Source organism: Pseudomonas sp. EA_15y_Pfl1_P101 (assembly GCF_963970835.1).
Lineage (GTDB): Bacteria > Pseudomonadota > Gammaproteobacteria > Pseudomonadales > Pseudomonadaceae > Aquipseudomonas > Aquipseudomonas tritici.
Window position 1 is genome coordinate 57,672 of sequence record NZ_CAXAPA010000009.1, and the last position, 223,661, is coordinate 281,332.

Here is a 223,661-nt window from a genome sequence, read left to right on the forward strand (position 1 = left end):
AACCCAGCGTGCACTTGCTGACCCTCAAGCAGTTCAATCGACGGTTGCGTCCTTCCCAGGCTACCGGAAGGCGTTCGCGGATGCGGTGCTAAATTATGAATCTCTGATCACGGGTAACGACGAACGCGCGCTTTATCAAGTAGTGACAGCGTCCGCCGATGCGTACGCCAAACAACTGGATATCCTCGAACCGTTGATGGCGCGCGGTGACATACCTGCCGCCGTCAACCTCGTGAGTACAGGTATACGGCCGTTGACGAATAGGATGGAGGGTGAAATCAAAGCCCTGACTGACTTCAACAACGACGGCGCCACAGCGGCTGGGCAATACGCAACCAATACTTACTCCGAAGGCATCTGGACAATCATTGGCCTTATTACCGTCGTCGTCGTCCTGACTGTCGGGTTGGCAATACTTCTGACCAAGAGCATTACGACCCCAATCGGTGCAGCGTTATCTGTGGCAGAACGCATCGCCGGCAGTGATCTCTCCAAAGAAGTGCACGTCAGCGGGAAGGATGAAGCCGGACGCCTGTTAAAAGCGCTGGCCCAGATGCAAGAGAACCTTCGCCGAACCATCATGCAAATCGGCGACTCATCTACACAGCTGGCCTCAGCCGCAGAAGAAATGACAGCGGTCACTGAGGAATCCAGTCGAGGTCTCATCTCCCAAAATGATGAAGTCAACCAAGCGGCCACTGCGGTAACTGAGATGAGTGCGGCGGTTGATGAGGTGGCCCGTAATGCGGAGTCGGCCTCGGAAGAGTCGCGTCGCACCCAGGGCTTCACTGAAACCGGTTTAGAGCGAGTCTCTCAAACGTTGAAGTCGATTGAAAAACTCAGCGGCAATGTTGAAGCCACGAGTGACAAGATTCAGGTTTTGTCACAGCGGGCTCAAAGCATCAACAAAGTCGTCGAAGTGATTCGTGCAATCGCAGAGCAAACTAACCTTCTGGCGTTGAACGCAGCGATTGAAGCTGCCAGGGCTGGTGAGCAAGGCCGCGGCTTTGCAGTCGTTGCTGACGAGGTCAGGGCGTTGGCGCACAGAACGCAGTCTTCCACTCAAGAGATCGAACAGATGATCTCTGCAATGCAGAGCGATTCAGCTGAAGCAGTGGAAGCCATGAGTAAAAGCAAAGAGCTGGCAACCCAATCCCTCGATGTGGCACAGGAGGCCAGCAGTTCACTCGATCAGATCGCCAAGGCCATTACGCAGATTAATGAGCGAAATATGTTGATCGCAACGGCGTCTGAAGAGCAGGCCCATGTTGCACGAGAAGTTGATCGTAATCTCGTCAGCATTCGAGAGCTTGCCGTGCAGAGTTCTGCGGGCGCCAGTCAAACAGCCAGCGCGTGCGGGGAAATGTCAAAGTTGGCGGTTGACCTTAATAGGATGGTGAATCGCTTCGTCGTTTGAAAAAATGACGCAGGACACGCGGTGTGTGCCTGGCGCGATGAGGGCTCTCAAACGGATCATGAGACACGCTGAGTGCTTGACTGGACGTCTTTGCAAGCTCAATGGCCGAGGTAATGGCAGCCCGCGCTTGCGGGCTGTTCCTCCCGCACATCGGTCCGGTTAGGGCCGATGCCTGAGCCAGGATGTCACAAGCATTCACCGCACTGAGTACCGCTGGCGAGTCAATGCGCACAGGAATATCGGTCGGACAGCCGTTAGCGTTTCACTATCAAGCGGTCACTCAGTTCCATAGCTCGCCAACAGGCGTGGACGCTGAGTAATAAGTCGCTACCTGCGCCTGCAACAGTTCTGCGGTTGCCAGGGCATCGGTTAATGCATGGTGCGCGTGATAAGCCGGAAGGCCAAGGCGCGCTCGGCTATCTGCCAGCCTTATGGACGGTTGTGAGCGCCCCATAAGTCGGGCGAACCACCCGCGCTTTTGCCGGTGCAGTCGGGCTTCCAACTGCATCGTATCGATGACCGGGAACTCAAACCCTTCCCCTAAATGCCTGCGCACTGCCTGATCCAAAAAGGCCCGTTCAATATTCCGATAATGGACCACCATCACCTTGCCTGCCATGGCCTCCAGCAATGGAGCCAGCACCTGCTCAAAGGTGGGCGCATCTGAAATTTCAGCATGGGTTATGTGATGAAACGTCACCGACTTTTCATTCAGCTCGGACGCTGGTTTTATTACCCAGTAAAGCGAGTTCCCACAATAAATGCGCTGCAGCGTGAACGGCATGACCCCGATGCTCACAACGCTGTCAGCTTGCGCATCAAGGCCGGTGGTTTCCACGTCCATGGCCAGCAGTTGCACGCTGTCAATGGAGGCCTGCGCAGAGACCGCGCCGGCTTGATAGAACTGTCGCAAGCGGCTGTTAACGGCATTGTCTGCCAGGGTCTCGAACCTCGAAGACCACTCCAGCATTTTATGATCGGGTTGCACTTTCACGTGTTTCATGACGGCAGGCGACCCTTTGATGGATAGCGGAATCTTAAGAAATTCTGGCCATTACTCAAAACCTGAAACGCCTCTTTCAGGTTATGTCGCTCACTGTTGGAAAAGCGTTCCGGTTCGACGTAATTATTGAGCGCAGCGCCCTGCTCCAGTGCGTCAACCTGGTGTCGAATTCGCACCATCGACAGGAACTCCAGCGCGTATCGCAGTTGCTTTAATGCTTCAGGCGGAATGACGTTGCTCTTCGCGATGGCATCCATGCGATCAAATGAATTCTGCGCGGTACTGCCACACGCGAGCGCATGGATGCGGATCAGGTCCGTCAGCGGTGCGGTGCCTCGACCCTTGAGGTTGATGATCCGTTTGTGCTGCCCGTCTGTCTCAACGACAAAAGTACGGAAAAAGCCCAATGGCGGCGTCCGGTTAAGCGCAATCCGAGCCATGGCACTCAAAAAAACAGGATGTGCGCTGGATTTTCGAGCGCACAGCACCTTAAGCTCTTGTACCAGTTCCACTTGGCCAAACACGCCGTCCAGGTCGAAAAAAATACAACTATTGAGCAACGTCGTCGGGTTAGGCTTTTCGATCCACTGATCAAAATAACTTCGCCATACCTTCAATGGCTGACGCCACTGGTCGTTCGTCGCCATGATCCCGCCTTTGCAATAGCTGTAACCGCACGCGGCCAGGCCATCACTCACAAACGTCGCCAACGCTCGGAAGTAAGCATCGTGCTGGAGCGGATCGAAGCCGTCGTCGAGCACCAGGGCATTATCCTGGTCAGTCACCAATAACTGCTCATCACGCGCCATGGAACCCAGCACCATGAAGCAGTAAGGCACCGGAGGCGGCCCCAGCTTTTTCTCTGCCAGTTCCAGCAAACGCTGGGTAAAGGCACGGCCAATGCCGGAAATCGCGCTACCAATCATGTGCGCCGTCGCGCCGTCACGCACCATGCGGATGTAGGTGCCGCGCAGGTCACGCAAAAGCGATTTCAGACCGTCGACCGACGTCTGGTTAGAGATTCTGTTGACCAGGTACAGACTGCTGTGTGACTCGTAGCGGATGATATCCGACAGGTTGATCAGCCCGATCGGATGGCCATGGTGGACCACCGGCAGATGGTGAATATTACGGCGCAACATCACCAGCATCGCTTCAAACACTGAGTCGTCGGCGCCTATCGTTACCGGCTCGGCCGTCATGATGTCTCGGGCAGCCGTTTCGCCAGCGTTTCGGCCGGCCGCGACAACGCGTGTGCGAAGGTCCCGATCCGTCACGATTCCCTGGATTTGAGCCGCCTGCAAGCCCGCTGATGACATCACTAGCACGCAAGAAACGCTTTGTTCTGTCATGATTTTTGCCGCGTCGCCAACGCAGGTATCCGACGTGACCCATACCAAAGGCCGAGAGATAAGGCCGCGGCATTTGAGCTGAATAAGCTCACTCGCACGCCCCTGCGCCTCAACGGCAGTCTTGAGCCTGGAGTGCCCCTCAGCTTCAACGAAGTCGGCGAACGCATCATGCTGCGCACACAGGTCGGCGAAGACGTCGGCGGGTATGTAATAAATCAGGCTATCTTCCAAGGCTCTGGCGGGAAAACGCACCTTGTTACTGCGCAACAAACCGGCCTGACCGAAGAGGTCGCCTTCGACAAGTCGGTTGTAGAGTTCGCCATTGCGCCGGTAAATCTCCACCGCACCACTACGCACATAGTGCAAGTCATGAATGATCGCGCCCGCTTCAAGGATGTCACTGCCGGCCTTGAAATAACTCACTTCTACCCGCCGAGCGATGGCGTCTACCGATTCCTTTGGCAGCGTATCAAATGGAGCGAAACGGTAGAGGTGGTCGCTAATCTCCTGTAACTCGATTTGCATGAAACCTCGAAATGCTGAAAAGAATTAAACTTGCGAGCGCCCTACATCGCAAAGGGCAGTGGTCTTTCTGTGTCGCCCACCACATCACATCCCGATACGAGGAGCAAGCGCCACGTCTGATCTACGCTATGAGTGGCAACAAATGCTGCGTAACGGCTGGCCGTCATATTTACACTCCCGGCAGGCGCGGCATTCACTGAATGCACCGCGCAGGCGGCGGTTATTTCTGAACGCTCAGAGGTATTTGCGATCTGCATTGCCTAGGGTGCTTTCCTCATCCTGTGTTTTTGGAGCGGGTCAATGCTGAACATTATTGCGATCTTCCTTTGCATCACAGCAGTACTCGCCTATCTCAATCGGCGCTACGTCGGCCTGCCATCCGCCATCGGTGTAATGGGCATTGCCTTGGGCCTGTCACTGTTGAATATGGCATCCGATGCGCTGGGCTTTCATGCCTTGCATACCCTTGAGCAATCGCTGGTGGAGTCCATCGACTTTTCCGAACTGCTGATGCAAGGCATGTTGTCATTGCTGCTCTTTGCTGGCGCGTTGCATGTGGACCTGTCGGAGCTGCGGGCCTACAAATGGCAGGTTGCATCCTTGGCCGTGGTAGGGACAACGCTCTCGACATTGTTCATCGGCTTTGGGCTCTGGGCGCTGTTGTCCCTTACCGAACTGCAGCTACCGTTAGCTTATTGCCTGGTGTTTGGCGCGCTGATCTCCCCCACCGACCCCATCGCCGTGATGGGTATTCTGAAATCTGCCGGCGCGCCAAATAGCGTGGAGCTGGTCATTTCCGGTGAGTCACTGTTCAACGACGGTGTGAGTGTCGTGCTGTTTTCGCTGATCGTCGCAATGATTGCCAGCGGGGAGGCACCGTCGGTTAGCGGCGCATCGCAGCTGTTACTGAAGGAAGCCGGGGGCGGTGCCCTGTTAGGCGCCTGCGTGGGCTATATCACTTACAGAATGCTCAAGAGTATCGATAGCTATCAGGAGGAGGTGCTCATCACCCTGGCCGCGGTTCTCGGCGCCTATGCAGTCGCCACTCAGTTCCATGTTTCGGGCCCATTGGCGATGGTGGTGATGGGACTGATTGTGGGTAACCAAGGACGCTCCCATGCCATGTCCGAGCAGACTGAAAAAAACCTGGACATGTTCTGGGAACTGATCGATGAAATACTCAACGCAGTGCTGTTTGTATTGATCGGCTTGGAAGTCGTTCTGATCCAGTTCTCCAACCCATTGCTCACCACGGGCCTGCTGGTCATATTGCTGACGTTGTTATCACGATTGTTGACTGTAGGGGTTCCCATTGCGGTATTGGGTAAACGCTTCCGCCTACCGGAAGGTGCCTGGAGTGTGATGACCTGGGGCGGCCTGCGTGGCGGGATATCGGTGGCATTGGCGTTGTCGCTGCCCCCAGGCGCAGCTCGCGATATCGTGGTTTCCCTGACGTACCTGGTGGTCGTTTTTTCTATCCTGATCCAAGGCATGTCGATCGGTAAATTGGTCAAGCGAGTCATTCCTTGTGCAGCAACCAAAGACGCTGGATGAACCCTTGGCCCGGCAGAAGACTCCATTAAGGATAATCAACTCACCGCCTTCGTTTCCCTGAATCCTTGCGGTGGGTTCCATCGTGTTATTTGCAGAAGGGATAAAAAATGCTCGCACGCTGGCGCTGGGTGCTACACCAATTGACCAAACGGCTGTGGTTCAGGGCGAGTCTGTTTTCCTTGCTGGGCATTGCGACCGCGTTACTCGCCGTTGTCTTCAAGGACTACATTCCCGAGTCGTTGCCCGCCCGCATCGGTGCCGACGCCGTCGATAAGATATTGGGCATCATTGCCTCAAGTATGCTCGCGGTGACGACCTTTTCGTTAAGTACCATGGTCAGCGCTTACGCTGCAGCGAGCAGCGGCGTGACGCCGCGCGCCACTACACTGGTGATGGAAGACACCACGACACAAAATGCCCTGGCCACCTTTATCGGCTCATTCCTGTTCAGCCTGGTTGGGATCATTGCGCTGAGTACCGGCGCCTACGGTACAAAAGGGAGGGTTTTGCTATTCGCGGTAACCATCGCCGTGGTCATTCTGATTGTCTACACCCTTTTGCGCTGGATCGATCATTTGTCCAAGCTTGGCCGGGTGGGAGAAACCATTGACCGTGTCGAGCAGGCAACCATTGATGCCATTAACAATCGAGTCCAATGGCCGCATTTGGGGGCAGCCGCCTACCCTTGCGAGTCAGTGATCCCCCGTTCTGCGCTGATCATCACAAGCCTCCACACGGGGTACGTCCAGCACATTGACGTTCAGGCGTTAGGCGCGATCGCCAAAGCAGACGAGATACAGATATTTATGGACGTCCTGCCGGGAAGCTTTGTGCATGTCGGCATGCCGCTCGCAAGAACCGTCAGCTTGAACAAGGCACGCGGGGAAGAACTGGCGTCGAGCAACGAAAAAATCATCGCTACCCTGGCTATAGGCGTGCGTCGAACGTTCGAACACGACCCCCGGTTCGGCTTGTCAGTGTTGTCGGAGATCGCCTCCCGCGCCTTGTCGCCGGCCGTCAATGACCCCGGCACCGCCATTGACGTCATTGGGCGCGGTGTCAGAAGCCTGACATGTTGGGGTAAACCTAAAGAACCCGCCGCGAAAATCGACGCTGACTGCCAACACGTTTACCTGAGCGGTTTGACCGTGGATGACCTGTTCGATGACTTCTTCGCACCGATTGCCAGAGATGGCGCGGGCCTGGTGGAGGTCGACCTGCGAATGATGAAGGCCCTTGTAAGCTTGGCACAGATAAACCCGACGATGTTCAGGGGTGCCTGTACCCGGCACGCAGAACGGCTGCTCAAGCACGCGAACACTGCGCTTGTACTCGAAGAGGACCGGCACACGCTCAGCGCAGCGGCGCGACCGCTGCTGCACTGACACTCTCTACGTGTTGGCTTTTTGCGCGGCGGCGCCACTGCCGTCCGATTGCAGAAAGCCACGCGCCAACTGCTGATAGAGCTCGGGGCCCATCCTGGCACTGACTGCTTTGGCAATCAGCGCAACAGCCATCAGACTGATGACCATGCCATGGCTGTCGATCATCTCCATCACGATGATTGCAGAAGTGATCGGCGATTGCGTGACTGCTGCCAGAAACCCCACCATGCACAGTGCAATGATGGGCTGTGCCGCCAGGGCGAAGTATTCAGCAACATTGGCCCCGACAGCAGCGCCTACCGCCAAAGAGGGGGCAAAAATACCGCCCGGTATACCGGAAAAATAAGTCACGACGGTCGCCAGAAAACGCGTAATCGGCGCGTGCCACGGCAAACCGACATCAGACACGATGATCTGGGAGGTGATCCCGTAACCGCTGCCAAAGGACATGCCACCGCTGAGCCAACCGAGAATCGCCACGATCATGCCGCAGCCACCTGCAAACCAGACTGGATGCAGGCGGCGCCATTCCCAGACGACAAAACGGCGATAGCGCTGTGGCCACAGGAGCATCCGACTGAACAATCCCCCCATAAGGCCACAGCCAATACCAATCGTCAGTATCGGAAGAACGATATCGAGATTGGCCTCTTGTACGTCGAAGTGCCCGAAATAGTTGTAGTTGCCCTGCAAGGCAATCGCGACCATCCCCGACAAGATGATCGTGCTGAGCAACACCCCGCTGGTGCGGGTTTCCAACTTGCGCCCCAACTCCTCTACCGCAAAGGCCACACCGGCCAAAGGCGTATTGAAGGCGGCGGCAATACCCGCTGCGCCACCGGCCAGGATGAGGTCTTCAGGGCGAATGATGCGTGCGTTGGGTAGGTAACGATGAAAGAAATGCATGATTGAAGCGGCGACTTGCACCGAAGGCCCTTCACGCCCCGCTGAAAAGCCACCGGTCAGGGCCAGGGTACCGAGGCCTATCTTGGCGAAGGCCAGACGCAATGACACCAACGTATGCACAGGCTTGCCTTGGTGGGCCAACCGTGTGGCGGCGATCACCTGGGGAATACCGCTGCCTTGGGCCCCTGTAAAAAAACGCGAGGTCATCCACACCACAAACATGCCGATCAGCGGCGTGTAGATAAACGGCAGCCACGGCCGGGCGGCGGCCTGTTGGGCGAACTGCATCAGCGCCAGGTCAGCCAGCCGGGCGAACATCACAACCAGCAACCCTGCGAGGGTAGCAGCAGCCCAGAGCGTCACTCGAGTACGCCATCGGATCGAGGCAAAACGACGACGTATCAGCAATATCGGTTTGATCACCCGAGCGGATTCCCCTTGTTGATATTCAATAAAATGTAATAACCAGATTAACGGGTTAAACGGTCAGGTCCAACCGGCAGTGACCCGATCACTACAACTCCGGCTCGCGTCTAACCGCTCGCTCGGCACCCTCACCCAGCCATTCTGATACATAGTATGACTGTCCGCTCGCCACTGCGGTGATCAATCAACTACAGTTGAGTCGCTCTGAATAAAAACAAGACAAGCCGGAGAGATTCCCATGCGAGTAAAGAACCGCTTCATCCTGCTGGCAGCCGCCGCAACCCTGACACTCACCACCGCGACACAGGCAGCCCCGGTATTCATTAACATCCTGACAGGCGGCACCAGCGGGGTGTATTACCCGATCGGGGTCGGCCTCTCCCAGATCTACAATGAAGGCATCCCCGGCGTAAAGACTTCGGTTCAGGCCACCAAGGCCTCCGTGGAGAACCTGAACCTGCTGCAATCGGGTCGAGGCGAGTTGGCACTGGCGCTGGGTGACTCGGTGGCGGATGCCAAGAACGGCGTCGAGGAGGCAGGCTTCAATACACCACTGACCAAGTTACGCGCCATTGCCGGCGCGTACCCCAACTACATTCAAATCGTGGCCAGCAAAGAGTCGGGGATCAAGACGCTGGCGGACCTTAAAGGCAAGACTATCTCAGTCGGAGCGCCGAAATCGGGTACCGAGTTGAACGCACGGGCGATTTTCAAGGCGGCGGGCCTGACCTACGCAGACATGGGCAAGGTGCAATACCTGCCCTTTGCCGAGTCAGTTGAGCTCATCAAGAACCGGCAACTGGATGCCACGCTGCAGTCTTCCGGACTGGGCATGGCCGCCATCCGCGACTTGTCATCGGTGATGCCGCTGAACTATGTGGCGATCCCCCCGGAAGTGGTGGCGAAAATCGGCAACGCGGCCTATCACAGCGCGGTGATTCCGGCCAACACCTATGATGGCCAACCTGACGCGGTGCCGACGGCTGCGATCACCAACATTCTGGTGACCCGCTCGGATGTACCCGATGAGCTGGCCTACCAGATGACAAAATTATTGTTCGAAAACCTCCCCCGCCTCGGTAACGCTCATTCGGCTGCCAAGGACATCACCCTGGAAAACGCCACCAAGAACCTGCCGATTGCACTTCATCCGGGTGCCGAACGCTACTACACCGAAAAAGGCGCGCTCTAGCCACGCACGGCGCAGCGGCACCCGATCGCTGCGCCAACGGTCCGCCCTTTTTCCATGCAGTGAGGCAGGCAGCTAATGAGTGAAGATCATCACGGCATCTCTGCGAACCCGCGAGACTGGCCAAAAACGCTGTTTTACGTCGCGTTGTTATTTTCGATCTTTCAGATCGTCACGGCAGCGTTTTCACCCTTTTCAAGCCAGGTACTGCGCGCGATACACGTCGGCTTTCTATTGTGGGTGGTTTACCTGAGCTATCCGGCCTATGGCAACAAGCGCCCCTGGCAACCATTGGCCTGGGTTCTCAGCCTGGCAGCCATTGCCACCGCCTTCTATCAATGGTGGTACGAGGCTGACCTGATCCAGCGCTCTGGGGACCTGACAACCGCGGACACGGTGATCGGCATTGTGCTGGTGGTGCTGGTGTTCGAAGCCGCGCGACGGGTGATGGGCATTGCCCTGCCGATCATATGCGGGTTGTTCCTGGCGTATGGTTTGTTTGGCGAGTATCTACCGGGTGAACTGGCCCATCGAGGTTATGGCTTCGACCAAATCATCAACCAACTGTCTTTTGGCACCGAAGGGCTGTACGGCACGCCCACCTATGTTTCGGCGACCTACATCTTCCTGTTTATCCTGTTCGGCGCATTCCTCGAACAGGCAGGCATGATCAAACTGTTCACCGACTTTGCGATGGGCCTGTTCGGCCACAAACTGGGTGGGCCGGCCAAAGTCGCCGTGGCCTCATCGGCGCTGATGGGCACTATTACCGGCTCGGGGATCGCCAACGTGGTGACCACAGGGCAATTCACCATCCCGCTGATGAAGCGCTTTGGTTACCGGGCTGCCTTTGCCGGCGGAGTGGAAGCGACCGCCAGCATGGGCAGTCAACTGATGCCGCCGGTCATGGGCGCCGTCGCCTTCATCATGGCCGAAACCATCAACGTACCGTTTGTGGAGATCGCCAAAGCGGCATTGATCCCCGCCATCCTGTATTTCGGTTCGGTCTTCTGGATGGTCCACCTGGAAGCCAAGCGCTCCAACCTCAAGGGGTTGCCCAAGGATCAATGCCCCAGTGCGTTGAACGCTGTGAAGGAGAACTGGTACCTGCTGATCCCACTGCTGGTATTGGTCTACTTGCTGTTTTCAGGGCGTACGCCGTTGTTTTCCGGCATGGTCGGACTGGCACTCACGGCTATCGTGATTCTCGGCTCGGCGATCATCCTGAGAGTACAAAGCTTTGGCTTGCGCTGCGCCTTCTGGATAGCGCTGGGCATCCTCTGTACCGGTTTTTTCCAACTGGGAATCGGCGTGATCTTTGCCGTGATTGCAGTGCTGGTGGCGGTCTGTGGGTTCATCAAGGGCGGGCACGAAACCCTGACCATTTGCCTGCACGCGCTGGTAGAAGGTGCACGCCATGCTGTACCGGTTGGCATCGCGTGCGCCTTGGTGGGCATCATTATCGGCGTGGTTTCACTGACGGGCGTCGCTTCGACGTTTGCGGGGTATATCTTGGCGATCGGCCGAGATAACCTACTGCTTTCGCTGATCCTGACGATGATTACGTGCCTGGTGCTGGGCATGGGGATTCCCACCATTCCCAACTACATCATCACCAGCTCGATCGCAGCGCCTGCCCTCTTGGAATTGGGCGTGCCGTTGATTGTGTCGCACATGTTCGTATTTTATTTCGGCATCCTCGCCGACCTGACGCCCCCGGTCGCCCTCGCCTGCTTTGCCGCGGCCCCCATCGCTAAAGAGACCGGGTTCAAGATCAGCCTGTGGGCGGTGCGAATTGCCCTGGCGGGGTTTGTCATACCGTTTATGGCGGTCTACAACCCGGCCTTGATGCTGCAAGGTGGTAATTTGTGGATGACCGCGTACATGCTGATCAAGACCCTGTTGGCGGTCGGGCTCTGGGGAATGGCGTCCACCGGGTATTTGCAGCGCAAAATGCCCTTATGGGAGCGATTGCTGTGTGTGGTTGCTGGGGCCTTGCTGGTGGTGGCGTTACCGCTGACCGATGAATTGGGCTTCGCGCTGGGGATCGTGGTGATATTCCAGCATATCTGGCGGTCCCGTCGTGCCGAGCCAGCCCTCCCATGATCGGCGTGTGCCTGGGCCTGACGGGTGTGGTGTGGGCCCAGCTGTCGATTTCCCACTTCACGCTGGCCTGGGATCACACCATTGAAAAGATCCGCTGGGAGGAAGACTACCGCGTGACCGAGCAAGGGCTAGTGCTGGAAGAAGCACGTGTACGCGGTAACGGCGCAGGGATGGAGGTTCCAGACGACGCGCGACTGGAAAATGGCAGTTGGCACTACCGGCGCCTAGTGCCCCCCTTGCAACCCTTGCGCCTGGGGCGAACACCGGAGGCTGGTGATTACCAGCTGTGTGTTGATGGCCAGTGTTCCGCCCTGAGTCATTGGGTGGGCGCGCCAACCACTCGCCATCCGTTCATTCAACTGTGGACGTGCAAAACCGACTGATGGCCGGATGACCACGTTCACCCTCATTTCCGCTCATCTCAGCCAACACGTTAGGGTGTTATCAGGAATATATCCATGTTGGCGAGGTGGGAAGGTTAAGGTGGGTTAAGAAATAGTTAGTGTTCGCACGCGCCTTAGATCAATAGGGTTCGCTGGCACTGGGTGTCGGCATTGAGTCGGGAACACCGAAAAACAGGTTCAAAGGGAGGACATCATGAGTAATGCGTTGGTCATAGAGGATGACCAAGTAACGGCGGAAATCATCGTCGCCGAACTCCAGCGCCACGGCTTCAGCTCAAAGTGGGCGGCCACCGGGCGCGACGGGCTGGCCCTGGCGATTGCAGGCGGCTACGACGCCATCACGCTGGATCGCATGCTGCCGGACTTTGACGGGCTGACGATTGTGAGCACCTTGCGCAGTCTTGGGATTCAGACGCCGGTCCTGATGATCAGCGCTCTTTCGGACGTGGATGAGCGCGTTCTGGGACTTCGTGCGGGCGGCGATGACTACCTGACCAAGCCCTTTTCGGCCGTCGAGATGGTCGCGCGCCTTGACGCATTGCTCAGACGCACCGCCGCAGCCCCCAGCAACCCACACCTCAGTTGCGGCAACCTGCGACTGGACTTGGTGGAGCACAAGCTGACGCGCAATGACGAAGACATCCAGTTGCTGCCCACCGAGTTCAAACTGCTCAACTTCCTGATGCGCAGTGCCGGCCAACTGGTCACTCGCACCATGCTGTTTGAAGGCGTCTGGGGCTATCACTTCGACCCCGGGACAAACATCATTGATGTGCACATCGGTCGGCTGCGTAAAAAGCTGGAAAGCGACAAAGACTCACCTGTGATCCATACAATACGCGGTGCCGGCTATGTCCTCGCTACCAAAAAATGAGGAATGGCGCTCGTCCGGTAGTCGATTGATCGGGTTTTACGCGGTGTTCTTCGTGGCCTGGGGAGCACTCTTTACCGGTGTGCTGTACTGGGAAATCTCCCACTATCTGGGCACGGTTGCCGAGCGTACGTTGTTGCAACGCGCCCACTACTATCAAAAGGTCGACGACTCGAACCTGCTTGCTGAGTTGGCGGCGAGTGAGGCTTACTCGACCCCCGGGATCGACGCCTACGGGTTATTTGCACCCGATGGCACCCATGTCGCCGGCGACCTGCTGAAGCTGCGCTCCAACCTGCCCGACGATGGCCAGGTTCATTACCTTGAGCGCGGCTTGAGCATTGCGTTACCCAACACAGAAACCCGAAGCAGCTATGCCTTGCTGGCACGGCGCGCCGACGGGCATATCCTGATTTTGGCACGTGACGGCGGGTCGATTTCCGCCGTGGGTGGCATTATTGAGCAGGCCCTGATGTGGGGGTTGTCATTAACCCTTATCCCCGGTTTGATTGGCTGGCGCTTACTGCGACGTCGCCCATTGCGCCGTGTCAAACGCCTGCAGCTGTGTACCGAAAGTATCGTTTCGGGCAACCTGGCTGAGCGTTTGCCGTTGTCAACACGCCGCGATGAACTGGATATGCTGGCCAACGCTGTCAACACGATGCTCGATCACATTGAGCAGTTGATGCACGAGGTGAAAAGCGTCTGCGACGGTATTGCCCATGATTTGCGCACGCCCTTGACACGCTTACGCGCACGGCTCTATCAGCTCCAGAAATTGCCGCTGGCCCGTGAACATAAGCGGACCTTGAACCAGGCGTTTGAGGAGAGCGAGTCGATCATGGTGCGCTTTCAAGGACTGCTGCGGGTCGCCGAGCTTGAGGATATTCGTCGCCGTTCTGCCTTTGCGCCCTTCCCGATCATGTCGTTGTTGAAACAGGCGCATGAGTTTTACGAGCCGATGGCACTTGACCGCGCCCAAACGCTTTCGCTGGACATTCCCAGCGATTGCGCCCAGGTGTATGGCGACTCTTCGTTACTGTTCGAAGCGCTGGTCAATCTGCTCGATAACGCCATTAAGTTTACTCCGGAGGGCGGCCATATCGAATTGCGGGGGAGCATCAAGGACTCAGCTGTCATTATTGAAGTCGTGGACGATGGTACCGGCATCCCCGAAGCGGACCGTACGCATGTCATTCGCCGGCTCTATCGCGGCGAGGGAAGCCAGATAAACCCAGGCCACGGCTTAGGCCTGTCATTAGTCGCCGCCATCGTGAAATTGCACGGATACACACTGGATATCCACCCTGGTGCCTCAGGCAGGGGAACACGCGTATTGATTCACTGCCCGATGTTCAGCGGTCAAGCCCCGGATCGATTTGTACCTCAACATTAAATTTAACTTAATACTGGTTAATTTGAGCGCCTCTGCGCCCAGGCCTAGTTTGGCAGCACATATCGCTGACCCAAGGCCTTTTGCTTGTGAAATATCTGTTGTTCCTGCGTGTGTTAACCGTGCTCTGTGTAACGCCACCGCTTCTTTGGGCGAATGCCGCTCTGGCTGCCAACGCAACCCTGGGGACAATGATCCCCGCTGCGCCGAAGCTGGGCGCCGAAGCCTGGATACTCATCGACGCGGAAACGAACAGGGTCATTACCAGCCACAACAGTGATGCACGCCTACCACCGGCCAGCCTGACCAAGTTAATGACGGCGTACATCACGACGCATGAGATTAAGGCCGGCCTGATCAGCGCAGATGATGAGGTCGTCGTGAGCGAAAATGCCTGGCGAACAGGTGGATCACGGATGTTTCTCAAGCCCGGCAGCTCTGCTTCGGTTCACGATTTGCTAAACGGCGTGATCATCGACTCAGGCAATGACGCAAGCGTTGCGCTGGCCGAACATATCGCTGGAAGCGAAGCCGGGTTTGTCGGAATGATGAACTCAACCGCTTCAACACTGGGAATGCTCAACACCCACTTTATGAACGCCACCGGCCTACCGGACCCGGAGCACTATTCTTCCGCACGTGACATGGCGACCCTGGCTCGAAAAGTCATCAACGAAGGGACCACCTACTACCCTCTTTACGCCAAGAAAACCTTCACCTGGAACGGCATTCAGCAATCCAACCGCAATACGCTTTTGTGGCGTAATTCCACCTACGACGGCTTGAAGACCGGGCACACAGAGGCAGCGGGCTACTGTTTGGTCGCCTCCTCACAGCGCGATGGGCAACGTTTGATCAGCGCAGTTCTGGGCGCCAGTAGCGCCCACAAGCGCACGGCAGAAACGGAAAAGCTGATGGGGTATGGCTTTCGCTTCTACGACACCCAAACCTATAAGAAAGGTGGCGAAGTACTCTCGCAGGTCGCGCTCTGGAAAGGCATACAACCCTACGTGAATGTGGGTTTGCTTGAAGACATGACCCTCACGCTGCCCAAGAATAAAAATCGAGACGTCGAGATGCGCCTGGCGTTTGATGGCCCCATCGAAGCCCCTATCACGGCAGGCACGGTCGTCGGAAGGCTCGACCTGTTCGACGCCGAGCATAAGCTGGGGAGTCGGTCATTGGTGGTCCTTGTGGACGCAGAGCAAGGTCATTGGTGGCAACGCTGGTGGGACACCGTGCATTTGTTTTTTACCCAGACGGTCCGCAGCTGGTTCGATGAGGCCCAGGTAACGTGAATAGTGAGGAGAGCGTCATGAACTCCGATGATCTACGCAAAGAACTCGCGCTATCAAAATTCTTCGAAGGCGATTCATCCCTCAATGACGCTGTACAGGGACTGAGTCAGGCTGAAAGGAAACTGTGTATCGAATCGGCCTTTGAGCAAGAGGCCGCAAGGCTTGGGGTAGAAGTGTGGGAGCTGACGCTGACAATGATTTCGCAGTCACCCCAAGAGCTGAAACGCCTGACCCTGGCGTTTCATCGGGAAGTGTCAGAAATGGTTGAGATGCCATGGAAGGATTACTGCACGCTGAATGGGATCACCGAGTAGCCTTTGGGCCGCATAAGCATCGGCGCTTCGCGTCGCGACGGCCCTGAGTGCTGACCGTCTATCCTGGCTCAAGCCTCTCAACAGTGAGCACTCAATATCTCCAGAATACCGGCGTGACGAGCACTAACACTGTCAGGATTTCCAGCCGTCCAAGTAGCATGCCTAGGGTCAATAGCCATTTGGCGGCATCCGGCAGTGATGAGAAATTACCGGCCGGCCCAATGATTGTGCCAAGCCCAGGCCCGACGTTACACACCGCCGTAGCGGCACCGCTCAACGCCGTTGTCCAATCCAGCCCAATCAGGCTCAGGCCCAAGGCAATCAGAGCAATCGTGATGGTGAAAAAGAATGAGAACGTCAAAAGCGAACGTAAGATCTCTTCGTCGATGGGGTGGCCATTGTACTTTTTCTGAATCACGGCGCGTGGGTGGATCAGTTGCTTCAAACTGCTCACCAGTAAAGTTGCCGCCACTTGAAAACGGAAGATTTTAAGACCCCCCGCCGTGGAACCTGAGCAGCCCCCCACAAAGGTCAAATAGAAAAAAAGCAACACCGAGAAACTGCCCCACACGGTGTAATCGCCGACGGCGACGCCGGTGGTGGTGACAACCGATGTCACATTCACCGCCACGATACGAAATGCATCCCACCAGCCGTAATCGCTGTGAAGACAAAGCCAAGTACCTACCGCCAGCCACGCGAAGACCAAGAACCCAATAAATCCACGAACCTGGTGATCCTTCAGCAGCGCGCGCCGATGGCCGCGCAATGTCGCGACATATAACGTAAAAGGCAGGCTACCCAGAATCATGATGGCAACTGCCACCCAGTGAATAGCAGGCTGTGTCCAATGCCCAAGCGAGGCGTCCGACGTCGAGAAACCACCGGTAGAGATCAACGACATGGCGTGATTGACGGCGTCAAATGGCGTCATCCCGGCAATCCAGAGCGCGAGCGTTCCGCCCCCCGTGAGTCCAAGATAGAGAAAAAGAATGTATTTGGCTGCCACATGGGAGCGCGGCGTCACTTTTTCCGACCAGTCTGAAGACTCTGTCTGGAACAGCCGCATGCCCCCTACTCGCAGCAGCGGAAGAATCGCCACGGCCATGCCGATAAAACCGATCCCACCCAGCCAGTGAAGCATCGATCGCCAGATCAACAGCCCCGGCGAGGCGGTGTCCAAACCACTCAACACCGTTGAGCCGGTGGTTGTGATGCCAGACATCGTTTCAAAAAAAGCGTCGGTGTAACTGATGTGACTGATAAACACCATTGGCAACGCCGCGAAGATACACACCACCACCCAACTGCCGGTCGTCAGCAGGTACATGTCCCTTGGGCGAAGTTGAGCGGTCTCTGGGCGCCCTCGCATGACCAGCAACAGGCCGCAGACGAACGTAATCAAGCTGGACCAAAGAAAGGCGGACAGATCGTCGCTGCGCTCATAGACCACCAAGGTGATCATGGGGATGGCCATGCTGATGGCCAACGTAATCAGAAACAGACCTAAGACAAAGCCGATGAGTCGTATTGCCGCGTGGGACATAAACAATAACCTGGCAAATTAGCGCCGCGCAGTATCGCGGCGCCAAAACGTCTCCACCCGTAAATTTCTCGTAAATTTTTTAGGGTCGACGGGTCGCTTCGTCAACCTTAGCCTATTCCAAAGACTGCGCGGTTTTGGCAATGCGTTCTTGGGTCATCACCAATGGGTGATCGGGTAGGCGATCCAACGGCAGTAATAACCAACGACACAGCTGCGGGCCGATTCAACGCAGCAGCTCCCCGAGGTCATATAAAATCCTGCCAACGGTAACTGACACCCACTCGAGCTCAGGAAACAGACGATGGCGAACATCGCCAGGGATTAAGGCGAGTAAACGGTTCTGCTGGGGGGTTGGCGTCTCCGACATATTCAGTAACCTTTTTTTCGGCACCCTTGACACGGTGCGAAGCACGCGAGTTCAGCGGCCAAGCAACGCCGACTTGAGCGTGCGCTCTACGCCAATACGGCAACCCCCACATTAGCGGCCTGACAGGCGCTTGAGTAGCCTCGGAAACTGCCCACAGACAAGCATGGGCGGTATGACTGGGCGGATACCAGGAGGCCCGTGCGCCCCCAGAGTCTGGCCCGTTTTAAAGCCGCAGATGTTGCGCAGGGGCAGAAGGTGCGAACACGACTCAGTGGCGCTTTCCATTCTCACGCTGAGGCGCCTGCACTCAGTGATGTTTTTTTGCCTAGACTGGACGCTTAGCCGTATAACCAAATGCGCGTCAGAGCACAGGCCGCACAAAAACTAAAATAAGAGGAATCCCCCAAAATGTTCAAATCCATCTGCAAGGCACTCGCCTGCACGGTTGCTCTAGGGAGCATGAGTGCAGTCATGGCAGCTGATCCAATCATCATCAAGTTCTCACACGTCGTCGCCGACCATACGCCCAAGGGCCAAGGGGCACTGCTGTTCAAGAAACTGGTAGAGGAACGCTTACCCGGCAAGGTCAAGGTCGAGGTGTATTCCAACTCATCGTTGTTTGGTGACGGCAAAGAGATGGAAGCCCTGTTGTTGGGGGATGTGCAGTTAATTGCGCCGTCACTGGCCAAGTTCGAACAGTACACAAAGACCCTACAACTGTATGACCTGCCCTTTCTGTTTGATGACATCGCTGCGGTTGACCGTTTCCAGATGAGCCCGCAGGGCCAGGGGCTGCTTAAGTCCATGGAGAGTAAAAACATCACCGGCCTGGCCTATTGGCACAATGGGATGAAGCAGTTGTCGGCCAACAAACCGCTGCGTGTTCCTGGGGATGCCCGCGGCCTGAAGTTTCGGGTGCAGGCCTCTGCCGTGCTTGAGGAGCAGTTCAAGGCCCTGCGCGCCAACCCGCGCAAGATGAGCTTTGCCGAGGTGTATCAGGGCTTGCAAACCGGTGTGGTCAACGGTGCAGAAAATCCTTACTCGAACATCTACAGCCAGAAAATGCATGAGGTGCAGAAATACATCACCGAATCCAACCATGGTGTGCTCGATTACATGCTGATCACCAACACCAAGTTCTGGAATGGCCTGCCGCCGGACATTCGCAGTGAACTGGACAAGATTATTGTGCAGGTGACCGCGCAGGTTAACAAAGATGCCGAGCAGCTCAATCAGGACGCCAAGCAAAGCATCATTGCCGGCAAAACCACCGAAATCATTACCCTGACACCTGAACAACGCGAACAATGGCGCGTCGCGATGAAACCCGTCTGGAAAAAATTCGAAGCCGATATCGGCCCTGAGCTGATCACCGCAGCCGAAGCCGCCAACAAGGCTCAATGACCGGGAGGCAGGTGTTGCCGACGTGGTAGCACCTGCCAGTCATCACGATACGGGAGATGCCATCCATGCAGGCCTTTCGGCGCATCTGGGAACACTTCGAGGAAGGCTTCATTGTCTTCCTTTTGGCCGCGATGACATTGGTAACGTTCGTCTACGTCATTCTCAACAATCTCTATACGCTTTTCTACCGGCTTGCCGATAACTGGGAAGGCGCCAGCGACCTATTGTTCACCATCGGCGATGGCGTCATGAGCATGGCTCAAGCCATGACCTGGAGCACCTCACTCACCAAGGCGCTGTTCGGCTGGCTGATCTTCTTCGGCCTGTCCTATGGCGTGCGCACCGCCGGGCATATTGGCGTTGACGCGCTGGTAAAGCTGGCGAGTAAACCCGTCCAACGGCTCATTGGGATCTTGGCCTGTCTTTGCTGCTTGCTCTATGCCGGCCTGTTCAGCGTGGCCAGCTTCGAGTGGATTCATACCTTGATGTCGGCGGGAATAGGCGCCGAGGACCTTGGCCATTTCGGGATCATGCAATGGCACATAGGGCTGATTGTCCCGGTGGGTTTTGCATTGGTATTCATCCGTTTCGCTGAAATTTTCGTGCGCATCCTGCTGCACCGCCAAACCGGTCTCGGCCTGGCCGATGAAGCCGCCGACGTAATGAAACTGACCGAACACGAGGACAATAAACCATGACCATTGCCTTCCTGTTCGCGGCACTCTTCGCATTGATGTTCATTGGTGTGCCCATTGCCATTTCCTTGGGCCTGGCGGGCTCGCTGACCCTTGTATTTTTCAGCCCGGACTCCGTTCGCTCCCTGGCCATAAAGTTGTTTGAAACATCAGAGCACTACACCCTGCTGGCGATTCCGTTTTTCTTGCTTGCGGGCGCCTTCATGACCACCGGCGGCGTCGCACGCCGGCTGATCGACTTTGCCAACGCCTGCGTCGGCCATATCCGTGGGGGGTTGGCCATCGCCGCCGTATTGGCCTGCATGCTGTTTGCAGCCCTCTCCGGCTCCAGCCCCGCAACGGTTGCGGCGGTGGGTTCGATCGCGATTGCCGGCATGGTGCGCTCTGGTTACCCGCAGGCATTCGGCGCGGGAATCGTCTGTAACGCGGGCACACTGGGTATCCTGATACCGCCCTCAATCGTGATGGTGGTGTATGCCGCCGCCACCGAGACATCCGTTGGCAAGCTGTTCATGGCCGGCGTCATACCTGGCCTGTTGCTGGGGATAACGCTGATGGTGGCAATCTACATCGTCGCCGTTAAGAAAAACTTGCCGGCCCTGCCACGCGCAACCCTGCGTGAGTTTCTGAGTGCTGCGCGTAAAGCCGTCTGGGGATTGCTGTTGATGCTGATCATCCTGGGTGGCATTTACACCGGGATGTTCACGCCGACGGAAGCCGCTGCCGTGGCGGCGGTGTATTCGGCGTTCATCGCCTTGTTCGTCTACAAGGATCTGACGTTTCGCGAGACACCTAAAGTGCTGCTGGACGCTGCCAAGCTGAGCATCATGCTGATGTTCATCATTGCCAACGCCATGCTCTTCGCTCACGTATTAACCACCGAGCAGTTACCCCAACAAATCACGGCCTGGGTGATCGAGGCGGGGCTGACACCGGTGACCTTCCTGCTGGTGGTGAACATCGTCTTGTTGGTGGCAGGTGCCTTTATGGAGCCCTCGGCCATTATCCTGATCCTGGCGCCGATCCTTTTCCCGATCGCCATGGAACTGGGTATCGACCCGATTCACCTGGGGATCATCATGGTGGTCAATCTGGAGATCGGTTTGATCACGCCCCCGGTCGGTCTGAACTTGTTCGTGACGTCCGCGGTGACGGGCATGTCAGTGCCTGCCACCATCAAGGCAGCCATGCCCTGGCTGGTGCTCTTGCTGCTGTTCCTGGTGCTGATTACCTATGTACCCTGGATTACCCTGGCACTGCCCAACTGGCTGGGCATGAATTAATGCCCGCCCGCCCCAATCAGTCATCCTCCTCGCAGCGCCCTGAAAGGAAATCGCTATGATCGATATGAGCCACTTCACGCCGCTGAGTGCATGGGTCGGTGGCCTCTTGATCGGCTCGGGCGCCGTGCTGTTGATACTGTTCAACGGTCGCATCGCCGGCATCAGCGGCATCGTCGGCGGCCTGCTACGCCCGGGGACCGGGGACGTGGCCTGGCGAACGGCATTTGTGCTGGGGCTGCTGATGGCACCCGTGGCTTACCAACTTATCGCGCCATTGCCTGCGGTGCAGATCGACGCCGGTTATCCACTCGTGATCCTTGCCGGCCTGCTGGTCGGTATTGGCACGCGCTATGGGGCTGGGTGTACCAGTGGTCACGGTGTGTGTGGTCTGTCGCGTTTATCGCCGCGCTCCGTGGTCGCCACACTCGTGTTCATGAGCGCGGGTTTCATCACCGTTTATGTCGTTGGCCATCTCCTGGGAGGCCTTTGAGCATGCCGCTTTTTTATGCGTGGGTTGCCGGTTTGGTGTTCGGCATCGGCTTGCTGGTTTCCGGAATGACAAACCCGGCCAAAGTCATAGGTTTCCTCGACGTGAGCGGACGCTGGGATCCCTCACTGGCCTTTGTCATGGGCGGCGCCATTGCGGTGGCGGCAGTCGGTTTCAAATTCGCAAGAACGCGAACCCGATCGCTGCTGGGGCTGCCGATGAACCTGCCCACCGCTCGAAATATTGATCGGCGCCTGGTCATGGGTAGCCTTCTGTTCGGCGTCGGTTGGGGCGTGGCGGGTATTTGTCCGGGGCCGGCCTTGGTGCTGCTAGGCTCGGGCATTCCTGAAGGTGTGGTTTTTGTCATCGCCCTGTTAGCCGGCATGGGACTCTTTGAATGGCTCGAGCGACGCAGACGTCGTGGAGCGTCGATCAGCGCCAGCGTAGATAAAGCCAACTGAATCAGCTTCGCCTTGGACAAATCGCTGTCTGTCGACCTCGACTGTGCTTCGATCAAGGCCTCTGCGCTGAATGAATCGTCACAACAGTTCAACCGGGAACGCGAGAATAGACCTGTGCCAGGTGGCCGCTGAACAGCATCCACAGCGCTAATACGCCAAGGACGACAAGCAGCACGGCAACAATCATCTCGAGCCTTTTGAACACAGGCTCAGTCGGCGAGTGCTCTTTGCGTGCCCAGATAAACACTCCGTTGCCTATGGCAAAGAACATGGCGCCGGCGAGCATGTATTCAAGGCCAGCGGCATAAACAAGCCAACACCCATAGACCGTACCCAACACACTGCTAACCAACGCCGTGGTTTTACCGGCCTTTGCGGTCGTCGGGTAACTGCCATTCGCGATGATTTTCCACAAGAAGCCCGTGGCGCCGATGTAGGCCGGCAATATCATCACGCCGGTGATGGAGAGCATCACGTTCCACGCGTTGTTCGAGAAGAACATCAGGATCATCGCCGCCTGCATGACGAAGGTGGAAACCCACAGCGAGACCGACGCAGAGCCCTGTTTGTTAGTCATGGCGAACGCCTGGGGAAATGTCCCGTCCTTGGCCGCAGCCCAGGGTAGTTCAGCGACAAGCAGGGTCCGTACCAGGCCGCCGATGTTTATGGTCTTGCCCCCCATGCCGGGCGCGGTGGTTGGACGTGGTAAACAGGCTCGGCCGGCTGGATGTAGCGCCTTGGTATGGAGTCGCCGTTAGGCCTGTTCACCCCGACACCGGCTTTCGCCACACCCGCTACATCGCCGTAGCCGTAGCCGTAGCCGTAGCCGAACCGACCCTGGCTCGCTTCAATAGGCGTTCCAACTGGCGGATCTTCGAGGGCCAGAGATCGAGCCCATCGACAAACCGGTGTGGTGCCTCGATCGGGCCAAACATCACGACGGCGAACTCGACGCCAACGGCATAGCGCAGAACGCGGCCTGCTACAAAAACCAACCGCCCGGATTTGGCGTTGTGGGCCGCGCCTGGGCGCCACGTTTGCCGCTCGCCGCAACCTATGACGAAACCTGGACGCGGGAGCGTTCGCCAGGGTTGCCGCCGGATGCTGATTATCCTATGCACAGCGACGAATATAAAAATGCACAAACAAAAACGCCGACCATTTCTGATCGGCGTTTTCGTTAAAGTGGGTCGCGGGTTTGGCAGAGCATTCATTGATGATTACACCTAACTGGAGTCGGTGGTGACTCGCTAGTGAGGTCGGATTTAATGAGCAAATCAAATCAGCCGGCAGGCCTTTCGCTTCTGCCATCGGCGCACGAAACCACCCCAGTTCAATGGATCCATTAAAATCTATTTTGTCGATAATCGCCCAAAATAACCTGAAATTACTGATTTAAATATTGACTCGCAGCAGCTCCAGAAATTTAATGGATCCACTAAATAAGAATAATACCTCGCCTGGAGAGTTGCCATGTACCCCAAGAACACTTGGTATGTCGCCTGCACACCCGATGAAATCGCTCAAAAACCTCTGGGTCGGCAGATCTGCGGTGAAAAAATGGTGTTTTATCGGGGCCTGGAAGGCGTCGTGGCTGTCGAGGATTTCTGCCCCCATCGTGGCGCGCCGCTCTCGCTGGGCTATGTCGAAAACGGCAACCTGGTCTGTGGGTATCACGGCCTGGTCATGGGGAGCGATGGCAAGACGGTGGAAATGCCGGGCCAGCGGGTGCGCGGTTTTCCGTGCAACAAGACATTTGCGGTGGTGGAACGCTACGGCTTCATCTGGGTGTGGCCCGGCGATCAGGCCCAGGCGGACCCCGCGCTGATTCATCATCTTGAATGGGCCGTGAGCGATCAGTGGGCCTACGGCGGCGGGCTCTTTGATATCCAGTGCGATTACCGCTTGATGATCGACAACCTGATGGACCTGACCCACGAAACCTACGTCCACGCCTCCAGCATCGGCCAAAAGGAAATCGATGAAGCCCCACCCGTCACCACGGTTGAAGGCGACGAAGTCGTTACCGCCCGGCACATGGAAAACATCATGGCTCCGCCGTTCTGGCGCATGGCCCTGCGCGGCAACAACCTTGCCGAGGACGTGCCGGTGGACCGCTGGCAGATCTGTCGCTTCACCCCGCCCAGCCATGTGCTGATCGAAGTCGGCGTGGCCCACGCCGGCAAGGGCGGCTACCACGCAGCGCCGGAACACAAGGCTGCAAGCATCGTGGTCGACTTCATCACCCCGCAAACCGAGACATCAATCTGGTATTTCTGGGGCATGGCGCGCAACTTTAACCCTCACGATGAGGCGCTGACCGCCAGCATTCGCGAGGGCCAGGGGAAGATTTTCAGCGAAGACCTGGAGATGCTCGAACGTCAGCAGCAGAACCTGCTGGCCCACCCGCAACGCAACCTGCTCAAGTTGAATATCGATGCTGGCGGCGTGCAGTCGCGCAAGATCCTGGAGCGACTGATTGCCAAGGAACGCGCCCTCGAACCGCAACTGATCACGACCACCACCGCCTGAACGGCGCGACACTCTGCGAGGACCGAACATGATCGATGTGGTGGTGGTATCCCGTAATAACGAAACCCAGGACATTTGCAGCTATGAACTGGCCAGGGTCGATGGCCAGCCGCTGCCAGCCTTCAGTGCCGGCGCGCACATTGACGTGCATCTGCCGGATGGGCTGGTGCGCCAGTATTCGCTGTGCAATCACCCCGAGGAGCGTCATCGCTATCTGATCGGCGTACTCAACGACCCGGCTTCTCGCGGCGGCTCGCGCAGCTTGCACGAGCAAGTACACGAGGGCACCCGCCTGACGATCAGCGAACCACGCAATCTGTTCTCCCTGGCCCATGAAGCACGCCGTAGCCTGTTGTTCGCCGGCGGCATCGGCATCACCCCGATCCTGTGCATGGCCGAGCGCTTGGCCCATGCAGGTGCCGACTTCGACCTGCATTATTGTGCCCGCGCCAGTGAGCGAGCGGCGTTTGTGCAGCGGCTCAAGGCGTCGCCGTTTGCCGAGCGGGTGTTCCTGCATTTCGATGAGCAGCCGCACACGGCCTTGAATGCTGCCGAGGTGCTGGCCGGGGCCGCAGACGATGTGCACCTGTATGTCTGCGGCCCTGGCGGGTTCATGCAGCATGTACTCGACAGCGCACGCGCACAGGGCTGGCAGGAAGACTGCCTGCACCGCGAATACTTTAGCGCGGCACCGGTGGATAACAGCCTCGACGGGAGCTTTTCGGTGAAACTCGGCAGCAGCGGCCAGGTCTTCGAAATCCCCGCCGACAAGACCGTGGTCCAGGTCCTCGAAAGCCACGGTATCGAGATTGCCGTGTCCTGCGAACAGGGAATTTGCGGCACCTGCCTGACCCGTGTGCTGGAGGGCATACCGGAGCACCGCGACCTGTTCCTCACCGAGCAGGAACAGGCGCTGAATGATCAGTTCACGCCCTGCTGTTCACGCTCGAGGACCCCGCTGCTGGTGCTCGATATCTGACAGGTGTCACGACGTGGGCAAAATCACCTTCATGCGCGCGGCGGCGGTGGCTGAGCTGAAGATCTCGGCATAACGCAACGTCGCATTGGCGTGCTCGCGCATGATGGCTTCGGCCCGCGCGCCCTGACGATTGACCAGGGCGTCAAACACCGAATGGTGCTGCATGTGGGCATAGTTGAAGCGTCGGTACTCGCGGGCCATGTCCTCGCGATCCACCGCCAGCGCGGTCACCGATGCGAATGGCAGGTGATCATTGCGAGCCAGCGCATCCGCGATCGCCGGGTTGTGGCTGCCTTCGACGATGACCTGGTGAAAGCGCATGTTCAGGTCGTGGTAAACCTCAAGGTCATCTTCAGTCACGTAGCCTTTGTCGAACAGTTGGTCGCCTTCCACCAGGCAGCGCTCCAGCGCCGCACGCGCCGCATCCGACAGGCCATGCTCGGCGGCTTGCCGCGCAGCCAGGCCTTCCAGCACACCGCGCACTTCGACGGCGCCAGCAATGTCACTGGGGCTGACCGAGCGCACCTGATAGCCGCGCCCGCCAAACGGCACCAGCAGCCCTTCCTGCTCAAGGGTACGAAATGCCATGCGGACCGGCATGCGCGACACTCCAAAACGTTGCGCCGTAGGGATTTCCATCAGGCGCTCCCCCGCCACCAACTCCCCGCTGGCAATCATCTTGCGCAGTGCAACCAGCACCAATTGACCGGGCTTACTCATCCAGGCAACTTCCAGAAAACATGGCCGGCCATAGTACCGCAAGCATCCGATCCCGTCAGACGAACGCCAGCGCGGCGCGCGCGCCCTCTATGGCACCCAGGTGGTGCGCCAGCCGCGACGGCAGGTAATCGAAAAAGAACCCGGCGCTGTGCAGCTTGGCAGCACGCAACGGATCGTCTTCGGGCAATGCCCTGGAGACACGCGCAGCCCGCGCCCAGGCAAAGGCCAGTAACGCCACGCCACATAGCTGGAGGAAATCCGGCGCAGCCCGATAGGGGTATTCACTGTCTTCCTGCGAGCGTTCACGCAGGGCGCTGACCACACCGGCCAGCGAGTCGCACAGACTGCCCAATGCGTGGGAGAACCCTGCGCACTCGACATACTGCAAGCCCTGTCCGGCCTCGGCACGCAACTCGGCCAGCAGCAGGCCAAAGGCTCGGCCTTCATCCCCCAGCACTTTGCGCAGCAACAAGTCATTCGCCTGGATCTCGTTACTGCCCTCGTAGATCATCGCGATGCGGCTGTCCCGCAGGGTTTGCTCGATGGCGAACTCGGTGACGTAGCCGTAACCGCCAAACACCTGCAACGCATTGCTCGCCTGGCGAAAGCCCTGTTCGGTGAAAAACGCCTTGATGATGGGTGTCAGCAAAGGCGCCAAACGGGCGGCCGACAAGTCCTGGCCATGCTCGGCCTGATCAAGCAGGTGCGCCGCCCAATAGCCGATGGCGCGCATACCCTCGCTGGTGGTGCGCAGCTCCAGCAACACGCGGCGCATGGCCGGGTGATAACGGATCGGGTCAGCGGCCTGGGCCGCCACACCTTCGGGCCTTGACGGTGCACGCATCTGCACACGCTCGGCGGCGTACTGCCGAGCATTCTGCCAAGCTGCCTCGACATGCCCCAGGCCTTGCAGGCCGACATGCAGGCGCGCCGAATTCATCATCACGAACATCGCCGCGAGGCCCTGATTGGCCTCGCCGATCAGCCAGCCCTGGGCGGCGTCGAATACCAGGGAGCAGGTGGCGCTGCCCTTGATGCCCATCTTGTGTTCGATGCCGTCGCAGTGCACGCCATTGGCACGGCCGTCGTCCAGTTGCTTGGGCACCAGGAACAGTGAAAGGCCGCGACTGCCCGGCGGCGCATTGGGCAAACGCGCCAGCACCAGGTGCAGGATATTGGCCGTGAGGTCGTGCTCACCGCCGGAGATAAACAGCTTGCTGCCGTTGAGGCGATAACTGCCATCCGCCTGGGGTTCAGCGCGACAGCGCAGCAAGCCGACATCGCTGCCGGCCTGAGGCTCGGTCAGGCACATGGTGGGCAAGGCCTGGCCACTGACAATCTCGGGCAGGTAGCGTGCCTGCAGCCAGGGAGCGGCGTGGGTCTTGAGGCACAGGTAGGCGCCATGGGCGATCCCGGTGTACATGGCCCAGGCGTGGTTGCTGGCGTAGAGCATCTCTTGCAGCGCCGCATCAAGTAGTTGCGGCAAGCCCTGCCCGCCCTGCTCCTCAGCGCACGCCAGCGCCGGCCAGCCACCGTCGACATAGGCGCGATAGGCTTCGACGAAGCCGTCCGGGGTGCTGACCCGGCCCGCCTGCCAGCGGCAGCCCTGGCGATCACCGTTGCTGTTCAACGGTGCCAATACGCCCTGACTGAAGCGTGCCGCCTCCTCCAGCACCTGTAGCGCCAGCGGCAGGTCCAGGGCCGCGAACGCCGGGTGGTGCTGCCAGGTTTCGGGCGCCTGCAACCAGTGTTCAAGGACAAACTGCATATCGCGCAAAGGCGCCTCGTAGCTCCACATCGGGACACCTCATCGACTAAAAAACAATCAAGCGCGGTAGACAGGGTTCTCGATCAGCAACGCCATGCCCTGCCCGCCGCCCACGCACGCTGCGGCAATCCCATAGCGCAGGTTGTGCTGGCGCAGTTGTCGGGCCAGGGTCATCACCAGGCGCAGGCCGGTGGCAGCCAGTGGATGCCCCAGCGCAAGCGAGCCGCCGTGGACGTTGAGGCGGGTGCTGTCCAGCTCCAGTTCATAGGCCACCGCCAGTACCTGGGCGGCCTGGGCTTCGTTGATCTCGAAGCGGCCGATGTCACCCAGGTTCAACCCGCTGCGTTGCAGCAGCAGGCGGATCGCCGGTGCCGGGCCGATGCCCATGAACTCGGGGGCCACACCGACCACCGCGCTGGCCAACAGACGCGCCAGGGCCGGACGCGTGCAGGCCGAGGCGCGCCCCACCAGTGCGGCGGCTGCGCCATCGACCACGGCGCAACTGTTGCCGGCGGTTTGTACACCGCCAGGGTGCACGGCGCGCAAGCGTGCCAGGGCTTCAAGGTCGGTGGGACGTGGGTGGCTGTCCGTGCTGACGGCACTGGCCCGACGCGCCAGGCTGATGCCCCTGGGCTGATACCCCTCAAGCTCGAACACCTGGTTGTCGACCGTGACGATTTCTTCCGCCCACACGTCGTCACGCTGCGCCTGCAACGCTCGCTGATGACTGTCACAGGCGTGGCGGTCCACGGACTTGCGGCTCAGGCCATAACGGCGCGCCAGGTTATCGGCGGTGGCGATCATGTCCAGGCCAGGGGCCGGGTCATAAAGGGCCTCCCAGAGAAAATCCTTAAATTGCACCTCGCCGCCGAGTCGAAACCCATCCCGATGGGTGTAGGCCGCAATCGGGTTGCGCGACATGGATTCACTGGCCACACACAAGGCCAGTTGCACGCCATCCCGCAGTTGCACAGCGGCCTGGCGCAACAGCTCGAAACCGGTGGCGCAGATGCGCTGCACCCCCAGTGCCGGTACCGCTTGCGCCACACCGCTGTACAAACCGATATGCCGTGGCAGCAAGTAGGCATCGAAGCTGGCCTGGGCCATGGAGCCGGCCAGTACGCTGTCCACTGCCTGCGGCTCAATACCCGCCCGGGCCAATACTTCACGGCCAACCTTGATCCCCAGGTCAGTGGGTGAGACCTGAGACAGTGCTCCACCCAGGTCAATCCAGGGGGTGCGCACGGCCTCGAAAATCGCCACATCGGCAAATGCCGAATACTGCCCGTTCAAGGCTTGGGCTCGGCACGCAACAGCGTGGTGTCTTCGCCGCGATACAACGCCTCGACCTTGGCGGCGCGCCATTGCAGTACCGCCCGCTGGTTGATCGAACCTTTGTCGGTGATTTCCCCACGATCGATGGACGCCGGCTCGTCGAGCAGGGCAATCCATTCCAGGCGACTGGCATTGCCGGTGGCCTCACGATTGAGGCGTTGCAACCAGTCGCCGAACCACTGGCGCACCGGCGCGCTGTCCAGCACTTGGGCGTCGCTGGCGTCGGCGTCCAGGCCCGCTAGCCGACGGCATTCGTGGAGCCTGGGGAACACCAGTGCTGCGAGGCACTCGCGGTCGGGCGCGGCAATCACCAGGTCCTGCACATAGGGCGAGCCGTCGAGCACCGCGCGATTGCGCAACGGACCAACGCTGACAAACACCCCGGAAGAGAGCTTGAAATCCTCGGCAATCCGCCCATCGAACATCAGGCCCAGTTGCGGCTGCTGAGGGTCGGCGAGCTTGATCGCATCTCCTGAACAGTAGAACCCCTGCTCGTCGAACACCTCGGCGGTTTGCTGGGGCGCCCGCCAATACCCCGGCATGATATGCGGCCCGCGAAAGCGTCCTTCGAACTTGCCGTCCACCGGCACCAGGCGCACCTCGCAGCCCGGCGCGGGCAAACCGATATAACCGGCCATGGACAACGGCCCGGTGGTGAACGTGCAGGACGGTGCGGCTTCGGTCATGCCCAGCCCGGCCATCATGCGGATGCGTTCACCGCAGTGCTGTTCGGCCACGCGGTCGAGGCGATCCCAGATACGTTGGGAAAGGCCGGCGGCGGCGAAGAAGAACAGTTTCATGCGCGCAAAAAAACGCTCGCGCAACTCGGCGTCCTGTTCCAGGGCGTTGACCAGCTCTTCCCAGCCCTTGGGTACCGTCAGGTAAGCCGTGGGCGAAACCTCCTTGAGGTTGCGCAGGGTCTCGGCAAAGCCTTGGACCGTGGGTTTGCCGTCGTCGAGGTAAAAGGTGCCGCCGTTGTAAAGCACGATGCCGACGTTATGGCTACCGCCAAACGTATGGTTCCACGGCAGCCAGTCCACCAGTACCGGCGGTTCCTCACCGAACACCGGAAATGTCTGCAACAGCATTTGCTGGTTGGCGCAGAGCATGCGCTGGGTGGTGATCACGGCCTTGGGCAATTTGGTCGAGCCCGAGGTGAAGAGAAACTTGGCGATGCTGTCAGGCCCGGTGGCCTTGAACGCCGCTTCAGCCTCTGCGCCACCTGGTGTGTGCAGCAGGCTGGCGAAGCTTATTTGGCTGCGCCCGGGCACTTGGCCGCGCACGCAGATCAGCGGGGTTTCGGCCGGCAATACGGCGTCGATCGCACGCCGGTAGGCCGGCGCATCGCTGACGAACACCAGCCCGGGTTGCAGCAAGTCGCAGACATGCCGCAGCTTGGCGAAATCCTGGGACAACAACGAGTACGCGGGCGATACCGGGCAGTAGGGAATGCCGGCGTACATCGCGCCGAGGGCGACCTGCAAGTGCTCGATGTCGTTGCCCGACAGCAAGGCCAGCGGCTTGTCCGCCGACAGCCCGTAACTCAGCAGGCCCTGGGCAATCGCGCGCACGCTGTCGAGCATCTCGCGGTAGCTGACACGGCGCCAATCACCGCCGGCCTGGCGTGCCGCGATAAACGTTTGCTCGGGCCGCACCCGCGCCCAATGCACCAGGCGATCGAGCAAGCGCGCCGGCAACTCGGCCAGGGGTTCCAGGGAGCGCATGTGCAGCACGCCGTGTTCTTCAGTGACCGCCACCGGTGCGTGGCCGATGGAGACCTCGCGGTATCGCGGTGCGGGCTGGGGTTGCGGTCGAAATTCGGAACTCACAAGGATGTCCTCCAGCAAGGCGGATCACAGCCGCCTTGTTATTGTTATGTCGCGGCGCCTGCTCAGATCGGGTAATGCCGTGGCCCGTTCTGCAAGGTCACCCAGCGCAATTGCGTGAAGTGCTCAATGGACGCCTTGCCACCAAAGCTGCCGTACCCACTGGACTTGACCCCACCAAACGGCATCTGCGCCTCGTCATGCACCGTCGGGCCGTTGATATGGCAAATACCCGACTCGACCCGCTGCGCCAGCGCCAGCGCGCGCCCGGTGTCTCGACTGAAGATCGCCGCCGACAGGCCGAACTCGGAATCGTTGGCCAGGCGCAACAAGGCTTCATCACCCTCACCACGCAGCAGTACGGCCACCGGTCCAAAGGACTCTTCGCGGTACAAGCGCATCTGTTCGGTGACACCATCGATCAGGGTCGGCTGCAGGATGCTGCCCTCCAGTTGGCCGCCTACCACCAGCCGCGCGCCCTTGGCCAGAGCATCGTCGATCAGGGCCTTGATGCGTGTGCCGGCGCTGGCGTCCACCAGGGAACCCAGTACCGCATCCGCCGCCGCTGGATCACCCGCACGCAGGGTCGCAACCTTGGCCGCCAGCTTGGCGCTGAACGCATCGGCGACCTTGGCATCGACGATCAGGCGTTCGGTGGACATGCAAATCTGGCCCTGGTTGAAATAGGCGCCAAAAGCCGCCGCCGCCACAGCAGCGTCAAGATCGGCATCGTCGAGCACCAGCAACGGCGCCTTGCCACCCAGTTCCAGCAACGCCGGCTTGAGGTGACGCGCCGAGAGCTCGCCGACAATGCGCCCGACATGGGTCGAGCCGGTGAAGTTGACCCGCCGCACCGCCGGGTTGGCGATCAGCCGCTCGACAATCGCGGCGGCATCCGCCGGGGCATTGCTGATGACATTGACCACGCCATCGCCCAGGCCTGCGTCTTGCAATACCTGGCCAATCAGGCGGTGCACCGCCGGGCTTAATTCCGAGGCCTTGAGCACCACGGTATTACCGCAGGCCAGCGGCATGGCGATGGCGCGAGTGGCGAGGATGACCGGAGCGTTCCACGGCGCGATGCCCAGCACCACACCGCAAGGTTGACGCAAGGCCATGGCGAAACTGCCGGGGACATCGGAGGGGATCACCTCCCCCGTGATCTGGGTGGTCATCGACGCCGCTTCGCGCAGCATATTGGCCGCCAGGCGCACATTGAAGCCATACCAGTTGGGCATGGCGCCGGTCTCGCCGGCGGCAGCGATGAATTCGCTGCTGCGCGCCTGCAATTGCTCGGCAGCGTTGAGCAAGCGGGTGCGGCGTTCGTTGGGCGCCAGCGCCGCCCACGCGGGGAACGCGGCGTGAGCGGCGGCGACGGCGGCGTCGGCATCTTCCAGGGTCGCGGCGGCCACCCGAGAGACCACTTCACCGGTCACCGGGTTGCGACGTTCGAAGGTTCGACCGTCACGGGCGTGGCACGACTGGCCGCCGATCAACAGGGGCACGTCCAGCATGGTGATTCCTCTTTTTTGTCTTTATCGGGAATACGTTCAAGCAGAGTACAACGGCGCGGCCAGGCGGCCGCGCCCTTCAGCGTTTATACGCCTGCAGGCCAGGCTTGATGCTCTTGTCGTCGAGGAACTGCTTCATGCCCTGCTCGCGACCGCCTTCGGTGTCGAGCAGGCGCGACTGATCGAGCTTGGCGTAGAGGTAATCCTCGTTCTGCTCCCAGGTCAGTTCGCGGCAACGCTTGAAGCCATGCTTGGCGGCACGCAGCACCACCGGGTTTTTCTCCAGCAGGTTACGCGCCAGCTCGATGGTCACTTCGCGCAGTTGAGCCAGCGGCACGCTTTCGTTGACCAGGCCCATTTCGGCGGCTTTCTGCCCGCCAAAGGTCTTGCCGGTCATGATGTAGTACAGCGATTGACGATGGCCCACGGTATCGGCCATGGCCTTGCTCACCAGGTTGCCCGGCGGGATACCCCAGTTGATTTCCGAGAGGCCGAAGGTCGCTTCGTCGGCGCAGATTGCCAGGTCACAGGCCACCAGCGGGCTGAAGCCACCGCCGAAGCACCAGCCATTGACCATGGCGATGGTCGGCTTGGCGTACATGCGCAGCAGTTTCCATTGCCATTGCGAGGCTTCGCGGCGGATTTTTTCCTGGAGGATTTCCGGGCCGGCATCCACCTCGCGAAAGTATTCCTTGAGGTCCATGCCGGCGGTCCAGGCTTCCCCGGCGCCGGTCAGTACCAGCACGCCGGCGGCAGGGTCCTGCTCCAGGGTTTCCAGGACGTCGATCATTTCCCGGTTCAGGGTCGGGCTCATGGCGTTGCGTTTTTCCGGACGATTGAGAATGACCCAGGCAATGCCTTCTTCGATCTCAACCTTGACAGTGGTCCAACGGCCTTCGTAATTGCTCATGGCGGTACGCTCTTGTTCTGGGTGTGAAGATGATTCGAAATTAAACCGCAAATATAGTTATGTCAATTAACTATTAATCTGAATAACCAATATTTCACGTGATTAAACCCCTTACGTTGCAGGCGCCGTAAAAACCCGGCGTAGCCATAGCCCGCCAATACCGGCAAACTAGATAGCTTTCTTAACCTCCACCTTCTGAGGATTGCACTGCCAATGGCCAAGCCTTCCAACATCGCCACCGCCAGCCAGGGCCTGCCCGACAACGATGAGGGACGGCCGCCGCTGGATTCAGCCCTGGACGATCTGATCGGTTACGCCATGCGCCGCGCCCAGCTCAAGCTGTTCCAGAACCTGATCGGTCGGTTATCGGACCACGACCTGCGCCCTGCGCAGTTCTCGGCCCTGGCGATCATCGAGCAGAACCCCGGGCTGATGCAGGCCGACCTGGCACGTGCCCTGGCCATCGAGCCACCCCAGGTGGTGCCGTTGCTGAACAAGCTGGAAAGCCGCGCCCTTGCCGTGCGGGTACGCTGCAAGCCGGACAAGCGCTCCTACGGGATCTTCCTCAGCAAGACCGGCGAAACCCTGCTCAAAGAGCTCAAGGCAATCGCCGCACAGAGCGACCTGGACGCTACCGCCGCCCTCGACGGCCAGGAGCGTGAAGCGCTGCTGCGCTTGCTGAAGAAGGTCTATCAGGACTGATCGGCTTACCAGAGCGCCACGGTGTAGAGCACCAGGAAACGGGTCTGGTTTTCATCGCGAAAGGCCGCGCCGCTCGGGAAGTCATTGCGGTAGATCGACTTGCGCGCCATAAACCCGACGTCCTTAAACGGGCCGCTCTGAATCACATACCCCAGTTCCATCTGGAACTCGCGCTCCTTGCGATCCTCGGCATTCAAAGCCGCCAGTTCGATATGGTCGCCACGCACATACCGCAGCCGAGTCTTCAGCCCCGGCACACCCGATGCCGCGAAGTCATAGTCGTAGATGGCTTGCCAGGTGCGCTCCTTGGCGTTGAGAAAGTCTGAACTCATGGTCAGTTCGCTCATGCCCATCAACTCTGTTCCCGAGATATAGGGCGTGGCCGTCTCCCCGCTTGAGTGCATGTAGCCAAGGCTGACGCGATGGCCGCCCAGGCGGTAGCCAAACAAGGCCGAGAGGTTGCGGTTATCGACGTTGCCCGCCTTGGCACTGCCATCCTCACGGCTGAAAAAACTGCGCAGGTCGCTGGTAAGCACGCCATCGCCTACCGGCAGGTTGTGCAGCAGCGCCAGGGTGTCCTGCTGGTAGAGGTCCGCGATCTGCGAATGGTAGGCGCGCAGGCTGAAATCTTTATTGACCTGGTAATCACCGCCCACGTAAGCCAGGTGCGACGTGGTGGCGGTGGCGTTGAAACGCCGGTTGGGTGAGGCGACAGTCATGGATTGGTAGTCGGTGGAGTCGCGTTTGTTGATGCGATCGATATAGCCAGTGTTGAGTGTCAGGCCATCGATGTCCTTGGAGCTCAACGTGGTGCCGCGAAACGTTTGCGGCAGCAGCCGCGACGGACTGGCAAAGGCAAACGGCAGGAAGATCGACACATCGCCGGCCTTGACCGTGGTTTGCGCAAACCGCAGCTTGGCGGTTGGGGCCAGGCGCGAGTACTCGTCGGCGGCGCGTTTGTCGCTGGCCGACACCGGCAACAATTCGGTACCGCTGCGGTCCGGCGAAGAGTCGAGCTTGACCCCCATTAACCCGCGTACATCCAGGCCAAAGCCCACTGGGCCAGGGGTGTAACCCGATTCCAGGTTGAGGATGAATGCCTGGGCCCATTCCCGCGCGGCGGTCTTCGCACCGTCGTCCTTGTAGTCACGGTCCAGGTAGTAATTGCGCAAGGTCAGGGTGCCGTGGCTGTCGTCGATAAAGCCTGCAGCCCACAGCGAACCGGGCAGCACGCTCAAGGCCAGCAAAGCCATCAGCCGGCGTGGAGTGTTGTTCGACACACAGGAGACAGACGCCGCTGCAGCGGCGTCCTCCATAGGGAGTTCTGGCATGTTCGATGTCCATTTTTGTTGTTTTTTTGGTTTGGCACACGCTCGGCCTTGTCAGCCTCGCGAGCCAAGAATGGAAACAGCCGGCGGCACTCGTCAACTGCATATGACCGATAATCGAACATTAATAAAACTATCTATTTTTTGGCCAAGCCCATATCGACATCTCAATTGATTGAATTTAATGACTTTATTTTGTTTTTTTGCGGACTTTATTCCACGATTCATTTTTTAGTTATATTTGTTATCTTAATATCCAGCAGCCACTCAAGCTCGCCACCACAACAAAAACAACAATGAGGTTTGCCATGAACAGTCCATCGCGTCGTTCGACGCTGACTATTGCGTTGTGCTTTATCGTTGCGCTGATCGAAGGGTTCGATCTGCAAGCCGCCGGCACCGCCGCCGCGGGGTTACGTCAAACCTTCGCCCTGGATCCGAAGATGCTCGGCTGGGTGTTCAGCGTCGGAATCATCGGGCTGCTGCCGGGGGCGTTCTTCGGCGGCTGGGTTGCCGACCGGATCGGGCGCAAGAAAATCCTGGTCAGCGCGGTGCTGCTGTTCGGGCTGTTTTCCCTGAGCACCGCCTTTGTCGACAGCTACTCAAGCTTGTTGCTGGTGCGTTTCCTCACCGGCCTGGGCCTGGGCGCCGCGTTGCCCAACCTGATCGCCCTGTGCGCCGAAGCGGTGACCGAGCGCAACCGTGGCACGGCCATCAGCGTGATGTACTGCGGGGTGCCGCTGGGGGGAGCATTGGCCGCGGTAGTGGCGATGTTTTCCAGTGAGCACTGGCAGACCACGTTTATCATCGGCGGCCTGGCGCCCTTGCTGGCCGTGCCGTTGATGATCCTGCTGCTGCCTGAATCCAGCGCCTTTCGCCAACAACTCGACCACACGCACGGCGCCCGCCCCTCCACCGGCCAGGCGCTGTTCGGCGAAGGCCGCGCCCGCACCACACTGGCCTTGTGGCTCAGCTACTTCTTCACCCTGACCGTGATGTACATGCTGCTTAACTGGCTGCCGTCGCTGTTGCTGGAACAGGGTTTCAGCAAACCCCAGGCGGGCATGGTGCAGATGCTCTTCAATATCGGCGGCGCCCTGGGTTCGCTGCTCGGCGGCGTGTTGCTGGACCGCTGCAATGCCCTCAAAGTGGTGCTGTCGGTGTATGCCGGGTTGCTGGCGGCGCTGGCCGGGGTGGGGTTGTCGGTGGGCATCGTGCCCATGGCCATCGCCGGCTTTGCCGCCGGCTTGTTCGTGATGGCTGCGCAGTTGGTGCTGTACGCCTCGGCACCGCCCTCCTACCCCACGTCGGTGCGTGCCACCGGCGTCGGTGCCGCCGTGGCCGTTGGCCGCCTGGGTTCGGTGGCCGGCCCCCTGGCGGCCGGGCAACTCCTCGCCGCCGGCGCCGGCACCGCGGGGGTACTGCTGGCGACGTCCCCCGGGGTGGTGATTGCCGCACTGACCATCATCAGCGTGATGGTGCGTAAGGCGCCAACTAGAACTTATGCAGCCAATTGAGCACCAGTTTGTTGCCCTCGGTGCGGTTTTCCGCCTGCTGTTCAAAGTAAGCGTTTACCGATAGCACATCTTCCTTGCTGAACGCATAGATCAGGCCTGGGCCAATGGCCCAGACCTTCTCCCGGCGCCCGCTCACGGCGTGTCCATCGACCTGGGTGTCGGTGATTTGCTTCAACCAATAGCCGTTGACCCCCACGCTCAGTTGCTGGCTCAAGGCATATTGCAGCGTCAGGTTGGCATGCAATGCCTGGCCGGCCTGGGTATCGGAAACATCCCCAAAGCCTGCCTGCGGATCATCATTCTTGCCATTCCACAGGTACATGAAGCGCCCGCTCGCCGACCATTTCGGGCTGAACCAGTACGTCGCCGCGTAATACGGGTTGAATGACCAGAAGTTGCTGCCGGGGTTGATCGAGCGATTGCGGTCATAGGCCCCCACCGGGATCGAGACATCAGCCTCGACACGCTGGGTCAACAGCGGGCTGCCATCAGCGCGGTTCAGGGTTGGCAGTTGCAGGAAGGCACCGACAGTCAGGTCACCGAAGCCAGCACGGGAACTCAGCGCCGCATTGTTCAACCCATCGTCGACATTCACATGGGCCAGCGAGGTGTTGATCAGGGTGAATCCGGGCATCGCGCCATTGGCCAGGGGTTGGCCGACGTAGATGATCTGCGTGGTAGGCGCCACCACTTCCACGTCCTGCTTGGGCAGCGCCAGCTTGTTGCCGTTGGCATCATTGAAGCGGCTGGCCCGGGAGTACGTCAGGTATTCCTCCAGGTACCAGCCCGGGCCGGCCGGGGCCGGTGAGCCGTCGTAGAAACTGGTGCTGCCGAGGTTGAGTCCGGGCAGGTCGTAAGCGTGTGCAATCGGTGACAGTGCGACAAAAGTCGTGGCCGCAACCGTCCGCAAGATAGGCTTGAGCATCTTGTATGTCCTGTATTTTTGTTGTTGTTCAAGACCCCCGGCACGGTGGATCCGCGCCGGGGTTTACCGCTGTTGCAACCCCTACACGTAGGTCGCCGCCAACCCGCCGTCCACCGGCAGATTGACCCCGCTGACCCAGCGCGCGGCGTCCGAGCAGAGGAAGGCAATCACCGCCGCCACTTCATCGGCCAGGGCTGGACGGGTCATGCGCTGGCTGTCCTCGGCCACCCGCTGCGGCCCGAGCATGCTGACGAAATCGCCGAGAATCGGAGTAAACACCGGCCCCGGCGCCACGCAGTTGATACGCACCGAGTGATCGCGAAACCAGCCCTGGGATTGTTGGAAGCTCCACACGATCAGCGCTTCCTTGAAGTACTGATAACAGCTGGCCGGCTCCACCGGATTGGCCGCCAGCCACTGCTGCCCGGCCTCGAAGCTGGGCGTCTCGGCCAGGGCCTTGTGCAGCGCCAGCCGTTGCGGCCATTGCGCGCCGAGCACCGAGGCAACATTGACGATGCTGCCGCCCGCCGGCATGCGTGGCAGCAACGATTGAGTCAGGTGCCGCAGCCCCAGGTAATTGACCGTGGCCACCGCTTGCACGGGCGCCGTACCGGGCACCCCGGCGATGTTACACAGCCCGTCGACCCGCGATGGCAGGCGCGCCACCAGTGCATCAATGCTGGCAGGGTCACCCAGGTCAGCCTGGAAGAAGCCATCCAGGGTCAGTTGCGGTTCATGGCGATCAACACCGATCACCGTAGCGCCCTGGAAGCGCGCGAGCCGCGCCAGTTCGGCGCCAATGCCTGAGGCGACGCCGGTGACAATCAGGGTTTTGTTGTGCAGGTTCATGTTCAAGCCCTCTTATTTTTGTATAGGCGTGGGTGTATCAAATCGATGAGCCAGGGCTCAGAACGACCACGGCTCAGAACGGATAGACGGGCGGAGTATTTTTCACCGTGACCCACTGCCACTGGCTGTACTCGTCCCAGTCGGCCGGCCCGCCGACGCTGCCGCCATTGCCGGAGGCACCGCGCCCGCCGAACGGGTTGATGCATTCGTCGGCCACGGTCTGGTCGTTGATGTGCAGCAGGCCGCAGTCCAGCCGCTCGCCGATGGCCATGGCGCGCCCGACCGAGGGCGAGATGATGGCGGCCGAGAGGCCGTACTCCGTGCGGTTGGCCAGTTCGATAGCCTCCTCGTCGGTGGTAAAGCTGACCACCGTGGCCACGGGGCCGAACATCTCTTCCTCAAAGGCGCGCATGCCCGGGCGCACGCCACTGAGCACGGTGGGCTGGTAGAACAACCGGTCATAGTCGCCACCCGCCTCCAGCCGTGCACCGGCCTGCAGGCTGTCGCTGACGATCTCGTGCACGCGCTGCAATTGCCGTTGGTTGATCAACGGGCCGAGCGCCGCTTCACCCCGGGCGGCGTTGCCCACGGTGAGCGCCCGGGCCTTGTCCACCAGCTTGCGGGTGAGGCTTTCGGCGATGGATTCATGCACGAGAATCAGCCCGGTCGCCATGCAAATTTGCCCCTGATGCAGCCAGGCGCCCCACGCAGCATTGCTCGCGGCCAGATCGAGGTCGGCGTCTTCGAGAATGATCAGCGGGTTTTTGCCGCCCAGTTCCAGCGCGACTTTTTTCAGCTGTCGCCCGGCCACTTCAGCAACTTTGCGCCCCGCCGCAGTGGACCCGGTGAACGCAATCATCCGCACATTAGGATCGCGGCACAGCGCTTCCCCCGCCGGCGCCGCGCCGGGCAACACCTGCAACAGGCCCTTGGGCAAGCCCGCCTCTTCGAACAGCCGGGCAATGAGAAACCCTCCGCTGACCGGGGTCTGCGGGTCGGGTTTGAGCACCACTGCATTGCCCGCCGCCAGCGCCGGGGCCACTGAACGCAGCGACAGCACCAGCGGAAAGTTGAACGGTGAAATCACCCCGACCACGCCGTGGGGCTGGCGCCGGGCATAGGACAGTCGGCCTGCTGCACTGGGCAGCACCACCCCGTAAGGTTGGGACAACAGCCCCGCCGCCTGATGCAGCAGCACAATCGCTTCGCGCACTTCGTGTTCGCCCTTGAATAACGCGCCCCCGGTTTCCCGGGCGACGTACAGCGCCAGTTCGGCGAAGGACCGCTGGGCCAGGTCCGCCGCCCTGCGAAACACCTCGGCGCGTTCCCGTGGGCCGAGTGCAGCCCAGGCCGGCTGCGCCAGGGCCGCGCTGCGGCAGGCGATGGCGATGTCGGCCGGGTTGGCCATGGCGCAGCGCATCAGGGGTTCGCCGGTGGCGGGTTCAATCACGTCAATCACAGATCCCGAAGCGGGAATCCAATCGCCGTTGAACAGGCATGCGGACGCGATGGCCCGCTGTAGAAAGGGGGTGGTTTCAGACACTGACATTGGCAACTCCCGGTTCTTGTAATTGTCATCGTCTGCACAAGGTGCAAACGCCGCATCAAGCGTTGAGCAAAGGCTGTGCCGCTTGCACGCAACGACGCGCATATAAACCGGCGAAGGCTCTGGGTCGAGGCCTGCCACGAAGCGTTCACACGCCTGGGGCGATCGCCCACAAAAAACCCGGGTTCTGCCACTTGTTCAATTGATAAGGTTATGTTTTATAACTATCTGAGCAATTGCTCATATCGATCACTCGCTTTGCAGGGGCATAACAATGACTAATCCCCACAGCGCGCTACGCGACGAGCGGGTGGCCACCGCGCCCTACCCTCCGCGTGGCGACAGTCGCCAACTCAGTGACAGCAGCTCGCCCACCACGGCGGAACTGGCCGACTGCCTGTTCTTTTCCCCTGAAGATGGGCGCATCTGGCTCAACGATCAACGCATGTTGTTGCTGCACAGTTCGTCGTTCGGCGCCCTGCGCGCCGAGGTCATCGAGCGCCTGGGACTGGACCAGGCTCGGGGTCTGTTCACCCGCACCGGTTATGCCTCCGGCGCCCGGGATGCGCGCTTGATCCGCGAGCGTTGGCCGCAGGCCGATGCCGCCGCTGTGTTTCGCGCCGGCACACACCTGCACACCCTGGAAGGCATGACCAAGGTCGAACCGCTGCACTTCAAGTTCGATGCCGACTCAGGGTTCTATGAAGGGGAATTTCTCTGGCACCACTCGTGCGAAGCCGATGAACATGTAGGGGCCTACGGCATCGGCCAGGACCCGGTGTGCTGGACTGAAACCGGCTACGCCATCGGCTTCGTCAGTGGCCTCTTCGGGCAAATGGTGATTTTCCGCGAAGTGGAATGCCGTGGCATGGGCCATCGCCGTTGCCGCGTGATTGGCAAGACGGCCGAGCAATGGGGTGATGTCGAGCAGGACCTGCGCTACCTGAATGTGTCCCAGGCCGTCACCGGCCCTGCCGCCCCCACGCTCGCAGGCCCCGTGGGCAGCAGTGGCGGAACCCGCCAGCCCCAACCGTTGGTGGGCGCCAGTGCCGCGTTCAACGCGGCGATGCAAGCGCTGCAAAGGGTTGCACTGACGCCCGCGACGGTGCTGATCAGCGGTGAGTCCGGCGTGGGCAAGGAGATGTTTGCGCGCCAGCTGCACCAGCTCAGTCGTCGCCATGACAGCCCGTTTGTGGCACTCAATTGTGCCGCCATCCCGGATAACCTCGTGGAGGCCGAACTCTTCGGTGTCGAACGCGGCGCCTATACCGGCGCGACGCACTCGCGCCCCGGGCGATTCGAACGGGCCCAGGGTGGCACCTTGTTCCTGGATGAAATCACCAGCCTCAGCCTGCCCGGGCAAAGCAAGTTGCTGCGAGCCTTGCAGGAACGGGAAATCGAACGGGTCGGCGGGGTGCGCGGGATCAAGGTGGATGTGCGCGTGGTCGCCGCCACCAATATCGACCTGCGTAAAGCCGTGGCAGACGGGAGCTTTCGCGAAGACCTGTTCTACCGGCTGAACGTATACCCCATCGCCCTGCCCCCGCTGCGTGAACGCCGGGACGACATCCCGCTGCTGATCAATGCGTTCCTGACGCGCTTCTGCCAAGACTACGCCCGGACCCCGGCAGGCCTGACCATGCGCGCCCTGAAGACATTGCTGCGCTACGACTTCGCGGGCAATGTGCGCGAGCTGCAAAACCTCATCGAACGCGGCCTGATCGCCAGCGACGAAGGCCAAGCCATTGACTTGGGGCATCTGTTTCGCAACGAACCGATGCCCGCCGAGCCCTATGGCCTGAACGACCAAGGCAGCCTGTCAAATACCGGGCAGGCGCCCCGCTCGACGCTGCTGGATACCCTCGACCAGTTGGACCAGGGGTTTTCCATCGAAGGCCTTGAATCGCGCCTGATCAATGAAGCGTTGCAACAAAGCGCCGGCAACCTGGCCGCGGCCGCCAGGCTCGTGGGGCTCAGCCGGGCTCAATTTGCTTACCGTATGAAGAAGCATCAGCGGCAAACCCCTTGAATGGCAATGAGTGCTTTAAAAGCTTTACCCAATTAAGTATTTTGCAGGGGTCTGGGGCCAACACGCGCCCCTCTTTTAATTCGTGACAAGGATCTCCTGTGAGCGGACTGCGTGAACGTCAGAAAGCCGAGCGCCGGCAAGCTATCAGTAAAGCCGCGATCGAACTGTTTGAGCGCCAGGGTTTCCAGAACACCACCATCGAACAGATCGCCAGCCAGGCCGGGGTGTCGCCGCCGACGGTGTTCAAGTACTTCGGCAACAAGCAGGAAATCATCTTGGAGATCCTGCACCACGCCGATCAACGCGCGATCACCGACACCCGCAGCCTGATCCACAAAATAGACGACCCGGTCGAAGCGCTCTGCCACTTGGAACGCCTGCTCACGGGCTATGCCCTGGAAGTCATGCACCCCAGCCTGTGGCGTGAACTGCTGCCGCTGATCCTGTTCGGTGGCAGCAACGAACTGCCCGCGGGTTATCGGGCCATGAACGATGCGCTCAGGGCCGAAATCAGCGAACTGCTTCGGGAATTGCAACGGGCCGGCAAGCTGCGCCCGCAACTCGATGTGGAGTTGGCCGCGTTCCTCTTGAATGACTACTCGCACCTGCAACTGTTCAGACTGGTGAACCAGGAACACCCGGATATCGACGCGCACTCAACCCAGGTCAGGCGTATCACCGAGCTGCTGTTCTACGGCATGCAGGCCTGACAGCTTCTGGGGTCGGGCCTCAGTAAAAGCGATAGCAACGAATCATCACCTGGTCGGCGCACGGATAATGCACCAGGCCGATAAAACTTGATCGGGTGAGCCAGTCCAACCGCCCCCTGGGCACCTGGAACACCGGGGTGCAGGTGCAGCGGTACTCCGTCTCAGGAATCGGCCACTGACCATCGCGCTCCAGCTGGCGCCCGTCCTCAGTCATGCTCAGCACACCCCGGTTACGGATGTTGATCACCTCGCCTTCGTCGGTCCTAACGCTGTAGCGGGCATCCAGTTGACCGATGCCATCCTGGCGCAAAAGAAAAAAATCTTCTCCGCCCGCCAGGACCTGGCCGCTGATGCCGACTCCATCGAAATCCCCGCCCAGAATCGGGTAGTTACAGCGCAGACCTTCAACGCTGTCGCCCAGCATCACACCTGGCCCTATCGCGACGCGAAGGGTCAGCACCCGCTGCAAGTTCGGGGCAATGTCCATCCGTTCAGTCATGGCAAGCTCCAAGCCCGGCGCGCACGCACCGGGCCACACTGATCAGCGGTTGCTCTTGATGGCGGTCCACGTGCGGGTACGGATGCGCTCCACGGCGGCCGGAATCGGCTCCAGGGCAAACAGGGTCTTGCGCGCTTCGTCCGGCACATACATGTTGGGGTCGTTACGGATGCTGGCGGCCACCAGCGCGGTGGCGTCCTTGTTCGGGTTGGGGTAGCCGATCTTGTTGCTGATGCGCGCAATCACGTCCGGGCGCAGGATGTAATTGATGAACGCATGGGCCTCCGCCAGATCGGGGGCCTTCGCCGGGATCATCATCACGTCCGACCACATCGGCGCGCCTTCCTTGGGCAGTGCCATCTCGACCTTGACGCCCTTGCCAGCGGCATCTGCCAGTCGTGTGGCCAGTGCGATACCGCCGGACCAACCCACGCCCACACAGATATCACCGTTGGCCAGGTCCATGCCGTAGCGCGACGAGTTGAAGTAACTGACGTAAGGGCGAATCTTCATCATCACGGCCTGGGCTTGCACATAGTCCTCACGCTTCTGGCTATTAGGATCGAGGCCCTTATAGTGCAAGGCAATCGGCAGGATCTCGTTGCCGGCGTCGAGGAAACCCACGCCACAACTGGCGAGCTTGGCGAGGTTTTCTTCCTTGAAGATGATGTCCCAGCTGTTCATCTGCACGTCGGGGCCGAGGGCTTTGCGCACCTTGTCGACGTTGTAGCCGATCAGCGTGGTGCCCCACAGGTAAGGTGCGGCGTAGCGATTGCCTGAGTCACCTGCGGTTTCCAGGGTTTGCATGAATTGCGGGTCCAGGTGCTGCCAGTTCGGCAACTGCTTGCGGTCCAGCGGCTGCACGGCACCGGCCGTGATCAAGCGTCCCAGGTTGGCGGAGCCGGGAAACACCACATCATACCCGGAGTTGCCCGTCAGCAGCTTGGACTCCATGGTTTCGACGCTATCGAACACATCGTAAATCGGGCGAATGCCGGTTTCCTCCTGGAAGCTCTTGAGCACTTCGGGTGGCAGGTATTCGATCCAGTTGTAGATCCGTACGGTTCGTTCTTCAGCCAGGCAAACACCACTGATGAGCAACGAGGCGACAGTGCCCAGCACGGTGTTACGCAAAAATCTGTTCATGATCAAAACACTCCAGCGCGGCCGCGATGGCTCGCAGCACTTAATAGCGGTAGGTGAAATACAGTTCCAGCGCACTGAACATCTGGTCGTTGCCGAACACCTGTTTGGCGGCGGCCAGTGGCTTGACCCAGTTGTACGACAGCGACGTATAGAACGACGGCGTGGGTGTCCAGTCGAGGAAAACCACACTTTCGTCAGCAAAGCGCCGATCACTGACCGGTGCGCCCATGTAGTTTTTCTCGTCCAGCCAGAACTGATAGTGAATCGCGCCGAGGGTCAGGGTTTCGTTGAGGTGGGTCTTGAGGGAGAACTGCTGGACGTTTTCGTTGCTGTTGAACAACAGGTAGTTGCCGACCACGTCCCCGACCAGCCACGTGCTCCAGTCGACGAAGCCTTTGCTCAGTGGGTCCCAGGCTTTTTGCCGGTTGTCGGTGAGGTTGTCGTCGCCGGAAAAGCTCGCGTAGCGGTAGCCAAGGACCGGCGTCAGCGGCAAGGTGTTGAAGGCATAGTCGGCCTGGGCATACCAGGCGTTGGCATCGTAGTCGACCCCCTCGCCGCTGCCGCGCTCCAGCGCGTACTCGGCATTCAGCGTCAGCGCCTGTACACCGGGCACCTTGGCGTTGAGTGCCCGCAGGTTGTACACCTGCATCCCGTCCCGGCGGCGCGGGAGCGTACTGCCTCTGGGGCCAAGGGCATTGACCTTCATGGCCATGGCGCCGAGCGTCACCTGGTCATCAACGTTGTAATCCACGTTGACGCCGGTCATGCGGAAATCGCCCAAGTCATCATCGGTGCGTAAGGTGAAGGCCTGGGACTTCAGCGCGCCATGATCCCAGGCAAGGATCGCCGAATCCTTGAAGGCGGTTCGCGGGCCGAGCCAGTAGGCGCCATCCTTGTACTGGTCGAGGTTACCGTCCATGACGATGAACCCCGTACCGATCATGTAGTTCTGGCGGCCGGCGGTGAGCGTCCACTCGCCGGCGCGAAAACCGCCGTAGAGTTCTTCGGCTGCGGCCTTGCCATCGGAGCTGCGGCTGAAGCCACCCGCGTCGCCATCGCCGAAGGTGCTCGCTGCCACCAGGGAACCGCCCGCGAGCAGGCTAAAATCCGGTTGCAACGCATACTCGAGTTTGACCCCCGGTTTTACGTAGACCTCTTGCCAGTTGATCCGGGCGCCGCCGTTTTTACCGTTGCGCGCATCGACCTGGCCGCTGCCGAAGTTGACACCACGGGTAAACAACGTCGCCCCGCCTGCCGTGAGATTGACTTCGCCCTTGAGATCGCCGTCCTCAAAGGTGTAGCCCGCGAATGCGACGTGGGTGGTCAAGGGTAAGCCGACCGCCAACAGCGCTCGAGAGAAACGCTTGCTGAATACCATAAGAAGCTCCTGTGGAATTATTGTTGTTACAGGGCAGTCAATGGCGACGCAGGGCGCCGCCAACACTTGGGCAAGCCAGGTGAATAGAACGCAAAACTCTTATTTTTTGCCGTGGGTCAGTGGCTCAAGTGGGCGGCGATCGCGCGCAGCATGCGCACGCTGTCGGTATCGAACGGGCTGACCGCATCGGTGAGCGAAGATTGCTTGACGATCACTACGCCGGACGGCTTGTCGATGAACAGGTACTGGCCGTGAATACCCCCGGCCATCAGGGCCTGGCTGTGGTCGTTGAACACGTACCACTGGCTTCGATAGGACGCACCGGGCGTCCAGTGGGAGAACTCGGCATTTTGCGCGTAGACCGCCGGATCCGCGCCGGCGGTGATACGGGCCAGCGTCTCGGGCGACAGCAGCTCAACGCCGTCGTGGCGACCGTTGTTGGCCAGCAGGCGACCGAAACGCGCCATGTCTCTCAAGGTGGCGCTGAAGCCCGCTCCGGCCACGTTACGGCCCCAGGGATCGGCCAGGAAATAGCCGTCGCGTTCGCACCCCAGGCGCCCCCAGACCTCCTCCAGCATCTGACTGCACGCCTTGCCCGAGGCACGCTCCATGACCCACGCCAAGGCTTCGGTGGTGGCCGTCACATAATGGAAAAACCTACCGTGGCTGCCGCGCTTCTTGAGGGAGGGCAAGTACTGGTACAACGATTCGAACTGCGCGTACTGCGCCGGTGCCGGTTGAAAGCCGCAGGCATAGCCGTACTGCGAGCTTTCTGAATTGGGGTCGTCATACACTTCGCTGTAGTCGATGCCCACCGCCATGTCGAACAATTGGCGCACCGTGGCATCGCCAAACGCGCTGCCCGCCAGTTCAGGCACGTAGTAAGCGGCCGGCCGCTCGGGCTTGAGCACACCGCGCGTCACCAGCTGTTCACCCAAGGTACCGATCAGCGACTTGGTTACCGAGAACATGATATGCCGGTCACAGGCGTGCTGACCGTTGAAGTAACGCTCGAACAACACCGTGTCACCCTGCATCACCAAAAAGGCGTCGGTCTGGCTGGCGACAAGGTGCTCGATCACACGGATGCCCAGCCCGCTCTCACTGTCGAAACACAGTTGATCCAGAGCGCGGGGAGCCTCCTGGAGCTGAGCGGTAGGCCCTGGCCCCGCCGACACATCAATGCTGGGGCGCAGTCGCGCCAGATGACGGAAGCCCCACTGATTGAAGGGCGCGCGCATCCAGTTGTTCCACGTTACCCGGTGTTCCAGCGCGGCCGGAAAACCCTGCATCAGCAGCGGGGCCACGCGAGTGGCCAATGAAGACTCATTGGCCTCGACGTAAGAAGTCGCAAGGGAGAATTGGGCTTTATGACTCATCGGGATAACCCTGAAGATGACTCTGCATGAAGCAGATGCAGAGAAATAATTACCCCATATAATATTTTAGTCAATAAAACTTTTTACCAAAAAAACAAATTCTGCTGCACGCTTGGATAAGCTCTACGCCGTCCTGATAAGCCCCTGCAACAGGGTCAAATTTTGAAATGCCCCATGCCTACCGATCCCATGCACCTCATCGACGGTCTTGCGCCCCTGCTGCGCCTGCCCGGCGCTGAACCGCATTCCCGCGTCGTAGGGCAGCGGCAGGTGTGACACGTCCCCCAGCAGCGGCCCAAGGTCACGCTTCTGCCGGACGATCCCGGATACAGAGAGCCTGCCAAAGCCCATGCCGTGGTACCTCTGCTGCCGATGGATACGCGGATTGATGCACTGAAAACTGCGCACATAAGAACTGGATCGGAGTGTTTTCAGGGAGGTGCGCAGCAAAAGTCATAGAACGACTTTTTCTGGACGAAAAAAATGGACCTCTTTTCAGAGGTCCATTCTTAATATGTGGAGCGGGAAACGAGACTCGAACTCGCGACCCCGACCTTGGCAAGGTCGTGCTCTACCAACTGAGCTATTCCCGCGTCTTGGTGGTGCGCATTCTATAGAAATATCAGAACCCGTCAACCCCTTGATTCAAAAAAGTTTTATTTCTTTTCAATGGTGGTGCGCAGATGCGGCCAGGCGGCGCGCAGATACTGGAGCATGGACCACAAGGTTAGGCCGGCGGCGATGAGCAGCAAGGCGTAGCCGCTCAAGACCCAGAAAGAGAAATCCGACGGGTTGGCCAGCAGAATCACCAATGCGAGCATCTGCGCAGCGGTTTTCCATTTGCCCATGTTGGAGACGGCAACGTGGGCGCGGGCGCCGATTTCTGCCATCCATTCGCGTAGGGCCGACACCACGATCTCGCGGCCGATGATCACCGCGGCCGGTAGGGTCAGCCACAGGTTGCCGTGTTCCTGAACCAGTAGGACCAGGGCGACGGCCACCATGAGCTTGTCGGCCACAGGGTCGAGGAACGCGCCGAACGGCGTGCTCTGCTCCAGCCGACGTGCCAGGTAGCCATCGAGCCAGTCGGTGGCGGCGGCAAACGCAAACACCGAGCTGGAGGCCATATGACTCCATTCGTACGGCAAATAGAACAACAGAATGAAAATGGGGATAAGCAGGACGCGTAGAACGGTGATCAGATTAGGGATATTCATCGGCACAACTGGCTACGAGGTGGAAAGGGCATTCTATTCGCTATGCAGGTTCGCATAAATCAACTCAGCGAGCTTTTTACTGATACCGGGTGCTTTGGCTATTTCGTCAATGCTGGCACGGGACAGCTCCTGCAAGCCACCAAAATGTTTTAGCAAGTCGCGACGCCGTGTCGGCCCAACCCCCGCCACCCCTTCCAGGGTTGACGTTCGCCGGGTTTTACCACGGCGGGCGCGGTGGCCGGTAATGGCGAAACGGTGGGCTTCGTCGCGGATCTGCTGGATCAAATGCAGCGCAGGCGAGTCACCCTTCAAGGTGAACTCGTGGGCGGCATCATTCAAGTACAACGTTTCGAAACCGGCTTTGCGTGTGGCGCCCTTGGCCACGCCGAGCAGGATCAGGTCGGGCACGGCCAGTTCGTTGAGCACGTCGCGAGCCATCGACAGCTGGCCTTTGCCACCGTCCACCAGCAGGATATCGGGCAGTTTGCCCTCGCCGTCCTTCAGCTTGCTGAACCGCCGCGTGAGGGCCTGGTGCATGGCTGCATAGTCATCGCCAGCGGTGACACCTTCAATGTTGTAGCGCCGGTAATCGGATTTGATCGGCCCTTCCGGCCCGAACACCACGCAGGAGGCCACGGTGGCCTCGCCGCTGGAGTGGCTGATGTCGTAGCACTCCAGGCGCTGTGGGGGCTCGTCCAGGTTGAGGACTTCGGCCAGGGCGTCAAAGCGTGCTGCGACATGCTGTCGATTGGCCAGGCGTGCTCCCAGGGCCTGTTCGGCATTGGTCACGGCCAATTGCTGCCAGCGCGCTCGGGTGCCGCGTACGCGGTGGCTGATGTCCAACTCGCGGCCGCGCAGTTCGTGGATCGCCTCGATCAGCGTGGGGAAGTCTTCATGCACCACGTTGACGATCAGCTCCGCTGGCAGGTCGCGCTCGGGGCTGCTGACGTAGTACTGGCCAAGGAACGCCGCCATGACTTCGGCGACCTCCTCGTCGATACCGGTCTGCGGGAAGAAATTCTTACTGCCCAACACCCGCCCGCCACGCACGCTGATCAGGTGCACACAGGCACCGCCCGGGTTGACGAAGGCTGCGATCACGTCCACGTCGCCGGAGCCGCCTTCCATGCTCTGCTGGTCCTGCACGCGGCGCAGCAGGGAGATCTGGTCGCGCAGTTCGGCGGCCCTCTCGAAATCCAGGGTGCTGGCGGCTTGCTCCATGGCGCTGGAGAGTTCGTCGGTGAGCGCATTACTGCGTCCTTCGAGGAACATCACCGAATGGCGCACATCCTCGGCGTACTCGGCCGGTTCAACCAGGCCCACACAGGGTGCCTTGCAGCGTTTGATCTGGTACTGCAGGCACGGCCGGGTGCGGTTCTTGTAGAAGCTGTCTTCGCACTGGCGCACAAAAAAGGTCTTTTGCAGCAGGCTAAGGCTTTCGCGGATCGCGCCGGCGCTCGGATAGGGCCCGAAATACTTACCCTTCGACTTCTTCGCGCCACGATGAATGCTCAGGCGTGGGAAATTACCGTCGGATAAATACACGTAGGGGTAGGATTTATCGTCACGCAGCAGAATGTTGTATGGCGGCCGCCATTCCTTGATCAGCGTCTGCTCGAGCAGCAACGCCTCGGTTTCATTAGCGGTGATGGTGGTTTCGACCTGGGCGATACGCGCCACCAGTGCAGCGGTCTTGGGCGCGAGACCGCTCTTGCGAAAGTAGCTCGCCAGACGGTTCTTCAGGTTCTTGGCTTTGCCGACATACAGCAGGCGCGCCTCACTGTCGAACATGCGGTACACGCCAGGGCGGCCACTGCAGGTCGAGAGGAAAGCACTTGGATCAAACAATGTGGTCATGTCAGGCGCTGGCGTCCACCATGCCGTGGCGCACCGCGAGCAGGGTCAATTCAACATCACTGCTGATGGCGAGCTTCTCGAAAATGCGATAGCGGTAGGTGTTGACGGTCTTGGGCGACAGGCACAGTTTGTCTGAAATCGTCTGCACCTTCTGGCAACCGACAATCATCAGGGCGATCTGGATTTCCCGCTCCGACAGCGCATCAAAGGGCGAGTCGCTGGTGGGCTGGAAGGATTTGATGGCCAGTTGCTGGGCAATCTGCGGACTGATGTAACGCTGGCCCGCAAATACCAGGCGAATCGCTTGCACCATCTCCGCCAGGCCTGCGCCCTTGGTCAGGTAACCGGCCGCACCCGCCTGCAACAGGCGTGTCGGGAACGGGTCTTCTTCACACACGGTCACCACCACGACTTTGATGTCCGGGTGGCTGCGCAACAACTTAGTCGTGGCGCCAAGACCACCGATACCGGGCATCTTGACGTCCATCAGCACCACATCGGGTTTCAACTCCCGGGCCTTGATCAGGGACTCTTCCCCGGACTCGGCCTGGCCGACTACTTGCAGGCCATCGATGTCAGCCAGCATTCGTGTAATGCCTGTACGAACGAGATCATGGTCATCGACTACTAGCACCCTAATCAAGCAGACACCTCGCGATATGGTCTTATAGGTTGCTGAACACCTTAGCAAAAAACCTAGGCGCAGACCTAGCTGCAAGCGTCATATATATAGCGTTAGCACACAGTAGCCGCCCAGTGTGGGCCGGGCGGCTCAATTTTCTGGGCAACAGGTCAGGAATTCCGGGGCTACGGCTTGGTTTTACCGTTAAGCGCCACACAATGCTCGGCAAGGCTAGACGTCAAACGACGGATTGCAGCCTGGTCTTCCTTGAACATCGCACGGTAGTCACCCAGCACTTTTTCTTCAATCTGGCTGAGATTCTCAAGTTGCAGGGGCGTGGTTTCACCGGTCAGCACGTACAACACGTCTACACCTCTTTCGGCGACACGCGACAAGTAGTCGGCTTTGGGCGCTCGCCCTCCGTTTTCGTACTTACCCTGTGCATTAGCTTCAACGCCGCCTATTTCACCAAATACTTTTTGCGACAGGCCAAGTCGCTCCCTTTCTTGTCTCAAACGCGAACTAATTCCACTCATTTGAATACGCATTCCTGTTTGACACGTTGAAGCGACAACAAGAAAGTCGCCTCCTGTACCCAGTATGCGCTTATTAAAATGGACCATAGGGATTAGCTCGATTGACAGGCACGCTCCATGCGCCAGAAGCAATCATCTTCACCCACAATGTTCAGCCCGCTGCGCTGATAGAGCTGCCTGGCAGGATTACTCTTGAACACCGTCAAGCGTAACAAACCCAAGAATTGAGCCTTGGCGGCCATCTGCTCCAACACCCAACTGCCCGCGCCCAGCCCGCGACACGCCTCGAGCATATGCAACTCGCGGATATAGAGCGCGCGACTGTCGCGGCTCAGGCTGATAAAGCCCAGCACGACGTCATCATTGCAGATCAGCCAGTTTTCACGGCCCGCCCAGGCAACATCAAAGCCATCGTTGGACCACACCAAGCCATATTGCACGTAGTAGCGGCTCATGGCTTCGAACGTCAACGTCCGCGCGAATGGCAGGTCGTGGTCCGTCGCCGCGCGTAAGTGGAACGCCATTTAGAGAGCTACCACTTGGCCAGCCCACACGGCGCCAACACGACGGGCAATCACCAGCGCGTCGCCAACACCGGGAGCGGCGGCCAGCAAACCGCCATCAGCCGCCCAGATGGCGCTGCGACCGGCGCAAACATAGCCCCCGGACGGGCCGCCATGGTTGGCCATCAACACCAGCAGGCCATGCTCAGCCGCATAGCCCTGGAGTAACGCGCTGTCCGTTGCGTAGCCGCCCTCGCTAACCAGCACGCCAGCGGCGTAGACAGTGGCGCCCGCCTCTGCCGCCAGGCGCGGATGACTGGCGTGTGAGAAGTCCGCGCACACGGCCAATGCTATCTGCTCATCCTCACACTCGAGGGCCGCACCGCCCTGGCCCGGGACGAACGCAACCTCTTCGCCTGGGTGCAAATGCTGCTTGGTATAGAGCGCCAGGGAGCCATCCGCGCCCAGTACCAGCGCGCCAATCAACACACCGGCATCGGGTGCGAGGCGGACAGGCATTCCCACTACCGCCGTTAATCGCAACGCCCGGGCTAGTTCACGCAGCGGCGCGAGGACTGGGTCATCTGGCGTAATCGCCAAACCGGCAGCCAATGACGGCTCGTACCCGGTCAACGAAAGCTCGGGAAATACAAGTAATTGCACGTTATGCTCGGCCGCCACGTGCATGAACGCCAGGTGCCGTTCGATATTGGCCGGCACATCACCCGCAATGGAAATGGATTGAGCCGCAGCAAGGGTCAGGGCAGTCATGGTCGCGTCCAAGCAATTATTGTCGAAGTGTTACAAGCATATCCCGGCCGATAGCAGTAAGTACCCCGGCACGATAGAAATTTCTGATTGAATCCCCCCGTGTGCCTCTAGTAAGCTGCCCCCATCATTTGGAGACATACCGTGTTGCAACTCACCCACACTCACGTTTGCCATGCTGCCAGCGCCCCGCGCCCGGTATCGGCTACCCGTGTGAACGGTTCGAGCGCTGCGGTATGCTTTTATTTTGGGTATTGGTTTAGCCACTGGCGCGCCTGATACCTGAAATCGGCGCCCACTACTCAAGGGGTCGCCTACCAGAGAAATCTAACCCCCGGTCGGCTCCCCGACCGGGGGTTTTGTTTTTTCAGGCCTCCATCAATTTTGCAAGAACACTTAAAGGACTCACGACATGAACTACGCCACCTATTACCGCTACGACACTTCCACTGCATGGCGATTTAGCAAGCTCCGTTCGGGACAGCCTGCCGCCTCCGATCGGTCACCTATTGGTGGCAAGCCAACACACGCAGCCGATACGGCCAATTGTCGAACACCCCAGTAGGGCAGAGCGCGCGGGAATAGCCCGCCGCTTGCCCAGGAAGCCTTGAATATGAACACTGCCATTGCCGCCCTGCCCCTCTCTGCCCTGACCAGCGCCAATGAAGCCCTGACCCAGCGCCTGCCCAGTTCCCTTGATTTAAAGCTCAAGCTGCCGCTCAGCCCGTTCCTCAACGAGCAGGTCCATGCCCATCGCCAAGCCGTACGCGGCATCCTCAATGGCGACGATTCACGTTTGCTGGTGATTGTCGGCCCGTGCTCGATCCATGATCCGGAAGCGGCCATGGAATACGCGCGCAACCTGAAGAAGCTCGCGCTTGAAGTCAGCGACCAGATGCTGCTGGTGATCCGCGCCTACGTCGAAAAACCGCGCACCACCATCGGCTGGAAAGGCCTGGCCTACGACCCTCATTTGGATGGCAGCGATGACATGGCTGCCGGACTTACGCTGTCGCGCGAACTGATGCGCGAAATGCTGCGCCTGGGCCTGCCAGTAGCCACCGAGCTGCTGCAACCCATGGCCGCCGGCTACTTCGATGACCTGCTCAGTTGGGTCGCGATTGGCGCGCGCACCACCGAATCGCAGATCCACCGCGAAATGGCCAGCGGCCTGGGCATACCCGTGGGTTTCAAGAACGGCACCGACGGCGGCGTGGCGATAGCCTCTGACGCGATGCGCTCGGCCTCACACCCGCACCGCCATTTCGGCGTCGACAGCCAGGGCCACCCGGCGATCATCCAGACCCCGGGCAACCCCGATACTCATCTGGTACTGCGCGGCGGTCACCGTGGGCCGAACTACGATGCGCAAAGCATGGCGCAGGTGAAACACGACTTGGCCAAATCCAAGGTGGCGGCGCGGATCATGGTCGACTGCAGCCATGCCAACAGCGGCAAGGATCCGTTGCGTCAACCGGCCGTATTCAACGACGTACTGGAGCAACGCCTGCAGGGCGACACCGCGCTGATCGGCATGATGCTCGAAAGTCATCTGTTCGAAGGTTGCCAGCCGTTGAGCGCGTCCATGAAGTACGGCGTGTCAGTGACCGATGGTTGCCTGGGCTGGAGCAGCACCGAGCAACTGCTGCGCAGTGCGGCGGAGCGGTTGCGCGGACAACGAAACATCACTGACTGATGAAGATCGATGTGTGGGAGCTGTCTTGCCTGCTCCCACATTTGATCAATGCTCGGTTCAGAGACGTGGGTACAACGCCTCATCAAACTGCTCAAGTTTCGGAAACACCAAGGGCTGCTCATCCGCCAATCCTTGCCGCCGTATCTCATACCCCAGCAGGAAATCCTGGTGCGCCTCAGCGCTGATATACGGAGCGTGCCACGCCACAAACGGCGCCAATACGTCATAGCCCCCATACGCCAGCATCCCGCGCAGAATCGGTCGCAACATATCCGCGCGCCCTAGCCGAACATATGCTCAGGCCCTCCCAAGGTGACCGTGAGCAGCGCCCGGCCCTCTTCGTTGGCGGCTTTGCCAGTACCTTCGGCGATGGGATCACCTCGCGCACCGGGCTGGCGAATAAGGGGGCGGCATCGTACCTGCGGGAATCAGCCTGCGCCGGTCACTCCCTGGATTACTTCGGGCATATCCGCCAGGACCTGTTCACCCTCGGCGCCCTGCTGCCCCCCCCCAGCGCGCAAATGTTGAGCGATGCGCTGGATGCCGACCTGGCACGCGCCCATACTCGTGACCTGGGGTAAAGAGTCCTTTTCGGATTCGGCGGTTTTTCCAGAGGAACGACGAGCGGATACTCGACTCCATTGTTTACACCCCTTCAGGAGTTACTGATGTCTATCCCAACGCAAAACGTTCCGGCCTTCGGCCTAGGCACCTTCCGCCTGCAAGGCCAGGTGGTGATCGATTCGGTCAGCACCGGCCTGGAACTGGGCTACCGCGTCATCGACACCGCGCAGATCTATGAGAACGAAGCAGACGTCGGACAAGCCATTGTCGACAGCGGCATACCGCGCGATGAGCTGTTTATAACCAGCAAAATCTGGATCGCCAATTTCGCCAAAGGCAAGCTGATTCCAAGCCTGCGTGAAAGCCTGAGCAAACTGAAAACCGACTATCTGGACCTCACCCTGATCCATTGGCCATCGCCGGAAGACCAGGTGCCTGTCGCCGAATTCATGGGCCAACTGCTTGAAGCCAAACGCCTGGGCCTGACCCGCCAGATCGGCATCTCCAACTTCACCGTCGACCTGATGAAGCAAGCGATTGCCGCCGTTGGTGCCGAGAACATCGCCACCAACCAGATCGAGATGCACCCCTACCTGCAAAATCGCAAGGTCGTGGATTTTGCCACCGCTAACGGTATCCAGATCACCTCATACATGACCCTGGCCTACGGCGAAGTGCTCAAAGACCCGGTGATTGAGCAAATCGCCGAGCGCCATCAGGCTACCCCGGCGCAAGTGACGTTGGCCTGGGCCATGCAACTGGGCTACGCGGTCATCCCATCGTCGACCAAACGTGCCAACCTGGAAAGCAACCTCAAGGCCTTGCAACTGACCTTGAGTGCGGCCGACATGGCGCAGATTGCCGAACTGGAGCGCGGCCATCGCCTGACCAGCCCGAAAGGTATCGCGCCACAGTGGGACTAGGCCACAGGCGCGCGCGATAACTCCCGCAGCCAAGGCAAAACCCGCAGGCCGGTGGTGGCTGCGGGTGGGTCGATGATGTCCATGAAGTGTTCGAGGTTGACGTTATCCGGCATGCCGGGCAGCCGTACCAGCACCGCCGGCGTTGCATCGGCGGGGGTGTTCAGATCCAGGCTCAGGTCCTGGTGATCGTAGACCAGCACATGATGTGCCTGGGGTTGGGGCCCGCAAGCGTGGACCGCCAGCCCCGCACTGATGATCAGCACGTCAAAAGGTTGGGCCGGGATAGCAGTGAGTAGCTGGACCTCTTCGAAGGTCTGCACCGGTACGATCCGGTGATACCCCAACTGGTTGAGCATTTTCTCGATGTACAGGCGTTGCAGGTGCTGCTCATCGGCAATCAGGATAGTCAGTGCTTTGTTTGGCATGGCAAACCCCTGGGCAGGCAGTGCTCGTCAGTGAGCGAGGCCCATTTTCCAGACATATACCGAAGACAAAATCAGGCTTATTACCCTTCCATGTAGGCGTTCTCCCAAATCCGCCGAATGGCTATCCAGCTCAGTCAAGCCTGCTTGCTGTGCTGGCTCAGGCTGTGGTGCAAACCATCGATGGCCGCGTCCAGCGCCTGTATCGCAGGCGCCAAAGCCTGGTGGTCATGTCTTTCACACGCCCCTTCCAAGGCTTCGCAACAGGCGACCAAACTGTGGGCCTTGACCATGCGAGCGCCCCCTTTAACGCGATGAGCCAGGTCATGCAACTTGGCGATATCCGCGTGATCTTTCAGCGTCGACAACAGCACGCGATCGTCTGCAAGACTGATGAGCAATGGCATCAGTAACTCGTTAAGCGCGGCAGTGTCACCGCCTGTCAGCGCAGTCAGCGTACTCAGGTCGTACACCGACTCGACCTCACCCTTCACGGCTGCTGCGGTGCGAGGAGCCAGCGCCGCACGCAAATCATCAAGGCCGGTCGGTTTGAACAGGCAACCATCCATGCCCGCCTGCCTGCAGCGCTCGGTTTCCTCCGGCTGGGCGTTGGCGGTGAACCCCAGCAGCAGGCACGGCACCAGACCACGCTGACGCTCTTGGGCACGGATATCACGTGCCAGCGTGTAACCGTCCATAACCGGCATATTGCTATCAGTGATGACGCCATCAAAATGCCCGGCCTGCCACAGTGCAAAGCCCTCGGCGCCATCTTCGGCCGTGACGATGTGATGCCCAAGGAAGCTCAGTTGACGAGTCAGTAACAAACGGTTGGCCGGGTAGTCGTCGACCACCAGAAGGTTCAACGCCTGCGTCGGTGGAACACCTGCGACGGAAGTCGAAACCCGTGCTGCGCGGGTCAACGCCAGCGCCAACGTCACGTCCACCCGCGTCCCCTTGCCCAGCACACTGCTCAAGTGCAGTTGACCGCCCATCATCTCGCACAGGTTGCGACTGATCGCCAACCCGAGTCCGGAACCACTGCGCGCCGACTGGTCGTTGTTACTCCCCTGGATAAATGGGTTGAACAAACGCTGCTGATCTTCAGCACTGATGCCAACCCCCGTGTCTTCGACATACAACCGTAGGTTCAAGTGGTCCCCGGCCAACGCCGGGGCGCACTGGGCACCCAGGCGCACCTGACCGGTGGCGGTAAACTTGATGGCATTCCCCAGCAGATTGGACACCACCTGCTTGAAGCGCAAAGGGTCGATGAGCACCGGGCGGTCAATCATCGGATCGAGATCCACTTGCAGCTGCAAACCTTTGTCCCGCGCCAGCCCCTCAAACACACGCGCCACAGATGCCAACAACTCGTGGAGATTGGCCGGCGCGAGGGTCAGGGACAGGTGGCCGGATTCTATCTTCGCAATGTCTAGAATATCGCCGATCAATTCCAGCATGCTTCGGGATGCCATCGACGCCACCTCCAGCGCATCCTGATCGACGCGGCCCTGCTCGGCGTTTTTCTGGGCCAATTCGATCATGCCTATCACGGCATTCATCGGCGTGCGGATCTCATGGCTCATGGTCGCGAGGAATGTGGTCTTGGCACGGTTTGCCGAGTCTGCGTCCTCCTTGGCTGTCTGCAACTGGCTCAACAGCCGCTGGCGCTCGCTCACATCCACCCAACCTGCAATCATGCCTACAACGTGGCTATTGCTATCTCGGTACGGCAGCATCCACTGGTAGATGGTTAGCACACCGCCATCGGGAACCTTGAGTACGCGATCCTGGATCTGCGGCTCCCCCCGTGCCATCAAGCTCAAGTATTCGGCGTGGAACGACTGCGCCTGGGGCGGGTTGCCCGTATCGGTTTGCACCACGGTCTTGCCGATCACGTCCTCCAACTTAAAGCCAAATACATCGAGGTAAGCGTTATTACAGGCCATTAACCGGCCCTGGCGATCGCGCACGTAAATCGGGTGCGGAGTGCCGTCGATCAGAACGCTCATGAACCGCATCTGGTCGCTCAGGGCCCGTTCGGCCTGTGTGCGCTTGTGAATCAGGTTACGCAGGTAGAGCACCCAGCCCAGTGTGATCAGCAGCAGCAGCGCGGCCAGGCCAAACCCTTGGATAATCACGTTGCGATGGCTGATCCAGTAGCTGTCTTCGATGATGATCTCACTGCGCCAACGGTTGGTCAGTTCGTCCATTTCTTCAGGCGTGATACATAACAGCGCCTTTTCGAGGATCGAATACAGCTCCAGTTGGCTGCGATTGACACCGAAGGCAATGCGCGCTGGCTCCGTACCGACGGTGCTGGTGATACGCAAGCGATCACGGTAATGGCGCGCAATCATGTAGCGTGCACTGATCAGCGAAATAACGTTCGCATCGACGCTGCCCTTGGCGACCAGATCCATGGCCTGCTCGGGGTTCTCGACATTGACAAACTCGATGCCTGGATAGTCCCGGGCAATCTGCACGGAGAGCGTGCTACCGGCGAGCAATGCCAGGCGTTTTCCAGGCATGTCCTCCAGCGTCACCAGGCGTTCGTCACCGGTACGCGCCACTAACACATAGGGATTGGACAGATAAGGCCGAGTGAAGCGCAGCTTTTCGGACCGCTCGACGCTGGGCGTGATCACCGCCAGCATATCCACTCTGCCGGTACTGACCTCTTCAATCTGCTGAGGCTGCGAACTGCCTGGCACCACTTCGAACTTCAAGCCCGTAAGCAAGCTGACGCGCGACAATACCTCGTCACTCAAGCCCACAAACTGCCTTTGCTCATTAAAAAAAGACAACGGCACGAACTTATCGAGCACTGCAACTTTCACCCGTGGGTGCTTCTGCAGCCAACGCTGCTCACTCTCACTCAAACGCAAACGGTCGGCAGCCAGGAAACCGCTGTCACCGGCACTCCAGCGGCGCAGGATCTCCATCTGCTGGTTGGCCGGGATAACGGCCAGCGCTTCGTTGATGATATTCAGCAGGCGCTCGTTGTCCTGGTTGAAGGCAAACCCGAACGGGTTGACCTCCAGTGCGGAAAAATCTGCCATGCGGACGTTATTGAGGTGGTTCTTGTTGATCAGATAGCGGGTGCTGATAGCGTCGCCCAAGTAGACATCCGCCTGACCGAACGCCAAGGCGCCGATAGCCTGGTGCGTCGAGCCGTACAGCTGCAGTTGCGCGTGGGGGTAAAAGGCCTGGACAGCGTCAGGCTGCATATAGTGGTAAAGCATCGCGACGCGCTTTCCAGCCAGGTCGGCGCTCAATGAATGACTGTCACCCGAGCGGGTCACCAGCACGGGTTGATCACTAGCGTAGGAACGCGACAGTATCAGTGCCTTATCGGCCGCTTCGTAACCGTTGGCAGACCCGACTAAATCCACCTCACCGAGTTTGAGCGCTTCGATGACTTCATCACGAGTGTCGTAGCGTCGAACCTCAATAGGAATGTTTAAAATCAGGCTGATCAGCCACGCATAGTCAGCTGTAATGCCTTCAAAGTCGTTTCCGTTGGACCGGTCGAAAGGTATGTAGTCAGGTGCTGACACCCCCATCACCAACATCCGTTGCTCGCGCAGCCAGCGCCAGTCACTTTCCTCAAGTTCCAGACGTGGGTTTTCCAGCGTTGAATGGCCGAACAGCCGCAGTGTATGTGGCTCATCCAGAGCCATCGCTGCACAGGGCAACAGCCCCATCAGCAGGATGGCCATGAAAATCAACAGCCGGGAGATGGTCATTTCAGATCAGATGATTGCGCTGGGCAAACTTGGACAGGTGCACCACCGAGGACATACGCAGCTTCTCCTTGAGTCGTGTCTTATAGGTGCTGATGGTCTTGTGGCTCAACAACATCTCCTCAGCGATTTCCTTGTTGCCCTGGCCCAGCGCCAGTTTTTGCAATACCGTCAATTCGCGATCCGACAGCGCGTGCACCAGTTCTTGCTCGGTGGTCTGCAAATCATCACGGCGCACCGAACTGGTGGCCACGCTGGGGAAGCAGCTGTAACCGGACCTGATCGCCCTGATCGCCTTTTGCAACTCGTCCAGTTCACCGGTCTTGTTAACAAAGCCCATGGCTCCGGCGCGCATGCAGCGGGTAGAAAAGAACACCGCCAGGTACGAAGTCAGCACGAGGATTTTACAGGGCAGTTCCAACGCCTTGATCCGGCTGATCACCTCCAGCCCGCCAAGCTTGGGCATCGCCAGGTCAAGGATGACCAGGTCCGGACATTTCTCACGAGCAATCTGCATGGCGTCTGCACCGTTGCCTGCTTCATATATTTCAAAGAATCCTTCCTGCTTCAACAGGTACTTCACGGTGGCACGTATAAAAGGGTGATCATCCACAATTAAAGCTTTGCTCATAAGACTCCCCGAGGGATCAGTACGCTTACATATCACACGGGACCTATCTACCTGTGAAAAGTAACAGTTCCGACAAACGGTGCTGATTACTCTGCTTGACACTTCAGGCAGTACAGACCCCTACTTTTGATAAAGCACGGTAAACACGTAGAGCCGCGCCCTTGTTCCTGAGGCGCAAGCGCGCAACCTTAGCAACGTCGCGCCTTATCAAATGAAGGGATCATCTCGATTGCTTGTAGGATTTTTCCTCGTAGTAGCATAGTCAGCTTTGCGCGGGACAGAGCCTGGCAGCCGGGGGGGGGGCTACTCGGTGGTACTCGGACTCCAGAACGCCTGCACCACCAGAGTCGACATCGATATCCTTTCCACCAGCGCGTCCAACTCGTCACCGTCGACCGACGTCACGGCCAGGGTGGCTTCGATTTCTACTTCCTCCGTGCCAAAGGGGCGCACGTCAACATCGCTGGCTGGGTAATTGCAACGCGCCAGCTCAGCTTCCAACAAGGCCAGCACGGCTTTCTGCTGGGTACGTCGAGCGATTACATACAAGATATTGGTCACCTCCGCCGACACCACATCCAGCGGCTGGCGGTTGATAGTGTTAACGATCGGCCGCAGCAAGGTATTGGCCGCCAGCACGAACAGCGTGCCCAGCAGCGCTTCGAGGATCAGGTCGGCACCCGCGCAGGCCCCCACTGCCGCCGACGCCCAGAGCGTGGCGGCGGTGTTGAGCCCGCGCACATTGCCTTCTTCACGCATGATCACACCGGCGCCGAGAAAGCCGATGCCCGACACGACATACGCCACTACGCGCACCGCACCTTCCGCACCGCCGAGACGGTTGGCCATGTCGACGAAAATCGCCGCGCCCACCGCCACCAGCACGTTGGTGCGCAGACCTGCAGTGCGCTGGCGGTATTGACGCTCGAAACCGATCAGGCCGCCAAGGATGAATGCCGCAGTGAGGCTGACCAGGGTGTCGATCAGGGAATTGAGGTTGATGTTGTTGATTGCTTGCAAAGGAAATCGTCCCTGTTTATTGCCAGCCAAACTTACGGATGTAGTAACCCTTCACCGCCTGGGTCAGGGCCATGTACGCCAGCAGGATCACGGGCAGGAACACAAAGTACAGCGATGGCAGCGCCTGCAATTTAAAGTAATGCGCCAACGGCCCCATCGGCAGGAAAACCCCCACGGCCATGATCACACCGGTCATCACCATCAACGGCATCGCCGCACGGCTTTGCAGGAACGGGATTTTCGGGGTGCGGATCATGTGCACGATCAGCGTCTGGGTCAGCAGCCCCACCACAAACCAGCCGGACTGGAACAGGGTCTGGTGGTCGGGGGTGTTGGCATCGAAGACATACCACATGAGTGCAAACGTGGTGATGTCAAAGATCGAACTGATCGGCCCGAAAAACAGCATGAAGCGGCCGACATCGCCCGGTTGCCAGCGTTGTGGCTTGGCGAGCATGTCTTCATCGACGTTATCGAACGGAATCGCGATCTGCGAAATGTCATACAGCAGGTTCTGCACCAGCAAATGCATCGGCAGCATCGGCAGGAACGGGATAAATGCACTGGCCACCAGCACCGAGAACACGTTGCCGAAGTTGGAACTGGCGGTCATCTTGATGTACTTGAGCATGTTGGCGAAGGTACGCCGCCCCTCCAGCACGCCCTCCTCCAGGATCATCAGGCTTTTTTCCAGAAGGATGATGTCGGCGGCTTCCTTGGCAATATCCACCGCGCTGTCCACCGAAATACCGATGTCGGCGGTACGCAACGCCGGCGCGTCGTTGATGCCATCGCCCATAAAGCCCACCACATGTCCGTTAGCCTTGAGCAGGCGCACGATGCGCTCCTTGTGGCTCGGCGTCAGCTTGGCGAACACGTTGGTGGTTTCCACGGCCTCTGCCAGCTCGGCGTCGGTCATGTCCTCGATATCGTTGCCCATCAGCAGGCCTTGTTGCTCCAGGCCCACTTCACGGCAGATTTTGGCGGTGACCAGCTCGTTGTCACCGGTCAGCACTTTTACCGCAACGCCATGGGCTTTGAGCGCCTTGAGGGCGGGAGCAGTGCTTTCCTTCGGTGGGTCGAGGAAAGCCACGTAGCCGATCAGCGTGAGGTTTTGCTCATCCGCCAGGCTGTAAGTGTCGCGCCCCGGCGTCATGGGTTGCGCGGCCACGGCCACCACGCGCAGGCCTTCTTCGTTGAACGCAGCGGTGACCTGGCGAATACGTGCCAGCAGTTCATCGGTCAGCGCCTCGTTGGTGTCGCCATGGCGCACGTTGTTGCACACAGAGAGGATTTCCTCCACAGCGCCCTTGCAGATCAACAGGTGCGGCAAGCCTTCCTCGGCCACTACCACCGACATGCGGCGACGATTGAAATCGAACGGGATCTCATCGACCTTGTGGAACGCGGTGCCGACTTTCAGCTCGCGATGCACCTCCACGTGCTCCAGCACTGCCACGTCCAGCAGGTTTTTCAGGCCGGTCTGGTAGTAGCTGTTGAGGTAGGCCATTTCCAGCACATCGTCGGACTCTTCGCCCCACACATCCACATGGCGCGCCAGGAAAATCCTGTCCTGGGTCAACGTGCCGGTCTTGTCGGTGCACAGCACGTCCATGGCGCCGAAGTTCTGGATCGCGTCCAGGCGCTTGACGATGACCTTTTTGCGCGACAGAAACACCGCACCCTTGGCCAGGGTGGAGGTGACGATCATCGGCAACATTTCCGGGGTGAGGCCCACGGCAATCGACAATGCAAACAGCAGCGCCTGAGTCCAGTCACCCTTGGTGAAACCGTTGATAAACAGCACCAGTGGTGCCATCACGAACATGAACCGAATGAGCAACCAGCTGACGTTGTTAACACCGTGCTGGAACGACGTGGTCGCGCGGTCGGTGGCCGTCACACGCTGGGCCAACGCGCCGAAATAAGTGCTGTTACCGGTGGTCAGGATCACCGCCGTCGCCGCGCCGGACACCACGTTGGTGCCCATGAACAGGATATTCTCCAGGTCCAGCGGATTGCGGGTGTTGGCGTCCTGCTGGTGGGCGAACTTCTCCACCGGCATCGATTCCCCGGTCATCGCCGCCTGGCTGACGAACAGGTCCTTGGCGCTGAGCACACGGCAGTCGGCCGGGATCATGTCGCCGGCCGAAAGTACAATCAGATCGCCGGGAACCAACTGCTTGATCGGTAACTCGATGCGCTTGGCCTCATCGCGACGCAGCACCGTGGCGGTGTTACTCACCATGGCCTTCAGGGCATCGGCGGCCTTGTTGGATTTGGCCTCCTGCCAGAAACGCAGCAACGTCGACAGCACCACCATGGAAAAAATCACCGTGGCGGCCTTCACGTCTTCGGTCAGCCAGGAGATGACCGCCAACAGGGTCAGCAACAGGTTGAACGGGTTCTTGTAGCAGTGCCACAGGTGCACCCACCAGGGCAGCGGTTGCTCATGCTCGACTTCGTTGAGGCCGTATTGCACGCGCAGGGCATCGGCCTCTTGGGTGTTCAAACCTTCGCAATGACTGCCTAGCGTGCCGAGCAATTGCACGGCACTGTTGTTGGCCGAGACCACGAGGGTTTGCGCCAGAGTCGGCGGTACTTCGCGGCTGACACTGGCGTCAGTCACCGTTTCGAGCATCGCCAGGCGGCGGAAATGCCGGGCAATATGCCGGGTCCGCAGGAAGCCGGCGAAGAACTCTTTGAGCAGCGTGAAGTTCATGGTGTTACTCCTGCGCGAGGAAACACTCGTGCAGGTACGGCCGTCTGCCCCGCGCCATTTTATAGGCACAGTCAGCTTGGCCCGCCCACCGTAAAGGCAGGCGCGTCCGTAGCATCCCGAGGTGAGTCAGGTGCTGGTCAGCGTCGATGAGAGGGATTCGGGCAGGCGCCAGGATTGGCTGCTGCCGGGATGCCGCTTCTCGCTTTTATTGGCGAGACAACGGCATCAGAAGAATGCGCGTTACCTTGCCAAGCCTGTGCCGGCTACCAGAACCGGCCGACTACTGTCACTCGAACAAGTACCCACTGAGGGTCTCCGCTATTGATGAAAACGCGCGAAGCTTACGCCTCGAGTTCAGGAGCGTAAACCGCAGAAAAGTGTCTGCGTGAGGAATAAGAAGATTCTTCAGGGAGGGTTCAGGAACGCATCTTCCTGAACCCTCCAGATATCTAAATGTGGGAGCGGGCTTGCTCGCGAAGACGGTGTATCAGCCACTGCAGATGTCGACTGAGCTACCGCATTCTCGAGCAAGCCCACATTTCGGACAGCGTACATCAGTTGCTACGCGGTACCCGGTCTATCCCTCGCCACCAGCCTCAAGTAATCCTCAACCGCCCCACCCGCCAGCGCCTTGACCTGAATCGACACCCGGTTCACCTGCCGTCCCATCGTGACGCCCTCCCGCGTACTTACCTGCGCATACCCAAGCCTGGGCCAGAAACGCTCGGCTTTGATATTGCCGATAACCACCGTCAACCGCAGCCATTGGGCGCCCTTCTTCGCAGCCCATTTTTCAAGGTCCGCATGCAGTCGTTGCGCAAGGCCAGTGCCATGCAGGCAGGAATCGACCAGCAGCAGCCCGATATGCCAGACACCGCTCGCCAGCAAGTCCGCCGCAATGTTCACCACCGCGACCCATTGGTCGTCAGCATCGCGATAACCCAGCCAATACATCCGGCGGCACGTCCATCCTGTGGGCAACTGCCCGTGCAACTCCTCGCGCGCTTCAGTCGGCGTGGCGGGCTCGCCGTTCACCGCAATGAAGTAATCCGGCGCTCGCTCGAAAAAACGTTGCAGCTCGGCCTCGTCGCTAGCGCACAGCTCAACCACCCGAGTACCTGCAACAGAGCAACCGGGCAACACGTGCTCATCAACATCCCTGTTCATCCGCCCTCAATCATCCCGCGTCAGCACTTCCAACAACTCAATCTCAAAACACAGATTACTGTTGGGCTTGATATGCGCGCCCATCGACCGTTCGCCATACGCCAGATGCGCCGGCACGAACAAGGTCCGAACACCGCCCACCTGCATGCCCATCAGCCCCTGGTCCCAGCCCTTGATCACCCGCCCGGTGCCGATCACACACTGGAACGGTTTGCCGCGCTCCCAGGACGAATCGAATACCGTGCCGTCTTCCAGGGTGCCGGTGTATTGGGTAGTAATCAACGCGCCCTTGACCACGGCTTTGCCAGTGCCGGGGCGGATGTGGGTGATTTGGAGTTCGTCGTGGCTCATGGCGGTTCTCATTGAGGACGCAAAGGATGGCGTTTTTCCCAGAATCAAGCGGGTTTGGCAAGCTTCAAACGCAACACTGACAGTTTCTACGCGCCGCAGCGCCTTTCAGGATCAGAGGGCTCTCTCTGCGCTTGCTGCCTGAAATTCACTTACAAAAAAACACGATGTCCCCTCCCCCCAAAACACCTTCAGCTTATTTCTCGCGCCCAGTGCTAACGCTCAACCTATGAAGCGTTCATTACGCTGAATAGGGAATATCAGAATGACCATCGGTTCCGGCTTCAACTACCCCGCAGACATCGCCCAGCGCCAGCATCGAGAAAAGCGCTCTACCGAGAAGAAATGGAGGGCAACATTTCCTAATCCACCCGACCTGTGCTTTGACTACCGCGCGTTGGTTGAACAGGTAAACGGGATTGCCCAGGCCACTGAACCCAATCATAAGATCTGCGTTATTGGCGCTGGCATTACCGGCCTGACGACTGCACGCGAGCTTTACAGGTGCGGGTTCACAAACATTACCTTACTCGAAAAATCCAAGCGTATTGGCGGCCGACACCTTACCGCCCTTGGGAACAATCACACCAACACGCCAGGCAGGCCCCCTTTCGAGATGGGTGCAATGAGGATGCCGTTCTTCAACAAGACAAATGAGCCTCCCAAAGACGGTCGCTCACTGATGGCCTATTACGCTAACGAATTCGATTTGCGCCATTCAGACTTTCCAAACCCGGGCAGCCCGGCCGTCCGCTCAACAGGTATATTCCTCAGAGAAGGGAGCATAGATAACAGCAGTGAACCCACCCTGCTGATCTGGAAAAACGCCGATGGAAAAACAGCCCCGCCAGGGCAAACGCTGGGCCACGTTTTCGCGAAATGGAAGACATTTGCCGAGCGTATGACGCTGTGCGTCTCCGAAAATTACGGCTCCGAACGCTGGGAGGACATGTGGGCATCGATAGTAAGAAAATACGAAGGTATGTCCTTTCGGGACCTGGTCAAGTTGCCAAGTATTGATACGTGGCACCACAGGGATCCTGGAAACTTTGGCGGCCTGGGTATGAGTGCCCAGGAATCTGCAGTGTTCTACGCCATCGGAATAGGTGATGGCAGTTGGGGCGCCTTCTATGACGTCTGCGCGCTTTACCCTCTGCGCACGGCGATATTTGGATTCAGCAGTCATCTGCAGTTGATCCACGGACGGGTTGACGCAGACGGTACGCCCATGGACGCACCGTACTTGAATGCTAAAGAGACGCTGGACTCCAGAGGGCTGAAATTCAACAAACCAAACTATATTGGCCTTGGATCGCTGGCGGAATCGCTGCTCTTCATAAAACCCGACGAGACCGATGATTCTTTGTACGAACACCTTTTAAAGCGCCCATCCGGTTTACTGACCAGCAGTGCAGTGACAACACTGAAAAAACTCAAGAACGGAAAAATACGGGTGTATTACAGCTGGAATGCCACACAAAAAGACAAAACAGAAAACGTATTTATCGATTGTGACGCTGTCGTAATGACACTCCCCTCCTGGCTGATCGAGACACAATTATCAATTGAAAACTTCAGCCAGGAGACACTCCCATTCAACATCATAGAAGCCTATAAGACCGCCCACTGGGAAACCAGCTGCAAAGTCTACGCGCCACTAAAAAAGTCGTTTCTCTCAGAGAACAAGAACATACCTCAAGCGATCGTTACGGACAGCTGGGTACATGATGTATATACCTACCGCTACCACAATAATAATACCTATGACTGCATCCTCCTCAGCTACACGTGGGAAGACGACGCGACCAAGCTATCGGTATTTGACGACGAACAACTGGTCGATAAATGCATAAAAGAGCTTGACCGAATCCTCTTGAAGTCCACAAACATCAAAGAAAAAATATCACCTTATATAGGACATAAACAGGCCGTCGTTCAACGCTGGATGAACGACAAGCACTCGCTGGGTTGTGCAAAGCTCTATCGCGCAGGCACCTACTACGCCGCGGTGTCCTTAATGAAATACAACAGGGACTTCTCCCACAAATCGGGACTTTATCTCTGCGGCGAGTCGTTTTCCGTTGATGCTGGCTGGACTGAGCCTTGCTTCAGAGGCGCCGTCGACACCGTGATAAACATCTGCAATAAAACACGCGCCAATTTCAACGGCGGCTTTGACATGCAGGACTACCCAGCCTACAAAACCGAGCAACAAAGGAAATAGACTACGCAGCAACGAGAACCGTCTGACTTTCAATTAAACATATTGTCGCCTCTTATAAACATCCAACCATTTTCCGGTTGTATAACAATAAGAGGTCACCTCAATGAGCGAACCAGTAAGCCCTGCACGCGTAGCGGTCATTCAACTTGATCCACAGGTCGGCATGGCCAACCGCGCCAATAATCTGAGTCAGAGCCTCGCACTGGCGGCCGAAGCCGCGAACGGCGGAGCCAACCTGATCGTGCTGCCCGAGCTCACCAATTGCGGGTATTTCTTCAGCAGTCGCCAGGATGCTTTTGATCACGCAGAACGAGTGCCAGACGGTACCAGCGTGCAGGCGTGGATAGATTTTGCCTGCAGGCACCAGGTGTATCTGGTAGCAGGCCTATGTGAAATAGACGGTATGCAGCTATTCAATACGGCCGTGCTGTTAGGTCCCGAAGGCTACATCGGAAAATACCGCAAAGCGCATTTGTGGAACCTGGAAAAGCTATGGTTCACCCCCGGCGATACAGGCTTTCCGGTATTTGAAACGCCGATCGGCCGTATTGGCTTGCTGATTTGCTGGGACATCTGGTTCCCGGAGGTACCGCGCATTCTCAGCCAGCAAGGCGCAGATATTATTTGCAGCCTGAACAACTGGGTGTGGACGCCACCGCCGCTATTCGACGACGCGGGAAAATGCATGGCGTCATACCTGACGATGACCGCCGCCCACGTCAACAACGTGTTTATCGCTGCCGCCAGCCGCATTGGCGAGGAGCGAGACGCCCGTTACCTCGGATGCTCATTGATTGCCGGAACCAATGGCTGGCCGATTGGCGCTGTCGCTTCGGCCAATCGCCAGGAAATTTTGTTCGCCGACATTGATATCACCAGCGCCCGCAGTGCACCGATCTGGAACAGCCTCAACGATTTGCAACGTGATCGACGCAATGATCTCTACGATCAAATGCTCGGTTACGCCCAACACCCTGCCCTGCCGCGCTGATTGGAGGGTTGACTATGGGTAACCTCTTAGAAAAACCACGAACCCCCTGGTCCAACATTGACAAGACTGTTGTTGTCATTGCGCTGACCAGCGCTCTGATCATTATGTGGTTAGCGTTCACCGGGCCCTGGCCTGGCTACACCGATATGGTGCAAAGCCTCCCACACCCTGTTGCCTGGCTGCGCTGGGTACTTGGCGATATCAGCGAGGTCGCTTTCTACAAACATGAACTGGCGTCGCTCGGCCTGCTGGGAGGTGCCTACCTGGCCTGGTGGGCCAGCCGAAGGGGTAAGGCCTGGCAAGGTTTCTCCATTTCCTATGGGACCGGATTATGGCCTTGGCTGATAACCAGCTCGTTGCTCGGCCTGCTACTCAGCAACCTGCTGTGGGGATGGGCTGTCACCGCTGAGACGTGGCAACCGACGTTCGCGGCGTTCGTCTCGTTGCCGGCGGCAATGGTGCTGATGTTTGGCGGCGGGTGGAAGGTCACCCTCACTGGCGCAGCACTGGGCGCTGTGCTCGTTACGCCGATGTGCCTGTTGATCGTCAACTTTGTCTGCGTGCCGCTGGGGTTGCCGACGGTGATTGGCAATGTGATGGGCATGGCTATCGGTAGCGTGATCGCGTTTATGCTATGCCGTCGGATGCCCTCTGTGGTGCGCTCGGACTTTACCCCACCGGCCAAACCGGAGCCTGCCGCTCTTCCCACTTATGGCGTGACTTGGAGCCTGCGCCGGGTGCTGGCAGATTTCTCCGAAGCGCCGTTTTTTGGAAACGAGCTAGCCAGTCTGGGTCTGTTGGCGGGAGTCCTCTTGGCGTACGCCCTGAATCCCGTGAGCCCGGCGTACGGCTCAGGCCTCATATTGCACCTGATCGGCGCGCAAGCACTGACGTCTGCGCTGGGTGTGGTCATCTGGCGACGTGAGTGGATCAAGCGAGGATGGTATCCCACCTATGTTCCCTTGGTGTCAGTAGTACCGGCTGCCGTGTTGACCCATGGAGGAAGTTGGATGGTGATGGGATCAAGTGCGCTGCTCGGTGCATTGATTGCTCCACCTTTAGCGTGCGCCATCGCGGGGAGGTTGCCGGCCCACTTCCACCCCTACATCGGTAACGTGCTCTCAATGGCGTTGAGTACGCTGATCATCGTGCCAGTCGTGGGATGGTTAGTGGTTTAGCAAAAGCGTGGTGAGAGGTCCCCCTCTCACCACCCTCATCACAACACGTCAGGCCAACGGTACGCGACGATTAGTCAGCGCCATACGTCCCACAAAGAAGCTCAGCGCCGCCCCCCAACAGCAGCATCGCCAAGGTGCTCCAGGCCGCACGGGAAACCTGCTTGGCAGCCACTTCACGGGCTTTCTGTTCAGCCTGTTGCTTCAGCTCTTCGACCTTCTGCATGGCTTGCTGATAAGCCTGGGCGTAATTGTCGACGATCTGCGTGGCTTCTTCCTTACTCTTGCCGGTACGCGCCGCCACGAAGTTGACCAGCGCTTCTTTATCCGCCGCGTTCAGCGCAGGTTCACCGGACGCTATCACGCGTTCAAACCACTCCTTCACTTGGTCGCCCGCCTGCGCAGGATTGGTCGCTGCATCCGTCGCCGCGGCAATACCGCTGCTGGCAGCCAACAAGCCTTTACCCACCATGTTGCCGGCGGTGCCGAGCACACTAAGGACCAGGTAGGTTACCAGGGCAATTGCACTACCGGCCAACACCGCGCTTCAGGGCACGCGAAACAGCGAGCGATCGGTTTCATAGACAGTGGTCATACAGAGGTACTTCGCACGTTATGGGAGCACGACGATGTGCCTTGTTGAGTAGGCGTGTGGCGAAACGATAGCTGTTCAGTCGTGGCGCAAATGCACCAGATTGCCTGATGCATTTGCACTCCGTCCCCCTCACTTTCTCTGCACTATCCTGAAGCGTGCATGTCGGAGTTTTTATGCGCTTTTTTCCGGAGAAATCATGAGCCAGGACGTCCTCGCTAAAGAAACCAACCGCCGCCAACTGCAGCAGATCATTTCCGGGTTATCCGATGGGATCATTCTCGCCGAGGTCGACCAGACCATCCTGTGGGCCAACGAAGCCGCACTGACCATGCACGGCGTGGGCGACGTGATGGGGCTAGGCGCGGATGCGCAGGCGTATGCCGAGCGCTTCACGCTGCGCTATCGCAACAATCACCCACTGCTGCCGGAAAACTATCCCCTGGCCCGTGCTGCCGCTGGCGACGAATTCAGCGACGTCGTGGTGGAGGTGATTCCAAACGCCGATTCGGACAAAACCTGGGTACACCGCCTGCGCAGCCTGGTGATCGCCGACTCGCATGGCGAACCGGAGCTGCTGGTACTGATCCTCAGCGACGCTACCGAATGGGCCAGTGCCGAGCAGCGCTTCGAGAAAACCTTCAACGCCAACCCGGCGCCTGCGGTGATCTGCCGTCTGAGCGACTTGCGCTATATCAAGGTCAACCAAGGCTTTCTGGAGATGACCGGTTACAACCGCGACCAAGTCATCGGCAAGTCCGTCTATGAGCTGGACGTACTGGAGCAGGCCGAGCGCAAGGGCCTGGCGATCCAGCGCTTGGGCGATGGCGCGACCATACCGCAGATGCAGGCCGAACTGAGATTGCCCGAAGGCGGCAGCAAACTGGTGATCGTCGCCGGCCAGCCGCTGGACATGAACGAAGAGGCCTGCATGCTGTTCTCCTTCACTGACCTGGAGCCTCGGCGCAAGGCCGAAACCGCGCTGCGCCAGAGTGAAGAACGGTTTGCCAAATCATTTCGCCTGACCCCGGTGCCGACGTTGGTCTGCAGCGCCGCCAACCGCCAAGTGGTGGATGTGAATGAGGCGTTCATGACGATCACCGGGTACACCAGCGAAGAATTGATCGGCAAGGCCATCGAAGACATTGGTTTTATCGACAGCGCAACGGCTGGCGCCCTGTTGTTCACCACCCTGGAAAAAGCCGGAAGCGTTGACGGCCAGGACTTGAAGGTGCGCAAGAAAGGCGATGAGGTTATCGACTGTGTCGTGTCCGCCGACACCGTGATCATTCAGGATGTGCCCTGCTACCTGCTGGTGCTGATGAACATCACCGAACGCAAGCGCTCGGAGCTGGAACTGGTGGCCGCCATCGAGGAAGTCATGCAAGACGCTTCATGGTTCAGCCAGACACTGATCGAGAAACTGGCGAACGCCAAAAGCGTCAACAGCCCCAACCTGCCGAATGTCGCGTTCACCGACCTCACGGCCCGCGAGCGGGATGTTTTGGGGTTGATCTGCGAAGGGCTGGCTGACAAGGAAATTGCCTCGCGCCTAAAACTGGCGCCCAACACGGTGCGTAACCATGTGGCCACGGTGTACTCCAAGCTGGGGGTGCATAGTCGTAGTGCAGCGATCGTTTGGGCCCGCGAACGCGGACTGTTTGCCCGCGAGTTGCGGCTCAAGAACAAGTGAATGCGGTGCAAATGCACTAGTGCGTCTAGTGCGAATTCAACTTATGACGCGGGCAAGTAAACCCTAACCTTCAGGGCGTGGGCACAAGGCTTTGATCGTGTGCCACCGCATTAACACCCTGAAGGAACCCACATGTTTACCCTCTCTCAACTGCGCAATTGCATCGAAGAAGGTCTGTCGCCACTGAAGTGCGAATTCACCCTGTGCCGGGACGCGTCGCTGACCCTCAAGGTCTACGACGCGGAGACCGGCCGGGTCGACCTGGTTGTCACCGGGATCAGCACGAACCGGCTGCAGACCCCGCAAGAAGTCGAAAAAATGGTGGAAGAGCTGCGTTACGAACTGCAATGCAACACCGTGGGCAAGCTCACGCTGGATGATTTGCCTTCAGCGACGCACCCATGAAATAGAACACCCCGCCCGCAATGATAAACGCCCCCAGCATGTAGAACATGTAGTGGGCCGGCAGGCTGGCCAGCACCAGCCCACACAACACCGGCCCAAGGGCAGCCCCCAGGTTGGACAGGTTCTGCGCCCCGTAGTACATGCCGCGCAGGTGGTCCGGGGCGATGCGGTCGATAAACATGTACTCGGCCGGAAACACGATGATCTCCCCCACCGTGAACACCGCCATTGCCAATACCCACCACAGCACGCTGGTGGACAGCGCAAAACCAATGATCCCCAGCATGAACATGCCCAGTCCTGCGATCAGCCACTGGCCCAAGTAGCGATGCGAGATGCGCCGCCCAATCACATACTGCAGGGCAATCACCAACACGGCGTTGGTGGTCAGCACGGCGCTGACCACGGTGTAGGTGTATTCGGCGGTGGTGGTGGTGACCAAATATTGCGACAGCCATGCAGTGAACTGACCGAATACCACGGCGCTGAGCACGCCGCCAACGGTGAAGCAGACCAGGCGACGATCGCGCAACAGCACGCGGCCAACGGCAAGAAAGGGCACCGGCTTTTGCGTGGCATCAACGGTCGCCAACGTGCGGTCACCCCAACGCCAATACAGCAGGAAAAACCCTACACCCAATAGCGCCGAAAGGATAAACGGCAAGCTGATGTCCAGCTTGGCAATCATCGCCCCGAAAAAAGGCCCTACGGCATAGCCGATATTGGTCAGGGTGTACTTGATGGAAAACACTTCGCTGCGTGCGTCTTCGGGCAACAAGCTGGCAAAACCGGCTTTGACCGCGATATCGATCACCGCGTAGGCCAGGTTGATCAGGATCAGGCAGCTGTAGAACGCCCAGATATTCTGCGCGAGCAGCGTGCCGATAAAGCCCAGTACAAACAGCACGCTCATGCCGAGCAGCAACCGGTAGCTGTTGATACGGTCGACCAGGAAGCCGCCATAGACGCTGAGCAGCGAGCCGACAATCAGCGAACTGCCGATCACCAGACCGACCTGAGTGATATCAAGGGCAAAGTGGCTGGTGAGGTAAATCACCAAGTACGGAAACGTGATCGCCTTGGCCAACGTGAGCATCAACGTGGCGGACAGCAACAGGTTAACGGTGCGGGGGTAGTTTCTTATTGTGGCAAGCATCCTGCTTTCTTTCCTGGAAGGTAACGCGGCCTTTACGGCCGGCTACCTTAACTCAGGAACAGGGCACGAATGCAAGGTCATTTCTTGACGGGAGTGATCTCAAGGATGGTGCCGTTAGTGGTCTTGAGCAGGACGAATTTATCGCCCACCCGCGCCCACTGGCTGTCTTCTTCAGGCTGCTTGAGGCCGCGTTTTTTCCAGTCGCTGACAGCTGATTCCTTGCGCATCAACATATCCGGTGCGCGGTCGCCCTCTTTCAAGTCACGGGCGTTGATATTCGAAGGTTGCACGGTTTCCTGGGGGGTATCACCGGCGTGCACGACAAAGCTGGCGGTGGACAGGCTGGCGGCAACCAGCAGGCAGGCGATTAGGGACTTGGACTTCATGGGTGCTCCTTCAATTAATGGCGCTTACCCAGGTTCGGACCGCTGGCGGGTCTGATCATTCAATCAAGCCTTGGCACGGAGTGAGCTAGGCAACTGCCACAGGTGTGCCTTGATGGAACACCATCCGCCACTGCCCCTCTTCAGCTCGCCATACCGAGCTGCGCAGCGAAGCCCCACCTGCGTGCCGATGAGAGCGATAGGTCACCAGAGCCACACCTTCAGTCAGCCTTTTCACCGTGAAATCAGTTATACAGCGCGCAGAAAACACCTCATCCTGCAGTCCGGAAATCACCTCTGCCTTGCTGCCCCACACATTTCCACTGGCACCAAACTCAACAAAATCATCCGCCAATAGCTCCGCCAACCGCGTCGCATTCGAACGGGTAGTCGTTTGCTGCAGCGCCTGTTCAAGCTCAAATAAGTGCGCGTCTAAATCCATTCCATTGCCTCCATGAAATAAATCCTGTAATTTTTCATGAAATTTATCGAAATAAATTTCATGACCCCACAAGAAGAACTCTCCACCCTGGCCGCACTGATCCACGATCTGCGCAAGCACAAGAAGCTTACCCTCGCCCAGCTCGCGCAGAAAATCGAGCGATCCGTGGGTTTCCTGTCCCAGGTCGAACGCGGCCTGTCGCGCCCGACCGTGGCCGATTTGACCGCCATCAGCCATGCCCTCGACGTGCCCACCACCTACTTCTACAGCCAGCCCAAACCCAAGGCGGTGGACTGGATCACCCGGCCCAACGAGCGGCGCACGGTGTATTACGCCAATGGCATCACCGACATCCTCGTCTCGCCCAGCATGAACGGCGCCTTTTCGATGCTCGACAGTCTGTTGGCTCCCGGAGCCAACAGCGGTGAACAAACCATGAGCGACCGCGCCGAGCAGGCCGGCTTTGTACTGGAGGGCGAATTGACGCTGTGGGTCGACGGTGAGACCGATCCGGCCACCCTCGGCCCCGGCGACAGCTTCCACCTGGCCAGCTTCGCCCATTGCCGCTACGCCAATCTGACCGACCTGCCCGCCCGCGTGTTGTGGGTTTACAACTAGGAGCTGCACCCGTGAAAAGCCATGCCACCACGTTACTGGCCGAAGTACGGACCTTTCGCCAGAACCATCCCGACGTGCGTTACGTAGACTTGATCGCCTTGGACATTCCAGGGCACTTCTACGGCAAGCGTTACCCCATCGAGATGCTGGAAAAAGTCGCCGCCGGCAGCCCGCTGAAGCTGCCACAGAACGCCGTGCTGCTGGGGGCTCAGGGGGGGCTGTTCAAGATTGGTGACTATTGCTTCAACGACGGCGACCCGGATGCCAACCGCCGTCTGGTGCCGGGCACGCTCAAGCCGGTGAGCTGGGAGTCGCAGCCGCTGGGCCAGATGCTGATTACCTCAGACGGTACCGAAGCGCCCATCGAATTCGAACCTCGCGAAGTGCTGGCCAAGGTGCTGGAACGCCTGCAACACAAGGGCATTCACCCGGTGGTGGCGTTCGAGTTGGAGTTCTACCTGTTCGACAAGAAACTCGACAATGGCCTGCCGCAATGCGCCCGCGACCCACTGAGTGACGACCCCGACGACCAACCCAACCTGCATATCGAACGGCTATCGCGTTTCAGCGAAGTGCTCGACGACATGGCGCAAACCGCCAAGAACCAGGGCATCGACATCACGGTGATCACTGCCGAAATCGGCCCCGGCCAGTTCGAAATCAACTTCGGTCACCAGGGCAACGGTATGCGCGCCGCCGACTGGGCCGCCCTGTTCTGTCGCAGCACCCGCGGCGTAGCGCTCAAGCACGGTTACCGTGCGAGCTTCATGGCCAAACCCTACCTGCAATTCCCCGGGAGCGGCATGCATGTGCATGTCAGCCTGTATGACGGCGCGGGCAATAACCTGCTGGCGGCGCACCAGCAGCAGCCATTGCGCCATGCCGTGGCCGGCTGCCTGGAATTGTTGCCGCACTGCATGCCGATCTTTTCGCCCAACCACAACGCCTTTCGCCGCCTGGGCGGCACGGTCAACGCGGCAACGCGCGCCAGTTGGGGCTTTGAAGACCGTGATGCGTGCGTGCGCATCCCCGAGTCCGACCCGCGCAACCTGCGCGTAGAGCATCGCCTGGCGAGTGCGGATGCCAACCCGTACCTGGTGCTGGCGGCGATCCTGGTGGGCTTGGAGCACGGTCTTGAAGCCAAGCGCGAACCCATCGCCCCACTGAACGAAGATCGCACCAGCGGTACCGACTTCCCCCTGGAAATGCTCGACGCCGTGCGCGCCATGCAACATCAACCGGTACTGCGCGATAAGCTGGGCGCCGAATTTGTCGACGTGTACTGCGAGAACAAACGCCAGGACCACTTGGCTTTCCAGCAAGAGATCCCTGCGCGGGAATACCGCTGGTTTCTCTAAACATCCCCTATGGAATCACCGATGACTGACCAAAGCGCCCCGGCCCTCAAGGAAATCTTCAACATCGAACGCCTGCACCACATCGCCACGCAAATGACGGCGGTGTACCCGGCCTTCGACGCCAAGGGCTTCCTCCAGCACGCCAAGTCCGGGCTGACGGAGTTGTCGGTGATGCAGCGCATGGCGCGGGTCAGCGAGAGCCTGCATGCAGTGATCCCGCTGGATTATGCGCAAACCCTCAAGCTGCTTTACGCCCTCGCCCCGCGCCTGAACAGCGCGTTCGTCAGCCTGTTCCTGCCGCACTTCGTGGCGAATTACGGGCGGGATGACTTCAAGCGCTCCATGGCTGCACTCCAATACTTCACCACCTTTGGCTCCGCCGAATTCGCCATCCGCCACTTCCTGCTGGATGACTTCCAGCGCACGTTGGCGGTGATGCAGACATGGTCGCTGGATGACAACGAACACGTGCGCCGCCTCGCCAGCGAAGGCTCGCGGCCGCGTCTGCCGTGGTCGTTCCGCCTGGCCGAAGTCCAGGCGAACCCTGAACTGTGCGCGTCGATCCTCGACAACCTCAAGGCCGACGGCAGCCTTTATGTGCGCAAGTCTGTGGCCAACCACCTCAACGACATCACCAAGGACCACCCGGAGTGGGTGCTCAGCCTGATCGAGGGCTGGAACCTGGACAACCCGCACACCGCCTGGATCGCCCGCCACGCCTTGCGCAGCCTGATCAAGCAAGGCAACACCCGGGCGCTGACGATCATGGGCGCCGGGGCCAGGGCCGAGGTGAAGATCCATGACCTCAAGGTGACACCGGCGGTGATCAACCTGGGGGAACGGATCGAGCTGTCCTTCAGCCTGGAATCAACCGCCGCCGCCCCACAGAAACTGGTGGTGGATTACGCGATCGACTATGTGAAAAGTGCCGGGCACAGCGCGGCAAAGGTGTTCAAACTCAAGACGCTTACCCTCGGCGCTGGGGAACACCTCAGCATCCGGCGCGAGCAGCATATTCGCGAGCTGACCACGCGCAGGCATTACCCCGGCAGGCATAGCGTGCACGTGGTGGTGAATGGAGAGCGGTTGGGCAGCGCAGAGTTCGAGTTGCGCGCCTGACAGGTTTGAGTGAACCTGCACAGTTCCCACCGTCTTGATCCGGTCAGTCAGATCTCGCCGAGGAGCAAGCTTTGCTCCCGCGCGCACAACTCCACCACGTAATCCCACAACACCCGCAACCGCACTGACTTGTGCAACTCCCGCCGCGAACTGATCCAGTAGCTGCGCTGAATTCCCTCCCCCGGCAGCAAAGCCACCAGCTCCGGATCAGCCGAGGCCATGAAACACGGCAACACCGCAATGCCCAACCCTGAGCGTGCCGCCTGGTGCTGGGCTATCACGCTGGTGCTGTGGAACACCACTTTGGGGTTGCGGCAGAAGCTGCTGAGGAACTTCAGTTCCTGGCTGAACAGCAGGTCGTCGACGTAATCGATCCACGAATGCACCGCGAGGTCTTCGCGCTTTTCGATCGGCGGGTTACGGTCCAGGTAGGCGCGGCTGGCGTAGAGGGCCAGGCGGTAGTCGGTGAGTTTGCGGGTGACCAATTGATCGACGCTGGGCCGTTCAAGGTGGATGCTGATTTCCGCCTCGCGGTTGAGGATGCTGACAAAGCGCGGCACTGCCACCAGCTCCACTTCCAGTCCGGGGTAGCGTTCGAAAAGCCCACCCATGCGGCTGGCCAGGAACATCACGCCCAGCCCTTCGGCGACGCCCAGGCGGATCTTGCCCAAAGGCGCGGCGGAGTGGGTCAGTTCGTCTTCAGCCAGCAGCGCGACGTTTTCCATGGCTTCGGCGTGTTTGAGCAAGGCTTCGCCGGCAGGAGTCAGCTCGTAGCCTTGGGCATGCTGTACGAACAGCGCAGTACCGAGGCTTTTCTCGATCGCCTCGATGTGCCGTGCCACGGTGGCATGGGTGGTTTTCAGGCGTTGCGCGGCGGTGAGTAGGCGGCCGCTGCGCTGCAACTCAAGAAAGTACCGCAGGTCATTCCAATCGAACATGGCGCCTCCATTGCGTGACACGGGGTCGTGCTGTTTAAAAACGAACAGCAGCTGGGTAAAAACTAACATTTTTAAGACGAAAACTAACAACTAGGATGGAACCAATAAGAAAAACAAGCGAGACCTTCAGATGCCCATTGCAACTGCTGAATACGATTACATCGTCGTAGGCGCCGGCCCCGCGGGCTGCCTGCTCGCCAATCGTCTGTCCGCCAACCCCGCTCACCGCGTGCTACTGCTTGAAGCCGGCGGCCGCGACAATTACCCCTGGATCCATATCCCCGTCGGCTACCTGTTCTGCATCGGCAACCCGCGCACCGACTGGTGCTTCAAGACCGAAGCCCAGGAAGGCCTGCAAGGCCGTGCACTGAGCTATCCACGCGGTAAGGTGCTGGGCGGCTGCTCATCGATCAACGGCATGATCTACATGCGCGGCCAGGCCCAGGATTACGACGGCTGGGCGGCAGAAGGCAACGCCGGCTGGGCCTGGAAAGACGTGCTGCCGTTGTTCAAACAGAGCGAAAATCATTTTGCCGGTGACTCCCAATTCCATAGCAATGGGGGTGAGTGGCGAGTCGAACAACAGCGCCTGCACTGGCCGATCCTCGACGCCTTTCGTGACGCGGCGGCGCAAAGTGGCATCGCGCCGATCAGCGACTTCAATCAGGGCGACAACGAAGGCTGCGGCTATTTCCAGGTCAACCAGAAAGCCGGTGTGCGCTGGAACGCGGCCAAGGCATTTCTCAAGCCGATCCGTCAGCGCCCCAATCTCACCGTGCTGACCGAAGTGGAAGTAGACCGCGTGCTGCTGGAAAACGGCCGAGCCTCACAGGTGGTTGGTCGTCAGCAGGGCCAGCAGGTGAGCTGGAAGGCGCGCAAAGAGATTGTGCTGTGCGCCGGCTCCGTCGGCTCGCCGGGGATTTTGCAGCGCTCGGGGATAGGGCCCTCCAGCGTGCTCAAGCCGCTGGGCATCGACGTGCTGCATGAACTGCCGGGCGTGGGCGGTAACCTGCAGGATCACCTGCAATTGCGGCTGATCTACAAGCTGGAAAACGCCCGCACCCTCAACCAGATCGCTGGCACCGTATGGGGCAAGATGGGCATGGGCCTGCGCTACCTGTACGACCGCAGCGGCCCGCTGTCGATGGCACCCAGCCAGCTCGGCGCGTTTGCCCGCTCGGGCCCGGAACAAACCTCGGCCAATCTTCAATACCATGTGCAACCGCTGTCGCTTGAGCGCTTTGGCGAGCCGCTGCACGCGTTCCCGGCGTTTACCGCGTCGGTCTGCGACCTGCGCCCGCAAAGTCGCGGACGTATCGACATTCGCTCGGCCAACCCGGCGGACGCACCGCTGATCCGCCCCAACTACCTCAGCCATCCGCAAGATTTGCGCGTGGCCGCCGATGCCATCCGCCTGACGCGCCGCATCGTCGCAGCCCCGGCCCTGAGCCCATTCAAGCCGGTGGAATACCTACCGGGCGATTCACTGCAAACCGAGGACGAACTGCACGAAGCCGCCGCGCGCATCGGCACGACCATCTTCCACCCGGCCGGCACCTGCCGCATGGGCAGCGATAAAGACGCGGTGGTCGATGCCCAACTGCGCGTGCATGGTGTGCCTGGATTGCGCATCGCCGATGCGTCGATCATGCCGCGCATTACGTCCGGCAACACCTGTTCACCTACGCTGATGATCGCGGAGAAGGCCGCGCAGCTGATCCTTTCGCCGAATACAAGGAGTCTCGCCCCGGAGAAAGAACTGGTTCATGCAATCTGAATAGCGGCGCTGAAACTGGCGCCGACAGTGGAACAACAATAAATAATCACTGTGAGGGCTAACCGATGTCAGAACATGCTCAACCCCTGGGCTCGGCGGTCACCACCGCCAGTACCCGCAACGACTCAAAGAAAGTCATCTTCGCCTCGTCCCTCGGGACGGTGTTCGAGTGGTATGACTTTTTCCTCTACGGCGCCCTGGCGGCGGTGATCAGCAAGCAGTTCTTTGCCGGGGTCAACGACACCACGGCGTTCATCTTTGCCTTGATGGCCTTTGCCGCCGGCTTTGTGGTGCGGCCGTTCGGTGCGTTGGTATTTGGCCGCTTGGGCGACATGATCGGGCGTAAATACACCTTTCTGGTCACCATCATTTTGATGGGCCTGGCGACCTTCTGCGTCGGGCTGCTGCCGACTTACGCCAGCATTGGCATTGCGGCACCGATCATTCTGATCCTGCTGCGCATGCTGCAAGGCTTGGCACTGGGCGGCGAATACGGCGGCGCGGCGACTTATGTGGCCGAGCATGCACCAGCCGGCAAACGCGGGCTCCACACCAGTTGGATTCAATCCACCGCGACCATCGGCTTGCTGCTGTCGCTGCTGGTGGTACTGGCCTGCCGTTACTTCACCGGTGACCAGTTCGAAGTCTGGGGCTGGCGGATTCCGTTCCTGTTTTCCATTGTGCTGCTGGGTATTTCCACGTGGATCCGCATGAGCCTGCATGAGTCGCCAGCGTTCCTGAAAATGAAAGAGGAAGGCAAGACCAGCAAGTCGCCGATCCGCGAGTCGTTCGGCAAATGGGAAAACCTCAAGGTGGTGCTGATCGCGCTGTTCAGCATCAACGGCGGGCAAGCAGTGACCTTCTACGCGTCCCAGTTCTACGTGCTGTTCTTCCTCACGCAGTTCCTGAAGATGGACCCTGCCCTGGCCAATATGCTGTTGATCATCAGCGTGGTGATTGGCGCGCCGTTCTTTATCTTCTTTGGCTGGCTGTCAGACAAGGTGGGGCGCAAGCCGGTGCTGATGCTCGGCCTGCTGCTGGCAACCGCGCTGTACTTCCCGATCTTCAAGAGCCTGGCGCACTACACCAACCCGGCAATGGACCAGGCCAGCCGCCAGGCCCCAATCACCGTACTGGCCGACCCGTCCACCTGTACTTTCCAGTTCGACCCGGTGGGCAAGGCGAAATTTGACAGCCCGTGCGACAAGGTCAAGACCTTCCTCGTCAAGCAAGGCCTGCCCTACAGCAGCGCTGCCGCAACGGCGGGCAGCCCGGTGCAGGTGAGTGTGGGCGACGTGAGTATCGATGGGTTTGACGAAAAAGCCCTGCGTGGCGCCGTGACCCTGGCCGGTTATCCGTCTTCGGCGGATATGGCCCAGGTCAACAAGGTGATGGTAGTGGTGCTGATCGTGGCGCTGATCCTGATCGCCGCCATGTGCTACGGCCCACTGGCAGCGCTGATGGTGGAACTGTTTCCGACGCGTATCCGCTACACCTCGATGTCGCTGCCCTACCACATTGGTAACGGCTGGTTTGGCGGGTTCCTGCCGACCGTATCGTTTGCCTTGGTGGTGTACACCGGCGATATCTTCTATGGCTTGTGGTACCCGGTGGTGGTGACCGGGGTGAGCCTGATTGTGGGGTTGATTTGCCTCAAAGAAACGCGGCACGTGGACATTGATAACAACTGAATAAGCTTCAAGGGGCAAGCGACAAGCAGCAAGTAAAAGCCAATGGGCTCTTTCTTGCAGCTTGTCGCTTGAAACCTTCAGCTGTACATCCATACAGATAATGGTTGCCGGAACGCCGCTTACTAAGCATCCTGCACAGCATCAACCCGATCTGATGTGATGACCATGCGGCTGTACCTCTGTGAAAAACCCTCCCAGGCCAAGGATATCGCGGCCGTGCTCGGCGCCAACCGGCGCGGCGATGGGTGCTGGCTGGGCAATGGGGTCACCGTCACTTGGTGCATCGGCCACCTGCTGGAAACCGCCCCGCCGGATGCCTACGACGCCAAGTACAAGCGCTGGGTGCTGGCCGACCTGCCGATCGTCCCGGAAAAATGGAAGATGCGGGTCAAGCCCAAGACCGCCAGCCAATTCAAGGCGGTCAAGCGTTTGCTGGGAGAAGCGCAGGCGTTGGTAATTGCCACCGACGCCGACCGTGAAGGCGAGATGATTGCGCGCGAACTGGTGGAGCATTGTCGCTATCGCGGGCCGATCCAGCGGCTGTGGCTGTCGGCGCTGGACGATGCCTCCATTCGCAAGGCCCTGGCGTCCCTCAAGCCAGGCACCGAGACTTTCAGCCTGTATCATTCGGCCCTGGGCCGCTCCCGCGCCGACTGGCTGATCGGCATGAACATGAGCCGCCTGTTTACATTGCTTGGGCGCCAGTCGGGTTATCAAGGCGTGCTGCCAGTAGGCCGCGTGCAAACACCGACCTTGCGCCTGGTCGTGGACCGCGACCGCAGCATTACCGACTTCGTACCGGTGGCTTACTGGGCCATCGATGTCGACCTGCACCATGAGCGCATGACCTTCACCGCCCAATGGCGTGCGGCCGAGGACACCTGTGATGACCAGGGCCGCTGCCTCAACCCGCAAGTGGCGCGGGACGCCGCTGATGCCATGCGCAATGCCGCCAGCGCACGGCTGGTGAAGTTGCGTACCGAGCGCATGCGCGAAGTGGCGCCCCTGCCCTTCGACCTGGGCACCCTGCAGGAAATCTGCTCCAAGAAACTCGGGCTCGGCGCGCAGGAAACCCTGGATATCGCTCAGTCGCTGTATGAAACGCACAAAGTCATCACCTATCCGCGCAGCGATTGCGGCTACCTGCCGGTAAGTCAGCACAGTGAAGCACCGAAGATCCTAGCCGCACTCGGGCGCGCCGATGCAGCGGTGAACGAGTTGATGCCGCATATCGATGCCCAGCGGCGCTCGCGGGCATGGAACGACGCCAAGGTGAGCGCCCACCACGGCATCATTCCTACCGGCGCCGGCAAGGACGTGGGTCAACTCTCCGGCAAGCATCGTGCGGTCTACACCTTGATTCGCGCGCGTTACCTGGCGCAGTTTCTGCCCAACCATGAATACGATCGTACCCAGGCGGATTTTGACTGTGCCGGCCAAGCGTTGCGCGCAGTGGGCAAAGTGGTGATCGAGCCTGGCTGGAAACGCGCCTTGCCCGAAGCCCTGGCGCCAGCCAAGGGACGTGAGGCGCCCGTCCCCCAAGCGCTGCCGACATTGGTGCAGGGCCAGGATTACGCGGTGGCCAAGGTCAACCTCAAGGACTTGTGGACCCAACCGCCCAAGCCCTTTACCGAAGGCGACCTGATCAAGGCAATGAAAAACGTCGCCAAGCTGGTGGAAGACCCGCTGCTCAAGCAAAAGCTCAAGGACACTACCGGTATTGGCACCGAAGCCACCCGCGCCGGGATTATCCAGGGCCTGCTGGACCGTGGTTACCTGGTGAAGAATGGCAAGGCGCTGTCGGCTACCCCGGCGGCATTCAGCCTGATCGACGCGGTGCCCCGCGCCATCGCCGACCCAGGCACTACCGCGATCTGGGAGCAGGCCCTGGATATGGTGCAAAGCGGCGAAATGAGCCTGGAGGAGTTCGTCGCCAAACAGGCAGCCTGGATGAGCAAGCAAGTCGCGCGCTGCAATGGCATGCGCATGACCATCACTGGCCCGGCCAGCCCGGCAGGCAAAGGCGCCGCGCCGTGGAAAAAGAAACGCAAAAGCGCGCCACGCAAAACCGCAGCCAGCCCCAAGCGGGCAAGAAAGCCGACAAATGCCGGGTAAACACCGAAAAAATCCGGCGAATGACGTTTTTCGACGGGTTTAACGCCGCTTTGGACCTTGCCCTCGCGCGGGCCGTCTAGGATTCTTAAGGAGACTTGGACTTCCTAACAACAACACCGGAGTGGCCGCCATGAAAACCGTTGCACAAGTGCTCAAAGCCAAGGACCAGAAAAACCAGGACGTCCATACCATCAAACATGACCATACCGTGTTTGAAGCACTGGTGCGGATGTCGGAGAAAAACGTCGGGGCCTTACCGGTCGTCCAGGATGGCGTGGTGGTAGGCATCATCAGTGAACGTGATTACGCACGCAAAATCATGCTTAAGGGACTATCGTCGGTCACCACAAAAGTCCATGAGGTGATGAGCTCTCCGGTGATAACCGTCGACACCCACAAGAGCGTCGATGAATGCATGAACATCATGACCGACAGTCACCTGCGCCACTTGCCTGTAGTGGAAGAAGGCAAACTGCTGGGCCTGCTGTCCATCGGTGACTTGGTGAAAGAAGCCATTGCCGAACAGGCTGACCTGATCAAACAGCTGGAGCAATACATCCGCGGCGAATAGGGGAACCCATGCTCGACACGCTGGAACATCAAGAGGATCACCTCGACACCCTGCACCGAGCCATGGCCGAACGGCGTTTTGTGGTGCTGACCGGTGCGGGGATCAGCACGTCGTCGGGCATTCCCGACTACCGCGACAGCGAAGGCGTGCGTCGAGGTAAAGCGCCAATGATGTATCAAGAGTTCCTCGCCACCCCGCAGGCGCGGCGCCGTTATTGGGCGCGGGCGATGCTCGGGTGGCCGAGGGTACGCATTGCGCAACCGAACAAGGCCCACCTGGCGCTGGCGACACTGCAGCATCGGGAGCGCGTCAGCGGTCTGATCACCCAAAACGTCGATACCCTGCATGATCAAGCCGGAAGCGATGAAGTGATCGAACTGCACGGCAGCCTGCACCGGGTACTGTGCCTGGATTGCCTGCAGCACAGCAGGCGTGATGTGATCCAGCACGTGATGGAAATCGAAAATCCCTACCTGGCCGGCGTCGATGCCGTGCAAGCGCCCGATGGCGACACCTTGCTGGACCCGGCCTTCGAAGAGCGCTTCCAGGTCCCCCGCTGCCCCCATTGCAACGGCGAACGCTTGAAGCCGGACGTGGTGTTTTTTGGCGAAAACGTAGCCCCGCCGACAGCGGCCAAGGCAATGGCTGCGGTGGAACATGCGGAAGGTTTGCTGGTAGTGGGTTCGTCGCTCATGGCCTATTCGGCGTTTCGTCTGTGCAAAGCGATGGTCGAGCAAGGCAAACCGGTGATCGCCATCAACCTGGGCAAGACTCGGGGGGATGAGCTGCTGCAGGCGAAGATCGAAGCGTCCTGCGAGCTGCTGTTGCCGTTATTGGCTGAACGATTGCAATAGCAAAAACACTGCAATTCAAAAATGTGGGGCGGGCGTGCTGGCTCCCCCATGGGTGATGCGGTGAATTAGCGACGGAAAGCCTACGACCCACCCTTCCAAAAAATGACGCCCAAGTCACGTTTCTCCGCATTACCCCGCCCCCACAACAAATTATGTAGTGACCAAAAATAATCACTACATAATCGTTGACGTAACGTTTTTGTCCTTGCATTATCGAGACGTCTCCCGGATCGGGAGCGTTGGCAACAAGTGTTTTGAAAGAGCTCGTCTGACCGCCGAGCTGTTTTTTCCGGATGTGCACTGCCCACAAGGCGGATTGATGAAGCTGACCGGCCGAGAGGATCGGTACAAGGAGCGCAAGTGCTGCTTGTCTTCGTTGAGAAAGCATTGCGTAGCAGTTCATCAGCAAGACTACATGCATCAGGTTCAAGACCCTGCCCGTATTCGGCAGACAGTCGCTGACGCCCGGTTTTCAAAACCGGAGACAACTAAGCAGTTTTAACGAATCAATTGATAGATCGCCAACTGGTCAAGGGGCTTACACATGAATCTGAACAACCAACCCACTATCGATGAATTGGCTGAGATGTTCGCAGCGCAAAAAGACACGCTCGACGACCATATCCTGTGGATTGGCAAATCGGGCGAAGTCCAAATTGACTGCCTGGCGCCCCATACCGAAGAAGCCGAGTTCGACCGCAATAACCGTGAACTGGCGGCACGCCTGAAGATGTACCGCCGTGGCCAGGGTTATGTTGGCAAGAAGGCTGCTGCCGATCGCAACTTTATCGAACAGGTCTTCCACACACTTAATACCGAATGGCAGAACCTCAACGGCCAATCGCAGATTAAAGTGATTGATAGATACTGCTGATAACACAGCCTTAAACATTTAAGCCCGCTCGTTAATTCGAGCGGGCTTTTTAATACGTGTTTTATAACAACGCGGGTAATCGTCCCTTCCCCGCCTCATCGCAAAAAATATCAAACAGCACCTGCGCTGCCGCCGAAAGTTCATGCCCTGGCTTGGTCAGCACCCCAATCGGCCGTTCAATCACCGGATTGCTCAAGGTGATGCAATGGGCACCCGCCTCGACCATCTGCCGCGCGCACAATGCAGGTACGGCACTGACACCCAAACCATTCGCCACCATCTTGCCCACTGTCGCCAGTTGATGGCTCTCCAGTGCTACGGGCAACTTCATCTGCAAGGCGCCCAGGTGTTCTTCCAGCATCACCCGCACCGTCGAAGGCCGTTGCAGCGTAATGAACGGCTGCTCCAGCAGGGTTTTCCAATCGATTTCTGTGCATTGCGCCAAGACTGAGTCACCCGGCACAACCGCAATAAACCGGTCCAGGTACAGCGGGGTAAACGCCAACGATGATCCTTCGGAGGGCTCGAATGCCACGCCCAGCTCCACCTGGCGATCGCGGACCATCTCCAGCACCTGCTCATTGATCAAGTCATGCACGGTCACATTTACCTGAGGGTAACGCGCGCGGAATATTTTCAGGATCGGCGGCAGCAAATTGCCGGCAAACGACGGCATCGCCGCCACCGTGACGCGCCCGCGCTGCAAGGTGAAGCGCTGGCGCAGTTCGTCTTCGGCGTTGTCCCAGTCGGCAATCAGTCGGCGCGCCAGGGGCAACAGGGATTCGCCTTCAGGGGTCAACGCAACGTTACGCGTATTGCGACTGAACAGGCGCCCGCCCAACCCTTCTTCCAGCCCCTTGATGGTCAGGCTCAGCGCCGATTGGGAAAGATGCAGGCGCTCGCAGGCGGCGGCAAAACTCAGGCTCTGGGCCACGGCGAGAAACGCCCTCATCTGTTTAACGGTCATGGGTAAGCTCCAAGTGACAAGTTGAAAGCTGCAAGTTAAAGCGGCCGCTGACTAGGCTTGAAGCTTGCGGCTTGAAGCTAATTATTCTGTTTTCTAAATCAATCAACCTAAAAAAACAACTTAACAAATCAATCCGTCAGAGCAACACTCGGTTCATTGGCTGGCCCACAAACAATAATAGAGGTGCATATGGCAGGTTTCGATAAACGCGTGGCGTCCTACGAGGAAGCATTGGCAGGCCTTGAAGACGGCATGACCGTCCTCTCCGGCGGTTTTGGCCTGTGCGGCATTCCGGAAAACCTCATCGCCGAGATCAAGCGCAAAGGCACCCGCAACCTGACCGTGGTTTCGAACAACTGCGGCGTCGACGGTTTTGGCCTGGGCGTGCTGCTGGAAGAAAAGCAGATCAGCAAAGTGATCGCGTCCTACGTCGGTGAAAACGCCTTGTTCGAGAAGCAATTGCTCAGCGGCGAAATAGAAGTGGTGCTGACCCCCCAAGGCACCCTGGCCGAGAAAATGCGCGCAGGCGGCGCCGGCATCCCAGCCTTCTTTACCGCCACCGGCGTCGGCACCCCGGTTGCCGAGGGCAAGGAAACCCGCGAATTCAACGGTCGCCCGTACCTGATGGAAGAATCCATCACCGGTGACTTCGCCATCGTCAAAGGCTGGAAAGCCGACCATTTCGGCAACGTCATCTACCGCCACACCGCCCAGAACTTCAACCCGCTGGCAGCCACCGCCGGCAAGATCACCGTGGTCGAAGTCGAGGAAATCGTCGAACCGGGCGAGCTGGACCCGGCGCAGATCCACACCCCTGGCATCTACGTCGACCGGATCATCTGCGGCACGTTCGAGAAGCGCATCGAACAGCGCACCGTGCGCAAATAATCCGCCTCCAGCCCGAACAATAAGGACTCATAAAATGGCTCTTACCCGCGAACAAATGGCTCAACGCGTCGCCCGCGAAATGCAGGACGGTTTCTACGTCAACCTCGGCATCGGCATTCCGACCCTGGTGGCCAACTACATTCCCGAAGGCATGGAAGTCATGCTGCAATCGGAGAACGGCCTGCTCGGCATGGGCCCGTTTCCAACCGAAGACACCATTGACGCCGACATGATCAACGCCGGCAAGCAAACCGTCACCGCACGCATCGGTGCGTCGATCTTCTCCTCCGCCGAGTCCTTCGCGATGATTCGCGGCGGCCACGTCGACCTTACCGTGCTCGGCGCATTTGAAGTGGACGTACAGGGCAACATCGCCTCGTGGATGATCCCCGGCAAGCTGGTCAAAGGCATGGGCGGTGCCATGGACCTGGTGGCCGGTGCAGAAAACATCATCGTGATCATGACCCACGCGTCCAAGGATGGTGAATCCAAGCTGCTCAGCCAGTGCAGCCTGCCGCTGACCGGTGCGAACTGCATCAAGCGTGTGCTGACTGACCTGGCGTACCTGGAAATAGAAAATGGCGCTTTTGTCCTCAAGGAACGCGCACCTGGCGTCAGCGTGGAAGAGATTGTGAGCAAGACCGCCGGTAAACTGATCGTCCCGGACCACGTTCCAGAAATGCACTTCCAGTGAGGACAGAGCTCATGCAAGACGTCGTGATTGTTGCTGCCACCCGCACCGCCGTTGGCAGCTTCCAGGGTTCGCTGGCGAATATCCCGGCCCCCGAACTGGGCGCCGCCGTGATCCGTCGCTTGTTGGAACAGACCGGCCTGGACCCGGCCGAAGTGGATGAAGTGATCCTCGGCCAGGTGCTCACCGCGGGCAGCGGCCAGAACCCGGCGCGCCAGGCCTCGATCCTCGCCGGCCTACCCCATGCGGTGCCAAGCCTGACCTTGAACAAGGTCTGCGGCTCTGGCCTCAAGGCCCTGCACCTGGGCGCCCAAGCCATCCGTTGCGGTGACGCCGAGGTCATCATTGCCGGCGGCATGGAGAACATGAGTTTGGCCCCGTACGTACTGCCCGCCGCGCGCACTGGTTTGCGCATGGGCCATGCCAAGATGCTCGACAGCATGATCACCGACGGCCTGTGGGACGCGTTCAACGACTACCACATGGGCATTACCGCCGAGAATCTGGTCGATAAGTACGGCATCAGCCGTGAAGCCCAGGATGCGTTCGCCGCCGCCTCACAGCAAAAAGCGACTGCTGCGATCGAAGCCGGCCGCTTTGTGGATGAGATCACCCCGATCCTGATTCCCCAGCGCAAAGGCGACCCGGTAGCCTTCGCCGTGGACGAACAGCCGCGCGCCGGCACCACCGCCGAGTCCCTGGCCAAGCTCAAACCTGCTTTCAAGAAAGACGGCAGCGTCACCGCCGGCAACGCGTCCAGCCTGAACGATGGCGCTGCTGCGGTGCTGCTGATGAGTGCCGCCAAAGCCAAGGCCCTCGGCCTTCCGGTCTTGGCGCGCATCGCCAGCTACGCCAACGCCGGCGTCGACCCGGCCATCATGGGTATCGGCCCAGTCTCGGCCACCCGCCGCTGCCTGGACAAAGCCGGTTGGGGCCTGGGCGACCTGGACCTGATCGAAGCCAACGAAGCCTTCGCCGCGCAATCCCTGGCGGTAGGCAAAGAACTGGAATGGGACGCCAACAAGGTCAACGTCAACGGCGGCGCCATCGCCATCGGCCATCCGATTGGCGCCTCAGGCTGCCGCGTGCTGGTGACCCTGCTGCATGAAATGATCAAACGCGACGCCAAGAAAGGCCTGGCGACGCTGTGCATCGGCGGCGGCCAAGGCGTGGCCCTCGCTCTCGAACGCAACTGATTCAAAGAGCAACAGGGAGGAGGCTCGGTTCCACGAAAACCGGGCCTTTTCTTTTCGCGGTACGCCTGAAAAAACACAGTTCAAATGTGTGCGGGCTTGCTCGCTAGCTACTGCGCGGCACCGCAAACACCGCACTCGCCCGCGCCACCACCTTCTCCCCCACCTGCAGGCTCACCGTGGCAAACGCCATCTGCCGCCCGCGTTTGTGATGTTCCATGCGCACCACGATCCACTCCCCAACCTGCACCGCCCCCAGGTAATCCAAGGTCATGCTCGCGGTAATCAGCGGCAGTGGCGGCTCAATGGAAAACGCCATCGCGTAGCCCATGCCGACATCTGCCAAGGTCGCCAACACGCCGCCATGCACCGTGCCGCGTCCATTGGCGTGGCGATTGTCGGCACGCAGGGCGATTTCCAGGTGCACGCCGTCACCCCGGCAATACGCCGGGCCAAGCAGATCAAGCAATGGGCTGCTGCGGGGCAGCGAAACGAAACCTTCGGGCACTGAGTGGGCGATCATGGCGAACGCTTCCTTGAACTGAAGATTGAGGTGTACGCCACGCCACAAGCAGCGGCCATTACCATCCATCACGCAAATCCCCCGCGATGCTTTGCGTTAATCCACCAGACCCGCTTTAATCGCCGTAAAATCCCCCCGTACCCCGCAAGGAACAGCAATGCGCCATCTGGACGGCAAGCCCCATCCGCTTCGCACCGGCTTAATAATCTTGGTCGCCGGCCTGGCCCTGGTTGGCTGCTCGCCCAAGGACCACTCCCGCGCCAGGGTGATCAACGGCGAGCAGAGCCGTGCCGGTGCGCAATTGGCCTACGAGCACGAGCTGAGCCTGGCCCTGCCCGGCGCCCTGCTCGCGCCGCGCATGCAGGCGACACGCGAGGCCTGCGAAACAGCACGCTTTGGCGCGTGCAATATCCTGGGCATCACCGAAGACGGCAACGGTGGCCAGATCATTCTGCGTATCGCGCCGACGGGTGTGGAGTCGATGGTCGCGATGGCCGCTGAAGGTGGCAAACTCGGCCAACGCATCACCACCGCCGAGGACCTGGCCGATGCGGTCGCCGACTTACGCCGCCGGCAGGACCGCCTGCTGGCCCAGCAACAACGCCTGGATGAATTGGCCAAACGCAAGGACATCACGGTCAGTGACCTGATCGCCCTGAGCAAGGAACAGGCGGGTATAGAGAACGAATTGCAGGCGCTCGCCCAAGTCGCTGCCGGCCAGCAACGCCGTCTCGACACCAACCGCGTGACCCTGAACTTCCGTTCCCTTGACGGCGCGAACCAGCCGTCACGGTTCAGTCGGATGTTCAGCAACCTGGGGGACAATATGGTCGAGGGCACTGCCGACGCCCTGGAACGCTCAAGCTATGTGCTGCCGTTCGTGATCCTGGCGTTCCCGGTGGTGTGGTTGTGGGTGTGGCTGTGGCGCCGCTTTGTCAAACGCCGCATCTGATCAGCGCTTCATGCAACGCTGATACCGCTCATCCACCCGCTTGGCAAACCACGCCGTCGTCAGGTTGCGGGTGATCTTCGGACTCTTGAGCACGATGCCCGGCAGGATCGCCCGTGGCATCGGCTTGCCGGCGGCTTTGTCCGCGAGTGCGAACACGCGTTTGTACAGAGCGGTCTCTTCAAAATCCAGTTGCTTACCCTGATCCAGCTGGCTGCGGATGCTCGGATTGCGCATATCCAGCTTCGCGCCCAGGGAACGCACTGCCAACTCGGTGGTGCCGGGTAGCAATGAGCCGTACCGTATCAAATCCCCATCCAGCGCCAACTCGGTGCCCGAGGCACGGCTGACGGCGGCCTGGAACGCGGCATTGCGACTGGCATACCAACCGGCATTGAAGTCGGCGAAGCGGTACACAGGCTGGTCATAGTTCACCGGGTAACCCAGCAAATGCGCGATACCGAAGTACATGCCGCCACGGCGGGTGAAGACTTCACGGCGAATAGTGCCGTCCACCGTGTAGGGATAACCCCGTGCCTGTTTCTGCGCAAAGTCGATGCTGACCTGCATCGGGCCTGCGGTATGCACCGGGTTGAAACCACCGAATAACGTGTTGCCCAGGGGCACCATGCTGATGAAGTCATCAAAGATGCCACTCAGGTCCCTCTCCGTGCGTGCGGCGCTCAGGCGATCGGCGTATGTGCTGCCCGTGGGCGAGCGCAATTGAAGTGCGCTGCGTACGAAAAAGGCTGGCACATGGACCTTACCGGCACGCCGCAGGATTTCATCCTGGGCGATCTTGCCCATGTTCGGCACGGGCGGATCGACTTGGTAAGTGGATTCCTGTTCGGTCACCGCCAGCACGGCGCAGATATTTTCCGTACTGGGGTAGATTTTCTGGGTGTCGAAGGCGGTGTAGATGTCCTGGGCCCAACCGTTGCGGTCCGAGACGTTAGCCGGCAGCAAGCGCACGATCTGCGCCTTCACCTCAGCCTCGCTGCGCTCCGGCTGTTGCGGGTTGCGGGTTGTAGAGCAACCGGCCAGCACCAGCAACGTGGCAAGGCACAGGATCAGGCGGCTTGAATACATGGGGTTTCCTTGGATGACGGCGGGCCGGGCGTTGCAGATATCGACCGGTAAGTCTAACCAGGGTTCGCCGCGCTGGCGTGCTCGCCAGGCAATCACAAACGTGACAGGATCTGTCATCGACCATTCTTACACGGCGTTTGAATGCCATGCTCAGCCTGAACTTCCTCATCACCTGCCTGATCGTCGTGCTGATTCCCGGCACCGGCGTGATTTTTACCGTGTCCACAGGCCTCACCGCCGGCAAGCGCGCCAGTGTGTTCGCCGCGCTGGGCTGTACCGCCGGGATCATTCCCCACTTACTGGCTTCGATTCTTGGTCTGTCCGCCCTATTGCACACCAGTGCATTAGCGTTCGATACGCTCAAGTACGCAGGCGTCGCCTACCTGTTGTACGTGGCATACGCCACTTGGCGGGATCGCTCGGCGTTTGCGGTCAGCGACACCCCTGCGCTTTCAAGTGCACGGACCCTGATGTTGCGCGGCCTGTTGATGAACATTCTCAACCCGAAGCTGACCATTTTCTTCCTGGCCTTCCTGCCCCAGTTCGTCACGCCAGGCAGCACGGCCCCTGCCCTGCAAATGCTGGTGCTGAGTGCTGTATTCATGGCGATGACGTTTGCGGTGTTCGTGATGTATGGCCTGCTGGCCAATGTGTTTCGCCGCGCAGTGATCGAGTCGCCACGGGTGCAGAATTGGCTGCGCCGCAGTTTCGCGGCGGCCTTTGCGGGGTTGGGCTTGAACCTGGCGTTTGCGCAGCGCTGATAAACACTGCAATCAAACAATGTGGGCTTGCCCGCGATGGCAGTGGGTCAGCTGAATATTTGCAACTGACCCACTGTCATCGCGGGCAAGCCCACACACATTTAGACTTGCGGTGTTTTCTAGATCCCGGCCAGTGCCAGGTCCATCGCGAAGTAGGTGAAGATCAAATCCGCACCCGCGCGCTTGATCGACCCCAAGGTCTCACGCACCACACGATCCTCATCAATCGCGCCAGCCTGGGCGCCGAACTTAATCATCGCGTACTCGCCACTGACCTGATAAGCCGCCACCGGCAAACGCGAGGCTTCGCGGATATCGCGGATGATATCGAGGTAGGCGCCGGCCGGCTTGACCATCAACGCATCGGCACCTTCCTGTTCGTCCAGCAGCGATTCGCGCACGGCTTCGCGGCGGTTCATTGGGTTCATCTGGTAGCTTTTGCGGTCCCCCTTGAGCGCGCTGCCGCCGGCTTCGCGGAACGGGCCGTAGAGGGCCGAGGCGAATTTGGTGGAGTAAGCCATGATCGGGAGGTGGGTGAAACCGGCGTCGTCCAAGGCGCGGCGGATTGCCTGGACCTGACCGTCCATCGCTGCCGAAGGGGCGATCACATCAGCGCCCGCACGGGCAGCGGCCACGGCTTGCTTGCCGAGGTTGACCAGCGTCGCGTCATTGTCGACATGCGCACCGTGCATCACGCCGCAGTGGCCATGGTCGGTGTATTCACAGAAGCAAGTGTCGGACATCACGATCATTTCCGGCACCGCGTCCTTGATGATCGAGGACATGCGCGAAACCAGGCCGCGTTCTTTCCAGGTGTCGCTGCCGTTGGCGTCCAAGTGGTGGGACACGCCAAAGGTCATCACCGACTTGATGCCGGCACGCGCATAGCGCTCGATTTCACCGGCCAGTTTTTTCTCGGGGATGCGTAACACGCCCGGCATGCTGGTGATGGGCACGAAGTCGTCGATTTCTTCTTCGACGAAAATCGGCAGTACCAAGTCGTTGAGGGTGAACTCGCTTTCCTGAAACAAGCCACGCAGCTCCGGGGAGCGGCGCAGGCGGCGTGGACGGGCTTGGGGGAACTGGCTGGTCATGGCAATCCTGGATAAAGGTCAAAACTTTGGGGCGAAGCTTATGCCCCCAGGCACCGGCAACACAAACCCGGAGGGCCCAATAGTGTATTGCGAGGGCCGTAACAATTTATTGATCTAGAGCTGTAAACGCCCTTCGATACACACCGCCACAGCGCCACCCACCCAGATTTCCTCACCCTGGCGTTCAATGCGAATACGCCCCGCACGCCCCAGCGCAGTGCCCTGGCTGACCATATAGCGCTCAGGCGCCAGGCCTTCGGCCAGCAGCCATTGCGCGACACCGGCATTCAAGCTGCCGGTGGCGGGGTCTTCCGGGGCGCCGTCGCCCGCGATAAAGGCGCGAACTTCAAATTGCGCATCCACGTCGTCCCTCGCGGGATCACAGGGGGCGATCACACCCACGGCCAAACCGAGCAGTTGTGAGTAATCCGGTTGCAGATCCAGCACCTGATTGCGATCAGCCAGCATCACTGCCAACCATCCCGCGCCGTTGTCGACCCACTGGCTACGCAGGATGGCCTCTGGCGCCAAGCCCAACGCCAGGCGAACGCGCTCTATGACAGGCGCTTCCACCGGCCCGGCGCGCAACAAAGGCGGTGCGATAAACGCCAGCTCATCATGCTGGCGACGGATACGCACCAAGCCGATTTCGCACTCTTGGATTATTTCCTCACCTTTGGGAATACCGCCCGCCTGCAGCCATGCGTGGCAACTGCCCAGTGTCGGATGCCCGGCAAAAGGCAGTTCCTGCAAGGTCGTGAAAATCCGCACCCGGTAGTCCGCCTCGGGGTCGCGCGGGGTCAGCAGGAACGTGGTTTCGCTCAGGTTGGTCCAGTTGGCAAAGTCCGCCATCTGCTGGTCGGTCAGGCTATCGGCGCCGAACACCACCGCCAATGGGTTGCCTTTGAGCGAAACGCTGCTGAAGACATCCAGCTGTTTGAAATCGAAAGTCGGCATGCTCAGCTCGGAATACTAAGGCCACGGATCACCGCCGGCCGCGCGACGAAACCGTCCAGCGCGCGCAGTACATTGGGGAAGTCGGCGATGCCCACCAGGTCACCGGACTCGTAGAAACCGATCAGGTTGCGGATCCACGGGAAGGTGGCGATGTCGGCGATGCTGTAGTTGTCACCCATGATCCAGGTGCGGCCCAGCAGGCGTTTTTCCAACACGTCCAGCAGGCGCCTGGATTCGGCAGCGTAACGGTCGCGGGGGCGCTTGTCTTCGTAGGCTTTGCCGGCAAATTTATTGAAAAACCCCAACTGGCCAAACATCGGGCCGATGCCCCCCATCTGAAACATCAGCCACTGAATCGTTTCATAGCGGGTGGCGGGGTCTTCGGAGAGCAGTTGGCTGGTTTTTTCCGCCAGGTAGATCAGGATCGCGCCGGACTCGAACAGCGCCAGTGGCTGGCCGCTGGGACCATCGGGGTCGATGATCGCGGGGATCTTATTGTTGGGGTTCAGGGACAGGAACTCGGGAGACAACTGGTCCTGGGTCTCGAAGCTGATTTTATGCGCTTCGTAAGGCAGCCCCAGCTCTTCGAGCATGATCGAGACTTTTACCCCGTTGGGTGTCGGCAGCGAGTACAGCTGCAAGCGCTCGGGATGCTGGGCGGGCCATTTGCTGTTGATCGGGAAGGCAGCGAGTGAGTTCATCGGGGAGCTCCTGAACAGAAAGGCTCCATGATAGACATCTGTTCTGTGTCCTGCATGGGTCATCAATACGCAACAACCGCTGGCTATTATCCCGTCTGGGCGAACCAATAGGCCCTCGCGCACTCTTAAGTGCGCTTAAACGGTGAACGGAGGCGAACCGCAATACTGACAGGGAACACCGCAGGACGCCGGATGCGTCACTGGGGCCGGGCTTGTCCGCCTTAATCCGATGCACTGAAGACTCGACAATAATGACCATCAAGCCGTTGTGCCTTGCGCTACGCCTAAAACGATATTCATACATCATGTTGCCGCTGTTGCTCGTAGGCGGCGCTATCGGCCTGACCCTGGAATCGCGCGTCAGTAGGGCCGAACAGGTGAACGGCGTACAAACCCTGGTGTTCCTGCGCCATGGTGAAAAACCGGCAGGCGGCCTGGGCCAACTCAATTGCCAAGGCCTCAACAGAGCAATGAACCTGGCCACCCTGCTGCCGGAAAAATTCGGCAATGCCGACTTCGTATTTGCGGCCAACCCCACACGTAATGTGGAGGAAGGTGAGCTGGACAATTCCTACAGCTACATTCGCCCCCTGATGACCATCAGCCCCAGCGCGATCAAGCTCGGCCTGCCGGTCAACATCAAATTTTCCGCGAACGACACCAGCGCCCTCGCCGATGAGCTGGTGGAAGACAAGTACCACAACGCCACGATTTACACCGCTTGGTCCCACGGCTATCTGCCGGAGTTGATCAACAAGGTGGCGAGTGAAGCGTCGGGCGAAAAGCACACCATCACCGACGATTGGTCGGGCAGCGACTACGACACCCTGTATGTGCTGACGCTGACCTGGCACAACGGCAAGGCCTCGCTGCTGAGCCGCAACTACAAGCAAGGCTTGAACAACGGTGAACAGACCTGTCCGAACCCCACGCAGGTGAGTGCCGATAGCTGACAGCGTATGATACGCCGCTATCGACTCACCTGCGGATCATCCCCATGCCTAACCTCACTTCCTCCCAGCCCAACCGGGGCTGGTCTATCTGGTGGAAACCTGCACTGTTCCTGCTGGTAGCCTGCGTTGGCCTCTACTATGTGAAGTGGTCCCCCTACTACCTCAAGGCCTTCGTTGCCGCCGATAACCACAGCATCGGCGCCTCGATTCTCAACGATCAACAACGCTCGCCATTGGCGGCGGCGCTGGCCTATGCCCAGGTGTATTTCCTGGCGATCTGGAAGGCCGCTGTGCTGGCGGTGATTCTTGGCTCATTGCTGCAAGTGCTGATCCCCCGCGACTGGTTGCTGCGCCTGTTTGGCCGCGCCGGACTGGGCTCCACCCTGCGCGGCGGGCTGTTTGCTTTGCCGGGGATGATGTGCAGTTGCTGTGCGGCGCCGGTCGCGGCGGGTATGCGGCGTCAGCAAGTATCGGTGGGGGCCGCGCTGGCATTCTGGATCGCCAACCCGGTGTTGAACCCGGCCACCCTGGTGTTCATGGGTTTTGTCCTGGGCTGGGGCTTTACCGCCCTGCGGCTGGTGGCGGGGATTGTGCTGGTGGTGGGTGTCTCTCTCGTGGCGCAGCGCATTGCGCGGTCTGAACAGGTGCCGGCAGCCGCACTGGATGCGATAGCCGAGGTCAATATTGTCGACTCGCAACCGTTCCTGAGCCGCTGGTTACGCACCCTGTGGCAGCTGTTTTGGAGCACAATTCCGATCTATATCCTGGCGGTGCTGGTCCTGGGCGCGGCGCGAGTCTGGCTATTCCCCCATGTGGACGGCGCCATGACCAACAGCCTGATGTGGCTGGTGCCACTGGCAATCGTCGGCACGCTGTTTGTGATTCCGACCGCCGCAGAGATTCCCATCGTACAAACCATGATGACCCTGGGCATGGGCACCGGCCCGGCCGTGGCGTTGCTGATGACCCTGCCCAGCGTGAGCCTACCGTCGCTGCTGATGCTGCGTAAGGACTTTGATGCAAGGGTGCTGATTACGGTGGCCGGGTTGACCATGCTGGCGGGGGTGGTGTGTGGGCTGATCGGGGCGCTCATCCTGTAGTTATTCAGTGGGGCTGATGGCCCTTTCGCGAGCAAGTCGAATCGTCGCCCCCCCACGCGCCCATCCAGACCGCGTTTACCCTGTAGGAACACGGTCAACATGTGGGAGTGACTTGCTCGCGAATAGGCCCTTGAATATCACCCATTCACCCTGTTACGCAGATACTCCACTACTGCCCTCTGCTCTCCCGCGAACTCGACCCGCGCGCCTTTGCTCTCCCGCTGAAACGCATACATCGGGTCGTAATACTCGCGCAACAAGGCTTCGATCCACACGCGATGCAAATCCACTGCACCGCTACGCGCCTGTTCCGCCAGCGCGTCCTGCAGGATCGCCTGCAGCCGCTGGAAGCGCTCCCCACCCAGGCGTTTGTGGATGTTGGCCAGGCTCTGGGTCAGACGCCCGGCAAACACCGCGTGGCCCTGCTCGCCAAACAGCGCGATGAACTCGGCACACAGGTCCACCACGTAATCGCGCAAGATGCGCTCGACCCGCCCTTCGACGCTGTCCTCAAGCCATACCATCGGATACGTCTGCATGCCTTTGTACAACGGCAACGGCAGCGCGCAACTGCCGATCATGCGGCTTTCGTCCTCGATCACGAACTGCTGGACCCCCCCTGCGCGTTTTTTCAGCAGGTCCACCGCCAAGCGGTTTTCAAAGTCGATGTTGGACGGCTGCGCCGTGGCGCGCTTGCCGAAGCTGGAACCACGATGGTTGGCATGGTTTTCCAGGTCCAGGGCATTGTGTAACTGGCCGAGCACCTCGGTCTTGCCAGTGCCGGTCATGCCGCCGAGCAATACGAAATCACACTGCGTTGCCGCTTGCTCGAGCGTCTCCAGCAAAAAGGTGCGCATGGCTTTGTAACCGCCGCCCACACGCGGGTACTCAATGCCCACCTCAGTCTTGAGCCATTGCTGCACGATCTGCGAGCGCAAACCACCGCGAAAACAATACAGGTAGCCATGGGGATTGGTCTTCGCGAACAGCGCCCACTGATCGATGCGTTCAGCCTTGATTGCCCCGGACACCAGCTCGTGGCCCAGCACGATTGCGGCCTGCTGGCCTTGCTGTTTGTAGCAGGTACCGACCCGCTGACGCTCGTTATCGCTCATCAGCGGCAGGTTGACTACACCCGGGAAGGCACCTTTGACGAACTCTACCGGCGCGCGGGTATCCATCATCGGTCGGTCATTGAGGAAGATATCGCGGTAGTCGGTGATGTCAGCGGCCATCAAAACACCTCTACCGCGTGGGTCTGTCGCTCAACCAGTTCGCCGATAGGCTCAAGGGCCAGGCCCAGTTCGGCGGCGGCGACATGAAACTCGGCGTCACCCTCGGGGGTGACCGCGATCAACAGGCCACCGCTGGTCTGTGGGTCACACAGCACACGCTTATGCAACTCCTGCAGGCGCCCGAGCCTGGCGGAGTAACTGTCGAAGTTGCGCAGGGTGCCACCCGGCATGCAACCTTGATCCAGGTAGTCCTCAATCCCCGGCAGACGTGGGACTTTGTTGTATTCGATGCGGGCCGTCAGGCGGCTGCCGTCGGCCATTTCCACCAGATGGCCCAGCAAGCCGAAACCGGTGACATCGGTCATCGCCGTGACACCCGTCAATTTGCCGAAACGGCTGCCAGGTGTGTTCAGCGTACACATCCAGTCACGCGCCAGGCCGATATCCGCCTCACGCAGTTTGCCCTTCTTCTCAGCGGTGGTCAGGATGCCGATGCCCAGGGGTTTGGTGAGATAAAGCCGGCAACCCACGGTTGCGGTGTCATTGCGTTTCATATGGCGCTTTTGCACGATGCCGGTGACGGCCAGCCCGAAGATCGGCTCCGGGGCATCGATGGAGTGGCCCCCCGCCAGTGGGATTCCGGCTTCGTCGCACACGGAACGGCCGCCACGGATCACTTCCCGGGCAATCTCCGGTGCCAGTACATTGACCGGCCAGCCGAGAATGGCGATGGCCATCAGCGGGTCACCGCCCATGGCGTAGATGTCGCTGATGGCGTTCGTCGCTGCAATCCGCCCGAAGTCGAAGGGATCATCGACAATCGGCATGAAAAAGTCAGTGGTGGAGACCACGCCGCGCTCATCGTCGATGGCGTACACCGCTGCATCATCGCGCGAAGCGTTGCCCACCCACAGCTTGGGGTCGAGGTTCTGCGCGCCGCTGCCGGCAAGGATCACCTCCAATACCTGGGGCGATATCTTGCAGCCACACCCCGCGCCATGGCTGTACTGGGTAAGACGAATCGGCTCGTTCATGTATGACCTCACGCTATCAAGTGCGCGAATTCTAACAGACAGCAAAAGGCCGGCTGAGCTCTTGTGAGCGCAGCCGGCCTTTTGGTTTCAGCCGTTACTGCCGGGCCGCCAGCAAACGCTTGTGGCGGTTGCGCCTGGCAATGTTCAGACATTCGATGGCCGCGGAGAACGCCATGGCCGCGTAAACGTAGCCTTTAGGCACATGGGCACCAAAGCCTTCGGCGATAAGGGTCATACCGATCATGATCAGGAAGCCCAGGGCCAACATCACCACGGTCGGGTTATCGTTGATGAACTTGGCCAACGGCTCGGCCGCCACCAGCATCACGATCACCGAGGTCACCACGGCAATGATCATGATCGGCAAGTGCTCGGTCATGCCCACAGCGGTGATGATGCTGTCGATGGAGAACACCAGGTCAAGCAACAGGATCTGCCCGATGGCCGCGGCGAAACCGATGGCTACCGTATTGCCGACGCTGGCCTTCTCTTCGGGCTCGGGGTCCATGCTGTGATGGATCTCGGTGGTCGCCTTCCACACCAGGAACAGGCCACCGGCGATCAGGATCATGTCCTTCCACGAGAACCCCTGACCGAGTACTTCGAATACCGGCGTGGTCAGTTGCACGATAAACGCGATGGTGCTCAACAGGCCCAGGCGCAATATCAACGCCATGCTGATACCAATGCGCCGTGCCTTGGCCCGATGCTTCTGCGGCAGCTTGTTGGTGAGGATCGAGATAAAGATCAGGTTATCGATGCCAAGCACGATTTCCATGACGATCAAGGTGGCCAGGGCAACCCAGGCGGTGGGGCTGGCAGCCAGCTGTAACAGGTAATCCATAGGTCAGTCCTGACGTTGTACGGGAAATTAAGTGCGGGCAGTTAGGCTTCTTTACTGTTCGATTCTGATGCTTTCTCTTCCTGATCATCCTTCTTCTGCGGGGTGATCAGGCCGTTTGTCGCTTCACTCAATGCCTGTTCGGCGGCTTTGTGGGTGTCATCGATCGCTTGCTTGGCCGACTCGGTAGCCTTGCCCAACACTTGCTGGGCGCTTTTTTCGACCTGATCGCAACCGCTGATCACTACCAATGAAAGCGCAAGCAACGATGCCGCGCCCAGAAAATTGAGTTTCATGACGTATTCCTCGTTAGAACCATTGGGTCCAAATAGTGGCCCCGCGATAGCGAGGCATTCTATGCAGGAGAACAGTTCAGGAAAATTCGTATTTTCCCCGCGTATACTTCGCTTTTTACGAAGTGATGGCCGCCATGCTCAATTACCGACAACTGCACTACTTCTGGGTGGTGGCCAAGACTGGCAGCATCGTGCGCGCCTGTGAGCAGCTTAACCTCACGCCCCAGACCATCAGCGGGCAGATCAGCCTGCTTGAGCAGACCTTTGGTGTCGCGCTGTTTCAGCGCGTCGGTCGCCAGTTGGAGCTGACTGAAGCCGGGCGCCAGGCTTTGCCGTATGCCGAGCAGATGTTCCAGACCGGTAATGAATTGGAAGCCATGCTGCGCGCACAACCCGACGAACAACAGATCCAGTTTCGCGTCGGGGTGGCGGACGTGGTGCCCAAATCCATCGTCTACCGGCTGATCGCGCCGACCATGGAGCTGAGCGAGCCGATCCGCATCACGTGCCGCGAGGACAAACTCGAACGCCTGCTGGCTGACCTGGCAATCCAGCGCCTGGACCTGGTGATTTCCGACAGCCCCATGCCGACGCACCTGGATATCAAAGGCTACAGCCAGAAGCTGGGAGAATGTGGCATCAGTTTTTTCGCCACCCAAGCCTTGGCTGACAGATATAGCGGCGACTTCCCACACTGCCTGCATGGCGCACCACTATTGATTCCAGGTGCGGAAACCGTCGTGCGCAGCCGTTTGCAGCGCTGGTTTGCCGAGCAACAGATTCAACCACGGATCATCGGTGAATTCGATGACAGCGCCTTGATGCAGGCGTTTGGCCAGTCCGGCAGCGGCATCTTCATCGCCCCCAGCGTGATCGCCGATGAGGTGGTGCGCCAGTACGGCGTTGCACTGATTGGCCAGACCGTGGCGGTGACCGAGTCCTTCTACGCGATCTCGGTGGAACGCAAGGTCAAGCACCCCGGCATCGTGGCGATTACCGAAGGTGCTCGGCGGGAGTTGTTTACCCCCCCGTCCTGACGGATCAGGCGTTGGAGGCGACCGGTTGCTTGGCGGTCATCAGCCACAATGCCAGCAGGATCGACACCAGGATAAACCCGGACGCCGCAAAACCCAGGCTGCCCAGGCCGAGTGTGTCGATCACATGGCCGCCGACCAGCGCCCCCAGGCCGATCCCCAGATTGGCCCCGGCAATATTCAGCGACGCAGCAAACGCAGGCGCATGGGGCGCGGCTTTCATCAGTCGTACATGGCTGACCAGGAACATCGCCGCCTGGGTCACGCCCCACACCGCCATCGCCGCCGCCAGGCCGACGGTGGAGTGAATCGCCGGCACCAGTGCCACCATGCCGGCGATCATGAAGCCGCAGAACAGCATGGACGCGATCAACGGATGGCGATCCACCGCGCGCCCACCCAACGAATTGCCAATCAAACCGACCGCGCCAAAGCCCATCAAGCACCAGCCCACCAACGTGCCATCGAACCCGGCCAGGCGCTCAAGGATGTCTGCCAGGTAGGTGTAAGCGGTGAACATGCCGCTGAACACCAGGATCGACAGCAGGATATGGCCCTGCATCAGCGGGTTGCGCAGGATCTTGAATTGCGAGCGCAACGTCACTTCATCGTGCTTCGGCGCCGTCACTGGCAGGTAGATAAACAACAACAAGGCCTTGGCCACCGCCACCACCGCAAGAATGGCAAACGCGCTGCGCCAGCCGAACATGTCGGAAATCAGCGTGCCCACCGGAATGCCGAACACCGTGGCGCAGACGATACCGAAGCCAATCTTCTCGATGGCGCGCCCAGCGAACTCGGGGCCGACGATGTCCACCGCCGTTTCGCTGGCGAGCGCCCAGAACACCGGCAAACCCAGCGCCGGAATCAACCGCGCCACCGCCATCACCCAGATGTTCGGTGCCAGTGCCGCCACGGTATTGGCCACGCCAAACATGATCAAAATGCTGATAAACAGCCGCTTGCGTGGGAAACGCGCGCAATAGGCCGTCAGAAACGGGCCGAACGCCGCCACGGTGAACGCAAACAACGTCACCAGCAGCCCGGCCTGGGACACGCTGACATTCAGGTCGCGGGCGATGGACGGCAATAGGCCGACGATGACGAATTCTGTGGTCAGCACAGTAAAGCCAGCGGCCGACAGGAGCAGAATGGGAAACAGCATGAAAACTCCAGAAACAACGACATCAACGACAACCCGGAGGGCTCGCTGAAGGATAGGAAACGTGAGAGGCCGGAATCTTAACAGAGTCTGTCGGGCTGGGCGAAAACCGAAGAACGCGGGTGACGGAATGCCGCACCGGCAGGGACATTTCCTACAGCATGCTAGACTCCGCGCCTGCTTCCTACACCCTCCCTGCTTGCAATGCTGCGCCCCACTAAAAAAACTAGAGACAACTGCTTATGACTGCTGCCCCTTCCCTCCTGCAACGACTAGCGCGCGTCAGCCTGGTCACGCAAATCGTCATTGGCCTGATCGCGGGCATTCTGCTGGCCTTGCTGCTGCCCGAGGCGGCGAAAGCCACCGGGTTTATCGGCAAGATGTTCGTCGCGGCGCTCAAGGCTGTTGCACCGATCCTGGTGTTTGTGCTGGTGATGGCGTCGATCGCCAACCACAAGCATGGCCAGGAAACCCATATCAAACCGATTCTGTTCCTGTACCTGCTGGGCACGTTTGCCGCTGCAGTGGTGGCCGTGATCGCCAGCACACTGTTCCCCTCGCCACTGGTACTCGCCACCCACGATGCGACGCTCAGTGCCCCAGGTGGTATTGGCGAGGTGTTGCAAGGCTTGTTGCTGAGTGTGGTGGACAACCCGATCAGCGCACTGATGAATGCCAACTTTATCGGCATCCTGGCCTGGGCCATCGGCATGGGCATTGCCATTCGCCATGCGGGCGAAACCACCCGCACGGTGCTGGATGACTTGTCCAACGGGGTCACGCTGATTGTGCGTGTAGTGATCCGCTTTGCGCCGCTGGGCATTTTCGGCCTGGTGGCCTCGACCCTGGCCACTTCCGGTTTTGGCGCCCTGCTCGGCTATGCCCACCTGCTGGTGGTGCTGATCGGTTGCATGCTGTTTGTGGCGCTGGTGATCAACCCGGCCATCGTGTTCTGGAAACTGCGTCGCAACCCTTACCCGCTGGTGCTGCTGTGCCTGCGTGAAAGCGGGATCACCGCGTTCTTCACCCGCAGCTCGGCAGCGAATATCCCGGTCAACCTGGCGTTGAGCAAGCGCCTGGGCCTGCATGAAGACACTTACTCGGTGTCGATCCCGCTCGGTGCCACCATCAACATGGCCGGTGCCGCGACCACCATCACCGTGCTGACCCTGGCCGCCGTGCACACCTTGGGCATTGCCGTCGACCTGCCTACCGCAGTGCTGCTCAGCGTGGTTGCAGCCATCTGCGCCTGCGGCGCATCCGGGGTCGCGGGCGGTTCGCTGCTGTTGATCCCGCTGGCGTGCAGCCTGTTTGGCATTCCCAGTGAAATCGCGATGCAGGTAGTGGCCGTAGGCTTCATCATCGGCGTGCTGCAGGATTCGGCGGAAACAGCGCTCAACTCCTCTACCGACGTGCTGTTCACCGCAGCTGCATGCCTGGGCAAAGAAGAACAACCGGCTTAAACGCCGCGCATAAAAAAACCGGGGCGGTTCTTGAATGAACCGCCCCGGTTTTTTTTGGTGTTTAGAACGCGCCCATGTAGTCGCGCTTGCCCACGTCCACACCGTTATGACGCAGCAAAGCGTAAGCGGTGGTGACGTGGAAGAAGAACTGCGGCAGGCCGTAGGTCAGCAGGTAGGACTGGCCGCTGAAGCGCTTCTCTTTAGGCGTGCCTGGGCGAGTGATGATCTCGATGCCTTCCTTGCCGTCGATTTGCTCAGGCTTAAGGGTGTCGACAAACGCCAGGACCTTGGCGATCAGCGCTTGCAGGTCGGCGAAGGTGACTTCGGTATCTTCATATTTCGGCACTTCGATCTCGGCCAGGCGTGCGGACACGCCCTTGGCGAAGTCGACGGCGATCTGCACCTGGCGCACCAGCTGGAACATGTCCGGGAACAGGCGCGCTTGCAGCAAGGCGTTCGGCTCGATGTTCTTGGCGGTGGCGTGGGCTTCGGCTTTGGTCAACACGCCGCTCAGGGCGGTGAGCATTTGCTTGAAGACTGGGATGGAAGCGGCGTACAGGGAAATAGTCATGGCAGTCTCGCAGTAATGGCAGGATTGGAACCAGCGGCGATTATAGCCATGCCCATCGCTTGTCTTTTATTTTTTCAGGATTAGGCTAGGCAGTTCACTGCATAGGGAAAGCGCGATGACCGCCGAGCACGACACCGACACCCCTGAGCCGCGCCTGAACAGCACGGAAATCCGCGTCTTGGGCTGCCTGATCGAAAAACAGGCGACCAACCCGGAAACCTATCCCCTGACCCTCAATGCCCTGGTCCTGGCCTGTAACCAGAAGACCAGCCGCGAGCCGGTGATGAACCTGAGCCAGGGCCAGGTCGGTCAAAGCCTGCGCGCGCTGGAAGGCCAAGGGTTTACCCGCCTGGTGATGGGCAGCCGCGCCGACCGCTGGGAGCATCGCGTGGACAAGGCGCTGGAATTGGTGCCGGCCCAGGTGATCCTGACCGGGCTGCTGTTTTTGCGCGGGCCGCAGACCGTCAATGAACTGCTGACCCGCAGCGGACGCATGCATGATTTCGAAGATGCCGAACAGGTGGTGCATCAACTTGAGCGCCTGATTGCGCGAGGGCTGGCGGTGTTGGTGCCGCGTCAGGCGGGCCAGCGCGAAGATCGCTACACCCATGCGCTGGGCGATCCGGCCGATATCGAATTGATACTCGCGGCGCGTGGCAGTCCGGTGGAGCGCGGGGCTGGGGTTTCGGTAGACCGCCTTGAAGAACTTGAAGCGCGGATCGCGGCGCTTGAAGAGCGGCTGGCTCAGTTGGAACAGGGCTGACGGCATCCTTGTGGCGAGTTCCCTCGCCACCGTTTCAGATCAAGGCGTTAAATAGCATGCCTGCGGCCACCAATACGCACAGGCTGGCAAACCCGACCTGCAAGGCGCGCGCAGGGATTACCGAACACAGGCGTCGACCCGCCAACATGCCGACGATGCTTGCGCCGATAAATACCCAGCCCACCGGCTCGATGCGCACCCCCGCATGAAACGCGCCAGCAACACCGACCAGCGAGAGCAGGCTGATCACCATCAGGGAGGTGGCGACAATTCCGCGCATCTGCACATCGGTCAGTTGCTTGAACGCCGGCACGATGAGGAAGCCGCCGCCCACGCCGAGCAAGCCCGATACAGCCCCTGTCACCGCGCCGAGGGCGGCCAGGGTCGCGCTGCATTTGGCGGTCCAGGCGAAGCGCCCGGTCTGCTGGTTGAGCATGCAGTTCTTCTGGCCCCAGGAGGCGGTACCATGGTCACTCGGCCCGGCGTCGCGCTTTTCGCGCTGCAACATGCGCCAGGCCACCAGCAGCATCAACGCGCTGAACAGGCCCATCAACACCGCTTCCGCCAACTGGTGGGCGAGGAACACCCCCACTGGCGAAAAAAGCGCGCCAAGCAAGGCGATCAGCAACGCGGCGCGGTAGCGCACCAAGCCATGGCGCAAACCGTCGATCGCCCCCACCGCTGCCGCCGCGCCGACGGCAAGCAACGACACCGGCGCAGCCTGGGTCATGCTCATGCCCAAGCCCAGCACCAGCGCCGGCACGCCAAGGATGCCGCCACCCGCGCCCGTCAGGCCCATGACCAAGCCCATCAATAATCCCAACACACTGGCCAGCAGCATTCAGTCCACCTTGCTAAGACGGGTCAGCCACTCGCGGCCCTTGAGCATGCCGTTCCAGTAGAACCACGGCAGCAAGGTGGCCTTGAGGAACCACATCGAACGTCGGGCCTGGGTCGGGTCCAGGGGGAAGGTCGGCAGCAACTTGCCGCCGTAGCCGAACTCGGCGAGCACCACCTTGCCCTTCTCCACCGTCAACGGGCACGAACCGTAACCGTCGTACTTGAGCGGCAGCGCCGCCTGCTTGCGCAGGGCCAGCAGATTCTCGGCGACCACCACGATCTGCTTGCGCACGGCGGCGGCGGTCTTGGCGTTGGTGGTGCCACATACATCACCCAGGCCGAAGATGTGCGGGTAGCGCAGGTGTTGCAGGCTATGGGGGTTCACTTCGCACCAGCCGGCAGCGTCAGCCAATGGACTTTGGCTGATGAAATCCGGGGACACCTGCGGTGGGACCACGTGCAGCAAGTCGAAGGATTTTTCTTCAACGCTGACACTGCCTTCGGCGTCTTTCACTTCGAACCAGGCCTTGCGGGCCGGGCCGTCGACTTTCACCAGGTTGGCGTTGAACGCCAGGCGGGCGTTGTATTTTTCCACGTACTTCATCAACGGTGGCACAAAGGTCGCCACACCAAACAGTGCTGCACCGGCCAGGTTGAATTCAACGTCGATGTTTTTCAGAGTGCCCTGTTTTAGCCAGTGATCGCAGGACAGGTACATGGCCTTTTGCGGCGCACCCGCGCATTTGATCGGCATGGCCGGCTGGGTGAAGATCGCCTTGCCGCCCTTGAGTTGCTGCACCAGCTGCCAGGTATAGGCAGCGTGCTCGTAGCTGTAGTTGGACGTCACGCCATGCTGGCCGAGGGTGTCCTGCAGCCCTTCGACTTTTTCCCAGGCCAGGCGCAGGCCGGGGCAGACGATCAGGTTGTTCCAGCTGACGCGCTGGCCGCTGTCGAGGACCAGGGTTTGCTCGTCCGGCAGCAGTTCGGTGACGGCGGCTTGCACCCAGGTGACGCCATTGGGCAGTACGTCGGCCAGTGGCCGGCGGGTCTTTTTGACGTCGTATGCGCCGCCGCCGACCAACGTCCAGGCAGGCTGGTAGCAATGGTATTCACTCGGTTCGATCAGGGTGATATTCAGCTGGGGGTCGCGCTTGAGCAGGCTGGCCACCAGGCCGATGCCCGCCGAGCCGCCGCCGATGACAACGATATCGCCACTGATGGTTGGGCCCCAGTGTTGTTCGGTCATGGTCTATCGCCTTTTATCGTCAATGCACACAAGGGGCGTTGCCGTATGGCGTCACGTCCCGTTACAGGTCGATCCTTTGCCTCGGACCGTTTTTTTCCCTTAAGCTCGCAAGCCTATGTGGAAAACATCTCGAATGTAAGCCGCAATCCGCTACCAAGGACCGCCGCCATGCCCGCTTTGATTCAAGCCTTTCTGGATGAGGCATCGTCGACCTACACCTACGTCCTACATGAAGCAGATGATGGCCCCTGTGCCATCGTCGACTCGGTGCTCAATTACGACCCGGCCTCCGGGCGCACCGACACACGCCAGGCCGACAAAGTCATCGCCTATGTGCGTGAACATCGCTTGCAGGTGCAGTGGCTGCTGGAAACCCATGCCCATGCCGATCACCTGTCCGCCGCGCCGTACTTGCGCCGCACGCTGGGCGGCAAGATCGCCATCGGTCAGTCCATCAGCAAAGTGCAGGGCGTGTTCAAGAACCTGTTCAACCTCGAGCCGGAGTTTCGTGCCGACGGCTCGCAGTTCGATCACTTGTTTGCGCCGGATGAGGTGTTTCACATCGGCAACATCAAGGCCCAGGCCCTGCATGTGCCCGGTCATACCCCTGCGGACATGGCCTATTTGATCGACGACCGGTTGATCCTGGTGGGTGACACGTTGTTCATGCCGGATGTGGGCACGGCGCGTTGTGATTTTCCCGGTGGGGATGCGCGGCAGCTGTATGCGTCGATGCGCAAGTTGCTGGCCTTTCCTTTGGAGACTCAATTGTACGTATGCCATGACTACCCGCCTGAGGGGCGTGAGGCGAAATGCCTGACGACCGTGGCTGAGCAGCGCGCGGGTAACATTCATGTGCATGACGGGGTGGATGAGGCGGCATTTGTAGAGATGCGTACAACGCGCGATGCGGGGCTGGGGATGCCGACGTTGCTGTTGCCGGCGATCCAGGTGAACGTGCGAGCGGGAAATATGCCGCCGGCAGAGAGCAATGGGGTGACTTACCTGAAGATCCCACTCAATCAACTTTGAAACGTTTAACCCTGTGGGCGCTGGCTTGCCTGCTCCCACATTTGGCCCGCGGTGATTCAGTTAATTATCAGCCGCCCAGGTTGATGCCGTTGGCGGGCAGCGGCAGTGCGGTTTTGTAACGCACTTGCTTGAGGGCGAAGCTGGAGCGGATGTTGGCGACGCCTGGCACTTTGGTCAGGAAGTCCATCATGAAGCGTTCCAGTGACTGGATCGTCGGTACCAGCACGCGAATCAGGTAGTCCGGGTCGCCGGCCATCAGGTAGCACTCCATCACTTCCGGGCGGTCGGCGATCGCGCCTTCGAACTGTTGCAACGCCAGCTCATTCTGTTTTTCCAGGCTAACGTGGATGAACACGTTGACGTGCAGCCCCAGCAGGTCGGCGTCCAGCAAGGTCACCTGGTCGCGAATCAAGCCCAATTCTTCCATCGCCTTCACCCGGTTGAAACACGGCGTGGGCGACAGGTTGACTGAGCGGGCCAGGTCGGCGTTGGTGATGCGGGCGTTCTCCTGCAAAGCGTTGAGAATGCCGATATCAGTACGATCCAGTTTGCGCATGAGACAAAATCACCTGTTTATTATGTTTATGCAGTTTTTTTATCCGCAAATGATCCCGAGCGCAATGAAACACAGATAAATATTCTTCTACGCCCCGCCTATGATTGTTGTAGGACAAGATTTCTCCTACCCGGAGACTGACTGTCAGCTAGCGCGCCCACTACAAGAAATTCACAAGATAGAGCGTAGAAAGCCATGACCCAGCAGTATGAACCACTGCGCCTGCACGTCCCTGAACCCTCGGGCCGCCCAGGCTGCAAGACCGACTTTACCTACCTGCGCCTGACCGACGCGGGCCTGGTGCGAAAACCCGCCATCGACGTAGAACCTGCCGACACCGCCGACCTTGCCAAAGGCCTGATACGCGTGCTCGACGACCAGGGCCAGGCCCTGGGCCCGTGGGCTGAAGGTGTCCCCGTCGAGATCTTGCGCAAAGGCATGCGTGCCATGCTCAAGACGCGGATCTTCGACAACCGCATGGTGGTCGCCCAGCGTCAGAAAAAAATGTCTTTCTACATGCAAAGCCTTGGCGAAGAAGCCATCGGCAGCGCCCAGGCCCTGGCGTTGAACATCGACGACATGTGCTTCCCCACCTACCGCCAGCAAAGCATCCTGATGGCGCGCGAGGTGCCGCTGGTCGACCTGATCTGCCAACTGCTGTCCAACAAGCGTGACCCGCTCAAGGGCCGCCAGTTGCCGATCATGTATTCGGTAAAAGACGCCGGTTTCTTCACCATTTCCGGCAACCTCGCCACCCAATTCGTCCAAGGCGTGGGCTGGGGCATGGCCTCGGCGATCAAGGCCGATACCAAGATCGCCTCCGCCTGGATCGGCGACGGTGCCACCGCCGAGTCCGACTTCCACACTGCCCTCACCTTCGCCCACGTGTACCGCGCGCCGGTGATTCTCAACGTGGTGAATAACCAGTGGGCCATCTCCACCTTCCAGGCCATCGCCGGCGGTGAAGCCACAACGTTCGCCGGACGCGGCGTGGGTTGCGGTATCGCCTCCCTGCGCGTGGACGGTAACGACTTCATCGCGGTGTACGCCGCCTCCGCCTGGGCCGCCGAGCGTGCGCGCCGCAACCTCGGGCCGACGCTGATCGAGTGGGTCACCTACCGCGCCGGGCCGCACTCCACCTCTGATGATCCGTCGAAATACCGCCCAGCCGATGACTGGAGCCACTTCCCACTGGGCGACCCGATTGCCCGCCTCAAGCAGCACCTGATCCGCATTGGCCAGTGGTCCGAAGAGGAACACGCGGCGGTCAGTGCCGAACTTGAGGCCGAAGTGGTCAAGGCGCAGAAAGAAGCCGAACAGCACGGCACCCTCGCCGGCGGCCAGATTCCAAGCGCCGCGACCATGTTCGAAGACGTCTACAAAGAGATGCCGGAGCACTTGAAGCGCCAGCGTCAAGCGTTGGGGATCTGACATGAACGATCACAACAACAGTATTGAAGTGGAAACCGCCATGACCACCACAACCATGACCATGATCCAGGCGCTGCGCTCGGCCATGGACGTGATGCTTGAACGTGATAACAACGTGGTGGTTTTCGGCCAGGACGTGGGCTATTTCGGCGGCGTATTCCGTTGCACTGAAGGCTTGCAGACCAAATACGGCAGCTCGCGTGTGTTTGACGCGCCGATCTCCGAAAGCGGCATTATCGGCGTGGCGGTGGGCATGGGAGCCTACGGACTGCGCCCGGTCGCCGAGATCCAGTTCGCCGACTATGTCTACCCCGCCACCGACCAGATCATCTCCGAAGCCGCGCGTCTGCGTTATCGCTCGGCCGGCCAGTTCACCGCACCGTTGACCATGCGCATGCCGTGTGGCGGTGGTATCTACGGGGGTCAGACCCACAGCCAAAGTATCGAAGCGGTGTTCACCCAAGTCTGCGGGTTGCGCACGGTCATGCCGTCCAACCCGTATGACGCCAAGGGTTTGTTGATCGCCTCCATCGAAAACGATGACCCGGTGATCTTCCTTGAGCCAAAACGCCTGTACAACGGCCCGTTCGATGGCCATCACGACCGCCCGGTAACCCCGTGGTCGAAACACCCACAAGCGCAAGTCCCGGACGGTTATTACACCGTGCCGCTGGACGTGGCTGCCATCGTGCGTCCCGGTTCGGCCGTCACCGTGCTGACCTACGGCACCACTGTGTATGTGTCGCAAGTCGCCGCCGAAGAAACCGGCATCGACGCCGAAGTCATCGACCTGCGCAGCCTATGGCCACTGGACCTGGAAACCATCGTCAAGTCGGTGAAAAAGACCGGCCGTTGTGTGGTGGTGCACGAAGCCACCCGCACCTGCGGCTTTGGCGCCGAGCTGGTAGCGCTGGTTCAGGAGCATTGCTTCCACCATCTGGAAGCGCCGATCGAACGCGTGACCGGTTGGGACACCCCCTACCCGCACGCGCAGGAGTGGGCGTATTTCCCTGGCCCGTCCCGCGTGGGCGCGGCGTTGAAACGGGTCATGGAGGTCTGAATGGGCACGCACGTTATCAAGATGCCGGACATTGGCGAAGGCATCGCAGAAGTTGAATTGTCGGTTTGGCACGTGAAGGTCGGCGACATGGTCGTCGAAGACCAGGTGCTGGCGGATGTAATGACTGACAAGGCGATGGTGGATATCCCCTCGCCGGTGCATGGCAAGGTGATTTCCCTCGGCGGCGAGCCAGGCGAAGTCATGGCCGTGGGCAGTATCTTGATCAGTATTGAAGTGGAAGGTGCCGGCAACGCCAAGGAAGCGCCCGCCGCGAAGGAAGCGCCGAAGGCCGCCCCTGTGGTGGAGGCCAAGCCTGCGCCGGTGGCGGTTGAGAGCAAACCTGCGCCGGTGATCGCGGCCCAGGCGCCTGTTGCACGTGAAGCCGACGAACGTCCGCTGGCCTCCCCGGCTGTGCGCAAACACGCATTGGACGCCGGGATTCAGCTGCGCCTGGTCCAGGGCTCTGGCCCGGCGGGCCGGATTCTGCACGAAGACTTGGAGGCTTACTTGCTCCAGAGTCCGACGCAAAATAAAAACGCAGCCAACCCCTACGCCGAACGCAACGTCGAAGAACAGATCCCGGTGATCGGCATGCGTCGCAAGATCGCCCAGCGCATGCAGGACGCCACCCGGCGCGCCGCGCATTTCAGCTATGTGGAAGAGATCGACGTCACCGCCCTCGACGAGCTGCGTGTGCACCTCAACGAGAAACACGGCGCCACGCGCGGCAAGCTGACGTTGCTGCCATTCATCGTGCGCGCCATGGTTGTGGCCCTGCGAGACTTCCCGCAGATCAATGCGCGATACGACGACGAAGCCCAGGTCATCACCCGCCTCGGCGCGGTGCATGTGGGCGTCGCCACCCAGAGCGACGTCGGCTTGATGGTGCCGGTGGTACGTCACGCCGAAGCCCGCAGCCTGTGGGGCAATGCCGAGGAAATCGCACGCCTGGCCACCGCCGCGCGCAATGGCAAGGCCAGCCGCGATGAGCTGTCAGGTTCCACCATCACGTTGACCAGCCTGGGTGCACTCGGCGGCATTGTCAGCACGCCGGTCTTGAACCTGCCAGAAGTGGCCATCGTTGGCGTCAATCGCATCGTCGAACGGCCCATGGTGATCAAGGGCCAGATCGTGGTGCGCAAGATGATGAACCTCTCCAGCTCCTTCGATCACCGCGTGGTCGATGGCATGGACGCGGCGCAATTCATCCAGGCCATTCGTGGCCTGCTCGAACAACCCGCCAGCCTGTTTCTGGAGTAAGGCATGTCTCAGACGTTGAATACCACGCTGCTGATTATCGGCGGCGGCCCTGGCGGTTATGTGGCAGCGATTCGGGCGGGTCAACTGGGTATCCCGACCATTTTGGTAGAAGGCCAGGCGCTCGGCGGCACGTGCCTGAATATCGGCTGCATTCCGTCCAAGGCGTTGATCCATGTGGCCGAGCAGTTCCAGCAAACCGTGCACCATAGCCAGGGCTCACAGTTGGGCATCGAAGTGGATGTGCCGACCCTGGACATCCGCAAAAGCGTGGAATGGAAAGATGGCATCGTCGACCGGTTGACCACGGGCGTCGCTGCGCTGTTGAAGAAACACAAGGTGCAAGTGATCCACGGCTGGGCCAAGGTGGTGGACGGCAAAACCGTCGACGTCGGCGACCAGCGCATTCAGTGCGAACACCTATTGCTGGCCACCGGTTCGAAAAGCGTCAACTTGCCGATGCTGCCGATTGGCGGGCCGATCATCTCCTCCACCGAAGCCCTGGCACCGACACGCGTGCCCAAGCGGCTGATCGTGGTAGGTGGGGGTTATATCGGGCTGGAGCTGGGCATTGCCTACCGCAAGCTCGGCGCCGAGGTCAGTGTGGTCGAGGCCCAGGACCGCATCCTGCCAGCCTATGACGCCGAGCTGACCCAACCCGTGAATGAATCCCTCAAGCAACTGGGGGTGAAGCTGTACCTCAAGCACAGCGTCACCGGTTTTGCGGACAACTGCCTGCAAGTGCGCGATCCGAATGGCGACACGTTGTCGCTGGAAACGGACCAGGTGCTGGTTGCCGTGGGCCGCAAACCCAATACCCAGGGCTGGAACCTCGAAGCGCTGAACCTGGACATGAACGGTGCGGCGATCAAGATCGACAAGCACTGCCAGACCAGCATGCGCAACGTATGGGCCATCGGCGACCTGAGCGGCGAACCGATGCTTGCGCACCGCGCCATGGCTCAGGGCGAAATGGTGGCCGAACTGATCAGCGGTAAATCCCGCGAATTCAACCCGGCCGCGATCCCGGCGGTGTGCTTTACCGACCCGGAACTGGTGGTGGTCGGCAAGACCCCAGACGAGGCCACGGCTGCCGGCCTGGACTGCATCGTGTCGAGCTTCCCGTTCGCCGCCAATGGCCGGGCCATGACCCTGGAGTCGAAAACCGGCTTTGTGCGCGTCGTTGCACGCCGTGACAATCACCTGATCGTCGGCTGGCAAGCGGTTGGCGCTGGCGTCTCGGAACTGTCCACCGCGTTCGGCCTTAGCCTGGAAATGGGCGCACGCCTGGAAGACGTTGCCGGCACCATCCACGCCCACCCGACCCTCGGCGAAGCCGTTCAGGAAGCCGCTTTAAGGGCCCTGGGCCACGCCCTACACCTGTAATTCTGATGCAATTCCCCTGTGGGAGCGGGCTTGCTCGCGAATGCGGTGGATCAGTCACCGGCGTACTGACTGACACTCTGTATTCGCGAGCAAGCCCGCTCCCACATAAAGCAAGAATGAAGTATTGTTGCGCCCATCCAGAAAAAAACCGACAAGCCTGCCTCTGACCAGGCGGTTGACCAGAGATAGAGGGTGTCATGGGTAACGAAAGCATCAATTGGGACAAGCTGGGTTTTGACTACATCAAGACCGACAAGCGGTTTCTCCAGGTCTGGAAAAACGACGAATGGCAAGAAGGCACCCTGACCGACGACAACGTGCTGCACATCAGCGAGGGCTCCACCGCCCTGCACTACGGTCAGCAATGCTTCGAGGGCCTCAAGGCCTACCGCTGCAAGGACGGCTCGATCAACCTGTTCCGCCCGGACCAGAACGCCGCCCGAATGCAGCGCAGCTGCGCCCGTCTGCTGATGCCGCATGTGCCGACCGACGTGTTCATCGACGCCTGCAAACAAGTGATCAAGGCCAACGAGCGGTTCATCCCGCCGTACGGCAGTGGCGGCGCGCTGTACCTGCGCCCATTCGTGATCGGCACCGGTGACAACATCGGCGTACGTACCGCACCGGAGTTCATCTTCTCGGTGTTCGCGATCCCGGTCGGCGCCTACTTCAAAGGCGGCCTGGTGCCACACAACTTCCAGATCTCCACTTTCGACCGCGCCGCGCCACAAGGCACCGGTGCTGCCAAAGTGGGTGGCAACTACGCCGCCAGCCTGATGCCAGGTTCGGAAGCGAAAAAAGCCGGTTTCGCCGATGCGATCTACCTGGACCCGATGACTCACTCGAAAATCGAAGAAGTCGGCTCGGCCAACTTCTTCGGGATCACCCACGACAACCAGTTCATCACGCCGAAGTCGCCTTCGGTGCTGCCGGGCATCACCCGCCTGTCGCTGATCGAACTGGCCCAGACCCGCCTGGGCCTGAACGTGGTCGAGGGCGAAGTGTTCATCGACAAGCTGGACCAGTTCAAGGAAGCCGGCGCCTGCGGTACGGCTGCGGTCATCACGCCAATCGGCGGCATCCAGTACAACGGCAAGCTGCATGTGTTCCACAGCGAAACCGACGTCGGCCCGATCACCCAGAAGCTCTACAAAGAGCTGACCGGCGTACAGACCGGCGAAGTCGAAGCCCCAGAAGGCTGGATCGTCAAAGTCTAACCAGAACACCCGCAACACCGGCAACACCACAAAACCAATGTGGGAGTGGGCTTGCTCGCTCCCACATTGGATCTCCAGTGTTCTTAAGATTGAGCCGGAATATTCCCCGCAATCTTCTTCCCCATACTTATCCTCGGCTCCACCCCATACCCCAGCGCTTCATAAAACCCCACCACCGCATCATTCCCCCCGGTGATCTGCAGGTTGATCTTCATACAACCCAAGGCAGTCAACGCCTGTTCCGCATGCCTCACCAGCGAGGAACCCAGGCCGTGCCGGCGATAATCTGCGTGCACCGCCACCGAATACAGCCACCCACGATGCCCGTCATACCCGGCAAGCACCGTACCGATCACAACCTTTTTATCCATCGCGACGAAAAAAAGCCCATCGTTGACCGCCAGCTTCTTATCGATCGCGAGCCTCGGCAGGTTATGCGCCGTCTCGTAACCAAAAGCCTCCTGCCACAACGCAACCACCTGCGCGCGATGCTGACGGTCGCGATACGGGCCGATGGGATGCCGGGACAGCAGCGCCTTTTCCATCACCAACGTACGCTCGTTGCCATGGTAAACATCGCGCACGGTGTGAAACCCCAGTTTGGTATAGAACGGCTCGGCGGTCAGCGATGACGGCACACTCAGTACCGTCACCCCGGCCTCACGGGCGCGCAGTTCGACCTCGATCATCAATAGCCGGCCAATGCCCTGCCCTTGCAGCGCCGGATTGACGAACACCGAACGCACGACATTGGCGTCCAGGGCCGCCGTGGCAACGATCACCTGGTCCTTGATCGCCACCAGCACCACCCGGCGCGTGAGCAGCGCCAGCACGGCCTCCGGGGTAAAGTTGGTCGCAACCCGCGCAATCACATCCGCCGGGTAATCCTGTGCATTGCTGCTGTGCAAAGCCGCCAGGATGACCTGGCTGATCCCCTCGGCATCGGCGGGTTGGGCAAGACGTACTGCGGTCGACATGATTCCTCCTGACTGACGGCGCTAGACCTGACACCACAATACCAATGCAGGCGCAAGCCAGCTCCCCCATTTCGATCACACCTCACCTTCACAGCCGATTCGGCTGACGGACTGCACTTTTCAGCTTTCCCGGCTGAGCCACCCCTGCGTTTCAGCCGGGATAATCCGCAGATAACCCACACAATAACCCGACTGCACCTGCCTGCCGTGCCGCCTCACGCGCAGCAGAAAACGTTGGACGTACCCTCGAATAACAAGGAGCCTCACATGACCCGCTACATCGACGTCAACGACCTCTGCTACCTGGTCTCGCAAAAAAGCCTGCCCACCTGCATCACCGAGATGGCCGAGTACATCCGCGCCGACTACCTGCGCTGGCAGGACTTCGAAAAATGCGCGCGCCTGGCCAACCACTCACCGGATGGCGTGATCGAACTGATGCCGGTATCCGACGCGTCGCTGTATGCCTTCAAGTACGTCAATGGCCACCCGAAGAACACCCTGGCCGGCATGCTCACCGTGATGGCTTTTGGCGCGCTGGGCGATGTCGACACAGGCAAACCGGTGCTGCTGGCGGAAATGACCCTGACTACCGCGATTCGCACTGCCGCCACCTCGGCCCTGGTCGCCCGCTACCTGGCCCGCGAAAACAGCCGCAGCATGGCGCTGATCGGCAACGGCTCGCAGAGTGAATTCCAGGCCCTGGCCTTCCATGCCATGCTTGGCATCAATGAGATCCGCCTGTTCGATATCGATGCCAAGGCCACCGCCAAACTGGCGGCCAACCTCAAGGCGTTCCCGGCGATCAAGGTGATCCTGGCCAGCAGCGTGGCCGACGCCGTGAAAGGTGCGGACATCGTCACCACCGTCACCGCCGACAAGGCCTATGCCACTATCCTCACCGATGACATGATCGAACCCGGCATGCACCTCAACGCGGTCGGTGGCGACTGCCCCGGCAAGACCGAGCTGGACCGACGTATCGTCGAGCGCGCCCGGGTGATCGTCGAGTACGAACCGCAAAGCCGCATCGAAGGTGAAATCCAGCACATGCCGGACAATTCGCCGGTGACCGAACTCTGGCAAGTGATCAACGGCCAGCAGCCCGGCCGCGAAAACGCGCACCAAGTGACCCTGTTCGATTCGGTGGGTTTTGCCATCGAAGATTACTCGGCCCTGCGCTACGTGTTGGACGTGGCCAAGGCGCTGGACGTGGGCAGCGACCTGGCGCTGGTGCCGGACCTGGCGGATCCGAAAGACCTGTTCGCACGCCTGGCGCAGCAGCCACGCGCGCAGCAGAAAAAGCGCGCCTGAGGCGTGCTGCAAGCCCTCGACCGCATACAGACGTTGACGCAGGAAGGCCGTACCATGTGACGGGTCAGGCAAACGCGAGGCGTTTGCCGCCATTTTTTCTCAACCGTTTGAAGTGAAAACCATGGATACCAAGGCCAACGGACCCCATTCTTCCCCTGCGCTGGACCGCATCGATGAAGCCATCATCGAAGTGCTGCGGCACCAGGGGCGTATCACCTACGAAAAGCTCTCGTCGCTGGTGCACCTCACGCCCCGGCCCTGCCTGGAGCGGGTGCGCAAGCTGGAGCGACGCGGGGTGATCCGTGGGTATGGGGCGATCATTGATGTGCAGATGGTTTCACCAGGCCTTTCGTTGCTGGTGTTGGTGGCCTTGTCCAACCAGAGCGGGCGTTCGGCGCAGAAAGCCTTCGAAGCCTGTGTGAAGGCCTGCCCGCAGGTGTTCGAGTGCCAGCTGATCAGCGGCCCGTTTGACTACAGCCTGCGCATGCGCTGCCGAGACATGGAGCATTACCGGGTACTGACCGAGACCTGGTTGAACAATGACGAGTTGCACATTGATAAATTGGTGGCGCATCCGGAGTTGGCGGTGGTGAAAAACACCGCCACCGAATTGGCCTGAGCGGGCGCCATTCAGGCCGCCAGTTTGCCGCTGGCGATGGCCGCCGACGCGGCCACCATCGCCCTTAGCAGCACCGCACACCCCGCCGCCAAGTCATCCGGTGCGGCGTTTTCGATTTCGTTATGGCTGATGCCGCCTTCACAGGGCACAAAAATCATCCCCGCCGGGCCCAGTTCGGCAACAAAGATCGCGTCATGCCCTGCCCCGCTGACGATGTCCATGTTCGACAACCCCAGCCCATTCGCGGCATCACGCACAGCGTCCACGCAGCCCTTGTCGAAATACAGGGGTGGAAAATCTGCCGTAGGTGCCATCTCGAAACTCAAACCGTGCTTGGCGCAAGTTTCATCGATCACCTTGCGTACTTCGGCAATCATCGAGTCCAGCCGCACCGGCTCCAGGTGACGGAAGTCCAGGGTCATGCGCACTTCCCCCGGAATGACGTTGCGCGAACCGGGGTAAGCCTGCAGGCAGCCAACGGTGCCGCACGCATGCGGTTGATGCCCAAGCGCCGCCGCATTGACCGCCGCCACCACCGCCGCCGCGCCCACCAGGGCATCCTTGCGCAGGTGCATCGGCGTCGGTCCCGCGTGCGCTTCAACGCCGCGCAGTTTCAGGTCAAACCACTTCTGCCCAAGGGCGCCCAGCACCACGCCAATGGTCTTTTTCTCGTCTTCAAGAATCGGCCCCTGTTCGATATGCGCCTCGAAATAGGCGCCTACCTTGTGCCCACTGACCGGCCGCGAACCCGCATAGCCAATTGCGTTCAGCGCGTCGCCCACGCTGACGCCGTCCACGTCCACCTTGGCCAGGGTGTCCGCCAGGGTGAATTTCTCGGCAAACACGCCCGAGCCCATCATGCAGGGCGCAAAGCGCGAGCCCTCTTCGTTGGTCCACACCACCACTTCCAACGGCGCCTCGGTTTCCACTTTGAGGTCATTGAGCGTACGCAGCACCTCCACACCCGCCAGCACACCGAAGCAACCGTCGAACTTACCGCCGGTGGGCTGGGTGTCGATATGGCTACCAGTCATCACTGGCGGCAGGTTGGGGTTGCGCCCCGGGCGACGGGCGAAGATGTTGCCGATGCCGTCGACGGTCACCGTGCAACCCGCCTCTTCACACCACTGCACAAACAAGTCGCGGGCCTTGCGATCAAGGTCGGTGAGAGCCAGGCGACACACACCGCCCTTGGGGGTGGCGCCGAGTCTGGCCAAGTCCATCAACGACTGCCACAGGCGGTCGCGGTTGATGTGCTGATGGGTGGATTGCAGAACGTCGAGGGCAGCGTTCATGGGGATCTCCTCAGGCTATATTCTTATGAACTGACTCGGTCAACTGTGGGAGCTGGCTTGCCTGCGATGACGGCGGCACATCCAACATTTTCCGTGGCTGACACACCGTTATCGCAGGCAAGCCAGCTCCCACATTGACCGTGTTTATAAAGGCAATTTGGCGGTGGCCGGGCTGACACCACGCCGGGCATTCAGGCCGTAATACAACACGCCACCCAGCGCCGATCCGGTAAACCAGCCGTAGCTGTAGAACCAGCTGAATGCATCACTGCCCAGCGACAGCAGGGTCATCACCACCGGCACGCCAAACGCGATAAACCCGCTCCAGTTCCACGCCGGGTACACGTCGTCGCGGTACAGACCTGCGAGATCAAGCTGTTGTTTGCGGGTGATGAAGTAGTCCACCACCATGATCCCGGCGATCGGTCCCAGCAGGCTTGAATAACCCAGCAACCAATTGGAGTAGACGGTTTCCAGGCTTACATCGGAAACGATCAGCCCGAGCTTCTTCAGCAGTTCATGCCCCATCAACGCCAACCCGACCAGACCGGTGAGCATCACGGCGGTGGTGCGGTTGATCAGCTTGGGCGCGATGTTCTGAAAGTCATTGGTGGGCGAAACAATATTCGCGGCGGTGTTGGTGGACAACGTCGCGACGATGATCAGCGCCATCGCCACGGCGACCCACACCGGGCTCTGGATATGGCCGATCAGGGTCACCGGGTCGGACACGCTCACACCCACCAGTTTTACCGACGCGGCGGTCATGATCACACCAAGAGAGGCGAACAGGAACATGGTCAGCGGCAGGCCAAAGATCTGCCCGAGAATCTGGTCTTTCTGGCTTTTGGCGTAACGGCTGAAGTCCGGAATATTCAGCGACAATGTCGCCCAGAAACCCACCATCGCCGTGAGGCCGGCCATGAAGTAACCGGTGAGGCTCGCACCTTCGGGGCGCTTGGGTGGGATCGCCATCAACTCGCTGATCGACACATTAGGCATCGCCCACACCAGCAGACCAATCCCCACTGCCACCAGCAGCGGTGCCGACAGGGTTTCCAAGCGTTTGATCGACTCGGCGCCGCGCAGTACCACCCATAGATTCAGCGTCCAGAAAATCATGAACCCGATCACCTCGCCGGTGCCGCCAAGGGACTTCCAGCCCTCGAAAATCGAGCCCAGGAACAGGTGAATCGCCAGCCCGCCAAACATCGTCTGGATACCAAACCAGCCACACGCCACCAGCGCCCGGATCAGGCACGGCACGTTCGAACCAAGAATGCCAAACGACGAACGCAACAACACCGGAAACGGTATGCCGTACTTGGTGCCAGGGAAGGCGTTGAGGGTCAACGGGATCAGCACCACGATATTGGCCAGCAGGATCGCCACCAGCGCTTCACCCACCGACAACCCGAAATACGCGGTGAGCACCCCACCCAGCGTATAGGTGGGCACGCAGATCGACATGCCGACCCACAACGCGGTGATGTGCCACTTGTTCCAAGTGCGTTCGTGCACCTTGGACGGTGCCATGTCGTGGTTGTAGCGAGGGCTGTCGAGGACGTCGGGGCCGGCGTCTAATTCGTACAGGCCGTTGCGTTCAATGACTTGCGATCTGTTCTGTTGCATGGCCGCTCCACGGTTTTTTCGAATTATTTTTGCTCATCCAACGCTGTGCGCTGGATGGCCGGAGTACCTCGTAAACAACATGACATCACGGGCCCGGCCAGCCGCCACTGCACTCAATATCCGTGCCGACACCCCACCTTGAACCCGCACCGCTTATATAACGTGCTGATGTTTATCAGCTTTCCGATTTATCCCTCGGTACATGCCGCACTGCTCAGGCTAAACAATACGAAAGTTGTCAGAACCCTCAGGACTCAATCTGGTGCAACACAATTATTTTTATTTCCCTCCCCCGTCAAGAGGCATGTCTCAAGCGCCTGATTTGCAATAAGAAATGTTGCTCAATTTAGGAACCTGTCAAGTGCGTCAAAATGGTGAGTGAACGCTACATTTTGGTGATTTTTATATTTTATATATATAAATCAATAAGTTAACGCTTGAATAAGCTTATAAAAAATCTTCTTGCCCAATCGAAAAACTCGGGCTAGTTTCTATTCCTGTCACTGATGACAGGAATTAACCCGCCATCGGTAGGCAGCATTACAACACTTAGAACTGGCACAAGCCGGTCAAGCCTGTGAGGAACTCGACATGTCGCTGTTGATCCGTGGCGCCACCGTTATTACCCATGATGAAAGTTACCGCGCCGATGTTTTATGCGCAGGCGGTCTCATTCGGGCCATTGGCACGAATCTGGATATTCCCGCCGGCACTGGAACACTCGACGGCAGCGGCCAATTCTTGATGCCCGGCGGCATCGACCCCCATACCCATATGCAATTGCCCTTCATGGGGACCGTGGCCAGTGAAGACTTTTTCAGTGGCACGGCAGCAGGCCTGGCGGGGGGCACCACGTCGATCATCGACTTTGTGATTCCCAACCCGCAGCAACCCTTGATGGAGGCGTTTCACCTGTGGCGGGGCTGGGCGGAAAAATCCGCGTCCGACTACGGTTTCCACGTGGCGATCACCTGGTGGAGCGAGCAGGTGCGCGAGGAAATGGCCGAACTGGTCAGCCACCACGGCATCAACAGCTTCAAGCACTTCATGGCCTACAAGAACGCGATCATGGCGGCAGATGACACCCTGGTCGCCAGCTTCGAACGCTGCCTGGAACTGGGCGCGGTGCCCACGGTGCATGCTGAGAACGGCGAGTTGGTGTATCACCTGCAACGCAAGCTGATGGCCCAGGGCATCACCGGCCCGGAAGCGCACCCGCTGTCGCGCCCGTCGCAGGTAGAGGGCGAAGCGGCCAGCCGCGCCATTCGCATCGCCGAAACCATCGGCACGCCGTTATACCTGGTGCACGTGTCCACCAAGGAAGCGCTGGATGAAATCACCTACGCCCGCAGCAAAGGCCAACCGGTCTATGGCGAAGTACTCGCCGGCCACTTGCTGCTGGATGACAGCGTCTACCAGCACCCTGACTGGCAGACCGCCGCCGGCTACGTGATGAGCCCACCCTTCCGCCCGCACGGGCATCAGGAAGCGCTGTGGCATGGTTTGCAGTCCGGCAACCTGCACACCACCGCGACCGACCACTGCTGCTTCTGCGCCGAGCAAAAAGCCGCAGGCCGTGACGACTTCAGCAAGATCCCCAATGGCACTGCCGGGATCGAAGACCGCATGGCGCTGCTGTGGGATGAAGGGGTCAACACCGGGCGCCTGTCGATGCAGGAGTTCGTTGCGCTGACCTCCACCAATACCGCGAAGATCTTCAACCTTTATCCGCGCAAAGGCGCGATCCGCGTGGGGGCCGATGCTGATCTGGTGCTGTGGGACCCCGAGGGTACACGGACCATTTCCGCCAAGACTCACCACCAGAAAGTCGACTTCAACATCTTCGAAGGCAAAACCGTGCGCGGCGTGCCGAGCCATACCATCAGCCAGGGCAAGCTGGTCTGGGCCGATGGCGACCTGCGTGCCGAACGCGGTGCCGGGCGGTATGTGGAGCGGCCGGCGTATCCGGCGGTGTTTGAGCAGTTGAGCAAGCGGGCGGCGTATTCCAAGCCAGTCGCTGTGAACCGCTGATATCGCATTCGCGAGCACAGGCACCAAAAAATCAATGCCCATCAGAGGCAGCACCTCAATAACCGTGAGGCCAACACCGTGATCCAGACCCTGACCCACCTCCCCCATCCCGCTGAGGATGGACCCACGCTCGCCAGCCATTTCACCGACCTGGCGCCGCCGCTCAACGCCCGCCAGGCCCAACTGGAAGCCTCGCGCTGCCTGTATTGCTACGACGCACCGTGCGTGAACGCATGCCCCAGCGAAATCGACATTCCGTCGTTCATCCGCAACATCCACACCGAAAACGTACAAGGCGCCGCGCAGAAGATCCTCTCGGCCAATATCCTTGGCGGCAGTTGCGCTCGGGTGTGTCCCACCGAGATCCTCTGCCAGCAGGCTTGCGTGCGTAACAACGCCGAAGAATGCGCCCCGGTGCTGATCGGCTTGCTGCAACGTTATGCAATCGACAATGCACACTTCAGCGAACACCCCTTCCACCGCGCCGCGCCTACCGGCAAGCGCATCGCCGTGGTCGGCGCCGGGCCGGCAGGCTTGGCCTGTGCCCACCGCAGCGCCTTGCACGGCCATGACGTGGTGATTTTCGAAGCACGGGAAAAAGCCGGTGGCCTGAATGAATACGGGATCGCCAAGTACAAACTGGTGGATGACTTCGCGCAGAAGGAACTGGATTTCCTGCTGCAGATTGGCGGCATCGAGATCCGCCACGGCCAGCGCCTGGGCGACAACCTGACCTTGAGCGACCTGCACCCGCAATTCGACTCAGTCTTCCTCGGCCTCGGGTTGGCCGCCAGTAAACAGCTCGGTTTAGCCCACGAGGACGCTCCCGGCCTGCTCGCCGCCACCGACTACATCCGCGAGCTGCGCCAAGCCGACGACCTGACCCAGCTGCCCCTGGCCGACCGCTGCATCGTGCTCGGTGCCGGCAACACCGCCATCGACATGGCCGTGCAAATGGCCCGCCTCGGTGCTCGTGATGTGAACCTCGTTTACCGTCGAGGGTTGGCAGATATGGGCGCCACCCACCACGAACAGGACATCGCCAAAGCCAACCAGGTCCGCCTGCTGACCTGGGCCCAGCCTGAAGAAGTGCTGCTGGATGAGCAGGGCCACGTGCGCGGCATGCGCTTCCAGCGCACGCGCCTGGAAAACGGGCGCCTGCACCCCACCGGCGAAACCTTCGAGCTGGCCGCCGATGCAATCTTCAAGGCCATCGGCCAAGGGTTTGACAGCGAGGCGCTGCACGATCCGCTGGCCCAGCAACTGCAACGTGTCGGTGAAAGAATCTTCGTCGATGAACAGCTGCGCACCAGCATTCCCGGCGTATACGCCGGCGGCGATTGCGTCAGCCTTGGTCAGGACCTCACCGTGCAGGCAGTGCAACACGGCAAGCTGGCCGCTGAAGCCATGCACGCCCAACTCATGCTGAATGTGGAGGCAGCGTAATGGCCGATCTCTCGATTGTGTTCGCCGGTATCAAAGCCCCCAACCCGTTCTGGCTGGCCTCCGCGCCGCCCACCGACAAGGCCTACAACGTGGTCCGTGCGTTTGAAGCCGGCTGGGGCGGCGTGGTGTGGAAAACCCTGGGCGAAGACCCGGCGGCGGTCAACGTGTCGTCACGCTACTCGGCGCACTACGGTGCCAACCGTGAAGTGCTGGGCATCAATAACATCGAGCTGATCACTGACCGCTCGCTGGAGATCAACCTGCGGGAAATCACCCAGGTGAAAAAGGACTGGCCCGACCGCGCGTTGATCGTGTCGCTGATGGTGCCGTGCGTTGAGGAATCCTGGAAAAACATCCTGCCGCGGGTGGAAGCCACCGGTTGCGACGGTATCGAGCTGAACTTCGGCTGCCCCCATGGCATGCCCGAGCGCGGCATGGGTGCGGCGGTCGGCCAAGTGCCGGAGTATGTGGAGCAGGTCACGCGTTGGTGCAAGACGTATTGCTCGCTGCCGGTGATCGTCAAGCTCACGCCGAATATCACCGACATTCGCGTGGCGGCGCGCGCGGCGTATCGCGGTGGTGCGGATGCGGTGTCGCTGATCAATACCATCAATTCCATCACCAGCGTCGACCTGGAACGCATGGTCGCGCTGCCGGTGGTTGGCACACAAAGCACCCACGGCGGTTACTGCGGTTCGGCGGTTAAGCCAATTGCGCTGAACATGGTCGCCGAAATCGCCCGTGACCCGCAGACACAGGGCCTGCCGATCTGTGGCATTGGCGGCATCGGCAACTGGCGCGACGCGGCGGAATTCGTTGCCCTTGGCTGTGGCGCGGTGCAGGTGTGCACGGCGGCGATGCTGCACGGGTTTCGGATTGTGGAAGAGATGAAGGACGGGCTGTCGCGGTGGATGGACAGTCAGGGTTACGCCAGCCTGCAGGAATTTTCCGGGCGCGCGGTGGGTAATACGACGGATTGGAAGTACCTGGACATCAACTACCAGGTGATTGCGAAGATCGATCAGCAAGCCTGTATTGGCTGCGGGCGTTGCCATATTGCCTGTGAGGACACGTCGCACCAGGCGATTGCCAGTTTGAAATTGGCGGATGGCACGCATAAGTACGAAGTGATCGATGATGAATGTGTGGGCTGCAATTTGTGCCAGATCACCTGCCCGGTGGCCGACTGCATCGAGATGGTGCCGATCGACTCGGGCAAGCCGTATTTGAACTGGACGCAAGATCCGAGGAATCCCTATCGAGAGGCTGTGTAGCGCTCTAGATCGCTATCGCAGGCAAGCCAGCTCCCACATTCGAGTGCATTCCTTCAGGAACAATGCACTCAACGGTGGGAGCTGGCTTGCCTGCGATGGGGCCTTCAGCCGCACCGTGACATCAAGGTTCCAACCCAATCCCCCGCAAAATCACCCCTGTCACCGTCTGTATCGCCTTCTCGAATTGCATATCCGACAAAGGCTGGTGATCATTCAGGATCTTCACCTGATGATCAAAGTCGGCATAGTGCTGGGTCGAGGCCCAGATCATGTACAGCAAGCTCGACGGCTCAACCGGCAGGATGCGTTTGTCCTCCACCCACTGGCGAATTTTCGCTTCCTTCATCTTGGCCCAGTCGTACAGGCTTTCATCCAGCGCCTCCCCGAGTGTCGGCGCGCCGTGGATGATTTCGTTGGCCCAGACTTTCGAGCCATACGGCCGGGTGCGCGAGCGCTGCATCTTGGCGCGGATGTAACTGCTGAGTACCACCCGCGGATCATCAAAGGTCTCGAAGCTCAGGGCGTCCTGCTTCCACACTTCCAACAGGTCGAACAGCACCGCGCTGTACAACTCACTTTTGGTGGTGAAGTAGTAGTGCAGGTTTGAGCGCGGCAGTTGCACCTCTTCGGCGATATCGGCCATGGCGGTGCTGCCGTAGCCTTTTTCGGCGAAGATTTTCTCCGCCGCCAGCAGGATTTTTTCGACGTTGACCCGACGAATTCCGATCTTGTGATTGCCCATGAGGGCTCCCTGACAACGAGAGAGCCCAAAGACTACCATTCGCTCTAGATCGGGGCGACAGGCTGAACCGAAACTTCGTACACTGCCTGCTCCTGCCCATTGATTGGTATTGAACAATGTTGATCAAGAAAACCCTGACCACCGTCGCCCTGCTCGCGTCCTTGCTGGGGGCTTCGGCGGCGTTTGCCCATGCTCACCTGAAAAGCGCCACACCCGCCGCCGACAGCACCGTCGCCACGCCCGCTGATCTGCGCCTGACCTTCAGTGAAGGCGTCGAGGCCACCTTCACCAAGGTGTCCCTGAGCAAGGACGGCACCGAAATCGCCATCAAGGGCCTGGAAACCCCGGACGCCGACAAGAAAACCCTGGTAGTGACGCCTGCCGCCCCACTGGCTGCTGGTAACTACAAAGTGGTGTGGAACGCCGTCTCGGTCGATACCCACAAGAGCAATGGCGAATACAGCTTCAAGGTCGGCCAATAACCCATGGCAACCCTGCTGGTGCTGTGCCGCTTTGCGCATTTCATCGTCGTGTTGCTGATGTTCGGGGCCTGTGCATTCAGGCCCTGGCTGCTGGGCGCTGAACCGCAGCCGGTGCTGGATCGGCAACTCGAGCGTATCACCCGCAGCCTCGCTGGGTTGGGCCTGTTCTCCGGCGTCGCCTGGCTGCTGTTGATCACCGCCAGTATGGCGGGCAGCTGGGACGCGGCGTTGCAACCGGCCACCCTCCAGCTGGTGCTGGGCAAAACCTTTTTTGGCCAGGTGTGGGCCTGGCATTTGCTGCTGAACCTGTTGCTGGTGATTGTGCTGATCAAACCCTGGCCGCTATTGCGCCTGCCGTTGACCGCATCGCTGCTGGCGACCCTCGCTCCTGTGGGCCATGGCGCCATGCTGGATGGGCTCAGCGGGCAATTGCTGATCCTTAATCAGGTGGGGCATCTGGTCTGCGTGGGCGCGTGGCTTGGGGGGTTGCTGTTGCTGGTGCTGATCCTCAAACAGCCGCAGCCATTCACGCTGGAACCGATCCTCAGGCGTTTCAGCGGCGTGGGTTATGCCCTGGTCGTCGGTTTGCTGGTGACCGGATTGATCAATGTGCGCGTGTTGACCGGGCAGCTGTGGCCGACGCCGCTGTTCAGCGGGTTTGCACTGATTCTGTTGATCAAGGTGATGTTGGTGTTCGGTATGCTGGCCCTGGCGGTGCTGAATCGATTGCGTATTGAGCATTGCGAACAGCGGCTGGGCGCTTTGAAAACCAGCGTGATGCTTGAATGGTTACTAGGTGTTTCAGCGGTGGCGGCCGTTTCCTTGCTAGGGACCTTGCCGCCAATGGTCATAGCCGGCTAAATCCACTGCACCTCAAGTGGAACGCTCCCACATTATTTGACCCTGGCCACACGCCATCACCGTGGCGCAGATCATCGTACAACTTCTGCTTGACACATCCCGAAATCCCCGCAAATATCCCGTCTAATGTTGTACGACAACGTATGACAAACAATAAAAACAACAATCGAAGGGAGCTTCACCGTGAGTCAATTCGCCCGCAATTCCTCCGCGCGTATCGGCCTTCTCGGCCTCAGCAGCCTGGCGTTCACCCTGCCCCTCAATGCCCAGGCCGAAGGTTTCATCGACGATGCCAAAGCCACGCTCAACCTGCGCAACGCCTATTTCAACCGCAACTTCACCAACCCGACCAACCCGCAGGGCAAGGCCGAAGAGTGGACGCAGAGCTTCATTCTCGATGCCAAATCCGGCTTTACCCAAGGCACGGTCGGCTTCGGGATTGACGTGCTCGGCCTGTACTCGCAAAAGCTCGATGGCGGCAAAGGCACCGGCGGTACCCAGTTGCTGCCGATCCACGATGACGGCCGCCCCGCCGATAATTTTGGGCGTCTGGGCGTGGCGCTGAAAACCAGGCTGTCGAAGACGGAATTGAAGGTGGGCGAATGGATGCCCGTGCTGCCAATCCTGCGCTCCGATGATGGTCGCTCCCTGCCCCAGACGTTTCGCGGCGGCCAGGTGACCTCCAACGAAATTGCCGGCCTGACCCTCTACGGCGGCCAGTTCCGCGGCAACAGCCCGCGAAACGACGCGAGCATGGAAGACATGTTCATGAACGGCAGAGCCGCGTTTACCTCGGACCGTTTCAACTTCGGCGGTGGCGAGTACACGTTCAACGACAAACGCACCCAGGTCGGCGTGTGGTACGCCGAACTCAGCGATATCTACCAGCAACACTATTTCAACCTGACCCACAGCCAACCCGTGGGCGACTGGACCCTGGGCGCCAACCTTGGCTTTTTCAATGGCAAGGAAGACGGCAGCGCCCTGGCTGGCGACCTCGACAACAAGACCGCCTTCGCCCTGCTCTCGGCCAAATACAACGGCAACACCTTCTATGTGGGCCTGCAGAAACTCACTGGCGACAGCGCGTGGATGCGGATCAACGGCACCAGCGGCGGCGCCCTGGCCAACGACAGTTACAACGCCAGCTACGACAACGCAAAGGAAAAATCCTGGCAGGTGCGCCATGACTTCAACTTCGTGGTGCTCGGCCTTCCGGGGCTGACCCTGATGAACCGCTATATCAGCGGCAGTAACGTGCACACCGGGGTGATCACCGATGGCAAGGAATGGGGTCGGGAATCGGAGCTGGCGTACACGGTGCAGAGCGGCGCGCTGAAGAACCTCAACGTCAAATGGCGCAACTCGACCATGCGTCGGGATTTCAGCAATAACGAATTTGATGAGAACCGGATTTTTGTCAGCTATCCGATTTCACTCCTGTAATTCGCACATTTACGTAGCCGCTGGCGCTCGGCAGCGGCTACACAAGAGTGACTTCGACCAATGGCGCGTTGACAACCTGGGGAATCCCTAACGATACTTCTGAAAAGTCATACGACAACCTACAACAATAATGGAACCCTCATGACCACCACCACATCTACGCCCGTTCCATTCAACCGCCTGCTGCTCACCGGCGCCGCGGGCGGCCTGGGCAAAGTCCTGCGTGAACGCCTGCGCCCTTACGCCCAGGTACTGCGTCTGTCGGACATCGCCAACATGGCCCCGGCTGCCGACGCGTGCGAAGAAGTGCAAACGTGCGACCTCTGCGACAAACAAGCCGTGCACCATTTAGTGGAAGGCGTCGACGCGATCCTGCACTTCGGCGGCGTATCGGTTGAGCGCTCGTTCGAAGAAGTGCTCGGCGCGAATATCTGCGGTACTTTCCATCTCTACGAAGCCGCGCGCCGCCATGGCGTCAAGCGTGTGATTTTCGCCAGCTCCAACCACGTGATCGGCTTCTACAAGCAGGGCGAAAAACTCGACGCCCACTCCCCTCGCCGTCCAGACAGCTACTACGGATTGTCCAAGTCCTACGGCGAAGACATGGCCAGTTTCTACTTCGATCGCTACGGCATCGAGACCGTCAGCATCCGCATCGGCTCCTCGTTCCCGGAACCGCAGAACCGCCGGATGATGCACACCTGGCTGAGCTTCGACGACCTGACCCAACTCCTCGAACGCGCGCTGTACACACCCAACGTCGGCCACACCGTGGTCTACGGCATGTCGGATAACCTCGACACCTGGTGGGACAACCGCTACGCCGCGCACCTGGGCTTCGTCCCCAAAGACAGCTCCGAAGTGTTCCGCGCCCAGGTCGAAACCCAGCCACCGGTCGCCGCCGACGACCCGGCCAAGGTCTACCAGGGTGGCGCATTCTGCGCTGCTGGGCCGTTCGGTGACTGAGCGCACACCACCCCAAGGGAATGAGTTGCCATGACCGCTGAACTGATTGTCGATGCGCGCAATGCCGTGGGCGAATGCCCGGTGTGGGTGCCCGAGGAAAACGCCCTGTACTGGGTGGATATCCCCAACGGCGGCCTGCAACGCTGGAGCGCCGCCACTGGGCATATCGCTGCGTGGACAGCCCCGCAGATGCTCGCCTGCATCGCCCGCACGGATGCGGGCAACTGGGTTGCCGGGATGGCAACCGGCTTCTTCCAGCTCACCCCGCACAACGATGGCAGCCTCGACACCACGCCACTGGCGAGTGTCGAGCACCCACGCGCGGACATGCGTCTGAACGATGGCCGCTGTGATCGCCAGGGTCGTTTCTGGGCCGGCAGCATGGTGCTGAACATGGGTTTGAATGCGGCCGAGGGCGTCCTCTACCGCTACGCGTCAGGCCTGGCGCCCCACGCTCAGCTGGACGGTTTCATCACCCTGAACGGCCTGGCCTTCAGCCCCGACGGCCGCACGATGTACGCCTCGGACTCTCACCCGCTGGTGCAGCAGATCTGGGCGTTCGATTACGACATCGACAGCGGCACCCCATCCAATCGCCGCGTGTTCGTGGATATGCACAACCACCTCGGCCGACCCGACGGCGCGGCGGTGGACGCCGACGGCTGCTACTGGATTTGCGCCAATGACGCCGGGCTCATCCACCGCTTCACCCCCGAGGGTCGCCTCGACCGTTCCCTCACCGTACCGGTGAAAAAACCCACCATGTGCGCCTTTGGCGGCAGCCGCCTGGACACCCTGTTCGTCACCTCGATCCGTGATGACCCGAGTGAGCAGTCGCTGTCCGGCGGCGTGTTTGCCCTCAACCCCGGCATCACCGGTTTGCCGGAGCCTACGTTCACCCTTTAGCTGCATCGCTATGCCTTGAATACAACAATAACAAGACAGGAATGAACCCCATGGACTTCAAACGCACCTTGCTCGCCGCTGCATTCTTTACCCTCAGCAGCGCCGCTAACGCGCTGGAAATCAAATTCGCCGACATCCACCCCGCCGGCTACCCCACCGTCGTTGCAGAAGAGAACATGGGCAAGGCCCTGACCAAAGAAAGCAACGGCGAACTGACCTTCAAGTATTTCCCTGGCGGGGTCCTCGGCTCCGAGAAAGAAGTGGTCGAGCAGGCTCAGGTCGGCGCCATCCAGATGACCCGCGTCAGCCTCGGCATCGTCGGCCCGGTGGTGCCGGACGTGAACGTGTTCAACCTGCCGTTCGTGTTCCGCGACCAGGCGCATATGCGCAAGGTCATCGACGGTGAAATCGGCGATGAAATCCTCGCCAAGATCACCGACTCCGAGTTCGGCCTGGTGGCCCTGGCCTGGATGGACGGCGGCACGCGCAACCTCTACACGAAAAAGCCGGTGCGCAAGATCGAAGACCTCAAGGGCATGAAGATTCGCGTGCAAGGCAACCCGCTGTTCATCGACGCCTTCAATGCCATGGGCGCCAACGGCATTGCCATGGACACCGGCGAAATCTTCAGCGCCCTGCAGACCGGCGTTATCGACGGCGCAGAAAACAACCCGCCCACGATGCTGGAACACAACCACTTCCAGAACGCCAAGTTCTACACCCTCACCGAGCACCTGATCCTGCCTGAACCCATCGTGATGTCGAAAATCACCTGGAACAAACTCACCCCTGCGCAACAGGACATGGTCAAGAAAGCCGCCAAGGCCGCCCAGGCTGACGAGCGCGTGCTGTGGGACGCCAAGTCCGCCAGCAGCGAAGCCAAGCTCAAGGCCGCCGGCGTCGAGTTCATCACCGTCGACAAAAAACCCTTCTATGACGCCACCGCAGCGGTGCGTGCGAAGTACGGCGCGCCTTACGCCGACATCATCACGCGTATCGACGCCGTTCAATAACGCCCCTCCCCTAAGCAAGGCCTGGCGCGGTCCACACTGACGCGCCCGGTTACGGTGAACGCCATGAAGAATTTACTGCTGCGCATCAACGACCGCATCTACATGACCTGCATCTGGGTCGCCGGCCTTTCGGTTCTCGGCGTCGCACTGATTATTCCCTGGGGCATCTTCGCCCGCTATATCCTCGGCACCGGCGCAAGCTGGCCGGAGCCTACCGCCATCCTGCTGATGCTGGTCTTCACCTTTATCGGCGCCGCCGCGAGTTACCGCGCCGGGGCGCATATGTCGGTGGCCATGGTTACTGACCGCTTGCCGGCGCAACAACGCCGCCTCGTCAGCATTTTTTCCCAATTGCTGATGGCGACGGTCTGCCTGTTCATGACGATCTGGGGCACCAAGCTGTGCATGTCCACGTGGAACCAGTTCATGAGCGCCATCCCTACTCTGCGCGTGGGCATTACCTACATGCCGATCCCGATTGGCGGGCTGCTGACGCTGATTTTTGTCGTGGAAAAACTCCTGCTCGGTGACCAGAGCAACCGTCGGGTCGTGCGCTTCGACCTGGTTGAAGAAAGCGAAGGGGCCGCCTGATATGGACGCATTGATTCTGTTGGGCAGTTTTGTCGCCTTGATCCTGATCGGCATGCCGGTGGCCTACGCGCTCGGGCTGTCGGCGCTGATCGGCGCGTGGTGGATCGACATCCCGTTCCAGGCCCTGATGATTCAGGTGGCCGGCGGGGTGAACAAGTTTTCGCTGATGGCGATTCCGTTCTTTGTGCTGGCCGGGGCGATCATGGCCGAGGGCGGCATGTCGCGGCGGCTGGTGGCGTTTGCCGGGGTGCTGGTGGGCTTTGTGCGCGGCGGCCTGTCCTTGGTGAACATCATGGCTTCAACGTTTTTTGGGGCAATTTCCGGCTCGTCGGTGGCGGACACCGCCTCGGTCGGCTCGGTGCTGATCCCGGAAATGGAACGCCGTGGTTACCCCCGCGAATTCGCCACGGCGGTGACCGTCAGCGGTTCGGTGCAGGCCCTGCTGACCCCGCCTAGCCATAACTCGGTGCTCTACTCCCTCGCAGCCGGCGGCACCGTCTCCATCGCCTCGCTGTTCATGGCCGGCGTGGTCCCCGGCCTGTTGATGAGCGCGTGCTTGATGGCGCTGTGCCTGATCTTCGCGAAAAAGCGCAATTACCCGAAGGGCGAAGTCATCCCCTTGAAACAGGCGCTGAAGATCGCCGCCGACGCGCTGTGGGGCCTGATGGCAATGGTGATCATCCTCGGCGGCATCCTCTCGGGGGTTTTCACCGCCACCGAATCCGCCGCGATAGCCGTGCTGTGGGCGTTCTTCGTGACCATGTTCATTTACCGCGACTACAAATGGAACGAGCTGCCCAAGCTGATGCACCGCACGGTGCGCACCATTTCCATCGTGATGATCCTGATCGCCTTCGCCGCCAGCTTCGGCTACATCATGACCCTGATGCAGATCCCGGCGAAGATCACCACGATGTTCCTGACCCTGTCGGACAACCGCTACGTCATCCTGATGTGCATCAACGCCATGTTGCTGTTGCTCGGCACAGTGATGGACATGGCGCCGCTGATCTTGATCCTTACGCCGATTCTGCTGCCGGTGGTGCTGGGTATTGGCGTCGACCCGGTGCACTTCGGCATGATCATGCTGGTGAACCTCGGCATTGGTTTGATCACCCCGCCCGTGGGCGCGGTGCTGTTCGTGGGCGCGGCGGTGGGCAAGACCACCATCGAGAAGACCGCTAAGGCGCTGCTGCCGTTTTATGCCGTGCTGTTCCTGATCCTGATCGCCGTGACCTACATCCCGGCGCTGTCGCTGTGGCTGCCAAGCGTGGTGCTGTAAACCTTTATCAAAAACACAACAGATTCAAATGTGGGAGCGGGCTTGCCTGCTCCCACACTGAACCTCTGCGTTGGGCCTATTTCATACGGCGAGACACCATGTCGTCACACCTCATCGAACTCAGCGATCAACTCACCCACCTCACCCTCGCGCCGGCCACCGGCGCCAGCATCGTCAATTGGACGGTACGAGCAACCGGGCAGCCTTTGCTGCGCCATAGTGACCAACAAGCGCTGAACACCGGTTTGCCGGGCAAACTGGGCTGCTATCCCTTGGCCCCCTGGTCCAACCGAATTTCCCGAGGCGGTTTCGACAACCCCGACGGCTGGCTGGCCCTGGCGCCCAATAGCCTCACGGACCCCTTGCCGATTCATGGTTCCGCCTGGCAGCAGGCGTGGCGGGTGGTGAGCCAGTCAGCGAGTGAAGTGGTACTGGCCGTGGAGTGCGACACGCCGTTCGCCTATCGCGCCGAGCAGCGCTTTCGATTGAGCAAGGGTGAGCTGAGTATTACGCTGAGCGTGACCCATCTGGCAGAAACACCCGCGTGGCATGGCCTGGGATTGCATCCCTACTTGCCACGTCGGCCGGGCACACGCTTACAGGCCGAGGCGTCACAGGTGTGGATGAGTGATGCGTCCAAGTTGCCTACGCTCTTGGCGCCCGTGCCGGATGCCTGGGACTTCCGGGAACTGAAAACCCTACCCGAAGGCCTGGTGGACAACGGCTTTTGCCAGTGGGATGGGCATTGCCTGATCGAGCAACCAGAGCTGGGCTATACGCTGGAATGCCAGGCCAGCGACGCCGATTACTTCCTGCTGTACTGCCCGCCGGGGCTGGGGTTCTTTTGCATCGAGCCGGTGAGCCATCCGGTGAACGCCCATCATTTGCCGGGCAGGCCTGGGCTGAGACTGCTGGAACAGAGCCAGTCGATCCACCTCAATTTCAGCATGAAATACAGCCCAAATGTGTGAGGGGACTTGCTTGCGAATGCGCTGGATCAGTCACAAACACGTCGCCTGACACCCTGCTTCGCGAGCAAGCCCGCTCCTACAGTCGGATCTCATGCGTGCTGAAGACCACATTCCAAATGTCAGATCCAACCAAGCCAACTCCAGTAAGTCGCCGCAAACACCAGCATCAACAGATAGCCAATCAGCGTCACCAGAAGCCCCACCTTGGCAAACTGCCGCGCCGTAAACGTCCCAGTCCCCATGCACACCATGTTCTGCGGCGCATTGATCGGCAGGATAAACCCATAGCTCATCACAAACCCCAACAGCATGGTCATGCCCAACCGGCTGAAATCCCCCGGCAAGGTCTGCAGCACCGCGATCAGGATCGGCAGCAACGCCGAGGTCAATGCCGTGGCGCTGGCGAACCCCAGGTGAATCAGGATCAGGAATGCGCCAAGAATCGCAAACATCCCCAACGGCCCAACTTGATCCAACCCCGTGTGGGCCACAACAGCAGAACCCAGCCATTGCCCGGCCTGGGTGGTCAGCAGCGCAGTGCCGAGGCTGATGCCAACCCCGAACACAATCACCGTGCCCCACGGAATGCGTGACTGCACATCCTTCCAGGTCATCACACCGATGCCCGGCATTAGCAGAAACACCAGCCCGGCATAGGTCGTGGAGGCGGTGTCGAAACTGTGCAGGCGGCCTTCCGTGGCCCAGGCCAGCAGCAGCAATACCGAAACGCTCAACAGGCGCTTCTGCGGCCCGGTCATGGGCCCGATCTCCACCAGCGACTGCGCCACCGCCTCTTTACCGCCCGGGATGCTGTCGGTTTCCGGCGGCAGCAATTTGAGCACCAGGAACAGCAACACCGCCGACATGATCAACGCCCACGGCGCGCCGGCGATCAGCCAGTCGATCCATGACACGCGCTGACCCAGCATCTTGTCCATGAAGCCAACGGTCAGCAGGTTCTGCGCGGCGGCGGTCTGGATGCCGACGTTCCAGATGCTAGTGCCCTGGGCGACGACGATCATGATGCCGGCGGCGATATTCGAGCGTTTGTCGACACCAAAGGCCGCGATCACGCCCATCATGATCGGCACTACGCAGGCACTGCGCGCCGTGGCACTGGGCACCACGAGGCTGAGCAGGATGGTCACCGCAATCGCCCCCAGCAGGATGCGCCGGGTGCTGGTGCCGACCCGACTCAAGGTCACCAGGGCGATACGCCGATCCAGGCCGGTGTGGGTCATGGCGGCGGCGATAAACAGCGCGCCGGCCACCAGCGCCAACGCCGGGTTGGAGAACCCGGTAAGGGCCATGCTGATCGCCGGGCTGGTGCCGATCAAGTGCGTCGGGTCTTGCAGCGACGGCGCGGTCCCCAGCAAAAACGCTATCAGCGAAGTGATCATGATCGCGCTGGCTTCATAGGACACCGCTTCGGTGATCCACACCACCACGGCAAACGCAAGGATCGCCAGCATGCGGTGCCCGGCCACGGGCAAGTCGGCGGGCAGTGGCAACAGCAGCACGCCGGTCATTACCAGCACCGCGACAACCAGGCCCAGGGGTAATTTAAAGGATGCCGCGCTCATCGGGTGCTCCAAGGCTCTAAATCAAGGCTTGAGCATGGGGCAAAACCACCTGCGGCGTGTTGACCTAGGCCAATAACTGACTCAACACCGCGCGTAACTTGCCGGGCTTGACCGGTTTGTTCAACAGCGGTGCTTCGAGGCGACGCAAGGCACGTCGGCATTGGTCAGTGCGGTCAGCCGTGATGATCACCGCAGGAATGTTCTGCTCGAAATGCTCGCGCAGGTGCTTGACCACCGCACAGCCCACCACCCCATGGTCCAAGTGATAGTCCGCCAGGATCAGCTCCGGCGCCCTGCCCTGCAAAGCCAGCAACGCACCCGCCTGGTCGGTGGCGGTGACCACTTCGCAGCCCCACTGCCCGAGCAGCGCGCGCATGCTTTCGAGGATGCTCACTTCGTTATCGATCACCAGCAAACGCCGCCCAGGCAGCGGGTTGCCCGTGCTCGGTTGCACCGGCAACTGGCTGATCGGCAGGGGCATTTCGTCACTCAACGGCACCTCGATGCTGAACATCGAACCCCGCCCCGGCCAGGAACGCACGGCAATCGGATACCCCAGAATCTCGGCGATACGCTCGACAATCGCCAACCCCAGCCCTACGCCCTTGCGGTCCGAGGCGCGGCCGACGTCGAGCTGGTTGAACTCGAGGAAGATCGCCTGCAGCCGGTCGGCCGCAATCCCGCGACCGGTGTCCCACACTTCCAGGCGCAGGCGACCCCCTCGGCGTCGAGCACCGAGCAAGATGCAACCTTCGTCGGTATAACGACAGGCATTGCTGAGGAAATTACGCAGAATCCGCGTCAGCAACCGCAGGTCGGTATTGATCGCATAACAGCCGGTGCGCACCCGCAGGTTCAACCCGGCCGCCAGGGCCACCGATTGGAACTCCGAGACCAGCGGCGCGAACAGCTCATCCAGCCGATACAACGCCACGTCCGGCTTGACGGCCGCCTGGTCCAGCCGCGAGATATCGAGCAAATCGGTGAGCAAATCCTCGGCGCCTTCCAGCGCTTGGTGCGTGCGCTCCACCAGCACCTGCTCGACGCTGGGCAACTGTCGCTCGCGCAAGGTGGCGATCAGCAATCGCGCGGCATTCAAAGGCTGCAGCAAGTCATGGCTGGCGGCGGCGAGGTATTTGTCCTTGCTGCGGTTGGCGGCCTGGGCGGCGTCACGGGCATCGCGCAGGTCCTGTTCGATCTGTTCGCGCTGGGCGATCTGCTGTTGCAGGTTGAGGTTGGCTTCGAGCAGTTCATCGGTGCGCGCGGCGACGCGCTGTTCCAGCTCATCGTTGAGGCGGATATAGCGGTTGCGCTCGGCCTCAAGCTCGTCCAGTCGCGCGGCGAGTTCCGGGTAATGGCTCTTGCGCGCGGAGTGATTGCCCAGCCCCAGCAACCCGGCGAGGGCGAGTTGCTGGTCCTCAGAGCGCTTCGCCATAGACAACCTCGACGTCGCGCTGGCTCGACTCCCTGGGATTTGTGAGGATGCACGGGTCATGCATCGCATGCTGGGACAGGAAGGGAATATCCGCCACGCGCACGCCATGCAGGCCGAGGGTTTCATGGAAGCCAATCGCATGCTTCAGTGCGATCAGATGCTCCACCAGCCGCCCGCAGATCTGCCGATGATTGAGGCCGCGGCAGTCGATGCCGAACGTCTCGGCAATCACCTGGAAACGCTCCGGCGCCGAGTTGTAGTTGAACGCCACCACATGCTCCACCAGCACCGCGTTGCACAACCCATGGGGCAAGTCGAGGAAGCCGCCAAGGCTGTGGGACATGGCATGCACCGCGCCAAGGATCGCATTGGAAAACGCCAGCCCGGCCTGCATGCTGCCGAGCATGATTTTCTCGCGCAGGGCAATGTCGCCGGGATTGGCGATCATCTGCACCAGATTGCCGTTGATCAGGCGCATCGCCTCCAGCGCATGCGGGTCGGTCAGCGGACCATGGCCGGTGGAGACGAATGCTTCGATGGCATGCACCAGTGCGTCAATACCGGTACAGGCGGACAGGAACGGGTCCATGCTGGCGGTGGTTTCCGGGTCGATCAGCGACACGTCCGGGACCACCGCCTTGCTGACGATGGAGAACTTCATGCGTTCCTGCTGGTTGGAGATGATTACGAACTGAGAGACATCCGCCGAGGTGCCGGCGGTGGTTGGGATGAGGATCAGCGGCGGGCTGGGCACACGAATGGTATCCACGCCCTCGAACTCAAGGATGCTGCGCCCGTGGGCCACCACAATGCCGATGGCCTTGGCGCAATCCATCGGGCTACCGCCGCCAATGGCCACGATCACATCACAGTGGTTTTCACGGTACACCTCGGCGCCGAGCATCACTTCTTCGACGCGGGGGTTGGGCGACACGGCGGTGTACAGGCAGTAGTCGACACCAATGGCTTGCAGGCTGGCTTCCACATCAGCCACCCAACCAGCGGCGAGCACCCCGGGGTCGCTGACCACCAGCACCTTGCGCGCGCCAAAGGTCTTGGCATAGTTGCCGACGTTGTGCCGGCAGCCGGCACCAAAGATGATTTCAGGCGAGACGAATTTGCGCAGAAGGCTCAGATTTGGGCTCATTGGAAAGCCTGTTTTTATTATTTTGGAAGAATGCGCTCCACACTAACCCATCCGGCTGCGATTGCAATCAGACCAAAGGGGCATGCTTGCGGCCAGCACCGGCCAGCGCTGGGCTGGCCGGGTGGAGGTCAACGGCTGGCGAAGTACATTGTCACTTCGAAGCCGATACGCAGGTCAGTAAAGGCAGGTTTGGTCCACATGGGGGGTCGTCCTCTTGTTGTACCGGGATGTTCCGGTGATTTCATTAATGCACGCAGATCAACGGGGGCGAATGCTACTTTCGAAGTAGCAGCCGCACTGCATTAGTCTCAGGTGTACATCAATCAAACGGTGGGAGCGCGTTGAATCAGAAGAAGCCCAGTGGATTGATGTCGTAGCTCACCAGCAAATTCTTGGTCTGCTGGTAATGATCCAACATCATCTTGTGGTTCTCACGCCCCACGCCCGACTTCTTGTACCCACCAAACGCCGCATGCGCCGGGTACAGGTGATAACAGTTGGTCCACACACGACCGGCTTTGATCGCTCGGCCCATGCGGTACGCGCGGTTGATGTCGCGGGTCCACAAACCGGCGCCCAGGCCGAACTCGCTGTCATTGGCTATCGCCAACGCTTCGGCCTCGTCCTTGAAGGTAGTCACACCGACTACCGGCCCGAAGATTTCTTCTTGGAACACGCGCATCTTGTTGTGCCCCTTGAGCAACGTCGGCTGGATGTAATAGCCACTGGACAGGTCGCCTTCCAAACGTTCGGCCGCGCCGCCAGCCAGCAGTACCGCACCCTCTTCCTGAGCGATCTTCAGGTAGGAGAGGATCTTGTCGTATTGCTGCTCGGACGCCTGGGCGCCGACCATGGTTTCGGTGTCCAGCGGGTTGCCGCGCTTGATCTTGACGATCTTCTTCATCACCTCGGCCATGAATGCATCGTAGATCGACTCCTGCACCAGCGCCCGCGATGGGCAGGTGCACACTTCGCCCTGGTTGAAGAACGCCAGCACCAGGCCTTCAGCGGCTTTTTCGATAAATTGCGGCTCGGCCTGCATGATGTCTTCAAAGAAGATATTCGGCGACTTGCCGCCCAGCTCTACGGTGGACGGAATAATGTTCTCGGCCGCCGCGTGCATGATGTGCGCGCCCACCGGGGTGGAGCCGGTGAAGGCGATCTTGGCGATGCGCTTGCTGGTGGCCAACGCCTCCCCCGCTTCGCGGCCAAAGCCTTGCACGATGTTGAGCACGCCCGGCGGCAGCAGGTCATTGATCAGCTCGGCAAATACCATGATCGACAGCGGCGTCTGCTCAGCCGGCTTAAGCACGATGCAGTTACCGGCGGCCAACGCCGGCGCAAGTTTCCACGCAGCCATCAGCAGCGGGAAGTTCCACGGGATGATCTGCCCGACCACACCCAGCGGCTCGTGGAAGTGATAGGCGGTGGTCAGTTCGTTGATCTCGGCGGCACCGCCTTCCTGAGCGCGGATGCAACCGGCGAAGTAGCGGAAATGGTCAGCAGCCAGCGGCACGTCGGCGTTGAGGGTTTCGCGCACGGCCTTGCCGTTGTCCCAGGTCTCGGCCACGGCCAGCACTTCGAGGTGCTGCTCGATGCGGTCGGCAATGTTCAGCAACACCCGCGAGCGGTCCTGGGCCGACGTCTTGCCCCAGGCATCAGCGGCGGCGTGGGCGGCGTCGAGGGCCTTGTCGATATCGGCGGCGCTGGAGCGCGGGAATTCAGCGATGACTTCGCCGGTGACCGGCGACGTGTTGGTGAAGTACTCGCCGTTGATCGGCGCGACAAACTCACCACCGATGTAATTGCCGTAGCGCGGCTTGAAGCTGACGATGGCGCCGGGCGTGCCAGGTTGTGCGTAGATCATGGTGAGGCCTCTGTCTGTTGTGGGTGTTGTCAGGGGTGCAGGCGTTGCATCTGCTCGCGTTCGTACTGCGGGTACAGGTGGGTCACGCTGCGGATCAGTTCGTAGCGGCTGAGGTTGATCGCCGCGAAACGTTCGGGGATCGGGCTGCGGATCAGCTCAGGCATATCGCGACCTTCTGCGGCGCCGTCGCGCAGGAGCTGGTCGAGCCAAGTGAGGTAGTCGCGCATCTGTTCGAAGGGTTTTGCATCCGCCGCGATTGGGCCGTGGCCGGGCACGATCAGCGTCCAGGGCAAGCCTTGCAGGGTGGCGATATCGGCCAGCCACAGTGCAAGGCCCGGTGAATTGGGCGTGGTGAGCGCGCGCTGGTAGAACACCAGGTCACCGGCAAACAGCACGCCGGTCTTGCGGTCGAATATCGCCAGGTCGGCACCGGTATGGCCGCGCAGGTGCAGCAGTTGCAGGTCGTGGCTGCCGAAGGTTTTTACGCCCGCTTGCAACACTTCACCCGGCAACACCACTTCAGTGCCGCGCATCCAGTCGCCGACCCTGCGGTACAGGTTCTCGGCCATGCTGTCGCCCTGCTCGTGCAGTAACTCGGCGGTGCCGGCCAGGGCGCCGATGGTCACCTCCTTGAACGCTTGGTTGCCGAGCGCATGGTCGGGGTGGTGGTGAGTCAGCAACACCTGGATCACCGGTTTATCAGTGACGCTGGCGATGGCCTGTCGCAGGGCTTCGCCGTAGCGCTTGGACGGCCCGGTGTCGATCAACACCACGCCGGGTTCGGTGACGATGAACCCGATATTGACGATGTTGCCGCCGTTGTCCTTGGCGAAGTTATCGGTGCTGCCTTCCAGCAGCCAGGTGTCATCGGCGATCAGGCGGGGTTTCAGGCCGTAATCCAGCTCGGCCAGCACCGGCTGGCTGAGCATGATCAGCCAGAGCAGAATCCAGCGCCGGGTCATGGGATGAGCGCCTCGAATTGACTGCCGCTGGTGTCGCGCAAAGTCAAACGCGTGGGCTCGGCGCCTTCGATATCGAAGGCCAGGTTGGGGTTTTCGCTGACGGCGGGGAACAATTCCAGGCGTGCCAACAGCTCACCGTTGGCACCGTGAAGTTCGGCATTGTTAACGAAAAACTCGGGAATACCACTGACCATGCCGTTATCCATCGGATGGGCAACTTGCAGCTTCACCCGGCTGAATTCGGCGCGCGGGTAGCGCCCGCCGAGCACTTCGCCGAGGTGGTCTTCCCAGCCCGCTTGCGTGCGCACCACGCTGGGCGCCGTGCAACCGCCGCCGGCGGCATCGATCAGTGTCGAACCGAGATGCCACATCCCGTCCCGGGTCAACACCGCCGCGCGCAACGGCGTGGCCTGTTCGATGCGAATCCGGATCGACAGCCACGGCAGCACGCGCTCTACCGGCTGGAAGTCGACAATCTGTGGCAGCGGGTTGAGTTCGGCCCAGGCAAGGATCTTCACCACCTCGCCCTTGAACGCACGGGCATCAATCTCCAGCGGCACCTGCCGCGCGTCCTCGGCGAACGGCGGCGCCAAGAGCTTCACGCGCTCGTCGAATACGAACGGCGCATTGTCGAGGAAACGTTGGTGGTAGTAGGCCCACATCACCGAGGGCACCGGGTCGACGGGCGCGCCCCAGGCCAGCACCGGCAAACAGCAGACCCACCACCCGCGCAGGCGCATGGCTTACTCCTCGACGTGCACGCTGTCGAGGTAAGTGCGCACCGCCCACAGGGCTTCCTGGCTCAGGTAGTCAGCCATCTTCGGCATGTACACCCGGCCATCGCGCACGGCGCCGTGGCGGACCCGCTCGACAAACCACTCATCCCCGGGGTCGCCGGCATCCAGCATGCGCAGGTCGGGGGCGATCCCGCCGGACTTGGCTTCCAGGCCATGGCACGCCGCGCAGTTCTGGTTGTACGCCGAGGCACCGATTTCGACGGCCTTGTCATGCTCTGGGGAGGTGCGATACGGGTTGGTCGCGGCCCAGCCATCGGCGTCCAGCGGCACGCCGGCATCCTTGATCGGGGTGAGGCCTTTGGTTTCCACGGCAGTTGGGGTCACGTTGCCGTGGGCCCAGGCGGAACCGGCACCTATCGCAGCGGTAAGGAGGCAGGCGGTCAGCAAGGCGTTGCGTTTTGTTTTCATTATTTTGTCCCCTGAGGAGTGCACGCAAAACCTCTTGGCAGAGGCTATGGCAACCATCTTAGGAAGCGCCCGGCGGCACCCGTATGCTGCTTTGGTGGGCGGGTTCTCATCCGTTGGTAGCAGGCCTTGTGGGGCACTGCTAAATCAGAGGTGGTTCGGGAAATTGTCCCGGCAACACCGGGACTTTTTCCGTATTCGCCAACCCGTCCAGGCAGCAACCTGTGCAGGCCAAAACCTCCACTGGGAACTGCAACCATGACAATAAGATCGCTACCCGCCCGCTCACCCCTAAGCCTTGCCGTGCAAGCCTTTCTGCTGGTGGGCAGCCTGTCCCTCAGTGCTGCAAGCTCTGCTGCCGCCGAACCTGCGAAGCCCACCCACAACGTCACCTGGGAAGACATCGCCAACGACCACCTGACGACCAAGGACGTGCTGCAATACGGCATGGGCACCAACGCCCAACGCTGGAGCCCCCTGGCCCAGGTCAACGACAAGAACGTGTTCAAGCTCACCCCGGCCTGGTCCTACTCGTTCGGCGACGAGAAGCAACGCGGCCAGGAATCCCAGGCCATCGTCAATGACGGCGTGGTCTACGTCACCGGCTCGTATTCCCGTGTGTTCGCCCTTGATGCAAAGACCGGCAAGCGCCTGTGGACCTACAACCACCGCCTGCCCGACAACATTCGCCCGTGCTGTGACGTGGTCAACCGTGGCGCGGCGATCTTTGGCGACAAGATCTACTTCGGCACCCTCGACGCGCGCCTGATCGCCCTCGACAAAAACACCGGCAAAGTGGTGTGGAACAAAAAATTCGGTGACCACGCCGCCGGCTACACCATGACCGGCGCCCCGGTGCTGGTCAAAGACAAGGTCAGCGGCAAGGTGCTGCTGATCCACGGCAGCTCCGGCGATGAATTCGGCGTGGTCGGCCAGCTGTTTGCGCGCGATCCGGACACCGGCGAAGAGGTCTGGATGCGTCCGTTCGTGGAAGGCCATATGGGCCGCCTGAACGGCAAGGACAGCACACCGACCGGCGACGTCAAGGCGCCTTCGTGGCCAGATGACCCAACCACCGAAACCGGCAAAGTCGAGGCCTGGAGCCACGGCGGCGGCGCGCCTTGGCAGAGCGCGAGCTTCGATGCCGAGACCAACACCATCATCGTCGGTGCCGGCAACCCTGGCCCATGGAACACCTGGGCGCGCACGTCCAAAGACGGCAACCCCCACGACTTCGACAGCCTCTACACCTCGGGCCAGGTCGGCGTCGACCCAAGCACCGGCGAAGTGAAGTGGTTCTACCAGCACACGCCGAACGATGCCTGGGACTTCTCCGGCAACAACGAACTGGTGCTGTTCGACTACAAGGACAAGGACGGCAAGGTCATCAAGGCCACCGGCCACGCTGACCGCAACGGTTTCTTCTATGTGGTGGACCGCAACAACGGCAAGCTGCAGAACGCCTTCCCGTTCGTCGACAACATCACCTGGGCCAGCCACATCGACCTGAAGACCGGCCGCCCCGTGGAGAACGAAGGCCAGCGTCCGGCCAAGCCATTGCCCGGTGAAACCAAGGGCAAGCCAGTGGAAGTCTCGCCGCCGTTCCTCGGTGGCAAAAACTGGAATCCCATGGCCTACAGCCAGGACACCGGCCTGTTCTACATCCCGGGCAATCAGTGGAAAGAGGAATACTGGACCGAAGAGGTCAACTACAAGAAAGGCTCGGCTTACCTTGGGATGGGCTTTCGCATCAAGCGTATGTATGACGACCACGTTGGCACTCTGCGTGCGATGAACCCGACCACCGGCAAGGTGGTGTGGGAACACAAGGAAGCCATGCCGCTGTGGGCCGGCGTGCTGGCGACCAACGGCAACCTGGTGTTCACCGGGACCGGCGACGGTTTCTTCAAGGCTTTCGACGCGAAAACCGGCAAGGAACTGTGGAAGTTTCAGACCGGCAGCGGCATCGTCTCGCCGCCAATCACCTGGGAACAGGATGGCGAGCAGTACGTCGGCGTGACAGTCGGCTATGGCGGCGCGGTGCCGCTGTGGGGCGGCGACATGGCAGAGTTGACCAAGCCGGTGGCACAGGGTGGTTCATTCTGGGTGTTCAAGATCCCGAGTTGGGATAACAAAACCGCGCAAAAATAAGCTTGTAAATGCGGGGCCACCTTGCAGTCAGCGGGCTTGCCCCGCGCTGGGCGGCGAAGCGGCCCCAAACCCCGGCGTCTCGGTCTCTCTGAAACACGGCGCCGTCCCTGTTGGGGCGGCTTCGCCGCCCAGCGCGGGGCAAGCCCGCTCACTACAAGGTATCGTGATGAACTACCTGCCTTTATTACTGCTGCTGTCACTTCCCTTGGCTCACGCCACCGACGACGGCGACGACGCCCCCCTGATCATCAACGGCTGCACCATCGCCGAGCACAGCCAGTGCCCCGGCGCCAACCTCAAGAGCGCCAACCTGCGCAACCAAAACCTGAGCAAAATGAACCTGGCCGGTGCCGACTTGCGCGATGCGGATCTGCGCCACGCCAACCTGGACCTCGCCAACCTGGAGAAAGCCCAACTGCAAGGCGCCAACCTGACCCGCACCAGCCTGCAGCAAGCCAATCTGCGCCTGGCCGACTTTACCGGTGCCACGTTGATGGCGGTGCAAGGCTGGGGGATGTTTGCCCAAGGCGCGCAATTCGAAAACGCCAACCTCAGCGCGGCCTACCTGCAATTTGCACGGTTGTCAGGGGCGAAGATGCACAAGGCCAACCTGCGTGCGGCTGACTTGGAAATGACGTGGTTGAGCAAGGCCGACCTGCAAGGGGCGGACCTCAGTGATGCCAATCTGCAAGAAGCCAAGTTTGGTGAAAGCAACCTGGAGAAAGCCACGCTCACGGGGAGTCGTCAGCATTATGCGAACTTTCAGGATGCGAATATGGAAGGTTGCAAAGATTGCCCCACTACGTGGGATCGCTGAGACAACGCAATCCAAATGTGTGGGCTTGCTCGCGAATGCGGTGGATCAGTTGACTGACACACTGCATTCGCGAGCAAGCCCGCTCCCACAGGGGATTTGCGTCGCCACTGTCATCCCGCCACCCGCACCACCCCCATATCAATCCCCAAATGCACCAACTCGGCATGGGAACTCACCTGCAACTTGCTCTTGAGCAAGGTCAGGTAATTGGACACGGTCTTGCTGCTGATACTCAGCTGGGCCGCAATCGAGCGGGCCGGGGTGCCTCTGGCGAGCATCAGGAAAATCTCCAGTTCGCGCTGCGTCATGCTCTGCAAACGGCGGTCTGTGGGGTGATAGGCCAGCTGGGTCGCCAGGTCCTGTTCGATATAGGTGTGACCGTCGAGGATGCGCTCCACCGCGTCCAGCATCACCGCAGGCGACGCGCTTTTGGTCAGGTAGCCCGATGCACCCGCCTCCAGAGCCTGGCGCACCAGGGGCAACTCGGCGTGCTGGCTGAAAAACAGCACGCGCAACTGCGGCAAGCGCTGGCGCAGGCGGCGGGTGGTTTCCAGGCCGCTGATACCCGGCAGGCCGAAGCCGATGATCACAAGGTTGGGCACCGCCTCATGCACGCGCGCCAGGGCTTCTTCGCCACTGGCCGCTTCACGCACCACCACACCCGGCAGGCCGCTGCGCAACAGCCCGGCATAGCCCAGGCGCACCACGGCGTGATCATCGACCAACAGGATATTCATAATGCCTCCAATGGCAGCGGCTCTCGTCCCATGCTAGAACCCCGCGCCGCGCCGCGACCTACTACTTTGGTACTGGTTTTGCTGTCTATCGTCGCATTCCCAAGGCAGCGGGACTGGCGTGTAATAGGTGCATAACGATAACGACTGGACCCGCCATGCTGCCCGTTCGACTGCCCCTAGCGGCCCTGTTGTGCCTGTTCATCACGCATGTACACGCCGACCCACCCCTGTTTTCCGCCGACGGCTACCGCATCAGCGTGTACCGCAGCCCTACGCCCGATCAACTGCCAGGGGCGACCATCGTCGACACCCCGGCCCTGCGAGCCCTGCTCAACCAGACGCCCGCGCCGGTCCTGATCGACGTGTACCGGCGCCAGTGGCTGCAAGGCCGTTTCATCGAAGACCAGCCTCACGCCAATCTGCCAGGAAGCCACTGGCTGGCCAACACCGGCGACGGTGACCTCTCACCTGAATGGCAAGGCTATCTCGTGCGACATCTGTACACGTTCACCGGCGGCAACCTGGCACGCCCGCTGGTGTTCTACTGCCGCTCCGATTGCTGGCTGAGTTGGAACGCGGTAAAACGAGCCGCCGAGCTGGGCTATACCTCTGTGTACTGGTATCGCGATGGCTTGGATGCATGGGAAGCGGCAAACCTGCCAGTGATGACTGCCACACCCGAACCCTTTGAATAAAAAACCACAACAAGAAGGTGAACGGCCATGTACAAAATTTTGATTGCCGACGATCACCCGCTGTTTCGCGAGGCGATCCATAACGTTATCAGCGACGGATTTCCCGGCAGCGAGGTGATGGAAACCGCCGACCTGGACAGTGCCCTCGCCCTGACCCAGGAACACGACGACCTCGACCTGATCCTGCTGGATCTGAACATGCCCGGCATGCACGGCCTCAACGGTTTGATCAACCTGCGCAACGAGTCACCGACTATCCCGGTGGTGATTGTCTCGGCCGAACAGGACAAGCAAATCGTGCTGCAAGCCATCACGTATGGCGCCGTGGGGTTTATCACCAAGTCCTCGCCCCGCCTGCAAATGACCGAGGCGATCCAGCAGATTCTCAACGGCAACGTGTACCTGCCGCCGGACATCATCCGCTCCCAGAAAAACACCGGGCAACGGCGCATGAACGACAATCCCGGTTTCGCCCCGGAGCTGTTGCAGGCACTGACGCGCAAGCAATTGCTGGTGTTGGAACGGATGACCAAGGGCGAGTCGAACAAGCAGATTGCGTACACCCTGGAGATTGCCGAGACCACGGTGAAGGCGCATGTGTCGGCGATCTTGCGCAAGTTGAATGTGCATAATCGGGTGCAGGCGATACTCAGTGCCGGGGATATTGATTTCGGCTCCTACCTGCGGCGCTGAACCTCCAGACAGAACACAAAACCACACATTTTGATTGCCTTTTGTCAGGGCCGACTGAGCAGATGACTCATCGCAGTCTTCAGCTTCATCGGCCGCACCGGCTTATGCATCAACGTATGCCCCAGCTCACGAATCTGCTGTTTCAACTCATTGCTGTAATTGGCAGTAATCATCATCGCCGGTATCGCACGGCCCCGCCGCGCGTTGATGCGGGCCACTGCGTCAATGCCGTTCTGGTCGTTGTCGAGGTGGTAATCGGCAATCAGCAAGTCCGCCTCGGCATGGTAGTTGTCCACCTGTCGCGCCAAGTCCTGCTCCGACAGCGCGGTGACCACCCGGCAGCCCCAGCCTTCGAGCAACGTGCGCATGCCTGCACAAATCGCCGCGTCGTTATCCAGCACCCACACGCGCGCACCCTGCAAGCGTTCGAGCATCGGCTCGCTCATGCACGGCGCCGGCGAGGACTTGGGCGCGGTGGCGCTCAACGGCACTTCTACCGAAAACATCGAGCCTTTACCCGGCCAGGATTTGACGCTGATGCGATGGCCGAGCATCCCGGCGATCTTTTCCACGATGGCCAGGCCCAGGCCCAATCCGCGATCCTGATCCGGGCGCTGCACATCGCCGCGCTTGAACTCCTGGAAAATCTCCTCCAGACGCTCTTCGGCAATGCCCATGCCGCTGTCCCATACTTGAATCAACACGCGTTGATGCTGGCGCCGGCAACCCAGTACTACGCGGCCCTTGTAGGTGTAGCGGATCGCATTGCTCAGCAGGTTGCGCAGGATCCGCGCCAGCAGCTGGATATCGCTGCGCACCAGCGCCGAGCAGCCGATAAAGTGCAGCGCCAGCCCCTCGGCGCGGGCCAGTTCGGTGTATTCGACGGCGAGGTTGTCCAGCAACTCACTGAGGGCAAACGGCGCGATATCGGCCTTGATCACCCCGGCATCCAGCTTGGAAATATCCACCAGGGTGCCGAGCAGGTTTTCCACGTCTTCCAGGGAATTGCTGACGTTGCGCACCAGGGTTTCACTGGGGCGTTCGAGCAATGCGCTGGTAAATAGGCGCGCGGCGTTCAACGGTTGCAGCAGGTCATGGCTGACAGCGGCGAGGAACTTGGTTTTCGACAGGTTGGCCTGTTCGGCCTCCCGCTTGGCTTCACGCAGGCGGGTTTCCATGCGCCGGCGCTCGTCGATTTCCTTGAGCAACTGGTCGTTGAGCGAGGTGAGTTCCGACGTGCGCTGGGCCACGCGTTGCTCCAGGTGCTGGTAGGCCTGGTGCAAGGCCTCAGCGGTGCGCCGGCGTTCGGTGATGTCGCGGATCAATACGAAGATCCCCACCACTTCGCCACTGGCCAACAGGTTCGGCACATAAGAACGCAGCATGTAGCGCTCCTGATTGTTGATGTTGGTTTCGGCGAATTCAAACGTCACGCTTTCCCCCGCCAGGGCGCGTGCGACGTAGGCATCCAGGCGTTGGCAATGCTGCTCGCTGTGCACTTCGCGCAGGCTCTGGCCGAGCATCATGCCGCGCGGCCAGCAGTACCATTCTTCATAGACTTTATTGGTGAATTCGTAGACCAGATCAGCATTCAGGTAGCCGATCAGCGCCGGCACGTTGTCGGTGATCAGGCGGATCCAGCGTTCGCTTTCCTGGGCCTTTTGCGCCGCTGCCTGTTCGCCGCGCAGGGCTTCGGCGCGCAGCCGGGCGTTGATCAGCAGGTGGTTGCTGGCCTTGAGTTCAGCCATCGCCTGGTTCAGCGCGTCAGTGCGTTCGCGTACTTGCTCGGCCAATACCACCGAATGCTGGAAGGTGGTGTAGGGGTTGTTGCCCTGGGTCATGCCGGACTCGATGCGCTCGATCAGCGCCGCATTGATCCGCGCCAGCTTGTGGTTGTCCTGTTGCAGTCGCGCCACCAGGGCGGGCAGGTCAGCGTCGGCCTCGGGCAATGGCGACCCCGGTGAAAGTCTGGTTGATGTGCATGCCATTGAACTGTTCTCCATAGGTGTTGAAGCCCATCACCCGCTGGTCGCGCAGATAGCTGCCGATCTGCTCGAGGGTGCCGTTGTCTTCCAGTTCCAGGCGCCGCAGGAAACAGTCGCAGCCAATGGTCAGCAGCAGGTCGCCAAGGCGCGACTGCAGGCCGTCGAACAGGGTTTGCAGGTTCGGCAGAATCGGGCCGGGCTTCATCGCGGTCAGGACGATGCCGTTTTCCACCGCGCAGTAGAAACTCAGGCTGAGGTCTTCGTGCACCTGCTGGATCGCGCGCACGTAGTACTGGTCGTGGATGCGCACCGCCAGCGGGTGCGCGGCGAAGGTGCGGTGGTCGAGGTTGGCCACGGCCACACCGATATGCCGCGCGTATTCTTCGGCGGCTGGCTCGGCGTTGAGTTCGAAGACCCGTCGCGACGGGCTGTCTGCGCCGGTGACCACCAGCTTTTCCGAGCGCGGCAGGATGTGGTGGGTGGTGAACACCTCGAAATCCAGCCAGGTATTGACCAGTACCACCACCGCTGCGCCGCTGTGGAACACGCCGTTGAAGTAGACGTGGGTGTGCGTGAGGAAATTGTCGTCACCCGCCGAACCGCCAAAGTGCGGGATATCGCCCAACGCGGCGCTGAGGGCCGCGAGCACCATTTCTTCTCGGCTGGACAGGCCATCGAGCAGGGTCAGGGCGAAGGTGTTGCCCTTGATCGGCGCCAGCGTATTGCTGCGGCAACCGCCGACCAGGCGTTCGACCATGTCCTGGGCGTTGATCAGGCTGAAGTGTTCCACCTGGTCGATCAGCTCAGTGGCGATGGAAAAGTGAGCGTGGTTGAAGCCCACCGCCGTGATGCAGTTGCGGCCATAGCCGTGGGACGTGATCTCGCCGGCGCTGGTACAGCCGACCACGCGCACGCTGGCGAAGCATTGTTGCAGCGCGTGGCCCAGAGCCTGCAAATCATAGGAGGCCGAGCAGAAAAACAGCACGAAACCCAGGTACGGATGCAACAGTTGCCGCGCCAGCTCTTCGGCGGCCTGCCCGGCATCGGTGGCCTGGGACATGGCACTGACTACGCCTTCACTGTTGTGCATCGTTGGCTCCCCCTCTGAGGCACAAGTGTACGAAGGGCCAGGGGGGAGACCTATGCTACTTGGGTACTGGGTGGGGGATGCGATGGGATGAGGTTTCAGGCACGTGCAAATGCCACGGCTTTCTCGAATTGCTCAGGGGTCGGACGCACACCGGTATAGAGCACAAATTGCTCCAACGCCTGGATCGCGATCACTTCCAACCCAGTAATCACCCGTTTGCCTTTGGCACGGCCCCGCACGATCAATGGGGTTTCAGAGGGGATCGCCACCACATCGAACACCGTTTCGGCAGCCTCCACGGCTTCGGCATCAAACGCCAGGGCGTGCGCCTCAGGCCCGCCGGTCATGCCGATAGGTGTCACGTTGATCAGCATCTGTGGGCGCAATTCACCCAAGTCGGGCAACCATTCATAGCCCAGGTTCTGCGCCAAGGCGCGGCCTGCGGCTTGATTACGCGCCACTATTACGCCACTAGCGTAGCCACCATCGCGCAAGGCACTGGCCACGGCCTTGGCCATGCCGCCGCTGCCACGCAGGGCGAATGTCGATGACTGCGGCACGGCGTGCTTTTTCAGCAGTTGCTCAATGGCGATGTAATCAGTGTTGTAGGCCTTGAGATGCCCATCGGTGTTGACGATGGTGTTTAGCGAGTCGATGGCTTGAACTGAATCGTCGAGTTCGTCCACTAAGGCAATGGCGGCCTCCTTGAACGGCATGGAAACCCCGCAACCACGGACGTTCAGCGCGCGGATACCAACGATCGCGCCGGGCAAATCCTGGCTACTGAAGGCTTTATAGTAGAAGTTCAGACCCAACTGTTCGTACAGGTGGTTATGAAAACGCAGGCCAAAATTCCCGGGGCGCGCCGACAGCGACATGCACAGCCGCGTGTCCTTGTTGGGGTGCATCTGCATGGGTAACTCCTTGAGTAAGCGATTCGATACAGACCTTACACAACCTTTACCTAGCGGCTGTGCTGTTTTTCAGAAATACGTTGTCTTAAAAGTATCCCCGCGACATTACTTGAGTCCATTGATTGCAGACCACAAGCGCAGGGGCTAACCGAGGAATGACCATGATTCGTACAATCCCCAAGATCGCCTTGCTTGTTGGCGCACTCGCGATGGCAGGCCAAGCCTCCGCCCACGGTGGTGGTTGGGGTGGCCCGGCCGTATTGGGTGCCCTGGTCGGCGCAGCAGTCGTGGGCTCCGTGGTTGCCAGCCAGCCACGTGAGGTCTATGTGCAGCAGCCGGTGTATGTGCAACCGCAACCGGTGTACGCCGCGCCGCCGCCGGTCTATTACGCACCGCCGCCACCGGTGTATGTGCAACAACAGGTCTACTACCGCCCGGCGCCGGTGTATTACGGTCCACCGCGTGGTTATTACGGCCCACCGCGCGGCGGCTACGGCCGCCCCCACGGCTACTACGGCCGCGGCTGGTAATCGATCACGCTGAAACGGGCCTCGCAGGTTGCGAGGCCTTTTTTTGTCTGAAAAGTCCGGATTCATCCTGCAAAGGTCGTTCCGAGGACAATGCCCGTCGCGTATTCGCACATCATCAACACCAATGTCTACTTGCTCGACCGGGCCTCACGCTGTCATGTTTGTGTCACGACACACTCCCACTATCGAGCCTGTCCACCCAATAACAACAAGGACGACTGACCATGCCCACGCAAAACCCACACCGCACCGCTGGCCTCTGCACGTCCAGCAAGGTGTACAGCGCCCTCACCGAGCTCAAGCACCTGGAAGGCCACCGCAGCGCCAAATTCCTCGCACTGCTGGCAGAAAACCTGGTGCGCAAGGGTTTGCTCAGTGAGCAGGAAGTGGTGAACATGCTTGATCAGGTGGTGGACTGACGCCTCGCGTTGATGTCGACTATCGAGACGGTTGATTTTTCCTACGCCGCCCAGCCCCGTAAGGTGACCTCCATAGCGATTGGAGGTCCTTATGCCCACTGTTCAGATCATGTCCGTCATCGGCAGCGCCGTCCCCGCCCCTCTTCGGGAGCTGGGCTTGCTCGCCTGCTGGTACCTAGTACGCGATGGCGAAGCCATCAGGGGGCCTTTCAGGAGCAGTGGAGAAGCAGTTGCAAGCCTCAAGCTGCAAGCTTGAGGCTAAAAGCTTGAAACTTACAGCTGCCCCTAAGGCAACGGCAACTTGACCCGCGGCTTGCTTTCCACAAACAACGCCCAACTGGACATGAACAGCGCCGCCACCAGCGGCCCGATCACAAAGCCGTTCAAGCCAAACACCGACAGACCGCCCAGGGTGGAGATCAGGATCAGGTAGTCCGGCATTTTGGTGTCCTTGCCCACCAGGATCGGACGCAGCACGTTGTCCACCAAACCAATCACAAACACGCCAAACAGCGCCAGCACCACGCCCTGCCAGAGCGAGCCGCTCAACAGGAAGTAAGCGGCCACCGGCCCCCACACAATCCCCGCGCCCACCGCCGGCAACAACGACAGAAACGCCATCAATACCGCCCAGAGCAACGCACTCGGGATATCGAGGAACCAGAAGATCAACCCGCCCAGCGCACCCTGGGTCACGGCCACCAGCACATTGCCCTTGACCGTGGCACGCACCACCCGATTGAACTTGAGCTGCAACCGGCGCTTCTGCGGTTCGGCCAGCGGCACCGCCGTGCGCACCTTGCGCACCAGGTCCGGGCCGTCGCGCAGCAGGAAATACAGCAAATACAGCATGGTGAAAAAACTCACCAGGAAATCAAACGTGCCCTGGCCGAAGCTGAACGCCTGGGTCGCAAAGAACTGGCTGCCCTGCATCGCGCTCTTGACGATCTTCTCGCGCAAGCCTTCCAGGTTGCCCATGCCAAAACGGTCGAGCAGGTGCTGGAAATACGGCGGCAGCACGTTTTTGAACTGCTCGATATACCCCGCCACGTCCAACTTACCGCTTTCAACGTTTTTATAGAGCGTCGCGCCCTCTTGCACCAGCAAGGAGCTGGTGATGATCACCGGCAGGATCGCAACTATCAAGCAGGCACTCAAGGTGGCCAGGGACGTAAGGTTGCGGTTCCAGCCAAAGCGCTGCTGCAGGCGGCGCTGCATCGGGGCAAAGATAATGCCAAGGATCACCGCCCAGAATACCGCGCCGTAAAACGGCAGCAATATCCAGATAAAGGCAATGGTCACCAGGACCAGCAACAACAGCAGGGTTTTGAATTGCAGGTTGGTTTGATTCATGTCCGGTCCATGTCAGAAAAGCAGTGGCCTCGTGTAGGCCCTGTTGCTTAGTCCGCAGCGAAACCTGGGAGTGCCCTAGGTTATCGAACAAGCATAGACCGCCTCACTCAACGGCTTTGGCCTCCTTCAACAGCGCCTGTCGATACACAGCGATACAAAAAGCCCAAACAACGACCTGGATCAATAAACCGTCGTGGCCGCTCGGCTACCTTCGCGACCTTTTGCGACCCGTGCCCATGCCTCCCATCCTCGCCCCCGAACTGCTCGCCCCTGCCGGCACCCTGAAAAACATGCGCTACGCCTTCGCCTACGGCGCCGATGCGGTCTACGCCGGCCAGCCGCGCTACAGCCTGCGAGTGCGCAACAACGAGTTCGACCACGCCAACCTGGCCCTCGGCATCAAGGAAGCCCACGGGCTGGGCAAACGTTTCTACGTGGTGGTGAACATCGCGCCGCACAACGCCAAGTTGAAGACCTTCCTCAAGGACCTGGCCCCGGTGATCGCCATGGGCCCGGATGCGCTGATCATGTCCGACCCCGGGTTGATCATGCTGGTGCGCCGGCACTTCCCGTCGATGCCGATCCATCTGTCTGTGCAGGCCAACACCGTGAACTGGGCCAGCGTGGAGTTCTGGCAGCAGCAAGGGATCTGCCGGGTGATCCTGTCGCGGGAACTGTCCCTGGAAGAGATCGGCGAGATCCGCCAGCAAGTACCGGCCATGGAACTGGAAGTGTTCGTGCACGGTGCCTTGTGCATGGCCTATTCCGGACGCTGCCTGCTCTCGGGTTATATGAACAAGCGTGATGCTAACCAGGGCACCTGCACCAACGCGTGCCGCTGGAAATACCAGGCCACGCCAGCAGTGGAAAACGCCACGGGCGATATCGTCCAGGTGTTTCAACCGGAACCGACCCTGGGCATTGGCACACCGACCGACCAGGTGTTCCTGCTGCAAGAGGCCAACCGCCCCGATGAGCACATGCCCGCCTTCGAAGACGAGCACGGCACCTACATCATGAACGCCAAGGACCTGCGCGCGGTGCAGCACGTGGAGCGCCTGACGCACATGGGCGTGCATTCGCTGAAGATCGAAGGCCGCACCAAATCCCATTTCTACTGCGCGCGCACCACACAGGTGTATCGCCGCGCAATCGATGATGCGGTGGCCGGTCGCGCCTTCGACCGCAGCCTGATGACCGACCTCGAATCCCTGGCCCAGCGCGGCTACACCGAGGGTTTCCTGCGCCGCCATGTGCACGATGAGTACCAGAACTACCAGAGCGGCAGCTCGGTGTCGCAGCGTCAGCAATTCGTCGGAGAGCTGACCGGCGAGCGTTGGGGCGAGTTGGCCGAGGTCAAGGTGAAGAACCGCTTTGCGGTGGGCAATCACCTGGAATTGATGACACCGGCCGGCAATTTTCACTTTGATCTGGAGAGGATGCACAACAGCCGGGGCGAGGCTGTTGAGGTCGCGCTGGGAGATGGGCACACGGTGTATGTACCTGTCCCGGCGGAGATGGATGTGCGCTTTGGCTTGCTGATGCGTGATGTCTTGTAGCCGCTGGATCGCTTCTTAACACCGCCGAGCATGGGTGGTTTCAGCTTGCTATGGCGGCTTCAGATCCTGAACTGACCGACCAATTGCCCCAACCGTTGACCCAGCTCCGCCAGGCTACGTGAGGTCTGCGCGCCCAGCTGGGTCTCGTCGGCCACGCTGTCCACCGCCACGGCAATCTGATGCACGCTGCGGTTGATCTCTTCGGCGACCGCGGTCTGCTCTTCGGCGGCGCTGGCGATCTGGGCGTTCATCGAATTGATGGTGCCGATCAACTGGGCAATGGTGTCCAGCGACGCGCCAGCTTCGTTGGCCTGGGCCGAGGTGCCATCCCCGGCATCGCTGGAACGGCGCATGGCCTCCACGGCGGCTTCGGTGCCTTTTTGCAGGCGGTCGATCATGCCCTGGATTTCCTGGGTGCTGGTCTGGGTGCGGCTGGCCAGGGCACGCACTTCATCGGCGACCACGGCAAAACCACGCCCGGCCTCCCCTGCCCGTGCCGCTTCGATCGCCGCGTTGAGCGCCAGCAGGTTGGTCTGTTCGGCGATGGAGCGGATCACGCTGAGGACACTGACGATAGAGGACACGTCTTGCTGCAAGCTGTCGAGGGACACACCGCTGCTACGGATGTCGTTCACCAGCGCATGGATCTGCGCGATGCTGCCGTCCACCACGCGCTTGGCGGCCTGGCCTTCGGCGTCGGTTTGCTGGGCAGCCACCGAGGCGCCCTGGGCACTGCGCGCCACTTCTTGCGCAGCGGACGACATCTGATTGATCGCAGTCGCCACCTGGTCGGTCTCGTGGCGCTGGCGCTCCATGGCCTGTTCGGAGCGCTGGGCCTGGTCGGAGACCTGGCTGACCAGGCCAGTGAGTTGGGTGGTCATCTCGGTGATCTGGCGCACCAGGCCGTGGATCTTGTCGACAAAGCGGTTGAACGCGCCGGCAAGATCGCCCAGCTCGTCCTGGCTGGTGATGGCCAGGCGGCGGGTCAAGTCGCCTTCGCCGGCAGCGATATCGTCGAGGTTGGCTTTCATCAAGGTCAGCGGACGCAGGATGGTATTGGCCAGCACCATGCCGACGGCAGCGATCACCAGCAGCACCACCACAGCCACGCCGAGGATGCTCAGCAACACGCCTTCCATGCGTTTTTGCACCTTGGCCTCGACCACCGCGACCTGGGCTTCGATGCCGTCCAGGTTGACGGAGGTACCGATGACCATGTCCCATTTAGGCAGGTATTCGGTGTAGCCCATTTTGGGCACGAGTTCGGTCTGCCCCGGTTGGGTCGAGCTGTATTGCAGGTAGTGGGTGCCGTCCTTGCCGACCTTGACCAGGTCGCGGTTGACGTAGACGCCGTTGGGGTCGCGGTTGTCCTTGAAGCTCTTGCCCACGCCGTCTGGGCTGTTGCCCTTGAACAGGCGGATGGTCTCGGAGTCATAGCCGAAGAAGTAGCCGTCCTTGCCGTAGCTGGTGTTGGACAGCAACTTGACCACCTCTGCGCGCGCGGCGGTATCGCCCGGGGCGGCGGCGTCGTAGAGCGGCTTGACGGTGCTCATGGCCACTTCTACATAACTTTGCAGGGTAGCCTTGGCGTCGTTGAGCAGGCGCTGGCGGGTTTCATCCACCTCGTTGCGCGCCTGTCCTTGCAGGATCCACACGGTGGTCAGGCTGATGACCACCGCAAACAGCAACACCGGCACTACGGCGAGGGACAGAACTTTGGCCTTGAGGCTCAGACGCATGGCTTTTCTCTCTTATTAGTCACGACTTGAGAGGCTATCGGCCAATTGCGCGGATTCTGTAGTGAGCGCGCCGTCAGAGGGTCATCGCCGCCAGCCAGCCAAACGCCAGCAATGGCAGGTTGTAGTGCAGGAACGTCGGCACCACAGTGTCCCAGATATGGTGGTGCTGGCCGTCGATATTCAGGCCGGAGGTCGGGCCGAGGGTGGAGTCAGAGGCCGGTGAGCCGGCGTCACCCAAGGCACCCGCCGTGCCGACGATGCACACAATGGCGACCGGGCTGAAGCCCAGTTGCACACACAGCGGCACAAAGATCGCGGCCAGGATCGGCACGGTGGAGAACGACGAACCGATGCCCATGGTCACCAGCAGCCCGACCAGCAACATCAGCAATGCCCCCACGCCACGGCTATGGCCGATGAACGCCGCGGACGTTTCCACCAGCGCGCGCACATCGCCGGTGGCTTTGAGCACTTCGGCAAACCCCGACGCGGCAATCATGATGAAGCCGATCATCGCCATCATCTTCATGCCTTCGGTGAACAGGTCATCGGTATCGCGCCAGCGCACGATGCCCGACACCGAGAAGATCAGGAACCCGGCCAGCGCGCCGATGATCATCGAGTCCAGCCACAATTGAATGATGAACGCCGAAGCAATCGCCACCCCAGCCACCAGCAGGGTCAACGGGTTGTACTGCACCGCCACCTGCTCGACGCGCTCGATTTTTTCCAGGTTGTACACACGCTTTTTGCGGTAGCTGATAAACACCGCCACCAGCAGGCCGACCACCATGCCCAGGGCCGGCAAGCTCATGGCGTGGGTGACGCTGACCTGGCTGATGTCCACGCCGCTCTTGGCCACGTTGGCCAGCAGGATCTGGTTGAGGAAGATATTGCCAAAGCCCACCGGCAGGAACATGTAGGGCGTGATCAGGCCGAAGGTCATCACGCAGGCGATCAGGCGGCGGTCCAGTTGCAGCTTGGTCAGCACATACAACAGCGGCGGCACCAGCAACGGGATAAACGCAATGTGGATCGGCAGGATGTTCTGCGAGGCAATCGCTACCCCCCACAGCAGGCCGATCAATAGCCATTTGACGTGACTGCCACCGCTGGCTTCCTGGCGGTCCACCCGCAGCAGCGCCTTGTCGGCCAGGGCATGAGCCAGGCCAGACTTGGCAATCGCCACCGCAAAAGCGCCGAGCAAGGCGTAGGACAAGGCCACGGTGGCACCACCGCCCAAACCGCCATTGAAGGCCGTGAGCGTGGCGTCGATGCCCAGCCCACCGGTAAGGCCGCCCACCAGTGCGCCAACGATGATGGCGATGACCACATGCACGCGGGACAGGCTGAGCACCAGCATGGTGCCGACCGCAGCAATAACTGCGTTAATCATGGTTACCTCAAGCAAAAAACGTAAACAACTGGCATGCCTGCGCCCGGGCGGCCATCGGGCGGCAGCCGACGTACAGGCTTGAAGGAGGTCTTATTAGAGGGCGCGCACTTTGCCGCAGGTGGGCGCGCATGTCAAAAAGCGGCGCCGCTTTCAGGTTTAAATTGATCGTTTGAATTAAGAAAGTTTGAAATCGGCCGATAACCGGGCTCATGTGTTTTCAGGTAAGGATGTACCGATGTCGCTTAGGCAGCTCTCCATTCAATGGAAAATCACCCTGCTCGCCGGCCTGTGCCTGCTGGGAATCGTGACCCTGCTGGTGGGTCTGTCGCTGTATCGCATGGAGCAGAGTTCGCAGCAGGTCAAGGCGTCCAGCATGCAGATGCTGGATGAAGCCGCCCAGGCGCGCATCGAAGCCCAAGGCGAAGTGCAGGCGCTGGGTATTCGGCAGCAGTTCATGGACGCCTATCAGTACGGCCATGGTTTTTCTCGTCAGGTGCTGTTCTTGCGCGAACAGGCGGAAAAACGCTTTCTCGACGCCTTCGACACCCGCGAAGACCTGACCCGCCAGGTCAGGGCCGCGTTGCAGGCCAACCCGGACTTGCTCGGTTTGTCCCTGGTGTTCGAAGCCAATGCCCTGGATGGCAAGGATGAGTTGTTCGCAGGCCAAGCCGAACTGGGCAGTAACGACAAAGGCCGCTTCGCCCTGTACTGGTCGCAGCCGACACCCGGCAAGCTGACCTCAATGGCCTTGCCGGAAAGCGACATGTCCGACGCCAGCGTCGGCCCCAGCGGTGAAAAGGCCAACGCCTGGTTCACCTGCCCGCGCACCACCCTCAAGCCGTGCGTGATCGAACCCTACTTTTATGTGATCGACGGGCAAAACGTGCTGATGACCAGCATCGTTTTTCCGTTGATGGTCAATGGCAAAGTCATCGCCTCGTTATCGGTCGACATCAACCTCAACAGCCTGCAGGCCGTGAGCCAACAGGCCAGCCACAAGCTGTATGACGGCCAGACCCACGTCAGCATCCTCAGCCCTACAGGTTTGCTCGCCGGCCACAGCCAGGACGCCAGCAAGCTCAGTCAGCGCCTGGACCAGGTCGACAGCGCCAATGGCGCACAATTGATCAGCGCCCTGTCTGGCAGCACCCACATCCGCAGCCTGCGTAGCGACCACCAACTCAAGGTGCTGGCGCCGTTCGCGCCGATCCCGGATGGCAAGCCGTGGGGCGTGTTGCTGGATGTGCCGGAGAAAGTCCTGGTAGGCCCGGCCGAAGCGCTCAAGGCGCAACTGGACGCCGATAACACGCGCGGCACCCTGCTGGAACTGGGCCTGGGCCTGCTGGCGGCAGTGGTCGGCCTGATCCTAGTGTGGCTGATGGCACGCAGCGTGACCCGGCCGATCCTCGGCGTAGCGCAGATGCTCGAAGACATTGCCAGCGGCGAAGGCGACCTGACCCGACGCCTGGCCTACGACAAGCAGGACGAACTGGGCCAACTGGCCGGCTGGTTCAACCGTTTCCTGGACAAGCTGCAACCGATCATCGCCGAGGTGAAGCGTTCGGTGCAGGACGCCCGTGGCACCGCCGACCAGTCCGCCGCAATTGCCACGCAAACCAGCGCCGGCATGGAACAGCAGTATCGTCAGGTCGACCAAGTGGCCACTGCTTCCCACGAAATGAGCGCCACCGCCCAGGATGTGGCGCGCAGCGCTGCGCAGGCGGCCCAAGCTGCACGCGATGCCGACCAGGCGACCCGCGACGGCCTCACAGTAATCGACCGCACGACCCGCAATATCGGGGAGTTGGCGGCGGATATGAGCACGGCCATGAACCAGGTCGAAGGCCTGGCTGCCAATAGCGAAAAAATCGGTTCGGTGCTGGAAGTGATTCGTGGTATTGCCGAACAGACTAACCTGTTGGCGCTCAACGCCGCCATCGAAGCGGCCCGCGCCGGTGAGGCTGGACGTGGCTTTGCGGTGGTGGCAGATGAAGTGCGCAACCTGGCGCGGCGCACCCAGGAGTCCGTCGAGGAAACCCGCCTGGTCATCGAGCAGTTGCAAGGCGGCACCGAAGAGGTCGTCAGCGCCATGGACAACAGCTATCGCCAGGCCCAGGGCAGCGTCGAACAAGTTGGCGAGGCGGTGACCGCCCTTCGCCAGATCGGCGAGGCCGTCACGGTGATCAGCGACATGAACCTGCAAATCGCCAGCGCTGCCGAAGAGCAAAGCGCGGTGGCCGAGGAAATCAACAGCAATGTGGCGACGATTCGCGATGTGACCGAATCGCTGTCGGAACAGGCGAATGAATCGGCGCGGGTGAGCCAGGCGTTGAATAGCCTGGCGAATCAGCAGCAGGGGTTGATGGATCAGTTCCGGGTCTGACGGTGTAATAGATCCAATGTGGGGCTTGCTCGCGAATCCGGTACATCAGTCGACATATTCAGAGACTGACACACTGCATTCGCGAGCAAGTCGAATCGTCGCACCGCCGCTCCCACATTTTGATTGTGGTGTGTCAGGACTAACGCTTGGGCAACTCAATCAGTACTTTCAAACCGCCCAACGCACTTTCCTGCAACTGCAACACCCCTCCCCACACCTCGACGATATCCCGCACGATACCCAACCCCAGGCCATGCCCATCAGTCTGCTCATCCAGCCGTGCGCCGCGGCTGAAGACCTGATCGCGCAGGGTTTCGGGTATGCCGGGGCCGTCGTCCTCCACCGCCAGCACGTAGCTGTGCGCAGTCTCTGTGACGGTCAGGCGCACCTCGGCATCCGCCCATTTGCAGGCGTTATCCAACAGATTGCCCAGCAGCTCCAGCAGGTCTTCACGGTCCCAGGGCAGTTGCAGCCCGGGCGCGGCGTGATAGCTCAGGTCCAGGTGCTCACCGTGGATCATGTTCAAGGTGGCGAGCAGGCCCGGCAATTCCTTTTCACAGTCGAACAACGCACCCGGCAAGGTTTCACCGGCCAGGCGCGCACGGTTGAGTTCACGGTTGAGGCGTTGCTGCACTTGTTCCAAGTGATCACGCAGCAGCTTGCTCAGTTCAGGGTGATCCTTCATCAGCGCTTCGCTTGACGCCGCGCTCAAGAGTACCGCCAGCGGGGTCTTGAGGGCGTGTCCGAGGTTGCCCAAGGCATTGCGCGAACGCTTGAGGCTGTCTTCGGTGTGGGCCAGCAAGTGGTTGATCTGCGCCACCAGCGGCTCCAGCTCCAGCGGCACCTGGGTGTCGAGTTGCGAACGCTGGCCCTGTTGCAGTTGAGCAATCTGGTTACGCGCGGTTTCCAAGGGGCGCAAGGCGCGGCGCACGGTGAGCCGTTGCAGGACCAACACCAGCAGCAGCGCCGCCAGCCCCAGCACCAGACCGATCTGACGCATCAGGCGAAAGCTTTCCCGCACCGGCGTGTAGTCCTGGGCCACGCTGATGGAAATCGACTGCCCGAAGCGTTTGTAGTCCTCGCGCAACACCAACAGTTGCTGACCTTCCGGCCCCAGTTGCAGGTTGCCCTTGAGGCCGGCCTCGGGCAGTTGCGGCAGCTCCTGGTCCCACAACGAGCGGGAGCGCCAGTGCGTATCGGCGAAATCAATCCGGAAATAGTGCCCGGAAAACGGTCGTTGGTACGCTGGCGACAAGCGTTTCTCATGCAGTTGCAAGCCATCTGGGCCGCGTACCAGCGCGACCAGCAGGCTCTCACTGTCGTCGCGCAGCCCCGCTTCCAGGTAGCGCTGCAAGCCCGTTTCAAACAACCAAAGACTGGTTTGCGCCAACGCAACGCCGACAATCACCATAACGCTGACCAGGCCCAGGCTCAGGCGCCGCTGGATCGACCTCATTCGGCGCTGGCGCCAAACCGGTAACCCTGGCCGCGCCGGGTTTCGATCACGCTGCGCCCCAACTTGCGCCGTAGGTGGTTAACGTGGACTTCCAGCACATTGGAGTCGCGCTCGGTTTCGCCATCATACAAATGCTCGGCCAAGTGGCTTTTCGACAGGATTTGCTCGGGATGCAGCATGAAGTAGCGCAACAGGCGGAATTCGGCGGCGGTCAGCTGGATCTCTGCGCCATCGCGCAGCACGCACTGGCGCCCTTCATCCAAGTGCAGGCCAGCCGCTTGCAGGGTGGGCTGATTGGCCTGCCCATGGGAGCGGCGCAGCAGCGCCTGGATGCGAAGGTGCAGTTCCTCGGGATGGAACGGTTTACTCAGGTAGTCGTCGGCGCCAGCCTTGAGCCCTTCGATGCGCTCGGCCCAGGAATCACGCGCCGTGAGAATCAGTACCGGGATGGCCAGCGCGGCGGCCCGCCATTGCGCCAGTACTTCAAGCCCAGGCAAACCGGGCAGGCCAAGGTCGAGGATGATCAGGTCATAGGGTTCGCTGCGTCCCTGGTACACCGCATCGCGGCCATCAGCCAGCCAATCGACGGCATAGCCCTGGCGTTGCAAGCCGGCCAACAGTTCATCGGCCAGAGGTACGTTGTCTTCCACCAAAAGCAGGCGCATCAGTCTTCCTCGTCTTTGATCAGCGCACCCGTGGATGCATCCAACTTGATCTCACGCACCACGCCTTCGGCGGTGACCAGTTCCACTTCATAGGCATATTTACCGTGCTTTTTCTCAAGCTCGGCCTCCAGCAGGCGCGAACCCGGATGACGCGCCATGGCCTGGTCCAGCAACTGCTCCAGCGACAGGATCACGCCGTTCTGGCGCAGGACCAAGGCCTCGTCCTGATCAAGATCGCGGGCTGCCAGGCTTGAGCAAAAAGCCAGGAGCAGCAACGCCATTCGACTGCCGCCGTATAAATTTACCTTCATTACGTTTCCTGATGATTCTTGAGAACCTGCCCGGTGAGCGCGTCCAATTCAACCTCCCACTCGATGCCATCGGTATCCTCCAGTTCAACTTGGTAAAGATACTTGCCGTATTCCTCGTCCAGGTCGGTATCCAGCAGTGTTGAACCCGGGTGCAAGGCCAGGGCCGTGGCTTCCAACTGATCAAAGGCGATAATTGTAACAGTGGCAGGCACTTTCAGTGGTTTGTCGGGGTCCACGGCTTGGGCCTGGATCGCCGTGAAGGCAATGATACCGGCGGCGACCAGCACTGTAAGGCGCTTCATGGGGAGTCTCCGTTTCAAGATTTTTCCTGCGTCGGCCACCGTACCTGTAGCAACTTAATTGAAACTGAATTGCCATCATGGCAATTTCCGACATCCCCCTTCCCCAATTATTGTGCGAGATTTTCTATACAACCCTGCTCGCTTCCACAGAGACCGGTATGACAGCGATTCACATCAAGTTTCCAGCCCTGACCCTAAAGGCCGGTAAACGCGCCTTTGCGCGCATTCGCGAACAGGGCCTGGCGCCTGCCGACGTCGGCATCCTGCCTGGCGCGGCCGGCGGCCCCAAGGCGCTGGGTATCCAAGGCCTGGACCTGGCGCTGTTTGGCGATTGGTTGCCGCGTGCACCACGGGAACGCGCGCTGATCGGCGCGTCCATCGGCTCCTGGCGGTTTGCCAGTGCGTGCCTGCCGGACCCGGTGCAAGGTCTGCTGGACCTCGGGCGCCTGTATAACGAACAACGCTTTGCCAAAGGCGTGACCATGGCCGCGGTCAGCCAGAGCTGCCAGCGCATGCTCGACGACCTGCTGGCCGGCCGCGATGCGCAGGTGTTGGAAACACCCCACTATCGCCTCAACATCATGGTGGTCAAGAGCCACGGCCTGCTTGCCGATGATCACCGTGGGCGCCTCGGGCTGGGCTTGTCGTCGGTGATTGCCGATAATTTGCGTGGCCGCGCACGGCTGTCGCGCCACTTCGAACGGCTGATCATCCACGACCCACGCCAGGCGCCGCCGGTGCATCCTTTGAAGGATTTTCCGTCACGCTTCCTCGACCTGGAAGTGGGCAACCTGCGCCAGGCGCTGCTGGCGTCGGGCTCGATCCCCATGGTGATGCAAGGCGTACGCGACCTGCCCGGCGCGGGCGCCGGCACCTACCGCGACGGCGGCCTGCTCGACTACCACCTCGACCTGCCTTATCACGGCGATGACATTGTGCTGTACCCGCACTTTACTGACCGGGTCATTCCCGGCTGGTTCGACAAAGGCCTGCCATGGCGGCGCAGCAATCCGCAGGGTTTGCAGGATGTATTGCTTCTGGCGCCGTCCAAGGACTACCTCGCCCACCTGCCCCACGGCAAACTGCCGGACCGCAGCGACTTCAAGCGCTTTATGGGCGACGACCCGAGCCGCAACACATATTGGCAGACCGCGATGAGCGAAAGCCGGCGGTTGGGGGATGAGTTTCTTGAGCTGGCGGATAACGGCAAATTGGGCGAGCACTTGCTGGCGCTATGACCAAGCGGTATGCGCGACAAGGGATCAAGCTGTTAAACTCGCCGCCTGCCAGACATCGACCGAGCTGAAAACACTGTGGAAATCTTCAAGGAATTTACATTCGAATCCGCCCACCGCCTGCCCCACGTACCGGAAGGCCATAAATGCGGGCGCCTGCATGGGCATTCGTTCAAGGTGGCGATCCACCTGAGCGGCGACCTGGATCCCCATACCGGCTGGATTCGCGACTTCTCGGAGATCAAGGCAATTTTCAAGCCGCTCTACGAACGCCTCGACCACAACTACCTGAATGACATCCCTGGCCTGGAAAACCCGACCAGCGAAGTGCTCGCCAAGTGGATCTGGAATGAGCTGAAACCCTTGCTGCCTGAGCTCAGTGCGATTCGCATCCACGAGACCTGCACCAGCGGCTGCATTTATCACGGCGAGTAAGCCTGCGATATGAAAAAACCACCCACGCGGTGGTTTTTTTGTGCCTGCCTCCCTTACAGTCGTGGCTTCGCTGCCACTAGGAGCACGCGGCTATGATGCGCCCCGCCACTGTCCATGATGTTGTAGCCATCGAGGCCATCGTCCAGGCAGCTTACTCGCCGTATATCGCACGAATCGGCCGTAAACCCGGGCCGATGCTCGAGGATTATCGCCAACGGGTGGAAGCCGGCGGCGTGCACGTGCTGGAAAACGCACGGCGAGTCCAGGGCTTTATTGTCCTGCTGGAGGCCGACGGCGCGCTGTTGCTGGATAACCTGGCCGTCGCCCCTGAGGCACAGGGCCTGGGTTTCGGGCGGTTGCTGTTGGACTTTGCCGAACAGCAGGCGATCGACGCAGGTTTCGCTGTGGTCCGCCTCTATACCAATGAAGCCATGACCGAGAACATCGCGCTCTACCATCGCCGCGGCTATCTTGAAACCCATCGCGCCGAGGAACACGGCCTGCGGCGCATATACATGACCAAGCCTCTCCAGGAGTAACCCATGGAAAACATTTGGCTGGCCCAAGCCAAACGCTTACAGGCGCTGGCGTCCACGGGGCTGCACTTTTGCACTGATGATTTCGAGCGCGAGCGCCTGGAAGAAATTGCCGAGATTGCCCACAGCATGCTGGCGCAATTGGGCAATGTCCCGTTGGAACGTATCTGCGGACTGGTCACAGATTTTGCCCAGCGTTATTCGACGCCAATGATTGACGTGCGCGGTGCGGTTATCGAAGGCGACCGGATTTTGTTGGTGCGGGAGTTGACCGATGGTTGCTGGGCGTTGCCGGGTGGGTATGCGGATATCGGCTTGTCGGCAGCCGAAAACATCGTCAAAGAGATTCGCGAGGAAGCGGGGCTTACGGTAACCGCCAGGGCGCTGTACAGCGTGACGCACAAGGCCAAAGGCTTGTATCGACCGGATGTGCGGGACTTCTACAAGCTGTACTTCCTGTGTGAATCGCTGGATCAGTCGACACCGATGGCCGGATTCGAAACCACTGACGTGGGCTTTTTCCGCCTCGATGCACTACCGCCGCTGTCCCGTGGGCGCACCATCGAAAGTGATCTGGAGGCCGCCTTTGCCTTCCATCGCGGCGAGACGACCCAGACGCTGTTTGACTGATCCACTTTGTATCACTGCTGCACCGCTTTCGTGCCCGACTGGGCACTGCGACCATTCATTGCTGTGCTTGCGCCCTCTTTCGCTATAAAAACTGTGCACAGTGCACAGCGCCCACCGTGCGCTCGTCACTGCTGCCGGATTGGCACGCACGGTGCAACAGCGCTGCGTCACTCACTCAGGGAGCAAGGCACATGACGCAGCAAGAACCGGGCAACGACTACCCCCTCAGCGAAGTCCCCATGCATGCGCGCAAGGGCCTGGCATCGACCGCCATGGTGCTGCTGGGCTTTACCTTTTTTACCGCAACCATGTTTGCCGGCGGCAAGCTGGGGGTGGCGTTCAGTTTCGTCGACATGCTCGGCGTGGTGGCCCTGGGTAACCTTTTGTTGGGTATGTACGCCGCAGGCCTGGGTTACATCGCCTTCAAGAGCGGGCTGAATTCAGTGTTGATGGGGCGCTTCTGCTTTGGCGAAGTGGGCAGCAAACTCAGCGACTTGATCCTCGGCTTCACTCAAATCGGCTGGTATGCCTGGGGTACTGCCACTGCTGCCGTAGTGCTTGGCAAGTATTTCGAACTGAGCCAGGGCAGTGTGCTTGCGTTGATGGTGTTGTTTGGTCTGGTGTTCTGCGCCACGGCCTACATTGGTTATCGTGGGCTGGAAATTCTGTCCTACATCGCGGTGCCAGCCATGGGCATTCTGCTGTTTATGTCGATGTGGGTAGCCACAGTGAAAGTCGGTGGGCTGGACGGACTGCTGGCAGTGGTACCGACCGCTGAGCTGGACTTGTCCACGGCGATTACCCTGGTGTTCGGCACCTTTGTCAGCGGCGCGACCCAGGCCACCAACTGGACGCGGTTTTCGCGTTCGGCCAAGGTGGCGGTGCTGGCGAGCCTGATCGGTTTCTTTATCGGTAACGGCTTGATGGTGCTGATCGGCGCCTACGGTGCCATCGTCTACCAGCAACCAGACGTAGTCGAAGTGTTATTGCTGCAAGGCTTTGCCATGGCGGCGATGGTCATGTTGCTACTCAATATCTGGAGTACCCAGGACAACACCATCTACAACTTCGCCGTTGCCGGCTGTAACTTGCTGCGCACCAAGCGGCGCAAGACCGTGACCCTGGCCGGTGCGGTGATCGGCACCCTGCTGGCGTTACTCGGCATGTACGACCTGCTGGTGCCCTACTTGATTGTGCTGGGTACGGTGATCCCGCCGATTGGAGGGGTGATCATGGCGGACTTTTTCTATCGCTATCGCGGCCACTATCCACGCCTGGCCGACGCCCGCCTGCCGGCGTTCAACTGGCCAGGACTGGTCGCGTATGCCGTGGGCACAGTGCTGGCATTCAGCTCGCCCTGGGTCGCGCCATTGGTGGGCATCGTCGCCGCGTCGTTGACCTACATCGCGCTCACCGCCGTACTACGGGTGCGAGCGCCGGTGGCTGACGCTCAAGCATGAGCCTGACCCTTGCCGATGTGCTCGCCCTGCCAGGTTTGGAATCCATGCGCCTGCGCGCGGGCGAGGCGGGTCTGGATAACGGCGTGCGCTGGCCTTATGTGGCGGAAAACAGCGGGATCGCCGAATGGGTGCTGGGCGGCGAACTGGTATTCGTCACTGGGATCAATCACCCGCGTGACGAAGCCAACCTGCTGCAATTGCTGGAGGAAGCCTGCGAGCGTCAAGTGGCTGGGTTGGTGGTTCTGACCGGGCCGTCCTATATCCAGGCGATCCCCCAGCGCTTACTCGACGCTGCCGAAGCCGCCGGCATGCCGCTGGTCGAACAGCCCTACTCGCTGAAAATGGTATTGGTGACCCAAGCCATCGGTTCGGCGCTGATCCAGTCCGAGCAGTTGGGGCGCTCGCGGCATGACGTACTGGAACGCTTGCTGACCGGCGACTACCAATCCCTGGATCTCTTGCTGCACCGGGCCACGCAGTTGGGCATGCCGCTGGCCGGGCATTGGCAGGTGGTGCAACTGCAACTGGCAGGCAGTGAATCGCTGTTTGCCCAGGGTGATGCGGCTTCTGTGGAGGCGCAACTGGCCCGACAACACGACGCTATCAGCCGCCGCTTGCGTCAGTTCTCGGCCGGTTTGCCGGTTCAGGGTCGAGCCGGGCAATGGACGTTGCTGCTGCCGGCACAGGACGCTGCCGCAGCGTTGGCCAACCGCCAACAATTGACCAACTGGCTCAACCCACTGAATCTGCGCCTGTCGCCGCTTAAATTGTTTATTGGCCTCAGCGCCGCCGCTCACCCACCCGCACGCCTGGCCCAGGCGCAGGAGGAAGCCCGCCAGGCACTCGCGGCTGCGCGGCGTTTCAGCGAACGCGCCGGGCTGTGCGTGTACGACGAGTTGGGCGTGCTCAAGCTGCTAAGCGGCGTGCGTGATCGCGCCCTGCTCGACCAATTCCTGAATGAACGCCTCGGCCCCTTGCTGCGCCACGACCTGCACCATGGCCCCAGCCTCATGCCCACTCTGGAAGCCTGGTTTCACGAGAATGGTAACCTTGTGGCCGCTGCCCAGCGCCTGGTCGTGCACCGCAACACCCTGACACACCGCGTCCAGCGCATCGAAGCCCTGTGCGGGCTGACGCTGGATAATGCTTATGATCGCCTGGACATCGGCATTGCGCTGATGATCTGGCGGCTGTCTGCCTGACTGTTTTTAGCCAAGAGGAACTTGCCCATGCACATCATCAACGCCCGCCTGCGCAACCGTGAAGGCCTGCATGATCTGCACCTGGAACATGGCCGGATCGCCAGCATCACCCCACAATCGGGGGCACCGAGTGCGGCGGCCGACGCCCTGGACGCCGCCGGCAACCTGGTGACGCCACCCTTTGTCGAACCGCATATCCATCTCGACGCCACCCTGACCGCAGGCGAGCCGCGTTGGAACATGAGCGGCACACTGTTCGAAGGCATCGAATGCTGGGGCGAACGCAAAGCCACCATCACCGAGGAAGACACCAAGGCCCGCGCCAAAAAGACTCTCCAGACCCTCGCCGCCCACGGTATCCAGCATGTGCGTACCCACGTCGACGTCACCGACCCGGACCTCACAGCACTCAAGGCCATGCTGCAAGTGCGTGAAGAAAGCACGCACCTGATCGACCTGCAGATCGTCGCGTTCCCGCAGGAAGGCATCGAGTCGTACCACAACGGCCGCGAGCTGATGGAAGAAGCCATTCGCCTGGGCGCCGACGTGATCGGAGGTATCCCGCACTTTGAATACACCCGCGACCAAGGCGTGAGTTCGGTGAAGTTCCTGATGGACCTGGCCGAACGTACCGGCTGCCTGGTGGACGTGCACTGCGACGAAACCGACGACCCGCACTCGCGCTTTCTCGAAGTGCTGGCCGAAGAAGCCCGCAGCCGCGACATGGGGGCCCGCGTCACCGCCAGCCACACCACGGCCATGGGCTCCTACGACAATGCCTATTGCGCCAAACTCTTTCGCTTGCTCGGGCACTCGGGTATCAGTTTCGTCTCCTGCCCCACCGAAAGCATTCACCTGCAAGGCCGCTTCGACACCTTCCCGAAACGCCGCGGCGTCACCCGGGTCAACGAACTGCTGGAAGCCGGCATGAACGTGTGCTTCGGCCAGGACTCCATCGTCGACCCCTGGTACCCCCTGGGCAACGGCAACATCCTGCGGGTGCTCGAAGCCGGTTTGCACATCTGCCACATGCTCGGCTACCGCAACCTGCAAAACGCCCTCGACCTGGTCACTGACAACAGCGCCAAGGCCATGGCCCTGGGTGACCGCTACGGCCTGGAGCCTGGGCGGCCAGCCAACCTGTTAATCCTTTCGGCGGACAGCGACTACGAGGTCATCCGCAGCCAGGGCTTGCCGCTGTACTCGATCCGCAATGGCAAAGTGTTGATGAAGCGTCAGCCAGCGCAGGTGGAGTTTATGTAAACGTCTCGGTCATACGATCGAGTCGATATCCAGCGTTTGCGTCCTCCCCCATTCGGTTTGCGTGGCGGGAGGGATACTGGCGACCTGGGCCGGTTCACGGTTTTCACGGTGGCTGAACCAGCGCTTGAGGCTGGGTTGCAAATGGGCACTGTGGGCCTGACTGCCGTAGACATCACAGGCGTCCAGACGGCGCCAGCGCAGGGTGGCAAGGCGCTCGCGGCTGGTGTGCAAGCGGTCGATCTCGGCGTTCAAGGCTTCGTTGTGTTCATAGCCACGGTCGTTGGCAGGTCTTAGCCGGGCCAGTTCCCTGCGTTTGTTTCGCAACTGCTGGCGCATGTCCTCGAGTGCATGATCAAGTAATTCAAACTCTCTTGGCGTGACCAATGGGCCGTCGCTTTCCTGGGTTTGTTGCCAGCGACGCAACGTCGCCCAGGCAGCCGGGATGTAGCTGGCGGTCATGAAGTGTTGGTTGGCTTGGAGCAGCTGTTTCAGCAGGTTATCGCGGTCGGGCATGTCGCCATGCAGTTGCAATGCTCGGTTGCAACCCGCCTCTTGAATGGATTCACAACCGGGCTTCCAAAGCACCGAAGAACGCGTGCCATCCGCGAGCATGACCGGCATGAAGTGTTGTTGTTCGCCATGGTGCTGATAAGGGTTCCCACCGAAACGAACCAGACCGGCGGCGAACAGCAGGCCGCCCGGTGCAGGGGCACTGAAGAGAGTGACGGCGCCAGGGACCCAGAGTTTGGCGGTGGTATTCATCCACGGAGCTGGGACACTGGGGACGGGGTCGTTGTGGTTGACGATACGGTGGTGGACCAGGGTGGAGGCGCCCGCGGTGAATTCGGCATCGGCGGCGCGGGGGGCGCCGTAGGTGTAGAGGAGGATGTTGTAGTTGGCATCCGGTGCTCGCCGCAGGCCTTCTGCCAAAAGCAAAGCGATCGCGCCGCCCAGGCTGTGGCCGCAGATGATTATTCGTTGGTTGGTGTGGAACCGACCAAGGTATCGCAATACAAAATCGCGCATCGCCTGGTAAGCCTGGTAAAAACCTTCGTGTGCCTTACCAGCACCGTCAACGAAAGCTACCTGATGGGCGTTTGCATCCCGTAGCCCATCAGCAGCACTGGCGGTACCACGCACCGCGATCAGGATCACATCTTCGTGGTGGCTGATAAATGCTTGCGTGTCGGTACCTAACTCTTCGTCATCAAAAAAATGCAAACTCGCAGGGTGCTCTTGCTTCTCCTCCAGTTCTGGTCGGTTCTGGGGATACAACACAGGATCGAAGGGTAGAATCTCGAAACGTCGAGAGTACGGGACCTCTTCGTAGAGCGGGTAAAAACGCTGGTCCTGCTCTGCATCGACGCGCCAGGCGTCGTGACAACCCGAGAGTTTCTCAGCGAAAAAATGACCGACGCTGGGATCAAAAGGGAAGCGAACTTCGTCTTGAGGCTTTTGAGGTGGCTCTTGGCCGAATTTGCAATAACTCAAGGTAGCCATCAACGCTAACTGATACAGGTTCAAGGCGCAGAAGCTGTCATCGGTTGAAAGCATCGGACGGAATGCACGCAGTGGTCGAACCTCAAGAACGGTGTGGTTATTGGGAAATAATACGACTCCCGCCAAGGTCGATTGAGACGGCCCAAACCCCAGATCCGCCATCATTTTCAGTGCGTGTCGTTGGGGCTGATGAGTCCTCGGAGCAATCGGTGGCAAGTGAGCGACATGGCTGACCAAATCGCGGACTTCAACTTGATAGAAACGGTTGGCATTTTGTCGAGCTGAGTTACCTTCCGTACGCCGACCATCAGAGACTGCAAATCGAGTCTGTTCAGCGCGAATTTGGAGTTCGGTGATAGGGAGCTTGTAAGTAGGGCGTAACATCAGCCATTTATACGGCTGCTCTGTTCCGGAATACAGGTCGTCAAAAACAAGCACCACAGGTCCACAGTAAATATCTTGTAATTTGGCAAACCCTTCTCCATTCAGCCTGCCTTTGTACTGCTGCCCTGCACTATCGTGGACGGTGTAAGGCAAACCACCGTATGCCGCTCCAACGCCCAGTTCATCGACCAGGCAAAAGCTCACCCAATGCCCTCGCAATGAACAGGCCGGTTTGCTATCACTGAAAAAAGATCGCTTCCGTGCATCTAGCTTCATGAGCTTGTCCCTTATTACTTACACGATGGATAGACGTCACATACGCGACCATCCGGAATTTTTACAGGCTTAAAATCGGTGATATTGCCATTACAAAACGCAAACAAATCTTCAAAGCTCTCACCTTTACAACGCTTCCAGCCGCCTGGAACGGCTAACCAGTTATCACCCACTGCGGGGGCTTCCTCATCAGTAACGCTCAGTACCACCCTGAGTGTTTTTCCCGGCAATTGATCCCGTTCAACAAGAACTCCTGCACGCTCTTCTTGCGGCTGACTCGCCAGCCCGAAGGACTTACATACAAGCACCTTGATGATCGCGTGCTGCGGCCCCACCGTCCGAAATAACCACTGACATTGCTTATGCAGTTCCTGAATCCCTGTTTCTGGCATCCCAGGTAAATCGGCGTTCGACGGATCTCTAATTGAGAAACCTGCAATATCGCCACTTACGTCCGTATCACGCTTTCCCCACTTCGCATAAATATCAAAATTCACACTACGCAAAACCGTAGGACAACCTTCAATCACCTCAGCCAATGGCAGTTTAAAACTCACCCGTTCAGCCACAGGTTTGTAACGCGCAATAAAGATCTTCCTCTCGGGTCTTTTGCCTCGACGCCTCGGCAACGTGCAGATCTCACCGGTCGCTGGCCCATAGTTGGCGCCGCCGATGAAGCGGAATTCCGCAGGTAAATCCACCTCCAACGTCACGCTATCAACCGGCTCTCCCGCACAGCCCATTAGCCCTAACGCGACCAACACGCCAACACTCCGCCTACCCATCCATTTCCCCCATCAATTTCCACTGCTCCACCACCCGTTGAAAATGATCCTGCGGTGTTTCTCCCTCCTTCGGTTGCCACCGGATAAAGCTGTTCCTGGTGGCCTCCTCCAACCTGCGTACCACCAAAAACTCCAGCTGCTCCGGGTCCCGCCATTGCCAGGCGCGCGCCTGTTCCAGCACCTGTGTCAGCCAGATTCTCGGGTCCTGGAATTCCACCAGTGAGACCAAGTTTTCGCTGTGCTCGGTCAACAGGTAACGCAGGATATTGGCGTGCAGGATGGCTTCGGCGTTTGGGTTGGGCGTGGTCAGCCAAGGGATCGGGTCAGGCAGCGGATACTCACCGGGAGCCGGGTTGTCACCCGTGCGCCAGCGGTCTTCGTGCCAGTAGCACACGCTGATCAACGGGCCGAGGAATACCGGCCAGTGCTCCAGGCACAGATAGGCCAATGCACGCGCCAGAGTGCGGTTGTCATGAAAACGGTACATCGATTGCTCGCCTTCCTGCCCCACCAGCAAACGGTCGCGCCAGTGTTGAGCCACGCCTGTCAGGTCCTCGCTTGGCAAAGAGCCCAGCCAGCCCCAGTTCGTTTCGGGCTGTTGCAAGAGGTTGAGCAGCACGGGCTCGCTTATCTGTTTCAACAGAAGGATCACCGGGCCTTCCACCGCCAGTTCCGCCAGCGCGGTCTCGCCATAGAGGCTGCGATACTCTGACAAACTGCGCGCCGCCAGCAGCGGCTGTCGCGCGTTACTCTGTCCCTCAAGGATCAAACACAGCTGTCGCCCAGCGCGCTGCTGTTGAGCCATCCAATGGTCTGGCATGTTCTGCATCAGGCAGCCCTCCCCGGCAGCTCACACAAGCCTTCACGACAGCGCTCGCATACCGGGCAGTAGTCCGCCCCCAGGTGCCTGGACAGGTTCATGATGCTGCCTTGTACCTTGGAGGTCTTTGGCACATCGGACACCGTCAAGGCGTTCGCCAGTTGGACCACAGACGGTGAACCACCAAGGGTGATAGGGCGACTGCTGAAGATGCCGCCCGCCTGGATGACCAGATGCTCTCCTCCCGCCCGGAGGCTCAGTTGCGCACCGGCATCAATCACCAGGCTGGCGCCGGACTTGAGGTGAAGCTGCTGCCCCGCCTCAATGACCAAGTTCTGAGTCACGTGGGTCCGGCTATCGCCTTGCACATCAAGGTAGTCGCTCGCCTTGAGCACGACTTTGCGATCGCCGGTGACATGACGATGCTCTTCACTTTCAACGTGAGTCGTGCTTAAACCATGGATGACTTCTCGCCGTTCCCCCGCAACCTCCAACCGACTGTCATGACCGACCCGTTGCTCCAAGTCGCGCTGCGCACGCAGGTAAACAAGCTCTTCGCCACGACGGTCTTCCAGGTACATTTCGTTGGAGCCCTCGCCGCCAAGGGAACTGCGGCTGCGCAAAACACTGCGGGTCTTGTGCTGCGGCAAAGGATAGGTCGGCCGGTGCAGCGCGTTCGGCAGGCAACCGTTGATCAGCGGCCGGTCCGGGTCCCCTTCCAGGAAGGTCACCAGTACTTCCATGCCCACGCGCGGGATCATCGTTGCGCCGAACCCGTCTCCGGCCCACCCGGACGCAACCCGAACCCAACAACTACTTTTATCATCCGCCTTGTCCAGGCGGTCCCAGTTAAAGCGCACTTTCACCCGGCCATAGGCGTCGCAATGCACGTCCTCACCGTCTGGCCCCGTCACGGTTGCGGTCTGACTGCCATTGATGGTCGGTTTGGGGTGCTTGAGGGGCGGCCGATGCACAGCTTGCCAGGGTGTCGCGATAAAGCGATTGCGATACCCCCGGAACACGTCAGCCGCAGGTGTAGCCTCCTCCAGCACCTGCGGTTGATAACCCTCGTGACGCACCGAAGTGATCAGCCAAAGGTCGTTGCAGGAGGGGTCTGGATGATCACGCAGTTCAAGGAAATGCCCACTGTGCAGTAAGGGTTGATCACTCTTGCCCAATGCTCGATGCCGGTCGCGCTGGTGACGCTCCAGCCCTCGACGCGCCAATTGCTTGCCACGGGCATGGCCGGCAAATCCAGCGGGATACCGATAGTCCTCAAGCGGGAGTATCGAAGCAGAACCCGCGCTGTCCTGCAGGTGCAACGAGGGATGTTCAAAGTCGTGATCCCGGCGCACCGTCTTTTGGCTACGGGTGGCCAATCGCTGGTCGAAACGCTGGATCACTTTTGTATCCGCTTGCAGCCCGCCGTCGGGGCAGTAGCGCTGCACGGGCAAGCGGCGAAACACGGTCTGGTCATCACCAAAGACCAACAGGTGAGCGTCCGCACTGTGACGAAAATGGTAGTGAATACCCTCCTCTTCACACAGCCGCTGGATGAAGTGCAAGTCGCTTTCCGCGTACTGCACACAGAACGTGCGCGGCGGATAAACCACAGGGCCTAGCTCGAATGCATAGGCGTCCGCCAGGATGCCATGCTGCTCCAGGACCGCCGCGATGATCTGCGGCACGCTGCGCTGCTGGAAAATCCGCTGGTCATGCCGGTGTGCAAGGTAAGCCAGGCGGGGCGCCAGGGTCAGGTGATAACGAGTGATGCGCCGGCCCGGGTCATCCCGGCCCACGGCGTAAACCTGACCATGCAGGCCTTCGTTGATTTCGCCAAAGTCCAGGTAGGCGGGTTGGTGAAGCTACGCCTGTAGATCAAGGGAAGGGTTTTCACTGACCACCTGCACGTGGATAAAGAACGGTTGATCAAGGACCTCACTGCCTTTGAATGCCAGTACTTGTAAGTCGATATTTATGCGTGGAAGAATCAGATTGAAACGTGAAAAAACAAACGCGTTAACCATCCGTTGTTACCCGCCGTTAATGAATGAACGCCCTGAGATACTTCCTCTCGCTAAACATGGAATACGTTGCTGAGAAAAGTCTTTGAACGCCTCGAAGCTTAGCGACTCCAGGCAGAAATCGGCCGTTTTAAAATAAAAAAGAAGTTTCGTACGACGACGTTGGAAGTGTCTTTTACAAAATAAGAAAATGAGTCAATGAGCCACTTCCTAGTAATAAGAAATGCCCTACGCAAACTTTCGCTGGAACGACTAACAGATAGAGAAACAGCTGACACCGGATCGAAGCATCAGCGGTTGAGCAACCTCACGCCTGCGGCTTTGCAGCCCCGAAGAGACTGACACTCAGTAACGTCTCGCCCTGAGCGTGCAAACGCACCGGCGCAATGCCACCCGGCATCACCACGGCAACCTCACCGCTCTCAACCCATCCAGCACGCCATGCCGCGCAAGCCACAGCGCTGGCGCTGGTTCCGGAAGACGCAGTGGGCCCTTCCCCGCGCTCAAACACCCGTGCGATGACTCGGTTGTCGGACTGGCGCGCCGCCCATTGCAAGTTGATACCGGCCACACAGGGTTCACCGCCACCCGCTGGAGGCGAGAAGGCAATCGCTTTCAAGGGTTCGAACAGGGCTGGCTGCTGCATCTGTGCGTTATCCGGCAATGCCGAAACGTGCTCGACCAGCGTCACACAATGAGGGTTACCCACCCGCACAAACTGACTGGTTGCCCACTGTGGGTTGATCACCGCCAACGCGCTCACGTGGCTCAGTTCAATTGCGCCAAGCATCGTCCGACCAACGGCCTGCGCCCCCACCGCCATGGGCCCGAAAGCTGGAAAACCTAGCTCAAGCCAGAACCCCGCAACCTGTTCATGGACTGCCGGCTCAACCCGTGTCGGTACCGGTGTCAACGCATCCGACTTGTCGTGATGCACCCGCAACTCACTGGCTCCAGTCATCAGGCCCTGGTCAGTGAGCGCCTGGGCGAAAATCGTCAAGCCATTGCCACTGCGCTCGGCCAAAGAGCCGTCGGTGTTAACGATCAGCAGGTCAAACGGCGGCTCGGCCTGGAACGGGCCGACCAGCAGGCCGTCACTGCGGTGGGCCTTTGCGCCGGCCAGGCGAGGTGTCGAGCCCCAATCGCATTCGCAGGCGATGGCGGATGTTGTCCAACGGTCACGAGTCTGCGCGGCCAAGGCAGCGCTTTCGGGCATATCAATACCCTTGCCTCTTAATGAGGCCGGGCTGACCACGCCGTAGATATTGCCGCGGGCGTCATAGAACAGGGTCATGACGTTGTTTGCCTGAAGTGTTTCATCAATGAGTCCGTCCGCTTGCCTACCTATTGAGACAACAGCGTATTACAGAACCTACCAATGATGGGAAGCGGCCTGGAAGGTGGGAATCCACCGTTAGCATCCAGGGGTTCAAAAGCCCCCATAGGGATTACGCACCTTCCAGACCGCCTCCTACACACTCGATACTGCACACGTGGCTGCAAACTGCCCTTACGTTCCAGGTTTTAAAAACCAAGTCCACGACCAGCAGAATCCCAGGAGAGCCCGGCTCGCCTGCCACGGCCTGATATGCAACGATGTGGCGCCGGACATCGTTCGTTGAACGCAAGACCAAGGATTATTCATGACTGCCATCCCCACCTCAGCGCCCGTGGCTCCCGGGCGGCTGGAGCAAATGTCGACCCGTATCGCTTTCTTTATCGCCGGTTTCGGCATCGCGGCCTGGGCGCCGCTGGTGCCGTATGCCAAGGCCCGCGCCGGGCTGAGCGAAGGGACGCTGGGCCTGCTGTTGTTGTGCCTGGGTGTCGGCTCGATCATCGCCATGCCCGCGGCGGGTGCGCTGGCTTCGCGCTATGGCTGCCGAAAGGTGTTGAGCGCCGGGACAATCATGATTTGCCTGGCGTTGCCGATGCTGGCGACAGTCAGTTCAATCCCGTTACTGATAGCGGGCTTGTTTCTGTTTGGTGCTGGCTTGGGCGCGGTGGATTCCACCGTCAACCTGCAGGCGGTGATCGTCGAGCGGGCCAGCGGCAAAACCATGATGTCTGGCTTTCACGGGCTGTTCAGCCTGGGAGGGATCGTCGGCGCGGCGGGGGTTTCGGCATTACTGGGGCTGGGCCTGTCGCCGCTACAGGCAACCCTCGTGGTGATCGTCATTACGCTGGCGGCGCTGCTCAAGGCCGCACCGCATCTGTTGCCTTATGGCAGTGAGAGTTCGGGCCCGGCTTTTGCCGTGCCCCACGGCGTGGTGCTGTTCATCGGTTGTTTGTGTTTTATCGTGTTTCTCGCCGAAGGTGCGGTGCTCGACTGGAGCGCAGTGTTCCTCAGTGACGAGCGCGGCCTGGACGAAGCCTATGCTGGCCTGGGTTACGCGGCATTTGCCTTGACCATGACTGCCGGGCGGTTGACCGGTGACGCAATCGTGCGCCGGCTGGGCGCGACCTGGGTCATCGTGGTCGGTGGCGCCCTCGCCGCCGCCGGCACATTCCTCGCCACATTATCCCCAGACTGGGAAGTGGCATTGTTGGGTTATGCACTCGTAGGCGCCGGGTGCTCCAATATTGTTCCCGTGCTCTATTCCGCGGTCGGCAAACAAAATGTCATGCCAGAACACATTGCCGTGCCAGCCATTACAACCTTGGGCTACGCGGGGATATTAGCCGGGCCTGCCGTGATTGGATTTATCGCCCATGGCAGCAGCCTGGCAACCGCCTTCCTGTTGATAGGCGTGTTGCTGGCAGCGGTGGCGGTCAGTGGGAAAATACTGCGGGTATGACCGCATAACGGCATGAGCAGCGTCTTTCAAGATGCTCATGCACGCGTGTGCCCTTAATGTCCCCTCTCTGCCTTATCGTTCTCCAGCCAGCGGTCAATGCTGTAGTTCTTCAACCACCCATCGTCATTCAGGCTACCGAACGGGCTGTAACCGTTGGCTTTGTAGCTATCCAGAGAAGCCATCAACCCGGGTCGCTCCATTAGATTCTTGGCCAGATAAACTTGTTGTTCGCTGTATTTTTTCAAAGGAAACCCGGTGCGTACATCCCGCAGAGGCTCACCGTTGTTGCCCGTCTGATTGGGGTCCTTGCTGATTTCGATAATCGTGTCTTTTTTCACGTAACGATGTCTTTGTGTACCGAAAAAGAAAGTGCGGTCTTCCGACGTGTCCCGCAAATCATCGAACATACCCTTGAATGCCTGGACGACCTGCGCGTCAGTTTTCGCATGGAACGGATCCGCGCTCTGCGTGTTGGGGTTGGTATTACCGATCTGTGCGTCGGCCGCTGAGGTAAGGCTTTCATGCGTGATTTCACCGCCCTTTGCAATAATGGCGTCGTTTAGCCGGGGGCGGTTGAGTATCTCTCGCGCCAACATAATCGTGCGCTCGGAGACTTTGCTGCTGTTGGGTTCCTCTTTGGCAATCTCCTGCAAAGAGCCTTGGGTCAGTCGTCCCTCTTTCTTGAAGGCGTCCAGCAATGGCAGGTTGTTCTTCAGGTCAGTCGCCAGCAGATGGTCGTCTGAGCTGACAAAGGGGTTGCCAACCTTCGTCATGCCTCCGTACAGATTCTGACCGTCAAAGTGCCGGTCGGCGCCATTCGCGAATCGGGAGTTGATTGGCTGCGCCGCTGGCAGCGGTTTACCTAATGCGCGAGCATCGACCTCAAAACGAGACTGACCGTTTCCCGTCGGCCCTGATGTCGCTGGCGCCGCCGTTTGCGTAAAGCCCGGATTATTGACACTACCAATCATGATTCACCTCCACCCTATCTAGATTCCGTAGCCTGGGCCTGATTGCCTGATCCTCGAAAACGCCTCGAAATCAAGATGGCACAAGCACCGACTGAGTGGTTCTCAGAAAACAATGGTTCCGCAGACGGTCGTCCAAGACGCCCGATATGACCCGGTGAATCTTGAGCGTTTGTAACCGCCTCAGTTTTGCGGGCCATCCATGGCCTGGAATGGCCTGCTAGCGGCGGGACAACTTGCTCCACAAGCTGGCAAACACTGAAAGCACAGGGCTGGGCGCCGACTCTTCCATGAACACCCGAGAGCCTTTGTCAAAATCTTCGGCGGTGGGCGCCTTGAAGCTGAACTTGGGCGAGGATGTGAGGTTGAGCCCCTGCAGCTGGGACGCTCTTGGGCTTTCTGCCTCCTGCGTAAGCCCGGCCCGGGCCGAGGCGTTGTACTGGGAATGACGGGATTCAAATGATGTCGAATTCATGGTCCAGACCTAATCCGGTAGATGAAGGCCCCCACCGGTAATCAATGACCGGTGGATATTTTCTTGGTGGTGCATTTCCGTAAACGGTTCCTGCATGCCAGGTTTGTATTTACTGCATCAAACGCCTGTCAACTTCTGCCGCGTGTGCACGGCAGAAGACAGCCCAGGTCTAACGAAGCAGTGCGTACAATTCCTGTCGAGAGATCTTGCCATCGCGTTGCCAACTGACGATATTGTCCATCGCCGACCTCAGATCTGAACGGGACATGATTTCCCTCGACAGCTGGGTGAGATGGTCGGTGTAAGGGTTGCCCGTCAACGGCTGCATGGCGCGTGCCTTGAGCTCCCTGAGCTTTATCGTGCTGCTGAAGTAGCCACCCTTCAATGCGTTGAAATTATTCAGTACGTCTTGGACGATCTGTTTGTCGTCATTCAATTTCAAGGGGTTATCTGAACGAACAAAGCTCCGGATATCGTTCTTGGACAAACGGCCATCCAATGCACCGGTGCAGCCATTTCGGTCAAGCGATTGCAGCAACCCGGGACGCCGCAGCAACTCGTTCGCCAATCGGATGTTTGGGTCCTTGTAGGGGTTGCCCGTTAACGGTTGATTGGCCATTTTCTGCAAGCTCTGGCGCGTGACCTCGCGCGAAGGCCAGCGGCCCTTGAGCGCGTCATAATTATTCAAAAGCCCCTGGGCCAGTTGCTCGTTGCTTTGCTTGGAGTAATAAGGGTCGGGCAACGTGGGGGTCGGGCGCGGAGGTGGGCCGGGATTAGGGCACACGTTTCCTGGGACTGGCCGCGGCGGCGGGCCGGGATTGGGGCGCACGTTTTCTGGGACTGGCCGCGGTGGCGGGCAACCGAAAACTGGGCCGCATTGACCAGGATGAGAGGTGAAATTGACGCCTATCGTGACCTGGGCACTGGACGCGGTAGCAGACCGCTCGGTGCTGGGCTTTGCATCTGCGAGAGAGGCGTTATCGAGGGAAGGAGCGACGCTCTGATTGTATGCTGATACCGACATTCTAGTTCTCCAGTTCGGTGTATTCAGGTGCCTGACCTCACTGTTCCAGCTACCCCGGCGCTTAAGGAGGCGTCAAGGAAACCCGTGGAGGCAGGCATATCCTATGTGGCAGAACTGTGGGAGCCGGTTCCTGAGGCCACTGATAGTTTCCAGAATCGAGGTAGGAAGAACGTCTGAAGGCGTGAGAGACAAACCACACCATGGGCATGGTCGCCGCCCAGCCTGGCCAGGATGAGCGGACATGTCGAGTCAATGCTATCGAGGTTACCCAGCGAAATCGGCGCCATCGACAGCTGTGGCTGGCCGTACGGCGCGAATGCAGCCGATACACCATCGATCAGCACGGTGGAGCGTGGTGACAGGTGCGACGTCAGGCCACGTACACCGACGTTGAGGGAGGGATCGTTGCGGGGGCACGGGTGAGGCGGGCGTGAATAGTAATGTTTCCTATTAAGTGGCGCAATTGCTACCCGCCATATGACCTCGAAACTATTGCGCGCCGCCAACCTGCTTGAGTCGGCTGAGTTTCTCGCGGCTGCCGCACACGCTCATCTGACACCATTTGCGCTGTTTGTTCTTGGAGACGTCCAGAAACACCCAATCGCAGTCAGTCGAGGTGCAACTGCGCAACGTCTGCAAATCACCCGATACCAGCAATTGCGTGGCGTCTATCGCCAGGCGCCCCAGCACCGTGGCCGTCAGTTCCTGTGCCGTACTGCAGGGCTTCCACTCCCAGGCAGGCTTACCGTCGACAGAACGCAGCACGCGCCGTGCGACGCCGTGCTGGAACGTTTGGTTAATCTGCTGCAACGCCTCATCGGGTGCAGCGCCGCGCAACGACAACGGATAGAACACCTCGTACAGGCACTCCCTGAATGCAATAACGGCATCCAGGTCCGGTTGGTAGGCGATCGATGACTCAAGCACCATCGGCTTGTAGTCAGCAAACTCCTGGGCCGAGATCAACGACGCATGGAATGCCCATTCAAAGAAGAACTGAAAGCTGGTGAGTCGCTCTTCCAGGACCTTGAGTGCGGTGCCGGGACGACGACCATTGGTGGTATTGATAAAGTCCAATACCCGAGCCCCACCAATCAGACGGATCGATTTTGCAGTGCCCGTAAAATGTGTCATGCCTGCTCCTGAAAAAACGCATTCTCCTTGCGATGGCGCAGATTACCTTGTTTTTTTGAAGGGCAGACATTGCGATCCCGGCGCAAACCTGACGCAAAGACAGACGGCTAGGTGCGCTCGTCGTTATGCGCCACCCAATCAAGGATAGCCGCCACAGACTGCGCCACGGAAAGCGCCTGGGTGTTCACGTGCACTTCCGGAAACACCGGCACGTCATAATTGGAGTCAATACCGGTGAAGTTCTTGATCAACCCCGCGCGAGCCTTTTTATACAGGCCTTTAGGATCACGCTGTTCGGCAGTTTCCAGCGGCGCGTCCACATGCACTTCCACGAAGTATTCATTGCCGATAATAGAGCGCGCGTAGTGCCGGCTGGCCGATGAGGGTGAAATCAGCGCGACAATCACCATCAGCCCCGCGTCGAGCATCAGCCGCGCGACCTCGGCGACCCGGCGGATATTCTCATCGCGGTCGCTGTCGGTAAAACCCAAGTCCCGGCACAGCCCACCACGTACCGAGTCGCCATCAATAATGGCCGTGATCCGCCCTTGTTCCTGCAGGGCAATGTCCAGCGCATCAGCGATGGTCGACTTACCGGAAGCAGAGATACCGGTCATCCAGATGACGGCGGGCTTGTGGTTCGTCCGCCTGTGTTCGGCGCGCCGGTGGCTGAATGCGAACGCATGCAGATTCTGGTTTTGACTGTCTGGAAAATAACTCATGACTGCTCGCCCTCCTCGACCGAAACAGGCTGTTTACCCAACATGAACACCATCACGCATTGCACGAACAACAACAGCGCAACACCCCAGTAGACCGTCGAGAACGACCCGGTCAGGTCCTTGGAAAAGCCGCCCAGGAAGTTGCCGCACACCCCACCCAAGCCGATCAGAACGTTGGCGATGCCAAAGGCCTGGATCAACCGGTTGACCGGCACGATTTGCCCGATGTAACTGGGGACCAGCCCAAAGATGGGGTAAAACGCCAGTGCAAAGAGAAACGCCGCCAGGTAGAACAGCGGGAGGCTGTTGAAACTGAACACCAGGGTGGCGGCCAGCCCGGCACTGAGAAAACACATCGCCAGCGACGCCCGCACACCGACCTTGTCGGCAATCCACCCCACCAGAAAACCCGACGCCATGCCCACGGCACCGATGGTGGTCCAGATAAACCCGGCGTCTTGTACCGACACACCCAACTCATCACGCAGGAACGGCGCGAGGTACGTCTGGAACGGCAGCAGCGCCATGCCATTGAGAAAGGCGATGGCCCACGTCAGGTACAACGAACGGCTGAGCCAGGGTCGTTGACTGTCAAATGCAGCGGCGCGCTCCTCGGAAAATTCGGTGTCGCGGCTCGTGGCCAGGGTGCGCAACAGAAACCACGCCACCACGCACAGCACACCCGATATCAGGCCAGCGGTAAGCCAGATCGAGCGCCAGCCGCCATTCAATGTCAGGAACGACACCAGCAAGCCATTGATAAACACGCCGTAGCTGGTGCCACTGGAAATCAGCCCCATGACCCGGGAGCGATTACCCGGGCTGAAACCCTTGGTGACGATTTCCACCAACGGTATGTACACCGAGGCGGAACAGCCACCGAGCAGGATCAAAAGAGCGCCCGACAGCCAGATACTGTCACTGATACTCAGGCCCAGCAGCGCCAGGGAGGTCATCACCGTAGACACCAGGCTGATTTTCCAGCCCTCGAAAAACCGGCTGATATAGCTGGTCACTGACGAGAACAACAGGAATCCGATCTGCGCGCCGCCGGTGATCAAGCCCACTGTGGTGTAGTCGAAGCCGATGTCGCGGCGCATGTCTACCACGAGGTTGGCGAACAGGTACACGCCAAACCCGTAGGTGCTGGCCACGAAGCCAGTGAGGACGACCGCCAATACGACGCTGTCCAAGGGGCGGGTATTGCTCTGAACAAGTGTGCTCATCATCGACCTCTCATTCAGCGCGCGCGGTGTGGATGACGAAATCACAATTCATCATGTCGTAGACAGACTTGAAATCACCGTAGCTCTCATGGGCTCGAAACCCGGAAGCGAGCATTTCAGTGGCCAACTCACCCGGCAACAACGGGTAAACCTTCAGCGTGTACCGTTCTTCGTTATCAAAGTTGTAGATGAACTCACACAGGTGCTCATCGACCTGCCCCAAGCTCACGGATGCGTGTGTACCGCAATAATAATAATTCCCGCTGGCTTTGAAGTTACCCGCGCGAATGGCCAGGAAATTACGCTGATCCACAATCAACAAGCCACCCGGCTTGAGCAATGCCCTGAACTTCGCCAACACGCTCAATCGGTCATGAGCGGCGAACACATGGCACAGCGAACTGCCCAGGCACACCACGGCGTCGAATTGGCCCAGCTCCTGCGGGTCCAGTGAGTGCCAGTCGCGGTAATAGGACTCGATGTCCAGCCCGTGTTTGCGAAAGTTCGCCCGCGCCTTGGTCAACATCGTGCTGCTGCCATCCGTGGCGACCACATCAAAGCGCGCCTGCTTGAGCTGCACCGCATGAAAACCACTGCCCGTCGATACGTCGATGACCGAGCGCACGCCGTGCTTGTGCAGCAGGTTTTCAAAGAACCCGCCCTCCCCTGCCTTGCGTTTTTCCCAGTCGATCAACTCATCCCAACGCTCGACGAAATCCGCCGAGTACTGCGTGGAATAACTGGCCACTTCGTTGTGCTTGCGCTCGGAAATCTGATTCATCACACACCTACCAGGTTGAGTTCTTGAAGGACAGGTACTTGCTCGCCAACTCGAGGGCGAACTCGGCGGACTGCTCGATAGACATGGTGTTCTTGGAATACCCCAGCATCGATTGCATGACGACCATGCATTGCGGGTTGTAGCTGACTGATCCATCACAATGGATTTCGTCAATGCCATCCTGGCCCTGGCAAATGGTATTGATGCGCACCGCTTCGTCCTTTGGGCAAGCCTCGGAGAACTGCACCTCGATCCGCCCCTCGTGCAGCAACACCGGGTAACCGCCCGGAAGCCCGAGCGGGCCTGGCGCATGCACCAACACTGGCGTGGGTGAAAACAGCCCTTCGATGACCGTGACGGCGGAACATGCCGTGAGGAACTGGCCATCCACCCCGCCCAGGCGGCGGAGTTCGGATTTCACCGTAGAGAAAATCGCCTCGGCGGCCGGACCAGCCAGTTCCGGCCGGTCGCGCACCTCATACAACAGCCGGTAACTGGCACGCGGGGGCAAGCCACCACGCGGCACGTAGTGGCTGAAGTAATGCTGGGCATACAGCTGCACTTGCACATCAGCGGGCGCGCATTCGAGCAAGCGGGCGATGGAAAAACGCACGGCAGGAACCAGGTTGGCCACATTGCCCACGCCGATATCCGGCGCCAGGCCAATGCGCGCCAGAATCGGATTGACCGCATCGGGGAACGCCGCATTGATGGTTTTAGTGGTGATGCCCGAGGCTTTTACCGCTCGCATCAGGCAATGCATCAGCGTCAGGTGCATGGGCAGCCAGGGACCGAACTGGGCTTGGTCAAGCTTCTCGAACGAAAGCTTGGGTAACCCGGTAATAACCCGCCAGGACTGCAGCGACGCGCAGTTCACCAGCATATCCGGCGCTTCTTCACGCAGCAGTTGCGCGACTTTCGCGATATTTGTCAGGTCGGCGACCACCGGTTTGATGGCAATGAATTGCCCCAATTGCGCACACGACAGTGCTACCAGGTTACACAGCCGAATCGTCGCCTCTTCATTGCGGCCCAATACTACAAAGTCGAAAGCGTTTTTGGGGCCGAGAATCTTGAGGATCTGCAGGCACAGGTTGCCGGCGCCGACCACCAGCAGTTTTTTCCTGGGCATCGACTGGCTCATCGTGGGTAGGCTCCGTTATCGACCGGAATGACCCTGCCGGTGATGTGGCGCATCGCATCGCCGACCAGCAGCATGATGACCTCGGCAACGCCGCTCGGCAGGATGGGGTCCTTGAGGACTTCCTGGCGCGCGTACTCAGCACGCCGGTATTCGGGGATGGTGTCGTAGATGGCGGTTTCGTGGATCAGCGCCGGGGACACCGCGTTCACCCGCACAAACGGTGCGAAATTCCAGGCGTTGGCCTTGGTTAGGCCGATCACCGCCGCCTTGGTGGCACCGTAGAGGGCGTCGCAGCTGCCGACTTCACCCGCCACCGAGGCGATATTGACGATACTGCGCGGGGCCTCGTGCTTCATTTCCCGTTCGGCGAAGTCTTTGGAGAGATAGACCAGCGCCTTGAGGTTGACGTTGAGGATCTCGTCTATTTGTTCATCGGAATAGGCGTAGACACTTTTGCCGTGGTAAATACCCGCATTATTGACGAGTCCAAAGAAGGTCGCGTGACGCTCATACAAGGCGGGAATAAAACCCTTGATAACTGCCTTATCGGAAAAGTCGGCACTGTGCGCTTCAAACACATCAGCATCATAGAGATCCTGCAGCACTTTCAGGCCGTCGGCGTCCTTGTCGGCACCGATAACGAAATAACCCTGCTGAATGGCCATTTCAACAGTCGCCCGACCAATTCCGTTGGCCGCCCCGGTGACAATTAACTTCTTCATACAACAATCCTTATCGGCAAAATTCATTCATGCGCGCGTAAAACGTCCGGTGGTACTCATACATTTCCTTTAACTTCGAATGTCGGTCGAACGCCTCGATATCAATGTGCTGCTCGTGCGGCGGAACAATACGCTCGCTGTTTTCCGCCGCCACATGCCAACGCCGCCAGGTTTTCCATTGTTGTGGACACGCTCGCTTCCACGTCATGGCGTGCGGCAAGAACTCAATACCCAAGTGATCACATAACTGGCGAATCACCCGCTCCGGTTCGGCGGCCAAATCATCTGCATTGATCACGTAAGGCACGTTGCCGGTGAGTTTAGTGACCACGCAGAATATGTCGTAGAGCGCTTTATGCCCGATGGCCTGCAACGGCATATCGGGGTGGACCCGATGATGAGAAATAATGCTGCTGGCAGGTTCGCGAATAAGAAAGATATTGTCCTGTTGCGCCAGAAAGCCGACATCAACTTTCAAATCATCCAAACAGTGGTAACACATATCTTTATGAAAAACGTTAGTGCGTTCGCGCGCAGTGACTAAGTGTTCTTTTATGCCTTGGTAAGTGGTGGGGAAACTGTGATCCCACTCATCCGAAGGGATCGCCGATTCCTCTGAAAACGCCATATGCGCAAAGGGCTCGTGAAAGACCTCGAAATCCCCTCGCTCGATAAACACGCGCTCCAATACGGTGGAGCGCGAACGTGGGTGGGCCCACAATCCGATCATCCGGTTCATGCGATCACCCCGAATTCGGCGGCCAGCAGCGCGTTGAGCGCGCGTTTGAAAAGTTTGGTCACCGGGCACAACCGTACGCAGTAGTCCGCCAGGCGTCGGTGCGCGCTGTTGGCTTCATTGCAGGCGTTGATAAACGCCTCGTGGTTGCCAAAGTCGTACGGCTCGATGCTGTCGATGAAATAGGCTTCGTAGAAATACGGGATGCGGATCAGCTTGGCGAAGGTCGACGCAGGCGGCTTCTGAGGGCCCACCGCAGGCATTACCGGCTTGCCGTGGCTCTCGCGCTCGATCAGAAACTCCACCACCTCCGGCGTCAGCGTGTAGCACGTCGCCGTCTGTCCGGTTTTTTCCAAGTGCCAGCAGTGTTTGTTGCCACGCTCGTCCACGTCGACTTTTATGCTGGAGAGCAAGGTTTTGACCGGCACGGTCGAGGCCGCGACCAGCGCCTGCACCTGCTCGTAGATCATCAATTCGGCCCAGCGCAGCTCCTCGGCACTCAAGACCAGGCCACGCTCCGCCGCCTGCAAGGTGAATTCGGGCTGGCAGGCGAAACGCCCGATCATGAAGGTGATGACGTACTTGCAGCGACGGGTGTCGAGCCCGTTGCTGTGTGCAGTCGCCATGCCGCGCTCGATGGCTTGGATACCGGCCTGGAACTGCGCCACCGTGAAGCAGAAGGTGATATTCACCGACGCGCCCAGGGCTACCAGCTGTTCGACAGTCGCCAGCCCCTCCAGGCTGCCAGGCACCTTGACCATCACGTTCGGTGCGAGGCAATGCAGTTCCAGGCCCCTGGCGGTCATGCGCTCGGCGCATCGCACATCCACCGGGTCTACCTGGGCGGAAATCCAGCCCTCGACCTGCGCCGACTGAACCCACAGCGGCGTGAGCGTCGCGGCGCCTTCGAGGATGACTTCGTTGTACAACTGCTTGCGCAACTCCCTGGGAGACAGGCTCGCGAGATTGAAACGCGATGACCAATACTCGCGCTTTTCGAGGATAACGGCCGTCACCAACCGCGGGTTGGTGGTCACGCTGCACACGCCCCTGGGCTGGGAGATATCATCCGGCATCAACGCATCTATATAAGGCGTCGCCGCCGGGTACTTTTCCAGCAGGTGCAGTTTATAAGGCAGGTACACGGCAGGCGATGAATCCCACCACACTTCTGAAGTGTGATCGTTGCGTTTAAGCCGTTCTACGTAACCACGTGTATTCACGACGCCTCCTCCCTGAGTAATAAGATCAATTAAAAACGGCCAACATTTCACGTATATCGGCAATCGGCAGTGCACCAGCAGCCACTAACTGCGGATGCCGATGCGCAGGGCCAAAACCCAGGACACGTAGATGGGCGGCAACAGCAGCCTGAATACCGGTAACACTGTCTTCAACAACCAATGCATCACTCACGTCAATACCGTAAGTGTCGCACGCTGTCAGAAACACCAAGGGGTCAGGTTTCCAACGGCCCAACTCATAACAGCTGAATATTCGCCCTTCGAAATAAGAGAACAGCCCGGTGAGGCGCAGACAGTGTTCTATCTTGTCACGTGGCGCACTGGACGCCACGCAAAAGGGAACCGTCAGCGCTTGCAGTACTTCAATCACGCCTTCAGTGGCTTTTAAACTTTTTGTCAGTGCGTCCAATGCCTGCTTGCGAAAGTGCTGTTCAAACTGACTGTTTAGACGAATATTTAAAAGCTGTTCCGCTTCGCGTAAACATTCAACGATCTTGCGCCCACGGAAGTGCTCGATAAAACGTGTGACATCCAGCATCGCGTCGTCCGGCACTAATGCATTTAGCCGCGTAATCAACACCGACAGGGTTATTTCTTCGCTTTGGACAAGCACACCGTCGCAATCAAAGATAACTAACTTAGGCACACCCACTAAGGCCGCGGCTGTTTCCTGAACGGGCAGTTCCCCTGTATCGGCCAAGAGGCACATAGATATCTCTTATCGCTGGCCCCGCGATGACTTCCGAACTACCAACGGAGCGGGTTGAGGTGTGCCTATAAAACACGGGGCGAAAAATCCTGTCAAACGATTTTGAACGGTTTTTTAGTATCTTATGGTTATTTTTTATAGTTCTGTTATTCCATTTTTCACCATGGTTGTAGTCGCTCATTTCACACGGGTGAACTTCCCTTGCGCGCTATCAGTCAGCTACTTGAACTCACGAATTTAGGGCTGGGTGAGCAATGCGTATTTCGTTGGAACAACAAGTGGCACTGGTGACAGGCGCCAGTTCGGGCATCGGTGCCGGCGCGGCCAAGGCTCTGGCACAGGCCGGAGCGGCCGTGGTGCTGAATTACAACACCCAGGCGGCGCCCGCCGAATCCCTCGCCGCGCAGATCAATGCCAGCGGCGGCCGGGCGATTGCGATCGGCGCCGACGTGTCTAAAGAAGCGGACGTGGAGCGGCTGTTTGCCCAGACGCTGGATGCCTTCGGCCACCTGGACATCCTGGTAGCCAATTCCGGCATGCAAAAGGACGCCAACCTGGTCGACATGAGCCTCGACGACTGGAATGCAGTGATCGGCGTCAACCTCACCGGCCAGTTTCTGTGTGCGCGGGCGGCTGTGCGGATCTTCAATCGCCAGGGCGTGCGCGAGGGTGTGTCGCGGGCGGCAGGCAAAATCATCCACATGAGCTCGGTGCACCAGTTGATCCCCTGGGCCGGGCATGTGAATTACGCGGCGTCCAAAGGTGGCGTGGAAATGCTGATGCGCACACTCGCCCAGGAGGTCAGCGAACAGCGCATCCGCATCAATGGCATTGCGCCCGGCGCGATTCGTACGGCGATCAACCGTGCGACCACTGAAGGCGCCGCAGAGAAGGAACTGCTGAAGCTGATTCCCTATGGCCGCGTCGGCGATGTAGAAGATGTAGCCAGCGCCGTGGTGTGGCTGGCCAGTGATGCTTCCGACTACGTCGTGGGCAGCACGCTCTTTATCGATGGCGGCATGAGCCTTTATCCGGAGTTTCGTGGAAATGGTTGATCAGAACGAGCAACAAAGCGCCATCGATGCCCACGGCATCATCGGCGATATGCGCAGTGCGGCCCTGGTAAACGATAAAGGCAGCATCGACTTCTTTTGCTGGCCGGAATTCGACAGCCCGTCGATCTTCTGCTCGCTGCTGGACACCCCCGACGCCGGCATTTTCCAACTCGCGCCGGACCTGCCCAACGCGCGGCGCGAACAAATTTACCTGCCCGACACCAACGTGCTGCAAACCCGCTGGCTCAGCGACGAAGCCGTGGTGGAGATCACTGATCTGCTGGTCATCAGCGAAGAAATCGAAGACCTGCCGCTGCTGATCCGCCGAGTGCGCGTGGTCAGTGGCAAGGCCACCCTTCATCTGCGTTGCGCGGTGCGCCACGACTACGCGCGTACGCCTACCCACGCCAGCCTCGACAACGGCAAGGTGTGCTTCAGCGCCGACGGCCAACCTGGCCTGCGCCTGGCCAGCAGCCAGCCGTTGCAGATCAAGGACGGCGAAGCCGTGGCCAGTTTTACCCTGGACCAGGAAGAAGGTGCCGAGTTCGTCTTGGGCGGCCAGGAGGATGAACGCGTCGACGGCGGCTGCACCGACCTGGCGCTGGCCCACACCTTGAAGTTCTGGCGCGGCTGGATCGCGCAGTCGAACTACCGTGGCCGCTGGCGCGAAATGGTCAACCGCTCGGCCCTGGCGCTCAAGCTTTTGACCTCGCGCAAACACGGCGCAATCATCGCCGCTGCCACCTTCGGCCTGCCGGAAACGCCGGGTGGCGAACGTAACTGGGACTACCGCTACACCTGGATCCGCGACGCCTCGTTCACCGTCTACGCCTTTATGCGCCTGGGGTTTGTCGAAGAAGCCAACGCTTACATGAGCTGGCTCAAAGGACGCGTCAGTGACTGCTGCGGCCAGCCGACCAAAATCAATATTCTCTACGGCATCGATGGTCGCCAGGAGCTGCCGGAAGCCCAACTGGACCACTTCAGCGGCCACGGCGGCGCCAAGCCGGTGCGCATTGGCAACGAGGCGTTCGACCAGATTCAGCTCGACATCTACGGCGAACTGATGGACGCGGTGTACCTGGTCAACAAGTACGGCGAAGCCATCTCTCATGAGGGCTGGAAACATACGGTAGAAGTCACCGATCAGGTCTGCGAGATCTGGAACACCAAAGACGTAGGCATCTGGGAAATGCGCGGCGAGCAGCATCACTTCCTGCACTCGCGACTGATGTGCTGGGTCGCGCTGGACCGCGCCATCCGCCTGGCGTCCAAGCGTTCGCTGCCGGCGCCTTTTGCACGTTGGGACCAGACCCGCCAAGCGATCTATGCCGACATCTGGAGCAACTTCTGGAACGAGGAACGCGGACATTTTGTGCAGCATATCGGCAGCACCGCGCTCGACGGTTCGATGCTACTGATGCCGTTGGTGCGCTTCGTCGCGGCGACCGATCCACGCTGGCTCTCAACGCTGGAAGCCATCCAGAAAAGCCTGGTGCGCGACGGCATGGTCTACCGCTATCGCAACGACGACAGCCAGATCGACGGCCTGCAAGGCACCGAAGGCGCATTTGCGGCCTGCTCGTTCTGGTACGTCGAATGCCTGGCCCGCGCCGGGCAAGTGGAAAAGGCCCACCTGGAATTCGAACAACTGCTGCGCTACGCCAACCCGCTGGGGCTGTACGCAGAAGAGTTCGACAGCCAGGCCCGCCACTTGGGCAATACGCCTCAGGCCTTGAGCCACTTGGCGTTGATCAGCGCAGCGACGTTCCTGGACCGTAAACTCAGCGGGGAAAAAACCACCTGGCAACCCTGAGGTCGCCGAGCGGCGCTGACCTCGGGCCACACACGTCAGCCCATTACCTTAAATTCCACCCCTTCCGTTCACGGCTTTCGGCTAGAGTTCCAGCACCTCTGGCCAGCCGATGAACGCTCACCATGACCACCAATGCCCCGCTGCTTTACATCCGTACTTCCATGCTCGATGTGGCGTATGAAGCCCACGGCCCCGCTGACGGAAAACCTGTAATCCTGCTGCACGGTTTCCCCTACGACCCTCGCGCCTATGACGCGATAGCGCCGGTACTGGCCGGGCATGGCTTGCGAGTGCTGGTGCCGTACCTGCGCGGTTACGGTCCGACGCGTTTTATCAACGAACACGTCATGCGCTCCGGACAGCAGGCGGCATTGGCCAAGGACCTGCTGGACTTCATGGATGCGCTGGGCATCCCACAGGCGACCCTCGCCGGCTACGACTGGGGTGGACGTGCCGCGTGTATCGTCGCGGCGCTGTGGCCCGAGCGCGTCAGTGGATTGGTGACCGGTGACGGCTACAACATCCAGGACATCGCCAAGTCGCTGGCGCCACAGGCACCCGAGACGGAACATCGCTTGTGGTACCAGTACTACTTTCATACCCAGCGCGGTGTCGACGGCTTGACCGCCAACCGCCGCGAACTCTGCGAACTGCTGTGGTCACTGTGGTCGCCGTCCTGGACCGAAGGACCGGGGCTGTATGAGCAGACGGCGCCGTCGTTTGATAACCCGGACTTTGTCGAGGTGGTGATCCATTCCTATCGCCACCGTTTCATGTATGCGCCTGGCGACCCCGCACTCGAAGCCATCGAGCAGGCCCTGATGTTGCAGCCGGCGATTTCGGTGCCGAGCATTTCGTTGTGCGGTGCCGATGACGGGGTGGGCCCGCCCCCCGAAGAGGATGATGACGTGGCGCATTTCAGTGGGTTTTACCGGCGCCAGGTGTTGCCCGGCGTGGGCCACAACATCCCTCAGGAAGCGCCGCACGCCACGCTTGATGCGCTGCTGGAATTGCTCCCCTAAGTCACCGGCGCGAAGCGTTCACGATAAGCCTGGGGCGTTACCGACAAGGCACGAAGAAAGCTGCGGCGCAGGGTTTCCTCGCAGCCAAACCCGCACTGCACGGCAATGCGTTTGATCGACGCCGTGCTGTCGGCCAGTTGCCGGCGCGCGGTTTCGACGCGGATCAATTCGACGGCACGCGCCGGGGTCTGACCCGTCTCGGCGCGATAGTGGCGTACAAAGCTGCGTTCACTCATGCCGGCCTGGGCGGCCAGTGTCGGGATGTTCAAATCCAGGGTAAGGTTTTCGGCCATCCAGGCGTGGAGGTCCGCGAAACGGCTGCCCTCTTTTTGCAGGGAGAGGGTTACGCTGAATTGCGACTGGCCACCGGGGCGCTTAAGGAATACCACCAGGTGCCGCGCCACTTCCAGGGCCACGGCGCGGCCCAGGTCTTGTTCCACCAACGCCAGGCACAGGTCAATGCCAGCGGTGACGCCGGCAGAGGTCCAGACGGCGCCCTGCTGGATAAAGATCGGGTTGGATTCCACCGTCAACGAGGGGAACTGGCGCGCCAGCTCTTCGCAACGCGTCCAGTGGGTAGCCACGCGGCAGCCGTCGAGCATGCCGCTGGCGGCCAGCAGGAACGCACCGGTACACACCGAAGTCATGCGTCGGGTGTGCTTGGCTTTCTCACGCACCCAACCCACCAGGGCCGGGTCTTCGGCAGCGCCGTACACGCCCCAACCGCCTGCGATCACCAGTGTGTCGCACGGTGCATCGACGGTAGGCAGCGGCTCGGCCACCAATGCCAGGCCAGCGGAGGTCATCACCGGCGGCGTTTGCGCGGCGATCACCGAGACGGCGTAAGGCAAGGGTTCGCCACGCTGGCGCGCCAGGTCATTGGTAGAGGCAAATACCTGCAACGGCCCGGTCACATCAAGCACCTGGGCATTATCAAAAGCGAGGACATGGACGATTCTGGGCATAATTGGCGTGATTCGTGGGCTCAATGGCGTATTCGCCAAAGCCTAGGCCTCTAGAGTGAAGCCGTCCACCCTTTTGACGGAGCGCTATTCATGACCTTGCAGATCGGCTTTGTGTTGTTCCCCGGTATCCAACAACTGGATCTGACCGGCCCCTATGACGTACTCGGTTCGCTGCCGGACGTGAAGTTGCACCTGGTGTGGAAAGACCTGCAACCGGTCACCTCGAGCACCGGCCTGGTGTTCACCCCGACCATGACTTATGCCGACTGCCCGCGCCTGGATGTGGTCTGCGTACCGGGCGGCTCCGGCGTCGGCGCGTTGATGGAAGACCCGCTCACCCTGGACTTCCTCAAGGCCCAGGCGCAAACCGCACGCTATGTGACCTCGGTGTGCACCGGCTCGCTGGTACTGGGCGCGGCGGGTTTGCTGCGCGGGCGCAGGGCAACGACTCACTGGGCTTACCACGACCTGCTCGCCCCGCTCGGCGCGACCCCGGTGCAAGAGCGCGTGGTGCGTGATGGCAACCTGTTCACCGGTGGCGGCATCACCGCCGGCATCGACTTCGCCCTGACCCTGGCGGCCGAGTTGTACAGCGACGCGGCGGCGCAACTGGTGCAGTTGCAGATTGAATATGCGCCAGCGCCACCGTTCGACGCAGGCCGACCGGACACTGCGCCCAAGCACGTGTTGGAGGAAGCCAACAAGCGCACGGCCGAATCGCGCAGAGTTCGCGGCGAGATCGTCGCACGCGCAGCTGCACGCCTGGGCTGACATCGTGCGTTGAATCAGCTTGGGCGAGACATCAGCGCCAGGCGCACGGCCAGCACCATCAGCACCGTCGCCAAACCCCATTTCTGTAGCCAGGCGCCTTTTGAGCGCCTGGCGAAGAATCGGCTCAGCGCACCACCAAAAATGCCCAGCACCGCATGAAACACCCCAGCGATTAACGTCAGCACGCCCCCGAGCACCATCAACTGCACGGCAATTGCCCCCCCCCTGCGGCCGTATAAACTGCGGCAAAAACACCACGAAAAACAGCAATGCCTTGGGGTTGAGCAGGCTGTTGAACATGGCCTGCAGAAACACTCGTCCAAGGGGCACGCGATTGACCTGGGCCGCGCCCAGCCCTGGATTTTTCTGCAACGTCTTGACCACCAGCCACAGCAGGTAGACCACTCCCGCATAGCGGATCAAATCGAAGGATGGCGGCCAACTGGCGACCAACGCCGTCACCCCCGTGGCGGTCAATGCGGTCAGCAACAGGTCGGCCACGCTGATACCCAAGGCTGATGCCACTCCCCCGCGCCAGCCATGAGTCACGCCGTGGCTGATCACAAAGGCCATGTTCGGCCCAGGCGATAACAGCAGCAACAGCACAGCACCCGAAAAAACCGCCAGGGCTGCAAGGTCAATCATGCTCAAGCCATCCACCGGAAAAGCCTGCAGACTAATCGGCGTACCGTGTGCGAACAAAAAATTGTGATGGATACATTGTTTCTGGTAATCGCGAATGGCCGCACGCTCGTGGTGTGAATACCCGCTGGACACCGCACTGTCGAAATGGAACGTAGGCGTAGCTTCTGCGGCAATTTCCAGGGTGAACCGCGTCATTTTTTTGATTAGTTTGAAAGGTAACTTCTGAGCGGGCGCAAACCCGATGGGCAGGGCACTTAGTGCGCCCTGCCACCTCTCTTTTGTCCCTCTTTCCCAGCGCACTGCAAAAAAGCTTTTTCCTTAAAGCAGGAAAAATTCCTTATTTGTTCCTACACTCAAAAACACACCCAATCACCCAGTGCCCAGACAAGGAATGTCAATAAAATGCCACTAAAAATAATGATAGAACTCTCTAGTATGGGGGCCTCGCATAACAGTCAACTTATTGACTAAGCAAATAAAGGGAAAACGCCTTTAGTCACTACCCCGCAAAATCAATTCAAATGAATCGCTGTGTTTGGAGGGTGCATTTGAATTGGAAAGTTGCGTATTACCCAGTGCAGTCAGTTCGAGCTGAACGCTAAAGCGGCCCGCTGCTTTATTGAGCGAACAGTCGAACAGTGCCGCTTGGCGTGCAATGAGGGATGGTTTATGCGAGAGAAGTCGTCAGTCGACAGCTTGTTTTTAACGCGTGCTGGTTTTGTTGAATTCTTTGTTGTCTTCGTCAAATTGATCCACGGCCTGTCGGCCATTTTGCCTCCACTGGTCCTGGTGCTTTTCCTCGACCCGATTGACCCTGAACTGCGCGCTCATTTCGTGGGCATGTTGGTGTTTTTCGCGGTCCTGACCATTATTCTCTTTCAGGCCCTGGGCATATATTCCGAAGAATTGTTCAGCAACCGGCTGCGCTTGAAAACCAAGATCAAAGCCTGGTCGGCGGCGTTTTGCATTCTGTTGTTCATGTACCAGATCCTGCACATGTTCCCGCAATTAACCCCGCGTAACCTGGCGACGTGGTATGTCGCCAGCCTGACGTTGTTCTGCCTGGAGCGCCTGGTGATGTTGCGCCTTTATCGCAGGCTGATGCGGGCTGGCAAATACCTGCAACGCACGGTGATCCTGGGCTTTACCGACACCGCTGTGCACGTCGCCGATCACCTGCAGCGCCACGGCGATATCCGTTCCGGCCTGGTCGGTTTTATCGACGACCGCACCGAGCGCATTCCCAAGGAGCTGAGCAAGCTGCCCCTGCTGGGCAATACCCGCGACCTCGAAAAACTGATCCGTGCCGAGCAGGTCAACCAAGTGATGATCTGCCTGCCCTGGGCCGCCGAGCAGCGCATCCACGGCTTGGTCAACCGCCTGCGGCAGCTGTCGGTGAACGTCATGCTGGTGCCGGACATGGCGGCCCTGCGCTACGGCCACAGCAAAATCACCGATGTGGGCGGCATCCTAATGTTCAACACCTCGCAGTTGCCATTGCGCGGCTGGTCGCCAGTGATCAAGCGCTGTGAGGATTTCCTGCTGGCCAGCCTGGCGTTGGTGTGCCTGTCACCGCTGATGGTGGCGACAGCGATTGCGATCAAGCTCGACTCCAAGGGCCCAGTGCTGTTTCGCCAGAACCGCTATGGCTACAACGACAACGAAATCCGCGTGTTCAAGTTCCGCTCGATGTACACCGACCAGAGCGACTTCACCGCCGAGCGCCAAACGACGCGCACAGACCCGCGCATCACGCGCGTGGGCCGCATCATCCGCAAGACCAGCATTGACGAGCTGCCGCAACTGTTCAATGTGCTGCTGGGAAACATGTCCATGGTCGGCCCGCGCCCGCACGCCACGGCGACCAAGGCGGCGGGCGTGCCCTTCGAAGTGGCGGTCAGCGAATACAGCTCGCGTCACCGAGTCAAGCCCGGTATCACCGGCTGGGCGCAGATCAACGGTTACCGGGGGGAGACCGACACCCTGTTCAAGATCCAGAAACGCGTCGAGTACGACCTGGAGTACATCTCCAAGTGGTCGGTGTGGTTTGACCTGTACATCGTCTTCATGACGATCCCGGCCGTCCTTTCCACCAAGGAAGTCTATTGATGAACACCCTCAACGGATTGATTCCCTGCATCATTTCCGGTGGTTCGGGCACGCGGCTGTGGCCGGTGTCCCGGCAGAACATGCCCAAGCCGTTCATGCGCATGCGCGATGGCATAAGCCTGCTGCAGAAAACCTTTCAGCGGGCGGCCAAACTGCCCGGCGTGGAAAGCGTGTTGACGGTGACCAACCGCGACCTGCTGTTCCGCACCCTGGATGACTACCGCCTGGTCAACAAGGCTCACCTGCCCCTGGACCTGCTTCTGGAGCCGTTCGGGCGTAATACGGCAGCGGCAATTGCGGTGGCGGCGTTGCACGTACAGGAACATTTTGGCGGCGACGCGCAGTTGTTGGTCATGCCCGCCGACCATTTGATCCTCAATGAAGTGGCGTTTGCCGAGGCCGTGACCCAGGCCCGCGACCTGGCCGAAGCCGGTTACCTGGTGACGTTTGGTATCCAGCCGGATCACCCGGAAACCGGCTTTGGCTACATTGAACAGGGTGAGCCGCTGAGCACGGGCAACCGGGTCAAACGCTTCGTCGAAAAACCCGACCTGGTCACCGCCCAGGGCTATCTCGACGGCGGCAAGCACCTGTGGAACGCCGGCATGTTCTGCTTCAAGGCCAGCACCCTGGTGGACGAACTCGCCACCCATGCGCCCGACGTGCTGGAAGCCGCCCGCACCGCGCTGGACCATAGCCAGAGCCTGCAAAACAAAACCTCGCGCCAGTGTGAGCTGGACTCGGAGGCCTTCGGCAGCGCGCCAGATATTTCCATCGACGTGGCCTTGATGGAAAAGTCCAAGCAAGTCGCCGTGGTGCCCTGCGACATCGGCTGGAGCGATATCGGCTCGTGGGAAGCCCTGCGCCAGCTCACCCCCAGCGACGCGCATGGCAACCAGGTCAATGGCGAAGCGATTTTGCATGACGTGCACAACTGCTACATCGACTCGCCCAAGCGCGTACTCGGCGCGGTAGGCGTGCGCGACCTGATTATCGTCGACACGCCCGACGCGCTGCTGATCGCCGACGCCCACCGTAGCCAGGATGTGCGCTACATCGTCGCCGAACTCAAGCGCCAGAACCATCCGGCGTACAGCCTGCACCGCACCGTCACCCGGCCGTGGGGTACCTACACCGTGCTGGAGGAAAGCAGCCGCTTCAAGATCAAACGCATCGTGGTCAAGCCGCAGGCGTCGCTGTCACTGCAGATGCACCACCACCGCAGCGAACACTGGGTGGTGGTCAGCGGCGCAGCGCAGATCACCAACGGCGAGCGCGAATTCCTGATCAACGCCAACGAGTCCACCTACATCCCCGCCGGGAATAAACACCGGCTGACCAACCCCGGCATTATCGACCTGGTGATGATCGAGGTGCAGAGCGGCGAGTACCTGGGCGAAGACGACATCGTGCGCTTCGACGACATCTACGGGCGCGCCCCGGCTGAAGTGAAAAAATGACATGCGTACGTCTCTGATCATCCCGACCCGTAACGCCTCCAGCCACTTGGCACGCCTGCTGCCGGCGCTGGAGATGCAAACCCTGCAACCTGACGAGTTGCTGGTGGTGGACAGCGCGTCCAGCGACGACACCGTGGCGCGCTTTCGCGCGTTCGGTGCACGGGTTGAGGTGATCGACGCGCGTGATTTCAACCATGGCGGTACGCGGCGCTGGGCCAGCGAACAGGTGGGCGGTGAGGCGCTGATCGTGATGACCCAGGACGCGATCCCCGCCACCCCCGAGACCTTCGCCAACCTGCTCGCCGAATTGCAGCAGGACCCGCTCAATGGCGTGGCCTACGGGCGCCAGCTGCCTCACCCCGATGCCGGTGTGTTGGGCGCGCAATCGCGGCACTTCAACTATCCGGAACAGAGCCGCAGCAAAAGCCTGGCCGATGCAGCGGAATTAGGGATCAAGACCTGCTTCAGCTCCGACTCGTTTTCCGTGTACCGGCGCAGCGTGCTGGAGGCGGTGGGCGGTTTCCCGGCAGACGTGATCGGCAGCGAAGACGCCTTCGTGGCCGCACGCATGCTGCTCGAAGGCTACAAGGTGCGCTACGCCGCCACGGCGCTGGTGCACCACTCCCACGATTACAGACTCATGGATGAGTTTCACCGCTACTTCGACATTGGCGTGTTCTACGGCCGCGAGCCGTGGATCAAGCAGGCCTTTGGCGATGCGGGTGGCGAAGGCAAGCGCTATGTGCTGGCTGAACTCAGGGCCTTGCGCAAGGCCCGAGCCTTGCACCGCATTCCCGAAGTGCTGGTACGCAGCGCGTTCAAATTGCTCGGCTACCGGCTGGGCCATCTGGAGCGCCGTCTCCCCCTCTCCCTAAAGCGGCGCATCAGCATGTTTCCCGGTTATTGGAGGTGAGCATCATGACCTACAGGAAGTCCCCCTTGATGAAACGAACCCTGCTCGTGCTCGCCCTGCTGACTGCGGCAGGCTGTAACACGCCTGCGCGCATTGTGCCGCCGGACGGCAAGACCGTCGAAGAAGGCAAGCGCGCCCTCGAGCAGCTTGCACAGCTACCGCCGGCGATGGAACGTATCCGCATCGGCGACCAGCTGCGCATCGTGCGCGATGCCGGTGAGATGCCGACGCTGTCAGCGTTCAACGTCAGCACCATCTATGAGCTGACGCTGTACACAGTGCAGACCGACGGCAAGATCAACTACCCGTTCCTGGGGCCGATCCAAGTGGCCGGGCGCCAGCCTTCGGAATTGGCCACGGAGCTGACCACCAAGCTCGCGCCGATCTACCGCGAACCGCGCGTGACCGTAAACATCAACCAGGCACCGGCCAGCTCGATCATCGTCGGCGGCGCGGTGAACAACCCGACGGCAGTGCAGATTGCCACGGCCAACACCCTTGAGCAGGCAATCATCGGTGCCGGCGGGGTCAGCCCGGCGGGCAATGCCAGCATGGTCGCCCTGCTGCGTGAAGACGCACAGGGTGCCTATCGCGCCTACTTCCTGGACTTCAGCCAACTGCTCAAGACCGGCCCCAACGGGCGCAAGCCTGTTCGCCTGCAACGCGGCGATGTGGTGTTCGTGCCCAAATCCAACGTGGGCGAGCGCATCCAAGGGGTGGATACCTACCTGAACCAACTAATCCCCTTCACCAAGTCCATTGGGGTTGGCTACAACTACACACGAACCAGCGGCGGCAGTAACTAAAGGAGCGACATCCCTATGATCGAGATCCGTTCTTTTCGTGATCTTCTGCGTCTGTTCTTCATTTTCCGGCGCGAGTTCAAACTGGCGGCGATTGCCGCGCTGGTGATCATCCTGCTGGGGGCTTTCTTGCTGCCGGCCAAGTACGAATCCACTGCGCGCCTGCTGGTCAAGCCTGGGCGGGATTCGACCCTGCCCATCGAGATCAGTAACCGCCAGGCGCTGGTGATGCCCAGCACGCAGCGAGACCCGATTGTCGACGAAGAACGCCTGCTCACCGGTCGCCCGATCGTGCGCGCGGTGGCGGAGCACTACCTGGAAGTGATCGACAACGCGCCACCGCCGGAAGGCTTCTGGAAGCGCACCAAGTACTACGTCAAGAGCGGCCTGGGTGCGGTATTCGATGGCCTGCGCGTGGTGCTGGAAACCGTTGGCGTGGTTGAAAAGACTACCCCGGTTGAACGCCTGGCCGTCAGCCTGGAGAAGAACTTTGAAGTGAGCCACGCCGCCGGCTCGACGGTGATGGATATCAGCTTCAAGTGGGGCGACCCGGAGATCGCCCAGGCGGTGGTCAAGGATTGGGTCGAAACCTATATCAACGAACGCACCCAGGCCTTGGGGCGCAAGAGCCTGTACGCCTTTTATGAAGGCCAGGCGGCCAACAGCGCGACCGAGATCAAGAGCTACAAGCAACAGATCCTCACGCACCTCAACGAGATCGGCGCAGCGAGCATCACCGATCGCCTGGAAGACTTGTCCGAGCGCATCAACGTGCTGCGCGGCGAGACCTTCAACACTACGCGGCTGATCGCCTCGTCCGACAGCGCAATCCAGAGCACACGCAAGCAACTCAAGAGCCAGCCGAAGGAAGTCACCACGGTGCGCCAGATCGCTCTGAACCCGCAGCAGCAGGACTTACGTCGCCTGCTTAACCAGAAGCTGCTGGAAAAGGCCGACATGATGCGCACGTACACGGACAATGCGCCGCCGGTCAAAGCCCTGGACGCGTCGATTCGTGCCATGCAGGTCCAGGTCGCCAGCGAAAGCAACACCGTTCAAGCCTCGGAAAACCGTGCGCCGAACACCCTGGAAATCCACTTACAGCGCGTGCTGCTGGATGAAACCAGTAACAACCTGGCGCTGCGCACGCAGCTGGTTCAACAGCAGAAACAATTGGTGAACCTGGAAGCGCAGCGCAAGCAAGCCCTGGAGATAGAACCGGAGCTGGCCCGCCTCTCCCGAGAGCTGAACACCACAGAGCGCAATTACGCGTTGTACGTGGATAACCTGGAAAAATCGCGCATCGACCGTGAGCTGGACAACAGCCAGATCAGCAACATTGCCGTGATCGAAGAAGCAACCCTGAACCCAGGCCGCATCTTCCCGAAAACCCTGGTGATGCTAATCCTGGCGATCCCGTTTGCGATCGTCGTCGGCTTGCTGGTGATCTACCTGTGCTACCTGCTCGACCAGCGTATTCACGACGGTGGCCTGGTGGAGCGCAAGTTCGGCCTGCCGCTGTGGACCACCCTGCCCGAGCTGGACACCACCACCGCGCAAAGCGCCAACGCGTTCAATGCGAGCATCTACCGGCTATACAGCTTGCTGCAGCCCGACCGTATCGCCGAGAAGGGCCTGACACTCGGGCTGACCTCAGCGCGTCACGGCGAGGGGGTGACCTTTGTGGTCGAGCAACTGCGCCAGTTGCTGGCCGAAAACGGCATCGATGTGCGGGTCGGCGGGCTTGAAGCGGCGGCGCCCGGCGAGGTGGTGCTGCTGGATGCCTCGGCGTTGCTGGCTAACCGCGATGCGTTTGTGACCCTGCGCTGCGCCGACCTGATCGCGCTGGTGGTGGAGGCGCGCAAAAGTACCGTGCCGGTGGTGGAGCATGCGCTGTCGATTCTCAACACGGCGTTCGGCAAGGTGGACGGCATCATCATCAACCGGCGCAAGTTCGAAGTGCCGAGCAAGGTGCTGCAGACCATTGGCAAATACCGGGGAGCGTTCTGATGCGTATCGCCCTGCTCGCGCCCTTGCCGCCGGAAAAAAACGGCATCGCCGACTACGCGAACCATTTCCGTACGGCGCTGGAACAACTCGGTGTGACGGTGCTGACGCCGCTGGCCGGGGTGGCGGGCAACTCCAAAGCGATAGAGCAGGCCGTCGCCGGCTTCGATTGGCAAACCGTCGACTTGGTGCACGCCGAGCTGGGCGGCGGGCGGCTGGGGGAGTTCCTGGCCCTGCGCGAGCTGCGCAAGGCTTACCCGCAACTGCCACTGACCGCCACCGTGCATGACCCGGAACGCTTGGTGTGGCGGCGTGAGCATCTGCCGTTCCCTTTGAGCCTGCTGGAGCGTTTGCCCAGCCCGTTACCCCAAGCGGCCGTGGTGCTGGCCGACCCGCTGACGTTGCGCGAAGAACGCCAGGTCGCCAAAGGGTTGACCCGGCTGGTGACCCTCACCCGCCTGGGTGCCAAGTGCTTGAGCCAGCGCATGCAATTGCCCGCCGCCAAAGTGGCGGTGATCAACCATGCCAACCTGGCGATTACACCGGCACCGCTGCCATCGCTGGACACGCTGCACCTGCTGTACTTCGGCTTCATCTACCGCGGCAAAGGCATCGAAGACCTGGTGCAGGCCCTGGCGGATGTGTTCAAACACGCCCCCGAATTACGCGATCGCGTGCGCCTGACCCTGGCCGGCGGCACTGCCCCGGAGATGGCATTTGGCGCGGGCGGTAATTACCTGGCGCAACTGAACGCGCAGATCGCGTCACTGGGCCTGACCGCGTCCATCGACTGGCGGCTGAACCTGCCCGCCGATGAAATTGCCCATACCATCCAGGCCCACCATGCGATGGTGCTGCCGTACCGCGAATCGAAAAAACTTGGCCTGCTCGGGCGCCAGCGCGGCACCAGTGGGGCGTTGTCCTGGGCGACCGCCTGCGGGCGCGGCGCGATCACCTCCGATGCGCGCGCGTTTGCCGAGGAAGTCGCCAGTGGCAACGGCGCCATTTACCCAGAGGGTGATGTGGCTGCCCTCGGCGAACAACTGTTGCGCCTGGCACGCACGCCGCTGCTGGCGCGGGATTGGGCCGAGCGCGCCGGGGAAATTGGTCGCGAACGGTTGTGGCCGTTGACGGCGCAGAAATTTGTCACGCTGTTTGGCGAGGCCATCGTCGGAGCCCGCCATGTCGCGTAAACGCACTTACCTGGTCACCCTGGCGGTAGTCGCCGCCCTGGGCCTCAGCGCGTTTTTGTGGGGGCGCCAGGCCGATGCCGAGAACCCTGTGCTCAAGGGCAGCAAAGTCGTGGTGTGGAAGGATTTCCTGGGGGTGAACGCGCAATTCCTGTGGTTCAGCCCGGTGCGTTACCAGATGCAGATCGACCGCCTAAAGGCCCTGGGCCTGGAATGGGTGCGCCTGGACCTGCACTGGGATCAGCTTGAACCCGCCGAGAACCAGTACCAGGTCGCAACCCTGGATCAGTTGGTCGGCAAGTTGCAGGACAACCAGCTCAAGTCGGTGTTCTACCTGGTCGGCTCGGCGCCCTTCGCTACGACCGCGCCAGCCGGGGCGCCGTATCAGGATCAGTACCCGCCCAAGGATCCGAACGTGTTCGCCAATCGCATGGCGCTGTTGGCCCAGCGTTATCCCAGTGTGGATGCCTGGCAGGTGTGGAATGAGCCGAACCTGCTGGGCTTCTGGCGCCCGGTAGCGGACCCGGCCGGTTATGCCGCCCTTTTGACGGCCACCGCCAATGCCTTGCGCACCGTGAACCCGAACACACCGGTGGTGGCCGCTGGTATGGCGTTCTTCAGCGAAATGCCTAATGGGCAGACCATGCTCGCGGCCCTCGGTGCGCTGGGTGTAGCCAGCTTGAACACGGTAATTTCCTACCACCCCTACACCCAACTGCCTGAAGGCAACGATCCGGCGAACCTGGACTTCATCGCCAAGACCACCCAACTCAACCAGGCCTTGCGCAACGGCGGTGTACAAACCCTGTGGAGCACCGAGTGGGGCTGGTCGACTTACCACGGGCCAAAAGACGCCCAGGACATCATCACGCTACAAGCCCAGGCCGATTACATCGTGCGGCGTGTGGCGCTGATGAGCGCGATGGATTACGACAAAATCTTCCTGTTCACCCTCAGCGACCTCGACCAGCGCGCCAGCGTGCGCGACCAGTCGTATGGCCTGCTCGATATCGACGCCAACCCCAAGCCCGCCTACACCGCGCTGAAAAACTTCCTCGACGTCAGCGGGCCGCAACTCACGCCGGGCGATCCACCGGTTGCCGACCAGTTGCCCGGCGGTTTGTTCAGCATCGGCTGGACCCGTGCGGACGGGCGCAAGCTGTGGTTTTTCTGGTCTGCCCAAGGCGGCAACGCGCATTTGCCGGGCCTGGCCAGCGCCACCCTGTACGACCCGTTGCGCGGCACCCAGACCCCGGTGAGCGGCACCAACGGCCTGACTGTACCGGTCAAGTCGAACCTGCAAATTCTGCTATGGGATTGAGGCCTGCGATGCGCATTTTATGGATCCTGCCCTACTCACCCTGGCCCGCCACCAGCGGCGGCAAGACGCGCCAGTTTCACCTGCTGCGCAGCCTGGCCGCGCGCGGGCATCGGATCACCTTGCTGCTGCATGACAAGCACCCGGTGTCGCTCACAGACCGCAAAGTGCTGGAAGCATTTTTCGAACAACTGATCATCCTGCCGCGCCGCCCACTGCGCAGTGTGAAGACCCTCGTGGCCGGGCTGTTTGCACCCTACCCGCTGCTGGCCAGTGTGAATGGCCTGTCGAATGAACTGCAGGAAACCTTCAACGGGTTGTTGGATGACCACTGGGACGTGGTGCAGATTGAGCACAGCTACAGCTTCCAGCCTTACGAGGACGCGCTGGCGCGTAAATCCCAGCCGTTCGTGCTGACCGAACACAATGTCGAGTCGGCCCTCGGCGCGGCCACCTATGACCGCTTGCCGGGCTGGGCGCTGCCCTTCATTCGCTACGATCAATGGCGCTACACGCGCTGGGAGCGTCGTGTGATGCGCCAGGCCACGCAGGTAGTGGCGGTGACTGACAGCGACGCACAGACCCTGACCAAGATCGCCGGCAAACCGGTGTCGGTGGTGGTCAATGGCGTGGATTGCGATCACTTCGCGGTGGCCCATCCCGATCCATCGGCACGCCGCGTGCTGTTCCTGGGCAATTACGAATACGCCCCCAATGTGGACGCTATCGAGTGGGCGCTGGATGAGATCCTGCCCAAGGTCTGGGAACGCTGCCCGCAGGCACGCATGAGCGTGTGTGGTTTCGGCATGCCAGCCAGCTGGCGCGAGCGCTGGCAGGACCCACGCATTGAGTGGCAAGGTTTTGTGCCTAACCTGATAGACCTGCAATCGAGTTGCTCGGTTTTTCTTGCGCCGTTGCGCCATGGCGGCGGTTCCAAACTCAAGGTGCTTGAAGCCTTGGCCGCCGGCCTGCCGCTGGCAAGTACCGAGCAAGGTGTCTCGGGGCTCGACCTGATAGAAGGCCTGGACTACCTAGGCGGCCAAACCGCCGCGAGCCTGGCAGACGCCGTGGTGCGTCTGCTGCAGTTCCCCGACGCCGCCGGGCCCATGGGTGAAGCGGGCCGCGCGTATGTGCGTCGCGCCCATGACTGGAGCGTCGCCGCCAGCCAGCTAGAGCAGGTGTACGCGAGCCTTTCGCCGTTGAATCAAAAGGAGCCCGCATGCGTGTAGGCCTGGATTACCGCACCGTCGGCACTTCGCCGCAATCGGGCATCAGCCGCCAGGTGTACGCGCTGGAAAGCGCCCTGCACAGCCTGCCGGGCATTGAGCTTGAGCGGTTTACCGTGGCGCCCCTGGGCGATGAAACCCGTTTGCAGGCCCACTGCCCAGCCTGGGGCTGCGCGAAGACCGCCATGCACCAGCCGCAGAATCGCCTGCGTTTCGAGGCCGGTTTTCTACCGCGCGCGTTGCGTGAGCAGCCTATCGATCTGTACATCAGCACCTTTAACATGGGCCTGCCGTTGCCGCCCAAGCCGAAAGGATTGCGTACCGTGGTGCTGCTGCATGACCTGTTTCAGATCACCTTGGACAACTACCACGCCAACCGTTTGAAGGCGCTGATCTACAAGACCAGCGATCGCCTGTCGATTGCCTACGCGGTGCACAGCGCCGACCGGGTGTGGACGCCGTCGCAGTACAGCGCCGACGAAACCGCGCGGTTGTTTCCCAAGTCGGCGGGCAAGATTCGCGTGCTGCCCAACCAGGTCGACGGTTTTTCCGAACTGGCGGCGGACCTCAGCGCCCGCCAACTCCCCGAGCGCTACTGGCTGCTGGTGGGCACCCGCGAGCTGCGCAAAAACGTGCCATTCCTGGTGGAGGCCTGGCAGAAAGCGCGACGCCAATCCCCTGCCGTGCCGGATTTGGTGCTGGTGGGCAGCCTCGACCATTTGCCCGAAGCCCAGCGTGACCTACCGGGTATTCGTGCGCTGAGTGGCGTGTCGGATGCCGAATTGCACGCGCTGTACCGCCGGGCATTACGCTTGTGGCAACCTTCGTATGCCGAGGGCTTTGGTCTGCCTGTGATCGAAGCCCTGAGCGTGGGCACCCCGGTGGCGGTGGCCAGCGGTACGTCGCTGGATGAAATCACCCCGCCGTCGGCACCGCGCTTCTCGCCCACCGATGGCCCGGCGCTGACGCAGTTGATGGTCAGCCTGGGCGAGCGCGCCAATGAGGAATCGCCCGAGCAACGGCGCCAGTGGGCGGAGCGCTTCAACCATCACGCCTATCGCCGGCGCCTGGGCGAACTGATTGAGGAGCTGAAGTGAAAATAAATTTAACCAGCCTCTTCGCGATCCTCTTCGGCCTGCTGTTTGGCGCCCTCGCGCTGCTGCTGTCACCGGCCAAGGCGTTCCTCGCCGTGATCGGCCTGGCCGGGGCCGTTACCATCCTGCGCTTTCCGTTCTGGGGCTTGTTGCTGTTTGCCCTGATCGCCACGTTCATGCCGTACTCCACGGTCAACCTGGGCATTCGCAGTACCGTCAGCGAAGCCATCCTGGCGCTGACATGGGGCGCGGTGCTGTGGCACAACTTCCTGGCGCGCCTGCCCGACACACCGAGCCTCTCCCGCCGGCCTACCGACCAGATGCTGCTGTGGCTGATGCTGTTCAGTGTGTTCCCGTTTATCGTCGGCCAAGTCACCATCCACGCCGACACCAGCGGCGTGGCCAACTGGTTGCGCTGGTTGTTGAGCCTGTCGGCGGTATTCCTCTGCGCTAAATTGCTGGTGGATCACAAGCACCGCGAATCGCTGGTAATCGCCCTGCTGCTGGGCAGCCTGGCGATGCTGGTGCTGTCGATTGCAGTGTTTGTGCGCACGCGATCCGCGGCCGGCATTGCGCCGATCCTGGGGCTGTTCAACTATGCCAACTTCGACATGTTGAAGTTCGGCCTGGAGGCCATGTCTTCGCGCATGGGCTCGCCGTGGATGCACCCGAATGCCATCGGCGGGATCATGGCGTTGCTGCTGCCCCTGGCCTTCTGTTTTGGCATGACCGAGCAAGGCTGGAAGCGCGCGCTTGGCCTGAGCGTGGCGTGCCTGGGCGCGGCGGCGCTGCTGTTGGCCAGCAGCCGCGGTGCGATGGTCAGCCTGGCATTGGTGCTGATGTGGATGGCCACGCGCCGGGTGCCCTACACCGGTCGCCTGCTGATGATCGGTGCGGCGCTGACGGTGGCGTTGGTGATGGCTTATCCACCGTTGCAGGAGCGCCTGGCGACGATCTTTTCGTCGGATAACGCCAGTACCGAAGTGCGTTTCGACGAGTACCGCATGTTCCCGCAGGCGGTGGGGTCCTACCCGTTCGGTATTGGCTTCAAGGTGGATCCACCGGTACCGGGCACTCAGTTGCTGGGCATCTCGAACCTGTGGCTGAACTTCGTCTACAAGACCGGCATCGTCGGCATGCTGTTTTTTGTGGCGGTGACGGTGCGCTGGTGGCGTGAAGCGCGCCCGGACAGCGGCCCGATCCGCCTGACGAAAGACAATGCGCTATGGCTGGGCACCACCGCCGGGATTCTCTCGGCGCTGGTCAGCGGCCTGTTCGACCACTACTTCAGCTTTGCGGTGGTGATGGTCGCGCTGTTCTGGCTGATGGTGGGGATCAATGTGCTGGAGGCCCGCCGACTGTTTCCGGCGCGCCTGCCACAGGTAAAAAGCGTGGCGTTGCGCAAACCGCTGATTGATGGTGCGCAACCCTGATGCTGGGCTCCGCGGTCTGGCTGACCCTGGCGACGCTGCTGGGCTTGTGCCTGGGCTTCGCCCGCGAATGGTTGCTGGTGGCGGCCTGGGGTGCGAGTGAGCGCAGTGATGCGTTCCTGATCGCGCTGTTTTTGCCGGAGGCGCTGCGCATGTCTCTGGCTGGCGGTGTGCTGAGCGCCGCTGCGCTGCCGCTTTATCTCGCGCGCAAAGACGACGAGCGGCAGGGCTGGTTGACGGAGTTGTTTCCGACGTTGCTGCTGATCGCGCTGGTCATCAGCCTGCTGCTGACGCTGTGGGCGCCGTGGCTGGTGCAACTGCTTGGGCCGGGCTTGGCGGCCAGTGCGACGGCTTTGGCGAGCAGCAACTTGCAGATTGTCGCGTGGTGCGTGCCGGGGCTGATGCTGCATGCACTGTTCAGTATTCCGTTGCAGGCCAGCGAGCGTTTTGTGCTGGCAGGCTTGGGCTCATTGTTGTTCAATCTGCCGCCGGTGACCTACCTCGCGTTCGCGGGTACCGCCACCCAACCGCACTCCCTGGCACTGGCGTGCCTGGCCGGCAGCCTGTTGATGCCGTTGGCGCTGCTGCCGTCGATGTGGCGTCAGGGTTGGCGGCCATGGCATTGGCAATTGTCGTTGGCGCCACTACGGGAGTTGGGCCAGCGCATCGGCCCACTGTTGTTGAGCAATGGCGCCAGCCAGGGCCTGGCGCTGATCGAGCGGCTGGTGGCGTCGTTGCTGGGGGAAGGCGCGGTGACCTGGATCAACCTGGCGCGCAAGCTGATGAACCTGCCGCTGATTGCGCTTATGAGCCTCAACCAAGTACTGCTGGGCATGATGAGCCGTCGCCAGGGCGATGAACGCCTGGCCCTGCTCAAGCGCGGCCTGGAAACCGCCAGCGTGCTGACCCTGCCCGCTGGCGTTGGCCTGGTGGCGGCGGCACCGAGCCTGGTGGCGTTGCTGCTGCCCAGGCAATCGGTGGACTCGCCGTTGCCACTGTTGCTGGCCTGGTTTGCTGTGCCACTGGTGTTCGGCGCCTGGAACGCCTTGCTCGCGCGCTATGCCTATGCCGCTGGCGATACACGCCAGCCACTGCGCTGCGAATTGCTCGGTAGCTTGGTCAATGTGCTGCTGCTCGGCGCCCTGCCTTTTATGTTCGGCCTGGCCGGCATTCCTCTGGCTGCGCTGGCCGGGGTGATCTGCACCGCGTTACTGCTGATGCAGCGCCAAGCCTTGCTTGGCGCCCTGCCCTGGGCCCGGCATTGGCTGCTCAGTGCAGTGCTGATGGGCGTGGTGGCGCTGGCGCTGTTTCGGGTTGAAGGCGTGTGGCTGCAACTGGGGCTGAGCACCCTGACCGGCGCGGTGGTGTTGCTCGGGATGGGGCTGTGGCTGAAGCCGTGGCGCAAGGCATGAACGATCAATCGGGACAACTCAGATGAAACATCGCTGGATTCAAATGGATATTGCCAAGGGTATCGGCATCCTGGTGATCGTATTTGCCCACAGCTGGTTCGTCGCCACCTCGCCGGACTTGCTGTACCCGGTGCTGGCGTCGTTTATTTTGCCGTTGTTCTTCTTTTTGTCGGGGGTGTTCTTCAAGCCTGAACAACCGTTCGTGGAGACGGCGGTGCGCAAGGCCGATGGCCTGCTCAAGCCGTTTTTCTTCACCATGCTCACCTATGTGGTCGTGCGCAGCATCCTGCGCGGCCAGCCGCTGCTACCGGATGTGGGTGGCGTGCTGTATGCCTCGGTGGACACCCTCCCGTGGCAGGCGCTGTGGTTTCTGCCGCACTTCTGGGTGGCGATCCTGTTCAGTTGGGTGATGCTGCGGTTGATCCAGCGCTTGAAGCTGTCGCTGTGGTTGAGCCTCGCGCTGGTGGCACTGCAATTGATCCTAGGCGCCTGGATGCTGCCGTGGTTCTGGCAACTGCCGGTCACCTTCGGCGAGCATACGTGGGTGCTGCCCGGCCTGCCGTTTAGCCTGGATATCACGCTGATCAGCAGCACTTACTTCATTGTCGGCTACCTGTTGCGCGATTGGTTGCGCCGGCACTCGGGTTCCTGGCTGACGCTGTTGATCTCGATCGCGCTGTTCGCCCTGGTGTTCACCTTCACCTGGGACACCATGGACCTGGCACAGCGACGCTACGACCATTGGTTCTGGACCACACTGCCGGCCGCGATCGGCGTTTATGCCTGCTGGGCGCTGGCGCGGGTGCTGATGGTCTCGGCCTGGGTCACCCGGGCCATGACCTACATCGGCCAGAACACCTTGATCCTGCTGATCTTCCACGGCGAGATCCAGCACAAGTCCTTCGACCTGATGGAGCGCTTGGGGCTGCCTGCACTGCCGGCGGCGTGCGTGGGGTTTGTGGTGGCGGTGGTGGTGCCGTTATTGATCGGGGAAGTGATCAAGCGGGTGGCGTTTTTGCGGTTTCTCTACTTTCCGTTTCCAGTGCGTAAGGCGACCGGGGAGAAGGCGGCAACGTAAGGAACACTTGAAGATGCGCAGCATTGGTATCTACACATCTCGAGAGCAACCTGTGTGAGCGGGCTTGCCCCGCCCCCTACAGGGTTGTGCAGATACTTATAGCCATCGCGGGCAAGACGGACGACGGACGCCCACAAAGGGTTATGTATTTCAGTCGTCGAGTTGTTGCGAAGCTGGCTTACTGCCGTGCTTGGCCGGTTTGGCACCCTTGGTCGGCGCAGCAGCGGGTGCTGCTGGTTCAGGCTCTGCGGCCGCGGCAGCTTCTTTTTCCGCCATCGGCATTTGGTCAATAGCCGCGAAAAACTCCTTCAAGTCGAGGGTATCCGGTGGCACGGTCTTCTCGACTTTCTTCTCACCGTCCTTGCCCACCAGGATCACTTTAGTGCCACTGCCGGCGCCCAGTTTGAGGGCACGAATCAGCGCATTGGTTTCGGGCGGCGTGAGCTTTTTGTTGTCCTTTGGGTCCTTGGCGAACTTCTCCCCTTCGGCACCAATGCTGCCGAATTTCACGGTGTAGAACACCATGCTGCGCTCTTCAAAGGACTGCTTGGTCGCAGGCTCGTCCAACTGTTTCTTTAGGGTCGCCAAGGTGTCGTTGCCAGCATCAAGCTCCACCACCACCAGCGGCCGGGCTTTGCCCAAGTCCTGCTTGAGCGGGTTGATATCATCAGCAGCCAACAGCGGCCCCGTTAAAGCCATCAAGGTAGCCAGGGTCAGCGACCGGATGAGCATGCGCACCTCCTTTGAATTCCATGCAGGGTTCTTGAGTTTCATGTCTGCGACAGTCAAATTCAAGGATGATTCCTACATCACCTTAATAAAGCGTAGGTCAGGACGCCCGCTACGCAAGGGTTTGGTGGGTTCAACTGTCATTGTTTCCACTGATTGCGGAAACTTCATGAGACCTTCCACTCCGGCCAATGCCTCGCCAATACGGGGGCGACGATGGGGTCGGCATCCACTTGCGCCAGACTCTGGGCAAAGCTCGGCGCCAGCCCGTTCAATGCGTCCCGTGCCTCGTCCCAGCGCGACACCGCTGCGGCCATCAAGCCCAGTGCATTCGGAGTGTGGTTCGGGCCAAACAAATGCCCGGCAAACTGATCGGCAAATACCACCCAGGCCTGGTGCAGGTAGCGCCGGGTGCCCGTAACAAGCTGCGCCTGCACCGTTTCGTTGACGTCGCCGATCCAGCGTTGGGGGTAATCGATAATGCCGATCGCCGAATAGCAATTGGCCGCGATATACACCAGGCCGCGAATGATCTGCGCACGGTTGCCGGCCAGCAGGTCGGAGCCGGGAAACTCCAGGCCCAGATGGATCAGGATCGCTGCGCTTTCCGTCAGCACCTGGCCGTCGGGGGTTACCAGGGTGGGCACCTGTTTGAGCGGGTTGATAAGGGCCAGCTCCTCACTGCCCTCACCTTCCGCCCAGGAGGCCGCGTCTACCCTTCGCCACGGCACCGCACATCGTTGCAGGGCGATTTCAATCATGCAGGAACCGGATTCGTCGATGCCGTAGAGCGTGTACATGGGCCTGTCCTCCTAGCGGTGCCTGCGCCCAAGAGTGCAAGTAACCACGGAGTCGAATCAAGTGTTTTAAAACAAGCCCATTTGCCCGCCGACCAGCGTGCTGAAATCGTCATTCACAAACGGCAGGATAGCGTCGGCCACCGGCTGCAATTGCCGGGTGACGTAGTGGTCGTAGTCGATGGGTGCTTGCCGCACTTCGAGGGGTTCCGGGCCGTTGACGCTGATCACGTAGCTGATCCAGCCACCGCGCTGGTATTGACGGGGGCGGTTCAGCCGGTCGTTGTATTCGTCCGCCAGGCGCGCAGCACGCACATGCGGCGGCACGTTGCGCTCGTAATCGTCCAGCCGTCGGCGCAGGCGTTTGCGGTAGATCAGCAACTCATCGAATTCGCCGCTCAGGGTACGGCGCACGTAGTCGCGTATGTAGTCCTGGTGGGGCTGGCGATGGAAGATGCGCTGGTACAGCTCCTGCTGGAATCGGCGGGCCAGGGGCGACCAGTCGCTGCGCACGGTTTCCAGGCCTTTGTAGACCATTTCTTCGCTGCCATCGCTACGCACGACAAGGCCCGCGTAGCGCTTCTTGCTGCCCTCCTCCGCGCCACGAATGGTCGGCATGAGGAAGCGCGTGAAGTGGGTTTCGTATTGCAGTTCCAGGGCGCTTTGCAGGCCGAACGCGGTTAGCAGGTGCTCGCGCCACCAGTCGTTGACGTGCTGTACCAACGCCCGTCCAATGCGGCCGGCCTCTTCCTGAGAATGCGCGCTGCCGAGCCAGACGAAGGTGGAGTCGGTGTCGCCGTAGATCACCTCATAGCCTTGGGCTTCGACCAGTTCGCGGGTCTGGCGCATGATCTGGTGACCGCGCAGGGTGATTGACGAAGCGAGCCGTGTATCGAAGAAACGGCAGCCGCTGGAACCGAGTACGCCGTAGAAGGCGTTCATGATGATTTTCAGGGCCTGGGACAGCGGCGCATTGTGTTCGCGCTTGGCCACTTCGCGGCCTTCGGAGACCCGCGCGACGATTGAGGGCAGGCAGTGCCGGGTGCGGGAAAAACGCGCGCCGCGAAAGCCTTCCACCGACGCACTGTCATCGGGGTACTTGAGGCCTTCGATCAGGCCCACCGGGTCGATCAGGAAACTGCGGATGATCGATGGGTAGAGGCTTTTGTAATCGAGTACCAGCACCGATTCGTAGAGACCGGGGCGCGAGTCCATGACAAACCCGCCGGGGCTGGCCTGGGGCGGTTTGTCGCCCAGGTTTGGCGCGACAAAGCCCTGGCGGTGCATCAACGGCATATACAAATGGGTGAACGCGGCGACAGAGCCACCGTTGCGGTCAGCCGGCAACCCGGTGACGCTGGCGCGCTCCAACAAGAACTTGAGCAGCTCAGTCTTCTTGAAAATCCGCGTGACCAGCTCGCAGTCCTTGAGGTTGTAGCGTGCCAGGGCGGGCTTGTCCTCGGCGAACATGCGGTTGATTTCGTCCATGCGCTGGTACGGCGTGGAGATGTCCTTGCCCTCGCCCAACAGGGTTTGCGCGACGTTTTCCAGGCTGAAGGATTCGAAGCTCCAGGTGGCCGAGCGCAGGGCCTCGATGCCATCGATGATCAGCCGCCCCGCCGCCGCCGCGAAGTAGTGATTACGGCTACCGTGTTCGCGCCAGGCCATCGGCTCTTCGCCACGCCCAAGCATCAGCGGCACGTTGAGGCGCTGGGCGTGTTCGTGGAGGACACGCAGGTCGAACTGCACCACGTTCCAACCGATGATCGCATCGGGGTCGTGCTGGGCAAGCCATTGGTTGAGTCGTTCGAGCAATTGCGCGCGGGTGTCGCTGTAGTCGAGCTTGAAGTCCACTGCGTCGGTGTTGTTCGGCGGGCCGAGCATGTACACCTGGCGCTCGCCGCAGCCTTCGAGGGCGATGGAATAGAGATCCCCCTCGGCGGTAGTCTCGATGTCGAGGGACACCAGTTTCAGCGGCGGGCGGTAGTCGGGCGCGGGTTTCATCTGCGCGTCGCAGAGCACGCCGTTTGCGTCGGGAGTGCCACCGAACCACACCGGTGCGGTGATGAAACGCTCCATCATGTAGCGCTCGGGTGGGCGCACGTCACCTTCGTAGACATCCACACCGGCAGCGCGCAGGCGTTTTTCCACGTCCATCGCCTGGCGGTGCTGGCGGGTGTAAAGACCCAGGACCGGGCGGTGATGGAAATCGCACAACTGCAACGGGCGCAATTCGATGTCGCGCTCACCCTTGAGCAGCCAATCCAGCGGCTTGCGATGGGCTTCGGGGATAAACATCACCGAGGTCTGCACGGGGAGGCGGATAAACCTAGGGCCGTGGTCGGTCGCCAGCCAGAAGCTCACCTCCGTGCCCGCCGGGGTATCACGCCAATGCCGGGTCAGGACAAAACCCTGCTGTAAATCCACCGTAACGCACCTCAGGAATCGCTTTCAGGGCGTGATTCTACTCGGCATCGCACGAGTGCGGCACGTTAACGCTCATGACGGCTGCCCCAACAATCATGATGCTGTTTAGGGCCCAGCCTGGCTCAGATAGGTTTCGATGTTGCTCATCTGTTCGTCCCAGCCACGGGAATTCATTTTGAAGGCTTTTTGCCGCCTCGCCTCAGGCACTGCGTCAAAACCCGATTCGACCACCCATAGCAGAATGCCCGGAGCACGGTCTTCAATGGTGAACTCCACCAACGTCGGGGTCTCCTGGTCATAGTCGACGCCCTCTTCTACCGCGAACGGATGCCACCAGAAAGAGAACAGTGTTTGCGGCAGGATGCGTTCGATTTTCACCTTCCAGATCACATGTTTGTAACCTGGGTAGGTGATAGGCGCTTCAACGGTTTGCCCCGCGACAAACGCCTTGCCCGTGAGTGCAATCCGAAACCATCGGCCGAATTGTTCGGCGTCTGTCAGTGCTTCCCACACCTGTTTACGTGGAGCATTGAGCAGTACTTTTCGTTCTATGCGGTCCAATACGTGCATACGTCACCTCCTGCATTGACAGTAGGCGACATCGACTAATGCGCAACCTTTCGGTCACGCATTGGTGTTGCTACTTACTTCAGAATTTCCATTTGGCGTTGACCATCGCATTGCGCGGATCGCCGTAGGAACCTGAGTTGAATGTGCCCATGCCGTCGTAATATTTTTTGTCGAACAGGTTGTTGACGTTCGCCGTGAGACTCGCGGGAGGTATAGCCGCCGAACACGTTCCAGCCTGCGGCCAATTCACCGGAAATCTCAGTTTCGACACCGCGCGTGGTGGTGCCAGCGATGGCCTGGAGGTAGGCGTGCTCAAGGGCTTTTCGGCGAAAGCTGTATCATCACGCGCTTGGCAATCGTCACAAGAAAGTGCCGGGCCTCCTTCAAGTCAGCGGCCACCGGCTTCGCGCGTTCGGCCAGCAACAAACGGATAAGGTGTCTTGAGCCAGGTCTGCAGCCTGATGGGAACAACCCAGGCGCGCAGGTAACCAACTGACAAACCAGCGGGGGTGGCCACTGTAGAGTTGGCCAATAGGTTCGTGGGTAGGATGAGGCCCAGCGGACAAAGGCATAGTGATATTGCGTAAGAATGAGAACGCTTCGCAATTTAGCACTAAGGCAAATGGCTTGTATGACAGTGATGCGCAACGCGGCGGCAAAAGGTAGATTCTCCCACCTCCCCCCCTGAGGTGACGCACCATGACTGAACAGCTCCATGGAAGTTGTTTCTGCAAAGCCGTGCAGTATCAGCTAGACAGCTTGGATATGCCCGTCAGCCACTGCCATTGTTACAGCTGCCGCAAGGTGCATGCGGCGGCCTTTGTGGCGACGGCCGGCGTGATGCGCGAACACTTTCGCTGGACGCGGGGCGTGGAGCTGCTGGCGTCTTTCGAATCTTCGCCAGGCAAACTCAGGCATTTCTGCTCGCGCTGTGGCTCGCATCTGATGGCAGAGCGTGTGCATCAACCCCATGTCATTGTGCGGGTGGCGACGCTGGATGATGATCCGGGTGTCACGGCCACCGCGCATATCTGGACAGCCCATGACGTGCCCTGGCTTACCTACCAAGGCGTAGAGCAATGGGACGAATGGCAAGTATGATTTAAACCTTTGGGTCGCCAGGCGCCTTAGTCGGCGTCGCATATTGCGGTTTCAGGTGGCCTTCCTGATCGAGCAACCAGGCATCCATAATCTGACGTACTACCGGCCCCGCGACACGGCCTCCGGCCTCGCCGTTTTCGATCATCACCGAGATCACGATTTTCGGATGCTCCGCCGGAGCGAAACCGACGAACAAGGCGTTGTCACGGTGGCGCTCCTGGGTCTTTTCACGGTTGTAACGCTCACCCTGCTTGATCGCCACCACTTGCGCTGTACCACTCTTGCCGGCAATGCGGTATTGCGCGCCTTGTGCCGCCGCGCGTGCAATACCGCGTGGATCGTGCATGACCAGTTGCATGCCGTGGTTGACCTGCTCCCAATCGCGCGGGTCCTTAAGGACCACGTTAGGCATCGGATTTTCATCCACGGGCGGCACGCCGTTGATGGTCTTGGCCAGATGCGGTCGGTTCCACACACCTTTATTGGCGATCAAAGCAGTGGCCTGGGCCAGTTGCAACGGCGTGACTTGCATATAGCCCTGGCCGATGCCGAGGATCACGGTTTCGCCCGGGAACCACGGCTGACGCCGGGTGGCGCGCTTCCAGGCCTGGGATGGCATCAGGCCAGCTGACTCTTCGAACATATCCAGCGACACTTTCTGGCCCAGGCCGAATTCCGCCAAGTAGTCATGCAGGCGGTCAATGCCCAGCTTGTGGGCCAGTTCGTAAAAGTAGGTGTCGTTGGAGCGCATGATGGCGGCGTCCATGTCTACCCAGCCGTCGCCGCTGTGGTTCCAATTGCGGTATTTGTGGTCAAAATCCGGCAGTTGGTAGTAACCGGGGTCGAAGACACGGGTTTGCGGCGTGACGACACCGCTGTCGAGGCCGGCAATGGCGACTTCAGGCTTGATGGTCGAGCCCGGCGCGTAAAGTCCTCTAAGGACGCGGTTGAACAGTGGCCGGTCGATGGAGTCATGCAACGCGGCATATTCCTTGAAGCTGATGCCGGTGACGAACAGGTTTGGGTCGAAACTCGGCTTGCTGACCATGGCCAGCACTTCCCCGGTTTGCGGGTCGAGGGCAACCACCGAGCCACGGCGATTACCGAGGGCTTCTTCCGCCGCTTCCTGAAGGTGCACGTCGAGGCTCAGCACAATGTTTTTGCCCGGGATCGGATCCGTGTGTTTGAGTACGCGAAGTACGCGGCCCTGAGCATTGGTCTCGACTTCTTCATAGCCTACGTGACCATGCAGCTCGGACTCGTAGAAGCGCTCGATACCGGTCTTGCCGATGGATTGCGTACCGCGATACTCCACAGAGTCGAGGGCTTTGGATTCTTTCTCATTGATCCGCCCCACATACCCGATGGAATGGGCAAAGTGGGCGCCCAGAGGATAGTGGCGAACGAATTGCGGTTCTACGTCTACCCCAGGCAGGCGGAATTCGTTCACAGCCAGCAGCGCGATCTGTTCTTCGGTCAGCTCGTAAAACAATGTCACAGGCACGAAGGGGTGGCGTGCTTGTTTGAGCGCCTTGTCGAACACAGCACGTTCTTCGGCGGGCAGGTGCAGCAAACGAATGATGGCGTCCAGCTCACCTTTGAGGTCAGTGGTGCGCTCACGGGTGATGATCAGGTTGTAGCTGGGGCGGTTGTCGGCAAGCACCACACCATTGCGGTCATAGATCAACCCGCGCGTTGGTGTGATGGGCAACACGTGGACACGGTTGTTTTCAGAAATCGTGGAGTGATAGTCGTACTGCACCACCTGCAGAAAATACATACGGCCTACCAAGGCGCAGGTGATGCCAATCACTAACAGTGCGCAGGCGAGCAGGCGCTTGTTGACAAGGCGGTTTTCTTTTTCGTGATCTTTGATCGGTATCGGTTCAGGCATTTCTACAGCATCTCGTTAAAGAAGGTCGACGCCGCGTCCTGCGGATTAAAGATCAATCCCTGTGAAAATGTGCTGCACCATACCAAAAATGCAGAAACACTTTGTATCGTTTTACCCAACGGTATGCCGGATGAGGGATTTTTCATGGAGGCTCGGATTACGGTAAGGGGAACGGTGACAAGCCCTTCCTCCTGGGACTTTCCAACCGCCCAAAACAAAACCCCTGTTTGCGTTAGCAAACAGGGGGTTCGGAATTTAATCTTGACGATGACCTACTCTCACATGGGGAAACCCCACACTACCATCGGCGATGCATCGTTTCACTACTGAGTTCGGGATGGGATCAGGTGGTTCCAATGCTCTATGGTCGTCAA

Annotated in this window: 198 protein-coding genes, 1 tRNA gene, 1 rRNA gene and 9 pseudogenes (1 of these 209 only partly in view); 102 read left to right on the forward strand and 107 right to left on the reverse strand. The window is 60.1% G+C overall.

Features of this window, described 5'->3' with window-relative positions; all coding sequences use genetic code 11:
• On the forward strand, positions 1-1,417 hold the 3' portion of the coding sequence (locus AACY36_RS15760) for a methyl-accepting chemotaxis protein (RefSeq protein WP_339419400.1). Its footprint begins 203 nt before the window's first position; the window shows 1,417 of its 1,620 coding nt (coding positions 204-1,620); its start codon lies beyond the left edge, outside the window; its stop codon occupies positions 1,415-1,417.
• An 82-nt stretch (positions 1,418-1,499) separates the two neighbouring features.
• Here the strand turns inward: AACY36_RS15760 and AACY36_RS15765 are convergent.
• The 3 genes and pseudogenes from AACY36_RS15765 to AACY36_RS15775 form a co-directional block, all read right to left on the reverse strand.
• Positions 1,500-1,643 (reverse strand): annotated as a pseudogene (locus AACY36_RS15765) (helix-hairpin-helix domain-containing protein); the annotation flags it as partial.
• A gap of 54 nt (positions 1,644-1,697) precedes the next feature.
• Positions 1,698-2,420: a 3'-5' exonuclease gene (locus tag AACY36_RS15770; RefSeq protein ID WP_339419402.1), complete on the reverse strand. Its 723-nt coding sequence runs from the start codon at positions 2,418-2,420 to the stop codon at positions 1,698-1,700.
• Positions 2,417-4,297, reverse strand: coding sequence for a DUF294 nucleotidyltransferase-like domain-containing protein (locus tag AACY36_RS15775; RefSeq protein WP_339419404.1), 1,881 nt, complete (start codon positions 4,295-4,297; stop codon positions 2,417-2,419). Before AACY36_RS15775 ends, AACY36_RS15770 begins: the two co-directional genes overlap by 4 nt.
• 300 nt (positions 4,298-4,597) lie before the next feature.
• Here AACY36_RS15775 and AACY36_RS15780 point away from each other — a divergent pair, with 300 nt between their 5' ends.
• Complete coding sequence (locus tag AACY36_RS15780) at positions 4,598-5,851, forward strand: cation:proton antiporter (RefSeq protein ID WP_339419406.1); 1,254 nt, start codon at positions 4,598-4,600, stop codon at positions 5,849-5,851.
• Positions 5,852-5,958: 107 nt separating this feature from the next.
• Positions 5,959-7,236 (forward strand): DUF2254 domain-containing protein, encoded by a 1,278-nt coding sequence (locus tag AACY36_RS15785; RefSeq protein ID WP_339419408.1) that lies wholly within the window; start codon positions 5,959-5,961, stop codon positions 7,234-7,236.
• Between the two features lie 6 nt (positions 7,237-7,242).
• Here AACY36_RS15785 and AACY36_RS15790 read toward each other — a convergent pair whose 3' ends face one another.
• Positions 7,243-8,565: a chloride channel protein gene (locus tag AACY36_RS15790; RefSeq protein ID WP_339419410.1), complete on the reverse strand. Its 1,323-nt coding sequence runs from the start codon at positions 8,563-8,565 to the stop codon at positions 7,243-7,245.
• Positions 8,566-8,806: 241 nt separating this feature from the next.
• Between AACY36_RS15790 and AACY36_RS15795 the strand changes: the two genes are divergently transcribed.
• The 7 genes from AACY36_RS15795 to AACY36_RS15825 all read left to right on the forward strand — a co-directional run bounded on the left by AACY36_RS15795 (position 8,807) and on the right by AACY36_RS15825 (position 16,143).
• A complete protein-coding gene (locus AACY36_RS15795; protein WP_339419412.1) occupies positions 8,807-9,760 on the forward strand; it encodes a TAXI family TRAP transporter solute-binding subunit in 954 nt (317 codons plus the stop codon).
• A 75-nt stretch (positions 9,761-9,835) separates the two neighbouring features.
• Positions 9,836-11,863, forward strand: coding sequence for a TRAP transporter permease (locus tag AACY36_RS15800; protein ID WP_339419414.1), 2,028 nt, complete (start codon positions 9,836-9,838; stop codon positions 11,861-11,863).
• On the forward strand, positions 11,860-12,246 hold the full coding sequence (locus tag AACY36_RS15805) for a DUF1850 domain-containing protein (RefSeq protein WP_339419416.1): 387 nt from the start codon (positions 11,860-11,862) through the stop codon (positions 12,244-12,246). The genes AACY36_RS15800 and AACY36_RS15805 overlap by 4 nt, the downstream gene beginning before the upstream one ends.
• Before the next feature lie 214 nt (positions 12,247-12,460).
• Complete coding sequence (locus tag AACY36_RS15810; protein WP_339419418.1) at positions 12,461-13,141, forward strand: response regulator transcription factor; 681 nt, start codon at positions 12,461-12,463, stop codon at positions 13,139-13,141.
• Positions 13,119-14,534, forward strand: coding sequence for a sensor histidine kinase (locus tag AACY36_RS15815; protein WP_339428063.1), 1,416 nt, complete (start codon positions 13,119-13,121; stop codon positions 14,532-14,534). The genes AACY36_RS15810 and AACY36_RS15815 overlap by 23 nt, the downstream gene beginning before the upstream one ends.
• A gap of 86 nt (positions 14,535-14,620) precedes the next feature.
• Positions 14,621-15,829 carry a D-alanyl-D-alanine carboxypeptidase family protein gene (locus AACY36_RS15820; protein WP_370467855.1) on the forward strand — a complete coding sequence of 403 codons (1,209 nt, stop codon included), beginning with the start codon at positions 14,621-14,623 and terminating at the stop codon, positions 15,827-15,829.
• Between the two features lie 17 nt (positions 15,830-15,846).
• Positions 15,847-16,143 carry a DUF6388 family protein gene (locus tag AACY36_RS15825; RefSeq protein ID WP_339419421.1) on the forward strand — a complete coding sequence of 99 codons (297 nt, stop codon included), beginning with the start codon at positions 15,847-15,849 and terminating at the stop codon, positions 16,141-16,143.
• A gap of 91 nt (positions 16,144-16,234) precedes the next feature.
• Here AACY36_RS15825 and AACY36_RS15830 read toward each other — a convergent pair whose 3' ends face one another.
• Positions 16,235-17,689, reverse strand: coding sequence for a TrkH family potassium uptake protein (locus tag AACY36_RS15830; protein ID WP_339419423.1), 1,455 nt, complete (start codon positions 17,687-17,689; stop codon positions 16,235-16,237).
• A 136-nt stretch (positions 17,690-17,825) separates the two neighbouring features.
• Positions 17,826-17,912 (reverse strand): annotated as a pseudogene (locus AACY36_RS28315) (Crp/Fnr family transcriptional regulator); the annotation flags it as partial.
• A gap of 552 nt (positions 17,913-18,464) precedes the next feature.
• On the opposite strand from AACY36_RS28315, the gene AACY36_RS15835 reads away from it, so the two are divergent.
• The 5 genes from AACY36_RS15835 to AACY36_RS15855 all read left to right on the forward strand — a co-directional run bounded on the left by AACY36_RS15835 (position 18,465) and on the right by AACY36_RS15855 (position 22,386).
• Positions 18,465-19,460: a TRAP transporter substrate-binding protein gene (locus AACY36_RS15835; RefSeq protein ID WP_445261721.1), complete on the forward strand. Its 996-nt coding sequence runs from the start codon at positions 18,465-18,467 to the stop codon at positions 19,458-19,460.
• Positions 19,461-19,525: 65 nt separating this feature from the next.
• The gene (locus AACY36_RS15840; protein WP_339419425.1) at positions 19,526-20,158 is read left to right on the forward strand and encodes a TRAP transporter small permease; all 633 of its coding nucleotides are present in this window, start codon (positions 19,526-19,528) and stop codon (positions 20,156-20,158) included.
• Entirely contained in the window at positions 20,155-21,438 is a 1,284-nt protein-coding gene (dctM, locus tag AACY36_RS15845; RefSeq protein ID WP_339419427.1) for a C4-dicarboxylate TRAP transporter large permease protein DctM, read from the forward strand. The genes AACY36_RS15840 and dctM overlap by 4 nt, the downstream gene beginning before the upstream one ends.
• Before the next feature lie 55 nt (positions 21,439-21,493).
• Positions 21,494-21,928, forward strand: coding sequence for a YeeE/YedE family protein (locus AACY36_RS15850; protein WP_339419429.1), 435 nt, complete (start codon positions 21,494-21,496; stop codon positions 21,926-21,928).
• A 2-nt stretch (positions 21,929-21,930) separates the two neighbouring features.
• Entirely contained in the window at positions 21,931-22,386 is a 456-nt protein-coding gene (locus tag AACY36_RS15855) for a YeeE/YedE family protein (protein WP_339419431.1), read from the forward strand.
• 88 nt (positions 22,387-22,474) lie between these two features.
• Here the strand turns inward: AACY36_RS15855 and AACY36_RS15860 are convergent, their stop codons facing one another.
• Positions 22,475-23,053, reverse strand: coding sequence for an amino acid permease (locus tag AACY36_RS15860; protein ID WP_445261118.1), 579 nt, complete (start codon positions 23,051-23,053; stop codon positions 22,475-22,477).
• A gap of 241 nt (positions 23,054-23,294) precedes the next feature.
• Between AACY36_RS15860 and AACY36_RS15865 the strand changes: the two genes are divergently transcribed.
• The 3 genes from AACY36_RS15865 (at position 23,295) to AACY36_RS15875 (ending at position 25,897) form a co-directional block, all read left to right on the forward strand.
• Complete coding sequence (locus AACY36_RS15865; RefSeq protein ID WP_339419435.1) at positions 23,295-23,570, forward strand: DUF2169 domain-containing protein; 276 nt, start codon at positions 23,295-23,297, stop codon at positions 23,568-23,570.
• A gap of 289 nt (positions 23,571-23,859) precedes the next feature.
• Positions 23,860-24,918 carry an aromatic ring-hydroxylating dioxygenase subunit alpha gene (locus AACY36_RS15870; protein ID WP_339419437.1) on the forward strand — a complete coding sequence of 353 codons (1,059 nt, stop codon included), beginning with the start codon at positions 23,860-23,862 and terminating at the stop codon, positions 24,916-24,918.
• Between the two features lie 28 nt (positions 24,919-24,946).
• Entirely contained in the window at positions 24,947-25,897 is a 951-nt protein-coding gene (locus AACY36_RS15875) for a PDR/VanB family oxidoreductase (RefSeq protein ID WP_339419439.1), read from the forward strand.
• Positions 25,898-25,903: 6 nt separating this feature from the next.
• Here the strand turns inward: AACY36_RS15875 and AACY36_RS15880 are convergent, their stop codons facing one another.
• The 6 genes from AACY36_RS15880 to AACY36_RS15905 all read right to left on the reverse strand — a co-directional run bounded on the left by AACY36_RS15880 (position 25,904) and on the right by AACY36_RS15905 (position 33,967).
• The gene (locus AACY36_RS15880; protein WP_339419441.1) at positions 25,904-26,617 is read right to left on the reverse strand and encodes a GntR family transcriptional regulator; all 714 of its coding nucleotides are present in this window, start codon (positions 26,615-26,617) and stop codon (positions 25,904-25,906) included.
• 55 nt (positions 26,618-26,672) lie between these two features.
• Entirely contained in the window at positions 26,673-28,415 is a 1,743-nt protein-coding gene (locus tag AACY36_RS15885; RefSeq protein WP_339419443.1) for an acyl-CoA dehydrogenase, read from the reverse strand.
• A 27-nt stretch (positions 28,416-28,442) separates the two neighbouring features.
• On the reverse strand, positions 28,443-29,678 hold the full coding sequence (locus AACY36_RS15890) for a thiolase family protein (RefSeq protein WP_339419445.1): 1,236 nt from the start codon (positions 29,676-29,678) through the stop codon (positions 28,443-28,445).
• A complete protein-coding gene (locus AACY36_RS15895; protein ID WP_339497290.1) occupies positions 29,675-31,549 on the reverse strand; it encodes a feruloyl-CoA synthase in 1,875 nt (624 codons plus the stop codon). The genes AACY36_RS15890 and AACY36_RS15895 overlap by 4 nt, the downstream gene beginning before the upstream one ends.
• Positions 31,550-31,611: 62 nt before the next feature.
• A complete protein-coding gene (locus AACY36_RS15900) occupies positions 31,612-33,060 on the reverse strand; it encodes an aldehyde dehydrogenase (RefSeq protein WP_339419449.1) in 1,449 nt (482 codons plus the stop codon).
• Between the two features lie 76 nt (positions 33,061-33,136).
• On the reverse strand, positions 33,137-33,967 hold the full coding sequence (locus AACY36_RS15905; RefSeq protein WP_010567568.1) for a p-hydroxycinnamoyl CoA hydratase/lyase: 831 nt from the start codon (positions 33,965-33,967) through the stop codon (positions 33,137-33,139).
• Positions 33,968-34,180: 213 nt separating this feature from the next.
• Here AACY36_RS15905 and AACY36_RS15910 point away from each other — a divergent pair, with 213 nt between their 5' ends.
• A complete protein-coding gene (locus AACY36_RS15910) occupies positions 34,181-34,669 on the forward strand; it encodes a MarR family winged helix-turn-helix transcriptional regulator (protein WP_339419453.1) in 489 nt (162 codons plus the stop codon).
• A gap of 5 nt (positions 34,670-34,674) precedes the next feature.
• Here the strand turns inward: AACY36_RS15910 and AACY36_RS15915 are convergent, their stop codons facing one another.
• On the reverse strand, positions 34,675-36,000 hold the full coding sequence (locus tag AACY36_RS15915; RefSeq protein WP_339428064.1) for an OprD family porin: 1,326 nt from the start codon (positions 35,998-36,000) through the stop codon (positions 34,675-34,677).
• Positions 36,001-36,305: 305 nt separating this feature from the next.
• Between AACY36_RS15915 and mhpT the strand changes: the two genes are divergently transcribed.
• Complete coding sequence (gene mhpT, locus AACY36_RS15920; protein ID WP_339419456.1) at positions 36,306-37,514, forward strand: 3-(3-hydroxy-phenyl)propionate transporter MhpT; 1,209 nt, start codon at positions 36,306-36,308, stop codon at positions 37,512-37,514.
• On the opposite strand, the gene AACY36_RS15925 is transcribed toward mhpT, so the two are convergent.
• From AACY36_RS15925 to AACY36_RS15935, 3 genes are all read right to left on the reverse strand, one after another.
• Entirely contained in the window at positions 37,492-38,439 is a 948-nt protein-coding gene (locus AACY36_RS15925; RefSeq protein ID WP_339428065.1) for a SphA family protein, read from the reverse strand. The genes mhpT and AACY36_RS15925 overlap by 23 nt on opposite strands.
• 81 nt (positions 38,440-38,520) lie before the next feature.
• Positions 38,521-39,288 (reverse strand): coniferyl-alcohol dehydrogenase, encoded by a 768-nt coding sequence (locus AACY36_RS15930; RefSeq protein WP_339419458.1) that lies wholly within the window; start codon positions 39,286-39,288, stop codon positions 38,521-38,523.
• Positions 39,289-39,361: 73 nt separating this feature from the next.
• The gene (locus AACY36_RS15935; protein ID WP_339419460.1) at positions 39,362-40,837 is read right to left on the reverse strand and encodes a benzaldehyde dehydrogenase; all 1,476 of its coding nucleotides are present in this window, start codon (positions 40,835-40,837) and stop codon (positions 39,362-39,364) included.
• A gap of 271 nt (positions 40,838-41,108) precedes the next feature.
• On the opposite strand from AACY36_RS15935, the gene AACY36_RS15940 reads away from it, so the two are divergent.
• Entirely contained in the window at positions 41,109-42,863 is a 1,755-nt protein-coding gene (locus AACY36_RS15940; RefSeq protein WP_339419462.1) for a sigma 54-interacting transcriptional regulator, read from the forward strand.
• Positions 42,864-42,961: 98 nt separating this feature from the next.
• Complete coding sequence (locus AACY36_RS15945; RefSeq protein ID WP_339419463.1) at positions 42,962-43,573, forward strand: TetR/AcrR family transcriptional regulator; 612 nt, start codon at positions 42,962-42,964, stop codon at positions 43,571-43,573.
• Positions 43,574-43,592: 19 nt separating this feature from the next.
• On the opposite strand, the gene AACY36_RS15950 is transcribed toward AACY36_RS15945, so the two are convergent.
• From AACY36_RS15950 to AACY36_RS16005, 11 genes are all read right to left on the reverse strand, one after another.
• Positions 43,593-44,072, reverse strand: a complete 480-nt coding sequence (locus AACY36_RS15950) for a DUF3237 domain-containing protein (RefSeq protein ID WP_339419464.1) — start codon at positions 44,070-44,072, stop codon at positions 43,593-43,595.
• Between the two features lie 42 nt (positions 44,073-44,114).
• Positions 44,115-45,218: a polyamine ABC transporter substrate-binding protein gene (locus AACY36_RS15955; protein WP_339419465.1), complete on the reverse strand. Its 1,104-nt coding sequence runs from the start codon at positions 45,216-45,218 to the stop codon at positions 44,115-44,117.
• Positions 45,219-45,258: 40 nt separating this feature from the next.
• Positions 45,259-46,596, reverse strand: coding sequence for an alginate export family protein (locus AACY36_RS15960; protein ID WP_339419467.1), 1,338 nt, complete (start codon positions 46,594-46,596; stop codon positions 45,259-45,261).
• 116 nt (positions 46,597-46,712) lie between these two features.
• The gene (locus tag AACY36_RS15965; RefSeq protein ID WP_339419469.1) at positions 46,713-47,975 is read right to left on the reverse strand and encodes a serine hydrolase domain-containing protein; all 1,263 of its coding nucleotides are present in this window, start codon (positions 47,973-47,975) and stop codon (positions 46,713-46,715) included.
• Positions 47,976-48,492: 517 nt separating this feature from the next.
• Positions 48,493-48,568, reverse strand: a tRNA-Gly gene (locus tag AACY36_RS15975).
• Between the two features lie 63 nt (positions 48,569-48,631).
• A complete protein-coding gene (pgsA, locus tag AACY36_RS15980; protein ID WP_339419471.1) occupies positions 48,632-49,192 on the reverse strand; it encodes a CDP-diacylglycerol--glycerol-3-phosphate 3-phosphatidyltransferase in 561 nt (186 codons plus the stop codon).
• 33 nt (positions 49,193-49,225) lie between these two features.
• Positions 49,226-51,049 carry an excinuclease ABC subunit UvrC gene (gene uvrC / locus AACY36_RS15985; RefSeq protein WP_339428067.1) on the reverse strand — a complete coding sequence of 608 codons (1,824 nt, stop codon included), beginning with the start codon at positions 51,047-51,049 and terminating at the stop codon, positions 49,226-49,228.
• A 1-nt stretch (position 51,050) separates the two neighbouring features.
• On the reverse strand, positions 51,051-51,692 hold the full coding sequence (gene gacA / locus AACY36_RS15990) for a response regulator transcription factor GacA (protein WP_003190387.1): 642 nt from the start codon (positions 51,690-51,692) through the stop codon (positions 51,051-51,053).
• Positions 51,693-51,856: 164 nt separating this feature from the next.
• Positions 51,857-52,207: a helix-turn-helix domain-containing protein gene (locus AACY36_RS15995; protein ID WP_339419476.1), complete on the reverse strand. Its 351-nt coding sequence runs from the start codon at positions 52,205-52,207 to the stop codon at positions 51,857-51,859.
• A 92-nt stretch (positions 52,208-52,299) separates the two neighbouring features.
• Positions 52,300-52,731: a GNAT family N-acetyltransferase gene (locus tag AACY36_RS16000; RefSeq protein WP_339419477.1), complete on the reverse strand. Its 432-nt coding sequence runs from the start codon at positions 52,729-52,731 to the stop codon at positions 52,300-52,302.
• Positions 52,732-53,481, reverse strand: coding sequence for a carbon-nitrogen hydrolase family protein (locus tag AACY36_RS16005; RefSeq protein ID WP_339419479.1), 750 nt, complete (start codon positions 53,479-53,481; stop codon positions 52,732-52,734).
• A gap of 610 nt (positions 53,482-54,091) precedes the next feature.
• On the opposite strand from AACY36_RS16005, the gene AACY36_RS16010 reads away from it, so the two are divergent.
• A complete protein-coding gene (locus tag AACY36_RS16010; protein WP_339419481.1) occupies positions 54,092-55,174 on the forward strand; it encodes a 3-deoxy-7-phosphoheptulonate synthase in 1,083 nt (360 codons plus the stop codon).
• Between the two features lie 57 nt (positions 55,175-55,231).
• Here the strand turns inward: AACY36_RS16010 and AACY36_RS16015 are convergent.
• Positions 55,232-55,506 (reverse strand): annotated as a pseudogene (locus AACY36_RS16015) (NAD(P)H-dependent oxidoreductase); the annotation flags it as partial.
• On the opposite strand from AACY36_RS16015, the pseudogene AACY36_RS16020 reads away from it, so the two are divergent.
• Positions 55,498-55,734, forward strand: a pseudogene (locus AACY36_RS16020) (ABC transporter substrate-binding protein); the annotation flags it as partial. The pseudogenes AACY36_RS16015 and AACY36_RS16020 sit on opposite strands and share 9 nt — an antisense overlap.
• A gap of 108 nt (positions 55,735-55,842) precedes the next feature.
• Complete coding sequence (gene dkgB / locus AACY36_RS16025) at positions 55,843-56,661, forward strand: 2,5-didehydrogluconate reductase DkgB (RefSeq protein WP_339419483.1); 819 nt, start codon at positions 55,843-55,845, stop codon at positions 56,659-56,661.
• Here the strand turns inward: dkgB and AACY36_RS16030 are convergent.
• The 7 genes from AACY36_RS16030 to AACY36_RS16060 all read right to left on the reverse strand — a co-directional run bounded on the left by AACY36_RS16030 (position 56,658) and on the right by AACY36_RS16060 (position 66,723).
• The gene (locus tag AACY36_RS16030; protein ID WP_339428068.1) at positions 56,658-57,086 is read right to left on the reverse strand and encodes a chemotaxis protein CheY; all 429 of its coding nucleotides are present in this window, start codon (positions 57,084-57,086) and stop codon (positions 56,658-56,660) included. The two genes, dkgB and AACY36_RS16030, sit on opposite strands and share 4 nt — an antisense overlap.
• 134 nt (positions 57,087-57,220) lie before the next feature.
• Positions 57,221-60,835 carry a transporter substrate-binding domain-containing protein gene (locus AACY36_RS16035; protein ID WP_339419487.1) on the reverse strand — a complete coding sequence of 1,205 codons (3,615 nt, stop codon included), beginning with the start codon at positions 60,833-60,835 and terminating at the stop codon, positions 57,221-57,223.
• A gap of 1 nt (position 60,836) precedes the next feature.
• Complete coding sequence (locus tag AACY36_RS16040; protein WP_339419489.1) at positions 60,837-61,463, reverse strand: response regulator transcription factor; 627 nt, start codon at positions 61,461-61,463, stop codon at positions 60,837-60,839.
• 303 nt (positions 61,464-61,766) lie between these two features.
• Positions 61,767-62,483 (reverse strand): MgtC/SapB family protein, encoded by a 717-nt coding sequence (locus AACY36_RS16045; protein WP_339419491.1) that lies wholly within the window; start codon positions 62,481-62,483, stop codon positions 61,767-61,769.
• A 16-nt stretch (positions 62,484-62,499) separates the two neighbouring features.
• On the reverse strand, positions 62,500-65,205 hold the full coding sequence (gene mgtA / locus AACY36_RS16050; RefSeq protein ID WP_339419493.1) for a magnesium-translocating P-type ATPase: 2,706 nt from the start codon (positions 65,203-65,205) through the stop codon (positions 62,500-62,502).
• Positions 65,206-65,766: 561 nt separating this feature from the next.
• Positions 65,767-66,372 carry a GNAT family N-acetyltransferase gene (locus AACY36_RS16055; RefSeq protein WP_339493494.1) on the reverse strand — a complete coding sequence of 202 codons (606 nt, stop codon included), beginning with the start codon at positions 66,370-66,372 and terminating at the stop codon, positions 65,767-65,769.
• 6 nt (positions 66,373-66,378) lie between these two features.
• Positions 66,379-66,723: an FKBP-type peptidyl-prolyl cis-trans isomerase gene (locus tag AACY36_RS16060; RefSeq protein ID WP_339497291.1), complete on the reverse strand. Its 345-nt coding sequence runs from the start codon at positions 66,721-66,723 to the stop codon at positions 66,379-66,381.
• A gap of 262 nt (positions 66,724-66,985) precedes the next feature.
• Between AACY36_RS16060 and AACY36_RS16065 the strand changes: the two genes are divergently transcribed.
• The 3 genes from AACY36_RS16065 (at position 66,986) to AACY36_RS16075 (ending at position 71,113) form a co-directional block, all read left to right on the forward strand.
• Positions 66,986-68,944 carry a flavin monoamine oxidase family protein gene (locus tag AACY36_RS16065; RefSeq protein ID WP_339428075.1) on the forward strand — a complete coding sequence of 653 codons (1,959 nt, stop codon included), beginning with the start codon at positions 66,986-66,988 and terminating at the stop codon, positions 68,942-68,944.
• 103 nt (positions 68,945-69,047) lie between these two features.
• Positions 69,048-69,935, forward strand: coding sequence for a nitrilase family protein (locus tag AACY36_RS16070; RefSeq protein ID WP_339419497.1), 888 nt, complete (start codon positions 69,048-69,050; stop codon positions 69,933-69,935).
• 14 nt (positions 69,936-69,949) lie between these two features.
• Positions 69,950-71,113, forward strand: a complete 1,164-nt coding sequence (locus AACY36_RS16075; RefSeq protein WP_339419499.1) for a hypothetical protein — start codon at positions 69,950-69,952, stop codon at positions 71,111-71,113.
• A 48-nt stretch (positions 71,114-71,161) separates the two neighbouring features.
• On the opposite strand, the pseudogene AACY36_RS16080 reads toward AACY36_RS16075, so the two are convergent.
• Positions 71,162-71,651, reverse strand: a pseudogene (locus AACY36_RS16080) (hypothetical protein).
• 250 nt (positions 71,652-71,901) lie between these two features.
• Between AACY36_RS16080 and AACY36_RS16085 the strand changes: the two are divergent.
• Together AACY36_RS16085 and AACY36_RS16090 are read left to right on the forward strand one after the other, a co-directional pair.
• Positions 71,902-73,395 carry a helix-turn-helix transcriptional regulator gene (locus tag AACY36_RS16085; protein ID WP_339420139.1) on the forward strand — a complete coding sequence of 498 codons (1,494 nt, stop codon included), beginning with the start codon at positions 71,902-71,904 and terminating at the stop codon, positions 73,393-73,395.
• A gap of 132 nt (positions 73,396-73,527) precedes the next feature.
• Positions 73,528-73,800, forward strand: coding sequence for a DUF1652 domain-containing protein (locus tag AACY36_RS16090; protein WP_339497292.1), 273 nt, complete (start codon positions 73,528-73,530; stop codon positions 73,798-73,800).
• Here the strand turns inward: AACY36_RS16090 and AACY36_RS16095 are convergent.
• From AACY36_RS16095 to AACY36_RS16105, 3 genes are all read right to left on the reverse strand, one after another.
• A complete protein-coding gene (locus AACY36_RS16095; protein ID WP_339428078.1) occupies positions 73,763-74,956 on the reverse strand; it encodes an MFS transporter in 1,194 nt (397 codons plus the stop codon). The genes AACY36_RS16090 and AACY36_RS16095 overlap by 38 nt on opposite strands.
• Before the next feature lie 77 nt (positions 74,957-75,033).
• Positions 75,034-75,342 carry an RcnB family protein gene (locus AACY36_RS16100; protein WP_339420135.1) on the reverse strand — a complete coding sequence of 103 codons (309 nt, stop codon included), beginning with the start codon at positions 75,340-75,342 and terminating at the stop codon, positions 75,034-75,036.
• Positions 75,343-75,427: 85 nt separating this feature from the next.
• Positions 75,428-75,853 carry a nuclear transport factor 2 family protein gene (locus AACY36_RS16105; RefSeq protein WP_339420134.1) on the reverse strand — a complete coding sequence of 142 codons (426 nt, stop codon included), beginning with the start codon at positions 75,851-75,853 and terminating at the stop codon, positions 75,428-75,430.
• On the opposite strand from AACY36_RS16105, the gene AACY36_RS16110 reads away from it, so the two are divergent.
• Genes AACY36_RS16110 through AACY36_RS16120 form a run of 3 tightly spaced genes read left to right on the forward strand, consistent with a single transcriptional unit; the run spans position 75,842 to position 78,876 of the window.
• On the forward strand, positions 75,842-76,399 hold the full coding sequence (locus AACY36_RS16110; RefSeq protein ID WP_339420132.1) for a helix-turn-helix domain-containing protein: 558 nt from the start codon (positions 75,842-75,844) through the stop codon (positions 76,397-76,399). The genes AACY36_RS16105 and AACY36_RS16110 overlap by 12 nt on opposite strands.
• Positions 76,400-76,410: 11 nt before the next feature.
• Entirely contained in the window at positions 76,411-77,757 is a 1,347-nt protein-coding gene (locus tag AACY36_RS16115; protein ID WP_339497294.1) for a glutamine synthetase family protein, read from the forward strand.
• A 21-nt stretch (positions 77,758-77,778) separates the two neighbouring features.
• On the forward strand, positions 77,779-78,876 hold the full coding sequence (locus tag AACY36_RS16120) for a DNA alkylation repair protein (RefSeq protein ID WP_339438953.1): 1,098 nt from the start codon (positions 77,779-77,781) through the stop codon (positions 78,874-78,876).
• Between the two features lie 47 nt (positions 78,877-78,923).
• On the opposite strand, the gene AACY36_RS16125 is transcribed toward AACY36_RS16120, so the two are convergent.
• Positions 78,924-79,814, reverse strand: a complete 891-nt coding sequence (locus tag AACY36_RS16125) for a LysR family transcriptional regulator (RefSeq protein WP_339428082.1) — start codon at positions 79,812-79,814, stop codon at positions 78,924-78,926.
• A gap of 130 nt (positions 79,815-79,944) precedes the next feature.
• On the opposite strand from AACY36_RS16125, the gene AACY36_RS16130 reads away from it, so the two are divergent.
• From AACY36_RS16130 to AACY36_RS16155, 6 genes are all read left to right on the forward strand, one after another.
• A complete protein-coding gene (locus AACY36_RS16130) occupies positions 79,945-81,591 on the forward strand; it encodes a GMC family oxidoreductase (protein WP_339420127.1) in 1,647 nt (548 codons plus the stop codon).
• 65 nt (positions 81,592-81,656) lie between these two features.
• Positions 81,657-83,282 carry an MFS transporter gene (locus AACY36_RS16135; protein WP_339497295.1) on the forward strand — a complete coding sequence of 542 codons (1,626 nt, stop codon included), beginning with the start codon at positions 81,657-81,659 and terminating at the stop codon, positions 83,280-83,282.
• A gap of 165 nt (positions 83,283-83,447) precedes the next feature.
• Positions 83,448-85,397, forward strand: coding sequence for a DNA topoisomerase III (locus AACY36_RS16140; protein WP_339428084.1), 1,950 nt, complete (start codon positions 83,448-83,450; stop codon positions 85,395-85,397).
• Positions 85,398-85,527: 130 nt separating this feature from the next.
• Positions 85,528-85,968: a CBS domain-containing protein gene (locus tag AACY36_RS16145; protein WP_339420123.1), complete on the forward strand. Its 441-nt coding sequence runs from the start codon at positions 85,528-85,530 to the stop codon at positions 85,966-85,968.
• Positions 85,969-85,976: 8 nt separating this feature from the next.
• Positions 85,977-86,822 (forward strand): NAD-dependent protein deacetylase, encoded by an 846-nt coding sequence (locus AACY36_RS16150; RefSeq protein WP_339420122.1) that lies wholly within the window; start codon positions 85,977-85,979, stop codon positions 86,820-86,822.
• Positions 86,823-87,366: 544 nt separating this feature from the next.
• Complete coding sequence (locus AACY36_RS16155; RefSeq protein WP_339420121.1) at positions 87,367-87,696, forward strand: hypothetical protein; 330 nt, start codon at positions 87,367-87,369, stop codon at positions 87,694-87,696.
• 61 nt (positions 87,697-87,757) lie between these two features.
• Here AACY36_RS16155 and AACY36_RS16160 read toward each other — a convergent pair whose 3' ends face one another.
• Positions 87,758-88,663: a LysR family transcriptional regulator gene (locus AACY36_RS16160; protein ID WP_339420119.1), complete on the reverse strand. Its 906-nt coding sequence runs from the start codon at positions 88,661-88,663 to the stop codon at positions 87,758-87,760.
• A 189-nt stretch (positions 88,664-88,852) separates the two neighbouring features.
• Here AACY36_RS16160 and AACY36_RS16165 point away from each other — a divergent pair, with 189 nt between their 5' ends.
• The 3 genes from AACY36_RS16165 to AACY36_RS16175 are packed head-to-tail and all read left to right on the forward strand — an operon-like array spanning position 88,853 to position 91,438.
• Positions 88,853-89,551: a CoA transferase subunit A gene (locus AACY36_RS16165; protein WP_339420117.1), complete on the forward strand. Its 699-nt coding sequence runs from the start codon at positions 88,853-88,855 to the stop codon at positions 89,549-89,551.
• Positions 89,552-89,585: 34 nt separating this feature from the next.
• A complete protein-coding gene (locus AACY36_RS16170; RefSeq protein ID WP_065872325.1) occupies positions 89,586-90,245 on the forward strand; it encodes a CoA transferase subunit B in 660 nt (219 codons plus the stop codon).
• 11 nt (positions 90,246-90,256) lie between these two features.
• The gene (locus AACY36_RS16175; RefSeq protein ID WP_339420116.1) at positions 90,257-91,438 is read left to right on the forward strand and encodes an acetyl-CoA C-acetyltransferase; all 1,182 of its coding nucleotides are present in this window, start codon (positions 90,257-90,259) and stop codon (positions 91,436-91,438) included.
• 103 nt (positions 91,439-91,541) lie between these two features.
• On the opposite strand, the gene AACY36_RS16180 is transcribed toward AACY36_RS16175, so the two are convergent.
• Positions 91,542-91,958, reverse strand: a complete 417-nt coding sequence (locus AACY36_RS16180; protein ID WP_339420141.1) for a PaaI family thioesterase — start codon at positions 91,956-91,958, stop codon at positions 91,542-91,544.
• Between the two features lie 157 nt (positions 91,959-92,115).
• Between AACY36_RS16180 and AACY36_RS16185 the strand changes: the two genes are divergently transcribed.
• A complete protein-coding gene (locus tag AACY36_RS16185; protein ID WP_339420114.1) occupies positions 92,116-92,910 on the forward strand; it encodes a DUF4349 domain-containing protein in 795 nt (264 codons plus the stop codon).
• Here the strand turns inward: AACY36_RS16185 and AACY36_RS16190 are convergent, their stop codons facing one another.
• Entirely contained in the window at positions 92,911-93,996 is a 1,086-nt protein-coding gene (locus AACY36_RS16190) for a DUF1615 domain-containing protein (RefSeq protein ID WP_339420113.1), read from the reverse strand.
• A gap of 146 nt (positions 93,997-94,142) precedes the next feature.
• On the opposite strand from AACY36_RS16190, the gene AACY36_RS16195 reads away from it, so the two are divergent.
• Positions 94,143-94,757 (forward strand): LysE family translocator, encoded by a 615-nt coding sequence (locus tag AACY36_RS16195; protein ID WP_339420112.1) that lies wholly within the window; start codon positions 94,143-94,145, stop codon positions 94,755-94,757.
• A 119-nt stretch (positions 94,758-94,876) separates the two neighbouring features.
• On the opposite strand, the gene hemB is transcribed toward AACY36_RS16195, so the two are convergent.
• The 3 genes from hemB to AACY36_RS16210 form a co-directional block, all read right to left on the reverse strand.
• Complete coding sequence (gene hemB / locus AACY36_RS16200; protein ID WP_339420111.1) at positions 94,877-95,851, reverse strand: porphobilinogen synthase; 975 nt, start codon at positions 95,849-95,851, stop codon at positions 94,877-94,879.
• A 114-nt stretch (positions 95,852-95,965) separates the two neighbouring features.
• Positions 95,966-96,808 (reverse strand): PhzF family phenazine biosynthesis protein, encoded by an 843-nt coding sequence (locus tag AACY36_RS16205; RefSeq protein ID WP_339420110.1) that lies wholly within the window; start codon positions 96,806-96,808, stop codon positions 95,966-95,968.
• A gap of 2 nt (positions 96,809-96,810) precedes the next feature.
• Positions 96,811-97,509: a glutathione S-transferase N-terminal domain-containing protein gene (locus AACY36_RS16210; protein ID WP_339420109.1), complete on the reverse strand. Its 699-nt coding sequence runs from the start codon at positions 97,507-97,509 to the stop codon at positions 96,811-96,813.
• Positions 97,510-97,760: 251 nt separating this feature from the next.
• On the opposite strand from AACY36_RS16210, the gene AACY36_RS16215 reads away from it, so the two are divergent.
• Both AACY36_RS16215 and AACY36_RS16220 read left to right on the forward strand, forming a co-directional pair.
• A complete protein-coding gene (locus AACY36_RS16215; protein ID WP_339420108.1) occupies positions 97,761-98,462 on the forward strand; it encodes a histidine phosphatase family protein in 702 nt (233 codons plus the stop codon).
• A gap of 44 nt (positions 98,463-98,506) precedes the next feature.
• Entirely contained in the window at positions 98,507-99,562 is a 1,056-nt protein-coding gene (locus AACY36_RS16220; protein WP_339420107.1) for a permease, read from the forward strand.
• A 137-nt stretch (positions 99,563-99,699) separates the two neighbouring features.
• Here the strand turns inward: AACY36_RS16220 and mnmH are convergent, their stop codons facing one another.
• From mnmH to AACY36_RS16240, 4 genes are all read right to left on the reverse strand, one after another.
• The gene (gene mnmH, locus AACY36_RS16225; protein WP_339420105.1) at positions 99,700-100,797 is read right to left on the reverse strand and encodes a tRNA 2-selenouridine(34) synthase MnmH; all 1,098 of its coding nucleotides are present in this window, start codon (positions 100,795-100,797) and stop codon (positions 99,700-99,702) included.
• Positions 100,797-101,831, reverse strand: a complete 1,035-nt coding sequence (gene selD, locus AACY36_RS16230) for a selenide, water dikinase SelD (protein WP_339420104.1) — start codon at positions 101,829-101,831, stop codon at positions 100,797-100,799. Before selD ends, mnmH begins: the two co-directional genes overlap by 1 nt.
• Before the next feature lie 94 nt (positions 101,832-101,925).
• Positions 101,926-102,675 carry a TerC family protein gene (locus AACY36_RS16235; RefSeq protein ID WP_339420103.1) on the reverse strand — a complete coding sequence of 250 codons (750 nt, stop codon included), beginning with the start codon at positions 102,673-102,675 and terminating at the stop codon, positions 101,926-101,928.
• A 41-nt stretch (positions 102,676-102,716) separates the two neighbouring features.
• Positions 102,717-102,968 (reverse strand): hypothetical protein, encoded by a 252-nt coding sequence (locus AACY36_RS16240; protein WP_339420101.1) that lies wholly within the window; start codon positions 102,966-102,968, stop codon positions 102,717-102,719.
• A gap of 134 nt (positions 102,969-103,102) precedes the next feature.
• Between AACY36_RS16240 and nhaR the strand changes: the two genes are divergently transcribed.
• Positions 103,103-104,005 carry a transcriptional activator NhaR gene (gene nhaR / locus AACY36_RS16245; protein WP_339420099.1) on the forward strand — a complete coding sequence of 301 codons (903 nt, stop codon included), beginning with the start codon at positions 103,103-103,105 and terminating at the stop codon, positions 104,003-104,005.
• A 4-nt stretch (positions 104,006-104,009) separates the two neighbouring features.
• Here the strand turns inward: nhaR and AACY36_RS16250 are convergent, their stop codons facing one another.
• Entirely contained in the window at positions 104,010-105,167 is a 1,158-nt protein-coding gene (locus AACY36_RS16250) for an MFS transporter (RefSeq protein ID WP_339420097.1), read from the reverse strand.
• A gap of 239 nt (positions 105,168-105,406) precedes the next feature.
• Here AACY36_RS16250 and sstT point away from each other — a divergent pair, with 239 nt between their 5' ends.
• Positions 105,407-106,627 (forward strand): serine/threonine transporter SstT, encoded by a 1,221-nt coding sequence (gene sstT / locus AACY36_RS16255; RefSeq protein ID WP_339420096.1) that lies wholly within the window; start codon positions 105,407-105,409, stop codon positions 106,625-106,627.
• Positions 106,628-106,688: 61 nt separating this feature from the next.
• Here the strand turns inward: sstT and AACY36_RS16260 are convergent, their stop codons facing one another.
• Complete coding sequence (locus AACY36_RS16260) at positions 106,689-107,198, reverse strand: DUF1993 domain-containing protein (protein WP_339420094.1); 510 nt, start codon at positions 107,196-107,198, stop codon at positions 106,689-106,691.
• A 115-nt stretch (positions 107,199-107,313) separates the two neighbouring features.
• On the opposite strand from AACY36_RS16260, the gene AACY36_RS16265 reads away from it, so the two are divergent.
• Complete coding sequence (locus AACY36_RS16265; RefSeq protein ID WP_339420092.1) at positions 107,314-107,961, forward strand: YceH family protein; 648 nt, start codon at positions 107,314-107,316, stop codon at positions 107,959-107,961.
• Positions 107,962-107,995: 34 nt separating this feature from the next.
• On the opposite strand, the gene AACY36_RS16270 is transcribed toward AACY36_RS16265, so the two are convergent.
• Positions 107,996-108,802: a sulfite exporter TauE/SafE family protein gene (locus AACY36_RS16270; protein ID WP_339428168.1), complete on the reverse strand. Its 807-nt coding sequence runs from the start codon at positions 108,800-108,802 to the stop codon at positions 107,996-107,998.
• On the reverse strand, positions 108,803-110,047 hold the full coding sequence (locus AACY36_RS16275; protein WP_339436221.1) for an NAD(P)/FAD-dependent oxidoreductase: 1,245 nt from the start codon (positions 110,045-110,047) through the stop codon (positions 108,803-108,805).
• Positions 110,048-110,215: 168 nt separating this feature from the next.
• Here AACY36_RS16275 and AACY36_RS16280 point away from each other — a divergent pair, with 168 nt between their 5' ends.
• Positions 110,216-111,079 carry an MBL fold metallo-hydrolase gene (locus AACY36_RS16280; RefSeq protein ID WP_339420086.1) on the forward strand — a complete coding sequence of 288 codons (864 nt, stop codon included), beginning with the start codon at positions 110,216-110,218 and terminating at the stop codon, positions 111,077-111,079.
• Between the two features lie 67 nt (positions 111,080-111,146).
• Here AACY36_RS16280 and bkdR read toward each other — a convergent pair whose 3' ends face one another.
• Positions 111,147-111,635: a Bkd operon transcriptional regulator BkdR gene (bkdR, locus tag AACY36_RS16285; RefSeq protein WP_049709031.1), complete on the reverse strand. Its 489-nt coding sequence runs from the start codon at positions 111,633-111,635 to the stop codon at positions 111,147-111,149.
• A 195-nt stretch (positions 111,636-111,830) separates the two neighbouring features.
• On the opposite strand from bkdR, the gene AACY36_RS16290 reads away from it, so the two are divergent.
• The 5 genes from AACY36_RS16290 (at position 111,831) to AACY36_RS16310 (ending at position 117,986) form a co-directional block, all read left to right on the forward strand.
• Entirely contained in the window at positions 111,831-113,066 is a 1,236-nt protein-coding gene (locus AACY36_RS16290; RefSeq protein WP_339497297.1) for a 3-methyl-2-oxobutanoate dehydrogenase (2-methylpropanoyl-transferring) subunit alpha, read from the forward strand.
• Position 113,067: 1 nt separating this feature from the next.
• Positions 113,068-114,126, forward strand: coding sequence for an alpha-ketoacid dehydrogenase subunit beta (locus AACY36_RS16295; RefSeq protein ID WP_049709033.1), 1,059 nt, complete (start codon positions 113,068-113,070; stop codon positions 114,124-114,126).
• Positions 114,127-115,386: a dihydrolipoamide acetyltransferase family protein gene (locus AACY36_RS16300; RefSeq protein ID WP_339420082.1), complete on the forward strand. Its 1,260-nt coding sequence runs from the start codon at positions 114,127-114,129 to the stop codon at positions 115,384-115,386.
• 3 nt (positions 115,387-115,389) lie between these two features.
• The gene (gene lpdA / locus AACY36_RS16305) at positions 115,390-116,769 is read left to right on the forward strand and encodes a dihydrolipoyl dehydrogenase (protein WP_339497298.1); all 1,380 of its coding nucleotides are present in this window, start codon (positions 115,390-115,392) and stop codon (positions 116,767-116,769) included.
• A gap of 197 nt (positions 116,770-116,966) precedes the next feature.
• Positions 116,967-117,986: a branched-chain amino acid aminotransferase gene (locus AACY36_RS16310; protein WP_339456281.1), complete on the forward strand. Its 1,020-nt coding sequence runs from the start codon at positions 116,967-116,969 to the stop codon at positions 117,984-117,986.
• Between the two features lie 83 nt (positions 117,987-118,069).
• Here AACY36_RS16310 and AACY36_RS16315 read toward each other — a convergent pair whose 3' ends face one another.
• Positions 118,070-118,963, reverse strand: coding sequence for a GNAT family acetyltransferase (locus tag AACY36_RS16315; RefSeq protein ID WP_339420075.1), 894 nt, complete (start codon positions 118,961-118,963; stop codon positions 118,070-118,072).
• A 267-nt stretch (positions 118,964-119,230) separates the two neighbouring features.
• On the opposite strand from AACY36_RS16315, the gene AACY36_RS16320 reads away from it, so the two are divergent.
• Positions 119,231-120,277 carry an ornithine cyclodeaminase gene (locus AACY36_RS16320; protein WP_339420073.1) on the forward strand — a complete coding sequence of 349 codons (1,047 nt, stop codon included), beginning with the start codon at positions 119,231-119,233 and terminating at the stop codon, positions 120,275-120,277.
• A 121-nt stretch (positions 120,278-120,398) separates the two neighbouring features.
• Positions 120,399-120,896 carry an Lrp/AsnC family transcriptional regulator gene (locus AACY36_RS16325; protein WP_016974875.1) on the forward strand — a complete coding sequence of 166 codons (498 nt, stop codon included), beginning with the start codon at positions 120,399-120,401 and terminating at the stop codon, positions 120,894-120,896.
• Between the two features lie 11 nt (positions 120,897-120,907).
• On the opposite strand, the gene AACY36_RS16330 is transcribed toward AACY36_RS16325, so the two are convergent.
• Together AACY36_RS16330 and AACY36_RS16335 are read right to left on the reverse strand one after the other, a co-directional pair.
• Complete coding sequence (locus AACY36_RS16330; RefSeq protein ID WP_339420072.1) at positions 120,908-122,191, reverse strand: Zn-dependent hydrolase; 1,284 nt, start codon at positions 122,189-122,191, stop codon at positions 120,908-120,910.
• Positions 122,192-122,335: 144 nt separating this feature from the next.
• Positions 122,336-123,823 (reverse strand): NCS1 family nucleobase:cation symporter-1, encoded by a 1,488-nt coding sequence (locus tag AACY36_RS16335; RefSeq protein WP_339420070.1) that lies wholly within the window; start codon positions 123,821-123,823, stop codon positions 122,336-122,338.
• Between the two features lie 591 nt (positions 123,824-124,414).
• Between AACY36_RS16335 and hydA the strand changes: the two genes are divergently transcribed.
• The 3 genes from hydA (at position 124,415) to preA (ending at position 128,574) form a co-directional block, all read left to right on the forward strand.
• Positions 124,415-125,854 (forward strand): dihydropyrimidinase, encoded by a 1,440-nt coding sequence (hydA, locus tag AACY36_RS16340; RefSeq protein ID WP_339420068.1) that lies wholly within the window; start codon positions 124,415-124,417, stop codon positions 125,852-125,854.
• Positions 125,855-125,932: 78 nt separating this feature from the next.
• A complete protein-coding gene (locus tag AACY36_RS16345) occupies positions 125,933-127,300 on the forward strand; it encodes an NAD(P)-dependent oxidoreductase (protein WP_339420066.1) in 1,368 nt (455 codons plus the stop codon).
• Complete coding sequence (gene preA, locus AACY36_RS16350; protein WP_339420064.1) at positions 127,300-128,574, forward strand: NAD-dependent dihydropyrimidine dehydrogenase subunit PreA; 1,275 nt, start codon at positions 127,300-127,302, stop codon at positions 128,572-128,574. The genes AACY36_RS16345 and preA overlap by 1 nt, the downstream gene beginning before the upstream one ends.
• Before the next feature lie 121 nt (positions 128,575-128,695).
• Here preA and AACY36_RS16355 read toward each other — a convergent pair whose 3' ends face one another.
• Positions 128,696-129,316 carry a TetR/AcrR family transcriptional regulator gene (locus tag AACY36_RS16355; protein WP_049709047.1) on the reverse strand — a complete coding sequence of 207 codons (621 nt, stop codon included), beginning with the start codon at positions 129,314-129,316 and terminating at the stop codon, positions 128,696-128,698.
• Positions 129,317-129,432: 116 nt separating this feature from the next.
• Between AACY36_RS16355 and copC the strand changes: the two genes are divergently transcribed.
• The 9 genes from copC to AACY36_RS16400 all read left to right on the forward strand — a co-directional run bounded on the left by copC (position 129,433) and on the right by AACY36_RS16400 (position 137,834).
• Positions 129,433-129,798, forward strand: coding sequence for a copper homeostasis periplasmic binding protein CopC (gene copC, locus AACY36_RS16360; protein ID WP_339438928.1), 366 nt, complete (start codon positions 129,433-129,435; stop codon positions 129,796-129,798).
• A 3-nt stretch (positions 129,799-129,801) separates the two neighbouring features.
• Positions 129,802-130,659 carry a copper homeostasis membrane protein CopD gene (gene copD, locus AACY36_RS16365; protein WP_339497300.1) on the forward strand — a complete coding sequence of 286 codons (858 nt, stop codon included), beginning with the start codon at positions 129,802-129,804 and terminating at the stop codon, positions 130,657-130,659.
• Between the two features lie 183 nt (positions 130,660-130,842).
• Positions 130,843-132,105 carry an OprD family porin gene (locus tag AACY36_RS16370; protein WP_339420059.1) on the forward strand — a complete coding sequence of 421 codons (1,263 nt, stop codon included), beginning with the start codon at positions 130,843-130,845 and terminating at the stop codon, positions 132,103-132,105.
• A gap of 141 nt (positions 132,106-132,246) precedes the next feature.
• A complete protein-coding gene (locus tag AACY36_RS16375) occupies positions 132,247-133,071 on the forward strand; it encodes an NAD-dependent epimerase/dehydratase family protein (protein WP_339428166.1) in 825 nt (274 codons plus the stop codon).
• A 30-nt stretch (positions 133,072-133,101) separates the two neighbouring features.
• Positions 133,102-133,977 (forward strand): SMP-30/gluconolactonase/LRE family protein, encoded by an 876-nt coding sequence (locus tag AACY36_RS16380; RefSeq protein ID WP_339420057.1) that lies wholly within the window; start codon positions 133,102-133,104, stop codon positions 133,975-133,977.
• Positions 133,978-134,027: 50 nt separating this feature from the next.
• Complete coding sequence (locus AACY36_RS16385; RefSeq protein ID WP_339420055.1) at positions 134,028-134,990, forward strand: TRAP transporter substrate-binding protein; 963 nt, start codon at positions 134,028-134,030, stop codon at positions 134,988-134,990.
• Positions 134,991-135,053: 63 nt separating this feature from the next.
• The gene (locus tag AACY36_RS16390) at positions 135,054-135,581 is read left to right on the forward strand and encodes a TRAP transporter small permease (RefSeq protein WP_339420053.1); all 528 of its coding nucleotides are present in this window, start codon (positions 135,054-135,056) and stop codon (positions 135,579-135,581) included.
• A 1-nt stretch (position 135,582) separates the two neighbouring features.
• The gene (locus AACY36_RS16395; RefSeq protein ID WP_339420052.1) at positions 135,583-136,863 is read left to right on the forward strand and encodes a TRAP transporter large permease; all 1,281 of its coding nucleotides are present in this window, start codon (positions 135,583-135,585) and stop codon (positions 136,861-136,863) included.
• A 98-nt stretch (positions 136,864-136,961) separates the two neighbouring features.
• Positions 136,962-137,834, forward strand: coding sequence for an aldose 1-epimerase (locus AACY36_RS16400; RefSeq protein WP_339438926.1), 873 nt, complete (start codon positions 136,962-136,964; stop codon positions 137,832-137,834).
• Positions 137,835-137,953: 119 nt separating this feature from the next.
• On the opposite strand, the gene AACY36_RS16405 is transcribed toward AACY36_RS16400, so the two are convergent.
• From AACY36_RS16405 to pedF, 8 genes are all read right to left on the reverse strand, one after another.
• Positions 137,954-139,417: a DASS family sodium-coupled anion symporter gene (locus AACY36_RS16405; protein ID WP_339436214.1), complete on the reverse strand. Its 1,464-nt coding sequence runs from the start codon at positions 139,415-139,417 to the stop codon at positions 137,954-137,956.
• Between the two features lie 64 nt (positions 139,418-139,481).
• The gene (locus AACY36_RS16410) at positions 139,482-140,852 is read right to left on the reverse strand and encodes an ATP-binding response regulator (protein WP_339436213.1); all 1,371 of its coding nucleotides are present in this window, start codon (positions 140,850-140,852) and stop codon (positions 139,482-139,484) included.
• A complete protein-coding gene (ercA, locus tag AACY36_RS16415; protein ID WP_339436212.1) occupies positions 140,836-141,999 on the reverse strand; it encodes an alcohol dehydrogenase-like regulatory protein ErcA in 1,164 nt (387 codons plus the stop codon). The genes AACY36_RS16410 and ercA overlap by 17 nt, the downstream gene beginning before the upstream one ends.
• A 128-nt stretch (positions 142,000-142,127) precedes the next feature.
• Positions 142,128-142,199, reverse strand: a complete 72-nt coding sequence (gene pqqA, locus AACY36_RS16420; protein ID WP_010209364.1) for a pyrroloquinoline quinone precursor peptide PqqA — start codon at positions 142,197-142,199, stop codon at positions 142,128-142,130.
• A gap of 146 nt (positions 142,200-142,345) precedes the next feature.
• Positions 142,346-143,866: an acetaldehyde dehydrogenase ExaC gene (gene exaC / locus AACY36_RS16425; RefSeq protein WP_339497302.1), complete on the reverse strand. Its 1,521-nt coding sequence runs from the start codon at positions 143,864-143,866 to the stop codon at positions 142,346-142,348.
• Between the two features lie 29 nt (positions 143,867-143,895).
• Positions 143,896-144,828: a quinoprotein relay system zinc metallohydrolase 1 gene (locus AACY36_RS16430; protein WP_339497304.1), complete on the reverse strand. Its 933-nt coding sequence runs from the start codon at positions 144,826-144,828 to the stop codon at positions 143,896-143,898.
• Positions 144,825-145,568 (reverse strand): quinoprotein dehydrogenase-associated SoxYZ-like carrier, encoded by a 744-nt coding sequence (locus tag AACY36_RS16435; protein WP_339497305.1) that lies wholly within the window; start codon positions 145,566-145,568, stop codon positions 144,825-144,827. Before AACY36_RS16435 ends, AACY36_RS16430 begins: the two co-directional genes overlap by 4 nt.
• Before the next feature lie 3 nt (positions 145,569-145,571).
• On the reverse strand, positions 145,572-146,033 hold the full coding sequence (pedF, locus tag AACY36_RS16440; protein ID WP_339436208.1) for a cytochrome c-550 PedF: 462 nt from the start codon (positions 146,031-146,033) through the stop codon (positions 145,572-145,574).
• Positions 146,034-146,288: 255 nt separating this feature from the next.
• On the opposite strand from pedF, the gene exaA reads away from it, so the two are divergent.
• Entirely contained in the window at positions 146,289-148,181 is a 1,893-nt protein-coding gene (exaA, locus tag AACY36_RS16445) for a quinoprotein ethanol dehydrogenase (RefSeq protein WP_339436207.1), read from the forward strand.
• Positions 148,182-148,347: 166 nt separating this feature from the next.
• Positions 148,348-148,998 carry a pentapeptide repeat-containing protein gene (locus AACY36_RS16450; RefSeq protein ID WP_339497306.1) on the forward strand — a complete coding sequence of 217 codons (651 nt, stop codon included), beginning with the start codon at positions 148,348-148,350 and terminating at the stop codon, positions 148,996-148,998.
• Between the two features lie 110 nt (positions 148,999-149,108).
• Here AACY36_RS16450 and AACY36_RS16455 read toward each other — a convergent pair whose 3' ends face one another.
• Complete coding sequence (locus tag AACY36_RS16455) at positions 149,109-149,735, reverse strand: response regulator transcription factor (protein ID WP_339428153.1); 627 nt, start codon at positions 149,733-149,735, stop codon at positions 149,109-149,111.
• Positions 149,736-149,890: 155 nt separating this feature from the next.
• On the opposite strand from AACY36_RS16455, the gene AACY36_RS16460 reads away from it, so the two are divergent.
• Positions 149,891-150,430, forward strand: coding sequence for a PQQ-dependent catabolism-associated CXXCW motif protein (locus AACY36_RS16460; protein WP_339428152.1), 540 nt, complete (start codon positions 149,891-149,893; stop codon positions 150,428-150,430).
• A gap of 27 nt (positions 150,431-150,457) precedes the next feature.
• Positions 150,458-151,123, forward strand: a complete 666-nt coding sequence (locus AACY36_RS16465) for a response regulator transcription factor (RefSeq protein ID WP_049709073.1) — start codon at positions 150,458-150,460, stop codon at positions 151,121-151,123.
• A 44-nt stretch (positions 151,124-151,167) separates the two neighbouring features.
• Here AACY36_RS16465 and AACY36_RS16470 read toward each other — a convergent pair whose 3' ends face one another.
• From AACY36_RS16470 to AACY36_RS16480, 3 genes are all read right to left on the reverse strand, one after another.
• On the reverse strand, positions 151,168-153,111 hold the full coding sequence (locus AACY36_RS16470) for a PAS domain-containing hybrid sensor histidine kinase/response regulator (protein WP_445261914.1): 1,944 nt from the start codon (positions 153,109-153,111) through the stop codon (positions 151,168-151,170).
• Positions 153,053-154,198, reverse strand: coding sequence for a nitric oxide-sensing protein NosP (gene nosP / locus AACY36_RS16475; protein WP_339420028.1), 1,146 nt, complete (start codon positions 154,196-154,198; stop codon positions 153,053-153,055). Before nosP ends, AACY36_RS16470 begins: the two co-directional genes overlap by 59 nt.
• Positions 154,199-154,293: 95 nt before the next feature.
• On the reverse strand, positions 154,294-155,112 hold the full coding sequence (locus AACY36_RS16480; protein WP_339420026.1) for a shikimate 5-dehydrogenase: 819 nt from the start codon (positions 155,110-155,112) through the stop codon (positions 154,294-154,296).
• 155 nt (positions 155,113-155,267) lie between these two features.
• Here AACY36_RS16480 and AACY36_RS16485 point away from each other — a divergent pair, with 155 nt between their 5' ends.
• Positions 155,268-155,642, forward strand: a complete 375-nt coding sequence (locus AACY36_RS16485; protein WP_339456290.1) for a hypothetical protein — start codon at positions 155,268-155,270, stop codon at positions 155,640-155,642.
• Positions 155,643-155,866: 224 nt separating this feature from the next.
• Positions 155,867-156,061: a hypothetical protein gene (locus AACY36_RS16490; RefSeq protein WP_010211349.1), complete on the forward strand. Its 195-nt coding sequence runs from the start codon at positions 155,867-155,869 to the stop codon at positions 156,059-156,061.
• Between the two features lie 285 nt (positions 156,062-156,346).
• Here the strand turns inward: AACY36_RS16490 and AACY36_RS16495 are convergent, their stop codons facing one another.
• Positions 156,347-157,414: an AI-2E family transporter gene (locus AACY36_RS16495; protein ID WP_339497307.1), complete on the reverse strand. Its 1,068-nt coding sequence runs from the start codon at positions 157,412-157,414 to the stop codon at positions 156,347-156,349.
• A gap of 236 nt (positions 157,415-157,650) precedes the next feature.
• Between AACY36_RS16495 and trhP the strand changes: the two genes are divergently transcribed.
• A complete protein-coding gene (gene trhP, locus AACY36_RS16500; RefSeq protein ID WP_339497308.1) occupies positions 157,651-158,973 on the forward strand; it encodes a prephenate-dependent tRNA uridine(34) hydroxylase TrhP in 1,323 nt (440 codons plus the stop codon).
• A 59-nt stretch (positions 158,974-159,032) separates the two neighbouring features.
• On the opposite strand, the gene AACY36_RS28320 is transcribed toward trhP, so the two are convergent.
• The 3 genes and pseudogenes from AACY36_RS28320 to AACY36_RS16510 form a co-directional block, all read right to left on the reverse strand.
• Positions 159,033-159,854 (reverse strand): methyl-accepting chemotaxis protein, encoded by an 822-nt coding sequence (locus tag AACY36_RS28320; protein WP_445261119.1) that lies wholly within the window; start codon positions 159,852-159,854, stop codon positions 159,033-159,035.
• Between the two features lie 36 nt (positions 159,855-159,890).
• A pseudogene (locus tag AACY36_RS28325) lies at positions 159,891-160,712 on the reverse strand (cache domain-containing protein); the annotation flags it as partial.
• Positions 160,713-160,785: 73 nt separating this feature from the next.
• Positions 160,786-162,105 (reverse strand): Na+/H+ antiporter family protein, encoded by a 1,320-nt coding sequence (locus tag AACY36_RS16510; RefSeq protein WP_339420140.1) that lies wholly within the window; start codon positions 162,103-162,105, stop codon positions 160,786-160,788.
• A 238-nt stretch (positions 162,106-162,343) separates the two neighbouring features.
• Here AACY36_RS16510 and AACY36_RS16515 point away from each other — a divergent pair, with 238 nt between their 5' ends.
• Positions 162,344-164,491, forward strand: a complete 2,148-nt coding sequence (locus AACY36_RS16515; protein ID WP_339420016.1) for a methyl-accepting chemotaxis protein — start codon at positions 162,344-162,346, stop codon at positions 164,489-164,491.
• A 139-nt stretch (positions 164,492-164,630) separates the two neighbouring features.
• Here AACY36_RS16515 and AACY36_RS16520 read toward each other — a convergent pair whose 3' ends face one another.
• Genes AACY36_RS16520 through AACY36_RS16535 form a run of 4 tightly spaced genes read right to left on the reverse strand, consistent with a single transcriptional unit; the run spans position 164,631 to position 167,225 of the window.
• A complete protein-coding gene (locus AACY36_RS16520) occupies positions 164,631-165,947 on the reverse strand; it encodes a sensor histidine kinase (RefSeq protein WP_339428147.1) in 1,317 nt (438 codons plus the stop codon).
• Positions 165,944-166,612, reverse strand: a complete 669-nt coding sequence (locus tag AACY36_RS16525; protein ID WP_049709086.1) for a response regulator transcription factor — start codon at positions 166,610-166,612, stop codon at positions 165,944-165,946. Before AACY36_RS16525 ends, AACY36_RS16520 begins: the two co-directional genes overlap by 4 nt.
• Positions 166,612-166,923 carry a PepSY domain-containing protein gene (locus tag AACY36_RS16530; protein WP_339420011.1) on the reverse strand — a complete coding sequence of 104 codons (312 nt, stop codon included), beginning with the start codon at positions 166,921-166,923 and terminating at the stop codon, positions 166,612-166,614. The genes AACY36_RS16525 and AACY36_RS16530 overlap by 1 nt, the downstream gene beginning before the upstream one ends.
• The gene (locus tag AACY36_RS16535; protein WP_339420010.1) at positions 166,923-167,225 is read right to left on the reverse strand and encodes a PepSY domain-containing protein; all 303 of its coding nucleotides are present in this window, start codon (positions 167,223-167,225) and stop codon (positions 166,923-166,925) included. The genes AACY36_RS16530 and AACY36_RS16535 overlap by 1 nt, the downstream gene beginning before the upstream one ends.
• A gap of 158 nt (positions 167,226-167,383) precedes the next feature.
• Between AACY36_RS16535 and AACY36_RS16540 the strand changes: the two genes are divergently transcribed.
• From AACY36_RS16540 to codA, 7 genes are all read left to right on the forward strand, one after another.
• Positions 167,384-168,463, forward strand: coding sequence for a patatin-like phospholipase family protein (locus tag AACY36_RS16540; RefSeq protein WP_339420009.1), 1,080 nt, complete (start codon positions 167,384-167,386; stop codon positions 168,461-168,463).
• Between the two features lie 75 nt (positions 168,464-168,538).
• The gene (gene queD, locus AACY36_RS16545; protein WP_019692825.1) at positions 168,539-168,895 is read left to right on the forward strand and encodes a 6-carboxytetrahydropterin synthase QueD; all 357 of its coding nucleotides are present in this window, start codon (positions 168,539-168,541) and stop codon (positions 168,893-168,895) included.
• Between the two features lie 92 nt (positions 168,896-168,987).
• Positions 168,988-169,434, forward strand: coding sequence for a GNAT family N-acetyltransferase (locus AACY36_RS16550; RefSeq protein ID WP_339420004.1), 447 nt, complete (start codon positions 168,988-168,990; stop codon positions 169,432-169,434).
• Between the two features lie 3 nt (positions 169,435-169,437).
• Positions 169,438-170,061 (forward strand): NUDIX hydrolase, encoded by a 624-nt coding sequence (locus tag AACY36_RS16555; RefSeq protein ID WP_339420002.1) that lies wholly within the window; start codon positions 169,438-169,440, stop codon positions 170,059-170,061.
• Between the two features lie 191 nt (positions 170,062-170,252).
• Positions 170,253-171,521 carry a cytosine permease gene (gene codB, locus AACY36_RS16560; RefSeq protein WP_339420000.1) on the forward strand — a complete coding sequence of 423 codons (1,269 nt, stop codon included), beginning with the start codon at positions 170,253-170,255 and terminating at the stop codon, positions 171,519-171,521.
• Positions 171,518-172,723, forward strand: coding sequence for a PucR family transcriptional regulator (locus AACY36_RS16565; RefSeq protein ID WP_339497309.1), 1,206 nt, complete (start codon positions 171,518-171,520; stop codon positions 172,721-172,723). The genes codB and AACY36_RS16565 overlap by 4 nt, the downstream gene beginning before the upstream one ends.
• 27 nt (positions 172,724-172,750) lie before the next feature.
• Complete coding sequence (gene codA / locus AACY36_RS16570) at positions 172,751-173,986, forward strand: cytosine deaminase (RefSeq protein ID WP_339428145.1); 1,236 nt, start codon at positions 172,751-172,753, stop codon at positions 173,984-173,986.
• Positions 173,987-173,995: 9 nt separating this feature from the next.
• Here the strand turns inward: codA and AACY36_RS16575 are convergent, their stop codons facing one another.
• From AACY36_RS16575 to AACY36_RS16595, 5 genes and pseudogenes are all read right to left on the reverse strand, one after another.
• A complete protein-coding gene (locus tag AACY36_RS16575) occupies positions 173,996-176,146 on the reverse strand; it encodes a lipase family protein (protein ID WP_339428144.1) in 2,151 nt (716 codons plus the stop codon).
• Positions 176,147-176,160: 14 nt separating this feature from the next.
• Positions 176,161-176,931, reverse strand: a complete 771-nt coding sequence (locus AACY36_RS16580) for a hypothetical protein (protein ID WP_339419992.1) — start codon at positions 176,929-176,931, stop codon at positions 176,161-176,163.
• Entirely contained in the window at positions 176,924-177,760 is an 837-nt protein-coding gene (locus AACY36_RS16585; protein WP_339419990.1) for a DUF4123 domain-containing protein, read from the reverse strand. The genes AACY36_RS16580 and AACY36_RS16585 overlap by 8 nt, the downstream gene beginning before the upstream one ends.
• A pseudogene (gene tssI, locus AACY36_RS16590) lies at positions 177,760-179,778 on the reverse strand (type VI secretion system tip protein TssI/VgrG). Before tssI ends, AACY36_RS16585 begins: the two are co-directional and overlap by 1 nt.
• Positions 179,779-180,082: 304 nt before the next feature.
• Complete coding sequence (locus tag AACY36_RS16595) at positions 180,083-181,069, reverse strand: diaminopimelate epimerase (protein WP_339419986.1); 987 nt, start codon at positions 181,067-181,069, stop codon at positions 180,083-180,085.
• Between the two features lie 349 nt (positions 181,070-181,418).
• On the opposite strand from AACY36_RS16595, the gene AACY36_RS16600 reads away from it, so the two are divergent.
• The gene (locus AACY36_RS16600; protein ID WP_339419984.1) at positions 181,419-182,570 is read left to right on the forward strand and encodes an MFS transporter; all 1,152 of its coding nucleotides are present in this window, start codon (positions 181,419-181,421) and stop codon (positions 182,568-182,570) included.
• Positions 182,571-182,623: 53 nt separating this feature from the next.
• Here the strand turns inward: AACY36_RS16600 and AACY36_RS16605 are convergent, their stop codons facing one another.
• The 13 genes and pseudogenes from AACY36_RS16605 to AACY36_RS16660 form a co-directional block, all read right to left on the reverse strand.
• Positions 182,624-183,541 (reverse strand): hypothetical protein, encoded by a 918-nt coding sequence (locus AACY36_RS16605; RefSeq protein ID WP_339419982.1) that lies wholly within the window; start codon positions 183,539-183,541, stop codon positions 182,624-182,626.
• 217 nt (positions 183,542-183,758) lie between these two features.
• A complete protein-coding gene (locus tag AACY36_RS16610) occupies positions 183,759-184,013 on the reverse strand; it encodes a hypothetical protein (RefSeq protein ID WP_339419980.1) in 255 nt (84 codons plus the stop codon).
• 169 nt (positions 184,014-184,182) lie between these two features.
• Positions 184,183-184,755 carry a hypothetical protein gene (locus AACY36_RS16615; protein ID WP_339419978.1) on the reverse strand — a complete coding sequence of 191 codons (573 nt, stop codon included), beginning with the start codon at positions 184,753-184,755 and terminating at the stop codon, positions 184,183-184,185.
• Positions 184,756-185,228: 473 nt separating this feature from the next.
• Positions 185,229-185,444: pseudogene (locus AACY36_RS28330) on the reverse strand (hypothetical protein); the annotation flags it as partial.
• Between the two features lie 82 nt (positions 185,445-185,526).
• On the reverse strand, positions 185,527-186,171 hold the full coding sequence (locus AACY36_RS16620; protein WP_339421087.1) for a CGNR zinc finger domain-containing protein: 645 nt from the start codon (positions 186,169-186,171) through the stop codon (positions 185,527-185,529).
• Between the two features lie 107 nt (positions 186,172-186,278).
• Positions 186,279-186,893 (reverse strand): adenylyl-sulfate kinase, encoded by a 615-nt coding sequence (gene cysC, locus AACY36_RS16625; RefSeq protein ID WP_339421089.1) that lies wholly within the window; start codon positions 186,891-186,893, stop codon positions 186,279-186,281.
• Positions 186,890-188,119 (reverse strand): MFS transporter, encoded by a 1,230-nt coding sequence (locus AACY36_RS16630; protein ID WP_339428142.1) that lies wholly within the window; start codon positions 188,117-188,119, stop codon positions 186,890-186,892. The genes cysC and AACY36_RS16630 overlap by 4 nt, the downstream gene beginning before the upstream one ends.
• Before the next feature lie 10 nt (positions 188,120-188,129).
• Positions 188,130-188,900, reverse strand: coding sequence for a class I SAM-dependent methyltransferase (locus tag AACY36_RS16635; RefSeq protein WP_339421092.1), 771 nt, complete (start codon positions 188,898-188,900; stop codon positions 188,130-188,132).
• Positions 188,901-188,907: 7 nt separating this feature from the next.
• Positions 188,908-190,044: a hypothetical protein gene (locus AACY36_RS16640; protein ID WP_339497310.1), complete on the reverse strand. Its 1,137-nt coding sequence runs from the start codon at positions 190,042-190,044 to the stop codon at positions 188,908-188,910.
• Positions 190,041-190,766 (reverse strand): SDR family NAD(P)-dependent oxidoreductase, encoded by a 726-nt coding sequence (locus tag AACY36_RS16645; RefSeq protein ID WP_339421095.1) that lies wholly within the window; start codon positions 190,764-190,766, stop codon positions 190,041-190,043. Before AACY36_RS16645 ends, AACY36_RS16640 begins: the two co-directional genes overlap by 4 nt.
• A gap of 10 nt (positions 190,767-190,776) precedes the next feature.
• The gene (locus tag AACY36_RS16650) at positions 190,777-191,505 is read right to left on the reverse strand and encodes a sulfotransferase-like domain-containing protein (protein ID WP_339428140.1); all 729 of its coding nucleotides are present in this window, start codon (positions 191,503-191,505) and stop codon (positions 190,777-190,779) included.
• Positions 191,502-192,725, reverse strand: coding sequence for a transaldolase family protein (locus tag AACY36_RS16655; protein ID WP_339497311.1), 1,224 nt, complete (start codon positions 192,723-192,725; stop codon positions 191,502-191,504). Before AACY36_RS16655 ends, AACY36_RS16650 begins: the two co-directional genes overlap by 4 nt.
• Positions 192,726-192,750: 25 nt before the next feature.
• Positions 192,751-193,455, reverse strand: coding sequence for an HAD family hydrolase (locus tag AACY36_RS16660; RefSeq protein WP_339456293.1), 705 nt, complete (start codon positions 193,453-193,455; stop codon positions 192,751-192,753).
• Between the two features lie 254 nt (positions 193,456-193,709).
• Between AACY36_RS16660 and AACY36_RS16665 the strand changes: the two genes are divergently transcribed.
• The 3 genes from AACY36_RS16665 to AACY36_RS16675 all read left to right on the forward strand — a co-directional run bounded on the left by AACY36_RS16665 (position 193,710) and on the right by AACY36_RS16675 (position 197,348).
• Positions 193,710-194,510, forward strand: a complete 801-nt coding sequence (locus tag AACY36_RS16665; RefSeq protein ID WP_339421102.1) for a glucose 1-dehydrogenase — start codon at positions 193,710-193,712, stop codon at positions 194,508-194,510.
• Positions 194,503-196,326 (forward strand): glycoside hydrolase family 15 protein, encoded by a 1,824-nt coding sequence (locus AACY36_RS16670; RefSeq protein WP_339421103.1) that lies wholly within the window; start codon positions 194,503-194,505, stop codon positions 196,324-196,326. Before AACY36_RS16665 ends, AACY36_RS16670 begins: the two co-directional genes overlap by 8 nt.
• Positions 196,327-196,448: 122 nt before the next feature.
• Positions 196,449-197,348, forward strand: a complete 900-nt coding sequence (locus AACY36_RS16675) for an alpha/beta fold hydrolase (RefSeq protein WP_339456294.1) — start codon at positions 196,449-196,451, stop codon at positions 197,346-197,348.
• On the opposite strand, the gene AACY36_RS16680 is transcribed toward AACY36_RS16675, so the two are convergent.
• On the reverse strand, positions 197,345-198,313 hold the full coding sequence (locus AACY36_RS16680; protein ID WP_339421106.1) for a GlxA family transcriptional regulator: 969 nt from the start codon (positions 198,311-198,313) through the stop codon (positions 197,345-197,347). The genes AACY36_RS16675 and AACY36_RS16680 overlap by 4 nt on opposite strands.
• Positions 198,314-198,403: 90 nt before the next feature.
• On the opposite strand from AACY36_RS16680, the gene inhA reads away from it, so the two are divergent.
• Positions 198,404-199,084 (forward strand): isonitrile hydratase, encoded by a 681-nt coding sequence (inhA, locus tag AACY36_RS16685; protein ID WP_339421108.1) that lies wholly within the window; start codon positions 198,404-198,406, stop codon positions 199,082-199,084.
• Positions 199,085-199,098: 14 nt separating this feature from the next.
• Here inhA and AACY36_RS16690 read toward each other — a convergent pair.
• Positions 199,099-199,729 (reverse strand): annotated as a pseudogene (locus tag AACY36_RS16690) (LysE family translocator).
• 669 nt (positions 199,730-200,398) lie between these two features.
• Between AACY36_RS16690 and AACY36_RS16695 the strand changes: the two are divergent.
• Genes AACY36_RS16695 through AACY36_RS16750 form a run of 12 tightly spaced genes read left to right on the forward strand, consistent with a single transcriptional unit; the run spans position 200,399 to position 215,769 of the window.
• Complete coding sequence (locus tag AACY36_RS16695; RefSeq protein ID WP_339421110.1) at positions 200,399-201,838, forward strand: undecaprenyl-phosphate glucose phosphotransferase; 1,440 nt, start codon at positions 200,399-200,401, stop codon at positions 201,836-201,838.
• The gene (locus AACY36_RS16700; RefSeq protein WP_339428137.1) at positions 201,838-203,298 is read left to right on the forward strand and encodes a mannose-1-phosphate guanylyltransferase/mannose-6-phosphate isomerase; all 1,461 of its coding nucleotides are present in this window, start codon (positions 201,838-201,840) and stop codon (positions 203,296-203,298) included. The genes AACY36_RS16695 and AACY36_RS16700 overlap by 1 nt, the downstream gene beginning before the upstream one ends.
• A 1-nt stretch (position 203,299) precedes the next feature.
• The gene (locus tag AACY36_RS16705) at positions 203,300-204,211 is read left to right on the forward strand and encodes a glycosyltransferase family 2 protein (RefSeq protein ID WP_339428136.1); all 912 of its coding nucleotides are present in this window, start codon (positions 203,300-203,302) and stop codon (positions 204,209-204,211) included.
• Between the two features lie 29 nt (positions 204,212-204,240).
• Complete coding sequence (locus AACY36_RS16710) at positions 204,241-205,017, forward strand: polysaccharide biosynthesis/export family protein (protein WP_339421116.1); 777 nt, start codon at positions 204,241-204,243, stop codon at positions 205,015-205,017.
• Between the two features lie 15 nt (positions 205,018-205,032).
• The gene (locus AACY36_RS16715) at positions 205,033-207,024 is read left to right on the forward strand and encodes a GumC family protein (protein WP_339421117.1); all 1,992 of its coding nucleotides are present in this window, start codon (positions 205,033-205,035) and stop codon (positions 207,022-207,024) included.
• Positions 207,024-208,214 carry a glycosyltransferase gene (locus AACY36_RS16720; protein WP_339421119.1) on the forward strand — a complete coding sequence of 397 codons (1,191 nt, stop codon included), beginning with the start codon at positions 207,024-207,026 and terminating at the stop codon, positions 208,212-208,214. Before AACY36_RS16715 ends, AACY36_RS16720 begins: the two co-directional genes overlap by 1 nt.
• The gene (locus AACY36_RS16725) at positions 208,204-209,532 is read left to right on the forward strand and encodes a GH39 family glycosyl hydrolase (RefSeq protein ID WP_339421120.1); all 1,329 of its coding nucleotides are present in this window, start codon (positions 208,204-208,206) and stop codon (positions 209,530-209,532) included. The genes AACY36_RS16720 and AACY36_RS16725 overlap by 11 nt, the downstream gene beginning before the upstream one ends.
• Positions 209,533-209,540: 8 nt before the next feature.
• The gene (locus AACY36_RS16730; RefSeq protein ID WP_339497313.1) at positions 209,541-210,758 is read left to right on the forward strand and encodes a glycosyltransferase family 4 protein; all 1,218 of its coding nucleotides are present in this window, start codon (positions 209,541-209,543) and stop codon (positions 210,756-210,758) included.
• Positions 210,749-211,852, forward strand: coding sequence for a glycosyltransferase family 4 protein (locus tag AACY36_RS16735; protein WP_339421122.1), 1,104 nt, complete (start codon positions 210,749-210,751; stop codon positions 211,850-211,852). The genes AACY36_RS16730 and AACY36_RS16735 overlap by 10 nt, the downstream gene beginning before the upstream one ends.
• Positions 211,853-211,854: 2 nt before the next feature.
• Entirely contained in the window at positions 211,855-213,282 is a 1,428-nt protein-coding gene (locus AACY36_RS16740) for an O-antigen ligase family protein (protein WP_339421135.1), read from the forward strand.
• On the forward strand, positions 213,282-214,691 hold the full coding sequence (gene murJ / locus AACY36_RS16745; protein WP_339421123.1) for a murein biosynthesis integral membrane protein MurJ: 1,410 nt from the start codon (positions 213,282-213,284) through the stop codon (positions 214,689-214,691). The genes AACY36_RS16740 and murJ overlap by 1 nt, the downstream gene beginning before the upstream one ends.
• Before the next feature lie 22 nt (positions 214,692-214,713).
• Positions 214,714-215,769, forward strand: a complete 1,056-nt coding sequence (locus AACY36_RS16750; RefSeq protein WP_339421125.1) for an acyltransferase family protein — start codon at positions 214,714-214,716, stop codon at positions 215,767-215,769.
• Positions 215,770-215,919: 150 nt separating this feature from the next.
• On the opposite strand, the gene AACY36_RS16755 is transcribed toward AACY36_RS16750, so the two are convergent.
• From AACY36_RS16755 to AACY36_RS16775, 5 genes are all read right to left on the reverse strand, one after another.
• A complete protein-coding gene (locus AACY36_RS16755; RefSeq protein ID WP_339421126.1) occupies positions 215,920-216,501 on the reverse strand; it encodes a DUF4174 domain-containing protein in 582 nt (193 codons plus the stop codon).
• A gap of 164 nt (positions 216,502-216,665) precedes the next feature.
• Complete coding sequence (locus tag AACY36_RS16760) at positions 216,666-217,298, reverse strand: glutathione S-transferase (RefSeq protein ID WP_339421127.1); 633 nt, start codon at positions 217,296-217,298, stop codon at positions 216,666-216,668.
• 66 nt (positions 217,299-217,364) lie between these two features.
• Entirely contained in the window at positions 217,365-219,722 is a 2,358-nt protein-coding gene (locus AACY36_RS16765) for a DNA polymerase II (protein ID WP_339421128.1), read from the reverse strand.
• 105 nt (positions 219,723-219,827) lie between these two features.
• The gene (locus AACY36_RS16770; protein ID WP_339493523.1) at positions 219,828-220,292 is read right to left on the reverse strand and encodes an SRPBCC family protein; all 465 of its coding nucleotides are present in this window, start codon (positions 220,290-220,292) and stop codon (positions 219,828-219,830) included.
• Between the two features lie 79 nt (positions 220,293-220,371).
• On the reverse strand, positions 220,372-220,608 hold the full coding sequence (locus tag AACY36_RS16775; RefSeq protein ID WP_339421130.1) for a hypothetical protein: 237 nt from the start codon (positions 220,606-220,608) through the stop codon (positions 220,372-220,374).
• A gap of 383 nt (positions 220,609-220,991) precedes the next feature.
• Between AACY36_RS16775 and AACY36_RS16780 the strand changes: the two genes are divergently transcribed.
• Entirely contained in the window at positions 220,992-221,393 is a 402-nt protein-coding gene (locus AACY36_RS16780; RefSeq protein WP_339421131.1) for a GFA family protein, read from the forward strand.
• Between the two features lies 1 nt (position 221,394).
• Here the strand turns inward: AACY36_RS16780 and mrdA are convergent, their stop codons facing one another.
• Positions 221,395-223,287 (reverse strand): penicillin-binding protein 2, encoded by a 1,893-nt coding sequence (gene mrdA, locus AACY36_RS16785; RefSeq protein WP_339428132.1) that lies wholly within the window; start codon positions 223,285-223,287, stop codon positions 221,395-221,397.
• Positions 223,288-223,546: 259 nt separating this feature from the next.
• Positions 223,547-223,661 (reverse strand): 5S ribosomal RNA (gene rrf, locus AACY36_RS16790).

Coding starts and splice junctions, on each gene's coding strand:
- AACY36_RS15840 (WP_339419425.1), top strand. CDS start 19,526: ATGCAGGCCTTTCGGCGCATCTGGGAACACTTCGAGGAAGGCTTCATT.
- AACY36_RS15780 (WP_339419406.1), top strand. CDS start 4,598: ATGCTGAACATTATTGCGATCTTCCTTTGCATCACAGCAGTACTCGCC.
- AACY36_RS16395 (WP_339420052.1), top strand. CDS start 135,583: ATGGACGCATTGATTCTGTTGGGCAGTTTTGTCGCCTTGATCCTGATC.
- AACY36_RS16670 (WP_339421103.1), top strand. CDS start 194,503: ATGGTTGATCAGAACGAGCAACAAAGCGCCATCGATGCCCACGGCATC.
- AACY36_RS16000 (WP_339419477.1), bottom strand. CDS start 52,731: ATGGCGTTCCACTTACGCGCGGCGACGGACCACGACCTGCCATTCGCG.
- AACY36_RS16010 (WP_339419481.1), top strand. CDS start 54,092: ATGAACACTGCCATTGCCGCCCTGCCCCTCTCTGCCCTGACCAGCGCC.
- AACY36_RS16605 (WP_339419982.1), bottom strand. CDS start 183,541: ATGATTGGTAGTGTCAATAATCCGGGCTTTACGCAAACGGCGGCGCCA.
- AACY36_RS15880 (WP_339419441.1), bottom strand. CDS start 26,617: ATGAGTAAGCCCGGTCAATTGGTGCTGGTTGCACTGCGCAAGATGATT.
- murJ (WP_339421123.1), top strand. CDS start 213,282: ATGCTGGGCTCCGCGGTCTGGCTGACCCTGGCGACGCTGCTGGGCTTG.
- AACY36_RS16145 (WP_339420123.1), top strand. CDS start 85,528: ATGAAAACCGTTGCACAAGTGCTCAAAGCCAAGGACCAGAAAAACCAG.
- AACY36_RS16730 (WP_339497313.1), top strand. CDS start 209,541: ATGCGCATTTTATGGATCCTGCCCTACTCACCCTGGCCCGCCACCAGC.
- AACY36_RS15770 (WP_339419402.1), bottom strand. CDS start 2,420: ATGAAACACGTGAAAGTGCAACCCGATCATAAAATGCTGGAGTGGTCT.
- AACY36_RS16565 (WP_339497309.1), top strand. CDS start 171,518: ATGAGCCTGACCCTTGCCGATGTGCTCGCCCTGCCAGGTTTGGAATCC.
- AACY36_RS15850 (WP_339419429.1), top strand. CDS start 21,494: ATGATCGATATGAGCCACTTCACGCCGCTGAGTGCATGGGTCGGTGGC.
- AACY36_RS16430 (WP_339497304.1), bottom strand. CDS start 144,828: ATGACCCGGCGCTGGATTCTGCTCTGGCTGATCATGCTCAGCCAGCCG.
- AACY36_RS16725 (WP_339421120.1), top strand. CDS start 208,204: ATGTCGCGTAAACGCACTTACCTGGTCACCCTGGCGGTAGTCGCCGCC.
- AACY36_RS16600 (WP_339419984.1), top strand. CDS start 181,419: ATGACTGCCATCCCCACCTCAGCGCCCGTGGCTCCCGGGCGGCTGGAG.
- AACY36_RS16320 (WP_339420073.1), top strand. CDS start 119,231: ATGACCCGCTACATCGACGTCAACGACCTCTGCTACCTGGTCTCGCAA.
- AACY36_RS16555 (WP_339420002.1), top strand. CDS start 169,438: ATGGAAAACATTTGGCTGGCCCAAGCCAAACGCTTACAGGCGCTGGCG.
- exaA (WP_339436207.1), top strand. CDS start 146,289: ATGACAATAAGATCGCTACCCGCCCGCTCACCCCTAAGCCTTGCCGTG.
- AACY36_RS16300 (WP_339420082.1), top strand. CDS start 114,127: ATGGGCACGCACGTTATCAAGATGCCGGACATTGGCGAAGGCATCGCA.
- AACY36_RS16085 (WP_339420139.1), top strand. CDS start 71,902: ATGAGCCAGGACGTCCTCGCTAAAGAAACCAACCGCCGCCAACTGCAG.
- pgsA (WP_339419471.1), bottom strand. CDS start 49,192: ATGAATATCCCTAATCTGATCACCGTTCTACGCGTCCTGCTTATCCCC.
- AACY36_RS16455 (WP_339428153.1), bottom strand. CDS start 149,735: ATGAATATCCTGTTGGTCGATGATCACGCCGTGGTGCGCCTGGGCTAT.
- AACY36_RS15965 (WP_339419469.1), bottom strand. CDS start 47,975: ATGAGTCATAAAGCCCAATTCTCCCTTGCGACTTCTTACGTCGAGGCC.
- AACY36_RS15940 (WP_339419462.1), top strand. CDS start 41,109: ATGACTAATCCCCACAGCGCGCTACGCGACGAGCGGGTGGCCACCGCG.
- AACY36_RS16630 (WP_339428142.1), bottom strand. CDS start 188,119: ATGAGCACACTTGTTCAGAGCAATACCCGCCCCTTGGACAGCGTCGTA.
- dkgB (WP_339419483.1), top strand. CDS start 55,843: ATGTCTATCCCAACGCAAAACGTTCCGGCCTTCGGCCTAGGCACCTTC.
- pedF (WP_339436208.1), bottom strand. CDS start 146,033: ATGAAAACAAAACGCAACGCCTTGCTGACCGCCTGCCTCCTTACCGCT.
- AACY36_RS16250 (WP_339420097.1), bottom strand. CDS start 105,167: ATGCTGTTTCCCATTCTGCTCCTGTCGGCCGCTGGCTTTACTGTGCTG.
- AACY36_RS15875 (WP_339419439.1), top strand. CDS start 24,947: ATGATCGATGTGGTGGTGGTATCCCGTAATAACGAAACCCAGGACATT.
- AACY36_RS16645 (WP_339421095.1), bottom strand. CDS start 190,766: ATGAAGAAGTTAATTGTCACCGGGGCGGCCAACGGAATTGGTCGGGCG.
- copD (WP_339497300.1), top strand. CDS start 129,802: ATGGCAACCCTGCTGGTGCTGTGCCGCTTTGCGCATTTCATCGTCGTG.
- AACY36_RS15885 (WP_339419443.1), bottom strand. CDS start 28,415: ATGTGGAGCTACGAGGCGCCTTTGCGCGATATGCAGTTTGTCCTTGAA.
- AACY36_RS16190 (WP_339420113.1), bottom strand. CDS start 93,996: ATGTATTCAAGCCGCCTGATCCTGTGCCTTGCCACGTTGCTGGTGCTG.
- AACY36_RS16180 (WP_339420141.1), bottom strand. CDS start 91,958: ATGATCGCCCACTCAGTGCCCGAAGGTTTCGTTTCGCTGCCCCGCAGC.
- AACY36_RS16295 (WP_049709033.1), top strand. CDS start 113,068: ATGAACGATCACAACAACAGTATTGAAGTGGAAACCGCCATGACCACC.
- AACY36_RS16770 (WP_339493523.1), bottom strand. CDS start 220,292: ATGCACGTATTGGACCGCATAGAACGAAAAGTACTGCTCAATGCTCCA.
- AACY36_RS16525 (WP_049709086.1), bottom strand. CDS start 166,612: ATGCGCCTGCTTTTGGTGGAAGACAACGTACCTCTGGCCGATGAACTG.
- AACY36_RS16120 (WP_339438953.1), top strand. CDS start 77,779: ATGACTGACCAAAGCGCCCCGGCCCTCAAGGAAATCTTCAACATCGAA.
- AACY36_RS16140 (WP_339428084.1), top strand. CDS start 83,448: ATGCGGCTGTACCTCTGTGAAAAACCCTCCCAGGCCAAGGATATCGCG.
- AACY36_RS16575 (WP_339428144.1), bottom strand. CDS start 176,146: ATGAAGCTAGATGCACGGAAGCGATCTTTTTTCAGTGATAGCAAACCG.
- AACY36_RS16210 (WP_339420109.1), bottom strand. CDS start 97,509: ATGAACTCACTCGCTGCCTTCCCGATCAACAGCAAATGGCCCGCCCAG.
- AACY36_RS16720 (WP_339421119.1), top strand. CDS start 207,024: ATGCGTATCGCCCTGCTCGCGCCCTTGCCGCCGGAAAAAAACGGCATC.
- AACY36_RS15960 (WP_339419467.1), bottom strand. CDS start 46,596: ATGGTATTCAGCAAGCGTTTCTCTCGAGCGCTGTTGGCGGTCGGCTTA.
- AACY36_RS16400 (WP_339438926.1), top strand. CDS start 136,962: ATGTCGTCACACCTCATCGAACTCAGCGATCAACTCACCCACCTCACC.
- AACY36_RS15870 (WP_339419437.1), top strand. CDS start 23,860: ATGTACCCCAAGAACACTTGGTATGTCGCCTGCACACCCGATGAAATC.
- AACY36_RS16640 (WP_339497310.1), bottom strand. CDS start 190,044: ATGAGCCAGTCGATGCCCAGGAAAAAACTGCTGGTGGTCGGCGCCGGC.
- AACY36_RS16055 (WP_339493494.1), bottom strand. CDS start 66,372: ATGAACAGGGATGTTGATGAGCACGTGTTGCCCGGTTGCTCTGTTGCA.
- AACY36_RS16760 (WP_339421127.1), bottom strand. CDS start 217,298: ATGTACACGCTCTACGGCATCGACGAATCCGGTTCCTGCATGATTGAA.
- AACY36_RS15785 (WP_339419408.1), top strand. CDS start 5,959: ATGCTCGCACGCTGGCGCTGGGTGCTACACCAATTGACCAAACGGCTG.
- AACY36_RS16125 (WP_339428082.1), bottom strand. CDS start 79,814: ATGTTCGATTGGAATGACCTGCGGTACTTTCTTGAGTTGCAGCGCAGC.
- AACY36_RS16705 (WP_339428136.1), top strand. CDS start 203,300: ATGCGTACGTCTCTGATCATCCCGACCCGTAACGCCTCCAGCCACTTG.
- AACY36_RS16390 (WP_339420053.1), top strand. CDS start 135,054: ATGAAGAATTTACTGCTGCGCATCAACGACCGCATCTACATGACCTGC.
- AACY36_RS16215 (WP_339420108.1), top strand. CDS start 97,761: ATGACCATCAAGCCGTTGTGCCTTGCGCTACGCCTAAAACGATATTCA.
- AACY36_RS16170 (WP_065872325.1), top strand. CDS start 89,586: ATGGCTCTTACCCGCGAACAAATGGCTCAACGCGTCGCCCGCGAAATG.
- AACY36_RS16135 (WP_339497295.1), top strand. CDS start 81,657: ATGTCAGAACATGCTCAACCCCTGGGCTCGGCGGTCACCACCGCCAGT.
- AACY36_RS16750 (WP_339421125.1), top strand. CDS start 214,714: ATGAAACATCGCTGGATTCAAATGGATATTGCCAAGGGTATCGGCATC.
- AACY36_RS15905 (WP_010567568.1), bottom strand. CDS start 33,967: ATGAGCAATTACGAAGGCCGTTGGACCACTGTCAAGGTTGAGATCGAA.
- AACY36_RS16490 (WP_010211349.1), top strand. CDS start 155,867: ATGCCCACGCAAAACCCACACCGCACCGCTGGCCTCTGCACGTCCAGC.
- AACY36_RS16110 (WP_339420132.1), top strand. CDS start 75,842: ATGACCCCACAAGAAGAACTCTCCACCCTGGCCGCACTGATCCACGAT.
- AACY36_RS16355 (WP_049709047.1), bottom strand. CDS start 129,316: ATGGGCAATCACAAGATCGGAATTCGTCGGGTCAACGTCGAAAAAATC.
- AACY36_RS16275 (WP_339436221.1), bottom strand. CDS start 110,047: ATGACCGAACAACACTGGGGCCCAACCATCAGTGGCGATATCGTTGTC.
- AACY36_RS15795 (WP_339419412.1), top strand. CDS start 8,807: ATGCGAGTAAAGAACCGCTTCATCCTGCTGGCAGCCGCCGCAACCCTG.
- AACY36_RS16610 (WP_339419980.1), bottom strand. CDS start 184,013: ATGAATTCGACATCATTTGAATCCCGTCATTCCCAGTACAACGCCTCG.
- AACY36_RS15810 (WP_339419418.1), top strand. CDS start 12,461: ATGAGTAATGCGTTGGTCATAGAGGATGACCAAGTAACGGCGGAAATC.
- hydA (WP_339420068.1), top strand. CDS start 124,415: ATGTCGCTGTTGATCCGTGGCGCCACCGTTATTACCCATGATGAAAGT.
- AACY36_RS15775 (WP_339419404.1), bottom strand. CDS start 4,297: ATGCAAATCGAGTTACAGGAGATTAGCGACCACCTCTACCGTTTCGCT.
- AACY36_RS16780 (WP_339421131.1), top strand. CDS start 220,992: ATGACTGAACAGCTCCATGGAAGTTGTTTCTGCAAAGCCGTGCAGTAT.
- AACY36_RS16680 (WP_339421106.1), bottom strand. CDS start 198,313: ATGCCCAGAATCGTCCATGTCCTCGCTTTTGATAATGCCCAGGTGCTT.
- AACY36_RS15930 (WP_339419458.1), bottom strand. CDS start 39,288: ATGAACCTGCACAACAAAACCCTGATTGTCACCGGCGTCGCCTCAGGC.
- AACY36_RS15855 (WP_339419431.1), top strand. CDS start 21,931: ATGCCGCTTTTTTATGCGTGGGTTGCCGGTTTGGTGTTCGGCATCGGC.
- AACY36_RS15910 (WP_339419453.1), top strand. CDS start 34,181: ATGGCCAAGCCTTCCAACATCGCCACCGCCAGCCAGGGCCTGCCCGAC.
- lpdA (WP_339497298.1), top strand. CDS start 115,390: ATGTCTCAGACGTTGAATACCACGCTGCTGATTATCGGCGGCGGCCCT.
- AACY36_RS16715 (WP_339421117.1), top strand. CDS start 205,033: ATGATCGAGATCCGTTCTTTTCGTGATCTTCTGCGTCTGTTCTTCATT.
- AACY36_RS16235 (WP_339420103.1), bottom strand. CDS start 102,675: ATGGATTACCTGTTACAGCTGGCTGCCAGCCCCACCGCCTGGGTTGCC.
- AACY36_RS15950 (WP_339419464.1), bottom strand. CDS start 44,072: ATGACTGAACGGATGGACATTGCCCCGAACTTGCAGCGGGTGCTGACC.
- AACY36_RS16185 (WP_339420114.1), top strand. CDS start 92,116: ATGCGCCATCTGGACGGCAAGCCCCATCCGCTTCGCACCGGCTTAATA.
- AACY36_RS16550 (WP_339420004.1), top strand. CDS start 168,988: ATGATGCGCCCCGCCACTGTCCATGATGTTGTAGCCATCGAGGCCATC.
- AACY36_RS15805 (WP_339419416.1), top strand. CDS start 11,860: ATGATCGGCGTGTGCCTGGGCCTGACGGGTGTGGTGTGGGCCCAGCTG.
- AACY36_RS15955 (WP_339419465.1), bottom strand. CDS start 45,218: ATGAACAGATTTTTGCGTAACACCGTGCTGGGCACTGTCGCCTCGTTG.
- AACY36_RS16535 (WP_339420010.1), bottom strand. CDS start 167,225: ATGAAGCGCCTTACAGTGCTGGTCGCCGCCGGTATCATTGCCTTCACG.
- AACY36_RS16450 (WP_339497306.1), top strand. CDS start 148,348: ATGAACTACCTGCCTTTATTACTGCTGCTGTCACTTCCCTTGGCTCAC.
- AACY36_RS16735 (WP_339421122.1), top strand. CDS start 210,749: ATGCGTGTAGGCCTGGATTACCGCACCGTCGGCACTTCGCCGCAATCG.
- mnmH (WP_339420105.1), bottom strand. CDS start 100,797: ATGGCCGCTGACATCACCGACTACCGCGATATCTTCCTCAATGACCGA.
- sstT (WP_339420096.1), top strand. CDS start 105,407: ATGACTGCTGCCCCTTCCCTCCTGCAACGACTAGCGCGCGTCAGCCTG.
- AACY36_RS16195 (WP_339420112.1), top strand. CDS start 94,143: ATGCTCAGCCTGAACTTCCTCATCACCTGCCTGATCGTCGTGCTGATT.
- AACY36_RS15815 (WP_339428063.1), top strand. CDS start 13,119: ATGTCCTCGCTACCAAAAAATGAGGAATGGCGCTCGTCCGGTAGTCGA.
- AACY36_RS16675 (WP_339456294.1), top strand. CDS start 196,449: ATGACCACCAATGCCCCGCTGCTTTACATCCGTACTTCCATGCTCGAT.
- codB (WP_339420000.1), top strand. CDS start 170,253: ATGACGCAGCAAGAACCGGGCAACGACTACCCCCTCAGCGAAGTCCCC.
- AACY36_RS16260 (WP_339420094.1), bottom strand. CDS start 107,198: ATGACTATTTCCCTGTACGCCGCTTCCATCCCAGTCTTCAAGCAAATG.
- AACY36_RS15915 (WP_339428064.1), bottom strand. CDS start 36,000: ATGCCAGAACTCCCTATGGAGGACGCCGCTGCAGCGGCGTCTGTCTCC.
- AACY36_RS16205 (WP_339420110.1), bottom strand. CDS start 96,808: ATGCCGACTTTCGATTTCAAACAGCTGGATGTCTTCAGCAGCGTTTCG.
- AACY36_RS16480 (WP_339420026.1), bottom strand. CDS start 155,112: ATGCAGATGCACCCCAACAAGGACACGCGGCTGTGCATGTCGCTGTCG.
- AACY36_RS16515 (WP_339420016.1), top strand. CDS start 162,344: ATGTCGCTTAGGCAGCTCTCCATTCAATGGAAAATCACCCTGCTCGCC.
- AACY36_RS16160 (WP_339420119.1), bottom strand. CDS start 88,663: ATGACCGTTAAACAGATGAGGGCGTTTCTCGCCGTGGCCCAGAGCCTG.
- AACY36_RS15935 (WP_339419460.1), bottom strand. CDS start 40,837: ATGTCAGTGTCTGAAACCACCCCCTTTCTACAGCGGGCCATCGCGTCC.
- AACY36_RS16060 (WP_339497291.1), bottom strand. CDS start 66,723: ATGAGCCACGACGAACTCCAAATCACCCACATCCGCCCCGGCACTGGC.
- selD (WP_339420104.1), bottom strand. CDS start 101,831: ATGAACGAGCCGATTCGTCTTACCCAGTACAGCCATGGCGCGGGGTGT.
- mhpT (WP_339419456.1), top strand. CDS start 36,306: ATGAACAGTCCATCGCGTCGTTCGACGCTGACTATTGCGTTGTGCTTT.
- AACY36_RS16530 (WP_339420011.1), bottom strand. CDS start 166,923: ATGAAGGTAAATTTATACGGCGGCAGTCGAATGGCGTTGCTGCTCCTG.
- AACY36_RS16650 (WP_339428140.1), bottom strand. CDS start 191,505: ATGAACCGGATGATCGGATTGTGGGCCCACCCACGTTCGCGCTCCACC.
- AACY36_RS15800 (WP_339419414.1), top strand. CDS start 9,836: ATGAGTGAAGATCATCACGGCATCTCTGCGAACCCGCGAGACTGGCCA.
- AACY36_RS16265 (WP_339420092.1), top strand. CDS start 107,314: ATGACCGCCGAGCACGACACCGACACCCCTGAGCCGCGCCTGAACAGC.
- AACY36_RS16240 (WP_339420101.1), bottom strand. CDS start 102,968: ATGAAACTCAATTTTCTGGGCGCGGCATCGTTGCTTGCGCTTTCATTG.
- AACY36_RS16460 (WP_339428152.1), top strand. CDS start 149,891: ATGCTGCCCGTTCGACTGCCCCTAGCGGCCCTGTTGTGCCTGTTCATC.
- AACY36_RS15825 (WP_339419421.1), top strand. CDS start 15,847: ATGAACTCCGATGATCTACGCAAAGAACTCGCGCTATCAAAATTCTTC.
- AACY36_RS16385 (WP_339420055.1), top strand. CDS start 134,028: ATGGACTTCAAACGCACCTTGCTCGCCGCTGCATTCTTTACCCTCAGC.
- dctM (WP_339419427.1), top strand. CDS start 20,155: ATGACCATTGCCTTCCTGTTCGCGGCACTCTTCGCATTGATGTTCATT.
- AACY36_RS16710 (WP_339421116.1), top strand. CDS start 204,241: ATGAAACGAACCCTGCTCGTGCTCGCCCTGCTGACTGCGGCAGGCTGT.
- AACY36_RS16310 (WP_339456281.1), top strand. CDS start 116,967: ATGGGTAACGAAAGCATCAATTGGGACAAGCTGGGTTTTGACTACATC.
- hemB (WP_339420111.1), bottom strand. CDS start 95,851: ATGACCAGCCAGTTCCCCCAAGCCCGTCCACGCCGCCTGCGCCGCTCC.
- AACY36_RS16585 (WP_339419990.1), bottom strand. CDS start 177,760: ATGCAGAACATGCCAGACCATTGGATGGCTCAACAGCAGCGCGCTGGG.
- AACY36_RS16030 (WP_339428068.1), bottom strand. CDS start 57,086: ATGCCAAACAAAGCACTGACTATCCTGATTGCCGATGAGCAGCACCTG.
- AACY36_RS28320 (WP_445261119.1), bottom strand. CDS start 159,854: ATGACCACCCAACTCACTGGCCTGGTCAGCCAGGTCTCCGACCAGGCC.
- AACY36_RS16470 (WP_445261914.1), bottom strand. CDS start 153,111: ATGGCATGCACATCAACCAGACTTTCACCGGGGTCGCCATTGCCCGAG.
- AACY36_RS15830 (WP_339419423.1), bottom strand. CDS start 17,689: ATGTCCCACGCGGCAATACGACTCATCGGCTTTGTCTTAGGTCTGTTT.
- AACY36_RS16150 (WP_339420122.1), top strand. CDS start 85,977: ATGCTCGACACGCTGGAACATCAAGAGGATCACCTCGACACCCTGCAC.
- AACY36_RS16330 (WP_339420072.1), bottom strand. CDS start 122,191: ATGAACGCTGCCCTCGACGTTCTGCAATCCACCCATCAGCACATCAAC.
- copC (WP_339438928.1), top strand. CDS start 129,433: ATGTTGATCAAGAAAACCCTGACCACCGTCGCCCTGCTCGCGTCCTTG.
- AACY36_RS15900 (WP_339419449.1), bottom strand. CDS start 33,060: ATGCTGGACGTGCCCCTGTTGATCGGCGGCCAGTCGTGCCACGCCCGT.
- inhA (WP_339421108.1), top strand. CDS start 198,404: ATGACCTTGCAGATCGGCTTTGTGTTGTTCCCCGGTATCCAACAACTG.
- preA (WP_339420064.1), top strand. CDS start 127,300: ATGGCCGATCTCTCGATTGTGTTCGCCGGTATCAAAGCCCCCAACCCG.
- AACY36_RS16665 (WP_339421102.1), top strand. CDS start 193,710: ATGCGTATTTCGTTGGAACAACAAGTGGCACTGGTGACAGGCGCCAGT.
- codA (WP_339428145.1), top strand. CDS start 172,751: ATGCACATCATCAACGCCCGCCTGCGCAACCGTGAAGGCCTGCATGAT.
- AACY36_RS16005 (WP_339419479.1), bottom strand. CDS start 53,481: ATGACTGCCCTGACCCTTGCTGCGGCTCAATCCATTTCCATTGCGGGT.
- nosP (WP_339420028.1), bottom strand. CDS start 154,198: ATGCACAACAGTGAAGGCGTAGTCAGTGCCATGTCCCAGGCCACCGAT.
- AACY36_RS16095 (WP_339428078.1), bottom strand. CDS start 74,956: ATGCTTGCCACAATAAGAAACTACCCCCGCACCGTTAACCTGTTGCTG.
- AACY36_RS16495 (WP_339497307.1), bottom strand. CDS start 157,414: ATGAATCAAACCAACCTGCAATTCAAAACCCTGCTGTTGTTGCTGGTC.
- AACY36_RS16175 (WP_339420116.1), top strand. CDS start 90,257: ATGCAAGACGTCGTGATTGTTGCTGCCACCCGCACCGCCGTTGGCAGC.
- AACY36_RS16325 (WP_016974875.1), top strand. CDS start 120,399: ATGGATACCAAGGCCAACGGACCCCATTCTTCCCCTGCGCTGGACCGC.
- AACY36_RS15995 (WP_339419476.1), bottom strand. CDS start 52,207: ATGAGTGGAATTAGTTCGCGTTTGAGACAAGAAAGGGAGCGACTTGGC.
- nhaR (WP_339420099.1), top strand. CDS start 103,103: ATGCTCAATTACCGACAACTGCACTACTTCTGGGTGGTGGCCAAGACT.
- AACY36_RS16065 (WP_339428075.1), top strand. CDS start 66,986: ATGACCATCGGTTCCGGCTTCAACTACCCCGCAGACATCGCCCAGCGC.
- AACY36_RS16540 (WP_339420009.1), top strand. CDS start 167,384: ATGACAGCGATTCACATCAAGTTTCCAGCCCTGACCCTAAAGGCCGGT.
- cysC (WP_339421089.1), bottom strand. CDS start 186,893: ATGAGTTATTTTCCAGACAGTCAAAACCAGAATCTGCATGCGTTCGCA.
- AACY36_RS16280 (WP_339420086.1), top strand. CDS start 110,216: ATGCCCGCTTTGATTCAAGCCTTTCTGGATGAGGCATCGTCGACCTAC.
- AACY36_RS16465 (WP_049709073.1), top strand. CDS start 150,458: ATGTACAAAATTTTGATTGCCGACGATCACCCGCTGTTTCGCGAGGCG.
- AACY36_RS16090 (WP_339497292.1), top strand. CDS start 73,528: ATGTTTACCCTCTCTCAACTGCGCAATTGCATCGAAGAAGGTCTGTCG.
- AACY36_RS16410 (WP_339436213.1), bottom strand. CDS start 140,852: ATGGCGAAGCGCTCTGAGGACCAGCAACTCGCCCTCGCCGGGTTGCTG.
- AACY36_RS16075 (WP_339419499.1), top strand. CDS start 69,950: ATGGGTAACCTCTTAGAAAAACCACGAACCCCCTGGTCCAACATTGAC.
- AACY36_RS16035 (WP_339419487.1), bottom strand. CDS start 60,835: ATGACCATCTCCCGGCTGTTGATTTTCATGGCCATCCTGCTGATGGGG.
- AACY36_RS16220 (WP_339420107.1), top strand. CDS start 98,507: ATGCCTAACCTCACTTCCTCCCAGCCCAACCGGGGCTGGTCTATCTGG.
- AACY36_RS16155 (WP_339420121.1), top strand. CDS start 87,367: ATGAATCTGAACAACCAACCCACTATCGATGAATTGGCTGAGATGTTC.
- AACY36_RS16130 (WP_339420127.1), top strand. CDS start 79,945: ATGCCCATTGCAACTGCTGAATACGATTACATCGTCGTAGGCGCCGGC.
- uvrC (WP_339428067.1), bottom strand. CDS start 51,049: ATGACCACATTGTTTGATCCAAGTGCTTTCCTCTCGACCTGCAGTGGC.
- ercA (WP_339436212.1), bottom strand. CDS start 141,999: ATGAGCCCAAATCTGAGCCTTCTGCGCAAATTCGTCTCGCCTGAAATC.
- AACY36_RS16375 (WP_339428166.1), top strand. CDS start 132,247: ATGACCACCACCACATCTACGCCCGTTCCATTCAACCGCCTGCTGCTC.
- AACY36_RS16405 (WP_339436214.1), bottom strand. CDS start 139,417: ATGAGCGCGGCATCCTTTAAATTACCCCTGGGCCTGGTTGTCGCGGTG.
- bkdR (WP_049709031.1), bottom strand. CDS start 111,635: ATGCGCAAACTGGATCGTACTGATATCGGCATTCTCAACGCTTTGCAG.
- AACY36_RS16335 (WP_339420070.1), bottom strand. CDS start 123,823: ATGCAACAGAACAGATCGCAAGTCATTGAACGCAACGGCCTGTACGAA.
- mrdA (WP_339428132.1), bottom strand. CDS start 223,287: ATGCCTGAACCGATACCGATCAAAGATCACGAAAAAGAAAACCGCCTT.
- AACY36_RS16635 (WP_339421092.1), bottom strand. CDS start 188,900: ATGAATCAGATTTCCGAGCGCAAGCACAACGAAGTGGCCAGTTATTCC.
- AACY36_RS15835 (WP_445261721.1), top strand. CDS start 18,465: ATGTTCAAATCCATCTGCAAGGCACTCGCCTGCACGGTTGCTCTAGGG.
- exaC (WP_339497302.1), bottom strand. CDS start 143,866: ATGATCTACGCACAACCTGGCACGCCCGGCGCCATCGTCAGCTTCAAG.
- AACY36_RS16315 (WP_339420075.1), bottom strand. CDS start 118,963: ATGTCGACCGCAGTACGTCTTGCCCAACCCGCCGATGCCGAGGGGATC.
- AACY36_RS16100 (WP_339420135.1), bottom strand. CDS start 75,342: ATGAAGTCCAAGTCCCTAATCGCCTGCCTGCTGGTTGCCGCCAGCCTG.
- AACY36_RS16620 (WP_339421087.1), bottom strand. CDS start 186,171: ATGACACATTTTACGGGCACTGCAAAATCGATCCGTCTGATTGGTGGG.
- AACY36_RS16580 (WP_339419992.1), bottom strand. CDS start 176,931: ATGGGTAGGCGGAGTGTTGGCGTGTTGGTCGCGTTAGGGCTAATGGGC.
- AACY36_RS16660 (WP_339456293.1), bottom strand. CDS start 193,455: ATGTGCCTCTTGGCCGATACAGGGGAACTGCCCGTTCAGGAAACAGCC.
- mgtA (WP_339419493.1), bottom strand. CDS start 65,205: ATGAACTTCACGCTGCTCAAAGAGTTCTTCGCCGGCTTCCTGCGGACC.
- AACY36_RS16380 (WP_339420057.1), top strand. CDS start 133,102: ATGACCGCTGAACTGATTGTCGATGCGCGCAATGCCGTGGGCGAATGC.
- AACY36_RS16165 (WP_339420117.1), top strand. CDS start 88,853: ATGGCAGGTTTCGATAAACGCGTGGCGTCCTACGAGGAAGCATTGGCA.
- AACY36_RS16070 (WP_339419497.1), top strand. CDS start 69,048: ATGAGCGAACCAGTAAGCCCTGCACGCGTAGCGGTCATTCAACTTGAT.
- AACY36_RS16290 (WP_339497297.1), top strand. CDS start 111,831: ATGACCCAGCAGTATGAACCACTGCGCCTGCACGTCCCTGAACCCTCG.
- AACY36_RS16435 (WP_339497305.1), bottom strand. CDS start 145,568: ATGCGCCTGCGCGGGTGGTGGGTCTGCTGTTTGCCGGTGCTGGCCTGG.
- AACY36_RS15925 (WP_339428065.1), bottom strand. CDS start 38,439: ATGCTCAAGCCTATCTTGCGGACGGTTGCGGCCACGACTTTTGTCGCA.
- AACY36_RS16270 (WP_339428168.1), bottom strand. CDS start 108,802: ATGCTGCTGGCCAGTGTGTTGGGATTATTGATGGGCTTGGTCATGGGC.
- AACY36_RS16755 (WP_339421126.1), bottom strand. CDS start 216,501: ATGCTCATCCGGTCGCTGACCCTGGCTACCTTGATGGCTTTAACGGGG.
- AACY36_RS16695 (WP_339421110.1), top strand. CDS start 200,399: ATGCGAGAGAAGTCGTCAGTCGACAGCTTGTTTTTAACGCGTGCTGGT.
- AACY36_RS16485 (WP_339456290.1), top strand. CDS start 155,268: ATGACCATGATTCGTACAATCCCCAAGATCGCCTTGCTTGTTGGCGCA.
- AACY36_RS16595 (WP_339419986.1), bottom strand. CDS start 181,069: ATGACCCTGTTCTATGACGCCCGCGGCAATATCTACGGCGTGGTCAGC.
- AACY36_RS16040 (WP_339419489.1), bottom strand. CDS start 61,463: ATGAGCAAAGCTTTAATTGTGGATGATCACCCTTTTATACGTGCCACC.
- AACY36_RS16520 (WP_339428147.1), bottom strand. CDS start 165,947: ATGAGGTCGATCCAGCGGCGCCTGAGCCTGGGCCTGGTCAGCGTTATG.
- AACY36_RS16700 (WP_339428137.1), top strand. CDS start 201,838: ATGAACACCCTCAACGGATTGATTCCCTGCATCATTTCCGGTGGTTCG.
- trhP (WP_339497308.1), top strand. CDS start 157,651: ATGCCTCCCATCCTCGCCCCCGAACTGCTCGCCCCTGCCGGCACCCTG.